Source organism: Desulfomicrobium baculatum DSM 4028, from assembly GCF_000023225.1.
Classification (GTDB): domain Bacteria; phylum Desulfobacterota; class Desulfovibrionia; order Desulfovibrionales; family Desulfomicrobiaceae; genus Desulfomicrobium; species Desulfomicrobium baculatum.
Map to the genome: position 1 here is coordinate 2,718,945 of NC_013173.1, position 227,591 is coordinate 2,946,535.

A 227,591-nucleotide genomic window follows, 5' to 3' on the forward strand; every position below is an offset into this window, starting at 1 on the left:
ATCGAGCGCATGGTCCGCATCGCAGGCGACCTGGCCCGTGAAAACGGCGGAGCGGAACTGGTCGAAGGCATCTTTTCCCAGGTCGGCACGAGTTCCGGCGGGCACCAGGGTTCGGTGCGCGTCTTTCTGACCCCGCCCGAACAACGCACCCTGTCCACCACGGAATTCACCAACCAGTGGCGAGAGCGCGTCGGCGACATCGCCGGAGCCGAGTACCTCAAATTCGAATCGGATCGCGGCGGGCCGGGGTCGGGTGCGGCTCTGACCATCGAACTTTCGCACCGTTCAACACAGGTTCTGGAAAAAGCGGGAGAGGATCTGGCCAAGGAGCTTGGCGCCTATGCCCAGGTTTCGGATATTGACGACGGATTCTCCGCCGGAAAGACCCAGCTCGATTTCCGCATCCGTCCGGAAGGCCGCAGCCTGGGCCTGACATCCCAGGACGTGGCCCGCCAGATCCGCGCAGCCTTCTTCGGAGCGGAAGCCCTGCGCCAGCAGCGCGGCCGCAACGAAATAAAGGTCATGGTCCGCCTGCCCGAGGGCGAACGCATCTCCCTGCAGAATATCGAGGATTTCCTGGTGCGCACTCCGGCCGGAAAAAGCGTGCTGCTGCGGGAGGTGGCGGACGTCAGCAAAGGACATTCCTACACCAGCATCGAGCGGCGCAATGGCCGTCGCATCATCTCCGTGACCGCCGACGTGACGCCTCCGTCCGAAGCCGCCGCGATCATAAATTCCGTCAGGGACGGTTTTCTGCCTCGGCTGCAGGACCGCTATCAGGGCCTGGAGTTCAGCTTCGAAGGCAAACAGGCCGACATAAAAGAGGGGGTCGGGGCACTCTTGCTGGGACTTGGCATGGGCAGCCTGTGCATCTTCGCCCTGCTGGCCATCCCCCTGCGCAGCTACGCGCAGCCACTGATCATCATGACCAGCATCCCGTTCGGCGTGGTCGGCGCTATTTTCGGGCATCTGCTCATGGGCTACAGCCTGAGCCTGGTGTCGCTTTTCGGCATCGTGGCCCTGTCCGGGGTGGTGGTCAACGCCTCACTGGTGCTCATCGACTGTGCCAACGGCAAGCGCCGTCTGGGGCACTCGGCCCTGTCCTCCATCCACCAGGCCAGCCTGCAGCGCTTCCGCCCCATCCTGCTGACCACGGTGACGACCTTTGGCGGACTGGCGCCCATGATCTGGGAAACGTCCCGGCAGGCCCGGTTTCTCATCCCCATGGCGCTGTCGCTGGGGTTCGGCATCGTGTTTTCGACCTTCATCACCTTGGGGATCGTGCCGTCCCTGTACATGATTCTGGAAGACCTGAAGCGCTTCGGGCGCTCCCTGGTCAAATAAGGAGGAGTTGTGGAGCTTGGAGTACTGCTTGTGCTGGCCGCCGCGGCCGGAGCGCTGGGCTGGTTCTGGCTGGACGGGGTGGGCAGCGGCGAACGCCTGATGAAAGGCCGCCCCTGAGGCGTGCCGCACCCTCTTCCGGCGGAAGAGGAAAAAGAGAACGAAGGTCCGGATCCCAGAAAGATCCAGTAACACCTTGCCCTCCGGGCAAAAAAAAACCCTGCCGGGCAGGGTTTTTTTAAGGCTCAGATCGACGCGACTACCATCTGGGCCGGCGTTCACGCTCGGGACGGGGACGGGCTTCGTTGACCTTCAGGGAACGTCCGCCGTAATCGGCGCCGTCCAGGGCGGCGATGGCTTCTTCAGCGCCGCTCTCCATTTCCACAAAACCAAATCCGCGGGCTCTGCCTGTCTCACGGTCGGAAATGAGTTTTACGTTTGCAACCTGGCCGTATGTTGCGAACAGCGTTTCCACGTCCTGCTCGGTGGCACTCCAGGGCAGGTTTCCGACATAAATGTTCTTCGACATGATGCACTTGTCTCCTGTAAAAAAACTGAAAAATCCAGGTTGAGTCTCCCATCGGATCTGTCGCGCCTTTGGGCCAAAACCCTTCCCGTCTCCTCGTACCACGCACCAACCGGAATGGTTGATACATGGCTATGGAAAATACGTATTTTAAAAAAAAGAGGCAAGAGTTTATTTAAATAGTTTCCTTGGAAATGACGTCTTTTTTCGTTCTTTTCAAGCGCGCCCGATTCCGGCATTTCCCCGGGAGCATTCTTCTTTTCCGCATTGAAAAAATTAACGATTTTCATTATCAATTACCAATGCCGACCAACTCTTCCCCTTCCGGCGTCATCTTCGCCATCAAGCGCTACGCCCTGCACGATGGGCCGGACCTGCGCGTGACCGTGTTCCTGAAGGGCTGCCCCCTGTCCTGCCTGTGGTGTCACAACCCCGAAGGCATTGCGGCGCCCCCCGGCATGCTCACCGTGCCGGACAAATGCGTCGGCTGCGGAGAATGCGTGGAAGCCTGCCCCCAAGGGGCTTTGAGCCCCGGCCCGGATGGCATGCTCAGAAACCAGGACGCCTGCACCGCTTGCGGCGTCTGCGCCGAAGTATGCCCGGCCTTGGCGCATGAAGCCGTAGGCAGAAAATGGACCGTACTCGAAGTCATGGCCGAGATCGAAAAAGAAACGCCCTTTTTCGCCGGAAATCAGGGAGGGGTGACGTTTTCCGGCGGAGAACCCCTGGCCCAGCCCGATTTTCTTGAAGCGCTGCTTGTGGCCTGCAAAGACTTGGACCTGCACCGCGCCGTGGACACCAGCGGTTTTGCCAGCGCCGCGACCATCTCGCGCATTGCGCGGCACACGGACCTTTTTCTCTTCGACCTGAAACACATGGACCCCATCGCGCATCGCCGCCTGACCGGGGTGGACAACGCCCTGATCCTGTCCAACCTGCGTCTGCTGGCGCGGTCCGGAGCACAGGTCGCGCTCAGGCTTCCGCTCATTCCGGGCATGAACGACGACGAAGAGAACATCCGCCGCACCGGCCTTTTGGCCTCTTCCCTGCCGGGCATCCGCAGTATCGACGTGCTCCCCTACCATGCCTCGGCCCGTGGGAAATACGCCAAGCTCGGCCAGCCCTATCCCGGAGAATCCATAAAACAGAACGATCCGGGCAACGTGGACCGGGCCGTGGACATTTTGCAGCAATGCGGGCTTGAAGTCCGCATCGGAGGATAGATGAACCAGAGAATTGAGCGCTTGCGTGAAGAAAGTTTCGCCGCTACGCCGTCCATCTCCATCGAGCGCGCCCTGCTCGAAACCGCGTTCTACCGCGAACACTACGGCAAACACTCCCTGCCCGTGCTGCGCGCCCTGGTCTTCAAAGACCTGTGCGAAAAAAAGACCATCTACCTTGGCGACGGCGAACTCATCGTCGGCGAGCGCGGCCCCCGGCCCAAATGCGTGCCGACCTTTCCGGAACTGACCTGTCACTCCGCGGAAGACCTGCGCGTGCTGGCCACCCGCCCCATGACGAGCTACCATGTGTCGGAGAACGATATCGCGACCTACGAACGCGAGGTCATCCCCTACTGGACGGGCCGCTCCATGCGCGAGCGCGTCTTTTCCCGGATTCCGGACGAATGGAGAACCGCCTATGAGGCCGGGCTCTTCACCGAATTCATGGAGCAGCGCGCGCCGGGCCACACCGCCCTCGACGGCACGATCTACGAAATGGGCCTGCTCGATTTCAAGCAGCGCATCGCCGAGCGTCTGACCCGCCTCGATTATTTAAGCGACCCCCTGGCCTCGGACCGGGCCGAACAGCTTCGCGCCATGGATATCGCCTGCGACGCGGCGGTCATCTTCGCCAACCGTCATGCCGACCTGGCCTGGGAACTGGCCAAGACCGAAGCGGATCCGGCACGCAAGGCCGAGCTGACCCGCATCGCCGAAGTCTGTCGGCACGTACCGGCCCATGCACCGCGCGACTTCTGGGAAGCCCTGCAAATGTACTGGTTCGTGCACCTGGGCACCATCACGGAGCTGAACGGCTGGGACGCCATGACTCCCGGGCACCTCGACCAGCACCTTGCCCCGTTCTACGCGCAGGGGCTGGCCGACGGCACCCTGACCCGCGAAGCCGCCAAGGAACTGCTCTGCTGCCTCTGGATCAAGGTCAACAACCATCCCGCCCCGCCCAAGGTCGGGGTCACGGCCAAGGAAAGCGGCACCTACAACGATTTCACCAACATCAATCTCGGGGGCCTCAGGCGCGACGGCTCCGACGGGGTCAGCGAACTGTCCTACCTCATCCTCGAAGTGGTCGATGAACTCAGGCTCCTGCAACCGCAGACCAGCGTGCACATCAGCCAGAAGACCCCGGACCGCTTCCTGAAAGCCGCCGCCCAAGTCATCAGAAACGGCTACGGCTACCCCTCGATCTTCAACACCGACGCCGTTGTCATGGAGCAGATGCGTGTGGGCAAGACCGTGGAGGACGCCCGCGAGGGCGGCTGCTCCGGCTGCATCGAAACCGGGGCCTTCGGCAAGGAAGCCTACATCCTGACCGGCTACCTGAACGTGCCCAAAATTCTGGAACTGGCCTTGAACAACGGCCGCGACCAACTGACCGGCAAACAGGTCGGCCCCCGGACCGGCGAGCCCGAAAGCTTCGCCACCTTCGACGACCTCTATGCCGCCTTCACCCGTCAGCTCGACTGGGTGGTGGACCTCAAGATCCGCGTCAACAACTACATCGAGCGCATGTACGCCGCCCACTCCCCCGCGCCCTTCCTATCCACCGTCATCCATGACTGCATCGAAAAAGGGCTCGACTACTACAACGGCGGACCGCGCTACAACACCAACTACATCCAGTGCTGCGGCATCGGCACGGTCACGGACAGCCTCTCGGCCATCAAGACCCATGTCTTTGACGCCGGCTCCGTGTCCATAGGCCAGCTCGCAAGCGCCCTGCGCGCCAATTTCCACGCCTCCGAAGCCCTGCGTCTGAAGCTCTGGAACAAGACCCCCTTCTTCGGCAACGACGACGACCGCGCCGACGACATCATGCGCCGCGTCTACGACTCGCTCTTCGCCGCCATCGACGGACGTCCCAACACCAAGGGCACAGGCTACCACCTGAATATGCTCTCCACCACCTGCCACGTCTACTTCGGCAAGATGCTCGGCGCCTCGGCCAACGGCCGCCTGGCCCACCTGCCCGAATCCGACGGCACCTCGCCCTCCCACGGCGCGGACAGAAACGGCCCCACCGCCGTGGTCAAGTCCCTGTCCAAAATGGACCAGATCAAGTCCGGCGGCACCCTCCTCAACCAGCGCTTCCTGCCCGGAGTGCTCAAATCCGATCAGGACCTGGACAAACTCGCGCAGCTGGTTCGCACCTATTTCCGCCTCGGCGGCCACCACATCCAGTTCAACGTCGTGGACACCGCCACCCTGCGCGAGGCCCAGGCCAACCCCGCCGAACACCGCAACCTGCTGGTGCGCGTAGCCGGATACAGCGACTACTTCGTCGACCTGGACCTCGACCACCAAGAAGAAATCATCCGCCGCACTGAACAGGAAATGGCGTAAGATGCCTCCGGCGGGCAGGGGACGCGTCCCCTGCACCCCTTACACGTCCATCTTCCCTACCATCCTTCCGCACCACCTCAAGCGTGTCGGCGTGGTTCGGGCGAGGGCTGTCGGCTGTTTGACTGAGCCGGGCATCGTTTGCTTCCCGGCCGTCCCCCGCACGAAGCGCAAAAGATGTTCAAAGCTCAAGGCAGGGAAGCATTACGAGGCCAGCGAAGGAGTTCCGGCAGACCTTGACCGGACCACGCAGGCGCGCGCCCCACGCACATGAAGAGGCAACCACCCCGCCCTTCGGGCACCCCTCCTTGGCAGGAGGGGAGTCGGTGCAACTCTGTCAGATATTGATACTTCTCTACCATCCTTCCGCATCGCCTCAAGCGCGGCGGCGTGGTTCGGGCGAGGGCTGTCGGCTGTCTGACTGAGCCGGGCATCGTTTGTTTCCCGGCCGTTGGCCGTACAAAGCGCAAATGAATGCCCGAGCCTCAAGGCCGGGAAGCATTACGAGGCCAGCGAAGGAGTTCCGGCAGACCTTGCTCGGACCACGCCGACACGCGCGCCCCACGCACATGAAAAGGCAACCACCCCGCCCTTCGGGCACCCCTCCTTGGCAGGAGGGGAGTTGGAGCGGCTATTGGCGGACCTTGATGGGTACGTCTCCAAAAACCGCACACCCACATGCGCCACCACACCCATTCCGCTCAGCGAACCAACCATTCCGATTTCGACAGCCTCCTTGCATTTTCCGGCTTTTTGGCCCATGCCAAGGACGATTTTCCGCCATAGTGGCCAAACCCGTTTTTTCCCATCCATCATCAAGGAGGCTCCATGAAACGCATCCTGCTTTTCGCCGTTTTAGCCCTGGCCCTGTGCGCGACCACCGCTTCAGCCAAAAAGCTGATCGTGGCCACGGACACCAATTTTCCGCCGTTTGAATTCAAGGACCCCGAAAGCGGCAAACACACCGGCTTCGACGTGGAACTCTGGGACGCCATCGCCAAGGAAATCGGCGCGGAATACGACCTGCAGCCCATGGACTTCAACGGCATCATCCCCGGCCTGCAGTCCGGCCAGATTGACGTCGGTATTGCCGGCATCACCATCAAGCCCGAACGCGCCGAAGTGGTCGACTTCTCCGACCCCTACTACAATGCCGGCCTCCTGATCCTGGTCAAGGCCGACAACGCCGAGATCACCGACGTCAAAAGCCTGGCCGGAAAGATCGTGGCCACCAAGCTCGGCACCACCAGCGAAGATTTCGCCAAGAAGGAAGCCGGAGCCAAGGAAGTCAAGCTCTTCCCCAACAATGACGCCATGTTCATGGAACTCATGGCCGGCGGCGCCGATGCGGTCATCTTCGACTCCCCGGTAATATCCGAATTCGTGCGCACCGTCGGCAAGGAACAGACCAAGATCGTCGGCCCCCTGTACATGGGCCAGTCCTACGGCATCGGCTTCCCCAAGGGCAGCGACCTGGTCGCCAAAGTCAACGAAGCCCTCAAGAAGCTTAAAGACAGCGGCGCCTACCGTGAACTGTACATCAAGTGGTTCGGCACCGAGCCCAAGTAATTCCGCTTAAACCATCCCTGGAGGCAGGACATTCCTGCCTCCATTTCGAGACACCCATGGCCTTTCAATTCGAACCAAGCGTCGTTGTCGACACCTTGCCCATGCTCATGCGCGGAGTCTGGTACACGATCTACCTGACCGTCGGCGGCCTTTTTTTCGGCTTTCTGCTCGGCGTGGCCACTGGGCTCATGAAGCTGGCCCGCCCCTTTCTCGTACGCAAACTGGCCGACCTCTACGTGGAGCTCGTTCGCGGCACGCCCATGCTGGTACAGGCCATGTTCCTCTACTACGGCGTGCCCATGGCCGTGGGGCTGCGCATCCCTCCGCTCATCGCCGGAGTCATCGTCATCGCCATCAACTCCGGAGCCTACATCGCCGAGATCGTGCGCGGAGCCATCCAGTCCATCAATGTCGGCCAGACCGAGGCAGGACGCTCCATCGGCCTGACCCGGGCCCAGACCATGCGCTACATCATCTGGCCGCAGGCCTTCAAACGCATGATCCCGCCGCTGGGCAACCAGTTCATCATCAGCCTCAAAGACACCTCATTGCTCATGGTCATCGGCGTGGGCGAACTGCTGCGCACCGGCCAGGAGATCGTGGCCGTCAATTTCCGGGCGTTCGAGGTCTACATGGCCGTGGCCATGGTCTATCTGGTCATGACCATGAGCATCGCCAAGGCTCTGAAAATTCTCGAAACCAGACTGATTAACAAGACCAGCGGAAAAAGCGCATGATTGAAATAAAGAACCTGCACAAGAAGTTCGGGGAGCTGGAAGTTTTGAAGGGGGTCAACCTGACCGTGGCCTCGGGAGAGGTGGTCTGCATCATCGGGCCGTCCGGCTCGGGCAAGTCCACGGTGCTGCGCTGCATCAACCGGCTCGAAACGCCGACCTCCGGCACCGTGATTGTCGACGGACACGACATCATGAACCCGCGCACGGACATCAATTACGTACGCACCGAGGCGGGCATGGTCTTTCAGCAGTTCAATCTTTTTCCGCACATGAGCGTGCTCGACAACGTGATCCTCGGCCCGGTCAAAGTCCGCAAGATGCCCCGCGCCGAAGCCGAGCACCTCGGTTACGACCTGCTGGCCAAAGTCGGCCTTGGTTCCAAGGCCCAGGCTTATCCGGAACAGCTCTCAGGCGGGCAGAAGCAGCGCGTGGCCATTGCCCGCGCCCTGGCTCTGCAACCCAAGGTCATCCTCTTCGACGAGCCAACCTCGGCCCTGGACCCGGAACTGGTCGGAGAAGTGCTTGAAGTCATGAAGAAGCTGGCGGCGGAAGGCATGACCATGATCGTGGTCACGCACGAAATGGGCTTTGCCCGCGAAGTGGCGGACCGGGTCATCTTTATCGATGAGGGGGTGATTCAGGAAGCAAACAGCCCGCAGGAATTTTTCAGCAACCCCAAAAACCCCCGCCTGCGGGACTTTCTGGGCAAGATCGTCGGTACCTGTCAGGAAATGTAAACGGTCGAACCGTTACAGCCTCATTTTCTCTTCCGCGCCTTCCGCCTCCACGCGTCCCACCAACTGCGCGAACACGCTCGGCACCGGAGCGTCAAGCGTCATGCTCCGGCCCGAAAAGGGATGGGCAAAAGTGATGGAACGCGCGTGCAGCGCCAAACGGGAAAAGGTGTCGCCTTTGACCCCGTATTTCTTGTCCCCGGCGATAGGATGCCCCGCATCCGCCATCTGCACGCGAATCTGATGCTTGCGCCCGGTCAGCAGCGTCACATCCAGAAGCGAATATCCTCCCCTCTCCTTGAGCACGGTCCAGGCCGTCCGGGCCAGTTTGCCCAGGGCCGCGTCGCGCGTGGCATAGACCTTGTGCACCCCGCTCTCGACCAGATGGGAGCTCAGCATGCCCGAGGCCTTGCCCATCTGCCCGTGTACCACCGCGGCATATATCTTGGTGGTATCTTCCCACTGGTCCTGCAGGGTGCGCTTGGCAACCTCGGTCTTGGCGAAGAGCACGATCCCGGAAGTTTCGCGGTCCAGACGATGAACAATGAAAATCCTGTACCGGGACTTGGCATTGCCTTTGCGCACGTAGTCGGTCAGGGCGTAATAGGCCGTGCGCGTCTTTTCCGTTTCCGTGGCCATGGTCAGCATCCCGGCGGGCTTGTTTACGACGATAATATCCCGGTCTTCGTAAATGATGACCAGACCGGGCGGCAGGTGACGGGAGCCTGGACGCAGAGAGGCGTGCATGATTTGTCCTTAAAAAAAGTTTGCGGATTTAAAAATTCAAAAAAAGCCCGCGTCATCGAATAGATGACCGAAAATCGTCAACTCTCCCGCACAAACCCCTTTGACTTGAGCTTGTCTGCGTACTGGGAATGCAGGGGACGGATCAGGTTGAGTCTTTTTTCGGCCCGGGAGGCGAAAATATTGTCTCCGGCGGCCAGGACCACTCCGGTCTGGCCGTCCTGGGTCAGGTAGACGTCCGGGTCGGCATCGAGGACCAGGATGCGCAGGGCGTTCTCGAAAGGCAGGACCATGGGCCTGAAGGCGTGCAGGAAAGGACAGATGGGGGTCAGGGCGAAGACGTTGAGTTCCGGATAGATGAGCGGGCCGCCAGCGGAAATGGAATAGCCCGAGGAACCGGTCGGCGTGGCCACGATCATGCCGTCGGCCCGCACCGTGCCCAGGTGGTCGGTGCCGTACCACATGTCGAGCCGGATCATGCGCGCCAGGCTCCCGCAACTGATGACCAGATCATTGATGGCATAGCCCCGGTAATACTCCTGACCGCGCCGGAGCACGTGAAAACTGATGACCAGCCGCCGGGACATGTCGTATTCCCCGCGCAGAATGAGCGTCAGGGTTTCCCGCCAGTCCGTGGGAGAGAGTTCCGTCAGAAATCCCACCTTGCCGAGATTGAGTCCCAGAATGGGAATACCCAGATCCTGCACGGCCCTGGCCACGGCGAGCAGGGTCCCATCGCCTCCCAGGGTCAGGATCATGTCCGCACTCCCCCAGGTCGAGACGCAGTGCACCTTCTCCTTGGAGGACACGACAATCCGTGCCGTGCGGCCCTCACCCACGAGCCAGCGCCGGATTTGCTGGGCCATGTTGGCCGCCAGTTCATTTTCGACGTTATGGACGATGACTATGTTGCTAATGATTTTTCCCATTTGCGAGAGTGTAAGCAAAAGGTGCCGCGTATTCAAGGAGAGGAGCAATGTTCGCTGGAGCCGGGCCATGGGCGTGGGCGGAGTTTTTTCAAAAAAAAATTAAAGTTCGCGTATTACTGGCCGATAGGGTGAAATAAGAGGTATGCCCTGTGACAGTGAATCCCTTTCTCGTCAAAAGCGTGATGCGCACGTACGACCAGCACCAAGAAGCCGGTCGGCGTATCGCCAGGTTCAAAAAATACATGGACCGCGGCGGGCAGCAGGATTCCGTTTCCATTTCCAAGGAAGCCAAAAGGCGCCAGTTGGTTGAAAAAGTCGCAGGCGAGATTGTGGACAACCTCATCGGCTCGGACACCGCAAACCCGGTAGTCCGTGAAATCAAGACGCAGATGGCCAAGGAATTCGGACAGGACGTGCTTTTCAGGTATCCATCCGACGGAAGCGGCCTTCAAATACTGAAAAAAACAGACCAGGGGGTCGCGGAATTGACCAACGGCGAAAAGGATGCTTTCATGCGCCGTTTGTGGGAAGTTGCCTTGACCCGGGTCAACGAAACAATGCTCTAGGCTTTCCCCCGAGGCACATGCCTCCCGGATGACGGAAAAAGCCAGTGCGGCCGGAATAACCGGCAGGAGCGAAAAATGACGATCAACACCATCAAACCATTCAGCGGTTACGAGTCTACGCGACTGGACCATCTGGAGCAGCAGCGCCAGGAACACCAGAAGCCCGTCGCCAATCAGGACAGCGGCACCGACCGTATCTCCATTTCCGATGAAGCGCGGCTCAAGATGAGCATGCTCAAGGCTGCCCAGGAAAACGACGGGGTAAGGGCCGACAAAGTCGCCGACGTAAAGGCCAGGATCGAGGCGGGAGAGTATGAGGCAAGCGGCAAGGACATCGCGGCCAGCCTGCTCAGGCAAGAACTGGATATCTGGGGCTGACCCATTCCCGACCCGGCGGCAGGAAACGCCCGACCGACGCCCAGGCCGGACCCGGATGCCGACAAAGCCAGCTCAAAACCCTCGTCACTTGACGGGGGTTTTGTCATTAAAGCGGCATATTGCGCACAACGGGACTCAAACAACTGAAATACGAATTTGTCTGCATCGAGCGTTTGATTCCTAAAAATCACCTCCGCCGCAACTTTGCCGCGCTCATCGATTCGTGATTCAGCCACGACAAGGATCAAAAGCCGTGTTTCAGCGGCTTTTTTTTGGTCTTGTCCTTGCGCCCCACTTCCCTTAGTTTCCATCAGGATGCGCGAGCATCACATCGTACCTCAACAAACCGGAGCCCCCTTAATGCCCGAATCGCACGTTACCCTCACCCCCCTTGGCGGGCTGGGAGAAATAGGCATGAACTGCATGGCCCTGGAGACCGAGCAGAGCATGATCCTGGTGGACTGCGGGCTCATGTTTCCGGACGTCATCCTTTATGGCGTGGACGTGGTCATCCCCCGCATGGATTTCATCGTCAGCCGCAAGCACAAATTGAAGGGCATCATCCTGACCCACGGCCATGAGGACCATATCGGGGCGTTGGCCTGGCTTGTCCCCTATCTGCAGGAAGTCCCACTTTACGGCTCCGAGTTCACCCTGCGCCTGGCGATGAAACGCCTGCAGGAGCGCAACCTCGACTCCCACGTGAAGCTGCACCCGGTGCGCGCGCGGGAGCGGGTCGAACTGGGCGAATTCGCCGTGACCTTCATGCCCGTCTGCCACAGCATCATCGAGGGCTTCGGGCTCGGTATCGAGACCCCGGCCGGACGCATCGTGCACACGGGCGATTTCAAGATCGACCGCAACCCCCAGGGCGGGCACGCCACCGACCTTGACGCCTTCGCCAAATTTTCAAGCGAGGGCGTGCTGCTCATGCTCTCCGACTCCACCAACGTGGAACGCGAAGGTTTCTCCCTGACGGAACAGGAAATCCAGGACTCTCTGGATGAAGTCTTTGCCGAAGCCAAGGGCCGCATTCTGGTCACCCTTTTCGCCACCCATATCCAGCGCATGCAGGAAATTTTCGACCTTGCGGCCAAGCACGGGCGCAGGGTGGCCTTCACCGGGCGCAGCCTGGTCACCAACATCGACGTTGCCAAGGATCTCGGGCATCTGCGGTTCAACCGCGAAAATTCCTGCGACATGGAGGAGTTGGCCTATCTTGACGACGACAAGATCGTCATTCTGCTGACCGGCTCCCAGGGCGAACCCCTTTCGGCCTTGAGCCGCGTGGCCCGGAGCGAGCACCGGCAGATCAACATCCATAAGGGCGACACGGTGATCATGTCCTCGCGCTTCATCCCGGGCAACACCAGGGCCATCACCCGGGTCATCAACGACCTCTACCGGCACGGGGCTAGCGTACTCTACGAAAAAGTGCAGGCCATCCACGCCTCAGGCCATGCCCACAAGGAAGAGCTGCGGATCATGCTCGACACGGTCCATCCCAAATTTTTCGTGCCGGTGCATGGCGAATACCGCCACCTTTTCAAGCACGCCGAACTGGCCGTTTCGCGGGGCATCGCGCCGGAACGCGCGCTGATCCTGGAGAACGGCCACCCCGTGACCCTGTCCACGTCGGGCATCCGTCTGGAGGAAGCGGTCTTCGCGGAGTCCATCCTGGTCGACGGCAAGGGCGTGGGCGACGTAGGCCAGAGCGTGCTCAAGGAACGCCAGATCCTGGGCGGCGAAGGGCTCGTCATTGTGCTCCTGGTGCAGGACGAATTCGGGACCATCGTCTTCGGCCCCAGCATCCAGTCCAAGGGGTTCATCTTTGAACAGCATTTCTCCCACATCCTTGAAGACGCCAAGTGCATCATATTAGATGTCATGGAAGGCAACCCCGGCTGCGAGGCCTACAAGCTGGAAGAGAAAATCAGGTCCTCCCTGCGCCGCTTTTTCCGCAAGGTCCTGGAACGCGACCCCATCGTCATTCCCCTCATCGCCCGGGTATAATTTTTTCTTGCCAAGGATAAAGCACTCGCGTACCGACTTCAGTTCTCAAACACTCCACACGTCCGCATTTTTGGTTTGGCCCATTCGGGCTCCTGCGGGCGGAGGAATAAAACCAAGGAGATTACCATGGCTTATGTAAGTATGAAACAGATGCTGGAGACCGGAGTCCACTTCGGCCACCAGACCCGCCGCTGGAACCCCAAGATGCGCCCCTTCATTTTCGGCGCGCGCAAGGGCATCCACATCATCGACCTGCAGCAGACCGTGAAGCTGTACCGCAAGGCCCACGATTTCATCGCCGATACCGTGGCCCGCGGCGGAAAGATCATTTTTGTCGGCACCAAGCGCCAGGCGCAGGACGTGATCAAGACCGAAGCCGAGCGCTGCGGCATGTACCACGTCACCAACCGCTGGCTGGGCGGCACGCTGACCAACTACCAGACCATCCGCACCAGCATCACCCGCCTGAAAAAGCTTGAAGGCATGTTCGAAGACGGCTCCGTCAGCCGCTTCCTGAAAAAAGAAGTCGTGCGCATGGAACGTGAAGTCACCAAGCTGAACCTGACCCTCGGCGGCATCAAGGACATGGAAGAGCCGCCTGCGGCCGCCTTCATCATCGATCCGCACCGCGAAGAGATCGCCGTCAAGGAATGCCGCAAGCTGGGCATCCCGATCGTGGCCGTGGTCGACACCAACTGCGACCCCGACCTGATCGACTATATCATCCCGGGCAATGACGACGCCATCCGCGCCATCAAGCTCTTTGCCGGCGCAATGGCCGATGCCTGCATGGAAGGCGCCGCCAGCACCAAGGACGCTCCTGTCGAAGCCAAGGCCAACAAGGTTCCCGAAGTCGAACTCCCTGTCGGTTCCGCAGAGCCGGAATCCGTAGATACAGACGAAGAGGTATAATACGATGAGCATCACTGCAGCGATGGTTAAGGACCTGCGCGAACGCACCGGCGTAGGCATGATGGATTGCAAGAAAGCACTGGCCGAATGCGATGGCGATGAAGAAAAAGCCATTGCCTGGTTGCGCGAAAAAGGGCTGTCCAAGGCTGCCAAGAAAGCCGGCCGGGCCACCTCTGAAGGTCTGGTGACCGTTATCGTCGCAGCCGACGGCAAATCCGCGGCCATGAGCGAACTCAAGTGTGAGACCGATTTCGTGTCCAAGAACGAGGAATTCACCGCCTTGGCCGAAGGCTTGGCCACCCTCGCCCTGGAAAAGAAGACCGACAAGGTGGAAGATCTGCCTGCCGAAGCCTCCGACCTGACCGGCCTCATCGGCAAGATCGGCGAGAACATGCAGGTAGGCCGCCTGGCTTACGTGGCCTTCTCCGGCGAAGGCGCCATCGGTACCTACGTCCATTCCACCAAGAAGCTTGGCGTCCTGGTCGAACTGTCCGGTCAGGTCAGCCCTGAGGTGGCCAAGGATGTGGCCATGCAGATCGCGGCCGCCAATCCCCTGTGCGTCAGCCCGGATCAGATCCCGGCCGAAACCCTGGCCCAGGAAAAGGAAATCTACCTGAACCAGGCCAAGGAAGAGGGCAAGCCGGCCCAGATCGCCGAGAAGATCGTCGAGGGACGCATCCGCAAATTCTACCAGGAAGTCTGTCTGCGCGAGCAGCTCTTCATCAAAGACGACAAAAAGACCATCAAGGATCTTCTTGGAAAAAATGCCGAGATTGTCCGGTTCTTCCGGTTCGCCATCGGCGCATAAGCAAAGGGCCGCAAGGCCCTTTTTTTTGGCCCTCAGATCGTCAAACTTCGCATCTGCCCCGCTTCACGCCTCCTGTTGCAGCGGGTGCGCGAAATGGATATACGATCATCCGAGAAGGAGGCTTGGGGCAGCCCTGCCTCCTTTTCGTTCACCGCTTACCCAAGAGGTACCTATCCATGGAGAAACTCCGATACGGCAGAGTCATGCTCAAGCTGAGCGGAGAGGCCCTGGCCGGAGAGCAGGGCTTCGGCATCGAACCCCAGACCATCCAGTCCATTTGTCGAGAGCTTGCCGAAGCGGCCTCCATGGGCGTGCAGCTCAGCATGGTCATCGGCGGCGGCAACATTTTTCGCGGCATTTCCGTGTCCTCCAAGGGCATGGACCGCGCCTCGGCCGACTACATGGGCATGCTGGCCACGGTCATGAATGCCCTGGCGGTACAGGACGCCCTGGAAAAACTGGGCATCACGACCCGCGTCATGACCGCCATCGACATGAAGGAAGTGGCCGAGCCCTACATCCGGCGCCGCGCCATCCGTCACCTCGAAAAAGGCCGCGTGGTCATCTGCGCTGCCGGAACGGGCATCCCCTATTTCACCACGGACACGGCGGCAGCGCTCAGAGCCATGGAGCTCAAATGCGAGGCCATCCTCAAAGCCACCAGGGTCAACGGCGTCTATGACAAGGATCCCGAAAAGCACTCCGACGCAGTCATGTTCAACAGGCTGACCTATCTGGACGTGCTGCAGCGTCGCCTCAAAGTCATGGATTCCGCAGCGATATCCCTTTGCATGGACAACAAACTCCCCATCGGGGTCTTCAACCTCTTTGTACCCGGCAACATCCAGCGGGTGGTCAGGGGCGAAGAAGTCGGAACAATTGTTCAAGGAGAATGACATGGAAAAGCACACACAGGATTGCACGAACAGGATGCAGAAAAGCATCGACAGTCTGGAAAAGGATTTTTCCAAGCTGCGCACCGGCCGCGCCTCCACGGCACTGGTCGACAGCATCCGGGTTGAATACTACGGCACCCCGACACCGCTTAATCAGGTCGCGTCCGTATCCATCCCGGACAGCCGCACCATTTCCATCTCCCCGTGGGACCGCAATGCCTTCAACAGCATCGAGAAGGCCATCATGAAGTCGGACCTGGGGCTGACCCCCATCAACGATGGCCGGGCCATCCGCATCAACATCCCGGTCCTGACCGAGGAACGCCGCAAGGACCTGGTCAAGATGGCCAAGAAATATACGGAAGAGGCCAAGGTCGCCATCCGCAACGTGCGCCGGGACGTCAACGACGCGTTGAAGAAAATGCACACCGCCAAGGAAATCAGCGAAGACGATCTGCACAAGGCCCAGGATGAGGTCCAGAAGACCACGGACAACTTCGTGAAGAAGGCTGATGCGGTCCTGGCCGAGAAAGAAAAGGAAATCATGGAGATCTAGATCCAGTCCATGCCACCGATCAATCATCTCGCCATCATCATGGACGGCAACGGCCGCTGGGCCCGCGCCAGGGGCCTTGACCGCAGCGACGGCCACAAGGCCGGCACCGAAACCGCCCGCGAAATCGTAAAGGAATGCCGAAAACTCGGCATTCCCTACCTTACGCTCTACACCTTTTCCAAGGAAAACTGGTCGCGGCCCAAGCAGGAGGTCGGTTTCCTTTTTGGCCTGCTCAAAGACTTCCTGACCGAAGAACTGCCCTCCCTGCTGGAACAGTCCATCCGCCTAAACGTGCTCGGGGATCTGGACGAACTGCCCTTGCCCACCCGGCAGGTGCTGCGCCACGTCATGGAGAAGACGGCCGGTTGCTCGGCCATGACGCTGAACCTGGCCCTCAATTACTCGGGACGCCTTGAAATCCTGCGCGCCTGCCAGGCCTTGCTGAAAAAGCAGGTCAAACCTTCGGAGCTGACCGGGGAAATGTTCGCGGATGAGCTCTACACCGCCGGCATGCCCGATCCGGACCTGATCCTGCGCACCAGCGGCGAACTGCGGCTGAGCAATTATCTGCTGTTTCAGAGCGCCTACAGCGAACTCTATTTCACCGACGTGGCCTGGCCGGACTTCCATGCCCCGCAGCTTGAAGCCGCGCTTGCGGAGTACGCGTCCCGTCAGCGCCGCTTCGGAACGACGGGAGAGGAGTCCGCATGATAAGCCCTCATTTCAAGCGCGTTTTGACCTCCCTGTTGCTGCTTCCACTGCTGGGCTGGGCCATCTACAGCGGCGACCCGGTCTTAAGCATCGGCATAACAGCCGTGGCCGGCCTTGGGCTCATGGAATTCTACGCCATGTTCTGGCCAGGCCGGGAGAAGCCCGTCTGGAAGGCCCTGGGCCTGATCTTCACCCTGGGCATGGTCTGGGCCCCTTTGGCATGGAGCGGCGGGGCGCTGGTCTGCGTGGCCATGCTTGGCGTGGCCGTGTCGTTCCTGATCGCCCATGACCGGGGAAAATCTCCCGACGCCTTTCAGGACAGCCAGATTCTGCTTTTCGGACTTCTGTACCTGCCCTTTATCCTGCGTCTGTTCCGGACCATCTCCGCCCCGGAGATCGGGCTCGTGCTGCTGACCACCTTCGCCGCCGACACCGGCGCCTATTACGCGGGCAGCTTGATCGGCGGGCCCAAGATCTGGCCTTCGGTCAGCCCGAAAAAAACCTGGGCCGGCAGCCTGGGCGGCCTGTGCCTGAGCGTCATCGTCTGCGCCGCCATGGGCATTGCTTTCGGAACCGCCTCCTGGACACGCTTCGCCCTGCTCGGTGCCGGCCTGAACATTGCCGCGCAGATCGGCGACTTTTTCGAGTCCGCCCTTAAACGCTGGCGCGGGATCAAAGACTCCGGCAGGATTCTGCCCGGTCACGGCGGCATTCTGGACCGCATCGACAGCCTGCTCTTCACCCTCCCTCTGTACTGCGGACTGGCCGCCCTGTTTTCCTTTTTCGCCTGAGGCAAAACCATGAAGTACATCTCGGGCCTCTCGTCTCCGGTTTTCGACCGCCCCGGCCAGCGCACCCTCGCCATTCTGGGCAGCACCGGCTCCATCGGCACAAGCGCGCTCAAGGTCGTGGCCAAGAACACTGGCGACCTCAAGGTCGTAGCCCTGGCCGGAGCCAGAAACGTGGCACTCCTGGCCAGGCAGGCCGAAACGTTTCGTCCGGCGTATCTGGGCGTCCTGAACGAGGCCAAGGCCGAAGAGCTGCGCGCCCTGCTTCCCGGCGGATACGCCCCGCGCATCCTCGTGGGACAGGAAGGGTACACGGCCATGGCCACCCTGCCCGAGGCCGATCTCATCCTGGCCGCCCAGGTCGGAGCGGCCGGGCTGGTGCCCGCGCTGGCCGCGGCGCGGGCCGGCAAAGTGCTCTGCCTGGCCAACAAGGAGGCCCTCGTTCTGGCCGGAGACCTTTTCCGCCGAACCTGCCGGGTCAGCGGCGCCGTCATTCTTCCCGTGGACTCGGAACACAACGCCCTGTTTCAAGCCTATGCAGGCCATGACGGCCGGCAAGCCTGCCGCCTGATCCTGACCGCATCGGGCGGACCGTTTCGCGCAAAAAGCCTGCAGGAGATCCAGGCCGCGACCCCGGCCCAGGCCCTGAAACACCCCAACTGGTCCATGGGCGCAAAAATTTCCATCGATTCCGCAACCATGATGAACAAGGGACTTGAGATCATCGAGGCCGTGCATCTTTACGGTGCGTCCCTGGACGAGGTGGACGTGGTGGTCCATCCCCAATCCATCGTCCACTCCCTGGTCGAATACGAAGACGGCTCGCAACTGGCCCACCTGGGCATGCCGGACATGGAGATCCCCATCGGCTACTGCCTGGGCTATCCCCACCGCCTCCACATCGGGCTTGAGCGGCTCGATCTGGCCAAGATCGGCACCCTGACTTTCGAGGCCCCCGATCTGTTGCGCTTTCCCTGTCTTGGCCTCGCGCGGGAAGCCCTTGCCGCCGGCCCAAGTCATCCGGTGGTGCTCAATGCCGCCAACGAGATCGCAGTCCAGGCCTTCCTGGACGGTCGCATCTCCTTCCCTGGAATTGCCCGGCTTATCGAACACATGCTGTGCAAACATTCCTTGACCTCCATGCATGATCTGGAGGACATTTTGGACCTCGATGCGCAAACACGAACTCGGTCCGAAGAGGCCATAGGAAAGAGCGAATGGTAACCAGTATACTGGCGGTGGTTGTGGTCCTGGGCGGACTGATCTTCTTTCATGAGCTTGGACACTTCGTGGTCGCGCGCGGCATGGGCATGGGCGTGAGCGTCTTTTCCCTGGGATTCGGGACGCGCCTCTTCGGCTTCACCCGGGGCAAGACCGACTATCGGGTCTGCGCTTTTCCCCTGGGCGGCTACGTGCAGCTCGTCGGCGAATCCGTGGATGCCGAACTTCCCGAAGGCTTTGGCCCGGAGGAGTCGTTTTCACGCCGTCCGCCCTGGCAGCGCATGCTGGTCGTGCTGGCCGGGCCCGTGTTCAACTTTATCCTGGCCTGGTTCATTTTCTGGGGTCTGGCCTACAGTCAGGGCGTGCAGGAGCTCCTTCCCGTCATCGGGCAGGTGACCAACTCGAGCGCGGCCGAAGAAGCCGGCATCGTGCCCGGAGACCACATCATCGAGATCGATGGCGTACAGATCGCAATCTGGGACGATCTGGTCGAGCGCATCGAGGCCAATGAGGGCGGTCCGATGCTCCTGACCGTGCAACGAGACACGGCGCTCTTTTCCGTACAGGTCACTCCGAGGCTGCAAGAAAAACGCAACCTGTTCGGCGAAGTCAAAACCATGCCCATGCTCGGCATCGCGCCCAAGGGCGAACTCCTCAGCCGCGAGCTTGGCATTGTCGACGCCGCGGTTCAGGGCGCGCGCCAGATCTGGGAAGTCAGCGGGCTGATGGTCATGGGTATCGTCAAACTCATCGAGCGGGTCATCCCCGTGTCGGACATGGGCGGGGTCATTCTCATCACCGAGATGATCCACAAGGAAGCGCAAAACGGCATGGTCAACCTGCTGGCCCTGACCGCGCTGATCAGCATCAACCTCGGCATCCTGAACCTGCTGCCCATCCCGGTTCTGGACGGCGGACATATCCTCTTCTTCTTTCTGGAAACCATCACCGGAAAACCCCTGAGCCCACAAGTGCAGCACATTGCCCTGAAGATCGGCATGATGCTGCTCCTCATGCTCATGGTCCTGGCCACATTCAATGATATCCTCCGACACTTCAAGTAGCCGGTATCTCGCGCTGAACTGCGCCGAGGAACGCATTCAGGTTGTCCTTGGCACGGCCCGGGAGGTCATGTTCAGCGAAGAGGTCCACTGCCCCGGGCAGTCCATCCGTCACCTGCCCACGGCCATCGAGCGGGCGCTGCGGGTACAGGCCATACGTGCCGGCGACCTGGCGGGCATCGCCTGCGTGCGAGGCCCGGGTTCATTCACGGGCCTGCGCATCGCCCACGCGGCCATGCACGGACTGTCCCGCCCGCACGCCATCCCCATGGCCGGGCTGCACTATCCAGATATTCTGGCCGCCCAGGCCGGCCCTTTTGCGCAGGGCGGGGAACTCTGGGTTCTGACCTACGCCCGCAAGGGGCAGGTCTACATCCAGGGTTTTGACGCGGGCGCTCCCCTGACCCCTGTCCGTCCGCTGCCCGTAGCCCTGGCGTACGAACAGCTTGAGGCACGCCCGGCAGGCATCTTCCTGCTTGGCAGCGGCCTGCGAAAGAATCCCGAATTTCTTACTCTGCCGGGTACGATAGCCCTGCCGCAGATTCTCGACACGCCCATGCCGGCCGCTCTGCTCGCTGCGGCGTGCGCGGCCGCATACTCAAGCCACCCCCCTCAGCCGTTGTACCTGCGCAAATCCGATGCCGAGGACAATCTGGTCTCCATCGCCGCCTCGCGCGGCATTCCGGCCGCCGAGGCCCGCAAGCACATCCCCGATTTCGAATAATCTCGTCCGACATGCGATGTCGGACAAAATTCTTCTAAAGAAAATCTTCTTCCTGCCGATTCACTCATCAAGACCAAAGAGCAAGGCCCGCAAACTGCTCGATCCAAAGGCAAGGAAGCCGCTAATCTTTCAAGGAGGAATTTTTATGTCACTCGTAATCAACCACAACCTGATGGCCATGAACGCGAACCGCAACCTGGCGAGCGCGTACGGGAACCTGTCAACATCGGTCAGCCGCCTGTCTTCAGGCCTGCGCATCACCACCGCCGCCGACGACGCTGCGGGCCTCGCCATTCGCGAGCTCATGCGTGCGGATATCGCATCCCTGAACCAGGGTGTCAGAAACGCCAACGACGCCATCTCCATGATCCAGACTGCGGACGGCGCGCTCGGCGTCATCGACGAAAAGCTGATCCGCATGAAGGAACTGGCGACCCAGGCGGCCACCGGCACCTACAACTCGGACCAGCGCCTGATCATCGACTCGGAGTACCAGCAGATGGCCTCGGAAATCACCCGAATCGCCAACGCCACGGACTTCAACGGCATTTACCTGCTGAACGGCAATCTCTCAGCTACGTCCACCGGAGTCTCCAGCTGGGCGAGCAGCCACGACGGCAGCGCCTTGGCCTCGACGGGCCCGCTCAAGATCCACTTCGGTACGGGCAACGATTCCGCGGAAGACTACTACTACATCGCCATCGGCAACTCCACCGCCTCCGCTCTCGGCGTGGGTAACGCTTCCGACAGAACCAAGGCGAACGGCACGCACGGCGTAGCCTCCGGCGGCTACAGCATCTCCACCCAGCAGGGTGCGCAGGAAGCTCTGGCGGCTCTCAACGCGGCCATCACCTCCAAGGACAACATCCGCGCCAGCCTCGGTGCCTTGCAGAACCGGCTTGAGAACACCATCACCAACCTGCAGATCCAGGCCGAGAACCTGCAGGCGGCCGAGTCCCGGATCTCCGATGCCGACATCGCAACGGAAATGACCAACTTCGTGCGCAACCAGATCCTGACCCAGTCTGCTGTGGCCATGCTCTCCCAGGCCAACTCCCTGCCGCAGATGGCCTTGCAGCTCATGGGCGCATAATCTCAGTAACCTGAAAAACCTCGCTTGCGGCCGGGTTGCGAAAAGCGGCCCGGCCTTTTTAACTCGATAGTGTTGATTCTGGCACCAGGTTTGCTCGAAGCGTGAGTAGATTCGCCCAATCCAACGCACCAGAGGAACGCCATGGCTGATGACCTGACCACTTCGCTTGCTTCCGGATCCATCCGTTTCACGGGCCTCGGCTCCGGGACGGACTTCGACTCGATGATCACCAAACTCATCGAGATCGAGCAAGTCAGGACCAAACGGCTCGAGAGTTGGCGGTCTGATTGGGAAGCCAAGAGCGACGCCTTTGACTCGCTCTCTTCGAACATGCTCTCCCTCAAGACGTCCCTGGACTCCATGAACACCACGGACGAATTTCTGACCAAGAACGCGGTCTCTTCCAACACCACCGCCCTAACCGCCACGGCAGGCAGCACCGCGGAAGAAAGTACCCACCAAGTGGATGTGCTTTCCCTGGCGACCAACGACATGCACATGGGGTCGGTAATTTTTTCCTCCCCGGACAAAATCATAAGCGACGGCGCAGCGGGCGCTTTTGTCTTCACGGCCGGTTCCCGGCAGGTCACCGTCAACGTCACCAGCACCACGACCCTGACCCAGTTCGCCAGCCTCATCAACTCCGACGCGGACAATCGCAATTATGTACGCGCAAGCGTGGTCAACGACGGCAGCGGATACAGGCTCCAGATCCGTGGCATGAACCTGGGCGCGGGCAATGATTTCATCGTCGACAACAGCGCGACCTCGGCCAATCTGCTGACGAATTTCGCACAAGGTCAATTCATCGAAACCCAGAATGCCGGCAATGCCAGGCTTCGGGTCGATGGCTTCCCTCTTGATCCTCCCACCCCCTCCGAGGATATACTCAAAGCCACCTTCACCGGCAAAACAACCGCGGATACTATCACAACCACCGATGGAACCTTCAAGCTCGCCTATGACGGCACCTTGTATTCCGTTGATGTGACTGCTGCGGACACCTACGCCTCGCTGGCCGGAAAAATCAACACCGCAGTCGGATTCTCCATGGCCACGGCCGCAGACGTATCCGGCAATGTCGAGCTGACCCTGACGGGCGAGGCGGGCTCGGACAAGCAGATTTCCATCATAAGTTCCCCCGGGACCACGGTCGGCGCCCTGCAACCGGGAGCCTTCGCGCAGATCCAGGGTGCCACCGACGGCTACTTCGAACGCAGCACCAATTCCATTTCCGATATCGTCTCCGGCGTGACCATGAACCTGGCCAGCATAGGCAGTTCGACCATCACCACCAGCCTCGACCCGCAGGCGGTCACCGCGAAAGTGCAGACCTTTGTCGATGCGGTGAATTCCGTGCTGCAGGAGATCAAGGACCAGACCCAGGTCACCACCGTTGGCGAAAATGTTTCCGGTTCCCTTTTGACCGGCAACTACGGCATGCAGATGATTCAGCAGAAGCTCAAAAATATCCTGGCGGAAAAGGGCGTGGGATTCGACTATGACATGGACCCACTGGTCTCCCTGGGCAGCGTAGGCATCACCACGGACACCAGCCAGGGCTCCGCGACCTTCGGCCTGCTGGTTTTCGACTCCGGCGCCTTTACCGCGGCCCTCAAAACCGACCCCGACGCCGTGGCCCGCCTCTTCAGCGCCGACAATTATCCTTCGACCAAGGAAATGGTGGACGGCGTTGCGGTGGAATCCTCGAACTTCAACTTCGAGTCCTCCATCAAGGGCATCACGCAAGCCGGGGAATACTCCGTAAGCTATACCGTGGGCGCCGGCGGCGACATAACATCCGCCAGCATCAACGGATTTCCGGCCAGCATCGACGGCACAAAGATCGTGGCCACAGGGGACGGGAACGCGGCGCGAGGCCTTTCCCTTGAAGTCATCAACCTTACGGCGGGCACATATTCCGGTTCGGCCCAGATCAAATCCGGCAAAACCCAGGAACTGATCGACGAACTCAAAAGGTTGACGGACTCAACGACCGGAACCCTCGAAGTCTTGAAAGACAACTATCAGGACATCATGGATTCCATCGACGACAAGATCGCTTATGAAGAACGCCGCCTGGCTCTCCTGGAGAAGAACCTGCGCCTGCGTTTTGCCAATTTGGAAGCCGTTCTCGGCACCTACGACAACATATCCACACAACTCAGCTCGCAAATCAGCAGTTTGTCCAGCAAGTCATAGAAAGGAGTTCGCACAGTGCACAAAGCCGCCAACGCCTACATGCAGACCAAGGTCACCACCACAACCCCCGGCCATCTCGTGGTTCTGCTTTACGACGGAGCCATAACCTTTCTGGAACAGTCCAAGGAAGAAATTCTGGCAAAAAACTACGCCAAAAAGGGTATCCTCATCTCCCAGGCTCTCGATATCATCGCGGAACTCGACGGTTCCCTGAATACGGACAAAGGCGGAGAAATCGCCCAGAACCTGCACAAGCTCTACATGTACTGCAACACCCGCCTGCTGCAGGCCAACCTCAAGATGGATACCGGGATTGTGGACGAGGTGATCGGAATCCTGTCTGCTTTCAGATCAGCCTTTTCGGAAATCTCGAACAACCAGGCTTACCAGGCGCCTCCCAAAGCTGCTTCCTATTACGCCAGATAGGCAGGACCGCCCTGCCCTGGCCGGCATGTAAGGCACGCATTCTGCAGACGATTTCCCAGACCACACCTCAACAGGGAAAACACGCATGTGCGGCATAGCCGGCTTCTTCAACCCCAGCGGAATCTCTTTTCAACGCGACGTTCTTGCGTCCATGGCCCAGGCCCTGGCCCATCGCGGACCGGACCACCAGGGCCTGTTCCAGGACCGTTGCTGCGCCCTGGCCTACAGGCGGCTCTCCGTCATAGATCTGGCAGGGGGCAACCAGCCTGTGATCCACGAACCATCCGGCGCGGTTCTGGTCTTCAACGGCGAAATCTACAACTACCAGCCGCTGCGGGCCGAACTTGCCAGTCTTGGCCATGTTTTCCGCACGCATTCGGACTCGGAAGTCCTGCTCGCGGCCTACCTGCAGTGGGGCGACACATGTCTGCGCCGCCTGGTCGGCATGTTTGCCTTCGCGGTCTGGAACCCACGGGAGCAGACCCTTTTCCTGGCTCGGGACCGCATGGGCAAGAAGCCGCTTTTTTATACGCTCCTGCCCGACGGAACACTGATCTTCGCCTCGGAGATCAAGTCCATCCTGCACTTCCCGGGCGTGCCGCGCCGCATGAATCCCCTGGCCATGGACCGGATGCTGGACTACGGATTCAACCTGGCCCCCGACACATTTCTGCAAGGAATCCATCAGGTTCTGCCCGCCCACACCCTGCTCGCCGGCCGCAACGGGCAGCGAACCGCCCCCTATTGGGACATCCCCATGGAAAGCCCGGTCTCGGCAATCTCCGAAGATGAAGCCGCCGAGGGCCTGCGCCATCATCTGGTCGAAGCCGTGCGCGACCGGCTCGTGGCCGATGTGCCCGTGGCCTGCTACTTAAGCGGCGGCATCGACTCCAGCAGCGTGACCGGCCTTTATGCGAACCTCTCAAACGCCCCTGTCCACACCCTCTCCATCGCCTTCGAGGACGCGGGCTATGACGAACGCCATTTCGCGCGCATGGTTTCAAGCTCGTTCGGCACCAGCCACCACGAATTTTTCTGCGCCATCGCCCAGGAGGAAATCGAGAAACTGGTCTGGCATTTGGAGAGCCCGCTGGTCACCCTTCTGAATCTTCCGTTCTATCTTTTATCCAGGCAAATAAGGGACATGGGATTCAAAGTGGTCCTGTCCGGTGACGGGGCCGACGAAATCCTGGGCGGATATGACTATTTCAAGCTCGTAAAGCTCATGAACTTCATCGGCAGAAACGAAACTGTTGGCCGCGCGAACCTGCTGCGCCGGGTCTTTCCCGGCATTTCCACGCCGCAGCAGGCCTGGATGCAGTACGCGATGCTGAAGGGATATCCCGCCGCGCACCCGGCTCTGCCCTACAGGTTCCAGGCTTTCCAGTTCAAGAACCAGCTCATGAGCGAATCCTTCGTGAACCGCCTTCTGCCCATAATCGGCGAACGGGACGAGGAATTACCCGTGGTTCCGGGATCCCGGTCACTCCTGGACCAGGCCCTGTACCTGGAAACCAAGATGCGCCTGCCAAACCTGACCCTGGCCCTGGCCGACACCATGAGCATGGCCAACTCCGTCGAGCTGCGTTCGCCGTTCATGGATCACCGGCTGGTGGAGTACGTCTTTTCCCTGCCCAGCCACTTCAAGATGCGCGGCCTCAATGAGAAGTACCTGCTTAAAAAAAGCTTTCGAACCTTCCTGCCCCCGGCCATCAGCCAGCGCCGCAAACAGCCGCTGTCCCCTCCGGGCAAATGGTTCATACGCATGTTCCGGGACATGATCGGCGATGTGCTCTCTGCCGCCACCGTCCGCGAAAAAGGGTATTTCAGACCTGAATTCACGGACCACATGCTCGGCGAATTCGATTCCGACAGCCCCATGGATTACAGCGGCGTAATCATTGTCGCCTTCTTCGTGCACCTCTTCGACGATCTCTTTGTATCCGCCAAAACCCCCGGCGGTTGCTAATCGAGACAAGAGCAGGTATCAGCCTTCTCGCAAGAGGAGAACGCATTTACCATGAATATCACCTGTCCAAAGTGCGGATTCGGACGCGCTATCAACGAAGAGAAGCTACCTCCCAAAGCGGTCATGGCGACCTGTCCAAAATGCCAACATCGCTTCAAATTCCGGGAAGTAGCCCCAGTCGAACATATTGAACCAAAAACCGATTCACCACCCGTAGCGCCAGCAATAGAGCCTGAAATTCAGGACACGCCGGAAAAGGCGTCGGGTCCCGTTCAGGCTGAGCAGGAAACCACGCAGCACGTCGACGCGCCCGCGCCGCCGCATGACGAAGACCTGTGGAACGAACTGTCTGCGCTGAAAGAAGATGACGAGGAAGGCGGCTCCTATGCCGAGCATCGGCCGGAGCCGTCCCTGCCGCTGTGGGAACGCGTCGACTCCGGCTATCCACGCGCTTTCGTCCAGACCTTCCTGGAAGTACTCGCCAACCCCAGGATTTTTTTCTCGGCCATGCCCGTGGGATATGGGATCGTCAAACCCCTGCTTTTTTTCCTGATCATCGTCCAGGCCGTGGCCCTGTCCCAATCAATCTGGCAGCTTTTGGGCATCATCCCTCCGAGCGCGTTGACCGAAAATCTGGACAACACGTTGCAGGCGGCTCTTTCCCTTATTCTGTACCCGCTTGAAGTCTGTGTCTTCCTGTTTCTCGACACCGCCATGAACCACTTCTTCCTGCGGCTCTTCAAGGCGGACACCAAGGGCTTTGAGGGCACCTTCCGGGCCGGGACCTACAGCGCGGCGCCCATGCTGCTCATGATCGTCCCGTACATCGGGTTGCCCTTGGCCATGATCGGCGTGGTCGTATACAAATTCCTGGGGCTGCGCCATGTGCACGGCGCCACGAACAAGCAGGTGCTGGCCGTCCTCATACTGCCCATGCTCCTGGCCATCACCGTCGCCATTGTTCTGACGCTGCTGACCGGAGGGATCTGATGCGCAATTTCAAAGCCTGGTGGCGCACGGCCGTGAAAAAGCCCGAAGACCACCTTGAACCCCGCGTCAGCGCGGTCAATCCGGCACCACGGGCCGAGCCCGGCGCCAAGGATTCAAAAGACGGCACGACATCGCTTATGAGCGCCGATCCTCCCACCCACACCCTGCAGTAGGCGTTTTCACCCCTTGACTTGACAATGGCAACCATTAGGACAAGCCTTCGGCTTTCTCGTTTTTCCGGACCCTGCCGCGCCTTCCGGTGCGGCCGGGCTCGCATCACCCCGACGAACCCCAGCGTTCACATGAGGCAACCATGATCGGTATTTCGAAATTATACTGCGGCACGGTGGAACCTTCCGACGCCCTGCGCTACGGACGCAATTCCGCCCAACTCCCATCTCACCTGCTGCAGTTCGCCAAGGACAAAAAGCCCGTTGTGGTCTGGAACATGACCCAGCGCTGCAATCTCAAATGTGTGCATTGCTACGCCCACGCCGTGGAGCCGAGCAATCACAAAGACCCCATTTCCACGGATCAGGCCAAGGCCATGATCGACGACCTGGCCAAATTCGGCGCGCCGGTCATCCTCTTCTCCGGCGGCGAGCCCCTGGTGCGCGAAGATCTGGTGGACCTAGCCAAATACGCCACCTCGACGGGCATGCGCGCGGTCATCTCCACCAACGGGACGCTGATCACCAAGGCCAAGGCCCGGGAACTCAAAGAAGTGGGTCTGTCCTACGTGGGCATCTCCCTGGACGGCGCCGAGGCCGTGCATGACCAGTTCCGCGGCGTGACCGGCTCCTACAAACTGGCTCTTAAAGGTGTGGAAAACTGTCAGGCCGAAGGACTCAAAGTGGGCCTGAGGTTCACCATCAACAAACGCAACGCGGCGGAAATTCCACACCTCTTCGATCTGGTAGAAGCCCTGGAAGTGCCGCGCATCTGTTTTTACCACCTGGTCTATTCCGGCCGCGGCTCCGAACTGATCAAGGAAGACCTGGACCACGCCGAGACCCGCGCCGTGGTCGATCTGATCATGGACCGCACCCGGGCTCTGCACGACAAAGGCAAGCCCAAAGAAGTGCTGACCGTGGACAACCACGCCGACGGCCCCTACGTCTATTTCCGTATGCTGAAAGAAGACCCCAAGCGCGCGGCCGAAGTGATGGAGCTGCTCAAAATGAACGAAGGCAACTCCTCGGGACGCGGCATCGGCTGCATCTCCTGGGACGGCGCCGTGCACGCGGACCAGTTCATGCGCCACCACACCTTCGGCAATATTCTGGAACGCCCCTTCTCCGAGATCTGGGTGGACGAGAAGATCGAGCTCCTGCACAAGCTTAAAGACAAGCGTCCGCATGTAAAGGGCCGCTGCGCCACCTGCCGCTTCCTGAACATCTGCGGCGGAAACTTCCGGGCCAGGGCCGAAGCATTTTATGACGACTTCTGGGCTCATGATCCGGCCTGTTATCTGACCGACGAGGAAATCAGCGGCGAGAAGGTCTAGGAGGACGGCATGAACACCTTTCACCGCGGCCGCAGGCTGCGTTCAAAGAAAGTCCTGCGGGACATGGTGCGGGAGAGCAGGCTGGGCCGCGAGGATCTGATTCAGCCATACTTCGTGGTTGAATCGGATCCGGATTTCAGAAAGCCCATCGCTTCCATGCCCGGCCAGTTTCAGCTGGGACTGAACCAGCTGATGGGCGATGTGGGCACGGCCGTCGATGCGGGCCTGAGCAGCCTCATCCTGTTCGGCATTCCCGTCGAGAAAGATCCTGCAGGCACCCAGGCCTATGCCGAAAACGGCATCGTGCAGCAGGCCATCCGCCGCATCAAGGACCGCTGGCCCGAACTTATCGTGGTCGCGGACACCTGCCTGTGCGAGTACACCTCGCATGGGCACTGCGGACTGGTCTCGCCCGAAGGCGTGGTCCGAAACGACCCGACCCTGGCGCTGCTGGCCCGCACGGCCGTGGCCCAGGCCCAGGCAGGGGCGGACATCATCGCCCCCTCCGACATGATGGACGGCCGTGTGGCGGCCATCCGGGAAGCGCTCGACGAAAAAGGATTCCTGGACACGCCCATCATGTCCTACGCGGTGAAATATTCCTCGGCCTTCTACGGCCCCTTCCGGGACGCGGCCGAAAGCGCGCCCAAGTTCGGGGACCGCAAGACCTATCAGATGGACCCGGCCAACTGGCGCGAAGGCCTGCGCGAAGCGGCCGCCGATGTCGAGGAAGGCGCGGACATCCTCATGGTCAAGCCGGGGCTGCCCTACCTCGACATCATCCGCCTGGTCCGCGACAACTTCGACCTGCCCGTGGCCGCCTACCAGGTCAGCGGGGAATACAGCCAGATCAAGGCCGCAGGCCAAAATGGCTGGATCGACGAAACCGCCGTGGCCCTTGAAAGCCTCATCGCCTTCAAACGCGCGGGCGCGGACCTGATCCTTTCCTACTTCACCCAAGACCTGCTCAAGGCGGGACACATATAAAATGCATAAACATCCCCATAACGCCGCTGGCGGCCCCGGTTTGGACGGGCCTGCGGCCGGACATCCCGGTGGACACCCCGGCGGACATCCGGGCGCAAAGCCCGGCGGGCATCCCGGCGGCATGATCACTACCCTGGCCGACGGCACCCCGGCCTGCAAGCTCATCGCCTGGGAAGTGACCCGCTCCTGCAACCTGGCCTGCAAGCACTGCCGGGCCGAGGCGCACCTGGAACCCTACGAGGGCGAGTTGGACACGGCCGAGGCCAAGGCGCTGATCGACACCTTCCCGCAGGTCGGAAACCCCATCATCATCTTCACCGGCGGCGATCCCATGATGCGCGCTGACGTGTACGAGCTGATCCGTTACGCTACGGACAAGGGCCTGCGCTGCGTCATGTCGCCCAACGGCACCCTCATCACCCCGGACACGGCGCGGCAGATGCGCGAAGCCGGAGTGCAGCGCTGCTCCATCTCCATCGACGGCCCAGACGCCGAAAGCCACGACGAGTTTCGCGGCGTGCAGGGCGCGTTCGACGCCTCCATGCGCGGCATCCAGTATTTGAAGGACGCAGGGATAGAGTTTCAGGTCAACACCACCGTGACCAGAGCCAACCTTGGCAGCTTCAAGAAGATATTCGATCTGTGCGAACGCATCGGCGCCGTGGCCTGGCACATCTTCCTGCTCGTGCCCACGGGCCGGGCCGCCCAGCTCGGGGCCGAGGTCATCACGGGCCAGGAATACGAGGACGTGCTCAACTGGTTCTACGACTTCCGCAAGACCACGAGCATGCACCTTAAAGCCACCTGCGCCCCGCACTACTACCGCATCATGCGCCAGCGGGCCAAGGCCGAGGGCGTGCCGGTCACGCCGGAAAACTTCGGCCTCGACGCCATGACGCGCGGCTGCCTGGGCGGAACGGGCTTCTGCTTCATCTCCCACACCGGACAGGTTCAGCCCTGCGGCTACCTGGAGCTGGACTGCGGCAACATCCGCAGCACCCCGTTCCCGGAAATCTGGCGATCGTCCAAGCAGTTCAAGCAGTTTCGGACCCAGGAAGAATACGAAGGCAAATGCGGCATCTGCGAATACCACAAAGTCTGCGGCGGCTGCCGGGCCAGGGCCCATTCCATGGATCACAACTACATGGGCGAGGAGCCACTGTGCACCTACCAGCCCAAACTCCTGGAACGGATGAAGTAAGAGATGCGGGGCTCCGCCCCGCGCCCCGCCAGGGGATCGCCCCTGGACCCGCACAAGGGATTGGGAAACAGGTGCGACGCCCTGCACCGGAAATGAGGAACGCATGGACGATTTTGACAAGAAGATACTGGACATGATCCAGACCGGCTTTCCGCTCGAAGCCCGGCCTTATGAAGAGATCGGCCGCAAGGTCGGCCTGACCGAGGCCGAGGCCCTGGCCCGCGTGCGCGCGCTGACGGAAAAAGGCGTGATTCGCCGCATCGGGGCCAATTTTCAGTCCAAGAAGCTGGGCTGGCACTCGACCTTATGCTCGGCAGCCGTACCCGAGGACAAGCTGGACGAGTTCATCGCCGAGGTGAACAAGCTCCCCGGCGTGACCCACAACTACCTGCGCGCTCATCGCCAGAACATCTGGTTCACGTTCATCGGGCCATCCTGGGAAGAAGTGCAGGAGACCCTGGCCGGGATCACCCGCAAGACCGGCATCTCCATCCTCAATCTGCCCGCGAGCAAGCTCTACAAGATTCAGGTCGACTTCAAAATGGGCGACCGGGAGGAATGATGCGCGAATTCATTCTCTCTCCGTCCCTTTTGTCCTCGGATTTTGGCAATCTGCGCGCCGAACTGACCGCCCTGGAAGACGCGGGCCTCAAATGGGTGCACTGGGACGTCATGGACGGAGCCTTCGTGCCCAATATCACCTTCGGCCCCCCGATCATCGGCCGGTTGCGCAAGACCTCGAAGCTGTTCTTTGACGTGCATCTGATGATCGAACGGCCCGAACGCTACATCCGCGAATTCGCCGATGCCGGCGCGGACCTCCTGTGCATCCACGCCGAGAGCACGCTCCATCTGGAGCGCACGATCAGCGCCATCCGCGAGGCGGGCATGAAAACCGGCCTTGCCCTCAACCCGGCAACGCCCCTAGCCATCGTCGACTACCTGCTCCCCAGTCTGGACATGGTGCTGATCATGAGCGTCAACCCCGGCTTCGGCGGGCAATCCTTCATCCCCTTTTGCAAGGACAAGATCGCGGCCCTGTCCGGCATGATCCGCGCGCGTGGCCTTGAGACCCTCATCCAGGTCGATGGCGGCGTGACTCTGGACAACGCGAAAGAACTCTTTGACCTCGGAGCCGACGTACTGGTCTCGGGCTCGGCTTTCTTCGGATTTCCCCCGTATGCCGAGCGGCACAAGGCTTTTCAGGATGCCATGCGCGCGAAATAGGCGGCCTGCGTCTTTTCTGGTTTTCCATCGACCCTCGCCCACGGCGGGGGTTTTCTTTTTCGGGTGCGCGCAGCTTGGCCGCTAAACGATCCGGCCCAGACCCGTGCCGAGGTACAGGGCCGCGAAGCCGACCAGATTCTGGCCAGCCAGATTAAGGGCCAGCTTCAGCCACTGCCCGTCGTTCAGGAGGCCGCCGCTTTCAAAGATGAAGGTCGAGAAGGTCGTGAACGCGCCCATGAAACCCGTAAGGATGAGGATCCGCGCCTGCGCCGACAAAAATCCTCGTTCTTCGGCCATAATCCAGACCAGTCCGAACAAAAAACAGCCCGCGATGTTCACCGCCCAGGTGCCCCAGGGGAAATCCCGGCCCATGAGATCGTAGACCAGGCCCGAGAGCCAGTAGCGACACAGGGTTCCGCACGCCCCGGCCAGGGCGATCAAGGCAATTTTCGACATGTGTTTTCCTCGCGGTTGATTCGCCGTCCTGATCGAAATGCCGCCGGCGGCGCGCATCAATGAATACGCCATGCGGCACCGGCCCCCTGCGGAACGTTCCCGGAACGCAACGGTTCCGCATGAAAAAGACTTCGCTTATCAAAGCCATGAATGATTGTGGAGCGCTGTCCCGTAAAGGCAATTATTCCTGCCGCAGAATCGGACGGACAGCAATACAGGAAGTATCTCTTTTCAAAACATAGAGTTACATCTTTGATGCGTTTTGTGGGCGATTCTGATAAAGGCGCAGCAAACATTATGAGAGGCCCCATGACATCCCCTGTCCGCTGCCTGCTGGTCGATGACGAGCTACCCGCCCTGGACGAACTGTCCTATCTGCTGTCCGAGTTTGAGGACGTGCGGATCGTCGGCACGGCCATGTCCGCATCCCAGGCCATGGAAGAAATCGTGCGCTTGCGCCCGGAAGTCGTTTTCCAGGACATCCAGATGCCCGGCGCGACCGGCTTCCATGTTCTGGAGCGGGCCCTCAAATGTCCAGACCCGCCACTCTTCGTCTTTGCCACCGCCTATGACCAGTACGCCATCCGCGCCTTCGAGGAGAATGCGGTGGACTATCTGCTCAAGCCCGTCTCCCGCGAGCGTCTGGCCAAATGTCTGGGGCGCCTGCGCAGCCTGCTGCGTCAGAACGAGGCGGGCCTCGCAGTGCAGCCGAAGCTGGAGGAGCTGCTTAAGGGCATGGGACTCGGTCAGCCGCTGGTGCGCATCTCCGTGGAGCACCGGGGGCGCGTGCTGCTGCTGGGGCACGCCGATGTCGTCCTCATCCGCACGGAGGAACGGCGCATGTTGGTGCACACGCGCGACGCCCAGTACATCCACCACGGTCCCGGCACCCTGGACCGCCTGGAAGAAAAACTTGCCGCCCTGTCCTTCTTTCGCGCCAACCGGGGCGAGCTGGTCAACCTGACCCAGGTCCGGGATTTCGCGCCCTGGTTCAACGGCAAATATCTGCTGACCATGCGCGATCATGCGGCCACTGAAATTACCGTCAGCAAGGCCCGGGTACGCGATTTCCGCGACCAATTGGGTCTTGCGTAGAGGATAACCATGAATTCCGATGCCCTCATCCTGGCCCTGGCCGAACGCCTCGGGCTCATCGTGGCCGGGGCCTTCCTGCTCCTGACCATCACCCCCATCCACAAGATGCGCCTGCGCCAGGGGCCCTCGTGGCGCTCGACGCTGCTGCAGATCCTCTTCTTCGGAGCGGCCGGAATCCTGGGCACCTACGGGGGCAACCTTGTCTCCCAGTCCGTGGCCAACCTGCGGGCCATGGCCGTGATCACCGGCGGCCTCTTCGGCGGTCCCGTGGTCGGCATCGCTTCGGGACTCATCGCCGGAGGCCATCGCATCCTCATCGACATCGGAGGCTTCAGCGCCGTCCCCTGCGGCATGGCGACCATGATCGAAGGCGCGGCCGCCGGGCTGCTGACCCTTTACCTCAAAGAGCGTAGCGTGGACTGGCGCTGGGCCGCCGGGCTGGCCCTGGGCGGCGAGACACTACACATGGGCATGGTTCTGGTTCTGTCCCATTCCTTCACCGAAGCCGTGGAACTGGTGCGCATCATCGCCGCGCCCATGATTCTCTTGAACGCCCTGGGCGCTGCCACCTTCGTGCAGGTCATCAACGTGGTCTTTCGCTACCGGGCCCGGCAGGATTCGGTTCAGGCCCAGGAAATTCTCGACATCGCCAACTCCACGGCCAGCCACCTGCGCTCCGGCCTGACCGCCGAAAGCGCCATGGCCACGGCGCGGATCATCCACAGTCGCGTCGCGGTCGGCGCGGTGGCCATCACGGGCGAAGCCGATGTCCTGGCCCACATCGGCGTCGGCGACGACCATCACCTGCCCGGTCGTCCCATCGTCACCAAGGCCACGCGGACCGTGCTCGAAACAGGACAGCCCATGTTCCTGAGCAACAAGGCCGGCATCGGCTGCGGGCACCGGGACTGCCCCTTCGCCTCGGCCATCATCGTGCCCCTGACCAAGGGCGGAAGCGTGGTCGGAACCCTCAAATTCTACGGCACGGCCAGCAAATCTCTCGATCTGCTGCTCTTCGAACTGGCCAAGGGGCTGGGCAACCTTTTCTCCACCCAGCTTGAGCTGGAAAACATCCAGATCACCGAACGCATGCTCGCCCATGCCGAAATCCGTCGTCTGCAGGCCCAGATCAACCCGCACTTCCTGTTCAATTCATTGAATACCATCATCTCCTTTTGCCGCACCAGCCCGGAAAAAGCCCGTACCCTGCTGCAGGACCTCTCCAGTTATCTGCGCAAGAGTCTGGAAGCCAGCCGGGGCTTTGTGCCCCTGTCCGAAGAGTTGGACCAGATCCGCTGCTATTTGGCCATCGAACAGGCCCGCTTCGGCGAACGCATCCGCATCGACTTCGATGTGCAGGATGGATGCGAATCCTGGCCCATTCCACCGCTCATCATCCAACCGCTGGTCGAAAACAGCGTGCGGCACGGCATCCTGGCCCATGAGAACGGCGGAGAGATCCGCGTACAGGTGCGAAAACAGGACGGACACCTGCATGTGGAAGTCAAGGATGACGGGGTGGGCATGGACCAGAACCAGGTTGACCGCCTCTTCGCCAAGACGCGCCTCGATTCCCGCTCAGGCGGGATCGGGGTCCGCAACTGCTTTCAGCGTCTGGAACAAATCTTCGGTCCGGCCTACCTGCCTTCGGTCGTCAGCGCGCCGGGTCAGGGCACGCGCATCGACTTCATGCTGCCCATGCCGGCCCGGGTCTGAGCCTCACTCACCTTTTCTCAAGCCAAATTCTGATCGCAAACCAGGCGTTTCGCCTCCTTTCGCGTGCACTTCAGGCGCAAAAAAAGACAGTTGAAACGAGCCTTCTTGTCTCCCTCTCCTTCTTTGACCTAAAGCGCGGCGTATCCGCCGAGTTCGACTCGGCAAGCCGTCCCGGTCATGGCAGCATGACCGAAAGTTGATTCGAAGGAACGTTAAGAGCAACCAACTTTTTTCCAAGGAGGGAGACTTGTTTTACTTCTTTTTCGCCGTCGCGGCACTCATCACCGGCTATTTCGTTTACGGCAAGATCGTCGAATCCAGTTTCGGCGTCGACACCTGTCGGGCCACCCCGGCCTGCCGCCTCGCGGACGGGGTCGACTATGTCAAAATGAACCCCAAAACCATCTACATGGTGCAGCTCCTGAACATCGCGGGGCTTGGCCCCATCTTCGGCCCCATCCTCGGCGCCCTCTACGGCCCGGCCGCGCTGGTCTGGATCGTGCTTGGCAGTATCTTCGCCGGAGCGGTGCACGACTATTTCTCCGGCATGATGTCCGTGCGCTATGACGGCAAGTCCATCCCCGACGCCGTGGGCCACAACCTCGGCAAGTTCGCCAAGCAGTTCATGAACGTCTTCTCCGTCATCCTGCTGCTCCTGGTCGGCGTGGTCTTCATCCTCGGACCGGCCAAGCTTCTGGCGGTCAAGATCGGCTTCAACCTGGACAAGAACATGGCCGTGGTGGTCTGGACCGGCATCATCTTCGCCTACTACTTCCTGGCGACCATCCTGCCCGTGGACAAGATCATCGGACGCCTCTATCCGCTCTTCACCGCCTGCCTGCTGATCATGGCCTTCGGCCTCTCGACCATGCTCATCGTGGACGGCTACACCTTCTTCCCCAACGGCGTAGGCCTGGCCAACGTGCATCCCAAAGGCCTGCCCATCTGGCCGCTGATGTTCATCACCATCGCCTGCGGCGCCATCTCCGGCTTCCACGCCACCCAGTCGCCCATGATGGCGCGCTGCATTCCCGATGAAAAATGCGGACGCCCCATCTTCTACGGCGCCATGATCGGCGAGGGCATCATCGCCCTGGTCTGGGCCACCCTGGGCATGACCTTCTACCAGACCCCCGAAGCCCTGCAGGCCACCCTGGCCAGCGGCGGCCCGGCCGCAGTGGTCGATCAGGTCGCCACCACCCTGATGGGCCCCATCGGCGGTTTCCTGGCCATCATCGGCGTCATCATTCTGCCCATCTCCTCCGGCGACACGGCCTTCCGCGCCGCGCGCCTGATCATCGCCGACTTCAGCAAGGTCGAACAGAAGTCCATCGCCAAGCGCCTGCTGATCGCCATCCCCCTGTTCGTCATCGGCTTCATCATCACCAAGACCGACTTCAACATCATCTGGCGTTATTTCGGCTTCGCCAACCAGACCCTGGCCACCATCGTGCTCTGGGCCTCGGCCATGTATCTGGTCCGCCACGGCAAGGCGCACTGGATCGCCAGTGTCCCCGCGACCTTCATGACCGCGGTTTGCGCCACCTACCTCTGCGTGGCCCCGGAATTCCCGCTGCACATGAGCGCGGACTACGGCTACCCCATCGGCATCGCCGTGGCCGCGGCCTGCTTCGTCTGGTTCATGCTTGCGGCCCGCAACACCCCGGTGGAGGTGGACGCCGTCGACTCTCCCGGAGTCATCGGCTGACCTGAACACATGTAAAAAAACAAACCCTCGCCGAATATCACGACGAGGGTTTGTCAATGTTCTGAGCCTGACCGGCGACCCGGTCAGGCTTTTTTCATGAATTGGCCAAACGCCTGTCCTCGTTTCCAAGGTCGCGCAGCAGAACCTGCGACGGAAATCCCAGTTCCACTTGCGGGGACTGCAGCCCCAGTCGTTCCTGAACATTGACGCAGATGGGCCCGGTCAGGTTGAGGGTGCTGCCCTGCGGGTCGCCTTTGGGCACGGTCACGCTGACCAGGATGAACAGGTCATGGATGCTGCGGACCTTCAGAAGCCGCTCTTCGGCCGCGGCCAGCCGAATCTCATAGCTCGGCAAAAAGGAGAAGGGATCGGCAAGCATCATGCCCATGCTCGGCATCTCCATGCTCTGCAGAAAATGAAAGGGGGTTCCGGGCTTGAACTCCACCAGGGCGAACTCTCGCAGGGACTCGAAGCCGATGATGCCACGGGGAAAACGGATGGTCTTGTCCGCGGAAATGACCAGCTGCCCGATACGTGAATTTATTGTTTGTCTTTTTTGGTCCATAATGCTGCCGCCATCATCAGATCGTTGTTATCGAGTTCCAGGGCCGAGGCGTTCTGGGTCTGCACCTTGAGATAGATTTCTTCCCGGTAGACCGGCATGTGTTCCGGCACTTCAAGGCCCAGCTTGATCTGCTGCCCCTTGATGCTTAAAATCGTGATCTTTATGTCATCACCCACATGCACGCTTTCTCCGGGGCGACGAGAGAGTATGAGCATAACCCCTTCCTACAGATAATTGACCAGGCTCATCTTCATGATCATGGACGAGGATTTGAGGACCGCTTCATAAGACAGCTGCTGGTTGGCCAGCTCCGTCAGAAGCGTGGCCAGATCCGCATCCTCCACATTGCTCATGCGCTCGGTTTCGTTGAGTTTGAGGCCGGAAAGAACGGTGTCGGCCACATCGAGCCGGTTTTCCCGCGCGCCCACGGAGGCCAGCTGGGTTGTGAAATACTGATGGCCCGTCTTCAGCCCGTCCAGGGCCTCGGCGCAGCCTTGCTGATCGTTGTTTTCAAGCGCGGCCACCAGCTTGCCCACGGTCACCATGATGTTGTTGCCCACATCGGAATCAGAGAACACCGGCTGCGTTCCGTTTTCATAGTAACCACCGAAAATTTCCGCGCCGACGTTGTTGAGCTGCAGATACTGCCCGGCGGAAATCTCCACGTTGTGCGCCGCCGTCTGAGGATGGATGACGAACTGGGCATTCTTGACAAGCTGGACCACGCCATCCCGGCCCGAAAGCACCAACTTTCCGCCCGGCACCAGCAGGTCGGCAGCGGTGCCGGTGTTGGCGGCCGTATGCCCTGTGGACCAGTTCACGCCGCCGTCGGTACTGTAAGAGTATTCGATGGGTACCCCTGAACCGATATTCACCGGAGCATCGTTATCAATGCGCGCCATGACATCGCTTGAAAAAAGTCCGCGCCCCTCGGCGTTGACCGCAGCGCCCATCTGAATGACCCCGGTGGACCCGGATTTGACCATGAACTCCACGCCCGTGAGATTGCCGCTGCCGGTCACCTGCACCCCGCCATACGGCGTCTGAATGACGGGCGTGGCAATGTTGTCTACCGTGACGGTCGTCCAGGTGGTCCCGTCAACTGAGTACTCGGCCTGAAACGTGCCGCCGCTGCCGGGGGCTCCGACCGCGCCCAAAACCCGGACTTCCACGTCCTTCTCGAAACCTCCCAGAGGCAAGGCGGAGATGGTCGCGCTCCCAGCGGAATACAGGACTGCGGACTGAGATTCGTGATCGCCCTTGTAGACCGCCGTGGGGGCCACGGTCAGCCACGAGCCCTTTGTCATCAGCTTGTTGGACTCGGGCGAAAGCTCCACTTCATAATCAGCCGGAAAAGAAACGCTGACTCCGCCCAGATTCAGCGATCCGTCGGCGTCCCAGGTTCCTGTCTCCCAGGTTGCGCCCCCGTCCTTGCTGAACCGGCAGTCCGTGCCGCTGACTGGAACGGTGGTCCCTTCCGCCCCCAGGAACTGGACGACGAAACTGCGGCTGGCCAGGCCCGTGGCCAGGCCGAGGCTGTTGCCGTCCTGATCGTAGACCATGAGCGCCTCCTCGAAGGCGCTCTCGTCAAATTTCTGGCCTCCGAAAATGGCGTTCCCCTCGAACCGGGAGTTGGCCAGGTTGACCAGTTGGCTGAATATCTGGCGGACCTCGTAGGAGGTCGCCTCGCGGTCGGAGGCGGTCATTGTCCCGGAAGCGCCCTGCTCGGCCAGTCCCTTGAGCTTGGTGAGCAAGGTGCTGACCTGGATCATGGATTCGTCGGCCAGGCCAAGCCAGCCCTTGGCCGTATCGATGTTGCTGCGGTACTGGTCGATGGAGGACAGGGAGGTGCGGTAATTGAGCACGCGGGCCGTACCCACCGGATCGTCTGAGGGTTTGTTGATGCGCTTCTGGCTGGAAGCCTGCATGTTCAGATCCATGAGCCGGGACTGGGTGTCCTGCAGATTGTACAGAAAATTGCTGTACTGATTACGAAGGGATACGCGCATGACCCGCCTCCATTAGTTCTTGAGCCCCAAAAGCACTTCCAGCATGGACTCGGCCGTTGTGATCAGTTTCGCAGCGGCCGTGTAGGCGTGCTGAAACTTGATCAGGTTGGTCATTTCCTCGTCCAGATTCACGCCTGAGACCGATTCCTGCCGCGACTTCAAATCGTTGGCCAGGGCCTCCTGATATTCCGCGTTGAACTTCGCGGACTGCGTGTCCGACCCGGCCTTGGCGACCAGGGTGGAATAGTATTCCCCCAGCGTCTGGCGAGTCGTGCCCTCGGTCACGGTGCGCGTGGCCACGGCCTTGGTCTGCAGGGCCGCAATGGCGGCAGCCATGGTATTGTCGCCCGCATTCATCTCCCCGGCGCCGTTGACGTGGCCGGTGTTGATGCGGGAGGTGTTGCTGCGCACGCTGTTGTTGACCGACAGGGTCCGCGCGTCCGAACCCTCGAAAAACGTGTTGATGCCGAGCGCGGCCAAGAGTCCCGTCGTGTCGGAGCCAAAGGCGAAGTCATGATCGGCGTCGGCGGTTATCTGCAGGTGGTTATCCGGCGCGGAAGCCGTGAGCGCGCCGCCAAAGGTGCTGTTGATCGCATCGACCACGTCCTGCAGACTGTGCGCGGCCGGGTCGAAGTTCTGCACGCCGGCCGTCCCGGAATCGAAATCAAGGCCCTGGAACTGCACCAGCGCTCCGGTGGTCTTGTCATAGACGCCGATCATGAGGTTGCCGCTTTCCAGCTTGTCGCCAAAGATCAACCCGGCGTCGACGCCAAGCTCCGCATCCTTGTCCACCAGCCCGTACGTACCGATGACATCCTCAAAGCGCTCAAGGCCGGTGCCTTGGGAATGAAGACGATTGACCTCCCAGACCAGGCTTTTAGCGAAGGCGTCGAGCTTTTCGAGGTAGCCGCCGACACTTGCGTCCCGAAACTGAAAGTAACCGGCCAGACTGCCGCCGGTCAGACGGCGCTCGTTGTTCTCGCCGTTGCTCAGGATCTGCGGCGTGATATTGACCTTGGAGGCGGACGTTTCATACCAGAAGACGGATTTGTTGGGCAGAATCTGAAAACGGTCCCCGGCAGTGAGCGTATCACCGGCTTCGGGCGAAAAAAGTACGGATCCCTTCCCATCGGGCAGCAGCACGCCCTCATCCGTGACGGTGAAGACACCCACCCCGTTTTCGTCCTTAAGCCAGGTCTTGCCGCCGTCCGCGGAAACCTTGAAGGTCACCCCGCCGCCGGAAACCAGCCCGGGGTTGACGATTTCAATTGTGTATTCGCTGGAACTCTCGCCATTGAACGAAACAGTTCCCGCATACGTCGAGGCGCTATCCAGAGAGGCCGAAAAGGGAGCCGACTCGAAGGCCAGCCTGAAGGCATTGGTGCCATCGACCAGCGTATGCCCGGCCTTGGTGGTGATCGTCACATTACCGAGGCCGTTGTCGATGTAATTGATGTCGATCTTCTCGGCCAGTTCGCGAACCAGGGACGCACGCTGGTCGCGCAGACCGTTGGCGTTGTTCTTGCCCGTCTCCTCGGTCACGGTGATCTGACTGTTCAGCTCGGCGATGCTTTTGAGAAGAGTATTTATTTCTTGTACTTCCGCGGCGATGGTGTCGTCCGTCTGCCCTTGCAGCCGCTGAAGATCCGCCTGCACGACCCCGATGGCCTGCTCCAGGTTGGAGGCGTGCCCGAGCAGGGCCGCGCGCACGCTGGTGTCGCCGGGATTGGTGGCCAGGGTCTGCCAATCCGCCCAGAACGCGGACAGAGCCGAGTTGACCCCTTGCGCGTTGGACTCGTTGAAGATCATCTCAACGTTCTGCAGATTCTCGTAGAGCTTCTGCCAGCGCTGCTGCTCCGAGCTCTTGGTGTTGTACATGACCTCGGTGAATTCGTCGAAATAACGGATGACTTCGGCCGCGTTGACGCCGGTGCCGAGCTGGCCCGGACTGTAGCTGATGTAATAGCCATCCTCGAAGCGTACGGCCTGACGGCTGTAGCCCTCGGTGTTGGCGTTCGAGATATTGTTGCCGACGACCTCGATGGCCGCCTGGTTGGCAAAAAGGGACTGCTTCCCGATGTTGAACAGGGACGCGATGCCGGGCATCAGAGCCTCCCGCGAACCAATGTCGCCGTGGCCGTGCGATCCTGCCACGTTCCCTTGGCCGAGTAGGTGTTGCGTTCTCTGGGCGCGACCTGATTTTGAAAGTGACTGAGCAGCACCCCGCTCTGCTTCCACAGAGCCATGGCCAGATCGGCGTTGATGGATGCGAGCTGTCCGCTGTCCTGCTCATGCGTGATGATTTTGGCCCGCCACGTTTCAAAGATCCGCCTGTCCGCTGCGGGCAGGGTCTCCAGAAAAACCGCCAGGTTGGTCATGCCCGCCGATTGCAGGCGATGGACCAGCGCCTCGCGTTCACGCACGAGCTGCCTGATCAGGTCCTGAATGCACATCTCAAGCCCCGTCACCTTGTCCGGTGCGCCTGCCCGCAGCAGGGAGTACTCCTCGCGCAGGAGCTGGCAGAGAAGCTCTGTGCCTTTGGCCTGACGAATGAGACTGCCAAGAATGATCTGTTGCATATGGTGCTTCCTTTCATGTGAAAAGTCGTGGGACGTACGGCCGAGACAGGAAATCCCTGCTTGGCCTAGCCCTCTTTTCCCTGATCATTGCAAAATCCCGACCAGTGCGCACCTGGCCTTCCAGGTGCTGTGCCGTAGGGCCTTCCCGCCCGGATGCGGTCCCAGGAGAGCCAGCCGCCCGGCAAGAATTTCCCCGTGGTCTTACGCACTATGGTCCGTCCTCGCCGTCCATGCGTACAACGCGCAGGGCGTCCTCCAGATCCGTGGGCATGGCCTGCGCCTTTTCCGCTCCGGACAGATTCGAGCGCTGCTCAATGCGCCGTGCCAGCATCTCGGCCTCATGCTGTGCCGTAATGGCGGCCAGCGTGCGCGGCTGCACGGCCGCAGCCTGATTCCGGGGCTGAGTCGAGCTCGACGCCGAGCGGTCCAGGGGATGCAATGGCGCCGTGGAAGTCGTATCGCGACTGGCGTTGACCAGGCGCTCTGAAAGATTCGCATAGAGCATGTCGGACAAGCCGATACCCCCGCTGCGCGACATCTTGACCGACAGCTCCTGGTCGAACATGGACAGATAGCCCTCTTCTTCCTTGGAATGGAGCATTCCCTCCTTGGGCACGGAAGCACGCATCTGTTTCCAGATCTGGCCGATGAACACGGCCTCGAAGTCCTGGCAGGCTTTCTTGAGCTTGGCCTCGTCCATGCCTTTTTCGGGCTGCACTTGGGAGCGCAGATTCCGGAGCCTGTCCTGCAGGCTTTGCGTCGGATCAGGTTCGGGCAGGCCCGTGGTGATAATCTCGTTCATGCCGCCTCCGCTGGCTAGATGACTTCAAGATCGGCATGCAGAGCGCCCGCCGATTTCATGGTCCGCAGAATGGAAATCAGGTCCCGGGGCGTGGCGCCAATGGCATTCAAACCATCGACCAGCTCCTGGATGGACGCCCCCGCCATGAGAATGAGCCGACGCTGCTCTTCGCGTACGCCGATCTCGGTGGCCGGAGTGATGGCCGTCTGGCCCGGGGAGAACGCTCCGGGCTGGGAAACCTGAGGCTGTTCGGACACAACCACGTTCAGGTTGCCGTGGGACACGGCCACCTTGGCCAGGGTGACGTTGGCGCCCAGAACCACGGTGCCGGTCTTTTCATCGACAACCACCTTGGCCCGACTGTCGGGCTGGACTTCCAGATTTTCCAGGGAGGCCATGAGCGCGACGATATTGCCCTGATACTGGGAAGGAACCCCGAGCCTGATGGAGGAGGCGTCCTGGGCGTGGGCGTACTGACCGCCAATGGCCTTGTTCAGGCTGTCTGCGACCTGCTTGGCCGTGGAAAAATCCTCTACGCTGAGCTGAATGGTGATGTCATTTTGCTCGTTAAAACTGAAAGGCACGCTGCGTTCGACCACCGCGCCGCCAGGGATGCGGCCCACGGTGGTGACGTTCTTGGTCGCCGTGGCCGCGTCTCCGCCGGCTGAAAATCCGCCCACGGCCAGGGCACCCTGGCTCAGGGCGTAAATACTGCCGTCAATGCCCTTGAGCGGGGTCATGAGCAGCACGCCGCCCAGCAGCGAAGACGCATCCCCCACGGAAGAAACTGTCGCGTCAAGCCGGGAACCCGGTCTGGCCGAAGCCGGCATCTTGACCGTGACCATGACCGCGGCGACGTTTTTGGGTTTGAGCGCTGCCCGATCGACCTTGACCCCCATGTTTTCAAGCATGTTGGCCATGGACTGGATCGTAAACTGCGAGCTGCTCTTGTCCCCGGTCCCCGGCAGGCCGACCACCAGTCCGTAGCCGACCAGGTCGTTGGAGCGCACGCCGCCGAAGCTGGCGATATCCTTGAGGCGCACTGCGCCGGCAGGCATGCCGAGGCTCAGGGACAGGCCAAGGACAAGAAGCAGGAAGGCGAAGCGTCTGGTTTTAGAATGGCCACACATTGTCAAGTATCCTCGCAAGCCACCCGGGGCGTTGTTTGTCGGCCAGGACCCCCTCGCCGTAAAGTTCGATGCGCGCTTCGGCCAGGCTGGTGGACATGATGGTGTTGTCGGCGTCGATATCACGATCCCTGGCCACGCCCTGCACCAGCACGATCTGGGTTTCGCCGTTGACCCGCGTTTCGCGGGCTCCGACCACTTCCATGAGCCCGCCGCCCAGAACCCGGGTCACCCTCGCCGCCACGGTGGTGGTAAGGGAACTTTCACGCTTGGTTTCGCCGTCACCCTCAAATCCGCTGGTGGAGCCGGCATTGACCAGAGCATCCGGTCCTACGGTCGCGCCGGGAATCAGCGGCAGCTTGTCCTTGCCCAGATAGGCGCTCACGCCCAGATTCATGGAACTTTCCCTGTCGGCCGTGGTCGAGGCCTTGCTCTTGGACAATGTGGTCTCGACCACCTTGATGAGCACAATATCCCCGACCCGTTTGGCTCTGGCATCGGCAAAGAGCATGGTTGCCCCGTCCGGATCAAAGAGCGAGCCCGGATTCCGGGCCTCGGACACCCGCTCCTGCGGAGGAGGGGTGACCACGGCTGCGGGCATGGGCGGACGGCTCGTGGTCCGACATCCGGACAGGACCAGCACCGCCAGCATCAACATCATACATCTTTTCTGCATATTTCCTCCCGGCCTACGGCACACGCACCGTTTCGGCGTCGACAACCTGCGCGGCAACCACTCTGCGGCTCTGCATGTTCCGGACCCGGATGGTGTTGCCGATGCCGCCGTCCTCAAGACTTTCGACCGGCACGGTCAATTTGAGTGTCTGCCCCGCATAAATCAGGGTCAAAATCTGCCCCTTGGCCACCACGGGGATGAACTCCACCGCGTCGGCGCTGATAACCTGTCCCTCGCCCACCGCCGCAGTCATGCGCAGGGGCAGGTTGCGACCGTCCCATGGCTCCCGCGCCATATAAGCCAGATTCTTGCGCGCAAAACCGACCAACCCAGGCTCCAGCATGTCCCCCCTGTTCAGGACACGAGCGGCGCAGGGCACAGTCTTCCAGACATCGGCGAAGACCGTGCCCGTGAAGCTCTGCAGCGTGCGGCCATCTTCGGTTACAGCCTCCAGCCGCAGACTGATCCGCCCCGGCGCGGGCGTACCCACGGGAACAACGCGAATCTGAACCGGGTCCTTTTCGGAGATGAAGAGATAATCCGCCATGCGATGCTCACGGATTTCCACTTCGCCCTCATGATGGGCCAAGGCGCTCGTCAAAATTTTGTCGATGGCCGGCCGCATGGCCAGAGCGCTGAGCACCTGCCCGCCGCGCTGGACCTGAACCTGATCTGGAACATCCAGAGGAGGCAGGGCCGTCCCGAACCGCTGCGCGATCAGTTCGCGCAACCTGGGGCCGTTCAGATTGACCCGGGCGCCATCGAATTTGGGTGAGGCCAACAGCGGCACCGCACCAATGCCGGCCAGCAGCGTCTTGGCGTCCTCGCCCTCTGCTCGGGCCAGGTCGCTTAACGTGATGGCCGGCCCGTCCACGCACACGGCCCCGGCCAAAATCAGTCGGCCCTGGGCCACGGCCAAGCCGGGACAAAGCAGAAGGATGAGCAGGGGAACCAGAAAACGCATGCGCTACCTCTTCAACTGATTGGCGGTCTGCAGCATCATGTCGGCCGTGGTGATGGACTTGGAGTTGGCCTCGTAGGCCCGCTGGCCAACGATCATGTTGACCATCTCCTCCACGATCTCCACGTTCGACATCTCGAGGAATCCCTGGGCCAGGGTGCCGGCATTGTTCTCCCCGGGCACGCTCTCCACAGCCTCGCCGGAACCGTCGGTCTGCACATAGAGGTTGCGCCCCATGGCCTTGAGACCTGCCGGATTGACAAAGGTGTAGACCGGAATGTCTGTGCCGGCGATCTCCGCTCCGGCCTTGTCCACGCATGTCAGGCGACCGTCCTCGGTCACGACGATGTTCTGGGTCTCGGGCGGAACAATGAACTCCGGCTGCAGGGGGTGCCCGTTGTCGGTCACGATGCGTCCGTCACTGTCGAGCTTGAAGGCCCCGCTTCTGGTGTAGGATTCCTCGCCGCCCCGATCGACACGAAAAAATCCGTCGCCTTCGATAACCAGGTCGAGCTGGTTACCCGTATTCTGGAAATCGCCCTGCGTGAATATCTTGTGCACGGACACGGGCCGAACGCCCATGCCGACCTGCATGCCCACGGGCAGGCGATCGCCTTCCTGGTTGGAGGAGCCTGCGATCTTCATGTTCTGGTACATGAGATCCTCGAACTCGGCCCGGTTCTTCTTGAATCCGGTGGTGTTGACGTTGGCCAGGTTGTTGGCCGTGACGTCGAGATTGAGCTGCTGGGCGATCATGCCCGAGGCGCTGGTCCATAATGCGCGAATCATATTTTCTTCTCCTTGCGGGATCACCCGCTCCCTTCTCGCCGCCCGCGATCACGCCGCGGGCCCGTACTGGAAATTTATCTCGGCGCGCCGACCTCTGCGATAGCCTTCTTGTCCTGTTCGAACGAGCCGCTGATCATCTTCTGGTAGGCTTCGAAAGCGCGCATGGCCTCGATCATGTTGACCATCTCCGAGACCACGTTCACGTTGGCCGCTTCCAAAAAGCCCTGCTCCACGGTGGAATCCTCGGCCGGGATGGCTTGTGCGTCCGCGCCGGGACGGATACGCAAAAGAGAGTTGCCCACCTTCTCCAAGGCGCGCGGGTCCTCGACCCGGACCAGTTCGATGGTGTCGATCAGTTCGCCGTTAACGGAAAACCCTCCGTCCGCATCCACCAGGACGGCCCCGCCCTCCGGCACCTGCAAAGGCCCACCCGCGCCCAGAAGCTGATTACCGTGAGCGTCCACGACAAAGCCTTCGGCCGAAAGATGGTACACGCCCTGGCGGGTCATAAATTCCCCTTCCGGCGTCTGGACCCGGAAAAAACCGTCCCCGGCGATGGCCAGGTCAAGCGGGTTGCCGGTGCTCTTCATGGGGCCCTGGGACATGTCGATGACCGCCTCGGAAATCCTGGGCTGAGCCAGAAGATTGGCCTGCGGCCACGGCACCTTATCGGTTAGCGTGGTGTTGGGATCGACCATGTCGTGGGCGTAACGGCGAAAGGTGTCCCGAAAGGCCAGTTTTTCACTCTTGAAGCCTGTGGTATTCACGTTCGCCAAATTATTGGCGATGCTATCCAGCCGATGCTGCTGGGTAAGAGCCCCGAATACGGCGCTATAACTGCTGTCTTGCATGTGGGGTCCTCCTTGGTAACGCTCATTGAGCAAATACCAGGCCAGTTGAGATGCGTACCGGCAGAGCGCGCAAGGGGCGCACTAAAAAAACACTTGACTGCCATCCCCCCCCTCATGCAAGGGAAACGGTTGCAGAGCGGGTGTAGCTCAATGGCAGAGTACAAGCTTCCCAAGCTTGGAGTCGCGAGTTCGACCCTCGTCACCCGCTCCACTCCTGTATGTGGTCATACTGATATTCGGTAGCTGATGGGGGTGGGCCTTTTCGTGGTCCACCTTTTTTTTTCCGGCAGGCGTAAAATGGACAAAAACGAAATACACGCAAGACTCATGGAAATGGTGACGCCCCTGTGTGAGGCCCGGGATCTCGAGGTCTGGGGCATCGAACTGCTCTTCGCGGCCGGGGGACGGCACAAGATCGTACGTGTTTACCTGGACTCGCAGCAGGGCGTCGGCATCGACGAGTGCTCGGAAGTCAGCAGACATCTGAGCCTGGCCCTGGACGTGGAGGACATCATTCCCGGCGCATTCAACCTGGAAGTGTCCTCACCCGGTCTTGAGCGGCCCTTTTTCTCTACGGAACAGATGCTACCCTATGTCGGGCAGACTGTGCGCATCCGCCTGGATAACCCGCTCGAGGGCAGAAAAAATTTCAAAGGGCGCCTGCTTTCCATAGAATCGCCCATGTTTACGCTATCCGACGACAGCACTACATTTGAATTGAACTGGGATGATGTGGGCAAAGCCAACCTCGTCTACGAGCCCTTCGACCAGGGCAAGAAACGATAAATTTCGGAATACGGCGGGTTGTTTCCGCACGGAGAACGGAGGACGTTCATGAATTTGGAACTCAAAAAAGCCATCGACCAGATCAGCAAGGACAAGGGCATCGACCGCGAGATGCTGATCGACACATTGGAAGAAGCCATTCGGGCCTCCGTGACCAAAAAATACGGCGACAAGATGGATATCGAGGTCACCTTCAACGAGGAGACCGGCGAGATCGAAGTCTACCAGTTTAAGATCGTGGTCGAGGAGATCGAAGATCCCGACACGGAGATTCTCATGGTCGACGCGCTCAAGCACGACCCCAACGTCGAACTGGACGACGCCATCGGATTCCGTCTGCAGGTCGAAGACCTGGGACGCATCGCGGCCCAGAGCGCCAAGCAGGTCATCATCCAGCGCATGCGCGACGCCGAGCAGGAAATCATTTTCGAGGAATACAAAAACCGCAAGGGCGAGATCGTCAGCGGCATCATCCAACGCCGCGACCGTTCCGGCTGGATCATCAACCTCGGACGGACCGAGGCCCTCCTGCCCAAAGACAAGCAGATTCCACGCGAACGCTTCCGCCAGGGCGACCGGGTCGAGGGACTCATCATCGAAGTACGCAAGGAAGGACGCGGGCCGCAGATCATCATCACCCGCTCCGATCCCGAGTACATGACCGCCCTGTTCCGCCGTGAAGTTCCCGAAGTGGCCGACGGCACCGTGAACATCATGGGCGTAGCCCGGGATCCGGGCCTGCGCGCCAAGGTCACGGTCCTGTCCCAGGATTCCAACGTCGATCCGGTCGGAGCCTGTGTCGGCATCCGCGGGTCGCGCATCCACAGCATCGTGCAGGAGCTGCGCGGCGAGCGCATCGACATCGTACTCTGGAGCCCTGACATCGCCACCTACGCGGCCAACGCCCTGTCTCCGGCGCGCATCTCCAAGATCGCCATCGACGACGAGGAAAAATCCCTGGAGGTCGTGGTCCCCGAGGATCAGCTGACCCCGGCCATCGGCAAGAAGGGCCAGAACGTCAAGCTCGCGGCCAAGCTTCTGGGCTGGAAGATCGACATTTTCACCAACACCCGCTTCAACAAGGTGCACAAGGACCGCCACCTGCTGGAACAGCTGGCCAGCGCGGCCCAGGTTTCCATCGCGGACTTCGCCGAGGCCGGCTTCGACTCGTTGGAAGCCATGGCCGCCTGCACCAACGAGCAGCTGCTCGACATCCAGGGCATCAGTGAAGAAAATATCGGCGCCCTGCGCGGAGCGTTGAACCTCCTCATCAGCCAGAACCGGGAAGAAACCCCGGAAGAATCCGAACCATCGGAAGTAAAAGGCCTGGTCGAAGGGGAAGATGCGGATTACGCGGACGGAGACGAAGCATAGATGATTCCAGCGGATGACAAGACTGCCTGCACCCAAGGACCGATACGCATGTGCGTGATCTGCAGGCAGCGTTTTTCCAAAGACGAACTATATAGATTTACCTGCCCTGTTCACGGAGAGCTCACTCTGACCGCTGACAGCACCGGAAAAACACCGGGACGGGGTTTTTATCTTTGCCGCGATGCGGCGTGCCGGAACAAATTCGAGCGATTCAAGGGCTGGCAGAAGAAATGTAAGGGGGTTGGGCATGTCCACTAGATTGCGGGTGAGAGACCTTGCCACGGAGCTTGATATCTCCAGCAAGGATTTAATGACGTTATTGCGGGAACTCAAAATCCCGGCCAAGAGCCATATGAGCAGCCTGACCGACGAAGAAGTCGGACAGGTCCGCAATCACCACCAGAACCGGGCCGCAACGCCCCAGGTCGTGGACACGCGCGCCACCACGGGCGTCATCGTGCGCAAGCGGCACAAGGTCGCGGCCACTGAAACCCCGGCCGAAGAGCCCGCCCCGATCGAGGTGGAAGCGCCCGAAGAGACGGTGGAGAAGCCCAAGACGCGCAAGCCTTCACGTGCGGTCATCGTCACTCCGGCGCGCATCATCGAGGAAGCCCCGAGCAGCGCAGCCGAGGCAGACAAGCCTGCGGTGGAAGAGGCCCCTGCGGCCGAAGCCCCGGTCACCGAAGCACCTGCCGCCATGGAAGAGGCCCCTGAGCAGGCTGTTGCCGCGGAATCGGCCACTGTCGCTCCCGCCGCTGCGGAAGAAAAGGTCACGGCATCCGCCGAGACTCCCGGCGAAACCGCTGCGGAAACCGAAGGCGAATCGGAAGAAGCCGGGCGCGCCCGCAAGAAGGCCAAAAAAGCCAAGCCCGCTCCTCCCTCCGTTCAGGTCAAGATCATCTCCAGACCCACCATCGTCGAATTTCCCGATACCCGTGTCGATGGCCAGCCAGTCCGCCCCATGGGACCGGCAGCGCGCCCCATGGGACCGGCAGGCTATACCCCGCGTCCCTCCGGACCCGGCACGCGCCCCTCCGGCCCAGGCGGTCCTGGTGGCCCCGGTGGCCCGCGTCCGAGCACCCCGCGTCCCTCCGGTCCGCCCAGCCTCGGCGCTCCGCCCCGCCCCGCTCCCGAAAGTGAAGGCGCCAAGGACAGCCGCGGCAAGAAGAAGAAGGGCCGCCGCACGGTGGAGGCTGCCGATCTGTACCGCAAGGAAGAATTCTCCATGGGCAAGGGCAAGAAGGCCCAGCGCGCCGAGGCGCGCAGAGCCGGCGGAGCCCGGGCCCAGGCCCAGAACACGCAGCCGCTCAAGGCATCCAAGCGCAAGATCCGGATCGACGACACCATCCGGTTGACGGACCTGGCCCATCAGATGGGCATCAAGGCCCAGGACCTGATCAAAAAACTCTTTTCCCTGGGCGTGATGGCCACCATCAACCAATCCCTGGATTTTGACACGGCCCTGCTCCTGGCCGCCGAATTCAAGTACGAAGTGGAGAGGGCCGGTTTCTCCGAAGACGATTTCCTGCTGCCCAAGGAAGCGGACAAGGCCGAAGACTTGAAGCCCCGTCCGCCCGTCGTGACCATCATGGGCCACGTCGACCACGGCAAGACCTCGCTCCTTGACGCCATCCGCTCCACCAGCGTCGCCTCCGGCGAAGCCGGCGGCATCACGCAGCATATCGGCGCCTACCATGTGGCCACCTCACGGGGCGAGATTGTCTTCCTGGACACCCCCGGCCATGAGGCGTTCACGACCATGCGCGCCCGTGGCGCCAAGGTCACGGACATTGTCGTCCTGGTCGTAGCGGCCGACGACGGCGTCATGGAACAGACCAAGGAAGCCGTCAGCCACTCCAAGGCGGCGGGCGTTCCCATCGTCGTGGCCGTGAACAAGATGGACAAGGAAGGAGCCGATCCGGACCGCGTCAAACGCGAGCTGTCCGATCTGGGCCTGATGCCCGAGGACTGGGGCGGAGACACCATCTTCGCCCACGTCTCGGCCAAGAAGCGCGAAGGCCTGGACGAACTCCTCGAACTTATCCTGCTGCAGGCCGAAGTGCTCGACCTCAAGGCCAACCCGGACAAACCCGGTCGCGGTCACATCGTCGAGGCCAAGCTGGACAAGGGTCGCGGTCCCGTGGGCACGGTTCTCATCCAGGAAGGCCAGATCACCCAGGGCGACGCCTTTGTCTGCGGCATGATCAGCGGCAAGGTCCGCGCCATGTTCGATGACCAGGGCCGGCAGATCAAGACCGCCGGACCGGCCATCCCGACCGAGATCCAGGGCTTTGAAGGCATCCCCGAGGCAGGCGACGAGTTCGTCATCGTCAAGGACGAGAAGGTTGCCCGCAAGATCGCCGAGGACCGCCGCGTCAAGCATCGCGATAAGGAGCTGGCCAAGGAATCCAAGGTCACGCTGGAAAGCTTCCTGGCCACCAAGGCCGGTGAAGAGGCCCAGAACCTGAACCTGCTCCTTAAAGCCGACGTGCAGGGCTCGCTTGAGGCAATTTCCGAAGCCTTGCGCAAGCTGTCCACGGACGAGATCAAGATCGTCCTCATCCATGGCGGCGCCGGAGCCATCACCGAGTCCGACATTCTGCTGGCATCGGCCTCCAATGCCATCATCATCGGGTTCAACATCCGCCCCACGGCCAAGATCAAGGAAGTGGCGGAGCAGGAAAAGGTCGACATCCGCTTCTACGACATCATCTACAAACTGGTGGATGACATCAAGGCGGCTATGTCCGGCATGCTCTCCCCCGACATCAAGGAAGTGTACCTTGGTCAGGCCGATGTGCAGCAGGTCTTCAGCGTGCCCAAGATCGGCAATATCGCCGGCTGCATGGTCAGCGACGGCAAGCTCAGGCGCAATGCGGGCATCCGCCTGCTGCGCGACGGCGTGGTCATCTACACCGGCAAGCTCAGCTCCCTGAAGCGATTCAAGGACGACGCCAAGGAAGTGACCAAGGGCTACGATTGCGGCGCGGGCCTGGAGAACTTCAATGATATCAAGGTCGGCGATATCATCGAAGCCTTCGAACTGGTCGAGGAAGCCCGGACCATCTAGGCCTGGGCGGCCGTGAAGATCGACAGCGATCTTCACGGCACGAAAACGAAGGCATGGATCCCCGCCAGCGCGGGGATGACGCTCGGAACCGTGCGTCGCATCCGTGTCATTCCCGCGCTGGCGGGAATCCATGCCTTTCATTTTTTCAGCACGTTGGATTCACGAGCGGCACTCAGCCATGATCATCGGCACCCTGCGCCTTGAATTCAGGCTGCATGGCGTTTTTTCCTTGAAGGAAAAACGAAAAAGCGCCAACAGTTTGAAGCAGAAGCTGCGCAACACCTTCAATGTGTCCGTGGCCGAAACCGAAGCCCAGGATTCCCATCAGGTCCTGGTTCTCGGAGTGGTTACGGTTTCCAACGACACGGCACACGTGCACAGCCGTCTGTCCAAAGTCCTGGCCATGGTGGAAGCTTCCACCGCCGACGAGCTTGTTCATGCCGACATGAACGTATTTGGAGCCTGATTTTTTATGCAAAGAAGTAATTCGAGACGCGCCATTCAGATGGGCGATCAGATCATGCAGGTCCTGGCCTCGCTCCTGATTCAGGAAGTCGAGGACCCGACCCTTGCCCTTGTCACTATCACGGGAGTGCGTTTGAACCGGGATTTCAGCATCGCCGAGGTTCTCTATACTCATCTGCGCGGACGCGCGGCGGAGCCGGAGATCACCAAGGCACTCTACCACGCCAAGGGTTTCCTGCGTTCGCGACTGAGCAAGGAGCTCAACCTGCGCGGCATCCCGGACTTGCGCTTCCAGTGGGACACCTTTCTCGAGGACATGGTGTACGATGCCCCTCCTGAAACAGATAGCTGAGCAGATCCGGGACGCGGACAACTTCCTGGTCCTCGCCCATGTTTCCCCGGACGGTGACGCCCTGGGTTCCATGCTGGCCATGGGAGAGCTGCTCGATACCCTGGGCAAGAAGGTCCGTCTGTTCAACGAGTCCGGCATCCCGCGCCGGTTCGAATGGCTTGCGCCCAAACGCGAAATTCTGACCCAGCTGCCCGAAGAAGAACCGGATAACCTCATCGTTCTGGACTGCGGCAGCGCCGAGCGTGCCGGAGACCTCATCGCGCCGTGGCTGAAAACCAAGAAGGTGTTCAACTTCGACCACCACCTGGGAAATCCCATGTTCGGCACCGTGAACTGGGTCGAACAACGCGCCTCATCGGTGGGCGAGATGGTCGGCATGCTGGCCCGAAAGCTCGGCGTTCCGCTGGTGGGCCTCCTGGGCGAGTATGTCTATCTGGCGCTCATCTCCGACACCGGAGACTTCTGTTTCAACAACACTCGTCCTGAAACACTTGAAATGGCTGCCGAAATCCTGCGTCTGGGTCTTTTGCCCGGACCTTTCCACGAGCAGAAACAATCCACCGGAACCCTGAACCAGCTGCAGATGCGCGGCACTGTCCTGCAACGGGCACGCCTGTACGCGGACGGACGGATCTGCCTCATCTCCTTCACGCGCGAATTATTCGAGCAGACGGGGACAGGCCCCGAGGATACCGAGGGGCTGGTCAACACCGTCCTCTATGTAAGCGGGGTGCAGGTGGCCATCAGTTTGCGCGAGGAAGACCAGGGCATCAAATTTTCGTTGCGCTCCAAAGGCAGCACCAACGTGCAGACCGTGGCCTTCCGCTTTGGCGGCGGCGGTCATCGCAACGCTGCCGGCGGGACCCTGCTCCTGGACATGGACCAGGCCAAAACGACCATGATCCAGGCCGTAACCGAGGAGCTGGCCAACTCATGAGCGTCCCGGGCCTGAAACAACTTGACGGGGTGCTGGTTTTGCATAAACCGGGAGGCCCGACCTCTGCGGATTGCCTGAATCAGATCAAGCGCCGCCTGGGGCAAAAAAAAATCGGCCACGCCGGCACCCTCGACCCTATGGCAACGGGCGTGCTGGTGGTCCTGCTCGGACAGGGCACGAAGCTGGCCGGGTATTTGAGCGATGATCGCAAAACCTACCGGGGACGCCTGATCCTGGGGCAGGCCACGGACAGCTACGATGTGCAGGGCAAGGTGCTCTCCGAGGCACCCTGGGAACACCTGGACCCGGAAGCAGTGCGGAGTGAAGTCCTCGGCTGGAAGGGGACCATGAGCCAGGAAGTGCCCCCCGTATCGGCGGCCAAGCACCAGGGCAAGCCCCTGTATGCCTTGCACCGGGCCGGTAAAGAGGTCCCGGTCAAAGTCAAGGATGTGACAATTTTCGACTCGCAGCTTCTATCCATGGAGCTGCCGAGTGTTCATTTTCGAGTCACCTGTTCCGCAGGAACCTACATCCGCTCCCTGGCCCACAGCCTGGGGATGCGACTTGGGTGCGGAGCGGTGCTCAGCGAACTGGAGCGGGAGGCAAGCCACCCGTTCACCCTCGCCCAGGCTCATAGTCTGGAAACGGTGCTGGAAAGCGGGGATCAGCTTCATGAGCTGGTCCTGCCCATGACAAATGCCCTGCCCCACTGGCCCAAGCTCGTGCTCGACCCCGAGCAGACCGCGCTGGTCCAGAACGGGGCATGGCTGCCAACCAGCCTCTTTCCCGATTATCCGGCCCAGGAAGGGGACCGGGCGCTCATGCTCTCTGCCGATCGGGCCCCCCTGGCCCTGATGGAAGCGGGCATGCGCACGGGCGTCCTGTCCTGGGTCATCCTGCGCGGGCTTTGGCAAGCCTGACGGCTCTGGTTCGCAACGTGGATATGGTCAGGTGGAAGAAACATGATAACCGGAGGATATGGCTGTGGTCTTAACCCCTGAACGCAAGGCTGAAGTTGTAAAGGAATATGGCAAAACCGAAACCGATACCGGGTCTCCTGAAGTGCAGGTAGCACTGTTGACCCAGCGGATTACGTACCTGACTGACCATTTCAAGGGTCACAAGAAGGACTTCCATTCCCGCACAGGTCTCTTGAAGCTCGTCGGCAAACGCAGACAGCTTCTGAACTACCTGAAGAAAAAAGACATTCAGCGTTACCGCGATCTGATCGCAAAACTCGGTCTGCGCAAGTAGACATCTAAAAAGGCGGGACCTTGGGGTCCCGCCTGCCCTTTTTTGAACCGCACTCCCGGCAGCACTTCATGCCTGCGGTTTTGTGTTTAGTGCATGGCTCAACCCTCGTTGAACCATACCCTAAACACCAAACCCGCCGCCGCTGCCCTCCCGGAGTGCCCAAACCATCATGAGGCATACTATGGCAGCTTTTCAGACCACCAGACGCACCATCCCCATGGGCGACAGTGAAATCATCATCGAACACGGCAAGCTCGCGCTGCAGGCCAGCGGTGCCGTAACCGTGCAGTGGGGCGACACCGTCGTTCTGGTCACGGCCACCCATCAGGCCCTGGACCGGGTCGTGGATTTTCTTCCCCTGACCTGCAACTATCAGGAAATGCTCTATTCCGCCGGTCGCGTCCCGGGCAACTATTTTCGCCGCGAAGTGGGCCGCCCCAGCGAGCACGAGACCCTGACCTCCCGGCTCATGGACCGCCCCATCCGTCCGCTCTTTCCCAAGGGCTGCACCAATGAGATCCAGGTCATCGCCACGGTCATCTCCTCGGACAAGGAGCGCTCCGCCGACATCCTGGCCATGCTGGGCGCATCCACGGCCCTGCACATCTCCGAGATCCCCTTCGCCGGTCCCATTGCGGCCATCCGCGTGGGCTATCGTGACGGAAAATTTCTCCTCAATCCCACGGCCACGGAGCTTGCCACAAGCCAGCTGAACATGATCCTGGCCGGTTCGCGCGACGCGGTGGTCATGGTCGAAGGCGGAGCCCAGTTCCTGTCCGAGGACATCATGACCGAGGCCGTAGCCTGGGGACACGCCCAGCTCGGGCCCCTGCTCGATGCCCAGGAAGAGCTGCGCAAGGAGCTTGGCAGAGAGAAATTCACGGTCACTCCCCCGACCGAAGACACGGAACTGATTGAAGCCGTGGCCGGACTTGCCACCGCTCCTCTGACCGAAGCCCTGGCAGTGCCCGGCAAGATGGATCGCCGCGATGCCAAGAAAAAGGTCAAGCAGAATCTGATGGAAGCCCTGATGGCGAAATACGCCGAGACTCCCGAACGAATCAGGGGCGTTGGCGAGATCATGGAAAAGCTGGAGAAGAAGATCGTCCGCCAGCGTATCATGACCGACAAGATCCGCATCGACGGCCGCGATCTGACCACGGTCCGTCCCCTGATCATGGAAGTGGGTTTTCTGCCTCGCACCCATGGCTCGGCCATCTTCACGCGCGGCGAGACCAAGGCCCTGTGCACATGCACCCTCGGCAGCACCCGCGACGAGCAGCGCATCGAGACCCTGGCCGGCGATACATCCAGGCGCTTCCTGATGCACTACAACTTCCCGCCGTACAGCGTGGGTGAAGCCCGCATGCTGCGCGCCCCCGGACGCCGCGAAATCGGCCATGGCGCCCTGTCGGAGCGAGCCCTGAATCCTGTTCTGCCCGAGCCGGACGCGTTCCCGTTCACCATCCGTGTCGTCTCCGACATCATGGAATCCAACGGTTCCTCCTCCATGGCCTCCGTCTGCGGCGGCACCCTTGCGCTCATGGACGCGGGCGTGCCCATCAAGACCCCCATCGCGGGCATCGCCATGGGCCTGATCAAGGAAGGCGACGAATACCTCGTCCTGACCGACATCCTCGGTGACGAAGACCACTTGGGCGACATGGACTTCAAGGTCGCGGGCAGCCGCGACGGCGTGACCTCCATCCAGATGGACATCAAGATTGCGGGCATCCCGGCCGAAGTCATGCAGAAAGCCCTGCACCAGGCCAAGGACGCCCGCGTGCACATCCTCGATCAGATGGAGGCGCTTATCGCCGCCCCCAGAGGCGAGCTGTCCAAGTTTGCTCCGCAGATGGACATCGTGCACATTTCGCAGGACAAGATCCGCGAAGTCATCGGACCCGGCGGCAAGAACATCAAAGCCATCTGCGAAGCAACCAAGGCCGACATCGACATCGACGATTCGGGCAAGATCTCCATCTTCGCCCCGGATTCCGTCTCCTTGGCCAAGGCCCGGGAAATGGTGCTCTACTACGACCAGAAGGCCGAACTGAACAAGGACTATGACGGCATCGTCAAAAAGATCATGGACTTCGGCGCGTTCATCGAGATCCTGCCCGGGCTTGAAGGCCTGTGCCACATCTCGCAGCTGGCCCGTGACCGCGTCAACGTGGTGACGGATGTGGTCCAGGAAGGCGACGCCATCCGCGTCCGTGTCATCGACATCGAACCTTCCGGACGCATCAAGCTCAGCCGCAAGGCCATCATCCTCGAAGAACTGGGCGAAGAGCCCGAGCCGGTTCAGCCCCGCTCCGACCGCCCGCGCAGCGACAGACCGCGCGGCGGGGACAGACCGCGCGGCGGCGATCGCGGCGGACCACGCCGCTAAACAACCATCACAAAAAACCCGGGCTAACCCCCCGGGTTTTTCTTTTTGTTTGGAGCCTTGAGATTGGGCGCGTTGAGATTGGGCGCGGGTCGGCGTGGCGGTACGCAAGGGGGGAGTCCCCCTGCCCGCCAAAGGCAAAAAAATCCCGACCGGGCTCAAGGCTGGCTGGCGGCATGGTCTTGAGACTCGTCGGCTGTTTGACCGAGCCAGGCATCGTTGGTTGAATCGTTGCCTGACGCGCTGCCGAAAATTTTCCGCTCGTCACGCAACGATTCAACCCTACGAGGCCGGCGAGGGAGTTCCGGCGGGGCTCAAGGCCATGACGCCAGCCGGCCGCATGTCGTTCGGGAAAATGATTCTTGTCTTAAGTTTTAAGTTTTAGGTTTTAATTTTCTCTTTCCGCTCAACTTACCCAGTAATACACCGCCCCGCAGAAAATGAGGCTGGCCACGCGGAAGCCCTGGCTGCAGATGATGAGTTCCAGGGCCAGCTTCGGCCTGAAGATACCTGCGTAGTAGGGAAACTGATGCCGAAAGGCGCGCATGGGCGAGGACAGGACGTTGCCGACAATAAGGGCCATGACCACATCGCGCACGGACATGGAGCCCGCGTCAAGAAGCGCCCCGGCGGCGGCCATGCCTGCGGAGAACTCGGCGGCCAGCTGAAAGACGATGATACCCACGGCTTTCGGGTGCAGCCAGGACATGGCGCTCATGTGCTCGGCCAGAAAATGCTCAACGGCTGTAAACATCCCGAACTTGTTCATGAAGTGCACGCCGACATAAATGGGGGCGGTGATCATGACGATCTTTCTGATGCGCCGCCGGAAACGCTTCCACGTCTTCTCCAGGACCTGACGCGCCACAAGCTTTTCCTCGGCGGGCAGGTCCATGGCATGGCAGCGGTCGATCCCGGTCAGAAGAATCCGCCCGATGAAGAGGATCAGAACCGTGCGCAGCAGGGCCGCGCCCACGGTGATGCCCAGGTAGACCACGGCCGCAGACTTGAGAATGGGCACGGTGATGAAGATCATGCTCGGCAGATGCAGGAAGTAGGTCGGCAGGCTGTTGAAGAGATTGGTCAAGATGAGTTCGCGGCGGGACAGCTTGCCCTGGTCGTAGGCCTCGGCCAGCATGGTGTTGGCCGTGATGCCGGAAACAAAGGCCATGGAAAAGCTGGCCGCCGAGATTTCGCACATGCGCCCGATGCGGGTCAGCGGGTTGGCCAGACGCGCCATGAAACGGGTCCAGTGCATGGCCTCGACGAGGTTGCCGACAAAAAGGCCCACGGACACAAGGCCGATGAGCTTGCACAGCGGCCAGAGAATCTGCGCCCACAACTCCGCCAGGCTCATGCCGACCTTCCCGCATGTTTAACGCGCAGCAGCGCGACCGCCGCGCCGATTCCAGCCCCGAGTGTGTTGGCCGCCACGTCCCAGAGTTCCATGAATCGCCCCGTGGGCAAAGCGCCCTGGGCAATTTCAAGCAGCAGCCCAAGGCCAGCCGCCAGCCAGAAAGGAGACAGCCGAAAACCTTTCCAGCCCGCAGGCCAGAAAAAAACCATCAGGCCATAGGCCAGAAAGTGAAAAGCCTTGTCGCTCTGGTCCGGGGCCCCGGACATGTCCACCGGAACCAAAGATCCCACGATAAGGCCCAGCACGTAGGCCGCAAAGAGAAGCTTGTGCAGGGAGATGACCGTATTTTCACGCATGGCCTCACCTATGCCAAAGGTCTGGACAGGGCAAGGGTTCGGGCTTCTTGTTATTTTGGCGCCAAAGAATTACTGCCACGCCATGACAAACGCGCCCACCATCTGGATAAACGCAGGCGAAACCTCCGGCGACCTGCATGGCCAGCTTCTGGTCCAGGCCCTGCGAGAGCAGTGTCCCGGAGCCTCGTTCATGGGCATGGCCGGACCGGCCATGCGCGAGGAGGGGGTCAAAGCCCAGCTGCGAACCGAGGATCTGTCGGTCATGGGCTTCACCGAGGTTTTGGCCCAGCTACCCAAAATCATGAATCTTTTACGCGTCCTGAAAGGCCAGCTGGCAACGATTCGTCCAGATGTGGTGGTCGTCATCGACGCCCCTGATTTTCACTTCCGCGTGGCCCGCATTGCGCAGAGCCTGGGCATCCCCGTCGTGTACTACATCAGCCCCAAGCTCTGGGCCTGGCGCGAGGGCCGGGTGGATTTTTTGCGCCGCCACGTGGATCGCCTCGTCTCCATCCTTCCTTTTGAAGTCGACTTCTATGCCCGCCACGGCATGGCCATCGACTATGTCGGCCATCCCCTGCTTGATTCCCTCAGAACACAGAAAATCCTGGCAACGAAGCCGCTCCCAAACCGCATCGGCATCCTGCCCGGCAGCCGCAAGCGCGAGATCACGTCCCTTCTGCCCGTATTCTCCCGCGCCGCCGCCCTGCTGGCCGCCCGCCATCCGGGCCTGGAATTTGTCCTGCCCGTGGCTCCGGGCATGGACCGCGATCTGATCAACAGTTGCTGGACCTCCGAGACCCCCGTCACCCTGGTCGACAGTTCATCCCGCTACGAACTCATGCGCTCCTGCCGGGCCATCATGGCCGCTTCGGGCACGGCTACGCTAGAGACGGCCCTGCTCGAAGTGCCCACGGCCGTGGCCTACAAATTTTCGCCGCTGACGTATCTGTTGGGGCGGATGCTGGTGAAGGTGCCCTTCATCTCCCTGCCCAACCTGATCCTGGGCGAATCCGTGTTTCCTGAATTCTTGCAGCGCGATGCCAACCCCTCGGCCCTGGCGGCAACCATGTCGCAATGGATAAAGGACACTCCCGCGCGCGCCCACGTTTTGGAACAGCTGGGCACACTGCCCGGCCTGCTCGGCAATGGCGGAGCCACGGCCCGGGCGGCGAAAATCGTGCTGGAGACCATGCGAAAACCAAGCTACCCTGCCTGATCCGAGGCTTGGAGCCAAAGATCATGCTTGACAATCGATTCTCCATTGTTCATCACCTTCATGAGAAAAACACCATGAAAAACATCATCGCCCCCATTTCCATTATTATCATTTCCGTGATTGAAAAATCACGGCCGGGGGAGTGAGGCGTCCGCGCAAGCGGTCATCCACGTAAGCAATAAGCCCCCGGCCGCAAGGTTCGGGGGCTTTTTCATTACAAAACACGCCAGGCCCGCCGGGCATGGAACCATGAACGGCGCACACCGCCAGGAGCACAATGAACACCATCCAGATCTACGACACCACCCTGCGCGACGGCACCCAATCCGAAGAGCTGAACCTGTCCACCGAAGACAAACTGCGCATCGCCACCAGACTCGATCAGCTTGGCGTGGCCTATATCGAAGGCGGATGGCCCGGCTCCAACCCCAAGGACAAGCGCTTTTTCGCGGAGATGAAGCAGTACCAGCTGAGCACCGCCAAACTGGCCGCCTTCGGCTCCACCCACGCCGCCAAGGGCACGGCTGAGAGCGACGCCAACCTGCTGGCCCTCATCGAGTCCGAAGCGCCGGTGCTGACCATTTTCGGCAAGACCTGGGACATACACGTCACCGACGCGCTCAAGATCACGCTGGAGCGCAACCTCGAACTCATCCGCGACTCCCTGGCCTTTTTGCGCCCCCATGCCGATGAGCTTTTCTACGATGCTGAACATTTCTTCGACGGCTACAAGAAGAACGCCGACTACGCCATTTCCTGCCTGCAGATGGCCATGGACGCCGGGGCGGACCTGCTGGTGCTCTGCGACACCAACGGCGGCAGCCTGCCGGAGGAAATCGCCGCCATCATGGACACCGTGCGCGAGCGTCTGCCCAAGGCGCGCCTTGGCATCCACGTGCACAACGACTGCGAGCTGGCCGTGGCCAATTCCCTGGCCGCCGTGCGCCATGGGGCGGTCCAGGTGCAGGGCACCATCAACGGCTACGGCGAGCGCTGCGGCAACGCCAACCTCTGCTCCATCATCGGAAATCTGGAACTCAAGATGGGCTATTCCTGCCTACCCCAGGGGCATCTGGAGCGCCTGACCGACACCTCGGCCTTTGTGGCCGAAGTGGCCAACCTGCGCTGTTTCAAGCGCCAGCCCTACACGGGGCAATCCGCCTTCACGCACAAGGGCGGGGTGCACGTCGCGGCCGTGCGCCGCAACCCGCGCACCTACGAGCACATCGAACCCGAGCTGGTCGGTAACAAGCAGCGCATCATCCTTTCGGACCTGGCCGGGCAGTCGAACATTCTTTTCAAGGCCAAGCAGTACGGGTTCGAGCTGGACAAGGGCGATCCCTTTGTTCTTGAACTCCTGACGGAGCTCAAGAACCGCGAGGACCAGGGCTACGAATACTCCGCCGCCGAAGCGTCCTACGAACTGCTGGTCAACAGGGTGTTGGGCCGGGCGCGCAACTACTTTAGACTGATGAGCTTCCGCATCCTGGACTCGGTCTTCACCGAGGGCGTCGAACCCTTCACCGAGGCCACGGTCATGCTGCGCGTGGGCGGGATGGTCGAGCACACGGCGGCCACGGGCAAGGGACCGGTCAACGCCATGGACTGCGCCCTGCGCAAGGGGCTGGAACGGTTCTACCCGAACCTGAACGAAATGCGTCTGATGGACTTCAAGGTGCGGGTCCTGGCCGTGGCGAACAAGGAAGAGGGCCACAGCGGAACGGCCTCGGTGGTGCGGGTGCTGATCGAATCCGGGGATCAGAAGAGCCGCTGGACCACGGTGGGCGTGTCCTACAACATCATCGAGGCCAGCCGCCAGGCGCTGGAGGACTCCATCAACTACAAGCTCTTCAAGGACGACCAGAAAAAGCTGACCCAGGCCATCCGCGAAATTTAAAACAGTCTCTGAATTTTCGGGACCCCATACTGCTGAAAAGCGTCACCTCAAAACCCTCGTCACATGACGGGGGTTTTGTCGTTCAAGCGCCATGTCACAACTCATTCTGTGCGCGGACGGCAAACCTGAGGGAGAGCCTCTACCCGGAGCATGGTTCCATGGATGGCCTGATCGCAGATACCTAAAAACAAACCCTAGCCGAAAATTTCGGCGAGGGTTTGTCAGTAGTCTGAGACCCGGCGCGACCACCGGGAGCTTTTGGAAATCAGCGCCCAGCAGTGGCCAAGGTATCAGGTCATAATCAGGCGCACCGCTAAGAGTGAATGATATTCAGTTGGCCTATATCCGCATCAACGTATAAGTTATAGCTTTCATTGACGTAATGATGATACGCTTGGCCATTCATGGTTACGTCCACGCTTGCTGTCCAGCCGGTATCAGTCGTGGTCACCCTGTCGCCGGCGTCTCCGTCTATGTACAGCGAGTTGCCGCCGGAGGTGGCGAAGACGTCGCTGGCTTTGAGCGTCAGGATATTGTTGTCGTCATCGCCGCCGGTGATGTCGATGCGCTCAATGCCGGTGATCTTCGCTGCTGTGACAAGGGCGGAGAGGTCGAGCGTCACACCGCTGCCGTCGTGACCGTCCAGAACCAGAGTGTCTGTTCCGGCTCCGCCATCGAGCATACCGATGTGCGTCGGCAGGATGGTTCCGCTGCCGTCGAGCAGGCCGGTTGTGGCCGGGTTCAGGTGCAGGATGTCATTCCCGGCATCGCCAAACAGGGAATCAATTCCACCGCCGCCATAAAGCACGTCGTTGCCCGCGCCACCGTCCAGGGTGTCGTTGCCCGCGCCTCCGTCCAGGGTGTCGTTCCAGGATTCATTGCCGCCGTACAGGAAGTCGTTGCCAGCGCCGCCCAGCAGGGAGTCGCGGCCATAGCCGCCATCCAGGGTGTCGTCGCCGTCGCCGCCGTCCAGGGTGTCGGAAAAGTTCCTTTCGCCGCCATACAGGGAGTCGTTGCCGTCACCGCCCAGCAGGAAGTCGTAGCCAGCGCCGCCGTCCAGGGTGTCAGCGCCGCTGCCGCCGTACAGGTGGTCGCTATAGGCTTCGAAGCCGCCATACAGGGAATCGTTGCCAGCGCCGCCCAGCAGGGAGTCGCGGCCTTCGCCGCCATCCAGGGTGTCGTCGCCGTCGCCGCCGTCCAGGGTGTCGACAAAGTTCCAGTCGCCGCCATACAGGGAGTCGTTGCCAGCGCCGCCCAGCAGGAAGTCGTTGCCAGCGCCGCCATCCAGGGTGTCGTTGCCGCTGCCGCCGTCCAGGTGGTCGTATTGGGCTTCGACGCCGCCGTACAGGGAGTCGTTGCCCGCGCCACCGTTCAGGGTATCGTGCCCACCGCCGCCGTACAGGGTGTCAGCGCCGTCGCCTCCATCCAGAACATTGTTCCATCCGTTGCCCGTGATGCTATCGTCATACTGCGAACCAGTGACGTTCTCGATGCTCACCAGGGTGTCACCCAGGGCGTGGTTGCCGTCGCCGCCGCCGGTCTGCGCCGTGGCGAGATTCATGTCTATATTCACCCAGGTGCTGCTGGCGCTGTAGTCCGCCGTGTCGGTCTCCGTTCCGCCGTCCAGCAGGTCCGCCCCGGCACCGCCGACCAGGGTGTCGTTGTTGCCCTGGCCGTAGAGCTTGTCGTCGCCGTCGCCGCCAAGCAGAAGGTTTACGTCCTTAGCACCCCACAGGGAGTCATTGCCCGCGCCGCCATCCAGAGTGTCGTCGCCATAGGCGGCCCGGACATCGTCATTGCCGTCCATGCCGTACAGGTAGTCCGTTCCGTTGCTGCCGATGATGGTATCGTTGTGGTTCGAGCCGATGACGCGCTCGATGCCGACCAGGGTGTCGCCCTGGGCGTCACCACCGGACTGGGCGCCGGTGCGCCGCAGGTCGATGTTTACAGCCGCGCTGCTGGTGCTGTAGTCAGCCGTGTCGTTGCCCGCGCCGCCGTTCAGCAGGTCCGCCCCGGCACCGCCGATGAGCTGGTCGTTGCCGTCGCCGCCGTACAGGACGTTGGCCCGACCGTCGCCGGTGAGCACGTCGTTGTGGTTTGAACCTGTGAGGTTCTCGATGCCGGTGAGCACATCTCCCTTGGCATGACCGCCGGTCTGGGCCGTGGTAAGGTTCAGGTTCACCTGAACAGCCGCATCGCTCGCGCTGTAGTCCGCCGTGTCGGTCTCCGTTCCACCGTCCAGGACGTCAGCACCGGCACCGCCGACCAGGATGTCGTTGCCAGCGCCACCGTCCAGGGTGTCGTTCCAGGATTCATTGCCGCCGTACAGGAAGTCGTTGCCAGCGCCGCCCAGCAGGGAGTCGTAAGCTTCGCCGCCATTCAGGGTGTCGTCGCCGTCGCCGCCGTCCAGGGTGTCGGCAAAGTTCCAGTCGCCGCCATACAGGGAGTCGTTGCCAGCGCCGCCCAGCAGGGAGTCGTCGCCTGTGCCACCGTCCAGGGTGTCGTAGCCGTCGCCGCCGTCCAGGGTGTCGGAAAAGTTCCTTTCGCCGCCATACAGGGAGTCGTTGCCCGCGCCGCCCAGCAGGAAGTCGTCGCCTGCGCCGCCGTCCAGGGAGTCGTTGCCCGCGCCACCGTTCAGGTTATCGCGCCCAGCGCCACCGTCCAGGATGTCAGCGCCGTCGCCTCCATCCAGAACATTGTTCCATCCGTTGCCCGTGATGCTATCGTCATACTGCGAACCAGTGACGTTCTCGATGCTCACCAGGGTGTCGCCCAGGGCGTGGTTGCCGTCGCCGCCGCCGGTCTGCTCCGTGGCGAGATTCATGTCAATATTCACCCAGGTGCTGCTGGCGCTGTAGTCCGCCGTGTCGGTCTCCGTTCCACCGTCCAGGAGGTCAGACCCGGCACCGCCGACCAGGGTGTCGTTGCCCGCGCCACCGTCCAGCGTGTCGTTCCAGGATTCATTGCCGCCGTACAGGGAATCGTTGCCAGCGCCGCCCAGCAGGGAGTCGTAAGCTTCGCCGCCATTCAGGGTGTCGTCGCCGTCGCCGCCGTCCAGGGTGTCGAAAAAGTCCTCGTCACCGCCATACAGGGAATCGTCGCCAGCGCCGCCCAGCAGGGAGTCGCGGCCGGCGCCGCCATCCAGGGTGTCGTCGCCGTCGCCGCCGTCCAGGGTGTCGGAAAAGTTCCAGTCGCCGCCATACAGGGAGTCGTTGTCAGCGCCGCCCAGCAGGAAGTCGTTGCCAGCGCCGCCGTCCAGGGTATCGCGCCCACCGCCGCCGTCCAGGTTGTCAGCGCCGTCGCCGCCGTCCAGAACATTGTTCCATCCGTTGCCCGTGATGCTATCGTCATACTGCGAACCAGTGACGTTCTCGATGCTCACCAGGGTGTCACCCAGGGCGTGGTTGCCGTCGCCGCCGCCGGTCTGCGCCGTGCTCAGGCTCAGATTCACATTCACCCATGTAGAGCTGGCGCTGTAGTCCGCCGTGTCGGTCTCCGTTCCACCGTCCAGGAGGTCAGCACCGGCACCGCCGACCAGGGTGTCGTTGTTTGAGGCTCCATAGAGACTGTCGTCGCCGTCGCCGCCAAGCAGGAGGTTCTTGTCTCTGCCGCCGTAGAGGGTGTCGGTGCCCGCGCCGCCATCCAGAGTGTCGTCGCCATAGGCGGCCCTGACATCGTCATTGCCGTCCATGCCGTACAGGTAGTCCGTTCCGTTGCTGCCGATAATGGTATCGTTGTGGTTCGAGCCGATGACGCGCTCGATGCTAACCAGAGTGTCGCCCTGGGCGTCGCCACCGGACTGGGTGCCAGCGCGCCGCAGGTCGATGTTCACTGCCGCACTGCTCGCGCTGTAGTCCGCCGTGTCGGTCTCCGTCCCGCCGTCCAGCAGGTCCGCCCCGGCTCCACCGGCCAGGGTGTCGTTGTTGCCCTGACCGTAGAGCTTGTCGTCGCCATCGCCGCCAAGCAGGAGGTTTGTGCCCGTAGCGCCCCACAGGGTGTCGGCGCCAGCTCCGCCATCCAGAGTGTCATTGCCATAGGCGGCCCTGACATCGTCATTGCCGTCCATGCCGTACAGGTAGTCCGTTCCGTTGCTGCCGATAATGGTATCGTTGTGGTTCGAGCCGATGACGCGCTCGATGCCGACCAGAGTGTCGCCCTGGGCGTCGCCGCCGGACTGGGCGCCAGCGCGCCGCAGGTCGATGTTCACAGCCGCGTCGCTGGCGCTGTAGCTGGCCGTGTCAGTGTATGTTCCGCCGTCCAGGAGGTCCGCCCCGGCACCGCCCATTAGGAAGTCGAAGCCGGCACCGCCATACAGGGAGTCGTCGCCGCCGCCACCGTACAAGGTGTCGGCAGCGTTCAGACCGGAAAGCACATTGTCATTGCCATCGCCGGTGAGCTTGTCACCATAATTCGATCCGGTGAGGTTTTCTATTCCCGTAAGCACATCGTCTTTAGCATCATTCAATAAGCCTGGTCCGCCGACACCCGGCTGGGTCTGGCCGCCGCCCTGGCGGTTCAGGTCCACGTCGACCCCCAAGCCGCTGCTTTCATAGCTGACCGTGTCTACGCCCGCGCCGCCGTCCAGGGTGTCGCCATGGACACCACCCCGCAGGATGTCATCACCGTCGCCGCCGGACAGACTGTTGTTGCCGCTTCCGCCGACCAGGGAGTCGTTGCCGCTCAGGCCGGAGAGCACGTTGTTCTGACCGTTGCCAATGAGCGTATCGTTGAAGTCCGAGCCCGTGAGATTCTCAATGCCCGTCAGTAAGTCGCCCTCGGCATCGCCACCGCTCTGGGCCGTGGTCAAATTCAGGTCCACCCGTACCGCCGCATCGCTGCAGAAGTAGTCGGCCGTGTCTATGCCTGCGCCGCCGTCCAAGGTGTCAACGCCGACCCAGCCATACAGGAGGTCGTTGCCGTCGCCGCCAAGCAGGAGGATCTTGCCGACCCCTCCGCTCATGGTGTCGTTGCCATCGCCGCCGTCAAGGGTGCAATCCCCACTCGCCGTGCTACCTCCCAAGATGTCATTGCCTGCGCCCCCGGAGAGAGAATCATTGCCGCCGCCGCTCAACAAGAAGTCATTGCCAGCCCCTCCGTACAGGGTGTCATTGCCCGCGTAGCCGGACATGAGGTCGTCGCCGTCGCCGCCGTACAGGATGTCGTTGCCATAGCCACCGTCCATGTAGTCGCCGCCGTCGCCGCCCTCCAAGGTGTCGTCGCCGTCGCCGCCCTCCATGTAGTCGGAGAAAGCGCCATCGCCACCGTACAGGGAATCATTACCACCGGCCCCGCCATGCATGGTGTCTTCGCCGTCACCGCCATCCAGGGAATCATCGCCGTCGCCGCCATCCAAGGAGTCGTCGTCGCTGCCGCCATGCAGAGTGTCGTCGCCGCCAAGGCCACGCAGGGTGTCGTGACCGCCACCCCCGTCCAGCATGTTCGCCACGTCAGCACCGGTAAGACTGTCGTGGAAGATTGAGCCGACGACATTTTCTATGCCGATGAGCACATCGTCCCCGATGCCGTAGTTGATCTTGGCCGTGCCCAGGCCCAGGTCTACCGTGACCCCCCAGAAGCCCCTGGTACTGTAGTCGACCATGTCGATCCCGTCGCCGCCGTCCAGGGTGTCGCCGCCCGCCCAGCTGACCAGAGTGTCGTCGCCATCGCCGCCATGCAAAGCGTCCCTATCATAATAGAAGCCGATGCCGCCGTTCAGCAGGTCGTTGCCTGCTCCGCCGTACAACGTGTCGTGGCCGCTGCCTCCATACAGGGTGTCGGCGCCCATGCCGCCGAACAGAGTATCCGATTGGTAGGTGCCATGAAAAATGTACCCGACGTTGTTGGCCTCATCGGTTGGGAGATTACTGTCGCCAACGCCCAAGGCACTCTGACCGGGAGTGGCGTACTCGTTCAACGGCTGCAACTGCGCCTCGGTTTTGAGATTGTTGTCCGATTCGTTGTAACTCATGATCACTCCCGTGATTTTGAATGTGTCGCTTTCCGTGACTGCCCCGCAAAAAAACATAAAATACGCGGCATAACAAACAGAATACTTTTTTATAACCATTAGAGTTCAAATAAAAAGCAATCAATACAATTTGGTAACTACATTATCACTTCAAATTATCCGAATTTATATATTCAATAGATGAAACAAAATACTCTTCATGAATGAGTATAGAACAATTTTATACGTACTCATTTGAAGAATGTCATCGCGTCGCAGGCAGGGTTATGCGAAGAGAACTGAAGACCGGGGGCTCGAAGTGGCTATCTTCGATTTTGGAAGAGCGCGGGACGATTCCGCAAAAAAAAACGCAAGGGCAAAACAAAACCCTCGCCGAAAATTACGGCGAGGGTTTGTCAGAAGTCTGAGCCTCCCCCGAATTATCGGGGTCTGGCAGCACGTTATGGATAGCCGGGTCTTAAATCCCCAGACTTTCCTTCATATACTGGAAGTCGATGATGGAGCTGACCAGCTGGGAGCCGTGCTGGATCTTGATCACGTCGCGCAGCTTGTGCCGGGACAGGATGGCTTCCATCTTCTTGGCCACGGTGAAGGTGTCGTCGCGGACTACCACGATGGGCACTTCCAGCACCTCGGCCCGGGTCATGATGATGTCGTTGGGGTAGAGGTTGCCGGTCAGGACCAGGCACTGGCACTGTCCTTCCAGGGCCACCAGCTGCACGTCGGAGCGGTCGCCGCCGACGATGATCGCGGACTTCTTGCTCTTGCGGAAATGGGTCATGAAGTTCTCGACCTGCATGGTGCCGATCAGAAAATTTTCCACCACCCGCTCGGACTTGTCCTGCGCGGTGATGATCTTGCCGCCCAGACGGTCGGCCAGGTCCGCGACCTTGATGGCGCCCATGAGCGGGTCGGACGGGATCTTGCCCAGAACCTTGATGCCCTTGCTCTCCATGAATGGGTGCAGAAGGGAATCAAGCTCTTCCTTGAAAGCCGGGGGAATGTCGTTCAGGAGCACGCCAAGGAGCTGTTCCCCGAGCAGTTCCTTCATGGCGATGAGATAGTCGTAATTCAGCTCTTTAACGTAGCGATCAATGATGATGGACTTGATGCCCAAAGATTTGACGACGCTGATCCCGTCCACGCCGCAATACTTGCCGGAGTACATGCTGCCCGATCCGGCCACGATCATGACGTCCTTGTTCTTGCCGAGCGTTTCGTATGCGTCCTTGATCCGTGGCATCAGGTCTTCACATTTTCCCGTGAAGGCCTTCATCTTGAAATCCTGATCCACGACCACCGGAGTGACCAGGGCGGGGTTTTCGCTCAGCCCCAGAATATCCTGTACGAAGAACGCGTCGGCATCGCCCAGCACGCCGTTCTTTTCCTGCGGCAAGGCTCCTACCGGCTTCATGTATCCGACCCGGTAGCCCTCTTTTTGCAGCTTGAGCCCGATCCCCATGGCAATCATGTTTTTCCCGGAATAGCCGGATGTCGCCCCTACATAAATTCCTACCATATTCCCTCCCGATCAGGACTGCGAAATTATTTTCCGATCAACGGCCCGACTATTCAGACTGAGGCAAAAGAGACATTCGCGCCCCGGCCACCCAGGCCCCCCTTGACGTGACCAGAACAGGATCGAATTCCAGGGTGTAGATTTCAGGAAAATCCAGCGTCATCTGCGACACGGTCAACAATACATCCTCAAGAGCCCTCAAGTCCAGCGCGTCGCGCCCGCGCTCCCGCTTGAGCAGAGAAAAAACCTTGAGCTCCCGCATCATCCCTGCTGCGTCCTCCAGCGACAAGGGCGCAAGACGCATCGAGTACTCCTGGAAAATATCCGCCTGGCTGCCCGACAGCCCGAAGCGGATCAGCGGGCCGAATTTCGGATCGCGCTGAACCCGGATGCAAACTTCCGCCGGTTTTCCGAGAATCATTTCCTGAACCAGACAACCCGAGATAAAGGCTTCGCTGCGCTGGCACTGCACGCGCGAGGTCAACTGCGCAAAGCCCTGACGCACCGCTTCGGAAGTCTGCAGATTGACCTCCACGCCGCCCACATCGCTTTTGTATTCGATATGCGGAGACGCGATCTTCAGCGCCACGGAGCAGGCCAGCCGCTTGGCAATCTTGACCGCGCTTTTGCTGGTCCGGGCCAGCTCCGTGCGGGGAAAGCCCAATTCATAGGCCATGAGCAGGGGTTGCACCTCGAAGCCGAACAACTCCGTTTTGCGGGCATCCAGGCAATCCTGCAAGAAACGCTCGGCCTTGGCCTTGTCTCGGCGGTAACAGACCTCGACCGGGTAGGACTTGGTCTTCCACCCGGCATAGCGCAACATGGCCTCAAAGCTGGCCAGCGCTGCCTTGGGGTTCGAATAGCACGGCAAGCCATGACGCTGCAGAAAACGTTTCTCCTCCATCACCCCTTCCTGACCGATCAGGCAGACCGCCACGGCCTTGCCTACCGCTCTGGGCAAGGCGACCAGTTCGCGCACTATGGCCGGCAGGTCCACGCCAAGTCCCGGCGCTATGACCAGCAGGGCCATCTGAATCTGCCGATCCTTGAGTACCGTGTCCAAAGCCTGGGCGTACTGCACAGGCGTGGCGTCCATGCCGATATCCACAAGATTGGATGTCTGCGCATGGCGGGGAAGAATATCGACCAGGCGGGCGGCCGTATCACGGCCAAGGCGCGGAAGGATGAGGCTGGTTCCGGCCATGCCGTCGGCGGCCAGGATCCCGGCCCCACCGGAATTGGTGACAATGGCCAGATTCGGCCCCTTGGGCAGCGGCTGGGTGCCGAACATGCGTGCCAAATCAAACAGCGAGGAGAGATTGTCCACCTGGATGATGCCCGCCTGCTTGAGCGCCGTCTGGTAGGCCCGTTCCGACCCGGTCAGGGCCCCTACATGGGAAGAAATTGCCTTCTGACCGTGTTCGGTCATGCCGGCCTGCAGCATGATGACCGGCTTCTCGTGGGTGATGGTCTGGCTGATGCGCGCGAAACGACGGCCGTTGTTCATGCCTTCAAGATATCCGATGATGACGCTGGTCTGCGGGTCTTCGGCCAGAAATTGCAGCATGGACGCTTCATCAATGACAGCGCGGTTGCCGAGGCTTGCGAACTTGGAGAATCCGATTTCCTCGCTTGCGGCCCAATCCAGGATGGCGTTGCACATGGACCCGGACGGCGAGAAAAAGGCGATATTGCCTTGGCTGGGCAGACGGGCGATGAGCGATGCGTTCAAGTGATCGGCCCAGGAGGCCACGCCCAGGCAGTTGGGACCAAGCAGGGTCAGATTCCGGCGTTCAGCCAGCTGGATGATGGATTCTTCAAGGTAGTAGCCCTGCCCCCCGATCTCCCGGAATCCGGCGGAGGTGATGATGACCGCCTTGACGCCCATATCCGCGACCTGCTCCAGGGCTTCAAGCACGAACTCCGGAGCAAGGCAGACCACGGCAAGATCGACCCCTTTCAAATCGTCAAGGGCGCGCGGGTCTTTCTGGGAGGTCCAATTGACGGAAACAATCCTCCCCTGATACCCCCAGCCTTCAAGATTTGAAAGCACTACACGGGCCAAGGCTCCTGCGCTGTCGAAAGATCCGACAACGGCGATGGCTTGGGGAGAAAAAAGGGCGTGAAGATAATCGTCTCTCATGGAGAACCTTAATGTCACTGGAAGTTCCAACGGATGCACTGCAGGCGCTGCAGAATGAAATCCATTATGAATTCAAGCAAGTCAAGCTTTTAATCCAAGCCCTCACCCACAGTTCTCACGCCAATGAACATGGCTGTCCGCATAACGAAAGGCTCGAATTTCTTGGCGATGCGGTTCTGGAACTGGCCGTATCCCAGGAATTATTTCGTAAATTTCCGGAAGTACAGGAAGGCCACCTGACCAAAATGCGCTCGGCGCTGGTCAGCGAGGGCGCGCTCGCGCAGGCGGCCCGAAGGATTCACCTTGGCGCGTGCCTGCTTCTGGGCCGTGGGGAAGATGTGCAGGGCGGTAGAGAAAAAAATTCCGTGCTGAGCGATGCGCTTGAAGCGGTACTGGGCGCTGTCTACCTTGACGGAGGACTGGAGCGCGCGATCACATGCGTCAATTTTTTGTATGCGGGGCAGTGGCCAACGCCGCCGGAGACATTTCGCCCTCGGGATTTCAAGAGCCTGCTGCAGGAAGCCACCCAGCGCATCTGGAAAGCCAGGCCTTCATATGCATTGCGCGAGAGCCATGGCCCGGAACACGCCAAACAGTACACCGTTGTCGTCACCATGCCGGACAAGACCGAGGTGGAATGTGAGGAGCGCAGCATGCGCAAGGCAGAGCAGGGCGCGGCAGAACAGGCACTCGTGCAGTTGCGCAAACGCTTTCCGGATCTTTTCGAACAGGATGTGTAAGGCCGGATGCATCGGCGCGAGGCATCGCAAAGAAACAAGCCGGGGCCAAACGCCCCGGCTTTGTCTTTGATCATTGCCTTTGCCGATAAATCCCCGATTAACCCTGCATGAGCTGCATGGCCATCTGCGGCAGCTGGTTGGCCTGAGCGAGCATGGCCACCGCAGACTGGGTCAGGATCTGATTGCGCACGAATTCCGTCATTTCCTGGGCCACATCCACGTCGGAGATGCGGGATTCCGCAGCCTGCAGATTCTCGGCCTGGATCGTCAGGTTGGTGATGGTGTTCTCCAGACGGTTCTGCAGAGAACCCAGACTGGCCCGAATTTTATCCTTGGATATGATGGCGTTGTTGATGGCGTCGAGCGCCTGCTGCGCACCCTGCTGGGTGGAGATGCTGAAGCCGGCACTGGAAATACTGCGGTCGGACTGATTGCCGACGCCAAGCGCCGAGGCCGTGGAGTTGCCGATGGCGATGTAATAGTAATCCTCGCTGCTGTCATTGCCGGTGCCAAAATGGATCTTCAGGGCTCCGCGGGCCTGCAAGCCGGCTCCGCTATGATCGAGCCTCCATTCCGCAGCATTCTGGTTCGAGGAAGAAAGATTTCCGTTGAGCAGGTAGATTCCGTTGAAATCCGTGGCATTGGCGATTCGGGTGATTTCCGAAGCCATGGCCTGATACTCCGAATCGATGATCAGACGCTGATCCGAACCGTAGGTGCCGGTGGCTGCCTGGGTGGCCAGTTCCTTCATGCGGATCAACTTTTCATCGATGACCTGCAGAGCGCCGTCGGCAGTCTGAATCATGGAGATGGCGTCATTGGCGTTGCGGACACCCTGGTTGAGGGATGCGATATCGGCGCGCATCAACTCGCGGATGGCCAGGCCTGCCGCGTCATCGGCGGCGGTGCCCACGCGCAATCCGGAGGAAAGACGCCGGGTCGAGGTTGCCAAGTTACTATACGAAGTGGACAGGTTCCTGGCGGAGTTCATCGCCATCAAGTTGTGATTTATGACCAAAGACATATAAGATCCTCCTTACGCTGGTATGCTCGCGACATTGCACACAGAATGCCATTTATAATTTATTCTTTATTTTCAAAGTGTTAATTTTAAAAACTACACAGCGTCCGCCCAAAGAGGTCAAAATTGCCTCTCGCGCCTAAAGTTTTCTCCCCTCTGGACGATTAGTATGATGTACTCATCCATCAAGAGGAGGCCCCGCCATGAAAATAACCTCTCTCGCCTACGAGCCCCAGGACCTGCTGGCGCCCGTTGAGCACACGACTCAACTCAAATCCGATCTCGAATACGCGGACCGTGCCGAATCGGGCGGGCTTCAGGACCGGCAGCAAGGCATGGAGTCTGACCAGTCGGAAGAAATTTCCTTGCAGAAATTGCAGAACCTGACCGATGCGGTAGATTCCTACATGTCTTCCTTGGGCGTGAACCTGAAATTTCACATCGACGAGCGTACCGACACGGTCCAGGTCGAGGTGCGTGACCCGGATACCCATAAACTGATCCGCAAGATCCCCGCCGACGAAATGCTTGATCTGGCCGACTCCATAGAAAAAATGGTGGGGCTGTTTCTGGACAGAGCCCTGTAGCCGGATTCCTTGCTGAAAAATAAAACCCGCGCCGGGATTACCAGCGCGGGTTTTTTGTCGTTGTCGCTTGAAACAGCCTAACGCTTGAGCTGGATCAGTACGGTCAGCATCTGGTCGACGGTGGTGATGGTCTTGGAGTTGGCCTGGAAGCCTTTTTCCGTGGTGATCATCTTTACGAACTCCGTAGCCAGGTCCACGTTGGACTGCTCCAGGGAGTTGGATGCGATGCTGCCCTTGCCGCCGGTGTTGGCCAGACCGGTGATGGGCGGCCCGGAGGAACGGGTCTCGGAGAAGAGGTTCCCGCCCTCGCGGTACAAGGCGTAGTTGTTGTTGAACGTGGCCAGGGTCACGGCGAAGAGTTGCAGGACCTGACCGTTGGAATAGCGGCCGGTGATGACGCCGTCGCGGTCCACGGAGATGTTCTGCAGGAACCCGGCGGTATATCCATCCTGGGCCTGGAAGATGGTCGTCGAGCCGGTGCTGTAGTTGGTGGATGACAGGGCGCTGATTTCCGTCGAGGCGAAACCGTTTATCGCGCCGAGGCTACCAACCAGCACAGGCGTGGCGCCTGACGTATCGATTGTCGGGTAATCCCCCAGGTTATCCTGACCGGTTGCCGCGGCAGGGGGAATTGCAGGTCCCGGTTCCCATGAGGATGTCTTGTTTCGCACGCCGAAATTAATCTCTATGTTCTTTGTGTTTTCACTCTCGGCAAGAATACCCGAACCTGTGGTGCTGCCATTCGCGGCCCCCAGAAAGTTGGCGGTGCAAATGGGATAACCGTTCTGCGAGAAGTTGGCCGGGACCCAGGATGCCGGAAGTTCAGGATCGGCTGTAAGATCGTTCACCGTAAACGCGGACATGTTCTCAAGTTCGCCGGCCGCGTTGAAGGTCAAGGTGCCGCTCATGAGTATTCCGCGCTTCTCGTCTCCAGCGCCCCAGAAATCCCGATTGTCTTCTCCGGGCGGCACCGCGATGATGTATTCCCAATACCGCTTGCCTGCGGCGGCACCGGTCACTTCGACATTGGCGACCGGGTCCATGTAGACCGTCATATTGTGCGAAGAACCGTTTTCATCGTACACTTTGATGGTCGTCTGATAGGCGTAGCTCGCCTCTCCGATCGGCTCTGCGGCGGTGGCGTCATACGTGTCGAAAAGCGCGGTGAACGGGTCCGTAGGGCTGACCGACTTGTCCTCAGAACTGGAATCCACGTTCAGGATCAGGTCGACCCGGCTTGTGGCCTGCGGCGGCGACTGAAAATTCTCCAGCTTCACATCCTGGGGAACGCCCAGAATCTGCACGCCGGTGGTGGCCTGCGCCGTCGTATCGCCGCTGGCGGCCGCGCTGGTGTTCGCCTGCTGCACTTCCCACCCCTGCAGGCGGTAGCCTCGCGGATCGACCAGGTAGCCTTCCTCGTCGAAGCGGAAGTTTCCGGCGCGGGTATAGTAGTTGACCTCCTGCCCGGCGGGCGAGACCATGAAGAAGCCGTTGCCGCCAATAGCCAAGTCCGTGGCTTCCGTGGTGCTTTCCAGGGATCCCTGGGAAAAATCACCCATGACCGTTCCCACGGAAACACCACGCCCCACCTGTCCGCTGCCGGACGCGGTGGTGATCTGCTGACTCAGCGCATCCTCGAAATACATGCGCGAGCCCTTGAATCCGATGGTCGAGACGTTGGATATGTTGTTGCCGATGACGGTCATATCCTCGCCATGAGCCTTGAGACCGCTGGTCCCGGAGTACAGTGATGCTGACAAACCCATAACTACCCCCTTCTTGAATCACCGCAGTGATCTGTGAAATACTACTCTTCCGCCACAACCGGCTGGATGACCTTCTTGATGTCGCTGAAACTGATCTTGCGTCCGTCGCTCAGCCGGAAGAACGTCTCCCCGTCGCCCTGTTCAAGGGCGGTCACGGTGCCGGAGACTTCCGTGTCGACAAAAACCGTTGCCCCGGTTGGGCTTTCCGCTGAAAAATATACATTGTACTGGCCGCTGTTGGCCGAATTCCCGTTGTAGTCGAGGCCGTCCCAAGTGAACGCGAACTCTCCGGCCTGCATGGAGGTGAACTTCTCGGTGCGCACGATATTGTTGTTTTCATCGTACACGTTGGCGTAAACCTGCGCAGCGGCGCCCCCCAGGGTGAAGTAGACCGGGGTCACGTAATTTCCGCTCTTGGTGATCCCGTCTCCGGAAGCCGTGACTTCCTTGCCGATGTAGTTGACGGCGCTGAGCATATCCTGCTGGGCAGTCTTGTCACTCAGACCCTTGATGCCCTCGGAAATGTTGGTCATCTGCTCCAGGCTCGAAAACTGCGCCAGCTGGGCAATGAATTCCTTGTCGTCGAGAGGATTCAGGGGATCCTGATTCTGCAACTGGGTCACCAGAAGCTTCAAGAAGGCGTCTTTACCCAGAACGTCGTTCTTCGCTGCCGTGTCCGCGCCGTAAAAACCACCCTGCTGCTGCAAAATCTGATCGATCATGACCGTCTCCTCTCAGGCAAAAATATCCAGGCCGCTTTGGGAAACTTTTTCCCTGTGCCCGCTATTGTGCACATCCCGGACCAGATCGGGGCCGCCCCGCTCCAGAGTGCGCCAACGCTTGGCCGACATGGCCAATTCCTGGTTCTCCTGATAGCGGTTGTGATTTTCTGCGCCCTGCCACTGCGACTGGCTCTGGGAGTCGGCCAATTGCGTCTGCACTTCGAGTTTCCCCACCTTGAGCCCCTGGGCTTCAAGCTGTGTTCGCAGCTGCCCCAACTGCTCATTCAAGGCCAAGGATGTCTCCTGATTGCTGGACCTGAGCACAGCCTGCACTTCCTTGCCCCGCATCTGCAGGATGACGCTGACCTGTCCCAGATCGGCCGGGTCGAGACGAATGACCAGCTGCTTCACGCCCTGGCCCAGATTCCTAAAGGCCCCGGTCTCGACCTGCTGATAGACTTGGGCGCTACGTGCGCTGACAGGAGACTCCAGCCGTTGCTGAAACTGGCTCTGGGAATTCTGGGCAGCGGTCTGGGTCAGGGTCTGGGATTCCGGAGCATTCTTCACGTTCCCGGCGGTCTGAGCTGCGCGGGATGTGGACGAGGAAGACTTTTCCCTATCCGGGGTCCCGAAGAACCCCTGGCGGGCATCAGGCTGTTTTTTCCCACTCTTGGAATCAACGGCCGCCGCGCTTGCGGTGGAAACCGCCTCGCCCTCCTGTAACGTTGAGCCCGCGTCCAGCGGTACCGACTGACCGGAGCCGTCCTTTGCCGTGGCAGTCCTGGTTCCGGCCGCAGCCAGGCCGCTGCGGGTCATTTCGTTCTCGTTGCGACCGGCGCTGCCTGGATCCTTTACGGCGGCATGTTTCCGATCCGCGCCGGTGGCGACGGATTCCCCGTGCTGCTGTTCAGACGCAAGAGATTCTTCGGCGGTTTCAAGCGTCGAGGCGCTTTTCCCGTCGGGAACCTCAAGAGCTGCGCTGCGGGCCCCGGATTGGCCTTGCGCCGCATCCGAAGTCTGGCTTACGCGCGCAGCCGACCGAAAAGTGATTTCCGAGCCCTTGCCGCTTTTGTGCGCAGCATGGTTTTCGGACTCAACGCCGGCACCGTGCTTGCGGGTCAGGGGTTCGCTGTCCGTCCCCAGCGTCTCGGCCGCCTCTGCAAGCAGAGCCCTGCCGGAACGGGCTCGGCCGCCCTCTTCTCCCGCCATGACGCCCGCTTTCGCGGCAACGGATGCAGCGACCATGGTCCGCTCCTGGCCGATATTCACGGCCTCGCGGCCCGCCGTCTGGAATGTTTCCAGCCTGGACAAGAGGGCTTCGATCTTCTGCATCACGCGAGAAGAGGCCTTCTCGGCGCGCCCGTTTTTTTGCCCCTGCTCCCCGGCGCCATCAGCCCGTTTCAAAGCCTCGGCGGCAAATTCCGCCTTCAGGCTCTTGACCTGTTCGCCCAGAGCCACGGCCAGACCGCTGCGGGTCGCGGGGTCGCTCTTCCGGAACTGACGGAGAAGTTCATGCAGGGCCTCGATTTTGTCGGAAACCCCTGGCTTATCACGATCTGCGCCCTGCGCCGAGGCTTCGGCGGCCAGGCTGTCGAGCAGCTCCTGCGCCGCGACTGCGACGGAATCACCCGTACTATCCGCGTCCTGTTCTCCGGCCTGCGTATGCAAAACAGCAGGATCATCTTCGGCTGGGCCGCCGGTTGAAGAAATTGCCTGTTCAGTGCTTGAAGCTTCGGGCTGCCGCACGGCAGCTTTTGCCGTTTCACGTCCCCTCTCTTCCGCACGGTCTTCCTCGTGCCCGGCAGCGTCCGAACCCTCGGAAACATTCTGATCCGCAAACGAGGCAGATCCGCCAAACCCGCCGCCCGAACTGTCGCCGGCCGGGCCATGATCATCCGCGTAAACCTGTTCGTTATTGGAAGCCGGCTGGGGCTGGTCGGTTTGAGGGGATGCGGAGGTCACATCCGGCTGCTCCAGATGCGCCGAAAACAGGCCGTGAAAATCCTGGCCGGGCCGTGAATCGGGCATTTCAAACGCGCTGTTTGCGCGAAAGGACTGCGCCCCGTGGGACATCGATGCGGGAAAAAACTGCATTCTACACCTCCTGCTGGAGGCAATAGATCAAAAGGCGGGCCAAACCCGAAATTGCGGAAAATCAAACTTGAAATGCATGCCTGTCTGGCGAAGGAGATCGTAGGGCAACTACAGTCTTGAATCTCCCCCTGCCAAGGGGGAGTACCCGAAGGGGGAGGGGGTATCCCCCCTTGACGGCACACAACTAAATCTGCGCTCCGGCGATACGTGTCCACAAAACGGACCACGCCGGTCCGCGTCCTACAAAACCCGCTTTTTCTGTCTTACGCAGTCTTTTCAATTTACTTCATTCTTCAGCGCATGCTACGCAGGTAATGACTATCGCGTCATCGTTTGCACGGGATTTTCGGAGCTGGCTTCTCCGAAAATCCTTCGCTTCCCAAAAAACGGGAAGCAAACGACAAACGCCCAGCGGCTTCCCGCTGGGCGTTCTTTTTTGTTCCAAAGCAGGCAGACCTGCAAACCTGCATTACCAGAAAATCTGATACCGCTCCGTTTCATGCCCGCGTGAAATCCTTCGCGCGACAAGAAGCAAAAACGGCAAGGCCAGACCCCAACCGAACCCGATTTGGAGCAGGGCCCGCGTGGAGTCCGTCCCGAATCCGGCCGCTCCAAGGCGAACCCCCGCCGCATAGGCCAGAACCCCGCAACAGGCCCCCAGAAAGCATCCAAACACATAGCGCCCCTCGAGCCAACTCAAGGAAAAACGCAATGTGGAGGCGATCTGCATCCACAAGACAAGAATCCAGGGTGGAGCCAGGCCAGGAAAAACATTCCCCTCGAAAAAAACGAGCGCCCCGGTGCGCATGTGCACAGAATCGACAACAAGGCCAACACAAAGAGCAAAGATTAAAAGCCGCATCTCCCCCGCGCGATTCGGCACCAGGGCCAGATGGGTCATCACAAAAACCACCCCGAGGCCGGTGCCGAGCCAAACCTGGCCGAAAGCGGCGCCCAGCACACAGGCAAACCAGCCAGCCTGAAACAGCCCGAAATTGATCAGTTTTGTCCACATCGGCCCCAGCATCATGCGCGGCAAGCCCCGCTCGATTCACCCATGCGGGAAAGCAGAAGCTGATAGTTGCGCACTGTGCGGCTACGAAAACCGGCTTCGCAATAACTGAAATAATACTCCCACTTGCGCAAAAAATTCTGATCAAAACCCAGCCTCGTGACCTCGTCGCCGCGGGCCATGAGCGCCAACCGCCACAACTCCAGGGTTCGGGCGTAATGCAGTCCTATATCCTCCATGCGCGTGATACCCAGCCGGCTCCGTGCGCCCATGGCCTGGGCCATGGCCCCGATGGACGGCAAATGGCCACCGGGAAAAATGTGCTTACGTATCCAGTCCGATCCCAAGCGGTAAGCCCGGTATTTCTGGTCGGGCATAGTGATGACCTGCAGTACGGCTCGCCCGTCCGTAGCGAGCAGGCGCTCAAGCGTCTGAAAATACAAGGGCAGATTTCGATGTCCCACGGCCTCAAGCATCTCGATGGAAACAATGGCGCTAAAACTGCCCTGCACATGACGATAGTCGGTCAAGAGAATGCTGATCCTGTCTTCCATGCCCTCTTCCAGAACCCTGCGCGTGGCCCACTCGAACTGCTTTTTCGAAATGGTGATACCCGTCACCCGGCAACCTGTGCGCCGCACCGCTTCCAGTGCAAAGCCGCCCCAGCCGCAACCGATCTCCAGCACATGGTCGTCCGCACCGATGCCGGCCATGTCGATGATGGCCTGCATCTTGGCGAACTGGGAATCTTCAAGAGAATCCTGTTCGTTTTGAAAAATTCCTCCGGAATAGGACATGGTCGAATCCAGAAAGAGCCTGTAAAAGTCGTTTCCCAAATCATAATGTTCGCCAATGTTGCGCCGACTCCCGGCGACAGTGTTGGGGCGGCGCAGATGCGACATGAAATTAAGCGCTCTCCCGGCCAGGGCAGGCCAGAAACGCCGATCATTCAAGACATCTTCCCGCTGCGCCAACAGGCAGAGCAGTCGGACCAGTTCCGGGCTGCTCCAGTCACCGTCGACATAGGCCTCCCCAAAACCGATATCCCCGGACAGCATGACGCGGCTGAAAAAACGCGATCTGTGCACCAACAGACAAGCCCGAGGTTTGCTTCCGGGCGGACCAAAATTTTCTTCACCTCCGTCCGGCAGAGCCAGGATCAGCTGTCCATGATCCAGCTTCCGAAAAAAACGTTTCAAAGCCCATTTGCCAAAGGCCTCAAGCACCGTTGGCGGAGCCTGCCTGATCGTCATGGACGAAAGCGGCTCGGGTTTTGGATGAACCGCAAGTTTCTTGCGGAAATAAAGCCGCGCCGCCTGAACGACGATACGCGGGAAGGTCAGGGCGGCCCGCAGGGGGTGCCCCAGGACCATCAGCGCCAGATTGCGGCTGATCATTGGCCGGGCCGTGCCGATGAACGAGGCTTTGAGAGCCTGCTGGTCGTCAAGAAAATACGTGATGGAGATGGCAAGCTCTTCCCCGGGTTCGGAGAACAGAAACTCGTAACGCCCACGGCGCGGAAAAAAAGGGGAGACGTGAAAAGCCTTTTGCGCTGCAAAGCGTCCGTGCTCGTCCTCTGGCGCGAGCACGTAGAGGTGGGTCTCGCCAAAAGTATTGTTGACCTGCACCAGGACGCAGGCGAGGCGGCCGGAGGAGTCATAACAGTAAAAGAAGCTGGCCGGGTTGAATATGTAATGAAACTGGCGCAGGGCCGTGATCAGCACGATACGCGAGGGTGCAAGATCCACCCCGTTTTCGTGCAGGGCACGCAGCACCTTTTCCCGCAGCCCCGCGCGTCCACGATAGAGATAGTCACGATCGTGCAGGGCCAGGGGCCGCAATCGGTTGTGCCCGAACCAGCGCGTGGCGGCATCCAATCGGTCCAGTTCGTCAACATCCAGGGCATACAGATGCAGGTCGTAATCAAAGCCATGCTCAGCCTCATGGGTGCGCGCATGACTCAGGGTTCCGACATAAATCCGCGAATTCATCCATTCCTCCTGAATTGTTCCACGGCATTGTGACTGGAGCGGACCGCGTCCTCGTGGAATCCGAAACCGAAATAGCTGCCGCAAAAATAGGTGTTCCGGCGTCCGTTCAGGGACGAAAGCAAGCTCTGGGTAGCCATGGATTCCCTGGTGTAGACCGGATGATGATAGACCAGGCTGGCCAGAACCTGGGACTCATCATGAGGGCTCGGCCGGTTGAGGGTCACCATATACTGTTTCCGTGCGGCCAGACCCTGAAGAAGGTTCATGGCGTAGGTGACAAAAACCCGCGACTCCTCCTCGGCCTCCCGGCGAAAATTCCAGCAGGCCCAGGCCCTGGGCGATGGAGGCAAAACCGAGACGTCCGTGTGCAGGACCGTCGTATTCTCCTCGTAACGCCACGCCCCGAGATGCCGCGACTCCTCGGGTGAAGGATCGCCCAAAAGGCGCAGAGCCTGATCGGCATGGGCCGCGATGAAGACGTCATCAAAAATACGGGGCTCCTCGCCCACGACCTCAACGCTCACCCCCGCAGCCGTGCGCAGGACCCTGGCAATGGGCGCATCAAGTCTCACCGTTCCGCAAAAACGGCGCAAAAATGCCCGGACATAGCTGGAGCTTCCGCCGGAAACCGTTCTCCAGCGCGGACGATCAAGTAGGGAGAGGAGGCCGTGATTATGGAAGAAACGCAGGAAGGAAAGAGCCGGAAACTGCCCCACCCGGCCGGCCGGAGTCGACCAGATGGCTGCGGCCATGGGCAAAAGGTAGTTCTCGACCATAAAGGGCGAAAAGCGATGGCGGAGCAGGTATTCGTCCAGAGTGCCAAGCTCCTGTCCGCCCTTGAGATCCGCCTTGCCCTGACGGCAAAAACGGGCAATCTCGACCAGAAAACGGTAATAGCGCGCCGAAAACAAATTGGATCGCTGGGCGAAAATCCCGGCCAGGTCCGTACCGGCATAGGTCAGCCCTGTGCACTCGCAATGGAATCCGAACGACATCTGTGTTTCCCGGGACGGGACTTCGAGCTCTTGCAAGAAATTGATGAAAAGCGGGTACGTGGCTTCATTGAAGACGATAAAGCCCGTGTCCACAGGCGTCCCCTCGTCCGGACCGTCCGGTACGGAGACGGAATGGGTGTGACCACCCAGATAATTCTCCTTCTCGAAGATGGTCACCTCGCGGGTGTCTTGCAGGAGATGCGCTGCCACAATCCCGGCCACGCCCCCGCCAATGACGGCCACTGTCTTTTTGGCGTCAGTCCTGTTTTCTTTCATGCAAGATCCGTATCGTCGCCGCCTGCGGGGCGGGCTTCTGGAGTACGTGGGGGCCAGGGAAAAAAGGCGCTGGTGACATTTTTATAGGCTTCGAACTCGGGCTGCCCCCTGTACTTCTCTTCAAGCATGGGGATGCCAGAGACTTTTAAAAGCAAAAATCCGATGAGCACGGGGCTTACAAGGCCATACCAGCCATGCTCGGAGCCAAGACCAAGAAAGAAAAAACCCCACCACAGCAACGCTTCTCCAAAATAGTTGGGATGCCGGGTATAACGCCAAAGCCCGGTGGTCATGATGCGTCCCTTGCTGTCCGGACCCTGCTTGAAACGGACGAGTTGCCAGTCACCTACGGCCTCGAACAGAAAACCGACTGCAAAGAGTGCCGTGCCCAGAATATCGGTCCAGACCAATCCGGGCCCGGGCCAGGCAATGGCCAGCAGAACAGGCATGGCGACCAGAAACACGACCAGTCCCTGCAGCATGTAAATTTGCAGGAAACTACGCCAGACAAAGGTCTCTCCCCACTCCTGTCGGAAATTCCGGTAGCGAAAGTCCTCGCCGCGCCCCCGGTGTCGCAGGCCGATATGCAGCCCCAACCGCACGGCCCAGACACACAGCAGACAGAGCATCAGCAGCGGCCTGAAATGCATCTCTGCTCCACCCGCAAGCCAGGCTCCGAGGCAGGCCAGCACAAAGGCCGGGCCATAGGCAATGTCGATGAGGCTGTTGTCGCCGGCGCGCGTCCCGATGACGAACATGGCGTTCATGGTCAAAAGCAATGCCACGGCCGCACCAAGCATCACGACGGTCATGGGCCTGGACCTCCTTGAAGTTTCAGTTCAGCCGCGCGCCTATGAGGTAGCTGCCTGCAGCGACCAGGGTGCACAGGACCGTGCCCCACGCGATATCGACGACAACGACCGCCACCGGCCAATCCCGCAAGGTTGCAAGGTTGGTCAGGTCATAGGTCGCGTATGTGAAAAATCCGAAAAGAGCACCAAACAGGCAGGCCCGGACCAGAGACTGCGCTTCCAGACCTGGGCGGACTGCAAAAATAAGGATCCCAGCGATATAGATGAAATAGAAGGCGAACGCCGCAGGCCAGTTGACCTCTGGGCTCAAGAGATGATGCAGGTTGGTTTTGTAGAAATTTCTGGCCACAAACCCGAGCCAGACCATGTCAATGGCAAAGAAGACAGGGATGGTGAACAGATAGAGCTTGATCCAAAAAAAAAGACTCATGACCATACCTCCCTCATGATTGCACGCGGAGCCTTCCCTTGCCCTGCCGAAACGCCCGTTTGCTGACGGACTGCGGGAACAAAAACGCCCGGTGACAACCACCGGGCGCAATCATTTTATTATTAAGGAGCAGTTTTTTTCTTCAGCCTCCGAAAGAACCGGCGCCGATCACTTCCATGGCCTTGGTGTAGTGCACTCTGAGCTTGCCCATCTTGTCACCGAGATCTTTCTCGACGGGCCCCATCTCCAGCGGGCACTCCGCTTCAAGCTGGGCTGTTTTTGTTTCAATCTCGCGTACCAGAGCCTTTATTTCGGCGACAGCATCAACCAACGCACCCCTATCCTTGTCTCCGAGGTCCAGGAAACCGACCATTACGTCGTAAAGAGTCGCTTTCCACGCATTAAGTTCACGCTCAACGCCCTTGCAATAGCCTTTCACGGCTAATTTTTTCGCTTCTTCAGTCGCACAATTCTCAATAGCAGAACACGAAAAACAAGGTCCTGGGTAATCCATGTTTACCATAGCTTCCTCCCATAAAGAGATTGATGTTTAAATTAGCAAATACGCTTAAATCAATTATAGTCAATGGAAACTATTATTGATCTTTTAATGTCACGCGATATTCTGACAAGAGGCACGTATTCATTTTTTCGGTCCAGACGATCAGACTGGGAGACGTCAACACGGGCCTGCGCATCCGCCACAGGATCAGCCCGGAAGGCAAGCCTTGCCATGACAACCACAATCCGCGATGACCATGGCGCACGCGGAGGAAACAACATGCGATCCTGGCTCCACATAATCAGCCGACTGCGGCCCGCCACCATCCAGGGCCACCTGATCCACATGGTGCTGGCCCTGGTCGTCATCCAGATTGCCGTCAGCTGGCATGTCATCTCCGGACTGACTGAAGAAATGCTGCACGAGCAGATCGGCCAGACCGCCCTGCAGACAGCCAGAACCATCGCCCAGATCCCGCGCATCAGGCAGGCGCTGATCGAGGGCGATCCACACGGAGAAATCCAGAACCTGGCCGAAAACATCCGCGCCCAGACCGGCGCGTCGTTTGTGGTTATCGGCGACAGCGCCCAAAAGCGTTATTCGCACCCGGTGCCCGAACGCATAGGCCAAACCTTTGTCGGCGGAGACACGGGACCGGCCTTGATAGAAGGAAAATCATACGTTTCCGAGGCCGTCGGCACCCTAGGCAAATCCCTGCGCGGGATGACCCCGATCTTTGGCGAAGACCACGACATCATCGGCTTTGTATCTGTCGGCTATCTCTCCGAAAGTATTCATCAATCCATTTCAGCTCACTTGGACAAGCCGCTCATGTATATCATCGGCATGAGCGTGGTCGGAATTTTAAGCGCCGTGGTCATCGCCGGGCGGCTGAGGAAACTGACTCTGGGCCTTGAGCCTTCCGAAATCACCAATCTGTATCTGGAGCGCGTCGCCGTGCTGCAGACAATCCGCGAAGGAGTCCTGGCCATTGACCATCATGGCAACATCCGCGTCGCCAACCAGGCCGCCAGGCGTTATGCGGGACTAAGCTTTGAGGAACATTTCGCAGGCAGGCCCGTCTCCACTATCATCCCGGAGGCAAGACTCGAACAGGCTCTGCACACGGGACTGTCCGAATTTGACCAGGAGCGGACGGTCAATGGCCAGGAGCTCATCTTCAATATCGTGCCCGTCTTCCAGAACCAGAAAATTCAGGGCGTCGTCGCCAGCTTCAGGCGCAAGGACGAGCTTGACCTCCTGGCCGCGGAGCTTTCACGAGTGCAGGAATACTCGGAACTCCTGCGCGTGCAGACCCACGAATACTCGAACAAGCTGCACACCATCGCTGGCCTCATTCAAATCGAAGCCTACCGCGAGGCCCTTGACCTGGTGGTCACCGAGTCCTCGGGCTACGAGGAATTCATCCGCTTCCTCGGTGAATCCGTGCCCCATCCCGTCATTGCCGCCATCATCCTCGGCAAGTACAATCGCGCCAAGGAGCTGCGGATCAATTTCGCCATCGACCGGGACAGCACCATGGCCGATGTGCCCAAATGGATTCACCAGGAAAAAATCGTGACCGTCCTTGGCAACCTCCTGGACAACGCCTTTGACGCGGTCCTGGAGCAGCCGCAGCAATTGCGCATGGTCGAAATGTCCTTCACGGATCTTGGCAAGGACATCGTCTTCGAGATCGAGGACGCCGGAGCGGGCGTTGCCGTAGACCAGCTCGAGCGGATTTTTGAAAAAGGGGTTTCGTCCAAGGGCCGCGGACGGCGGGGAGTCGGATTGTATCTGGTCCGCCAGCGCCTGGGCGAACTGGCCGGACAGATCATGGTCAGTCGCGGCAGTCTGGGTGGCGCGCTGTTCACCGTGGTCATCCCCAAGGAGCAGACATGATTACCAGAGTACTTATTGTCGAGGACGACGTGCGCATCGCGGATCTGCATCGCCGCTTCACCGAACGGGTTCAGGGCTGCGAAGTTGTCGGCATCGCCCATCGCCTGGACGACGCCCGGGACATGGCCGAAGCCCTGGAACCGCACCTCATTCTTCTTGATCTCTATTTTCCCGAAGGCCCCGGCACGGAGCTGCTGCGTGAAATCCGAACCCGGAACCTGGAGATCGACGTCCTCCTGATCACTGCCGCGCGCGAGGTCGGCACCTTGAAAGAGGCCCTGCGCGGCGGAGTTTTCGACTACCTGATCAAGCCGGTCACCGCCGAACGCTTCCATGAATGCCTGATGAAATTCTGTGCCTACCGCGCACGGCTGGGACTTGGAAACGCCATTGAGCAACGGGACGTGGACACACTGCTCCATCCCGCAAGCCCCTGCGCGCCCATGGACAGCAATTGCCTGCCCAAAGGCATCGACGGCCTGACCTTGACCAAGGTTCGCGGGGTGTTCGAGCAACCCGAGCCCGCCGGGCGCGGCGCGGAGGATGTGGCCGAACTGATCGGCGTCAGCCGGTCCACCGCGCGCAGATATCTTGAGTACCTCATCTCCGAAGGCACGCTGTACGCCGATGTGGTTTACGGCAGCGTGGGCAGGCCGGAGCGCCGCTATTTCAGCCGCTGAGCAGTCTTTCGGGTACCGGCGCGGCCTCGATGCCGTGAACAGTATGCGCTTAATTCACAAAATGCCGCTTTTTCTCTTTACGTTCCAAACAATATTTTTTCCTCTCCCCGTCATATCCTCCGTCCATAAAACTTGAGGTCCCGTCCCCGCGCGTCCGCGCCCATAACGTTTTTTGTTGACGGAGGAGTCATGAAACGTTTCTTCATGTGTGCAGTCATTGTGATCGCCGTAGCCCTGACCATCCCGGCCTTTGCCAAAACAGTGCTCAAGCTCGGCCATATCGCCGAAGTCAGCCACCCCTACGCCAAGGGCGCCGACCATTTCGCCAAGCTGGTCGCTGAAAAATCCGGTGGCGAAATGGAAGTCCAGGTCTTCCCGTCCTCCCAGCTCGGCAGCCAGAAGGACATGACCGAAGGCCTCATCTACGGCACCATCGACATGGTCCTGACCGGCACCGCGGATCTGGGACAGTTCCAGCCCAAAATGTCTCTTTTCGACCTGCCCTTTCTGTTCAAAGACCGCGCACATGCCTACAAGGCGCTGGACACCGTGGGCATGGAACTGGGCAAGGAACTTGAACCCCGCGGCCTGAAGCTCTTGGGCTACATGGAAAACGGCATCCGCCACCTGACCAACAACGTCCGCCCCGTCAAAGCCCCGGCCGACATGGCGGGCCTCAAGATCCGCGTCATGTCCAACAAGATCTACATCGAGACCATCAAGTCGCTGGGCGGCTCCCCCACGCCCATGGCCTTCGGCGAACTCTACTCCGCCATGCAGCAGGGCACTGTCGATGGGCAGGAAAACCCCAGCGCCCACATCTACACCAAGCGCTTCTTCGAGGTGCAGAAGTACGCATCCATGACCGCCCATGCCTATGCTCCGGAACCGGTGCTCATCTCCATGATCACCTGGAGCAAGCTTTCCGACGCCCAGAAGACCATCATCCAGGAAGCCGCCACCGAAGCCGTGGCCTGGCAGCGTGAACTGTCCACCAACGAAGACAACGCTTACTGGGACAAGATCAAGGCCACAGGCAAGATCGAAGTCATCGAAGTCGACCGCGCCCCGTTCATGGAAGCGACCCAGCCGGTGTGGAAGGAATTCGCCCCCACTGTCGGACAGGACAACATCGACAAGGTGCTGGCCCTCGGCAACTAACTCATTCGTGCAAACCCGCCCCGATTGACCCGGGGCGGGTTTTTTTCATCATCACATTCCAGGAGGATTCCATGGACAAGCTCCTCAAGGGCGTGCGCTCGGTACTGTACGGGTTTTCCGTCGTCGCCATGTCGATCATGCTCCTGATCATCTTTGCCCAGGTCGTGACCCGCTACATGTTCGGATATACCCCTGAATGGTCCGAGGAGCTGGCCCGTTTCCTCTTTGTCTGGGTCGTTTTCCTGGGCTCGGCGCTGATCATGGGCGAAAGCGGGCATCTGGCCGTGCAGTTTCTGCCCAATAAATTCAAGGGCACGACTTTCGGCAGGATTCTGGACGTCGTCATCAACCTTTGCGGATATGTATTCATCATCCTGCTCTTGACCCAGGGCTGGAAAATGACCTCCATCATGACCTTTCAACGCGCCCCGGGTCTCGATATCCCCATGAGCTGGGTCTATGTCATCATCCCCGTCAGCTGCGTGCTCATGCTCCTGTACCTGCTCAGGGAGACCCTGCGCATCGTCAAAGACATTTCCGACTCTCGCGCCAGGCAGGAGGGTTAGCCATGGAATACGTTCTTCTCTTTGTCTTTCTGGGCCTGACCGCCCTTGGCGTACCCGTGGCCTTTGCACTGTGTCTGGCAGCGGCCACCGTCCTGCACTTTTTCATGAACATGCCGCTCGTCATGGTTTCCCAGATGATGTACTCCGGCATCGACTCATTCTCCTTCATGGCCGTGCCCTTCTTCATGCTCGCCGGATCGTTCATGTCCGCAGGCGGAGTGACCGGCAGGCTGGTCAATTTTTCCCAGGCCCTGGTCGGCTCCTTCACCGGCGGACTGGCCCAGGCCGTAGCCGTGTCGGGCATGTTCTTCGCCGCCATCTCCGGCTCATCCGCAGCCACCACGGCGGCCCTGGGTTCGACCATGGTCAACGAGATGGAGAAAAAGGGCTACACCCGTGAATGGGCCACCGGCATCGTGGCCGCAGGCGGCACCGTGGGCATCGTCATCCCGCCGTCCATCACCCTGGTCGTGTACGGCGTCATCGCCGACACCTCCATCGGCGACCTGTTCGTAGGCGGATTCTTGCCGGGCATCCTCATGGGGCTGTCCATGATGCTGGTCAGTTGGTGGCTGGCCAAAAGGCGTGGGCTCAAGCCCGAGGGCACATTTTCCACCTCGGCGCTGTGGACATCCTTCAAGGACTCCTTTTTCGCCCTCATGACCCCAGTCATCATCATCGGCGGCATCTACGGCGGCATCTTCACCCCGACCGAAGCCGCAGCCGTGGCCGCCGTATACGGAATTCTCGTCGGCCTCTTCATCTACAAGGAACTCAAGTTCAAGGACTTCCCCAAGATCATCTTCCAGGCCGTCATCGGCACGACCATCATCATGTTCCTGGTCGGCGCGGCCAACGTCTTCGGCTGGCTCTTGACCAACCTGCAGATTCCCCACCACGTCGGAGCCTTCGTAGCCAGCCTGACCTCATCGCCGGTCCTCTTCCTGCTGGCCATGAACGTGCTGCTGCTGTTCATCGGAACCATGGTCAACGCCTCGGCCGCCGTGGTCATCCTGACCCCCATCTTCCTGCCGGTGGCCAAGAGCCTGGGCATCGATCCGCTCTTCTTCGGCGTGCTCATGGTCTGCAACCTGGCCATCGGCTGCATCACCCCGCCGGTGGGCCTCGACCTTTTCGTGGCCAGCGCCATCACCAAGGTCCCGCTGGAAAAGGTCATGAAGGCCTCGCTGCCATACCTCTACGCTTTGTTGGCAAGTCTGATCATCCTGACCCTGTTTCCGATCATCATCACCATCCTGCCCAGCCTGCTACGCTAGGAAAAACGAGACACAAAAAAAACAAGGGGCGATCCATACCGGACCGCCCCTTGTTTTTTTAGCGTTCAGCGCAGGATCACTGCATGACTTCAGCCTTTTCAATGATGACAGACTCGACCGGGACATCCCCGTGCATGCCTTTGGAGCCCGTGTTCACGGCCTCGATCAGGTCCACCACCCGCTTGCCCGCGACGACCCTGCCGAAGACCGCGTACCCGAAATCACGGGTGCCGTGATTCAGGAAGGCGTTGTCCGCCGTGTTGATGAAAAACTGGGACGTGGCGGAATCAACCTCGCCCGTGCGGGCCATGGCGACAGTGTACTTGTCGTTTTTGAGCCCGTTGTCGGCCTCGTTCTTGATGGGCGCGTGGCCGCGTTTCTGGTGCATGGATGTATCCATGCCGCCGCCCTGAATCATGAAGCCCTTGATGACGCGGTGAAAAACCGTCCCGTCATAAAAGCCCTCGTTCACATAAGTCAGAAAATTCTGCGCCGAGACAGGAGCCTTGGCCTCATCGAGTTCGATGACGATGATGCCCTTGCTGGTGGTCAGGGAGACTTTGGTCCCTTCCGCAAAGGCCGGGGACGAAAACAGACAAACCAGAATCAAAGCGAAAATAAACGTACGCATACTGTACCTTCCTTTAAAAAATGACGGCTTCAAACCACCAAATCTCCGTCTTGGATTTGCGCCAGGTGCCTTTGGGCAGTCCCGCCTTGACGCAGGTCTGATCCAGAAACGTTTCGCGGTCCCAGCCCCACTCCGTGGCCACCTGCGGCAGCAGCAGACCGGAATGCATGGATTTGCGGATATAAAGCCCGTGGCGGCCGACCTCGATCAACTCCGGGTCAGGGCAGGGGGTCAGCGGCCCCATGACCGAGACTTCGATCTCAAGGTCGTCAAGCTCCCCGGCCGTGAGCGGAGGGAAGCGCGGGTCTTCGAAAGCCGCCGCTCCGGCCATGCGCTCGATGGTATCGGCCAGCGGGCCGCTGCCGACGATATTGCCGATGCAGCCGCGCAGACGCCCGCCCCGCTTCAAGGTCACGAACGCGCCCAGTTCTGCGCTCAAGGTCGTGGACTTGAGAACGGGTCTGGCCTCAGAAGTCTGACCGAGATGCTGCCGGATGACCCAGATCACGAGGTCCTTGCAGAAACGCTTTTCCTCGTCTGTCAAAACCAGCTCGAATGTGTTCATACGTTGCCTCCCTCAAGAATCAAAAGGCCTTTCCAAAGGCGGATTGGCCCACAGCGTGCCCATGGTTCTGGACGCGCCGCGGACCACGACCTGCCGTCCGACGACCTGCACCCGGTCCTGTGCGATCCATTGCAGGGCCTGGGGATAGATGCGGTGCTCCATCTCAAGGATACGCGCGCCGAGCGTGGCCTCATCGTCGTCCGCATAGGCGGGCACGGCGGCCTGGATGATGATCGGGCCGTGGTCCATCTCTTCATCCACGAAATGCACGGTGCACCCGGCCAGCCGCACCCCGTGCCCGGCCTGCTGCTCCTGGGCGCGCAGACCCGGACAGGCCGGGAGCAAGGCCGGATGGATATTGATCACGCGCCCGGCAAAGGGCGTCAAAAACACAGGCGTCAGGATGCGCATGAACCCGGCCAGGGCCACGAACCGGGCCTCAGCCTCCCGCAGCAGCCGGACCAGTTCGCGGTCGAAACTCTCCCGCTCGGGAAACTCGTCATGACGCACGCAGGCTGTGGCGATGCCCGCCTTCCGCGCGCGCTCAAGTCCCTGCGCGTCGGGTTTGTTGGCGATGACGATGCGGATGTCCGCGTCGAGGCTGCCGTCGCCCACCCTGTCGATGATGGCCTGCAGGTTGGACCCGGAACCGGAAACGAGAACGCCAAGCGCGATGGTCATAACCTTATCCTTTCACCAAGGCTTCGACCAGGGCCGGGATGGTATAGTCCTCGGGCATGATGTCCGGGGTGAAGCCGTAGTCGCTCAAGGTCCTGGCGGTCACGGGGCCGATGCAGCAGATCTTGAGCCCGTTGCCGACAAAGGGGCGCAGGCTGTCCGCCGGGACCAGTGCAAAGAAGTTCTCCACCGTGGAGGAACTGGAGAAGGTCAGGTAATGGAGCCTGCCCTTTTCGAGAAGTTCGATGATCTCGGCTCCGTCCTCCTGGGTCAGCACGGTTTCATAGACCGGCAATACGTCCACCTGCGCCGCGACCTTGGCCAGCTCTTCGGGCAGCACCTCGCGGGCGACCTTGGCACGGGGGATGAGGACCTTCTTGCCGGCCACGCCGCGCTCAAGGAGACCTTCCACCACGGACTCGGCCACGTATTTGGGCGGGATGAAATCGGGGCGGATGCCGCGCTCAAGCAGCGCCTCGGCCGTGGCCGGTCCGATGGCCGCGATCTGCATGCCGCCAAAAGCCCGGGCGTCCTTGCCCACAAGTTCGAGCTGGTTCCAGAAATGCCGCACGCCGTTGACGGAGGTGAAAATAGCCCAGTCGTAGCCTGCGAGCCTGTCGATGGCCTCGCGAACCGGCGCGTAGTCTTCCAGGGGCACGATGGTGATGGTCGGGAATTCATAGCAGGCCGCGCCGAGGCCCTCCAGGGTCTCTTTCAAACCGCTGGCCTGCTCGCGGGCGCGGGTCACGACCACGCCCTTGCCGTGCAGGGGCAGCTTCTCGAACCAGTTCAGGGTGTCGCGCAACTGCACCACTTCGCCCACGACCAGCATGGATGGCGATTTCACGCCTTCACGCTCGGCCATGGCCGCGATCTCGCCGACCGTCGACACCCAGGACTGATGCTTGGCCGTCGTGCCCCAGCGCACCAGGGCGGCGGGCATGTCCGCACGCATCCCGTTCTCGATCAATTTGGCCGAGATGTAGGGCAGGTTTTTCACGCCCATGTAAAAGCACAGGGTGCTGGCCGCGTTGGCCAGGGCCGCCCAGTTGTGGGCGGAATCGGGCTTGGTCGGATCCTCGTGGCCGGTGATGAGCGACACGGAAGAGGCGTACTTGCGATGGGTCAGCGGAATGCCTGCATACGCCGCGCCCGCCACGGCCGAGGTCACGCCGGGCACGACCTCGAAATCAAGGCCGGCTTCCAGGAGTTCTTCGGCCTCTTCAGCGCCGCGCCCGAAGATGTACGGGTCTCCGCCCTTCAGGCGAGCCACGTTCTTGCCGGACTTCACCTTGGCCACGATCAGGTCGTTGATCTGATCCTGAGGCAGGGTATGGTCCCCGCCCTTCTTGCCCACATAGATGATCTCCGCATCCGGACGGCACAGGGACAGAAAGCTCTTGTTCGCCAGATAATCATAAATGATCACCTCGCACTCCTGCAGCAGGCGCTGGCCCTTGACCGTGATGAGACCCGGGTCGCCGGGACCCGCGCCGATGAGATATGCTTTGGCCATGATTTTTCCTTTCGTTAAATACCGCAAACAGCGATTATGCTACTTGATGAAATCCTGCACCTTGGCCCGCAGCTGCTCCAAGGTGGCCTTTTTCTCTGCGAAATCCGCCGCCTTGGCCTTTTCCTTGGCCACCACGTCCTCGGGGGCTTTGCTTACAAAACTCTCGTTGCCGAGTTTCTTGGTCACGAAGTCGAGTTCTTTCGAGATCTTGCCCAGTTCCTTGTCGAGGCGGGCCAATTCGGCCACAAAATCCACCACCCCTTCGAGCGGCACGTAGAGCTCGCAGCCACGGACCACCGCCGAGGCGCATCCCTTGGGCGCTTCGATGTCGGCGCCCACGGTCAGCGTCCCGACCCGGGCCAGCGCCGCTATTTCCGTTTCATGGGCCATCAGGAAGGCCTGATCGTCACTCCCGGCCCGCATCAGCACCGCAAGCGGGACACCCGGAGCCACGCCCAGTTCGGAGCGGATGTTGCGCACGGCCACGATGACGCCCTGCAGAAACTCCATGTCCCTGACGGCACCCTCGTTCTCGCATTCGGGGCGGACCTTGGGGAAAGGCCGCAGGGCCAGGCTCTCGACGTCGAGGGTCGGGATGCAGGACCAGATCTCCTGCGTCACGAAGGGAATGACCGGATGGGCGATGATCATGATCTCGGACAGCACGTGCTTGAGGCAGGATCGTGCCGCCGCCTTGGCCGCCTCGTCCTCGCCGTAGAGCTCGGGCTTGATCAGTTCGAGGTACCAGTCACAGAACTCGCGCCAGACGAATCCGTACAGGCCTTGGGCGGCCTCGTTGAAGCGGTAGCCCTCGATCTGGGCGGAGTGCTCTTTCTTGAGCGTCTCCAGACGGTGCAGGATCCAGGTGTGGTGCAGTCCGGACAGCGCCTTGGGATCGAATTCCGGCTCCGTCCCATCGACATGCATGAGGGCGAAGCGAGCCGCGTTCCAGATCTTGTTGATGAAATGGCGATAGCCCTCGATGCGCGCCTCGGAGAGCTTGATGTCCCGGCCCATGGCCGCGAACGAGGTCAGGGTGAAGCGCAGGGAGTCGCAGCCGTACTTGTCGATCATGGCCAGGGGGTCGATGACGTTGCCCGTGGACTTGGACATCTTCTTGCCGTGCTCGTCACGGACCAGGGCGTGGATATAGACGTCCTTGAAGGGCACGTTGTCCATGAACTGCAGGCCCATCATCATCATGCGGGCCACCCAGAAGAAGAGGATGTCAAAACCCGTGACCAGAAGGGAAGTCGGGTAGAAAGCCTTGAGCTCATTGGTCTGCTCCGGCCAGCCCATGGTCGAGAACGGCCACAGGGCGGAGGAGAACCAGGTGTCGAGCACGTCCTCGTCCTGCAGGAGGCGGGTGCTGCCGCAGGCGCAGGCGGTCGGGTCCTCACGGGCCACGATCAGCTCGCCACAGTCCTGGCAGGTCCAGACCGGAATGCGGTGCCCCCACCACAGCTGGCGCGAGATGCACCAGTCGCGGATGTTGTCGAGCCAGTTGAAATAGGTCTTGTTCCACTGCGCAGGCCAGATGGTCGTGCGGCCGTCCTCCACCGCCGCCCTGGCCTTTTCGGCCAGCGGCTTGACGGACACGAACCACTGCTCGGACACGAAGGGCTCGATATTGGTCTTGCAGCGGTAGCACTGGTTGACCTTGTTCTCGTAAGGTTCCTCGGCCGTGAGAGACCCGCAGGCACGCAGGTCCAGGGCGATGAGCGCGCGGCAGTCGGCGGCGCTCATGCCGCGATACGCCTCAGGCGCATTGTCGTTCATGCAGCCCTTGTCGTCGATGACGCTGATGGCTTCGAGCCCGTATTTGCGGCCCATCTCCCAGTCGTTCATGTCGTGGGCCGGGGTGATCTTGAGGCAGCCGGTGCCGAACTCGCGGTCCACATAGGCGTCGGCGATGATCGGGATGCGGCGACCCACCAGCGGCAGGATGACGTGCTTGCCGATCATGGACTGGTAGCGCTCGTCCTCGGGATGCACGGCCACGGCCGTGTCGCCGAGCATGGTCTCGGGCCGCACCGTGGCCACGGTCACGGAGCCGGAGCCGTCTTCGAGAGGATAGCTCAGATGATAAAGGGTGGACTTGGCCGGGGCGTATTCGACCTCGTCATCGGCCAGGGCCGTATGGCAGCGGGTGCACCAGTTGATGATGTACTTGCCGCGGTAGACAAGGCCCTGCTCGTAGAGAGAGACGAAAACCTCGCGCACGGCTTTGGACAAGCCCTCATCCATGGTGAAGCGCTCCCGGCTCCAGTCCACGCTCGCGCCCATGCGACGGATCTGGTTCAGGATGCGTCCGCCGTAGTCTTCCTTCCATTCCCAGACGCGGCTTATGAATTCCTCGCGGCCCAGGTCCTCGCGCTTCGTGCCTTCGGCCAGGAGCTTCCTTTCCACCACGTTCTGGGTGGCGATGCCCGCATGGTCCGTGCCCGGCACCCAGAGCACGGTCTTGCCCCGCTGGCGCATGTACCGGCACATGATGTCCTGCAGAGTGAGGTTCAAGGCATGCCCCATGTGCAGAGCCCCCGTGACGTTGGGCGGCGGGATGACGATGGAGTAGTTGTCCGTGGGCGTCGACGCGGCCTTGAACGCGTCGGGGGTGAAGCTCTGGTGCGTCTTCCAGTACTCAAGCCACCGTTCTTCCACGTCGGCTGGTTCGTATCCCTTGGAAAGCGTCTCGTTGGCCATATGATGAACTCCGGATAATGAGCTGGTTGCGGCAAAAAAGCGCCGGAATGCCCGGCGCTGCAGAAACAAAAATGAGTACTGGGGCAGACCCCAAAAATCAAGCCCGACTTGCCCGCCACCGAGCTTCCTGCTAGGCCGACGAACATGCATCGACACCACCCGCCTCTGGTCCTGCTGTGGGACGAATCGCACCTGTGGGGCCTGCTCCTCCACCGCGCGCTGCATGCCCTGCACGCCCCCGTGACCCTGCTCAAAGCCGAACAGGTCCGCGCCGGGGCCTTGCGCGGCCTTGGACCTTCGACGCTGCTCGTTCCGGGAGGCTGGGCCAAGCTCAAGTCCCTGGCCCTGGGCGAAGACGGCCGCGAGGCCATCCGCGAGCATGTGCGCGGCGGCGGCACCTACCTCGGTTTTTGCGGAGGCGCTGGTCTGGCGCTTGGCTCGGAACGCGGCGCGCCGTTTCTGGATCTGTGCTCCTGGTCGCGCAAGGCGGCAAAGAAACGCCTCCCCAATTTCAGCGGGCATCTGCGGTGCACCCTGAGCGAGGGCGGCGCAGAGTACGAGGCGGCCCTGCCGGTCTGGTGGCCCTCGCAGTTCGAACCCGGTGACGACAATCTCGAAGTGCTGGCCCGCTACGAGACCCCGGGGCCTGATTTCTGGTCCGCCGATTTGGATTGGTCCGGCATCGCGGCCTCGGAAGTCGGGCAGTGGGAAGAACTGTACGGCATCAACCTTAATCCGGAACGGCTGCGCCACGAACCCTGCATCGTCAGGGGCGGATATGGCAGGGGTTCCTTCGTGCTCAGCTACGCCCATCTGGAAACACCGGCCTCGCCCCAGGCCAACGCCCTGCTCTGGCGCCTGCTCGGCATCGAACCGCAGGCCGCGGTGCAGGCCTGGGACCTGTGCAAGGAAGAGCCGCTGTGGGATGATGAAGCGCTGCGCGGCATGCACGCTGGCCTGGCCGATCTTGTGGCGTTCGGGCAGAGCCATTTCCTGCTCTGCTGGCGCACGCCCTGGCTTCTGGGCTGGCGGCGCGGAGTGCCCGGCTCGCCCCTCAACTTCCTCCTGGCCATGGCCTGGCAGGCCAGACATAATCCGGCGACGGCCCCGGCCAAAGAATACTGGGCCGCTCACAGCGCACAATGCGGGGAATTGTGCCGGGATTTTTGCGCGCAGACCCGCAGCTACCTGTTGCAGGAGCGCCGCATCCTGGCCACCTCGCCGTCTTCGCCGGAAGCCAGCGCCTCGCCCGGACTGCAGCGCCGCAAGCAGGAGCTTTTCGGAAAATTTCCCGGATACGGGGGGCTGTACGGAGAGATCCTGCGCACCCTGGACGAACTTTTATGGCTGCAGTTCAGCGCTCAAGGCCAATGGCCAGGCGGACTTTAAGTTCTGCGAAACGATCGGTTTGCGGAAGCAGGGCGAAGAGGCGGTCCAGATAGCCGCGCCCGGCAAAAATGCGCCGGCTTGCGCCATGCACCAGCTTCGGGCCCCATGAGGCGAGCAGCAACTTGAAATCATTTATATAGCGAAGATCGCCATACGCCGGGCTCTCGCCGCCGGCCACGACGTCGGCAATGTCCTCGGTCCACGCCTGCGGCTCGTCCATGAGCCCCAGGGTGACCACGGAGTCGCGCGGTCCTGGCGCACTGAGCTTGGACAGGACCACGGGCACGATATCGAGCTTGTCCGCATCGCGCACGACGATGCACAGCGATCTGCTCAGCGGCTCAAGGTCAGCGGGAATTTCACGTTTGTTGTGCAAGCGCACCGCCATGATGATACACTCGCGCACCTGCGGCTCGAAGGCCGCCAGGAAATCCCCGCCGCGCAGAAAATCCGCCCCTTCCTCACCGTGATCGACGGACTCGTCGTCGCGGTAGGTGCCGAACCTCTCAAACTGCGAAAACCTGCCGATATCATGCACAAGCGCCGCAGCCAGATACGGCGCGGCCGGGGCAATGCTTTCCCTGGCCACGATCTTCGCGGCCAGGGCATGCACGCGCAGGGAATGGTCGCGCTTGAGGACGATATGCTCCCGCCGGTCCCCCAGACGCTGGGCATACTCGCCGGCCATCTCGACAAAACGGGCGCGCATCCCCCGCAACACGGGCTGATCCATTAAAGTCCCTGATAAAACTTGTACAGATCTTCATCGATAAGCAGTCTGAAGCCTTTCTCCGTCTCTTCGAAACGGATCACCTTGGCCGGATCCAGGGCCACATCAAGCGCGTATTCCGCCAGACGGTTCGCCTCTTTCTGCGCTACGTCATCAAGCTCGGCAAATTTTCCCATCTCTATCCATTCGGTCATGATTTTCTCCTAAGGCTTTCTATTTTCGCCAGAATTCAGGCACGAACAACACCAAAACCGTATAAATCTCAAGGCGTCCAAGCAGCATGCAAAAACTCAGCACCCATTTGCCCAAGGTCGGGATCGCCGCATAATTGTCCACCGGTCCGACCTCGCCAAGTCCGGGACCGATATTGCCGATGCAGGCCACCACCGCCGCGAACGCCGTCAGCACATCCACTCCCATGGCCGTCAGCGCCAGCCCAGAGAGAACAAAAAGAACGATGAAGAGAATAAAAAAGCCCCAGATGCTTGTCAGCACCTCTTCCTTGACCAGCTTGGGACCGAATTTGAGCGGCAGCACGGCGCGCGGGTGCACAAGCCGGAACAATTCGCGGTAGGCGTGCTTGAAAAGCAGCATGATCCGCATGCACTTGATTCCGCCGGCCGTGGACCCGGCGCAGCCGCCGATGAACATGCACAGCAGCAACACCCCCTGCGGCAGGGGCAGCCAGAGCTCATAGTCCGCGGTGGCGTAGCCCGTGGTGGTGAGGATGGAGGCCACCTGAAACGATCCGAAGCGCAGGGCGTCGGGCCAGGAGGAATAGCTTGAACTCTGGATGGAAAAAGTCACGACGGCGGTCAGCAGGAGGGTCAGAATCGCAAAAAAACGGAATTCCGGATCTCGCCAGACGGCCAGGGGCCTGCCGCGAAAAAGCTGGAAATGCAGGGCGAAGTTGACTCCGGCCACCAGCATGAAAAACGTGATAACGCCGTCGATATATGCGGAATCGTAGGCCGCGATGGAGGCGTTGCGCGTCGAGAAACCGCCCGTGGCCATGGTCCCGAAGGCATGGCAGATGCTCTCGAAGAGGTCCATGCCGCCAAACATGAGCAGCAGCACCTGGGCCACCGTGAAAAGCACGTAAACCTTCCACAGGCTCATGGCCGTGTCCTTGATGCGGGGCTGCAGCTTGTCGGCCACCGGGCCAGGCACCTCGGCCTTGTAGAGCTGCATGCCGCCCACGCCCAGAAAGGGCAGGATGGCGATGGTCAGGACGATGATGCCCATGCCGCCCAGCCAGTGCGTCAGGCTGCGCCAGAAGAGGAGCCCCTTGGGCAGGGCCTCGATATTGGTCAGGATGGACGCGCCCGTGGTGGTGAATCCGGACACGGACTCGAAAAATGCGTCCGTAAAGGTGGGAAATCCGCCCAGGGCAAAAGGCAGGGCTCCAAAAAAAGCGCACGCGGCCCATCCCAGGGAGACGATGACCATTCCCTCCCGGTGGTTGATGACCATCGGTTTGGGGCGCTGAAAGGAAAACATGAGAAACACGCCGGCCAGCACCGTCACGCACAGGGACAAAAAAAGCGGCGCGACAGACGTGTCGCCATAGTACCAGCCGCAGACCAGGGGCAAAAACATGCACAAGCCCACGCACAGCAGAATGAGGCCGGTCACGTGCAAGGCTATGGTCCAGCGCATCAGCCCTGCTCCTGTCCCTGGGACAGCATCCGCTCCACTCCGGGAATGGACTCGGTCAGGCTGAGGATGAAGAGCCGGTCGCCTCGCTGGATCACGTCAAGACCCGTGGGGATGAGCACCGTGTCGGCGCGCATGATGCACAGGACAAGCACGCCCTTGGGAAAAGCGAGGTCTTTCAAGGCCTTGCCCACAAGATTGGACTCGGGACCGACCAGCGCCTCCAGGGCCTCGGCCCCGTCCTTGATGGCCACGGCCGAGAGCACACCGCCCCTTCGCACATGCTTGAATATGCTGTTCACCGCCGAAAGCCGGGGGCTGACAATGTGTTCAAGACCGATGGCCCGCACCAGCGGCATATACTCGATTTTGTTCAGGCGGGTGATGGCCATGGGCGTGCCCAGCTTCTTGGCGAGCAGGGAGGCGAGAATATTGCTCTCCTCGTTGCCTGTCATGGTCACAACCACATCCATGGCGCCAATATTCTCTTCGAGCAGCGCCTCCTGATCCGTACCGTCCCCGACCAGAACCACGGTCCGGTCCAACTCTCCGGCCAGCACCGCGCAACGCTCGGGGTCCTTGTCCATGAGCTTGACGTGAACGGGCTTTTTTTCCAGGGCGCGGGCCAGACGCAGACCGATATTGCCGCCTCCGATGATCAGCACGCTGCTTTTCTTGCCGGACCGGTTGCCCAGAAAGGAAAACACCGACTGCAGCTGCCTGTCCTCACAGACAAAATAGACCAGATCCCCGTCCAGGATCACGTCGGAACCCGTGGGCACGATGACATTGTCGTCGCGAACGATGGCCGCGACGATCAGATCCATGTCTCCGGCCTTGCGTCGCAAATCCATGAGGCTTGTCCCGGCCATCGGATTTCCCGGAGTAATCCAGGTCCCGACTATCTTGATCCGGCCGTCCGCAAGATCGCAGATGTCAACGGCCCCGGGGGCGCGCAGCATATGCTCGATGGTCCGCACCACCTCGACCTCCGGATTGATGATAATCCCGATGCCGATGCCTTTGGCCAGTTGCTGACCATAGGCCGTGTACTCGTCGTTGCGGATTCGGGCCAGTTTGGTCAGCCCCGGCGCAAGCATGTTGGCGAAAGTACAGGCCATGAGATTGATCTCGTCGCTGTCGGTCACGGCCAGCAGCATGTCGGCCTTGGTGATGCCCGCCTCGCCCAGCACCTTCGGGCTGCAGCCCGAGCCTTCCAGCACCTGCACGTCCATGTGTTCGAGAATGCGTTGCAGCACCGCGGGATTGCGGTCGATGACCACGACATCCTTGTTTTCGGATGCCAATCGCTTGGCGATATGAAATCCGACCTCTCCCGCTCCGACAATAATGGCTTTCAAGCAAATCGCTCCGGTTTTAGTGAGCTAGCGGCCCGTTTCCGCAGGCCATGGGGAACACTCCCGCGCCGGTGCATAACCGGCCGCGAAGGCTTCCTGCAAGGAAGAAAAATTTACCCGGTTGGCGGCACCGACCTTGCGCCCCTGCACGCAGGACAAGGTGTGGAAACGTTTGGTGCTTTTGGTGCCCATATACCCCGTCTTCGCCCCGCGAGAGCGCAGCAGGGCCGGCCAAAAACCCTGTCCCTGGTCCATGGCCGTGGTCTGGGCCGCACGCAATCGACGCGTCAAGTCCCTGTCCTTGTCGGACGCGTGAGGATAAACGAAAGCCGCCCCTCCTTCAATCATCAGCAGGTTGACCATTCGTCCGTCCGCGAGCCGCGCGACTCCGACCAACCGTCCGTAGCGGTCCGTGCCGAGTTCCTCTGTGTCGAGCACGAGAATCCGGCCAGAAACCAGGGCGGAAAGCCTGCTTCGGGACTCCCCGCTGTAATACTGCCCGGATTTGTCCCGGCGCGAAACCTCGGGTGCGTCGATACCGCGCAGCCGCAGACGCTGCCCACCGTCAAGAATCAGGGTATCGCCGTCCAGAACTTTCCCGACCCCGACGCGCCACGTCTCGGCCAGGGCTCCCTGCGCAAAAGCAAGCAGCAGCACGGCGCCAAGAATTACCCGAACCGGCACCCCAAAAAAGAAGGCAACCCCGGGGGTTGCCTTAGGATTTGCAGTCTTGCCCGGCCTAGGACTCATAGTAGGAACGCAGCTGCTGACTGCGCACGGGGTGGCGCAGCTTGCGCAGGGCCTTGGCCTCGATCTGGCGGATACGCTCGCGGGTGACGTTGAAGAGCTTGCCCACTTCCTCAAGGGTGTGGTCGCTCTTCTCGCCGATGCCGAAGCGCTTGCGCAGGACTTGTTCCTCGCGCGGGGTGAGGTCGGAGAGCACCTGGGCGATCTGCTCGGCCAACTTGGTGTTGACCACTTCGTCGGCAGGAGCCACGGCCTTCTTGTCCTCGATGAAATCGCCCAGGCTCGAATCTTCTTCGTCACCGATGGGGGTTTCCAGGGAAATGGGCTCCTTGGCGATCTTGAGCACCTTTTTGACCTTCTCCAGCGGATAGTCCATGCGCTCGGCGATCTCCTCCGGGGAGGGGTCGCGGCCCAGCTCCTGGACCAGGTAGCGGGAGGTGCGCACCAGCTTGTTGATGGTCTCGATCATGTGCACCGGAATACGGATGGTGCGGGCCTGATCGGCGATGGCGCGGGTGATGGCCTGACGGATCCACCATGTGGCGTAGGTCGAGAACTTGTAGCCGCGCTGATATTCGAATTTGTCCACAGCCTTCATGAGGCCGATGTTGCCTTCCTGGATGAGGTCCAGGAACTGCAGGCCGCGGTTGGTGTATTTCTTGGCGATGGACACGACCAGGCGCAGATTGGCGCGAATGAGTTCCTGCTTGGCGTCAAGGGCGTCGGTGTTGCCCTTGCGGATGCGCCACAGGATCTCTTCGAGCTGATCCACGTCATGCATGGCGTTTTCCTGCAGCTTGCCGAGGATCTCGATCTTGCCGTTGACCATTTCCTTGAAGGAAAAAAGCTCTTCCATGGTCATGCCGAGCTGATCGGCGGCGGCCACGGGATTGATGGTGCGCTCTTCGAGCTGCTTGAAAATGCCGAAGATCTCATCCTGGGATTTGCCCAGAGACAGGATATAGGCCGAAAGGTCGCGGCGGCAATTGTGCATCTGGCGCACGTAATCGCCGACGGTCTCGATGATGCGGTCGATGAGCGTCTTTTCAAGCTTGATGTCGCGCAGGCACTGCACAACGCCTTCCTTGTAGTCCATGATCTTCTTCTGCACGCCGAAAACGCGCTTATCGAGAGTCGCGCACTCGTCGAGACGGGTGTAGAGGGGCTTCTTCTTGCGGTAGATGTTCTTCACATCCTCCAGCAGCTTGATGACCCGCTCGCGCTGGTTCATCTCCTCTTCGGACGGATCGTCCTCCTCGATGGTCTTGACCACGTCTTTGAGCTTCATGCGGCCCTTTTTGAGGTCCTCGCCGACACGCACAAGTTCCTCGACGGCCACGGGCACTTCGACCAGGGCGTACATGACCTCAAGCTCGCCGGCTTCGATCTTCTTGGCGATGTAGACTTCGCCGTCGCGGTCCAAAAGGCCCACGGCGCCCATCTCACGCAGATACATGCGCACGGGGTCGTTGCTGCGCGAGGAATAATCCGCGCCGTCCTCGTCTTCGGCCAGTTCGAGCTTTTCCTCTTCCTTGGGCTCCTCGCCATCGTCCTCGGCGATCTCGATCCCGCGAGAGAGCTTCTCGTCGACGATATCAATGTCCAGCTGATCGAAAATGACAATGATTTCTTCTATCTGTTCCGGAGTGTTTACTTCGGAAGGCAGGGCCTTGTTGAGTTCATCGAAGGTCAGAAAACCCTTTTTCTTCCCTTCGGCAATCAGCGCCTGAATTTGCTGAACATCCTTGATATTGCTCATCCGTTCCCCCCAAAGTTGATAAAAACTTTTCGTCCGCCGACGTGAAAATCCGCTTTCAGCACTGCGTCTTGGCCTGGATCAAGGCCAAAAGACGAAGCTCTTCCTGGAAATCCCCGCTCTGCCGGGCCTTGCGCAAACCTGAGTTGAGACTCTCAAGATCGCGGCGCTGGCCGGTCTGACGCAAAAAATCCTGAACCTCGTCCCATTCGCTCCGGCCATCATCAACCGTGACGTCGGTGCGCATCTGGCACTGAACATAAAACTGCTTCTCGCCCTGATCCATGCGGCTCAGGACTTCATGCGGGCTGACCCCGAAAATCTTGCTCCAAAAAATTCTGCCCCGTTCCGTGGCCAGAGCCTCGCCAAGCCCGAGCTCATGCAGCTGCCCGTGGTATTCGGGGAAGCGCACGGCAAAGGCCAACAGGTTCTTGTCGAGCTGGGAAGGCTTGCACTGCTCCAGACGCGCCGGAGCAGACGCGGTCGCGTCAGCACCTTTCTCACCCAGCGTTCGACGCAATTCGGTTTCCGAAAGTCCGAGTCCTGCGGCCAATTTGGGCAGGTAATAGGACTTCCAGTCCAGCTTCTTAAGCCGCGACATGAAACCCGTGGCCCAGTTCAGCACGTCCTTGGGGGACTGATTGGCGGACAGCTGCCGCAGACAGTAATCAAGTCCGTCCACGGCCTGAGCGGAAAGCTCAAGCAGGCTCTCCCGGCCGTTCTTCTGCAGCACGGAGTCCACGTCTTCGCCCTCGGGCATAAGCAGCACCCTGCATTTGAGGCCCTGGGTCAAAATCATCTCGGCGCTGCGCAGGGCTGCCTTGCGCCCCGCATTGTCCCCGTCGAAAACCAGATCAACCTGCCCGACCAGTCCCGAGAGGCGGTGCACCTGCTCGGGAGTGAGCGCGGTGCCCAGCACCCCGCAGCTGTTCTCGAAGCCGAACTGGTGCAGGCTTAAGACGTCCACGTAGCCTTCGGTCAGGAGCACGCTCTTGGAGTGGGACATGGCCCGCCGGGCCTGGTACAGGCCGTAGAGATGCTCGCCCTTGGTGTAGATGGGCGTCTCGCTCGAATTCAGGTACTTCGGGCCGTCCCCGTCCACCAGGCTGCGGCCGCCAAAGGCCACGGTCTGGGCCGACAGGTTCATGATCGGAAAAATGAGCCGCTCACGAAAGCGGTCGTAATAGCTGCCCTTGGCCGACTTGCTGACCAGCCCGGCCTTTTCGGCGACGGCCTCGGGAAACCCGCGCCCCCGCAAATGATCGCGCAGCTCGTTCCAGCCCGCCGGGGCCCAGCCCAGGCAGAAGCGCTCCACGATCTCGGAGGCCAATCCACGCCGCGCGATGTAATCCCGCGCAGCCTGACCAGGGGCGCGGCCAAGCACCTCCCGGTAAAAAACAGCAGCCAGGGCATGCATGTCCAGGCACTGGGAGCGGGAAATCTCGCCCGGCGCCATATACTCGGGCCGCCGGCGGACCTCCAGGCCCGCCTCCCGCGCCAGCGCTTCCACGGCCTCGACGAATTCCAGGCCATTGATGGCGCGGTAGAATTCGATGATGTCGCCTGAAGCCTGACATCCGAAACAATAATAAAAGCCCCCTTCCGGATTGACCGAAAAGGACGGCTTGGTTTCCTGGTGGAACGGACACGGAGCGACCAGTCTGTTGCCGGCCGGCCTGAGCTCGACATGTCTTCCGATCACGTCCTCAATGCGCAGGCGGGCCTTGATCTGGGCGATCAGTCCTTGATCGAACGTGCTCATCCGGCTCCGATGAAAAAAATTAATCCGCCAGGGCCACCTTGGTCACGCCGTCACCGCCTTCATCCGCATTTCCCAAACGAAAATCGCCCACGGCCCTGGATCTTTTCAAGTGCTCATGCACCATCCGGCGCATGGCTCCCGTGCCCATCCCATGTATGATCTCGACCTCGGTCCGTCCGGCGAGCAGCGCCTTGTCCAGAAAACGGGACAGCTCCGACTCGGCCTCATCGGCCCTCATACCCCGCAGATCAAGACGCAGGGGAGTCACCGGAGCAGGGGCGCTCTTGAGCACAACCTTGCCTCCATCATGTCTTTCCTTTGCGCTGGCCTGCACGTCAGAGAGCCCTACCCAGAGCGAAACCCCGCCCATGTCGAGGCGCACGCGCTCTTTCTTGCCGTCGATTTCCTGCACCAGACCTGTTTTGTTCCAGGGCAGATAAAGCAGGACCTGCCCTTGGGCAATGGCCTGGATGGAAAGTTTCTCGATCGTCTCGTCCGTTTCGGGCGATGGAGCCACGCTGTCGCGCAACTGGGCGATCTCTTTCAAGGCTTCCTTGCGTCCGCGCCGCCCTTCGCGCCACTGACGCATGATCTCCTGAGAGGCCTCGCGCAGTTCCTTTTGCATGCGGCTTCTCTCTTGATCGAGCTTTTCGAGCTTGCGGGAAAACTTGAGTTCAAGGTCGCGGGTGCGGGCACGGACCTTGTCCAATTCCTCTTCCTTGGCCGCCGCCAGACGATTGAGGCGCTCGAAAATCTCCTCGGCATCGCCCGCATCAAGGTACAGGTAATCCTGGGCCCGAGCCAAAATGGACTCCGGGAGTCCCTGCTCCCGGGCCACATCAAGGGCCCGGCTGGCGCCAACCTGATCGTAGCCGAGCTTGAAGAGCGGCTTTCTGGTGTCCGGGGAAAAAATGACCGATGCGGCGCGAACCCCGTCTTTCGAGAGTCCATACGCCTTGAGCGCCGGAAAATGCGTCGCCGCGCCGACCCAGGCCTGGCGCTCAAGCAGGCCGTCGACCACGGCCTGGGCCAGGGCCGCGCCCTGACTGGGATCGGTGCCCACGCCGAATTCATCGAGGATGACCAGGGTGTGCGTGTCGATCCTGGGCCAAACCTCGCTGAAATGCCGGATCTGGGCCGTGAACGTGGACAGGCTCTGCTCGATGGACTGCTCATCGCCCATGGAGACGACAAAATTATTCCAGAACGGCAACGTGCTGCCTTCGGCCGCGGTGACGGGCAGCCCCGCGTGAGCCATGAGGCCAAGCAGCCCCAGGGTCTTCAGGCACACTGTCTTGCCGCCCGCGTTGCCGCCGGTGATGATCAGCGCACGCTGCCCCTGCTTGAGCTCAAGATCAACGGGCACGACATGGTCCTGCCCGAAGACCAGCAGCGGATGCCGCGCCTGGGTCAGAGAGAGCGGCCCATCCGGCGCGATATCGACGACATGGGCATCGCTATGGCGGGCAAAATGGCAAATGGCCAAAAGCCCGTCGAAGCGCACCAGCTCATCGAAGGTGAGTTCGATGGCGCGCTGTTCAGTGCGGACCAGTTCGCTCAGAAAACGCAGGACCTTCTGCTCTTCGGCGCGCTCCTCCTGCTTGTATTCCTGCAGGTCGTTGTTGAGCTCGACCAGAAAAAGAGGCTCGAAATAACAGGTCTCCCCGGTCTGGGAATAGTCGTGCACTATGCCTTTGAGGCGTCCCTTGAAATTGTTCTTGAGAGCCAGGACGTAGCGATCGGAGGAGATGGTCAGAAATTCATCCTGCAGAATGAACTGCAGATCCTTGTTCTGAAAGAAATCCTGAACCTTGCGGGTGCACATCTGATGCACGCGGCGGATCTCCTGACGCACGGAATAGAGTTCGGGCGAGGCTTCGTCCCGAATCGTTCCGTCAGGGGCAAGGCAACGTGACAGGCCGGACCAGGTTTTGGGCGGAAGCGTCAGCCCCGCCACCAACGCGGCCAGGCCGGGATAGCGCTCCGCGTCGGCAGGTCCGAGACGCTCCAGAAGAGCCGCAGCCACTTTGAGCATCTCAAAGAGCCCGATGAGCCCATCCACGTCAAGAAAGGCCAGGGGACTCTGCAGATAGGCAAACACCCCGGCCACATCGGGAAAGGCCGCCAGTCGCACATCCTTGAAGGCGCAAAAATGGATGGCCTCCCGGACCAGGGCCGAGCGCTCGGCGATGCGTACGGGATCGGTTTCAGGCAAAAGCGAAAGGCAGGCATCCCTGCCCGCCTCACTGACCGCGAAGTGCGAAAGATGCTGCAGGACCTTTGGATATTCCAGCAGCTGCAATGTTCTTGAATCCATAGGATTACGACGAAAGCTTGGCGCGCACCAGCGCGCTGAGTTCCTTTCCGTCAACACGGCCGGCATGTTCGCCAAGAATGGCGTTCATAACCTTGCCCATGTCTTTCATGCCGGAAGCTGCGAGGGTTTGGATGGTCGCGACCACAGCCTCTTCCAATTCGTGCGGGGAAAGGGCCGTGGGGAGGTAGGCGCGCAGGATGAGGTGCTCGCGCTCCTCGATTTCAGCAAGATCGATCCGGCCCGCGGCCCGGAACTGATCAATGGATTCCTGGCGCTGTTTGACCTGTTTGGCCACAACGTCCAGGATTTCGCTGTCGGTCAGCTCGCGACGGAGATCGACCTGCTTGTTTTTGACGGCTGCCTTGAGCATTCTCAAGACAGCCACCTCGTCAGTCTTTTTGGCCTTGAAAGCGGTCAAATAGTCCTTTTCAATGCGCGCATAAAGACTCATTACATTACCTGCATTTTACGGATCTTCTTCAGCAGTCTTTTCTTGGCCGCAGCTTCCTTCTTCTTCTGGATGCTGGGTTTTTCGAAATGCTGACGCTTTTTCAACTCGGAAAGGATACCTGCCTTCTCTACCTGCTTCTTGAACTTACGCAGGGAGTAGTCAAACGTATCGCTGTCACCCATGTATACACCTGGCAAACGGATCACCTCCCGTTCTCGATCTGGCCCTGCCGGCTTGGTGGCGAGCAGGAAATTTTGTCTATTATGCAAACCTGGGGCGCATGGCAAGAAAAATAAGGGACAAAAAAAAGGGGCGCTCATGCAACCCCTTATCAAAGCATCATGAAAATCAGGCTAGGAAATCTTTTCCTTAACGGTCTCGGCCAGAGACTTCAGAATAACCACGCCGACTCCGCTGCCTATGATGAAAAGCACAGCATAGAGTACTCCGAAAAAAATGGCATGATCAGGCTGCCACCAAGGCAAATCCTGAGGCAGTGGGCTCTGAACAGTTTCCCCGTGCAGCATAGGTCCCCCTCGCGGTAATTACTTGATTGCGTCTTTGAGTTCCTTGCCGGGCCGGAACTTGACAACCTTGCAAGCGGGAATCTTCAGTTCTTCGCCGGTGCGGGGGTTACGTCCGGTGCGAGCCTGACGCTCTTCAACCACGAACGTTCCAAATCCGGTGAGGGTCATCTTCTTTTCAGTCACCAGAGTTTCCTGGACGGCCTTCAGAAATTCAGTCAGCGCGCGCTCGGCATTCGCCTTGGTCAATCCAGCCTTTTCCGCCATCTTTGCAACCAATTCAGCTTTCGTCATCAGTCTTCCTCCTTTGCAGTAAATTACCAACGGGTGCGTGAAACTCTCCAGAAGTCTCATGGGCTCACAACCGTCAACACTTGGCACATTCAGCCTGATCTTGAAATTTCCCGGACAACGGCTGCGACACTTCCTACTGGAAGGAAAGAAACATGTCCATAGGGCTTCAGCACTTAGCCCACCGCCCTTTCCGGCGCAAACGCTCAGTGGGCAGGCAAACAGAATTTCACCTGCAAAGTCAAGCTTATTTTCAAAAATACTCCGGTAAACCCTGCCCTGACGGGCATTTCGCGCTTTTTGCCGCCTCATTTTTCGGATCGAGAACCCGAGCCAGGGATCGCAACGCATCCGGACTCAATTCTTCGGGCCGGACCCGCCTGTCCACTCCCAGTTCCCCGCACCACGTCTCCACCGCTTCAGACCAGTGGGCCTTGAGGATCGTACCCAGCTGTTTGCGGCGCTGCTGAAAAAGGATCTTCACCGTCCAGGACAGGGCCGCGGCATCCTCCCAGGCCGGATCGGGCCGGGGCAAAAAGCGCACAATGGCCGAGTCGACCTTGGGTTGCGGACGAAAGACATGCGGCGGAACCGTGAACACGTATTCGCCACGCACAAAGTTCCCGACCCAGGCCGAGAGCGCGCCATAGGTTCTGCTCCCTTCCTTGGCCGTCAGGCGCAGGGCCACCTCTTTCTGGACCATGAAGAGCATGCTCCTAAAAGAGCGGCAGCGGCTGACCATCTCCCAGATCATGGGCGAGGCCACGTTGTAGGGCAGGTTTCCGATCAGGGACAGGCCGGGCAGACGCCGCGTTCCCTCCCAGCAAAAATCCAGCCCGTCGGCGTGGACCACGCCAACCGCAGGAAACTCCGCCTTGATCCAGCTCACCAATTCGGAATCCTTTTCAAGCGCCATGACCGGGCCGTCGTGCCCGGCCAGAATACGGGTCAATGCGCCTCTCCCCGGGCCGATCTCAAGCACCGGGTCTCCCGGCGCAAGCTCAAGGCTGGCGACGATACGCCTGCAGATATTGGGATCAGACAGAAAATTCTGCCCCAGAGAGCGCTTGGGAGCGAAAAAAGAGGCTCTATCCACGGCGGGGCATCCGGCGTTGCCGTTCGAGCCTGCGCTTGGCACGACGGTCATGATAGATGAGCACGGCGCGCAGGGTGACGAAATAGGTGATCATGGCCAACGGAATACCGGCGATGAACCCGCCCAGGGTGGTGATAAGCAGCCACTTCCAGCTGCGCTGCAAAAGTTCCAGAAGCGGCAGGTTCAAGAATTCGTGAATGCTCAGGTGTGCAACGTCCACCGGCACAAAAACCTTGCCCAGCATGTACAGCAAGGGGAAAATCAGGGCCCAGTTGAAGGGGTTGCTCCACCAGGTCCCGAGGGCGGCAGCGATGATATTGCCGCGCATGACAAAGGCAAGAGCCACTGCGATGGCCATCTGCAGGGACAAAAAGGGCAAAGCGCCGGCAAACACGCCCAAGGCCAACCCTAGAGCGATGGACTCGGCCGGGGCCTTGATGCGCACGACACGCAGATAGGAATAGCGGCTCAAACGAGCGATTTTAACCCAGATTCTTTCCATGAATTCACATAAAAAAAGGCAGCTGGAGTTTCCAGCATGCCTTGGTTTCCGGCGTAAGCAAATTACCTTTGCCGTCGATGTATTGCCCTGCCGTGCGGATTGTCAATTCATTTCAATCCGCGCCGCGCCCGGCTCCGGCACAGGGAGATAATGGGCAGGACCAGCCTGCCCCGATCCTCAAGCCACCGGGGGCGTGAACACTCTCGTGGCCATATCCCGGTCCATCATGAAGAGGCCTCCGCCATCGGAGCCCAGGAGGCGCAGCTTCTGCACGACCTCGTTCACGCTGTCCTCTTCCTCCACCTGCTCATCCACAAACCAGCCAAGGAAACTCGCCGTGGCGTGATCCTTTTCCTTGATGGCCAGATCAACGAGGCTGTTGATCCTGCTCGTGATGTAGGCCTCATGTTTCTGCGCGGCTTCCATGGCCGCCAGGGGGCTTTCCCATTCAAACTGCGGCTTCTCGATCGCATCCAGAGTCACGCGCCCGCCGCGTTCACTCACGTAGCGGAAAAACTTCATCGCGTGAAAGGTTTCCTCCTGGTTCTGGACCGTCATCCAGTTGGCGAACCCGCCCAGATTCTTGTCCTGGAAATAGGCCACCATGGCCAAATACAGGTATGCGGAAAACATCTCCGCGTTGATCTGTTCGTTGAGCGCTTTTTCTATCTTGGGACTTATCATCGGTCACCTTCCTTCAAAAAATATTTGTAATTAAAGTAGCTTTTTAACAGCGCCAAGCACCGCGGCATAGTCGGGTTCGTGGGTCAGTTCGGGCACGACCTGCACGTAGGCCACCTTGCCGCCGGCGTCTATGACGAAGATCGCCCGGGCCAGCAGGCGCAGGCCGTCGATGAGCACGCCGTATGCCTGCCCGAAGGAGGCAGTCTGATAATCGGAAACGGTCTGCACGTTCTCAACGCCTGCGTTGCCGCACCAGCGTTTCTGGGCAAAGGGCAGGTCCATGCTCACGGTCAGGACCTTGACCTTGTCGCCCAGGTTCTGGGCTTCCTGATTGAAACGCCGCGTCTCCATGTCGCAGACAGGAGTATCCAGGGACGGCACGGCGGAGATGATCACGACCTTGCCCTTGAGACTCGAAAGGGACACGGGACCAAGATCATTGTCGACCACTGAAAAATCAGGAGCAGCCATGCCAGGAGTGATCTCCGGGCCGAGCAGGGTCAGAGGATTTCCCTTCATCGTCACTACGTTATCTCTTTTATTCATAGCAGTCTCCGTTGTTTGAGGTCGGGGCGCCGTGACTCACCACAAAGACGCCGATCCGACCGGTTTATCGGTAGCAGTTTGCATTCTAAGGCTTTCAGCCGTCCGCGCAAGGGGAAAGATGCATTTTCAGCTCTTGCGTACACGCAACCGCTCCCAAAGCACAGACGTTTTGGCCGCTGGTCAACCGCCCCGCCCCCTGCTACACCGCCCCCATGCACGCTTCCCGACTGGTTTTCCTGGGCCTGGACGGCCTGCCCTGGTCCCTGGCCCAAAACCTCTGTGCCCAGGGTCTGCTCCCGAACCTCGCCACCATCGCAGGCACCCCCGGCTGCCGGGCCATTTCGGCCGAACTGCCCGAACTCTCGCCCGTGAACTGGACCAGCCTCTTCACCGCGTCCGCGCCAGGCGAGCACGGGGTGTACGGCTTCACCCGCCTCGACCCGCAAAGCTATGAGCTGCAATTCACGGACTTCACCCATGTGCACGGGGCGACCATTTTCGAACGTCTGGCGGACAAGGGCCTGTTCAGCAAGGTCGTGAACATGCCCAACCTTGCCCCGGTGCGGCCCATGCGGTCCATGCTCGTGGCCGGATTTCCGGCCCAGGAGCTGCAGGGTTCCGTGCACCCTCCTGCCCTGGAAGGCATCCTGGCCGACCACGGCTACACCATTGAGGCCGACACCGTGCGCGGGGCCACGGACCCGGCCTTTCTGCTGGACGACCTGCATCGCTCCCTGGCGTGCCGGCAAAAGGCCCTTGACCTTTTGTGGCCGGACCTGGCCTGGGACCTGTTCTTCTTCGTGCTGACGGAGACGGACCGACTCGGCCATTTCCTCTTTCCCGCCCTGGTGGAGCCCTACCATCCCTGGCGCTCCGAAGCCCTGCGCTTCATGGCCGCCTGGGACCGCCTCATCGGAAAATTCTTCGCCCGCTATCAGGCCCTCCCGGAACCAAAGCGCCTGCTGATCATGGCCGACCACGGCTTCACGACCCTCACGCAGGAGGTCGACCTGAACGCATGGCTTCGCGACCAGGGCCTGCTGCACCTCTCCCGCCAGCCTGCCGGCGAATGGGACGCGCAGGCCATAAGTCCGGCAACAAAGGCTTTTGCCCTTGACCCGGGGCGCATCTACCTGCACGCAAGACAGCGTTTCGCGCGCGGCGGGCTGTCCGTTCCCGAGGCCGACCGGCTGGGTGCGGAACTGGCCGACGCCCTGTCCCGTCTGACCTGGCGGGGGCGAACGGTCATCCGTCACGTATTCCAAGGCCGAAGCCTGTATCACGGCGCCCAGGCCCACCTGGCTCCAGACCTGGTGCTGGTCCCGCAGTCCGGATTCGACCTGAAGGGCAAATTTGGCCGCACGGACATGTTCGGCCATTTCGGCCGCCAAGGCATGCACACAGCCGACGACGTGTTTTTTTACGATTCCATGGGCGCATCCGCCCGTACACCGACAGAGGTCGGCCAGGCAATTCTGGACCACTTCGACATTCCCGCCGCCACCTTTGAGGTCTGAAGAATCATGCGCATCGACTATCAGAACGACTTGAATCCCGCCCAGTACGAGGCCGCAACCACCCTTGAAGGACCCGTGCTGGTCATCGCCGGAGCCGGCTCGGGCAAGACCCGCACCGTGGTCTACCGCCTGGCCAGGCTAGTTGAATCCGGCGTATCCCCGGCCGAGATCCTGCTTTTGACCTTCACCCGCAAGGCCTCCTCGGAGATGCTGCACCGCGCGGGAGGCCTGCTGGGGCATCAGGGTCTGGGACACGTGCGCGGCGGCACCTTCCACGGCTTCGCCTATTCCCTGCTCAAGCAGCATGCGGGCCTGCTGGGCTTCGAGCGCGGGGCCACGGTTATGGACCGCTCCGATGCGGAAGAGATACTCAGTCAGGCCAAGGATCGCCTGAAGATCGGCAAGGGCGACCGCAAATTTCCCAAAAGGGCCACGATCATCGGGCTCTACAGCAAAAGCCGCAACAAGGAGCTCTCCCTGGAGCAGGTGCTGCGCCAGGAAGCCTATCACCTGGGCTCCTACGAGGACGACCTGCGCCGACTGCTCGAAGAATACGAGCGCATCAAGCAGGAGTGCGGACTCCTCGATTACGACGACCTGCTTTTTCTGCTGGAACGCCTGCTGACCGAGCATCCGCAGGTCCGCGAAGCCGTGACCTCGTCCATCTCCCACATCATGGTCGACGAGTACCAGGACACCAACCTCGTGCAGGCGCGGCTGGTCGGCCTTCTGACCAAGCCCGGCGACACGAGCCCCAATGTCATGGCCGTGGGCGACGACGCCCAGTCGATCTACGCCTTTCGCGGCGCCAACGTGAAAAACATCCTTGATTTTCCCAAGACCTTTCCCGGCACAAAGCTCATCAAGCTTGAACAGAACTACCGCTCAACCCAGCCAATCCTGGAATTGACCAACGCCATTCTGGACGGTTTCCGCGAGAAGTTCGCCAAACGCCTCTTTTCCGAGCGCACGGACTCGCGTCTGCCGGAGCATGTGCTGCCCTTCTCGGACCGCAGCCAGGCCCGCCTGGTCGCGGCCAAGGTGGTGGAACTGTCCCGCACCTATGCCCTGGACCAGATCGCGGTCCTGTTCCGGGCCGGATATCAATCCTACCATGTGGAAGTGGAGCTGAACAAGATCGGGCTTGGCTTTCGCAAATACGGCGGGATCAAATTCTCCGAAGCCGCGCACATAAAAGATGTCCTGGCCTGCCTGCGCCTTGCCCAGAACACGTCGGACATCCCGGCCTGGCAGCGCATCCTCGGCAATGTGCCTGGCATCGGCCCCAAGAGCGCACAAAAAATCCATCACGCGGCCATGATCAACGATCAAGCCTTCATCAAGGCCCAGCGCGCCAAGCGGCCGGCTCTCGACGACCTCTTGCGCGTGCTCGATACCCTGCGCACCCAGGTCATGCGGCCGTCCACGGCCATCACCTTCGTGCTCGAATACTACCTGCCCGTGCTGCGCGAAAAATTCCCCGACGACTACCCGCGCCGCGAAGCGGGCCTCGAAGAGCTGGTCCAGATCTCCCTCAGCTATGACGATACCGCCTCCTTTCTGGGCGACCTGAGCCTGGACAGCCCCGATGCCGAGGAGGAGCGCGGCCAGGCCGTGACCCTGTCCACGGTGCATTCGGCCAAAGGTTTGGAGTGGGACGCGGTGCTGGTCATCGATCTGGTGGAGGACCGCTTCCCGTCCCGCCACGCCATGAACGACAGCGACGACTTCGAGGAAGAGCGCCGCCTCATGTACGTGGCCTGCACCCGCGCCCGCGACAGCCTGATCCTTTTCTCCCCCGAGGCCCTCTACAGCCGCGAACTCTCCGCCACCACCCCGGCCCGAGTCAGCCCTTTCCTGCAGGACATCCCCGCCCATCTGCTGAGCCGCTACCGCGAGCAGTTCACGGGCGGCGTGGGCCTGCAAACCCTGCCCACGCCCCGACGCACGTCGGAGAGCACGTCGGCCCATATCTCCCGCCCGGGACCGGGCGAAGATTTCGAGGCCCCGGCGCCAAGGCCCGCATCCAGCACCCAGACCCCGGTGCAGGGCACCTACTGCCGGCACAAGATCTTCGGCCGCGGCAAGGTGGTCCAGCGCGTGGAACCGAACAAGTACAAGATCAACTTCCCCGGATTCGGGCTGAAGCTCATCATCGAGGATTTCGTGGAACTGGAATAGAAAACGGGACGCGCTTTTGGACGCATCCCGTTTCTAAACCGACTCGCCTCATATCCCCGAAGGGACGGACCCTAGCAGACCATGACCTTGACGTAGGCGAAAAGCGCGTCGTCTTCCACGTCCTGACCCAGGCGGTCGAAAATGTCCTTTAAGGCCTGGCACTCCGTGGCGAAGATGTTCTCTTCCCCGATGCGATCAAAAAGCCCGGTGGCGCGCATCACGTCGAGCACCTGTTTCTTGAGCCCCGAAAAGACGATCTGCACTCCGGTCTCGCGCAGCTGGCCCACCAGATTCTGCAGCATCTCCTCTCCCGATGAATCCATGGAATTGATGGCGTCCCCGACCACGAGCAGGAACTTCGCGTCCTTGTGATCGGCCACGGCTTTGAGCACCATGTCCTCGAAATACGTCACATTGGCGAAATACAGCGAGCCGTCAAAGCGCATGACCGTGACCAGGGTCGAGGTGGCCAGGGTCTGGTGCACGCTGACATCCCGCAGGGTCCCGTCAGTATAGCGGCCGAGCACCGCCACGCGCGGAGCCATGGAACGATAGAGGTAGAGGCCGATGGACAGGGCCGCGCCGGTCAGGATGCCCTTGTCCAGGTGCGGCGCTGCGAGCAGCGTCACGGCAAAGGTCACCAGCGCGACAACGCCGTCTCCCCGGTTGGCCTTCCAGGTGTGCACGAAGGCATGGGGCGTGATCAGGCTGATTACCGCCATGACGATGATCACGGCCAACACGGCTTTGGGCAGATGATAGAGCAGGGGCGTGAAGAACACGAGGGTTACGGCCACGAAGACGCCATTGAAGACCATGGCCAGCCCTGTCTTTGCCCCGGCCTGCATGTTGATGGCCGAACCCGTGAAGGAGCCGCAGGCCGGATAGGCCTGAAAAAAGGACCCGCCAATGTTGGCCAGACCCTGGCCAATGAGCTCCTGATTGGGATCGACATGCTGCCGGGCCTTGCTGGCCATGGCCTTGGCCATGGAGATGGACTCCATGAAGGCGACCAGGGCGATGATCAGGGCCGAAGGCAGTAATTGCCGCACCGCATCGAAACTGAGCGTCGGAAAAGTCAGGGCCGGCAGCCCCGCCGGGACCGAGCCGACAACATCCCCGCCGCCGACCAGCTTCATGACGCCGCCATCGACGCTTTTGATATGCCAGGCGCGGTCATCGGTCCTCATGCCCTCCGGAGAAGAGCCCCACTGGTAAAGAAGGCCTGTCTCCTCGCCCTCGGGACGCACGAAACGCAGCTGCCGCAAGCCGCGGAGGAGCTCGTTGTGCCGCCTTTCCATGGAGCGCATGTCCAGTTGCGCAAGCTCGGTCTGATGACGCAGCCCGGCGGCCATCCAGACGGAGTCATGCTTTTCCGCCTGCCGCTGCCGCGCGGAAAGCACGGCCACCTCGGCGCCCAGCTGTTCCATCCGCCGCAGATTCTCTTCATACTGCACCACCAGCTCCCGGGCCTGGGGGGTTGCGATGTCTTCCAGCACGGCGGTCCCGCGCTGATCGTAACCGATGGCGGCGCTGACCATGATGGTGATGACCACCGCAACAAGAACGCTGGCTTTGGCCAAGGCCGGAACCCTCTTGATCGCGAGGATGAGGGCCAGCCCGAAGACGGTCATCCCCAGGGTCGGCAAATGGGTCTGCGGAAGGAGGCGCAGCATCTCCCAGACATCCCCCAGAAAAAAGTCACTGCGGCCTTTGGGAATACCCAGCAACAGGTCCAGCTGTGACAACCCGATGATGATCGCGGCCGCATTCATGAACCCGAGAATGACCGGATGGGACACGAAATTGACGATGGTTCCAAGCTTGACCACCCCCAAAAGGAGCTGCACGAGACCAACCAGACAGGTCAAAAGGAGTGCGAAGCCGATGTATTCAGGCGTGTTCGAGACCGCCAGCGGAGTCACGGCGGCGGCGGTCATGAGCGAGACGATGGCGACCGGCCCCGTGGCCAATTGCCGGGAAGATCCCCACAAGGCCCCGACAATGGCCGGCACGAAGGCCGTGTACAGGCCGAAATAGAGGGGCAGACCGGACAACTGGGCATAGGCCATGGCCTTGGGCACGAGCACCAGGGCTCCGGTTATGCCTGCCATGAGATCGGCCCGCACGGTCAGCGCGCTGAGCGGAAACCAGGCGAGAAAGGGAAAGAATCGCAAAAGCCTGACCGACATGAGACCGTTCCTTGTCAAATGATTCGAAGAAGAAGCCAAAACCCACGGCACGCACCCGGCGACTGTTGAATTCCGCGGAAGCCTTTCAAAAAGCGTTCTGGCAAGGCGCGAGCCGATTCCGGAGGGTGAAGTATAGCTTACCTACATGAGCCCTCCGGAATCGGGGAGCAACGCAGTCCAGAACGTTTTTTGGAAGGCTTCCTAGGCGGTGACTACCAGTACCGCGCAATGCGCCCAACCGCAGACCTCCTTGGTGACCCGGCCGCTGAACATCCTCGGCAGAGGTCCCGAGACCATGCCGCCGATCATGATCATGTCCACCGCGCGCTCTTCGGCGGCCCGCACGATGATGTTCGAGGGATGCCCGACCCCGGCCACGGCCTCGAAGTGAAGGTGCGGCCATCTCTCCAGGCCGCGGGCACAGATGTCCTCGACCATTTTCCTGGCCTCGGGCAGACCGCTCTCTCGCCGCGCGACGGCCACAAAGGTCAGCCGCTCCAGGGTCACGCAGCACATCCCGAGGCTTAGGGCCTCATCGACGGCCAGGCGGCTGTTCGGAGAATCGTCCACGGCCACCAGCACATGGGTTCCGGTCATCGTGAAATCCTTGGGGAGCATGAGCACCATGGGAAACCCGAGCCCGATGACCTTCGCGGTCATGCTGCCCACCAAGAGATACAACCGCCCGGCCCGGCCATGACGGCCCATGATGATGACATCGGCCTCGCGCATTCTGGCCTGCTCGACGATGGCGTGCTCAGGCACCGAGGACCCGACCACCACTGTTTCGCACTCCACCCCGCTGTCCCTGGCCATCTTGCGAACGTCTTCCAGATACGGAGCGATCTCCTGCTGTTTGCGCGTGACCTTGGCGTTGGCGGATTTGAGGGATTCGACATCGACTTTGACCACATGCAGGACTATCAAACGGGCGGCGCAGGCCTGGCCGAAAAAGATAGCCTCCTGCAGCGCCCCGTCACTGAAATGGGAACCGTCCGTGGCCAGAAGCAGAGTCTTGGCTTCACCCAGGAGGCTGGTGGAGAAGCGGTTCATGCGCGCTCCGAGGTTATGGTTGAAAACGTCATCATTGCTACCCTTTTCGCAATTTCAAGACAAGCATCGTACCAAAATTCACCAGGCAACAGTCCCGGGATTTGCGGCCAGGAGGGCGAGGGACGCATCTGGAGTGATTTAAGATCGCCTGATGTTTGACGGACAAAATGACGGGCAGTAAAGATACGTCCGCACCCCTGCCCCAGAACCCGCAGCAAGGATATTTTCATGAACCCTCGCGTCATCGGCACCGTTCGCTCCCATCTCGTAAGCCGCGAGCAGTGCCCCAAATACGGCGATGCCTCGATGCCTCCGGTCTGGATTGAACTGGCTCCGGATTTTGAACCCGCAGCCACGGACCTGCAGGTCGGAGACTCCATTCTGGTCCTGACCTGGATGCACCAGGGCGACCAGAGCGTGCTGCGCTGCCACCCTCAGGGAAACCGCGAACTGCCCATGCGCGGCATCTTCTCGACCCGCTCCCCGGACCGCCCCACGCCCATAGGCCTGCATGCGGTGCGCATCCTCGGCCGCGAGGGACTGCGCCTCAAAGTGCATCCCCTGGAGGTCATCGACGGTACCCCCGTCATCGACATCAAGCCCGACAACACCCCCTGCCCGGCCCAAACCGAATTCTCATCCCTGGTAAATCCCGACACGGGCCAGGCCATCCTAACGGCCGGCCGCGACGGCTGGCAGCGCGGCCTCTTCGCCGGATTCAACGGCAACGTGAGCATACGCCAGGGAGAACGCGTCGTGATCACGGCGACAGGCAGTGCCAAAGGGCATCTCTCCCCTAAGGACCTGGCCGTGGTCGACCTGTCCACGGGAACACCCGTGTCATCGGTGCGGGCCTCATCGGAAATTGCCGTGCATCTTGAGGTCTATCGTAATCAGCCCCGGGCAAAGGCCATCGTGCACACCCACCCGCCAAAGCTTCTGGCTCTGTCCCTGCGCGGCGAGGGTCCTCTGCTTGACCTCCCGCTCTTTGAAGGCCGGGTCTTCGCCGACAAGCTGACCCGCGTGCCCGCCCACCGGCCCGGCACTGTGGAACTGGCCCAGGCCGTGGGCCAGGCCAGCCGGGACTTCGAAGCCGTGTTCATGGACAACCACGGACTGGTCTGTTGGGGGGACTCCATGATCCAGGCGCTGGGACTCTCCGAAGAACTGGAGAGCCTGGCCGGGATCGCGATGACGCGCTAAGCTCAAAGCCCACGCCGAGGGGCGAACCTGGATTCGCCCCTTTTTTGTGCGCATTTTTCAAAATTAATCCTTGCCAAACCCAAAACACACATATATATACCCCGAGCATTTCTTGAGGGAATTCTCCCTTTTCCGCACGGCCCTTCTTGAGCATGTTCGCTCTTCGATTTGGTTCCACACGTTTTCGAAATGCTTGTTTTCCCGCCTTGGACAGTCGGCCTCACGGTAAAGGCCCGGTTCCAGAGCCGGGTTTTCTTTTGACCGCGAGGCCCATGCCCGCAAGGTATTATCATGACTACATTTTCTGAATTAGGCTTATCCGAACTGAGTATCCAGGCCCTGTCCCGCAAGGGTTTTGAAGAACCGACTCCCATCCAGATCAAGACCATCCCGGCCGTACTGACGGGCGACAGCGACATCGTGGCCCAGGCCCAGACCGGCACGGGCAAGACCGCGGCCTTTGGCCTGCCGCTGCTCGAAATGCTGGATCCGGACGTCCGGACGGTGCAGGCGCTGGTCCTCGCCCCCACCCGCGAACTGGCCATCCAGGTCGCGGAGGAAGTCAACTCCCTGCGTGGCGGCAGGACCATCAACGTCGCTCCCATCTACGGCGGCCAGTCCATGGAGATTCAGCTCCGGAGCCTCAAGAAAGGCGTGTCGGTGGTTGTCGGGACGCCGGGCCGGGTGCTCGACCATCTGCGCCGGGGCAGCCTGAACCTCTCCGGCATCCGCTTTCTCATTCTCGACGAGGCGGACGAGATGCTGAACATGGGCTTTCTGGACGACGTGCTGGAGATCATGGAGCAGACGGCCACCGAAAAGCGCACCATGCTTTTCTCCGCGACCATGCCGCCTGAAATCCTGCGCATCGCCAAAAAATACATGGGCGACTATCAGATCATCAAGGCTGTCTCCGAGCAGCTCACGGCCACCCAGACCGACCAGATCTACTTCGAGGTCGCCATGAGCGACAAATTCGAGGCCCTGTGCCGAATCATCGACATGGAGCCGGACTTCTACGGGCTTGTCTTCACCCGCACCAAGATCGACGCCGACGCCGTGTCCCAGCGTCTGATGGAACGCGGCTACGAGGCCGACACCCTGCACGGCGACATGTCCCAGAGCCTGCGCGAAAAGATGCTGATCAAATTCAAAAAGAAGCTGGTCACGATCCTGGTCGCCACCGACGTGGCCGCGCGCGGCATCGACGTGCACGACCTGACCCACGTCATCAATTTCGATCTGCCCCACGATCCGGAAGCCTATGTCCACCGCATTGGACGCACCGGCCGAGCAGGCAAGCAGGGCATCGCCATCACCTTCATCACGCCCTCGGAGTACCGCCGCCTGCAGTTCATCAGCAAGCACGCCCGCACGGACATCCGCAAGGCGCGGCTGCCCAAGGTCGCCGATGTCATCGACATGAAAAAAGGACGCATCCGGGCGGAGCTGCAGGAGATCATGACCACGGAACCGGAGCTTGAGTTCATGGGCATGGCCCAGGAGCTCCTCGACCAGAGCAAGCCCCGCGAAACCCTGGCCGCCCTCTTGCAGTACATGTTCCAGGAAGAGCTGGACGCCTCCAACTACAAGGAGATCGGCGACGCCTTTGTGGTGGACAAGACGGGCAAATCCCGCCTGTTCGTGACCCAGGGCCGCAAGGATGGACTGACGCCCAAGCGGCTGCTGACCTTCCTGGGCGACAAGTGCAACATCCCGCCCAAGAAAATCTGGGACATCCAGATCATGGAAACCTTCGCCTTTGTTTCATTGCCCTTCCAGGATGCCGAGAGGGTCCTGGCGATGTTCAACAAGGGCAAAGGCACCGAGCTTGCCTTCACCAAGGCCAAAGCCCGGCCCAGCGCCCCGGCCCCCAGAAGATAGCGCCGGAAAAATTACGAAAAAAAAGGCCGTGCAGCGATGCATGGCCTTTTTCATTTGAAAAGCCGCGCTCCCAGGCAGGGAACGCGGCTTTTTTAGTCCGGACCGACAGGAAGACCCTTAGGCTACGACGCCATATGCCTTGGGCGGCGCGCCGCAGATCGGGCATTTATCGGTGGGCTCGCCTTCGTGGATGTGCCCGCAGATGCTGCAGACGTAGTAGTCCACGGCCGCCAGTTCGCTCATCTGCTCCGCCGCCTTGGAGTAGAGGTTTGCGTGGCATTCCTCGGCCTGGTTGGCGAACACGAAATATTTTTCGGCGGCCTTTTCGCCTTCGGCCTTGGCGTCGGCGATCATGGCCGGATACATGGACTTGAACTCATGGGTTTCACCTGCCACGGCCTCTTTGAGGTTCTCGGCCGTGGAGCCGATGCCCTTCATGAGGCGCAAATGCGCATGGGCGTGGATGGTCTCGGCGTGAGCCGCGGCCCGAAACAATTTGGCGACCTGCGGGAGCCCCTCTTCTTCAGCCTTTTTGGCGAAAGCCAGATATTTGCGGTTAGCCTGGGATTCTCCGGCAAAGGCTTCTTTCAAATTATCGGTCGTCTTGCTCATCGGTATTCTCCTTTGATGTTTTGGTTATCAGGAATAATTCTCATCTTGCTAATGAAACCTTCTCCAAGTTGCAAGTACTTTTTTTTACAGCACAAGCATCCCACTCACCGTCAGGATTCCTCCTGCACCAAACAGCCGACACGCACAGCCGCTGGTTGGATGCTCACAAAAACATCCGAAGGTCTGACACAATGAGAAGCCACTCCCATATCACGTATCGATTCCGCTTGAAACTTCTCAATAGCGCCAGTTCCCACAAAAAAGCCCTCCCGCAACGCCACAAGGTCATGCCGACATGAGCAGCTTGTCGTGACGCACAACCATCTTCCTGCTGCCAGCCGCAACAAAAACACGGCCCACCAGCGCCTCAAGGCTCGCTGACGGCATGGTCTTGAGGCCTGCCGGCTGTCTGACTGCGCCAGGCATCGTTTGTTGAAGCGTTGCCGCGCGCACTGCCTGAATTTTCCGCACTGACGCGCAACGGTTCAACTCTACGAGGCCGGCAAAGGAGTTCCGGCGGGTCTCAAGGCCATGCCGACAGCGGGCCGCTTTTCGTTTAAGAAAAAACGGTCCGAAACAGCACGTGCGCAAAGCTGCGGCCCATTTTTCGGAATTCAAACAAAATAGGCCCCCGCACCGTGAAGTGCGGGGGCCTATTTTGGCAAAAAGAGGAAGTTATTTTCTAATTAGCAAAGGGCGGGCCAAAACAAATCAGACTTGAATTTTCTCAGAAAAAAGTCATAACTTTCTAAAATAATTAGCCTTTATTTTTCAACCGCCAAGACCTGAATCCGCCCGTAAAATTCAAATTTTTAAACCCCATTTTCATAAGGCCCCGGAACAACACGACCGGCGAAAAAAAATTTGTACTAGGAGACCACCTCGAACCCTGCGGCGGATATCTCTTCCATAGGTATCGCCCCCGCCCGCAGGATTCGCACGGAGTTCGCCCCCACGATTTCCACCAGGGTGGACGGCAGTCCTCCGCCGGGCCATGGAGAATCCGTAATGACCAACGCCTCCGACAGCCGCACGAGCTCGGGGTCGAGTTCTTCGAGCCTGCACGCGGGCGGCCGCCCGCTGCGGTTGGCGCTGGAAGACACCAGCGGCGCGCCGGCTTCCCGGCAGAGCCGCGCGGCAATGGGGTGCGGCGACATGCGCACGGCCGAACGGCCGCCACGGTCCTGCGCAAGAGGGCTCACGCGCTGATCGACTTCGACCACGATGGAGAGCGGCCCCGGCCAAAATTTCCGGGCCAGCTTCTCCTGGGCGCTCGTGAGCCGCAAAAAGCGCTCCGCCATCTGCCAATCGGAGATAATAAGCGGCAGAGGCTTGCCCTCTGGCCGCCCCTTGACCGAAAAAATTCTCTCCACGGCAGAGTGCATGGTGGCCAGACAGCCCAGGGCGTAAAACGTCTCCGTCGGGTAGATGACCAGCCTTCCCCTTGCAAATTCAAGCACTTCGGCTTCACGCACCGCACTCATGCGTCCGGCCCTCCACTGCGCATTGACCGGGGTCCGGGGAGGCTGGTACATGCCAAACATGAGCGCACACGGCGGGGCCCGGCAAACCTTTCCGCCCTATCTAAATAAATTTCAAGCATTTTCATATCTTACAATCAAAGCTCGTCTTGGCAGGGACTTTGCTTGATCTGGTAAAAAAGGAAGGAGATGGCCATGAAAATCACCCCGGATCAATTGGCTGCCCTGCAGCTCCAGCAAAAAAACACGGCCCGGAACACTCCAGGCGAAGGATTCGCAAAGGCTCTGGCCCAGGAGCTGGGATCGGAATCCACAGCCGAGACCAGCAACACCGCGCCTGCGACCGGTCCCATGGTTCGACTTGATCAGGCCTTGCAGGCCGCCATGCTGCAAAAACCAACAGAGCAGACGGTCATGGACAAGATGAATGCATTGCTTTCCAAGTGGGAAGATTATTCCCAAATAATCGGCTCGGAAGACGGCAACCTGCGAGAAGGCTACAGTCTGCTCGCGGACATTCGCCAAAACATCCAGGAGGTCAAGGGCGACCTGACCCAAACCTCTGGTCAGGGGCTCGCGACCATGGTCGAAGAGCTGGATATCCTGACCACCACGGAAGAGTTCAAGTTCAACCGCGGCGACTATCTGAACTGACGCCCGGTTCCGGTGCCATTTCTCCCGTTTTTTTCGGCGCTTCACCTGAAGCGCCGTTTTTTATGATCAGAGCAGTCCTAAAAGGGCCTCACGCACGCTTGATCTTTTGATCTCCAGGCGCGAACCTTGAAAACGAAATTCCCGGCTCCAGACCCTGCGGTTAATCCGCCACGCCATCCAGACCAACCCCACAGGTTTTTCCGGAGTGCCCCCGTCCGGCCCCGCGATGCCGGAAATGGCCAGGGCAACGGGGACCTTCATCAGCTCGCACACTCCATGGACCATGCTCTCCACGCAGGCCTGACTGACCGCGCCATGACGGATCAATATCTCTTCCGGCACGCCAAGCAGACGCATCTTGACGCGGTTGTCATAGGCCACCACGCCGCCCTCGAACCAGCGCGAACTTCCCGCCACATCCGTCAGCGTGCTCGCCACTAGCCCGCCGGTGCAGGATTCGGCCGTGGCCATGCGGGCTCCCTGAAGAAGCAGGGATTCTCCCAGCCGAGCGACCATGGTTTCCACATCCAGTTCCATCAGCCCTCCAGAACAGATAGGGAATGATTTTTCCATCCCCGCAAACGTGAAAGTACGATTTTCAATTCCGCGAGACGGCGGCGCAGGGTCGCCAAGCATCCTCTTGAAATTCAAGGCATCTTCTATCCGGCAGTCAAACCCGAGGCAAGCCTTGAATTCGGCGGTCCGTGATGACAAAGAGGAGATTCGAGGGACGCCTGCACAAACTTTTCAACCCCGGCACAAGAGAAAAAACGATGTCCATTTTAAGCGACACAAATGAAACGCTGCTGCCGCCCGGTCGATACCGGCATTTCAAAGGCGGAGAATACGAGGTTCTGGGCGTAGCCAGGCACAGCGAAGGTCTGGAGGATATGGTGGTGTACCGCCCGCTTTACAACGACACAGGCCTGTGGGTCCGCCCGTTGTCCATGTTCACGGAGACCGTCGAGCGGGACGGGAAAACACAACCACGCTTCACCCTCCTGAAAGAAAGCTGACGTTTCCCAACGGCGAAGCTCCCTTCTGAAAGAAACATCCGTCACGGATGCGAAAATCGCGTGTCGGCGCGGCTCAGGGATGGCCTGCCGAGTATATGGATTTCATACCATATGCGAAAGGCGCGTATCGGCGCGGCACAGGGATGGCCTGCCGGAACTCCTTCGCGGGCCGCGTAATGCTTCCCGGCCTTGAGATCTCGTCTTTCTTTCTCGCCCTGTGCGTGAGGCGGCCGGGAAGCAAACGATTCCTGGCTCAGTCAGACAGCCGACAGGCCATCCCTGTGCCGCGCCGACACGCTTGAGCCGAGGAAGAGTACCGCTGAAAATCCGGCTATCTTCAATCGAAATTGGTTCGTTAAGGATGACGCTTCCTCCCCCCCTGAAAGGGGTGCAGGGGACGCGTCCCCTGCCCGCCGGAGGCATCTTCCCCTCTCCCCTAATCCTTCTTACCGCGCACCAGTCGGGGCTTGCTGCCGTCCTGGGGTCCGATGACGCCGTCCATTTCCATTTGTTCGATAAAGCGGGCGGCGCGGTTGAAGCCGATGCGCAGGCGGCGCTGGATCATGGAGATGGAGGCTCGGCCCTGGTCCGTGACAAAATCGATGGCCTCGCTGTATTTGGGATCGTCGAGGACGTCGCTTGAACCGCCGTTGCCTTCGCCTCCGCTCTCACCGGCGGTGTTCCACTCGGCGAAATCCAGTTCGAAACGCTGGGGCCGCTGTTTCTCCCAATATTTGACCACGCGTGCGATCTCGTCGTCGCCCACGAAGGCGCCATGCACGCGCTGTATGTTGCCGCCGCTGAGTTTGAAGAGCATGTCGCCGTGGCCGAGGAGGTATTCCGCGCCGATGCCGTCGAGGATGGTCCGCGAATCATGCTTGGAACTGACCTGGAAGGCGATGCGCGAGGGGAAGTTGGCCTTGATGATGCCTGTGACCACGTCCACGGAAGGGCGCTGGGTGGCCAGGATGAGGTGAATGCCCGAGGCCCGCGCCAACTGGGCCAGGCGGACGATGCTGCCTTCCACTTCCTTGGCCGCCGTCATCATCATGTCGGCCAGTTCGTCGACCACGATGATGAGATAGGGAAAGGGTTTCAGGTCGCGCATGTCCTCGGGACGGTCGTCACCCATCTCGGCCAGTTTCTGATTGTAGGTGGTGATGTGGCGCACGCCTGTTCTGGCCATGGCCTCGTAGCGCTGCTCCATTTCGTAGACCGCCCATTCCAGGGCATTTTTGGCCAGATGCATGTCCGTGACCACGGGATGAACCAGGTGCGGAAGCGTTCCGTAGACGGCCAGCTCGATGCGTTTGGGGTCGACCAGCAGCAGCTTCACATGCTCGGGATCGTGCTTGTAGACGATGCTCAGGAGCAGGCAGTTGAGGCACACGGACTTGCCCGCGCCGGTTGCGCCGGCCACGAGCATGTGCGGCATTTTGGCCAGATCGGCGATCTTGGGGTTGCCTTGGATGTCCATGCCCAAAGCCAGGGGCAGCTGGGCCTTGGTGTCGGCAAAGGCCGGATCATCGATGATTTCGCGCAGGTAGACGGTCTGGCGTTGTTCGTTGGGAATTTCAATGCCCACGGTGTCGCGCCCGGGGAGCGGGGCCACGATACGCACGGCCCGGGCTTTCAGGGCCAAGGCCAGGTCATCGCTCATATTGGCGATGCGGCTGACCTTGACGCCCGGCGCGGGTTTGAACTCGAACATGGTGATGACCGGTCCGGGCTGCACTCCCTGCACCTCGCCCTGAATACCGAAATCGGCGAAACAGGAGGTCAGGGCCTGGGACTGCCTGTCCAGAACCGCCTTCGGGATCGCAATGCGCGAGGCCGGCACCTGGGCCAAAAGATCAAGGGGCGGCAGGCTGCTGCCGGAAGTTGCCGGTCTGGCAGGAGCGGCAGGCTTTACTGGTTTGGGCTGGGGCTTGGGTATGATCCGGGGTTCTGCCGCACGCGCGTCCTCAGCGGGCTTGCGCGGTTTGGCAGGCGGCCGCTGTGCCTGAGGAGATGGAAGATCGACCGCAATGGAGCGTTCTGACCGCCAGTCCCGGAATCTTTGAAAAAAGCCCCGCACCACCGACAACCAGCCCGCGCATTTTTCCACCAACGCGCGGTATGACATGCCAAAAAGCAGTCGGCCTGCGATAAGGGTCAGGCAGACGGCAACAAGCACAAAGCCGTAGTTGCCGAAGACGCGCTGCAGCAGCGCATACAGGGTCCGTCCGACAAATCCGCCGCTGACCATGCCTGATTCGGACAGATCCAGACTCAGGACCGCAAAATGCAGCCAGAGCGGAACCAGGATCGCCAGCATGATGCCGCCGATCCAGCGCAGCCAATGTGGCCGAAAGCTCGGAAAAAAGAGCATCGCCGCGGCCAGGGCGAAGAAAACAGGCCACAGCCATGCCGCCGCGCCACACAGATCGACCAGTCCTCCGGCCACATATGCGCCCAGGGTGCCGACCAGATTCTGCGTCTTGTGGCCGGCCACGGACTGATGGTTGAATCCGGGGTCGGCGGGAGAATAGGAATACAGGGCCAAGGTCACAAGTGCCAGGGAACAGGCAAAGACCAGCGCACAAATTTCCCGTACGAGCTTGTTGCCGTCTTTAGTCATGCGTTTTTTTCCATGCTGGGACAGTTGCAAAAACAAAAGGCCACAGAGCGCTCTCCATGGCCTTTTGGATGCTGTCGATCAACCAAACTATTCGCGGCCGAGATATTCGCCCGTTTCCGTATTGACCTTGATCTTGGTTCCAATCTCGACGAAAAGCGGGACGTTGACCACAATCCCCGTCTCCAGGGTCGCGGGTTTGGAGGCTCCGGTAACGGTGTCGCCCTTCATGCCGGGATCGGTCATGGTCACTTCCAGGACCACGGAGCCGGACATTTCCAGATCCAGAGGACGCCCTTGATACAGCATGACCTTATAGGCCTGGGCCTCCTTCAGGTAGCCTCCCTTTTCGCCGATGAGATCGTGCGGGACGGAAATCTGTTCAAAGGTTGTCATATCCATAAAGGCATAGCTTTCGCCTTCATTGTACAGGTACTGCATTTCCCGGACTTCCAGGTCCGGCTTGGGGAATTTGATCCCGGAACGAAAATTCTGCTCGACCACTGATCCGGTGAGCAGGTTGCGGTACTTGGTGCGCATGAACGCACCGCCCTTGCCCGGCTTGTAATGACTGCACTCCAGAATCTCGCACGGAGCGCCGTCAATCTCTATCTTCTTACCTTTCTTGAAATCACTCGTAGCTAACATGCTTGCCTTGCTTCCTCCATAGATTTGTCCCTGTCGACGCCTTGGCAGAGCCTCAGGGCTGGGTCAGACGCTGCCAAAGCGCCTGGACTGCGAGCGCATAGCTCATAATGCCGAAACCGGCAATAGCCCCGATGCAGTGCCGCGCGATAAGACTTTTGTGCCGTATGGTGGACTGGCGGGCATGCACGTTGCTCAAATGGACCTCGACACAGGGAATCCTGATCCAGGCCAGACAATCGGCCAAGGCAAGACTGGTGTGGGTGTAGGCCCCGGCATTAAGGACAACCCCGTCGCTCTTGACCTTCCACGCCTCTTCGAGGCGGTCAATGAGAGCGCCTTCGGAATTGGACTGAAACTGCGTCAAACGAATGCGTGCGGCGTCGTCCCCGAGCAGTCTTTCAACCATCCCGGGGAGCGCGTCCATACCTGTTGCTCCGTATATTTCCGGCTGACGCTGTCCCAGAAAGCCCAGATTGGGGCCATTTATAACCACAAATTCCATGTGCTATTTCTGCTCCGAGGGCTCACCCACGGTATCGGAATGCGGCGGCAGAACCACCACCGTGTCGGGCTCGTCCTGGGCGATGACGGCATCCGGATCCAGGGCTGCCACATCGACGTTCATGAGAAAAATGCGATCTCCGGCCTCGACCTCACGGTCGCTGACCACGATCTCAAGATTGCACAATACTCCTGTCGCTCCGCCCTGCTCTTTGGGCAGCGCGACAGTATTATCCTGCATGAGCTGCTTGATTTCGGCCATACCGATAACGCGATAAAAGCTGCTGCCAAGTTCGCCGACAGGTTCAGCGATGGCGACGTAGGACGGCAAGGTTTCGGGCACCGTCTGATAGAGCATGGCGTAGAGCACATCATGCATGCCGGCGATATAGCGGTCCTCTTCCAGAGAGATGATCTGTCCCCCAAGGGCCAGGTCGCCGACAAAACTGGTCGAGACCAGAAAGTTCTGGACCAGATCGCCGGTCTCCGGGTCTCCTTGGGTATTGAGCAGCCCGCTCTGGGTATACGCCCCGTCCATTTGCCCCAGCGGAGTCATTCCGGCCACGGGGACGATGACGATATCTTTGTTCAAAATCTTGTTGAAGACCTTGATGAGCCCTGCATTCCTGGCCTCGGTCCAGATCCCGGTGTCGGCATCCACGTATTTGGTCAGTTCCATTTCACTCAGACGCAATTCGACAGTGGCCTCTTCTTCCACCCGGAGGGGCTCCTGGGCAGCGCTGGCCGAAACCAACTTCACTTCCTTGGTACACCCGCTCAACATGAAAACGGCGCTCAAGAGCACGAGCAACGCACGCATAGTATGCCTCCAATTAATTATTGATAACCAAGACAATTCTTTCTATCACTGCCTGATCAAAACGCATTTCGTCAAGAACCCTAGCCCCGGGAAATGGTAGTTTCATGCCCAGCACCGTAATTTTAGAAAAGACAATCTACACCATCGATCAACTGGAAGAAATGCCGCTTCCCCAACTCGCTCTCGCCGGACGCTCCAATGTCGGAAAATCGTCCCTGCTGAACAAACTCACCGGCAGAAAAAACCTTGCGAAAATCAGTTCGACTCCCGGCAAGACCCGCAGCCTGAACTTTTACAGGGTCAGCCCGGAAGAATTCTATCTCGTGGACCTTCCGGGATACGGATATGCCCGTTGCTCCAAAACGGAACGCGAAAAATGGGCCACGCTCATAAACAGATACTTGAAAAACAACCCCCGCCTCTTTGGAGTGGTCGCCTTGCTTGACTCACGGCTCCCGCCCCAGGCCCTCGACATAGAACTGATCACATACATCAGGGCTCAAGGAATGGATGTATTCCCCGTGATGACCAAGGCCGATAAATGCAAACAACCTGTCCGAAGCGCAAATCAGGTCGCATGGCAACGACTTCTGGGTACGGAAAAACCACCTTTGCTCATCTCCAGCCACTCCGGCATGAATATCGACAAACTTTGGCAATTCTTCCTTGATAAATTTTCCGCAGTGCAGCCACACGAATAAGAATTTGTGCATAGGTGAATACGAAATTATTTCAGGATTGAACAGTTTTTTATCCCGTCCGGCATCAAAAAAACATCTCAGAGAGTCCTGCGCGCTTTTCGCCAAAAAAAATGACGCAGACGGACATGTTTTATTTTGCCCAACCCGGTTGACGCAATCCATTTTGAACATCTAAGCTAAGATCTGGTTCAATTTCGCGACCCGCGTCCACGGGGTTGATCGTTGCCAACCGGCAATCCTGCCGGAGCAACACGATAATTCCCGCGGAGTGATGCGACGTCGACAGAGTTCTTGATCACCAAAGCAGATGAACGCTCACAACGTCGTGGGCCGAAGCATTCCAAGCAAGCCACTGCGAGCATGGTATGAACGTACTCATTCTCATCCTGCTCCCACTCCTGGGAGCCGCGCTCCCGCCCCTGACCATACGCTTCGGACGCAACGTCTGCACCTGGTCGGCCATGGCCGTGACCGCATGCACCCTTGTGCTGACCATGACGCCCCTCATGCAGGCATTTCAAGGCAATCCCGCATCCATGCACCGATCATGGGTGGACGACGCCGGTCTTGCCCTGACCCTGCGCATGGACGGCCTGGCCGCCTTGTTCGCGCTTCTGGTGCTGGGCATCGGGCTTCTGGTGATCATCTATGCCCGCTACTACCTCTCGGAAAAAGACCCCATGGGCCGCCTCCACGGTCTGCTGCTTGTGTTCATGAGCTCCATGCTGGGCGTGGTACTGTCCGACAACCTGATTCTGATGCTCATCTTCTGGGAGATGACCTCGCTGTCCTCCTTTCTGCTCATCGGCTACTGGCAGCATCGCGCGGATGCCAGGCAGGGGGCGCGCATGGCCCTTATCGTCACCGGCAGCGGCGGCCTGGCCCTGCTGGCCGGATTCCTGCTGCTGGGACAGATGGCCGGGACATACCAGATCTCCCACATTCTGCCCCAGGGCGACCTGATCCGCGCCCATCCGCTCTATGTTCCGGCGCTTGTGCTCATTCTGATCGGCGCGTTCACCAAATCGGCGCAATTTCCCTTCCATTTCTGGCTACCGAGGGCCATGGCCGCGCCCACGCCCATCAGCGCCTACCTGCACTCGGCCACCATGGTCAAAGCGGGCGTGTTTCTGCTGGCCAGATTCTACCCGGTCCTGGCCGGCACGGACCTCTGGTTTTTCACCGTGGGCGGCGTCGGGCTGACCACCTTGCTCATGGGCGCCTACATCGCCATCTTCCAGCATGACTTGAAAGGGCTCCTGGCCTACTCGACCATCAGCCACCTCGGCCTCATCGTGCTCCTCTTCGGGCTGGACACGCCCCTGGCGGCCGTGGCCGCAGTATTTCACATCATCAATCACGCCACCTTCAAGGCCTCGCTGTTCATGGCCGCAGGCATCATCGACCACGAAACCGGAACCCGGGACATGCGTAGCCTGAATGGCCTGTGGAAATACATGCCCCACACCGCGGCCCTGGCCATGATCGCCTCGGCGGCCATGGCCGGAGTGCCGCTTTTGAACGGCTTTCTGTCGAAAGAGATGTTTTTCGCCGAAACCCTGCACGTAGGCCTGCTCGGCTCGGCGTGGCGGATTCTCCCGGCGGCCGCGACCCTGGCCGGAGTTTTTGCCGTGGCCTATTCGGCCCGGTTCATCCACGATGTTTTCTTCAACGGCGAGCCGCAGGGCCTGCCCAAATACCCACCCCACGAACCCCCGCGCTTCATGAAAGTGCCGGTGGAGATCCTGGCCGGGCTGTGCCTGCTGGTGGGCATCCTGCCGGGCCTGACCGTGGGGCCGCTGCTGCGCCTGGCCGCCACCAGCGTGACTGGCGAAACGTTGCCGCACTACAGTCTGGCCGTCTGGCATGGATTCAACACGCCGCTCTTCATGAGCCTTGTTGCCCTTGGCGGCGGATTTGCACTCTACGCGGCGCGGCGCAGGCTCTTTGCCCTGCACGAACGCCTGCCCTTTTCCCCCGATGCGGCCGCCCTCTTCCATGCTGCGGAAGACGCCCTGATCCGCACCGCGCGCGCCTTCCTGCGCGGCATGGACAACGGGTCCCTGCAGCGTTCGGCGGCCCTGCTCCTGGGCATGGCGAGCCTGGCCATGATTCTGCCGCTGCCGGGCGCGGCCATCACCGGACCGCTCCCCGTCACCCCCATCGACGGCCCGTCCCTCATGGGCGCGCTGCTGCTCATGGCCGCCGGGCTCTTGACCGTGCGCTGGCACGCCCAGCGCCTGTCCGCGATCATTGCCCTGAGCGTGGTCGGCCTGCTCGTGGCCCTGGTCTTCGTGCGTTTTTCCGCCCCGGACCTGGCCCTGACGCAGCTCAGCGTCGAGGTGGTGACGATCATGCTTTTGCTGCTGGCCCTTTTTTTCATCCCTCGGCGTCATCAGCCGCAGTCCCGGCCATCCGCACGGTTCCGGAATCTTCTCCTTTCCGTCGGCGCAGGAGGCGGATGTGGTCTGTTGGCCTGGGGCATGCTGACCCGTCCTCTTGACTCCATCTCCTCCTTTTTCATGGAGCAAAGCCTGCCCGGCGGAGGCGGGGCCAACGTGGTCAACGTCATTCTGGTCGATTTCCGCGGATTCGACACCCTCGGCGAGGTCACTGTCCTGGCCGTGGCCGCCATCGGCATCTTCGCCCTGCTCGACAACCTGCGCCTGCCGATTCCTTTGCTCGACCAGGACGGACGGCCCTGGGCCGCCGAACCCCATCCACTGATCCTGTCACAGATGACCCGCTTCCTGCTGCCCCTGGCCCTGCTGGTCTCGGCCTTCCTCTTCCTGCGCGGACACAATGCGCCCGGGGGAGGATTCATTGCGGGGCTGGTCACGGCCGTGGCCCTCATTCTGCAGTACATGGCCAACGGCACCGCCTGGACCCAGCGACAGTGGCGCCTGCCCTTCCATCCGCTCATCGCCGCCGGGGTGCTCATCGCCGCCGCGACCGGGGCTGCCAGTCTGCTGCTGAACCATCCCTTCCTGACATCCACATTCGGACACGTCAGCCTGCCGGTGATCGGCGAATTCGAACTGGCCAGCGCCATGGTTTTTGACCTGGGCGTTTTCCTGACCGTCGTCGGGGTGATCATGCTCATCCTGGCCAACCTGGGCAAACTGACCCGGCGTGGGACGCATCCCGGGAAGAATCGCTGATGGAAGCGCTCGCCGCCCTGGTCATCGCCGTGCTCGTCGGCTGCGGGACATATCTGGTGCTGCGCGCCCGGACCTTCTCCGTGGTCCTTGGACTCTCGCTCCTGTCCTATGCGGTCAACCTCTTTCTCTTCTTCAGCGGCCGCCTGATGACCGGCGCTCCGCCCCTGGCCACAAGCTCCGGGGTTACGGCCGACCCCCTGCCGCAGGCGCTGGTCCTGACCGCCATCGTCATCGGTTTCGGCATGACCGCCTTCGTGGTCATCCTGGCCTTGCGCGCCATTGGGGAACTGGGCAACGACCATGTCGACGGAAAGGACGACAACTCATGAGCCACTGGATTCTGATCCCCCTGCTCCTGCCGCTGAGCGCAGGCATGATAAATCTTCTGCTGGTCCGCAAAGGCGTCTTTGCGCAACGCCTCGTCTCCATCGTGACGGCATGCGCGCTGCTCGCCGCGACCCTCTTTCTGCTATCCGGCGCCCAAGACGGCCACATCGAAATCTACGAGCTCGGCAACTGGCCCGCGCCGTTCGGCATAGTTCTGGTGCTCGACAGGCTCAGCGCCCTCATGCTCGCGCTGACCGCGCTCCTGGCTCTGCCTGTCCTGCTCCACGCCTGCTGTGGCGACGACCTGCGAGGACGCGATTTTCACGTCCTCTTCCCCTTGCAAATTCTGGGTATAAACGGCGCATTCCTGACCGGCGACCTCTTCAATCTTTTCGTTTTCTTTGAAATCCTGCTCATCGCTTCCTATTGCCTGGCCATGCACGGGCAAGGCCCCGAACGCACGCGAAACGCCCTGCGCTACGTGGTCCTGAACCTTATTGGCTCAAGCCTTTTCCTCATCGCCCTTGGCACCCTGTACGGAGTCTGCGGAACCCTGAACATGGCCGATCTGGCCCTCAAGGTAGCGGGCAGCACCCCGGGTCAGGCGCCTCTGCTGCGCGCAAGCGCCCTGCTGCTCCTCTGCGTGTTCGGGCTGAAAGCCGCCATCCTGCCCCTCTTCCTGTGGTTGCCCGGCCTCTACGCCTCCGTGCTCCCCGCCGTGGCCGCCCTTTTCGCCATCATGACAAAGGTTGGCGTCTATGCCATTCTGCGCACGCAATCGCTCATCTTCTCAAGCCAAGGCCCCGTTCCGGACGCGGCCGAGCTGCTCTTTCCCCTGGCTCTTGCGACCCTGGCCGCAGGGTCGATGTGCGTCCTCGGCAGCAGGAGCCTGAGGATGCTCCTGGCCTGGCTGGTCATTGTCTCCGTCGGCTCGCTGCTGGCAGGCATTGGGCTTTGGAACGAGGCCGGGATAAGCGCGAGCCTCTACTACCTACCGCACTCAACCCTGGTCATGGCCGGACTCTTTCTGCTGGCCGACCAGGCCGCCCGGCAACGCGGCCTGACGGGCGGCCTGGCGGGGGACATGCTTGAGCCAGGCCCGCCCATGTCGCAGCCAAACCTGCTCGGAGCCCTTTTTCTCCTTGGCGCCATGGGCGCCGCAGGCCTGCCCCCGCTGTCCGGATTTGTCGGCAAGGTGCTGCTGTTGCAGGCCGCCTCAGCGCCCAAGGCTGTCTGGCTCTGGCCCGTTGCCCTTGGCGGCAGCCTTGTCGCCCTTGTCGCTCTTGGCCGCTGCGGGAGCATGCTCTTCTGGAAAACCGAGGGCATCCCTCTTTCCGGAACCGCTGTGTCATGGCCACGGCTCGCGCCCGCTGCCGCGCTGATTCTGGCGGGAGTGGCTCTGGCAATCATGGCCGGTCCCGTAACCGCCTACACCGAGGCCACGGCCAGACAACTCCTTGCGCCCGAAAACTACATCCGCGCCGTTCTCGGCGGAGCGACCCCATGAAACGTTTGCTGCCGCAACCCATGTTCAGCCTGTTCTTGTGGCTGATCTGGCTTCTGCTCGTTAATACGGTGGCCCCCGGGCAGATGGTCCTCGGAGCGCTGCTCGCCATGGCCATCCCGCTCTTCACGATCAGATTCTGGCCCGATCAGCCGTGCATGCGCAGCCCGCTTACCCTGGTCGCCTACCTGGCCGTCTTCTTCTTTGACATCGTCATCGCCAACCTGACCGTGGCCCGCCTCATACTCGGCCCGGTCCGGCGGCTGCGCCCGGCCTTCATCACCCTCCCCCTGGATCTGAAGAACGATTTCGCCATCACCCTCTTGGCCCACACCATCTCCCTCACTCCCGGGACAGTGTCGTCGCAGGTGGCGGAAGATCGACGCAGCCTGCTCATTCACGTCCTGGACCTGGATGACGAAGCCCGGCTCATACAACGCATCAAACAGCGCTACGAAGCGCCCTTAAAGGAGATATTCCCATGCTGAGCACAGCCATCTCCATCGCTTTTTTCTGTATCGCCGTTGCCCTGGCGCTCAATTTCTGGCGGCTTTTCGCCGGACCGACCCTCCCCGACCGCATCCTGGCCCTGGACACCATGGCCATCAACACCATCGCCCTCTTGGTGCTGCTGGGCATTCATCAGAATCTGACCGAATTCTTCGAGGCGGCCCTGCTCATCGCCATGATGGGCTTCATCGGAACCGTGGCCCTGTGCAAGTACCTGCTGCGCGGCGACATCATCGAATAGGAGCGCACCATGCCGGCCATATTCATTGAAACGCTCATCTCCTTTTTTCTGCTGATCGGCGGCGCGTTCGCGCTCATCGGTTCCATCGGGCTGGCCCGTCTGCCCGACATCTTCACCCGCCTGCACGGACCGACCAAGGCCACCACGCTGGGCGTTGGCGGCATCCTGGTCGCGTCGGTTCTGCATTTCAGCGGCCAGGAGCATACCTTGAGCCTGCACGAACTGCTCATCACCCTCTTTCTTTTCGCCACCGCCCCGGTCAGCGCCTATCTCATTGCCAGCGCCGCGCTGCACCTGCGCGCGCCTGCTCCCGCAGGCAAAGGCCGTCTTGACCGGACGAGAGGGGAAGAATAGGAAGGGGCACACAATTCAGGCTTCCAAAGGCAGCAATCCCATCGACCATGGCAAGGAGAGACTCACATGGCAGTATTCGTGGCGGACCATCCACTCATCAAGCACAAGCTCGGACTCATGCGCAAGCATGACATCAGCACCAAGAATTTTCGGGAACTCGCGTCCGAAGTCGCCAGACTGCTGACCTACGAGGCCACCAAAGACCTGGAGACCGAAAAGAAGACCGTGCAAGGGTGGGCCGGCCCCGTCATGGTGGACGTCATCAAGGGCAAGAAGATAACTGTCGTGCCGATCCTGCGCGCGGGCCTGGGTATGCAGGACGGCGTGCTCGATCTGATCCCCGGCGCCAAGGTCAGCGTTGTCGGTTTCTACCGCAATGAAGAGACCCTGCAGCCCGTGGAATACTATGTGAAGCTGGCCAAAAACATCAACAAGCGCATGGCCCTCATTCTCGACCCCATGCTGGCCACGGGCGGAACCCTGGACGCGACCATCCGCTGCCTGAAGAACGCCGGCTGCACCAGCATCCGCGGCCTCTTTCTGGTCGCCGCGCCCGAGGGCCTTAAACGCATCACTGAAGCGCACCCCGACGTGGACATCTACGTCGCGGCCGTGGACGAGCGCCTGAACGAAAACGGCTATATCCTGCCTGGCCTTGGCGATGCCGGGGACAAGATCTTCGGCACCAAATAGTCCGCTTTTCACTGCGCCAAAAAAGAACGCCCGATCTTAATGACCGGGCGTTCTTTTTTTGGAGATAACGAAAAAAACTAGTTCTGCGCCGCCAGCCAGTCCAGGGCGGCCTTGAGATCCAGGCTTCCGGCGTAGATGGCCTTGCCAGTTATCACTCCGGCCAGGCCCCGCTCGCGCAGAGGGTGCACGGCCTGAACGTCCTCCAGGGTGGAGATGCCGCCGGCGATGAGCACGGGCCGGTCCGTCATGCCCAGCAGAGATTCGAGAGCCGGAATGTTGACCCCCGACTGCATCCCGTCGCGGCTGATGTCGGTGTAGATGAAAAACGCCGCCCCGGCGGCTTCGAGCTCCGGCACCACGTCGGCCACGGTCTTGCCCGCGTCCTCGACCCAGCCCTTGGTCTTCAGATGGCCGTCGCGGGCATCCAGGGACACGCCGATACGGCCCGGATAGGCCTGGCAGAGTTCACGGAACAGGTCCGGATCTTCGAGAGCCACGGTGCCGATGATAAGACGCGTGACCCCGGCTTCCAGATACTTACCGGCGACATCGAGGCTCCTGATTCCGCCGCCGAGCTGCACGGGGATGGACACGGCGGAGCACAGCTCGCGAATGAGTTCCATGTTGCGCGGCGTGCCGCTGAAAGCCCCGTCAAGATCGATGACGTGCAGCCATCTGGTCCCGGCCTCTACCCACTGCCGGGCCATGGCCACCGGATCGTCGGAAAAAACTGTGACCTGATCCTCAACCCCCTGACGCAAGCGCACGCACTTGCCGTCCTTTATGTCCACCGCCGGAAATATGTTCATAAACCCAGAACCCTTGTCCCTTCTTCCAGTGCTTCGGCCGCGATCTCAAGCGGAGTGATCCAGCGGCCCTTGCGTTTAAAGAAACGGCCGCCCTTGAGCAGGTTTTCGGCCAGCCCCTGCTGTTCTTCCTCAAAATGATAGCGGCGGACTTCTCCGGTGGCCGTCTTGATCAGATACAGGTCCAGGGTCACCCCGGCCGGACGGGTCACGCCCCATTCGCCGCCCTCGCGCTCCTGCCACTGGGACACATAGGGCACGAGCAGGTAGTCGGCCTTGATGCACGTGCCCACGCTCTTCCAGTACTCAAGGGTCTCGAAGCGCGGACGCTCCTTTTCGGCCTGCACGATTTCCTCGCAGCCCTGCACCGAGGCGGCATGCAGGACCGTACGGAGATCGCTTTTCTCCAGCAGGGCGGCCAATTGCCCATCCAGTGCGTCCAAAGATTCCTGGGTGACCACCGAAGCTTCCTCGGGCAGCACGCCGGCCATGAGTTCCCAATCATGCTGCGGATGGACAAAATGCGCCACCGCCAGCGTGACCTGGGACTCAACCGCCGGCCAGCGCGTGGGACCAGCGCAGGCTGTACAGGTAAGAAGCAAAGCCAGAATGATGTATCTCATGAGTCAAGACCTCCCTTGGTGCTGAGCACGTCTTCGCGTTCCACGCACACGGCCTGACGCAAGGCCAGGCCGAGTCCCTTGAATACCGATTCCAGCAGATGATGACCGTTTTGTCCGTAAAGCATGCGCACATGCAGGTTCATGCCCGCCTTTGACGCCAGCGATTTCAGAAATTCACGCCACAGATCCTTCTCCTGCCCGGCGATGACGGCCGGCAAGACGTTTTCTTCATATACCAGATAGGACCTTCCTGAAAGATCTAAACAGACCTCGGTCAGGGCCTCGTCCATAGGCACCTTTGCGCAACCGACCCGTGCGATGCCGCGACGCTCGCCGAGGGCCATGTTCAAGGCGTTGCCCAGACACAATCCGATGTCCTCCAGAGAATGATGCGCATCGATATGCAGGTCTCCCGTGCAGGAAATCTCCAGATCAAAACCGGCCCAATGCCCCAGCAGGTCAAGCATGTGATCGGCGAATCCGAAGCCTGTTCGCACGGAACAGACGCCCTTCCCGTCGAGATTGACGACCACGGAAATCTGAGTTTCCCGGGTCTGGCGATCGATACGGCCTGTACGAGGATGCATAGCGTCTCCTGCAATGAAAAGGCCAGGCTCATGAACCCGGCCCTTTGGTTATCCCTTGGCTTCCGCTGCCTCGTCCTCTTCCGCCGGGGACTCTTTGGGCTTCTTCTTCTTTTCGACCAGATAGGCCACCCAAATGCCCACTTCATACAGCAGACACAGCGGTCCGGCCATGAGGCACTGCGAGACAACGTCCGGCGGGGTGAGCACCGCTGCGACAACAAAACTTCCCAAGATGGCGAATTTGCGGAATTTGCGCAATGTCGCGTGCTTCACAAGCCCCAAGGCCGAAAGGAAAAACATGAACAGCGGCAACTCAAAAATAAATCCGAACGCAAAAAGCATGCTGGTCGAAAAACTGAAGTACTCCTTGACCGAGGGCATGGGTTTAATGACATCGGAAGCATAACCCAGAAAAAACTGAAAACCAAACGGGAAAACCACATAATACCCAAAAAGTGCCCCGCTCACAAAACAAATGGCCGAGAACAACGCGATGGGGATCATGTATTTTCGCTCACCTTCGTAGAGACCGGGAGCGATGAACATCCAGAGCTGATAGAAAATGTAGGGGCTGGCCACAAAAAGGCCGGCGATGGCCGCGACTTTCAGGTGGGTAAAAAAGGCTTCAGGCAAGCCTGTGTAGATGAGCGAGCCGCCGGAAGGTTCGAGCAATGTAATGAGCGGCTGCATGAGCAGCATGAAAAGCTGCTCGGCAAACGCGTAACAGGCCAAAAGGCCCACGAATGCCGCGATGATGCAGCGCATCAGACGCACCCGCAGCTCATTCAGGTGCTCTGTGAACGTCATCTCATGCACGGGCTCCTGCTCTTCGGGCTCGTCTGCGGCTGCTGCAACGCCGGCCTCTCCCTTGGCCGCTATGGCGGAAGCGCTTTCGGCCGCATCCTCCGCGCCCGGGGCCTCGGTCGAACCGGTCTCGGAATCGTGCGCGGGCGAATTTTCAAGCGGCTCGAATTCGCCATTCCCCGCATCAGGCCCTACATCTGGCCCCGCATCGAATGCAGAAGCGTCCCCCTGGCCCTCGCCGGAGAGATCTTCCGTCTCGGGAGAGTCAAAAAGAGCGGAGACTTCGGAATCAGCTTCCGCCTGACTCGCGGAAGATATTTCTTCCGCTTCAGCTCCCGCTTCGTCCTGCGTCCTGTCCCGATCGGCGCGCTCTTCGCTCATGCCTTGTCCTTTTCGCCCTGGGTGGGCTGCGCGGCGGGTTCCTCGGCGGACTGCCCGGCAGGTTGATCGGGAGCTTGAGCCGCTGCAGCCTCGGGCTCGGCAGGGGCTTTGGCGACGGTTTCAGGAAAGAGTTCTTTCTTGGCCTGCGCCGTCTTTTCCTTCTGCTCGGACTGCTCGGCTTCCATCTCGATGGTCCGCTTCACATCGGTGCTGACCCGGCGGAATTCGCCCAGGGCCTTTCCAAGCGACTTGGCCATTTCCGGCAGCTTGGCCGGCCCGATGACGATCAGTGCGACAATCAGAATAACTATAAGTTCCGTGGACCCAATTCCAAACATAGGTTCATCTCCGTAAGAGGTGTGTTTTGGACGGCTATTCCCACTCGATCGTGCTCGGCGGCTTGGACGAAATGTCGTACACCACGCGATTCACCCCTTTGACTTCATTGATGATCCTGCTCGACATCCGTCCGAGGATCTCTGTCGGAATCCTGCTCCAGTCCGCGGTCATGGCGTCTATGGAGTCGACAATGCGCAGGGCGATGACGTGTTCGTAAGTTCGTTCGTCGCCCATGACGCCCACCGTCTTCAGCGGCAACAGCACGGCAAATCCCTGCCAGACCTTGTAGTACCAGTTCGAGGCCATCAGTTCGTGCTGCACGATCTTGTCGGCCTGACGCAAAATCTCAAGACGCTCGTCGGTGATCTCGCCGATGACCCGAATGGCAAGACCCGGACCCGGGAACGGGTGGCGCCAGACGATAAAATCGGGCAGGCCAAGTTCCTGGGCGACTTTACGCACCTCGTCCTTGAACAATTCGCGCAGCGGCTCGACCAGGGCGAGGTCCATCTTTTCAGGCAGACCGCCGACGTTGTGATGGCTCTTGATCACCGCGGAGGGACCCTTGAAGCTGATGGATTCGATGACATCGGGATAGAGCGTGCCCTGGGCCAGATACTTGACCCCCGGGATCTTCTTGGCCTCTTCCTCGAAAACCTCGATGAAGGTGTAGCCGATGATCTTGCGCTTCTGCTCCGGATCTTCAAGGCCCTCAAGACGGGACAGGAATTTGTCCTGCGCCTTGATGTAATGCAGGTTCAGGTCGAAATGCTGGCGCAGATAGCCGATGACCTCGTCGCCTTCACCCGCCCGCAGGAGCCCGTTGTCGACGAAAATGCAATGCAGGTTCTTGCCGATGGCCTTGTTCAAAAGCACGGCCACGACAGTGGAATCGATGCCGCCGGACAGGCCGCACACCACCTTGTCGTCACCGATCTGCTCCGGCAGCGCCTGCAGCATGGAATCCACAAAAGAGGACATGGTCCACACGGATTTGAGCCCGACCACATGAAAAAGGAAGTTTCTGAGTATCTCATCGCCCTGCTCGGTGTGCGCCACCTCGGGGTGGAACTGCAGCGCATACATCTTGCGGCCGACATCGGCCATGGCGGCGATCTCGATGTTCTGGGTCTTGGCCATGACCGAAAACCCCGGAGGAACCGCCAGGACATGGTCGCCGTGGGACATCCATACCGTCAGCTTGCCGGCATCGGAAAGCGTCTCCCACAAGGGGCAATGCCCTTCGAAATGCAAGTCGCTGCGTCCATACTCGCGGTCCAGAGAAGGCGCGACCTTTCCGCCAAGCACATGAGCCATGAGCTGCATGCCGTAGCAAATGCCGAGGATCGGAAGCCCCCACTCGAAGATGGAGGGATCGATGCCGGGCGAGTCGGGGCTGGACACGGAAGCCGGGCCGCCGGAAAGGATGATGGCGCTGGGCTGCAGGGCCTTGAGCTCTTCGGGTGTAATGGTGCACGGATGAATCTCGGAATAGACTCCGGATTCACGGGTGCGCCGGGCAATGAGCTGGGTGTATTGGGATCCGAAATCCAGAATGATGACTTTTTCTTGTATATCCATTTTTTCCTCCATCCGTTGTCACGGATGGTTATAATCTCGAAAGTTTCAGTACGCGTCCACCCTGTAATTGGGCGCTTCCTTGGTGATGATCACGTCGTGGACGTGACTTTCGCGCAGGCCTGCGGCGGAAATCTCCACGAACTGGGCTTTTTCCTGCATGGCCTCGATGTCTTTGGCGCCCAGATAGCCCATCCCGGAGCGAACCCCGCCGACAAGCTGATCAATGGTCTCAAGCACGGACCCTTTGTAGGGAACGCGACCGACAATGCCCTCGGGCACGAGCTTCTGCGATCCTTCCTGGAAGTAGCGGTCGCTGCTGCCGTCCTTCATGGCATCGATGGAACCCATGCCGCGGTAGATTTTGTAGGTCCGACCCTGATACAGAATTTTTTCTCCGGGGCTTTCCTCGGTGCCGGCAAACATGGAGCCCATCATGACCGTATCCGCCCCGGCGACCAGGGCTTTGACCACATCCCCGGAGAATTTGACCCCGCCATCGGCGATGCAGCAACGCCCCGCTTCGCGGCAAGCCCGCACGCATTCCATGATGGCCGTGATCTGCGGCACGCCGACACCGGCCACGATGCGCGTGGTGCAGATGGAGCCGGGACCGATGCCGACCTTCACCGCGTCGACTCCGGCGGCGATAAGGGCCTTGGCACCCTCGTAGGTGGCCACGTTACCTGCGATGAGCTGCACATCCGGCCACTCTGCCTTGGTGGCGCGGACCGCGTCCAGGATATTTCTGGAATGGCCGTGGGCCGAATCCAGAACAAGGACATCCGCGCCGGCCTTGACCAGCGCCTCGACGCGCTCGGCGCGCCCGGCGCCCACGCCCACGGCGGCACCGACACGCAGGCGGCCCATCTCGTCCTTGCAGGCATTGGGGTACTTGCGCACCTTGTCGATGTCCTTGATGGTCAGCAGTCCTTTTAATTTATTGCTGTCGTCGACGACCAGAAGCTTCTCGATACGGTTGTCGTGCAGATGACGCTTGGCATCTTCCAGGGAAATGCCGACCGGCACGGTGATGAGTTTCTTGCTGGTCATGACTTCGCTGACCTTGGCGGCCATATCGGTCACGAACCGCACGTCACGGTTGGTGACGATACCCACCAGATGGTCGCCGAGGACCACCGGCAGTCCGGAGATCCGGTAGTCGCGCATGAGCTCCAGGGCATGACCGACTGTATCGTCGGGGGCCACGGTGATCGGGTCGACGATCATGCCCGACTCCGATTTCTTGACCTTGACGACCTCAAGGGCCTGCTGCTCGACAGTCATGTTCTTGTGCACGATGCCGATGCCCCCGGCCCGGGCCAGGGAAATGGCCATGCGCGACTCCGTGACCGTATCCATGGCCGCGCTCAAAAAGGGAATATTGAGCTCGATGGCCGGAGTCAGCCGTGTATTCAAAACGACCTGGTCCGGGGTCACCTCAGAGTACGCCGGAACAAGCAGGACATCGTCAAAGGTCAACGCCTTGGCTAGAAATTTATCCATATTTCATCTCTCCCGATGCTGGGGATTGGGTTGTAATTCACATTTCGGGGTCAAATCCCCAGATAAGCCTTTTTGACATCTTCGTTGGACAGCAGGGCCGCACCCGTGTCTTCAAGCGTTATGCGGCCGTTTTCCATGACATAGGCCCGGTGGGCGATCTTGAGTGCCTGGTTGGCGTTCTGCTCGACCAGAAAGACCGTGGTCCCCGATTCGTTGACCTTGCGGATGATGTCGAAAATTTGAGCGATGATGATCGGCGCGAGGCCAAGAGAGGGCTCGTCCAGAAGCAGAAGCCGGGGCCGGGCCATCAGCGCCCGGGAGATGGCCAGCATCTGCTGCTCGCCGCCGGACAGGGTCCCGCCCAATTGCTTGCGGCGTTCGGCCAGAATGGGGAAGAGCGTGAACACATACTCCAGATCCTGGGCGATGCCGTCCTTGTCGTTGCGCAGAAACGCACCCAAATCCAGATTTTCCATGACCGTCATTTCCGGAAAAATGAGTCGTCCTTCGGGCACCTGCGAAATGCCCATGCGCACGATCTTGTCCGCCTTGACCTCATGAATGGGCTGCCCTTCGAACAGGATCTCGCCGCTTCTGGGGGGAACTCCGCCGCAGATGGACATGAGCGTGGTGCTCTTCCCCGCGCCGTTGGCGCCGATGAGGGACACGATCTCGCCCTTGTCGATGCGCAGGGAAATCCCGTGCAGGGCCTGGATGTTGCCGTAAAATGTGCAGACGTTCCTAAGCTCAAGCATGCGCTTCCTCCCCGAGGTAGGCTTTAATGACCCGAGGATCGCTGCTGATCTCGGACGGGGTGCCGCTTGCAATGAGGCAACCGTATTCCATGACGTAAATCCGCTCCGAAAGACTCATGACCATGCTCATATCGTGCTCGATGAGCAGGATCGCCATGTCCATTTCATCTCGAATCTTGAAAACCAGGTGCTTGAGCGTCTCGGTTTCCTGCGGATTCATGCCCGCGGCGGGTTCATCGAGCAGAAGAAGCGTCGGATCGGTGGCCAGGGCGCGGGCGATTTCAAGACGGCGCTGGGCGCCATAAGGCAGGTTGCAGGCCAGCTCTTTGTAGAATTTATGCAATCCCATGTATTTGAGCAGTTCGTAGCTGCGGTCCACGATCTCCTTCTCTTCGCGCAGCACTCCGGGAGAACGCAGAAGCGCGCCCCATATGCCGGTCTTGGTCCGGCAATGACGGGCGATCATGACGTTTTCGAGCACGCTCATGTTCTTGAAAAGACGGATATTCTGAAAAGTCCGGGCCATGCCGAGCTCGGTGACCAGGTTGGGTTTGAGGCCGTTGACCTTGGTCCGCGCGCCATCCCGGGGCGTAAACCAGACCTCGCCCTCGGTCGGTTCGTAGATGCTGGTGATGCAGTTGAAGAACGTGGTCTTACCCGCCCCGTTGGGGCCGATAAGCGCTACGATCTCACCCGATTGGACCTCCAGCTGCACTTCGTTCAAAGCGCGCAGGCCTCCAAAATTCATGGACACAGCCGTGACGTCGAGTACCGGTTTCATCTAGATACGTCCTCCATCGGCCGCGTTCAGTTCAGGATCGTCCACGGTGTAGGACCGCCCCTTGGCCGGAATGAGCCCCTGGGGCCTAAAGACCATCATCAGCACCATGGCCGTGGCGAAAAGGATCATGCGGTACTCGGAGAAGGCGCGCAGATATTCGGGCAAAAGCACCAGAAAGGCGGAGCCGAGAATGACCCCGAGATTTGATCCCATCCCGCCCAGAACGACAATGGACAAAATGATGGCCGATTCGAAAAAGGTGAAGCTGGCCGGGTTGATGAAGGTGGTCTTGGCAGCGAAAATGACTCCGGCGAACCCGGCCCAGGCCGTGCCCAGTCCAAAAGCCATGACCTTCACGCCGACGCGGTCGATGCCCATCGCCTCGCACGCGATCTCGTCTTCACGCAGGGCCTGCAGGGCGCGGCCGATGCGCGAATCCTTGAGGCGGGTCACGGCGATGATGGTGATGATGGCCAGCGCCAGCACAATGTAATAGATGTAGATATTCGCATCCGCAACGGAGAGCGTGGCATCGAAAAGGCCCGGACGCGGGATATTCGAGATGCCCGACGGGCCACCCGTCAGATCGCTCCAGTTTTCCAGCACCAGTCGCACGATCTCGCCAAACCCGAGGGTGACGATGGCCAGATAGTCCCCGCGCAGCCGGAGCACGGGAAAGGCCAGGGCGATGCCGGCCAGGGCCGCGATCACGCCGCCGAGCGGCAGCGCGACCCAGAAACCAAGACCGAAATACTGGTTCAGGAGCGCGTAGGAATACGCACCGATGGCGTAAAAGGCGGCATGCCCGAGAAAAAGAAGTCCGGCCACGCCGACAATGATGTTCAGCCCAAGCCCGAGCACCACGTAAAGCAGAAAAGAGATGAGAATGTTGGTCTGATAGGTGGTCACCAGCCAGGGCGTAACCAAAAAAATGACCAGAAACAGCGCCCGGAACGTATTGGTCAGGGCGGGGTTATTGGCCATCTCCGCCAGTTTCCCGGTCTTCTTTTCTCCGGAAGCCGCCACCGCGTCTCCCGCTTCCTTGCGCCGTATGGCCCAGCGCCACACAAAGGACAGCACAAAACTGCCGATCCCGATCCAGGCCATGTTCTCCCAGCGCCACAGCACCGTCTTTTCGATGGTGTTGACGCGAATGACCATGATGGGAAAGGTCAGAAACATGAACCACAGGCTGACCAGGATGGATTTTTTCAACTCGTTCATTATCGTGTCCGCCCTTCGATACGTTTGCATCCTCTGATCATACTTTCTCTACCTTGGCCTTGCCCATGATTCCCGAAGGCCGGAAGATCAGAAAGACCACCAGCAGGGTGAAGGCGAAGACGTCTTCATAGTCGCTTGAAATGTAGCCGGTGGCGAAACTTTCGGACAAACCCAGAAAGAGTCCGCCGAGCATGGCTCCGGGGATGGACCCGATGCCGCCCAGAACGGCGGCCGTGAAGGCCTTGATGCCAGCCAGAAAGCCGATGGCGAAATTGACCATGCCGACATGCGAGGCGATAAGCACGCCGCCGAGCGCCGCCAGGGACGAACCGAGGATAAAGGTGATGGAGATGACCTTGTCCGCATCGACTCCGAGCAGCATGGCCATCTTGCGGTTCTGAGCCGTGGCGCGCATGGCCTTGCCCATCTTGGTGTACTTGATGAACGCCGTCAGCCCCGCCATGGAGAATGCGCTGGTGACGACGATGACGAAGTCCGAGGACCCGAAAACGTGGGCGATGGGCTCGATGAAATCAAAATCCGGGATCAGGCGCGGAAAGGGCAGAAAGTCGGAAGTCTGAGCCAGGATGATGTAGTTCTGCAGAAACAGGGACATGCCGATGGCGGAAATGAGCGGAGAAAGACGGCCTGCCCCGCGCAGGGGCTTGTAGGCGATCTTCTCCATGCTGTACCCGTATCCCGCGCAGTAGATGATCGCCACCACAGCGGCGATGACCAGGATGGCAGGTGCGGGAAAACCCATGATCCCGAGCACGCTGGCGATGATCAGGCCAACGAAGGCACCGAGCATGTAAACCTCGCCGTGGGCAAAGTTGATGAGCTCGATGATGCCGTAAACCATGGTGTAGCCGATGGCGATGAGAGCGTAGATGCTCCCTCGGGTCAAGCCGCCCAGAAAAAGTTCCAAGAAATATTGCCAGTCCATAATTCCCCGTCTGCTCCGGCTCCGGACCAATGCCTGCCGGTCTGTTGAAAGAACCGAGGGACAGGCTATGCCCGTCCCTCGGTTAAAGCTGCATAGGAAGAGGGATCCTACTTCAGTTCCACGTAAGCGCCGCCCTGCACCTGGTACATGGAGAAACCTACGCCTTCGGCATCGCCACGGGCGTCAAACTTGATCGTGCCGACGGTGGTGTCCACGTTTTCGCTGCGAAGCACGGCCATGATCTTGTCGGAGTCGGTGGAATCGGCCTTGTCGATGGCGTTGACCAGGGCCTGCATGGCTGCATAGGCGGCGTCGAAGAATGCGCCGGGCTCAGTGCCGAATTCGGCCATGTGAGCGGCCTTGGCGGCCTTGTTCATTTCCAGAGCGCTGACGTCCTGGGGACCGGAAGCGTAAACGCCTTCGGCATCGGCGCCTGCGACCTTGATGAAGGTGTCGTCCTTCACGCCGTCGTCGGAGATGAACTTCACGTCGACGCGCTTCTTCTTCAGCTGGGAAACGATTTTGGAAGCTTCAGGATGGTAGCCGCCGAACATGACGGTGTCCGCGCCGGCCTGACGAACTTTCTGGACCACGGCGGAGTAATCCACGGCGCCGGGGGTCACGCCCTCAAAGAGGACAACTTCAGCCTTGCCGCCTTCCTTGATGAACTTCTGTGCGTACTCGGCGTAACCCTTGCCGTAGTCGCCCTTGTCGTGCAGCACCGCGATCTTCTTGGCGCCCAGCTTGTCGATGGCGAAGTCGACGCCAAGCAGAGCCTGGGCGTCATCGGAAGCGATGGTGCGGAAGAACGTGGGGTACTGGCCGCTCTGGGTCAGCTCGGGGTTGGTGGCCGAAGGAGACATGGTCACGATCTTGGCTTCGGTATAAATGGGCAGGGCAGCCTTGGTGGCGCCGGAACAGATGTGCCCGACAACCACGACCGCGCCGTCGGAAACGAGCTTGGTCGCTGCGTTGGTCGCCTTTTCAGGCTTGCACTCTTCGTCCTGGATCAAAAGCTCGATCTGCTTGCCGTCGATACCGCCCTTGGCGTTGATGTCCTTCGCCACGAGCTTGGCGGCATTGACCGTCGGCAGGCCGTAAGAGGCCAGATCACCTGTGTGCGCTCCCGCCACGCCGATCTTGACGGTGTCGGCACCAAATGCCGTACTGGTCAGCAAAGTCAGGCACGCAGCGATCACGAGACCAGAAAAACGTTTCATCAGTTCCTCCACAATGTTCAAGTTTAGGATATGATTCATGGCCCGCCTGGGCAGGCCACTAAAGCTTGCGGAATCGAGGGCTATTACCATTAGCCCCTTGGAGGTGTCAAACAGCAGTCGGACGATTACTTACTGTCCAGTTCCCGCTGTGCGTTGCTGACGAGTCCGGGATCATCCGGCGCGGCGTCGATCACGGCCTGAAAATGGGCCACGGCTTTCTCCGGCTGCGTCAAATAATACTTGTAGATGACGCCCAGATTGTAGTGGGCATGAAAATTCTGCTGCTCAATGGCCAGCATGCGCTCGAAAAACTCTGCGGCCTCGGCGTATTTCTCAAGCTCGAAAAGGCAAAAGCCCTTTTGATTGAGAGCCATCACATCGTTCTGGTTACGCTCGAGAATCATGTCCCAGAACGACATGGCCTTATCCCAGGCCTGCATGTCCATGAACGACATGCCAAGGGAGCGCATGGCCTCGATATCTTCCGGGTTATCCTGCAGTTTCTTCATCATGGCGGACACGGCGGCCATGTCTCCGCCCATCTGCTCCATGCCTCCGCCGCCGGGCATCTCCCGGCGCTCCTCGTGCTGCACGATGGATGGATTCTCCACCCGAAAGCTCACCGCCGCGAAAAGCATGAGGCCAAGACAGGCCAGCAGGAAATACAACGCCCGACGACGGGCGGCCTGGGGAAAAGCGTTATTCGTCTCCATCAATGATCTCCAGTTGCCGTACGCGGCGTTCCAAAACACTGTGCTGCCGGGCCAGGAACAGGACGTATCCGCCCACGCCCAGCCAGATGCACGCATTGGCGATAAAAAGGTAATTCATGCCTATCCCCTTATTGCAAGGTCTTTTCCTGGATCCTGATCAGAGCCGCCTCGACGCGCCGCTTCAGACCAGCGCCGTGGTAACGCGCCAGGACCAGAGTCCCGAACAGCGCCCCCCAGGCCAGGACATTGATCCACACCGCCGTCCACATCTCCGGCTCAAGCCCCCCACCCTTGGACGCGAGCACGGCCGGATGGATGGACCGCCAAAGCCTGGCCGACAAAAAAACCAGCGGCACATCCAAAAAGGCCACGATCCCGAGCACGGCCCGCACCTTCGCCCCCTTGGTCCCGCCCACGTCGGCGGAACGCAGGACCAGATAACCGGCGTACACGAACCACATCACGAGCGTGGTGGACAGACGCGGGTCCCACGTCCACCATGTATTCCAGGCCGCCCGCCCCCAGATGGATCCGGTGACGAGGGCCAGGCCGCTGAAAAGAACCCCGATCTCGGCCAGCACCCCGGCCAGAACGTCCCAGCACTCCCGGCCGGTCCAGAGCACCATCACGCTTGCGGCGCAGACCCCGAAAAAAGCGACAAAGGACCACCACGCGAGCGGCAGATGGAAATAGAAGACCTTCTGCACCAGCCCCATGGTCATTTCCTCGGGGGCGTAAAACCAGATGGCGTATTGTCCCACCGCCATCAGCGCCATGCTCGCGCAGGCAAGAACCATGAGTACTTTTGGATAGATGCGAAACATGCTCATCCTTTTATTCCCCTCTGAAGACATGAGGGAACAGAAAAAGTGCCGCGCCCGCAAAAACTGCGTCAAACGCCATGACAAGTCCGAACCAATCCGCGACCCCGGCCAGGGCAGTGCCCTGCATCAGCCCGACCCCGATACGAATTCCGCCGAGAAGCAGCGGTATCTGCAACGGAAAAACAATGATGGTCAAGAGCGCGTCCTTGGCCCCCTGCCCCTGGCCCATGGCCCCGATGAGCCCGCCCAGCACGCACAGGCCGACGTCCACGCCCAGCACCATGAGCACGAGCCCGACCAGGTTGTTTCCAGGGTCAAGACCAAGAAAGACAAGGGCCGCCGGAAAAAAGAAAACCTGGCACAGCAGAAGAAGCAGAAGCCCTGCCAACGTCTTGCCCAGCCACAATCCCTGTACCGGCAGAGGGGACAGCAGCAGGGCCGTGGCCGTGTCGTTCTCCTCTTCGAAACGAAAAAGCAGGGAAAAAATAAGGACCACCCCGAAGGAGCTGCACAGCCAGAAGATGGCCATGGCCTGCTGGGCGGAAAAACGTTCGCCCGGAGCCGCGGAAAGGCTGAAGATGAAAACCAGCAAGAGCCCGAGCAGAACCGCCTGGACCGGCCCCTGCCCTCCGGCGAAGGCCAGACGCAGGTCTTTGCGGGCGATGGCCAGTGAAGACGAGATCATGGTCCCTCCGGAGAAAATCCCTGCGCCGGGCCAAAGTAGCTCATGCCCCGTCCGCCAAGACCCAGAACCATGTCGGCCCTTTTCAGGTCCCGATCCAGGTCGTGGGATATCCAGACAATACCCGCGCCCCGGGCCCGGGCGGCCTCCAGCTCGCCATGCAGCAACGCCTGGGAAGCAGTGTCGAGACCCGTGGACGGCTCATCCAGGAACACAAGCGCCGGTTCGACCAGGAGAACCCGCGCCAGGGACAGGCGCTGGGCCATGCCCCTGGAAAACGTGCCCGCCGCCTCCAGGGCGAAGCCCTTGAGGCCGACCCGGTCTAGAAGGCCGAGCAGAGCAGCGTCGTCCAGGCCGCGCCCGTAGACGCTGTTCCAGAATTCGAGATTGCCCAGGGCCGTGAGCGCCGGATAGACAAAGGTCTGGTGTCCCATGAAGGCCATGGCCCGATCCGGGACCGTGCGTTCCACCGTGCCCGCCCGGGGCGGGGTCAACCCGGCCATGATCTTCAAAAGCGTGGTCTTGCCCGCGCCGTTGGGACCGGCCACGAGCATGATGCTGCCCGGAGCCAGGTCGCAGGACACTCCCTTGAAGATCAGCCTGGAGCCGAAAAAATGGCTGACCCCGCGCAGGGTCAGCAGGGAACCTCGGCTCATCATCGGCGCTCGATCTTTCTCCAGCACAGGAACGCGATCAGACAGGACAGGGTGCCCCCGATCCAGATCCAGTTGACCAGCGGGTTGACGCTGACCTTCAGGCTGACCGCGCCCTCTTCGTTGAAGCCGAGCAGCGTGGCGTATATTTCCTCGCCCAGGGATGGGATGACCGAGACCTCGGCAAAGGTCGACTGCTCGAAGTTGCGGTACAACCGCTTCTCAGGCGCAAGGCTGCCCACGGGCTTGCCGCCCTGGGTCACGCTCAGCAGGGCTGCGTGGGTGTCCATGGCCGGATTGTCGTGATCATGGGTCAGCTCGTTGAACACGATCTCATACGAGCCGACGGTCATGGACTGTCCCTTGGTCAGCACAGCCTCCGTCTCCACTTTGTAGGGCCCGGAAAAGGCCACGCCGACGACCATCAGCGCCACGCCCAGATGCACGCCGTAAGCGCCCCAGGACGGCAGGAAGGCCCGGGCGCCCTTGTTGCGGACAAAGTACAGGGCGATGGAGACGATCATCATGAAGCCCGAGGCCGCGGAAAAAAGGGCCAGCGGCTGCGAGTAGCCCAGGGCGAACATGACCACCGCCGCACCCGCTCCCGCGCCGAGCACGAGGCTAAGCGCCGTCTTGTCGCTGATTCCGCTTTTCTGCGAAAACCAGGGGCAGACGGACATGATAAAGGCCAGCACGGCAAAAAGGGGCAGGCAGACCCTGTTGTAGAAGCCGGCGTCAAGGCCCACGGGATTGGCGCTCCACATGCTGCTGAGGACAGGCCAGAGCACGCCCAGAAAGACAATGCCGCCCAGACACAAAAAGAGCCAGGAAGCCAGAAAGAGCATGCCCGGACGACTGGCGAAATCATCGATGTGCACGGAGTCGTCCTTGCGCGCTATCAGGCAGACATAGAGGGTCAGCAGCATCGTCAGGACCATGAAGACCAGGAGCGGGATGCCCATGCGGCTGCCCCCGAAGGCGTGCAGGGAGTCGATCATGCCGCTGCGGACCACGAAGGTGGCGAAAAAGCAGAGCAGAAAGGTCAGGGCGACCATGAACACGTTGGTGCGCAGCAGCGACTTGCGCGTGCGGCCGACAATGGCGGTATGGATGAAGGCGGTGCCGGCCAGCCAGGGGATGAGCGATGCGTTTTCAACCGGATCCCAGGCCCAGTAGCCGCCCCAGCCAAGTTCCATGTAGGACCACCAGGCCCCGAGGATGATGCCCGAGGTCAAAAAGATCCAGGCCACGATGTTCCAGTTCCGGCACAGCTCCAGCCACTCGCGGCTGTTGCCCGACAGGCGCGAAGCCAGGGCCAGGCAAAAGGGAATGGTATAGCCGGCGTAGCCCAGGAAAAGCAGAGGAGGATGGAATATCATGCCCGGATTCTGCAGCAGGGGATTGAGTCCCCGTCCTTCCGCCGGGACAGGGTCGAGCTTCATGAACGGGTTGCTCGGACCGGTCAGGGCGTACAGGAAAAAAATCTCGATCAGGAAAAGGAGCAGCCAGAAAAACACCTTTGTCCTGTTGTCCAGCCGGGAGTACCCGGGGGTGTAGATCATGCACCAGCCCATCAGGGCCACGCACAGATACCAGAACAGAAAAGATCCGTTCTGCCCGGCCCAGAATGCCGTGACGGCATAGAACAGCGGCAGAAAGGTGTCGGTGTAATCCCGTACATAGACGTAGGAGAAATCTCGGACCACCAAGGCCTGCACCAGGACGGCAGAGACCGCCAGGACCACCACGGTCAGCAGGATCTGTCCCTTTTCAAGCAGGGCGACGGTGTCGAAATCATCTTTGAGGGCCTTCATCCCGGCCGTCGCGGTCAAGCCCACGGCGGCCAGCATGCTCAGGAGCAGAGCGGTGAAACTGATGGCGTGCATGAAGCGGGGTATCCTCGTGGAGGTTCGGGTTGTAAAAAAAGGTAAATGAACCGGGACTAACCTGCGGACCCGGGAGGACGCATCTGGCCCTTTTCATTTTTTTCGTATTTGGACGGACATTTGGTCAACAGCGTGGTGGCTTCGAAGACCCGGGTATCGGCCGTGAACGAGCCCTCAAGGATGACTTCGACCCCGGCCTTGAACGTATCGGGCACCGCCCCGCGATAGTGAACGCGGATGGCCTTGCCCGGGTCGTCCTTGTCCAGGGCGTAAAAGGACACGCCCATGGCCGAAGGGTCATGCTCTATGTCCTTCTCCGCGACCATGCCAAAAAGCCTCGCCTGGGACAGTTTTTCGGCAGGCATGGCCAGCGCTTCGGAAACATTCAGAAAATACACGGAATTCTGGGACAGCCCACTGAAGAGAAGATAGCCCACTCCGGCCCCCACAAGCAGGACGGCAACGAGGTAGACCCATTTCTGATTTTTTGCTGTGCTCATTAAAATCTCCGGTTTCATTGTGGCCCGGCTCCTAGCACGAACCGACGCCACCTGTCACGACGCCTTGCGTGCTGGTACGAACGCGCATATCCACAACCAGACCAGTTTCGTCAACATTTTCGTATGACAAATTTCAGTCGCCCCCCTGCGCAGGCGGAGCGACCGGGCCGGTCCATTTCCTTTCTTGACCTTGCTGCGCTTACCGATCAAAAAAGCCCATCTTCGGCAAGGACAAATATGACCACCATAGACACCATTCTGCTCGACCGCGACGGGACCCTGATTGAAGAGCGCCACTACTTGAGCGACCCCGCGCAGGTCGCGCTCATCCCGGGCGTGGCCGCCCCCATGCGCAGGCTGGCGGCGCTTGGCTGCAGCTTCTACCTGGCCAGCAACCAGAGCGGCATCGGGCGCGGCTTCTTTACTGCCGAAGACTACCACAGGGTGCACGCGCGGCTTGTGGAACTGCTGCTGGCCGAAGGCATCGCCCTTGGCGGCGCCGCCCATTGTCCCCACTCGCCGCAGGATGAATGCGAATGCCGCAAACCCCGCACCGGGCTTTGGCGGCAGCTGGCGACGAATTTCAGCCTGTCTCCCGAAAAAACGGTCATGATCGGAGACAAGATCGCCGATATCCGCTTCGGCCAGGCCATCGGTTGCGCCGAAACAGTGCTGGTCCTGACCGGCCACGGCCCTGAAGCCGCCGGAAAACTTGGCCTGGGCCTACCCGAAAGACCGCTGCTGCTGTGCGCTCCCGGCCCGGACCGGCCGACCTGGCTGGCGCGGGACCTTGGCTGCTATCTGGAGCATCTTGTGCAAAAAAAGGAACATGTGCATGCACATCGGATTTGACGCCAAACGCTTCTTCCACAACCCCACGGGGCTGGGCAACTACTCGCGCAGCACCATCTTCGGGCTGGCGGAGCATTTTCCGCAGCACAGCTATACATTATATACGCCGCGCCTGTCCGGTCCATTTTGCACATTGCCCGCCTGCCATGGCCTGCATGTGCAGGAAGCATGCCCGCTTGGCCGCGCGTTTCCGGCCTTGTGGCGCAGCCTGGGCATCCCCCGCGCGGCACGCGGTCATGGTCTGGACATCTACCACGGCCTGTCCCACGAGCTCCCGCTGACCTCGTTCGGATCGCGCACGCGCACCGTGGTCAGCATGCACGACCTGCTCTTTCTGACCCATCCCCACCTCTATCCATGGGTCGACCGCCAGCTCTATGCGTTCAAATACAGGCAGAGCTGCCTGCGCGCGGACATTGTCGTGGCCATCAGCCAAAAGACCGCCGACGACGTGCACGAACTTTTCGCCGTCCCCCGGGAGCGCATCCGGGTGGCCTATCAAAGCTGCTCCCCGGCCTTCGGCGTCACCAGAGACCAGAACGAAGCGCACAGGCTGCGCACGATTCACGGCCTGCCGGAGCGGTATGTGCTGTTTGTCGGCTCCCTCATCCCCCGCAAGGGCGCCCAGACGCTCATCTCCGCGCTGGCGCAAGTGCCCGGAGCCGACCGGCCGGACCTGGTCATCGTCGGCAAGGGCCCCCTGGAGCCGGCCCTGCGCGAGCAGGCCCGGGACTGCGGCCTTGCAGGGCGGGTCCACTTTCTGGGACAGGTCGCGGACGCGGATCTGCCGGGCCTGTATCAACAGGCAGCCCTGTTTGCCTATCCTTCGGTCGGCGAAGGTTTCGGCATCCCCATCCTGGAGGCCTTGAGCAGCCGGGTTCCGGTCATCACCTCCACCGGCTCATGCTTTGCCGAACCCGGTGGCGACGCCGCCCTGTACACCACGCCGGGCGACGCGTCCGCATTGGCCGAGGCCCTGGCCCGGGTCCTTCGCGACAGCGACCTGCGCCACGACATGATTGCCAAAGGCGTGCGCCACGCCCAGAATTTTCACATCTCGCGCACTTCGGCCGCCCTCATGCAGGTCTACGCCGACCTCTGCACAAAACGATAGGAGCCAATCCCCATGCCCCTGCCCTTCAGCAATCAGGAATGCCTGACCGTGCGACTGAGCGCCCTGGGCGACGCCATCCTGACCACGGGAGTGCTCGCATACTGGCATGCACAGGCCGGGCTGACATTTCAGGTGCTGACCAAACCGGCCCTGGCCCCCGTCTTCGCCGGCCACCCGGCCGTGACCGGGATCACGGCCGTCGGGGAGGATGACCTGCACGGCGCGCGCTGGATCGCATTCTGCCGCAAGCTGGCCCGGGAATTCGGCCACCTGCCGCTCATCGACCTGCACGTCAACCTGCGCACCCTGCTGCTGCGCTCCCTCTGGCCCGGCCCTACCCGGACCTACCGCAAATTCTCGATGACCAGGCGGCTGTTTCTGGCCACCCGGCACCCGGCGTTCGCCGCCAGACTGCGGCGCCTCAATGTCCCCCAGCGCTACTGCTTGGCTCTTGAGCCAGCGGCCGTGGATGCGCAGGCCCTGCGACCCCGCATCTTTCTCGACGAGAAAGAAAAAGCAGCGGCCGGTGAAACGCTTTCACGCCTGGGTTTCACGCGCCCCGTCGCCATCCACCCTTACGCCACCCACCCGGCCAAGACTCCGCGCCCTGAAGTCTGGCGAAAACTGATCCGAAAACTGGAAGCAACGGGCGAGCAGGTGCTCATTCTCGGCCGCCATGACCAGCCGCTCTGCCCGCAGACCCCGCATGACCTGACCAACGCCACCGACCTGCGCGCAACCGCGGCCCTGTTGTCCCTGTGCCGGGTCCTGCTCACCGGAGACTCCGGCCCCATGCACCTGGCCACGGGGGTCGACACGCCGGTCATCGCCCTGTTCGGGCCGACGACAAAGGAATGGGGCTTTTACCCATCGGGACCGCATGACCGTGTCCATCAGAGTCTCTGCCCGCACGCGCCCTGCTCCCTGCACGGCCAGGACGCATGCGGGCTCGGCAACGCCTGCATGAAGGACATTTCCGAAGAAGTGCTGCTGGATCTGCTTTCTTCTTTCCCGAGCTGAACTAACCCCGTCTTTTTGTTGACGGCACGCCATATTTTTAATAGGAACAATTATCAAAATTTGACAGAGGTACCGACATGAAAGAACTCTTGGGCAAAGACATGCGTCTGACAAACCAACGCAGGATCATCCTGGAAGAACTCAAGGCAGTGACCACCCATCCCACTGCCGATGAGATCTACGGCATGGTGCGTCAAAAGATGCCGCGCATCAGTCTGGGCACCGTGTATCGCAACCTTGAGGTTCTCAGCTCGCTCGGCCTGGTGCGCAAACTGGAAAACGCGGCCGGACAGAAACGTTTCGACGGCGACGTCTCGCCCCATCACCACATCCGTTGCGACGTCTGCGGCAAAGTGGGGGACATCTTCGACGCCCCGGACATCGCGGGCATCGAGCACGGGCTTGACACGGATTTCCAGATCACCGGCGTCAGCCTGGAATTCTCGGGCATCTGCCCGCGCTGCCAGTCTGAAAAAAAGCTGGCCCAATAGTCTCTTAGCGACGAACATGTCGTAATCGCCAAAATCACTGGAACAGCGATTCGTTCCATGGTATGTGACCGGATAAATTCATACCAGAACATGGAGGAAGAAATGGCGCAAAGACTTGAAGTGTACAAATGTGACCTGTGTGGCAATATCATTGAAGTGATGCATGGCGGCGACGGAACCCTGGTCTGCTGCGGAGAGGACATGAAGCTGCAGGTGGAAGGGACCGTGGACGCGGCCCGGGAAAAACATGTACCCGTCATCCACAAAACCGCCTCGGGCTACAAGGTCGTGGTCGGCGAAGTCGCCCACCCCATGCTTGACGCCCATTACATCGAATGGATCGAACTTGTCGCCGACGGCAAGGTCTATCGTCAGTATTTAAACCCCGGCCAGGCCCCTGAAGCCGAATTCTGCATCGAGGCCAAGAACGTCACGGCCCGGGAATATTGCAACCTTCACGGACAGTGGAAAATCGAAAACTAAAGGAGATACTCAGCATGGATAAGTATGTTTGCACCCTCTGCGGCTACGTTTACGACCCTGCCAGCGGCGATCCGGACAACGGCGTCGCCCCTGGAACCAAGTTCGAAGACATCCCCGACGACTGGACATGTCCTGTCTGCGGGGCCGGAAAGGAAGATTTCACCAAGGAAGATTGATTCTCCGAGGCCAGCCCGCACAATCCGGGCTGGCTTTTTTTTATACGCTCAAGCTCCCCGCCTCGGGCGGGGTCATCACGTTGTAAGGACAATCCCCCATGCCTGTTACTGAAATAAAAAAAGACATCTACTGGGTTGGCGTCGTGGACTGGAATATCCACGATTTCCACGGATACTCCAAAGCTCCCCAGGGAACGACATATAACGCGTATCTGGTCATCGACGACAAAGTCACCCTTTTCGACTCCGTTCCAGCCAAATTCCAGATGGACCTGTATCACCAGATCCGGTCCATCATCGAACTGGAAAAAATCGACTACATCGTCTGCAACCACATCGAACCCGACCACTCCGGGGCCATGCCTTTCCTGATGGAAAAAATTCAGCCCGAAAAAGTCTTCTGCTCCAAGATGGGGCATCGCATGCTCCTCGACCATTTCCATCAGCCCGACTGGCCGTACCATCCGGTTCAGACCGGCGACTCCATCAGCCTCGGCAAGCGCACGGTGCAGTTCATGGAGACACGCATGCTGCACTGGCCGGACTCCATGTTCTCCTACATCCCCGAAGACAAGCTGCTCATCTCCAATGACGCTTTCGGGCAGAACATCGCCTCCAGCGAGCGTTTCGACGACGAGATCGATCTGGCCATGCTCATGGCGGAGGCTTCCCACTACTATTACAACATCGTCCTGCCTTTTTCCCCGCGGGTCATCGCCGTGCTCGACGAAGTGGCCAAGCTGGGCCTTGAGATCGACATGATCGCCCCGGACCACGGCATCATCTGGCGCTCCAACGTGCCGCTGATCCTAGAGGCGTACCGCGACTACGCCGAGCAGAAGCCGAACAAGAAGGCGGTCATCGTCTATGACACCATGTGGCACTCCACGGAAAAGATGGCCAAGGCCATTGCCGAGGGGCTCATGGAAGAGGGGGTCGCGGTCAGGATCATGCACCTCAAGCAGTACCACCATTCCGACGTCATGGGCGCGCTGGCCGATGCCACCGGTATCATCTGCGGCTCCCCGACCCACAACAACGGCATCATGCCGCTAATGGCGGACTTTCTGACCTACATGAAGGGCCTCAAACCCCTGGGTCGCGTCGGCGCGGCCTTTGCCTCCTTCGGCTGGAGCGGCGAATCCCTGAGTGTCGTGACCGAATGGCTCAAATCGGCCAAGATCGAGGTCGTCGAACCCGGCGTGAAGTGCAAGAACGTGCCCGATCACGCCAAGCTGGCCGAATGCAAGGAACTGGGACGACAGGTCGGCAAAGCCATCGTGGCCAAAGTGGACGCCGAGGCCGCAGCGGAATAGGCGTGGCGCGCAGCAGGGAAATCAAACGCCGGGTCCTGGACCTCCTGGCCAGCGACGGCTGGGAGGCGGGGCTCGGCGATCTTGCGGACCTCGGGCAACAGGCCGTGGCGCCGCTCTTTTCGGCGCTGTGCAACCCTGCGCCGCTGGTCCGCTGGCATGCGGTCACGGGGTTTGGGGTCGTTGTCGCGGCCTTGGCGGGCACGGCTCCGGAAAAGGCGCGCGTGGTCATGCGCCGCTTCATCTGGAGCCTCAATGACGAATCCGGGGGCATCGGCTGGGGCGCGCCCGAGGCCATGGCCGAGATCATGACCGCAAGTCCCCTCATCGCAGCCGAATATCACAACCACCTCCTGGCCTACATCCACGAGGATCACTGCCGCCCCGACTGCTATCTGGAACACGCGCCCTTGCGCCGTGGGGCCGTATGGGGCGTGGGCCGGCTGGCGCAGGTCCGTCCGGATCTGGCGTCTAGGGCCGAACCCGATCTGCTCTGCGCCCTGGAAGACTGCGATACGGTTATCCGGGGCCTTTCGGCCTGGGCCTGCGGATTGCTCGGGCTGGCTTCCGCGCTGCCGAAACTCGGCGCCATGAGCCAGGACCAATCCGTCCTGGAACTGTACCGCGACCGCGAACTTCAGGAAACGACTCTGGCCATCCTGGCCGCGGAGGCCGTCTGCCGGATCACGGGCCACGCACCCGCACAAAACTAAAGGAGACTCACTATGGATGTGCTCATGTTATCCAGGCTTCAATTCGCCATGGCTACCATGTTTCATTTCATCTTCGTCCCGCTGACCCTTGGTCTGTCCATCCTGGTGGCCATCATGGAAACCAAGTATGTGCGCACGGGCGACGAGACATACAAGCGGATGACCAAATTCTGGGGCAAGCTCTTTGTCATCAACTTCGTGCTCGGCGTGGTCACGGGCATCACGCTTGAATTTCAGTTCGGCACCAACTGGTCCCGCTATTCCGAATACGTCGGCGACATCTTCGGGTCTCTCCTGGCCATCGAGGCCACCACGTCCTTTTTCCTGGAATCAACCTTTCTCGGCGCATGGATTTTCGGCTGGAACATCCTGTCCCCCAAAATGCACGCGGCCTGTATCTGGCTGGTGGCCATCGCCTCCAACCTCTCCGCCGCATGGATCCTGCTGGCCAACGCCTTCATGCAGAACCCGGTGGGCTATGTGCTCAGAAACGGCCGCGCCGAACTGGACAACTTCTTCCAGGTGCTCCTGAACCCCTTTGGCTGGCAGCAGTACGTGCACACCTTGAGCGGTGCGTTCACCCTGGCCGGGTTCTTCCTCATGGGCGTCTCCGCCTACCATCTGCTCAAAAAGCAGAACATCGACTTCTTCACCCGCTCCTTCAAGATGGGCATGGTCTTCGCCCTGGTCTTTTCGGCGTTGGTCGCGCTCCAGGGCCATCATCACGCCCAGGAAGTGGGCCGCATCCAGCCCGCCAAGCTGGCGGCCATGGAGTCCCTGTGGGAAACCCAGGAAAGCGCGCCCATGTATCTCTTGGTCGTGCCGGACGAAAAGAACGAAAAGAACGCCATCGAGCTTTTCGGCATTCCCGGCGGCCTTTCCTTTCTGGCCCACGGATCCTTCACGACGCCTGTGCAGGGCCTCAAGGATTGGCCGGCGGATGAGCGCCCGCCCGTCATGCTGACCTTCCTCTCCTTCCGGGCCATGGTCGGCATCGGCACGCTGCTGCCCATCCTCTGCATCTGGGCCTTTTTGCGCCGCAACAAGCTGACCGAAACGCCGCGCCTGCTTAAAGCCATGCTCTTCGCCATCCCCTTGCCCTATCTCGCCATCGAGGCGGGCTGGGTCGTGGCGGAAGTCGGGCGCCAACCCTGGATCGTCTACGGGCTCATGAAAACCGCCGACGCGGTCTCGCCCATCGTCACCTCCCAGGTTGCCTTCTCCCTGGTGGCCCTGACCCTGCTCTACGCGCTGCTTGGAGCCGTGGACATCTACCTGCTCTTCAAATTCGCCAAGAAAGGCCCGGCCGAGGCGTAAACCCGTTCGGATCACAAGGAGGATCGATTCATGCTTGAAACCATATGGTTCCTACTCTGGGGTGTGCTCTGGGCCGTTTATTTCGTGCTCGACGGATATGATCTGGGCATCGGAACCCTGGTCCCGTTCCTCGGCAAATCCGACACGGACCGCAGGGTCATGTTCAACGCCATGGGCCCCTTCTGGGACGGCAACGAAGTCTGGCTGATCACCGCCGGCGGCGTGACCTTCGCGGCATTTCCCAAAGCCTACGCGGTCATGTTCAGCGGCCTGTACACACCGCTCATGCTGCTGCTCTTTGCGCTCATCGTGCGCGGCGTGTCCCTGGAATTCAGGCATCAGGTCGACAGCCCGGCCTGGCGCAGGGTCTGGGACTGGGGCGCGACCATCGGCAGTTTCCTGCCTGCGCTGCTCCTGGGCGTGGCCTTTGCCAACATATTCATGGGCCTGCCCCTGGATGAGAACGGCGTCTTCCAGGGCAACCTGCTGACCCTCCTCAATCCGTACGGCCTGGCCGGAGGAGTGCTCTTCGTGCTGCTCTTCGTCATGCACGGCGCCCTGTGGCTGACGATCAAAAGCGAAGGCGACCTGCAGCAGCGCGCCGCCGGATTGGCCCGCAAGCTCTGGCCCGTGCTGGTGGCGCTCATCGGCGTCTTCGTGGTCCTGACGGTCATCTATACCAACCTGCTGGCCAACTACCTGCTCAATCCGCTGATGCTCGTCCTGCTGGCGATTCCGGTCCTGGCGCTCGTGCTCATGCGCCAGCAGATCGGCAAGCAGCACTGGTGGACCGCCTGGGGGCTGTCCGCGGCCCTCATCGCAGGCCTGACGCTCTTCGGCGTGGTCGGCCTGTACCCGGCGCTGCTGCCTTCGAGCATCTCCCCGGATTATTCCATCACCATCGCCAACGCAGCCTCCAGCACCCTGACCCTGTCCATCATGCTGGGCGTGACCCTGGTCTTCATCCCCATCGTAGCGGCCTACCAGTTCTGGCTCTACCGCACCTTCTCCCACAAGGTCACGGAAAAGGAACTGGCCCAGGATGGCGCGTACTAGCATCCGGCGCGGCTTAGAAAGACAATAAAAAAGGGGTGGCCGTTATGGTCACCCCTTTTTTTTGTGTCGCTACGACAGGTTGTTGCGATGGAAAATCCCCTGGCCTGCGCGGTAGTCCCGCCAAGGCCCGGCCGCCTAGAACACCCGGCTCGCGATCCAGCTTCCGGAGACAAAGACGCCGATGGTCGCGCCCAGGTTGGCGAAGATGACCACCAGCAGGATGCGGCTGACCGGATTGATCCAGAACCCCTTGACCGTCATGACGCTCATGGGCAGCTCTTCCAGGTCCGAGACCGTGGGCTTCTTGACCCAGGCCTGGACAAGCCCGGCCACCCAGCCTGCGGCGATAAGCGGATGCAGCGTGGTGATGGGCGCGGCCAGAAAGCTTGAGAGCACGGTCAGCGGATGTCCGAAGGCGGCCAGTGAGCCCAGGGCGGCTCCGATGCCGGTCACCAGCACCCAGATGGAGAGGGCGTCCATGGAGGCGTCAGCGCCGCCGCGGAAAAAACCGATGACCAGCAATGCGACGAAAAAACCGGGCAATCCCCACTTCCAGAAGGCACCCCATCTGGAGGGCGGAGGAAGCTCTTCCAGCGGGGCCAGATCGATCTCCTGTCCGAAGTATTTCTGCATGCCCGGCACGTGCCCGGCCCCGACCACGGCCACGATGTTCGTGCCCGGAGCCTTGCGGATCTTCTGCGCCAGGTAGATGTCGCGCTCGTCGATAAGGCGCTCTTTTATCTGGGGGAAGTTTTCCGCAAAAGAACCCATGATGGCGGCCAGCTGGTCTTTTTTCTTCAGGTCCTCGATGAGCGCCTTGTCCACGTCATCGTCGACAAAGATGCTTGTCAGAAGCTGGCTCATGAGCTGCAACTTCTTCCAGAAGCCAAGGTAGCCCCAGACGCGCTTCAAGGTCACCTGCACATCGCGATCGGCCAGGACCAGGGTGGCGCCGGTCTCGCCGGCCAGCCGCACGCCTTCCATCATCTCGGCGCCGGGTTGCACGCCCAGCTTGTCGCCGATCTTGCGGTAAAAGGCTTGCAACACGAGTTGCACCATGAGAAAGACCGCCTTGCCTTCTTTTATGACCTTGTAGATGTCCATCCGCTTCCAGTCGTCACGGCGGGTCATGGCCTGATGGCGGGCAGGGCAAAGCTCGACGCAGATGGAATCGGGACGCACGATTTCCACGGTCCGGCGCACATCCTCGACACTTTCCAGAGAAACGTGGGCGGTTCCGACGAGAAAAAACCTTTTCTCGCCCTCTTCGACCACGGTCACGCTTTCAGGCAAATTTTCAAAATCCACGCTATACCTCACGGGCCGGGCCCTGTTTATTGTCAAGATCCGCTTCGTTATCCGCAGCCTCACGGGAAAGCAAGCCCAGGCGGCCCCAAGCGTCCGGCGGACACATTTGTGCTTGTCAAATCAAAGCCCCTGAAGCATTCCGACCCTGACACCCCATCCGGAGCAGACATGTCCCACAGCAATTTCGACCAGCGCATGCGCAGCGCTCCCTACGCGACCATCTGGAACCTGGCCTGGCCGCAGATAGTGATGATGTTCTTTCACTTCCTGATCGGCTTTGTGGACGTATGGGTGGCAGGGCGCATCGGGCGGGAGACCCAGGCCCTCATGGGCGTCATGAGCCAGGCCATGTTCTTTTTCATGGTCGTGGCCATAGCCCTGGCCAACGGCAGCGTGGCCGCCATCAGCCAGAGTTCCGGGGCGGGACTGCCACGGCGCGTCAAGCGCTTCGTGGGACTGAGCATCGGCCTCGGCACGCTGACCGGAATCTTGATTCTCATCTTCGGGTTGTGGTTTGACGATCATTTCCTGAGCCTCTTGCAGATTCCTGCAGAGCTCATGCCCATCGCCGAATACCTGCTGCAGGTCAGCCTGTACATCATGCCCGCCTATTACCTGTTCACCATCAGCAACGCATTTTTCCGGGCCCAGAAAATCGTGACCCTGCCCCTGTATTCCATGATCCTGGTCACGGGCGTGAACACCCTGCTCGACCTCGGTCTGGGTCTTGGGCTGTGGGGACTACCCAACCTCGGTTACAAGGGCATTGCCTGGGCCACCTTCGTCTCCATCCTGTGCGGGACCGTTTATAATTTCGTGATGATGTTTCGCTGCGGCCTGCTCTCCCGCCAGAGCCTGGCCCCGTGGCGCTGGGTGCGGCTTGCCCTGCCCTACCTGATCAAGGTGGCCGCGCCGGCCGGACTCATGCAGCTGGTCTGGCACTCGGCCTACATGGTGCTCTACGCCATCACGGCCAGCCTCCCCTTCGATAATGTCGTCGCCATGGCGGGCATGAGCGCCGGCATCCGCATCGAAGCCCTGCTCTTTCTGCCCGGCATCGCCTTCAACTTCACCGCCTCCATTCTGGTCGGCCACTACCTCGGCCAGGGCCAAAAAGAGGAGGCCAAGCGTATCGGCTACAAGATCATGCTCGTGGGCGTAATCACCATGAGCGTCATCACCGGCCTGCTATGGCTGGTCATCGAACCGGTCATCGCCTTTGTCGCTCCGGACCTGCAGGTGCAGGAGGAAGCCATACGCTACCTGGCCTGGAACATGGCCGCCACGCCGCCGCTCTTGGCCGCCATGATCCTGGGCGGGGCCTTCACCGGCGCAGGCGCGACCATATACCAGGCCGTCATCTTCGGTACCGCGGCATGGCTGGTGCGCCTGCCGCTGGCCTACCTGCTGGGACACGTGGTATTCCAGTCCGCAAACGGGGTCTGGATGGCCATGTTCGCCTCCGTCCTGGTCCAGTGCGCCACGGCCCTGTATTTCTATCAGTACAAGGATTGGTACAAATTCACCCTGCGCAAAGACAGGAGAACAGCTTGAAATCCCTGCCCGGCCACTATCTCGGATCCGTCGTCAACTATGCGGCGGACACTCCCTGGGACCTGGAATACTCCCTGGTGCTCGACGCCCTGGGCCACTACCAGTTCTTTTCACGCAACGGCGAAGGACTGATCCGCCAGCGCAACGCCGGCACCTCCGGCCGGGCCTTCGCCCAGTTCGCGGTGCAGAACGGCTTTGATGCCGAGGAATTGCTGCGCGACCTGAGCTACATCGACAGCGGATTCGCCGACGACTTCGAAAACTTCCTCCAAAGCCGCAACAAAACAAGCTGACGCCATGCCCGAAGAAATAACCGCAATCGAACCGGCCAAGCCCTTGGCCCGGCAGGAAAGAAAGGACTCACCGTCCAGACCCCTCGCTTCCACCGGCACCGCACCTTCCCCGGACCCGCCCACCACACATCCGCACAAGGGCAGGCTCCTCGACGTCATCGCCTGAAGCCCGGCAACCCAAGAAAGAATTGACGCTCATCCTCACGCTGTATATTTGAAAAACCTCCCTGCCCGGGTGGTGGAAGTGGTAGACGCCAGGGATTTAAAATCCCTTGACCTTTAAGGTCGTGCCGGTTCAAGTCCGGCCCTGGGCACCATAAAATCAAGGACTTGTCGTAAAAAATGACAAGTCCTTTTTCTTTTCCATCAAGCAACTACCCGTTTAGTACAAAAATTAGGCAAGACAGGAGGTGCACCCTCCTAGCCCAACAAAATGACGTGTACGGATCTGCCGAGTCCAATTGCCACCAATGACAGCGATCGGTCACGAAGATGGTAAGGTCTTTACTATGGGGCCGACATCCCCTTGCCATGTGAGTAAAAAAGGAATATTTTATACTCATGAGCGCTTTCGAATACGATGAGGCCAAGAGCCAGGCCAATCTGGAAAAGCATGGAATCAGCTTTTCGGATGCCCAGGCTATATGGGCCGACCCTGACGCACTGGAGGTCCAGGCAAGGTCGGAGGATGAACCCAGATTTCTGGTCATCGGCATGATTGGCCAAAAGCATTGGTCTGCCGTCGTCACCTATCGAGGCACAATCACCCGTCTCATCTCAGTCAGGCGCTCCCGAAAAAGCGAGGTATATCTGTATGAAAGCTAAAGATTTCGACAAGAAGTTTGACCAGGGCACTGAGGACATCATGAGCAGCCTTGATCTGTCCACAGCACGTCGCGTCAACCAGGAGCAGCGGCGGATCAACGTCGACTTTCCCGTTTGGGTAGTGGACTCTCTGGACCGTGAGGCGGCCAGGATTGGCGTCACACGGCAGTCAATTATCAAGGTCTGGCTGGTTGAACGCCTAAAAGCGGAAGCCGCCAATAAGTGCCACGCCTGCGCAGCCGAAAAATAGAACCTGCGACACTTCTGTGCAAATCCACGGCAACTGTATGGGCTTTTTGAAACCAAATGCCAGGGAGACGCGAACTATGTCGGCTTTGCATTCGTTGAGATGGACTGCGGCGGTGTTGATCGGCGCCATTTGCTTCCTGGGGTGGCCATTGCCGGACCCGGCCCGATGCGCGACGGGTTCCGCCGGGCAGGATATGCGCGAATTGGAACAGGATGGTAAGCTCACCGTCCGGGCCCTGCGTGGCTGGAACATGCTGCCTGAGCCGTTCATGCAGCTTGCGCTGTCGCTCCATCAAAGCGGGATCGACATCCTCGGGGCCGACCTGCAGGCAATTCAGGCCCTGGCGCAAAAGGCCAAAAGCGCAAGCGCCGGCGATCTGGCCGGGCATGCCGATACCCTCGAAAAACTGGCCAGATATATGGAGGAATTCGCGGCCCGGCAGGCAAGCGACCACGCCGCGACGCTCTCAAGTGGATCGGCCCACGAAGACGGCAAGCCGCAGGCTGTGGAGGTGGTCTCAGTCCCGGTTGCATTGCCTGTGCAGGACTCTGATTTGCTCGGCACGGACGATTACGACTGGCAGAAAGCTTCGGATCTGCCGGCTGAAAAAAAGGCCATCGAGCAGCGCATGACGGGGTTCCAAGAAGCCATGGATCGCAAGGACATACCGGCGGCGACAGCCCTCATCGCCGCAGACCGGCGCGACGTGTATTCGGCCCTGTTCGCCGCGAAGCCCGATGCCATGCCGTCATTTGGCGCCCTGTTCGAATCTGCGAAAATCACGTTTCTCAGTCCTCCCCCCGAGCCGCAGAAGAATATCACGCTCAGGACTGCGGAGTATGCGCTGGAACTGGACGGGTTCACCTTTTATGTACGGTGGATTAAAAATGACGACACCTGGTTTCTGGCCGACTTCTAAAGAGGCTTTGGCTATGCGGATGAAACTCTTTTCCTGCGTGCTTTTTCTTCTTCTTGTAGCGCCCATTTCTCACGAAGCTTCCGCGTGGGATCAGGGAACGCATCGGCAGATCAACTACGAAGCGGTCAACGTTTTTTATCGGCAGATGGAAGGAAAGAAGAAATATCTTCTCGGACCATTGCCGGATGAATTGCGCAAAGAGCCATATCGCGGGATTGCCGTGACCAGTTCCGGCCTGGATGTCGGGCATTACAGGATCGTCGCAGGATCCTTCACCATGCCGCAATGGATAGTTGTGGGCGGCGACTGGGCCGACGAACCGCATCTGTATGCGTCCGTGCGGCATTTCTACGACCCGCTTGGCCTCGTGAAACCGTATCTGACGGACCAGTTCTGGGCCCACGGCGTCCTGTACGAAGCTCCCGGGATCGACGCAAAGACCTGGGGCCTGGAGCACCCCGACAACCCGTTCAGCTTCCGGCAGGGGCTCACCTATTACAAGCTCGCCATGGAGGTTGCCGAAAACGTTCCCCTGCCGCGCATGCTCGCCCCTACTCATTTCAAGCTCAATCTGGACCTCGCCCCGACCAATCATGCCGAGCAGCGCCGCATCTATCTCGCCCTGGCGTATCGGTCCCTGGGGGAGGCCATGCACATGATGGGCGACATGACGCAGCCCGCGCACGTCCGCAATGACTCCCACCCGCTTGACGAACCCATCGAAACGCGGACCTTCAGCGAGCATGTCCGCGCTGCCGCCGCGGACCCCTTCCTGGACCCGCGACTGACTCCCTTTCTGGCCAGCGCCGGCGGAACGCTCCAGGAACCGGAGCGTCTGTTCCGCGAAGTGGCGGGCTTCACCAACAAGCATTTTTATTCCGAGGACACGATCCACGACAAGGCGTCCGGCATCATTCCGAACAATTACGACCCGCTTTTGGCGCACGCCTACCCGGCCCCGCAGTTTTCCGATTTGCGGGAAAGCGCGACCTCGGTCCAGGGCTATCTGATCAAGCGAAGGGTGAAGCGTTACGAGGGGCAAGGGGGAGCCTTCGACTGGACGACCGTGCCCATGGCGCAGGAGCGGCTCAGTTTTCACTGGTTCGATCCGGACCAATCCATCTGGATCGACCCGCTGGAGTCCGCCGCCGCCTACTCAGGTGCCACGGGACGCTATCACATCCCAAACGCCTACGCGCCGAAACAGGCCAAGGTACTGCTGCCCATCGCGATCCATGCCAATGCGGATCTGATGGACATGTTTTTTCCGACCATGGAGCTTGTCTGCGCCTTTGCCGAGAAAGGCGTTCAGAAAGGCGACGCGCCCGGCGGTGAGGAATATTCCAGACATGTCATCCAGGTCGACACAGCCATGACGCATCACCAGGAGCAGGACGTGGCCTGGAAAGCATATGCTCTGAAGATCGAATACACGGGGCCGGCAACTCTGGTCATCAGCCGGGACGCAAAGCCGGTCACGAAACGCGCGCTGCATTTTCGCAAGGGAAAGCTCGAAGCGATCGAAAAGGCGGACGGCACGCTGGAGAAGAAGGAATTGCGGCTTTACGCCCCACTAGGTGAGCACGCCCTGATCGAGGAAGAGGAGTTTTATCACATTGAGGACGGCCAGACTGTCCATGTGGAGATCGAGGCGGGAACGAGGCGCTTCAAGAGCGAACCCTGGACCTACAAGGAAGAGGAAAAGACGGTCACCATCCTGCCGCCGCGAATCGTGACATACGAAATGGCCGAGGGCGCCAGCGAGGTCACGCACGAGTTCGAAGCGGCCGCCCGTCCCGATGACGCCTATCGCTACGTGTGGGATTTCGGCGACGGGACGACCTTCTCCGAGGCCGTGCAGCCGGGAGGTACGTCTAAGACGAGCCACACCTATGCAAATCTGAAGGCCGGTACCCGCTTCCATCCCCAAGTAAAACTGGAAAGCGCGAGCGGTGCACCCTTGGCCAAGGACTCCATATCCATCGACATTACGGAAAAAGAAGACGCCGCTCCAACTCCCGCGGCAGACAAGGGCGAGGGTCGCTGGATGCTGACCAGAACCTGGCAGGACATCCTTGAGGAGACGCGTTTCAATACCGTCAAGGTTCAAGGCGGGGAAACATCCGCCACGATCAATATCGTCGTGTCGGATAAGAGCGCGACCTGGACATTCGACTACGCAGCCAGCTGGTCGCCGTTGCCGGTCTCTGCTGCGCCAAGAGAAGAGGTGGACATACGGTTGAGCATCGACAAGGCGCAGGGGCCATCTCCGTGGCCTGTCTGGTCATGCGGCCTTGAGATTAACGATGGGCGCTACAAAGGGAACAACTATCCGCCCCTCAAGGCAGCCTTTCTCGCTAACATGCACAAATGGCATTCCATCTGGATCGGCCATCAAGACAAGGCAACAAAGGCGTCAGAAACGACCTATACCATCTCGTTTGGAAACGATCCCAAGAAGGGAGAAAAACAGGTGGTGACCATTCGCTTCGTAGGTCATGGCTGCGGAGCGGGCATCGCCCACGGTGCGATTCACCAGTTTTACGAGTACACCTATCAGCCCTGAGCGCCGGGTTTAACATGGGACGTGCCTGATCTGCGATAGAAGCAGGTGTCTTTTTGCGCGGCTTGGGCTTGGGGAGGCTTATTCCCGTACTACTTTCAAACCCAGCACATGTTCCATCGGATCAAAATCCCTGTCGTTGTGGATAAGGTCAAAGCCATTCTCAATGCAAAATGTCGCGATAAGAACATCGATGGTCTTGCGTACCGTGATGCCTTTCCTGCGTAAGATGCGATAGTTCTGTGCCGCTGCGATTGCCACGTCTCTACCGACAAGATCCCTGTATTCCAGGCTCTCCATGAGTTGCCTGGCCATCTGAAAATCTTTTTCCCCACTGAATCCTTGAAGAAGTTCGGTCATGATCAGGTCACCGATAATGATGCGCGATCTGGAAAGCTCACGATCCAGCACCTCCGTGTGCGGAGCGATGACCCCACGGAAGTAATCGATCCAGGCAGAGGTATCCGCGACAATCATGAATCTTTTCTCATGGCGTCAAGATCCCCCACCCACGTCAGCTTGCCCCGAAACTGCCGGATGGACTCCTGCTTCTTCATGGCAATCAGCAGGCGCAGGCCTGCCTCTACCGCCTCCTTCTTGGTGTTGAGTCCAGAGAGTTCCAAGGCCTGACCCATCAACTGGTCATCAATGACAATATTGGTACGCATGACGCCTCCTATGTGTATGCTTGTACATTATTATACACACGGAACACTTCCGTCTACCTGAATTCATGGGTGGGAAGATCGCTGCTTTATCCCTGCCTCCATCCCTGCCACCGTCCCTGCCTTTACGCTGCCTTTATCGCTGCCTTTATCGCTGCCTTTACGCTGCCTTTATCGCTGCCTTTATCGCTGCCTTTCCCGCTGCCTCTGTCGCTGCCTTTATCGCTGCCTTTACGCTGCCTTTATCGCTGCCTTTATCGCTGCCTTTCCCGCTGCCTCTGTCGCTGCCTTTATCGTTGCCTTTGTCGCTGCCTCTGTCGCTGCCTTTATCGTTGCCTTTGTCACTGCCTCTGTCGCTGCCTTTAACCCTGCCTTCCCTCACGCCATCTTCGGCACAAACAACACCGGACCGGGGTAGTCGCGCATGATGCTGTCCGATGTCAGCAGGGATATTCCCTCGCTTTTGGCCTGGGCCAGCAGCATCCTGTCGAAGGGGTCCTTGTGAAGCATCGGCAGATCATTGACCGCAAGGGCGTGCAGGCTTGTGATGCACAGCTCATTGTACTGGTTGTCCAGCAGGCCGCGCCGCAACACTTCCGGGTCGACCCGAAAATCGCTCCTGCCAAGGCTTTTCTTGATCCCGATCTCCCAGATGCTGACAGAGCTGAAATACAGCGTGTTGCTTACGTCGCCGACCAGACTTTCGGCTTTGCCGGGCAATGTGCCTGCCGCCGCCCACAGCAGCATGTGCGTGTCGAGGAGCAGCTTCACCTGGCACCTTCAAACAGGCTCTGGATCTCTTCCTTGCCCATGGAATCAAAATCGTCAGGGACTTCAATCATGCCCTGCAAAAACCCGATCCGTTTTGCCGGATCAGGCGGCGGAGAAAATGCCGTCACGGTGACCATGGGCTTGCCGGACTTGGCGATGATAAAAGGCTCACCGTTCACAGCCTGCTCGATCAGGCGGGACAGATTCGTCTTGGCATCATGAATGTTCACCTGGTGCATAGGGCCTCCAAAAGTTAGCTAAGTTCATGACTAAGTCTACTAGCTCTGAAGCCAAAGTCAACACTTTGCGGACTGATAACGCTAGGTCGTTGACAGACCATTGACACGCAATGCAACCATCTGTACATATTTTCTGTACAACTCCACCGGAGGTTACCATGCTGCAAACTACATACACTGATGCCCGCGCCAATTTCGCCAGCTTGTGCGATGAAGTGACTGAAAACCAGGAAATAGTCATCATCCGCCGTCGCAAAGGCCAAAGCGTGGCCATGATCGACGCGGCCGAGTTGCAAAGTTTGGTCGAAAGTGCGCATCTCATGCGCTCGCCGAAAAACGCCGAGCGACTGCTGGCGGCCCTGGACAGGGCGCTCAAGGGCCAGGGCACGGCCTCGGACATTGACCGGTTGAAGACTGAGGTTGGCCTTGCGGAATAAGGACCGGATAGCGGTCTTCCAGCCCGAATTTCGCGAGGACCTGCGACACTGGGTCCAGACCGACCGCCGCGTCGGCCTGCGCGTCCTGGAACTGGTCGAGGCCGTCATGCGCGAGCCCTTCCAAGGCATCGGCAAACCCGAACCCCTCAAATACCTCGCCCCCGGCATCTGGTCGCGACGCATCACCCAGGAACACCGATTGGTGTACGTGGTGCGGGATGATCGGGTGGATTTTTTGCAGGCGCGGTATCATTATTGAGGTTTTTTTGTCCGCATCCTTCCGTCGCTGTCTCCGTCGCTGTCTCCGTCGCTGTCTCCGTCGCTGTCTCCGTCGCTGTCTCCGTCGCTGTCTCCGTCGCTGTCTCCGTCGCTGTCTCCGTCGCTGTCTCCGTCGCTGTCTCCGTCGCTGTCTCCGTCGCTGTCTCCGTCGCTGTCTCCGTCGCTGTCTCCGTCGCTGCCTCTGTCGCTGCCTTTATCGTTGCCTTTGTCGCTGCCTTTGTCGCTGCCTCTATCGCTGCCTCTATCGCTGCCTCTGTCGCTGCCTCTACCGCTGCCTCTACCGCTGCCTCTACCGCTGCCTTCCCCACCCCCACAAGCCGCAACGCGAGTTTTTATCAATAATTTTTGAGTATTAGATATAAAAAATGGCTGATTTCTGGCTGACGACCTCATTCTAAGGTCGAAAAAAGGCCTTTTTTTGAAGATAAAAGCCAATATTTCAGTATGTTTTTGGTCTCTGTTTTTGGTCTCAGAGACCCAGCTCCGGAAAGCCAAACTGCGTTCACAATCGCAAAAAAAGGGGCCTATGGGGCAAGCCGCTAACCTTCGTGTTGATAGTTAGCGTTAAAAAAAGATATAATTATTCACTGATTGCTGTTGGTGAATCGAGAACACTCCATCCTTCGCAAACCGAATATTTTTGGACACTTACGAGCTTTCCTTAGCGACCCTTGGGGGCGGGGCGGCAAACCCAAGCTCCGGCCATCCCTAAAGCGGCAAAAAAAACGGCAATCATTTTAGTCTTGATGTTAACAACCTATTGATATAAAGATAATATAACTAAAAAACAATCCGGCATTTTTTAGGTTTAAAAATGATTAAAACAGAAAGTGTTGACTCTATGGAACCGATGCTTCCGCCAGACGGAAGCCGCAAGCTGGAAAACCTTGCCTTTGATCTTGCAACCAAGGCTTCCGGCTTGGCAAGCCAGGTGCAGCCAACAGTCCGCGAGAGCGTCGGAAACCTCGTACGCTCAATGAACTGCTACTATTCCAATCTCATCGAGGGTCACGACACACATCCGCGTGACATCGACCGCGCTCTTGCTCATGCTGACTATTCAAGCGACCCGCGAAGGCGAAGTCTACAAAAAGAAGCAGTCGCCCATATTGAGGTCCAACAAATGATCGACAGCGGCGAGGATTTGCGCATTGAACCGACAAGTGCTGAATATATCGCATGGCTGCACAATGAGTTTTGCAAACGACTGCCGGAAGAAATGCTCTGGATCGAGAATCCAGACACAAGAGAGTCTATTCAGATTAAAGGGGGAATCTTGCGGGACGGATGGGTTCAGGTTGGAAAGCATATTCCGCCTAACGCTGAGGATTTGCCGCGCTTTCTCAACCGCTTTGCCGAGGCTTACAACAGCAATAAACTTTCTCGCCAAAGTCAGATTATTGCTGTTGGTGCTGCTCATCATCGTTTGCTGTGGATTCATCCTTTCTTTGATGGAAACGGGCGCGTGACGCGTCTCATGTCTCATGCTTCGCTTCAACGGTGCGGGGTTGGAAGCAGTCTTTGGTCTGTGGCGCGAGGGCTTGCCCGCAACGTGCATGACTACAAAGCTTTGCTCATGTCTGCCGATAGCCAGCGTCGAAGCGACTTTGACGGGAGAGGAACATTATCCACCAAAACTCTAACCGAGTTTTGCGAATTTTTTTTGTCGATCTGCATAGACCAAGTAGATTACATGGCCTCGCTCTTGGAACCAAACGATTTCCTTCGCAGAATGCGCTTGCATATCGAAGATGAAATAGCTGTCGGATCTTTGCCCAAGGGTTCTTTTCATCTGCTGCGCGAGGCGTGGCTTACAGGAGAGGTGCAGAGAGGGCGCGCCCCTGAGATCACGAGCTATGGGGAGCGCATGGCCCGCAGTGTCGTCTCATCCCTCATCAAGAAGGGTTATCTTAAATCGCAGACTCCCCGATCTCCCCTATTCCTCGCATTTCCTCTGGATGCCGTTGAAAGGTGGTTCCCAAGATTGTATCCGCAAAACAAGGTTTGAAGCCGAAACCATATGAACGTCCAAGTCATTGAAAATTATTCCGGAAACCCCGCCTATGCGGAGGTCCCGTGGGATGAGTACAGATCAATGGTAGAACGTCTTGAAGAGCTTCAGCACATCGTGGACGCTGGCGACTGCTGAACGGGGAGAATCCGCTTCGCGTCTGGCGTGAGTATCGCTGCATGACAACGGCAACCCTGGCCGCCACCGTCGGGGTCACACCTTCGGCCATTTCCCAAGTTGAAACTGGCAAGCGGGGCCTATCAGTGGACTTGCTCAAGAAACTTTCCCAAACGTTTCAGGTGGATATGGATGATCTTGTAGACTGATGTGGTGAGTGGTGAACAGTGAATGGATGGGAGGGCCTTTATCGCTGCCTTTCCCCGCTGCCTTCCCTCACGCCGTCTTCGGCACAAACAACACCGGACCGGAACTGGTCGAGGCCGTCATGCGCGAGCCCTTCCAAGGCATCGGCAAACCCGAACCCCTCAAATACCTCGCCCCCGGCGTCTGGTCGCGACGCGTCACCCAGGAACACCGATTGGTGTACGTGGTGCGGGATGATCGGGTGGATTTTTTGCAGGCGCGGTATCATTATTGAGGTTTTTTTTGTCCCCATCCTTCCGTCGCTGCCTCCCCCTGACCCTATCCCTGCTCAGGCCATTTTTGACGTGTATGCAGGAGCCTTAAAATGTGAATCGCCAGGCCTTGCTCACGATAGACGAGGCCATAGGGCAGGCCAGGCACTACAAGTTCCCGAGTGTCCACTGCGGCCCCACTGCGACCCATCTGGGGGAACTGGTCCAAACGTTCGCTGGCTGTCCGGATCGCCTGGGCAACTCGGTGCGCGGCCTTTGCATCATCAGCGGCGATGTATTCAAGCACGATGCCCAGATCTTTTGCGGCGGGTATCGTCCATCTGGGCATCTTACGCCCCGTATTTATTGAAGATTGCCGTCACTTCCTCCGGGGAAGCGAACTCGCCTTTATCGGCGGCCGCAATGCCTTTTTGGACCTCCACCTCAAACCAGGCCTGATGCTCCAGGATGTCGTCCAGAGCTTTGTTCAGCAGCCAGTTACGGCTTCTGCCCATGGACGTGGCGATAGCGTCGATACGCTCAATTTTGTCTTTTGATGCACGAAAACTGGTGGATACGGTTTCTGCGGTGCTCATGATGATTCCTCCGTGTAGTCATGATAACTACAAGTGACTGCACTGACAAGCAGGCCACCGCTCCGCCCACTGAGGTGAATAGTGATTGGCAAGGCACGCTGCCTCTGTCGCTACCTCCGTCGCTGCCTTTCCCGCTATTCCCCCCTCAGCAACGCCTCAAACTTGGCGACAACCTCTTCGAGCACAGACTCGTCCACCGAGGCTACGAACTTGACCCCCCGCACCCGCCAATCCAGATTCGTGATCTGATCCGCCAGCGCAACACCCGAGATCAATGGGTTGCCTTCAATCCGGACCTCGAAAGGGTAGCCCTTGATCTGGCTCGTGATTGGGCAGCACAGCAACAGCCCTGTCCGCCCGTTATACGAAGCGGGCGAGATCACCAGCGCCGGGCGATGGCCCGCCTGTTCATGTCCGGCCTGGGGGGTGAAATTCATCCATACGGCATGGCCGCGATCGGGGACGTACATTACAGCAGCTCCTGGCCCACGGGCTCGTCCATGAAGGCCTCGCCATGGACATTCTCCGGGGTTATCCCGGCCAGCAACTCGCTGAGCGCGTACCTCCCGCGCATGGGTTTGATAACGATCTCGCCCTTTCTAAATGAGATATCGACGAGCGAATTCTCGGAAAGACCACAATCCTTGACGATGGAGTTTGGTATTCTGAGGGCCAGACTGTTGCCCCATTTGACGGTTTTGGCTTCCATACATACCTCCGAGTTAATGTATCTACATAGTAGACACATCAAACATCTTTGGCAAGCAGGTTCAGAGAAAAGGAAGTGGTGGCCGTGCGGCATAAAGCGAAAAATCAAGGCACCTGCCTGACCACAGGACCCGAAAAGGATGCGGGATGGTGAATGGTGAATAGTGAATGGATGGGAGGGGGATAACGGCGAGGATGGGTGGTGGACGGAGGCAGTGAGCTATCTTGAGCATTATCGCTGCCTCTATCGCTGCCTCTGTCGCTGCCTTTGTCGCTGCCTTTGTCGCTGCCTTTGTCGCTGCCTCTATCGCTGCCTCTGTCGCTGCCTCTGTCGCTGCCTCTGTCGTTGCCACCGTCGTTGCCTCCGCCCCTGCCTTTATCCCTGCCTCCCCATGGAATAAAAAAAGGCGGGATAAACCCGCCTGAAGCTTTGAAACCAGTCCTGTCCGATCAGACTATCCGCCGCCTGCGTAATCCGACCAGTCCAATCAGACCGGAGCCAAGGAGGAGTGCCGCGCCGGGGATTGGAACGGCCCGGGCAGCGAAGACGAGATCATCGAAATCACCGTCCAGCCCATTGAACTCATCATCGAATCCAAAAAGGTACGTACCCGCTATGATTTTAACAGTATTAATGCTAACATCTTGATTCAAGAGATAGATTTTAACCTGATTAGACCACTTATCGATAGACACACTCTCATTATTCGAAACTTGAGGAGTAGTAATTCCTAGCGCAGAAACATCAAGCGAATATTCTATTTCACCAGGTTTACTACTTCTGCTGTGAAAAATTACTCCAGCAGAAGCAGAAATAAGCTCTAGTTTATCAGTAGCGTACGTATCTGATCCAATATATTGAAAATTAAATATCCCATCTAATTTCTCATATATAGGCATAGATTCTACATTTATAAAAAAATCAGAACCATTTTCTAATAGCCTTGTGACTGAATCGTAAGAAACTGCATGCGCTTGACCAGCAAAAAAAAGTATCACAATCCAAAACACACAAATTTTCTGCCCGATTTTCATTCCCATCTCCTTTGACAAGCGGCATTTGACGCACGCCCACACTGGGACTCGCGACACTCATTTCCATGAGCAATAACCATTCCGCAACACCGCCGTGCCGAACAATAGCTATGCTCTGGACTTGAGAGACCCATCCAAAAAAAAATGAGACCAGCTGTACCTAGCCGGAAAAACACCGTTTAACAGAGTTCCATGTCAAACAGTAGCGAACAGACGCTGGCCGAAAACTGCATTGCTCCAACAGATTCTTGAGACTTGAGATACCCGTAATTCTAGGTCCAATCCGGCAAGACAAAAGGGGTGCATGGTAACTGGCCAGAACAAATGTAATTCATTCTCCAAAAATTCAACTGGACAAACTCACAGTCCAACACGGTCAGACTAGAAGCCCATCGAAGCCCCTTACCATCCCCTTCTGAAACCACGCATCTGGATGTGAGCAAAACAGTCCAACAAGAAAAATGTTAAGAATCAGAAGGATGGAATTTCCGACTCCTCCTGCGAATGAATGCGAATATCGGCATGCTCTATGCTTTCCTCCATTGTTCACAACTTTCAGCGGGAAACGTACAATCATTAGGCTGCGCCATGTGCTTGCGGCGATTCAATCAATTCTAAAGGGGGGATTTTTTATGTACCGTAAAATGAATATCCTTTTTATTGGAGTTGCGCTGCTCTTGTTTACAGCAAGCGCGCAAGCATCGCTCAATTTCAGCTACAACCTTGACCATGGAACTGCCGCCAATGGCGGAGGCGACTGGTGGCCTTATGCAGAGTTCAACATAAATTTTAGTGATACTTTTCAAGGTGTCACGGAAACTTTTGGATATTGCGCAGAATTTGAAAACACAATATATTATGAGTCTTATGAATTTGAAGACAGGGAAATTTCAGGAATTGGAGAATACAGAGCTGCTTGGCTTATGGATAAATATGCATTTCGAGATAGCCACTACGAAGGCTTAAGTAGTTCTGACGGCAACAAAATCACGGCATTACAGGCTTCAGTATGGAGCTTACTAGGAACAACCAATGAGTGGGCTCCAATTAACGCCCCTCAAGACATTCTAGATCTTTACACTGTGATGATGGCAGAAGCTACTGATATGGATATGGAACAACTCGAAAGCCTTGGCCTTGACCTAAAATACCAAATCCTCATGCCAAACATTCAGTTGCCCGAGAGGACTGAGGGCAATTTCCAAGACCTGATCGTCCGCACCAATGCAGTACCACTCCCCGGCGCGGCCATGCTGCTCGCCCCGGTACTCCTCGGCCTGGTCGGCATCCGCAGAAAACTCGCCGCATAAGCGACACCACAGCACAAAAGGCGGAGCCACCCTCCGCCTTTTCACTACCCCGTCGCCAGCTATTTGAATTACAACGCCAATCCCAAATTTCGCTGCCTCTGTCGTTGCCTCCGTCGCTGCCTTTGTCGTTGCCTCTATCGTTGCCCCCTCCCCCTACCAGCACCACTGTTTCTCACAAGGAATACCGTCATTGTCACCGTCCATGGCTGTGCCCGGGCAATTGTCGAGGAAGAATTGCGCTTCCTCACACGATGTCATCTGTGAGCAGTGGGTTCTGCCGTCGCATTGGAATTTCTGCGGTGCGGCGGGTGCAGCGGCGGACATTGCGGGCGATGGCTCAGGTGGAAACTCACGGTCTTTTAAAAAAAAATGGTATCCGAATATGGCCGTGCAAATGATGAGAAGAATCACGTTTTTCATAATATGCTTTCGATAACATCAGTATGCTTCATGCATCAAAGCCACACCGTAAAAAATCACCTCGCCTCACCTCTATCGCAGCCTCCACCCTTGTCGTTATCACTGCCTCTCCCGGTGCCTCCGTCGCTGCTTCCGTCACTGCCTTTGTCGTTGCCTTTCACAGACTCTCCCGCTGCCAATCCAATCTTGCAGGACAAAACGAATAAAAAAAGGGCAGAGAATGTCCCTGCCCTGATTGTGTCTTTCAAGTGTCCGATTGAATCAGACCAATTGCCTACGCCGTATGCCGACCAGTCCCAGAATGGCGGAGCCAAGGAGCAGGGCTGCACCTGGAATTGGGACGGGCGCGGTAGTGAATGTTGCTCTGACGGTCATGCTGGCCGGGCTTGATGCTGAAAGGGGAACGTCCCCAATCCACTCGGCAGCCTGATTGAAGGAATCTTTTAAAGAATTGTATCCGCTAGCCCAGGTACCAGTGCTACTAAGTACTCCATAGGAAATGGGGGCAGCGCCATTAACCGACCAGATGGCCGAGTTACTACTCAGATACTCGCCCACACCGGTCACGGAAAACTGGCCGAGGAATGCCATTGGGCCAGCACCCTGTGCTTCTGTTTTCGGATCATCAATATTATAACCGTTAACAACTTCCCACTGCAGGATGTATGTTGTCCCGGCCAAAAGCCCGCTGTAGGTATCACTCAATGGCACCCACCAGTTGGTTTCTTTAGACCCAAAGTTCTGAACGAAACCATTCGGACCAATCAATGAAAAGTTGGTAACAAAATTGTCCGATGTAAACGCATAGTTGAGGTCGATAGAAGCCAAAGCCCCAGAGGACCAGCAAACAAGGACCAGGCTGCAAAGAATCGCGGAAAGATGCTTCTTCATGGTGTGCTCCAGAATTCCGATATTGTGAGACCCACCCGTCAAAGCAAAAGGCATTCCAAAAAAACGTCCAACCACACAAGACTCGGACCGACCAAAGCGAGGCATTAAACCGCCCCCCATACGTCTAGCGAGCAAACTAACATAAAATTCCATCAACCCGATCAAGTCAAAAAAATTGCCCAACCTTCCGCAGCGGTTTAGCTATGATCGTCCACGGATAAGGCTTAAGGCCGTTAACGGACCAGGCCTTGCGATCCATGGCGTTGGCTTTGAGGCGGTTTTTAAGGCTCGCGTTGCTGGCCCCTCCTGTTCGCATTTTGACCAAGACGTGCGGAATATAGGAGGTGGTTATCCTGTTTTTGACCAGAAAGCGCAGCATTAGTTCATAGTCCGCTGCCGAACCGAGGTTCAGGTTGAAGAGGCCGAATCGTTCGTACACGCTTCGGCGAACAAAGAAAGTTGGGTGCGGTGGCATCCAACCCCAGTAGAAGCTGCGTTCATGCATCTGCCCTGCCCTCCAGTGCCGCACCACCTTGGTGGCATCAGGAGTCACGTACTGCAAATCCCCATAGCATGAATCCACGGATGGGTCGGTAAAGACATCGGACACGCGCTCAAGGACCTGGTTGTCAGCGTAAAAATCGTCGGAATTGAGGATGCCGATAACGTCACCCGTGGCCAGGGCGATACCCTTGTTCATGGCGTCGTAGATGCCGTGGTCGGTTTCGGAGACCACTTTGGCAACGTGAGGGAAAGAGCGGACTGTTTCCAGGGTGGCATCCTTGGAGCCGCCGTCGATGATGATGTGCTGGGCGGAGGTGGTTTGGGATTGCACGCTGGTTAGACAGGAGGAGACGAGGGTGGCGCTGTTGTAGGTAGCGGTGATGATGGAAATGTCAGGCACGGAGCATCTCGGCTTTGAGTTCTTTGAATCTTTTGGCGATCTCTCTTTCATACCGGGTCATGAACAGGCACATGTCCAGCCCTGCCCTGCCGTCCAGAAAACCGCGCTTGAAAACGTACATATAGAGAAAGCGCAGCAACCAGCGGCACGGCAGATAAGGCCAGATCCGCTCCTTGATAGCCCGGCGGCGCTCCAGCGCATTGCCAAAAAAAGAAGGCTTCAAGCCCGCAGTAGAACTCTGCAAAACCGTCTTGACCATTTCACGAGCTTCAAGGTCCGCATAGCGCAAATGCTTTTGCCACAAAAAATCCCTGCCCCGCCTGTCTTCATGATGCATTTCACCGCGAAGATAGCCAACCGGACCGTCAACGATCATGTGTTCATGAACGTCCCGCTCTTCGTAACGCGCCATGCCTCGACGAAAAAAACGCAGATTCCAGGATGGGTAATAGCCGCAATGCCTGATCTCTTGCCCTACCCAAACAAAGTATCGGTTCACATAGTAACCTGCCGTTGTATTGTCGGGGTCGGATGCGATGCGGATCAACTCTTCACGGAGCTCGTCAGTGATGGATTCATCGGCATCGAGAATAAAAACCCAGTCGGAAGTAAATGGCAAATTATCCAAGCCCCAATTTTTTTGGCGGGCATACCCTTCCCATGAATGGAAAACGAATGTTGTCCCGGCTTCCTCGGCGATACGCTGAGTCGAGTCTGTGGAGCCAGAGTCGAGCACGAACACTTGATCGGCAAAAGTGCAGCTGGTGAGGGCATTGGAAAGATTCTTTTCTTCGTTTTGTGTAAGGATTAAAAAAGAAATATTGGATGCCACAGTCAATCCTTGAAGACACGATTTTTGATAAACTTTGCCGGATTGCCAGCAACGACAGTCCAAGGGGCAACATCCTTTGTGACAACGGCACGAGCGCCAACAATTGAACCTTGACCAATAGTTATTCCTGGAGAGATAAAAGCATCTGCAGCAACCCAACACCAATCATGAATTGTAATAGTCTTAGTGACAAGAGGATATTTACGAGATGTGTAATCATGAGTTGCAGTACATAAAAAAGTATATTGGGAAATAGCCACTTTATTACCAATAATTATTTTTCCTGGATTGTAGCAATTTACACCGGAAGCAATAGCTGTACGATGTCCAACTTCAAAATTCCATGGAGCCCAGAATTTTGCTGAAGCATGAATTTTACATCCCGAACCAATTTTAGCGCCAAATAATCGCAAAAGAAATATTCTCCAACCATTAAAAAGAGGAAAAGAAAATGGTCTAAAAAAAAATATGTAAACAAAATTCCAAATAAGACGTGAAAATTTATTTGGAAAATTTAATTTATTTTCATATTTAGGATATAAATATTTATGACTCGTCATTATTTTATAATACTCTTTGCCTTTCTTAATTTAGAAATAATTATCGACCCAAAATTATCTTTAATAAATTGGGTCAGTCGCCGTTTCAAAGGTGGGTTCAAATATTTAGAAGCTACCTCATCATAATTTTTGAATTTTAATTCTTCAAAAAAATTACCCCTAGTTTCTGGAAGAAATGCAGGAGTAAAAACAGGACTATTTCCTGCAGATGCATCCTTAAAATCTTTTTCGAAAGAAACAAGATCTTCAAGAGGAAATCTAATCTTACCGTAAACGCTCTCATTATTTAAGAGCAAGAGAGATATACCCTTATCAATTTCATTTTGAGAGATTGTCTTATCTCGTTGTATACCCCAAAAATCACCTAAAGTGATATCTCCATAACGAGGCATTCCAATAAATGGACATTGATAACACGAATCTCTTAAAAAAGTATTTGAAATAAATCCATTAAAATATGAATTTGCACTACCTTTTAAATGATATTCTTTTTTGTATTCATTAGTAGCAATGACTGCGTTATTTTCCCAACCATTTCTCTTGTCACGAAAGTTTAAATCAATAAAAATTGTTTTATATTTATTTGATATAAATTTTATGTATGAACTTAACACCAAAGGTGACGGAACACCATGACATACGAAGTCAATAGTTAAAAGATTATCATATTTTTTTCCCAAAAAAGAAATTAACCCCGCAATTTGACATGGAGCGCCAACAAATAAAACAAAACGTTTAGATTTTAAATAGTCTTTGACTTGCCGAAACGAACTTCCTATCTCACTTTGAACATATTTAGATCGACGCAACAAATCTAAATCATTGATTTTTTCAATACAAATATGACGAACATATAAATTTTCGTCATATGCAGCGCCAAAAACAAAACCATCTTCATTTAGCACATATTTAGCTAGTGCAGAAAAGGCACCTCCAGAAGAACTTCTGGCTCGGACTTCATCATTTTTGTGCCAACAGGCAAAAGTGTGCGGATCGCTTAAATTATCCAATTTGGGTTTAAGTAAAACAGGGCAACTTTTTTCACAAAGCAAACAACCAACACATCTATCCGCATCAATGACAGGCCTTAAAAACCCTGCGTAATCAGCAACCATAGTTATACATTGTTCCGGACAAATATTTCTGCAAGCCTCGCATCCAGTACAATAGTCTGATGGGCAAAGAATTGGAGTGCTCATTCTGGGCTTCCCAATACGTGAAAAAGATATTCTTCAGAAATGACTCTTAATTCCTGGAGACGTACAGACGGTTCAGTGAAATCTAACGCATAACACTCCGGATGGGGGAAAGATGAACCTTCCTCGATTAAACGATCCTCAAGACCTATTGAAAAAAGGAAGCCTTGTTGTCGGCTATTATTCGGTTTATTTTTTGGAAGAATTGTAAAAAAAGGCTTTTCAAAAAGTGTAGAGAACGTTGTTCCATGAAAAGAGTTCGTGAGAACAAAAGATGCCTTCATGAAATATCCGACAAACTCACTAGGACCGGCATCTATTATATTAACAATGGAACTGTCAGTATCTTCACTTGATGCATTTTTACAAATTCGAATTATAGAAAAATTTAAATTTTTAGCAATCAACTTTGCAAGCTTTGTTATATATGACGACTCTGTCAAGACGTAGAGCAAGAGATAAGGATGTTCATAACTAGGCAATTCCGCAACAGTCCTCCAATCCTCTACTCCAAGCAAAAGTGTAGGATCAACAACGTGAACAGAATTTCTCCCTGACATTTCTTTGATTAATTCGACGCCACGTGCCTCACGGACAGAAATTGCGTCTAACACGTTTAATAATTTTCGATATTCAGAGTGGTAGTTTGTAGGAATAGATGACACACCAAAACTAGAAGCATATGAAATTTTTGGTTTATCTAAGGGAGCAAAAGTTAAAAAATATGGTTCTATTGAAACATAGTTATACGGGTTCCAGACTTGATCACTACCTACGACAAAACAATCATAGTCAAAATTCTCTGAATATAAATCATCATAACTAAAGTATGTTAAAGAAGAAAATTTTGAAAATTTTATATGAAATTTATCAAATTTCTGTTCACGTATTTTTTTGTTTTTTCTATATTTATATGATCGAACTATTTCGAGCAATGGAAGTAATTTTTCCTTTAATTTATTTTTTAAACTAATTTTAAAAATAGGTAAGGATTTATTTGAAAATTTATAATATTTATTTTTGTAAAATAAATAATCAATCAATTCTGCATTATATCCTAAATTATTAAGCTTATACTGCAATGCAAAAGCTTGGAGCTCAGCACCGTAATTATTTACTTTTACAATTGTTAATATGCCAATTTTTATCACAACATAATCCGCCAGGCTATGTTAATAAGATATAAGAAAATATCAAAAATACTTCTATTGAAAAGAGTTCATCTGTCGTAAATTGCGGCATTGCACGCCTTAATTTCTTATCACGAAAATAATTTCAGATTATCTGAAAATAAATTCTAACGTCATGTTGTTCAGGATTTAATAGAAGCAAAAATAATTATACGTTTGTCTTCTTTAAACTATCACAAACCAAACTTCGGTCCACAGTGGAATCAATCCGTCATCACACAAGAGGGTGGGGAACCTCCACCCAAAACCCACTCATAAACTGATATCATGTTCTCACTAATCATAGGCCAAGAGTATTTATTTTCAACCAATTGTCTACCTATTGATCCCATCGACTGGCGTTTTGTGTCTGAAATAGAAATTGCTTCGAGTAAAGACTCAACCAATGGGTCAACACCAACACCAATCCACCATCCACAATTATAAGTTTCTAACTCTTTCCATGGCGTAGCTGTTGTAGTAATAACAGGAAGTCCACAAGCTAACGCTTCAGCAATCACTATTCCAAAATTTTCAGAATAAGATGGCAAAACAAATAAATCTGAATCAAAATATAACTTCCATTTTTCAAAATCATCTACTGGACCAATAAAATCAAAACTTTCGTCTAAATTAGCTAAATTTATAGCTTTTAAGACATCTTGAAGATGATTTGCTTCATCAGGACCAGCGACAACAATTTTCCAATCAGGATTACGTATTTTGCTCCATGCACTAACAAGATTCAGCAACCCCTTTACAGGATAAATTCGGGATAAAAAAAGGATACTTTTTTTCGATTTTTTATTAAAAATTTTTTTCCCCATCGCTGGAATTTCAACACCATTTGGAATTACAGCTACAGGTTTCCGAAAACCACATTCAAAAATGTTTTTAGCTTCTTGATATGAAGTAGCGTGGAATAAATTTACAGATTTTAGATCATTACTTTGATATAGTAACCAAGCTATTTTTTTTTTCAATGCTTTGTGTCGAAGAGCCCAAGGAGATAGCATCCCATGAGGACTAACAACTAGAGGTATATTCATTTTCTTTGAAATGCCGACAACAGAATGATTCGTAGGCAACCAAATACCTTGATCATGTATTATAGATCTATCATGATTAGCATTAACAAGAGTCAGTATGTATTTACGCATTCGTAAAATTGCTTTAAATTTACTAATTACTGAGCTATCATGCCGATACATTTTAATATTAAAATCTTCTTCAACATTCGATAACATATTTCCTAATGTCACCAAACTAACATTGCAACCTAACTTTGCGATTTCCTGAACAAGACTTGTAACAACGCGAGACGGTCCTCCAGATGCAAAATCTATACTACCTATAGTATATATAATGTTCATACTCATATATTACTTTATAATAAAATATTAAATAAAATTACATACAAAACGATTATAAAAAAACTTTAGTTCATCAGTGACTAGATATACGTCGTAATTCTTCCAAACTTAACATATCGATTGAAACACCATTTACCTTATGTTTAAACACACGATTGAGAACGATTGTTGAGTATTGACAATAAAGAGTCCAAAATTTTAAAATCCCTGCAATAAATTTACGACTATAGATCAGAATCTTCACCTCAGTAAGACCACGAGAAACAGCTTCTTCATCTTTTAGAGCAGAAATATCAATTCGCTTAATTAGTACAGAGATAATTTGATCCCGACAAATATTCCACAAAGTTTCTTCACCTGCATCTATCAATATTTTTTTATGCAATGATAGTAATTTCATCAAACATCCAATCATCCTAAAATCATCAACACTTCTACTAATAGCCATCGCAGTATCCGAACTAGGCTGAAATCTATATTTCAAAAGTCGTTGAGGCGAATTGCCAAAACGACTATTTGCAGCCATTCTTATCCATAAATCATTATCTTGACCAATTTTAAAATAGGAATCATATCCACCACAAGACAAAACTGAAGACTTACGTAATAAAACTGTAGGATGCATTATAGCCATTTGTCCTTTATAACTACACAACGCAGTCCGAATTGTTGCATCATCAAGTGGCATATTTACACTCCATAACTTTTTACCATTTTCGTTTATGTAGTCAACTCCGCTACCGAATACATCTGGCTGACCAGCAATTTCCCAGTCTTCAAGCAAAGCAGCGAAACGATGCGGATAAGAAATATCGTCGGCGTCCATCCTCATAACTAACTCTGTAGAACAATATTCCAAGCCATAATTTAGCGCTGCAGATAATCCTCGATTTTTTATAGAAAAAATCTTCAAACGAAAATCTTTGTAAGATGCAAGTATTTCACCTGTGAGATCATTCGAACCATCATTGACAATAATAAATTCAAAATCAGAGAATGTTTGAGTCAAAATACTATCAATAGATTCTTTCAGAAAGTTTTCACCATTATAGACACTCATCAAAACCGAAATTTTGGGCTTCATATGTTCTCACCACTCATCATCACAGCGAGGTGCGATTACTTTTTGCATCCTTAATCAGCGAATAGAAGAAACCTGCTCCCATCGCTCTGGAATCAATCCCGTAAAACACCATGAAGTTACGCCACCATCAGGTGAAAATCGTGGCACCAAAACTACAGAATCTCGGGACTCACCAAGCCAAGCCCCCCACCAACTGAACGTGCTGTTAGCGGTGATAAAGTGTTTACATTGGCTCATCAACCACAGATCGGCGTAAGCATTATCGTCGCCATCATTATTAGAAACAAAAGTAACCCGGCCCTCCGGTAAATCAAGTTTTGAATGAACCGCCTCAAGATTATCGGAAAAGAGAAAATAGTGAGGTGCATTTATTCTTTGCTCCATCATAGCAATAGCTCTATGGTAATAATACGTTGAAACATTATTGCCTAAATTTATTCCAGGCAAATCGAACCATCGAACGTGCATCGCAATGGTGTTTTGTATATTTTTTATTTTTTTTGCGATATTAATGTTTTCTAAATCTGTTGGAGGAATAATTTTTAGATCATCACGAATAATATCTTCAACATCTTTAAAGTAATTTTCACTCTGCCAAAGCCCGTCAATATATATATTATTATAAGTTCGATACTCTAAAAATCGCGGATCAAATTCGATTCTTTCCTGTTCAATATATTCACGTTCAAAAAAAGGTAGTTTCTTTGAAATATACTTCGCTAATCCCCGCCGATAACGTTCAAATGGCTCCATTCGTTCATAATTCGTTGCTTTACGAGCAGATATATTAAAATGATCTAACATATACCTTCTACGATATACTCGATCACGCGAAAACCCGGTTACGTCATCAATTACAAGTTCCGCGTGATTTACAAGCGCCAAACGACGAGCTGCTGCATAGCAAAAAAGCTGGTTCCCTATGCCACCCATTATCCTAGTTACTATTTTTGCCATTTTACTACTACATCCAGCATTTAATTTAATAACCAGTTATACCCATAACTGAACCACTTCCTGCAAATCCAAAAAAAATCCATAACAAATTAGCTATTAAAAAACATATAAAAGATACAATAATGTATATAAATATATTTTTTTGAACACTAATAACAAATGGAGTAATAAATGGAAAAGCAACAGCTAAATAATCTGTATGCACACCTCCAGCCATAAAACCAACACACCAGTACAACGTTGATGCAATAATTAATAAATCTATTTCTTTAAAAAAACTTTTAAAATTAAAAACAACAATCATAAAAAATGAAAATTGAACAACATGATACATATAGTTAAAAAGATGAAAATACGTAAAAAAATTTCCATATCCAACAAACCAAGGGAATGGACCAGACAATGCGCGCAATAATAGTAAAGGCAAAGTCGTCATTCTGTGAATTAAATTATTAGATGTTGCAATATTTTCATGCCGAAAATCGATTGTCATACTAGAAATATACTCATAAAAAAAATAAATGAATGGAACTAATAGAAATATCAAATAAAAAAAATGAATAAATTTATGATTAAATGATTTTTTAGAATTTTTGATATCAATAATATATGAATATAATGATACAACATACGTTATTCCAAAATATATAGCTCGATCTGACCAAGCGATTAAAGCAGCTACTGGAGTCAAAAATATATATCCTATCAAACCCAAAGACCTAGAAAGGGCCAAAATAACCATCGACAAAACAACAGCGGCAAAACCAACGCTATCTCTCACCATCACACTTGCTGGAAACAACCACGGAAGCCAAGCCATCATCACGCCAGAGTATACGGAATGCTTTACCTGATAACCACACGACAACGCCAAACAAACAACTAAGATTGCAGCGATTAAATGATGAAAAGCATTAAAAGGAGCTAAATCCATTGCGTTATCGCTTCCACTCAACGCATAAAATATACCCATATACGTATGAATATAAGCATTTTTATTATCAATTCCTTTGTTTAAATATATATCGTTTGGATTAATCCATGGATCATTCAACAAACTCTTAGCAGCTATCGCTGCATTTTCGTATGTTAATAAATACTCATTTCCTTTTAATCCATTATTAATATAATAACCTTCGTTATAAAAATAATTATAATCAAAAGTGTTAATATATAAACCAACACCAATAAAAACTCTTAATATATAAGAAATGAAAATTGACAATATAAAAATTTTAAATCCATCAATATTACGCAAACATAACGCTGATAATAAAAGTCCAAGCCCACCTGAAATGAAAGAACTAAACAAAGTTGCAAACGGAGATAAGCTTACAACAAGCAGGCTGTTTAACAAGAAGTACACTAGCAAACCGAATAATACACAAGCAATACATTTTAATAAGAAATTATATTTAGAAAAAAAACAAATATTAATTTGCTTTACATCACGAACTAGTTCATTTTGATTAATTATCATAGTTTATAAATACCAAGTAAAACTATAAATTATCTACCTTTACAAAAATTTTTATCATTATATTGCGACACAAAACTTCTCACTGCCTCTAACCATCCTCTGTCATGGACCAAATCAGGTTCAAGATAGTTTCCTTCAGCCCACTCATTCCACGATTTAATAAAAAGAATTCTATCCTTGCCATCATTAGCAGCCGTAAAACCTGACACACTACGTCGTAGATGATCTGCAAATCGGGCCGGGGAACTATTAGCAAACACCAAGCCACGTCGACCGATGCGAGGCGTATTATCCCAATTAGGAATGGCGGTCGGCAGCGTTGTAATACCATCGCAAAGATGATTTTTGAAATATCTGTCGAGAGAAGAATAATCGATGACCCAACGCGGAAACCGTCCGAGGCGTTGCCGCACTAAATGATAGGCTCGCCTATGCCCTTTGAGGTAGGCGGCCAAGGCTATATTCAGACTATGCGGTGCCACCGCGTCAAAACCTGCGTCTAACAGACCCAAGTCATGATCTAATCCAATAAAAAATAGATCCCCAAAACCATCTGCGCGTGCCCACTGCTGAAATAAGTCCACAAAACGAGCCACTTTAGGGATATCATTGGGCCTGAAAATCACCATAGCCGGCTTGCCGTTCACCTTGAAATATCGCGAATCAGATAGGAAATTCCGCCAATAGAGATAGTGGTCACGATGATCCCCTAAGCCCGGATAGGTTTGTTCCACGAGGATATCATTTGAAATTCCCGCCCAGTGGTTGGTCCAGTGATGATTGGCCCAACACAGACAGTACGGAAGGCTTGGCGATGTCATGGAACGCAAACGCTCAATTGGACGTTCAAGCAGGCGACGTCCAGCAAACCAATAGTGATAGAAGCAGAATGCACTTACACCACTCCATGCAGCCAGTTCACCCTGGCGCTCAAGAGTATCATCCAGACGCATATCGTAAAAACCGAGCTCTCCAGGCAAGTTTGGTTGCCTATGTCCGGGGAAAAGTGGCCGCGCCTTGGCCACGTTGCGCCATTCTGTGAACCCAGCACCCCACCACTCATCATTCTCTGGGATTGGATGATACTGAGGCAGATTAAAAGCGATGATTTTTATCGAAGACATATAAAGTTGATGTCCTTATTTTACATTAAAAATCGAAAAAAACTCAATCAAATATATTTATTTGTAATCATTTATAATATTGACAAAAATTTATTTTATTAAATACTCTTCGCACAACATCTTGTTCATAATTAAGTAAACAAAATAAATATGTCACTCCACCGCACACCGTGACCATAGTCGTTCCTTGGGCAATGAACGTAAACCACCCCTCGCTAGGAAGTAGTATTCCTACCATATAGGCTAACAGATAACCTACTGTCGCAGGAACAATTGAGCGGAAAACACAAAGACGGAGGTATTCTAGAACGCCAATTCCTAGTCTTCGCATGGAAATATAGAGAACCAACGCGGTTGCTGGAATGTTGGCAATCACGCTCGCCAGCATGACTCCTTCTAGGCCGATAATTTTACCAAGCCAGATAGAAAGCCCGAGATTAGTCAAACCTTCCAAAACCCCTATAATTCCGAATAGTAAAATCCTGCCTGATGATATAAAGAAAATAAAGCTGAGATGATTAATGGTTGTTAATAGCACAAACGCAGCCAAAGCTGTGGTCATTGTGTCACCCGCATACTGTCCTGAACCAACCCACAACGTTACAAATTTTTGGTTGAGTAAATATATTCCTCCAGCCAAAGGAAGCGCAAATAACAGGCTATATCGATGTAACTTCAAGAATGAATCACGTAACTTTCTGGCTTCACCACGCGCAGAAATCTCATTCAATGCAGGAGAGGCATTATCGTGTATACGATTCACAATGTTGAAAGCAATAGTAGTCGGCATTTGCGTTGAATAGTACACACTAACTGCCGCTGCTCCAAAAAGGTAGCCTACTACTATATTATCGGTAAGATAAACCAAGCGCCAAGCGATATTGATGAGCATTGACTGAAGGCCAAATGATAGCATTTCCTTCAATAGAACCCGATCTGAAATCCCCCACCTAGGTTTGAGCGAAGGATATGTTTTACGGAACTGCCAAGACGAAAGTGTAAAATTTAACGCTTCCGCAAGAACATGCCCAAGTATCAACCCCGCCAAGCCCATTCCAAGAAAAAGGAACCCCAATGAGAAAATAAGCCGTCCTGCATTGCCAATAATCCCAATAACACCGGAGGTTGCTAAATTTTGTGTCGCGCTCAGGCCGATTCCAAATACACTCCATGGAGATTTGAGCGCCTGCCATGTCGCAAGTATTAACATACCGTACTGAATAGATTCAACAGTTTGTTGTGTAGATGAAAAAAATATTCCTAATCGAGTACTAAACAGAAAAATGATACTTGCTATGAGTGCATTACTAATACACAAAAACGTCCTTGCAGTAGACAATACAGCTACCAGACGTTTTCCAGAATCGTCGCATCCAGTCGCTCTCGCCATGAAGACGTTGAGAGAAACAGAAATACCCAAGTCTAACATAGCAAGATAGCCGAGTACCTGCATCAGCAGAGCATACGCGCCCAACGTCTCCTGACCGGCAATACGAAGAACCAAGGGGGCCAGAAAAAGTTGCAAGACCATCTGCGTCCCGTATTGCAAAAAACTAACAAGGGCACCTTTAACAGCCCGCTCTGTTCGGTTCTTAATCTGTGCTGGCATACCTAATCAGCCTGCGAAAGTTCTTTCTGACCAAACGAACTAACGTTAAATTTTACCTGAGACTTCTTACCAGAGAAAAGATCGGTAAATTCGATGCTGTAATTCCCAACAGGATCATTGTACGCTATCGGCAATTCTACAGTGACAGGCTCTGCGCCCACCAGTACGACCTTATCAAACCAGTCAACATGATTGCCATCGACCTTAACACCCATCTTGAGTGCGTGCTTGCCCTCCGCGTCTGGCACTTCTACTACCATTTGTGCCATCATACCTTGGCGCGCCTCTGAAAGATGGAGGCTTACTACAGGCTGCGCTATGTGCCTGTCTGTCAGAGCAAAAAACGAAGCTCGATTGGGAATAATATTCGTGTCGAAATGGTCGGTCAGGCCATAGGAGCGAAAGGCTCGCAGATCGTAAATGTATTTCGACTTTGGCAAGGAAACCGTTACTCCTTCCACTTCGACTCCCTCGCGAAGCAAGGATAAAATCTCAATCCCCTGATTGCGCCACCGCGTAACCTCCAAGCCGTTCATTTTTCCATGAATTTTAATCGCAGGGGCGCCCCCCCAAAAATCTCTGATGAGAGTCTCTCCGGCCATTAACGCGGGCAAGCTGCTCATTTTGTTATTGAGAAGAATGGCACGCCCCTTACCCACGCTACGAACTATCACCTGTCCTAACGTAAAAATTTTGTTTTTTTCGGCCTGTTTGATTCCAAACATGTCATCAAGAATCCCCTTTTCACGCCTTTTACAATGATCATCATAAAGCCCAGGTCTCAAATCCGCGACCACTGTTCCGCCACCGGCAACATATTGTCGGATTAGTTCCGCCTCCTTGTCACTTATAGCCTCAGCGCGTGGGAGAAAGAGCATTCTAAACTTAGACAGATCCGTCTCGCTTTGGCGCAGCATCCGATCAGTTATATAGCGAAACTGGTACCCCGAATTTCGTATAAATTTTATGAGTGAAGAATGAGCTTCCTCATATGAACCAAAGGAAGCTCCCTCATCCAACTTATGAGCAAAGACTGAAGGATAAGAATAGAGTATTGCAATATCGTCATCCAGCATTACAGATTGGAGCAGCAAGTCCCCCAAACCATCCCTGACCATACGTGTATCTTCGACAACCTCCTCGATTTCAGGAAATGGCCTGAGATCGGGAGCGAGAAAACCGCGCAGGTCTCCAATACAACTCCACATCCACCACCAGATCGAGTCCGCGCCCAAATTTACAAGCCGCCAATACTTATACAACAGGGGCCCGGATGTTTTGTCACGCCCACCAATCCAGTTAGATCGGATGAATTCTCTTGGTGCAATTGAGCGTATGACCTCGTCTGCAATACTTTGATAGGGGACCCAGGAATCAAGGCTACGTATGATCAAATCTATATCATCCCCAGTCGCAAATCCAGCAGCACCATCAAAACCGGTCTTAGCTTGCGGATCAATACCTTTGTATGCTTTGGAGTATTTCAGACAGTACTGAACGTAATTCCAAGACTTATAGGCCTGGCGGTCAAACCAGCGAGGGTAATTTTTTAAAGCTAACGATGCCAATTCATCATCATCGGTGGAATTTAATAGACCTACATCTTTCCACCGTTCAAAATCAGTACCCCAAGAGCGATTGAGAGCATCCAAAGTACTATATGACTCTTGAAGAAAAACTTGGTATGTATTAGTGCAAAATTTAGATATACAAGATCCTTTTGTCTTGTTCTCATCTCCTATAGAATACACAAAGACGCCATGTTCTCGTGATCTTCTGTGTATAGAAGCGAGCATTGCGGTTTGTTTCCAGACCGCCAAGCCATCATTCCAGCAGAATGGTTTCATGACGCCATTCGATTTTTTCTCTGCCGGAATATGAGTGGTGAAGGGGATCCAAGAAATGTCATTGGCCGCAACGTGGAGTGGTGGGTTCTCCCAGTCAAGTTGAAGTGTAACCCCCTGCCGTGCGAGACTCTCTTCTGCATAGGGAGCCAGAGTGCCTTTTGGTACTCCCCATATGAGAAAATTAAAGCGGTCCCGCTGACGCTTGGCAACTCGAACATACCTGTGTGTTCGAGAAATCTCCACATTATTGGATAGCAGACGTGCCTCAACGGTAACGAGCATAGGCATCCACTTTGCTATATCAAATACAAATTCTACTTCATTACCATTTGCAGGAATGTCTTGGCGAACCAGTTCACGCCGACGACTGTCTAGAAGTTGTATCCGAACAATTTCATTTATTAACGGGACTCCGGAAACGAAAACTTTCCCAGAAATTGATTCTCCTGGCTCAGCCCAATATTTACTTACACTCAAGCCTGTAACGGTTCTTTCAGACGATACTACGAACGGTTGACTGGCCCAAGTTTCAACACCTAAGCTTCCCACCACAACCGCATCTGCACGCCAAATGCCTTCAGGAAGACTTGGTAATTTAAATACGGCGGTCGCTCCAAATGTGATGCTTTGTTCCGGCAAAACACGAGCAGCATGACCCGGTTTCCGCACTGAAATCCGTATACGATGATCAGTCCCAAATGGTTTTCCAGAAAAATCAGCATTCAAAGTGGCAGGCCTTCCAACCTGTATCTCCCGGCTTTGACCTGAATAGGCTTCACCCGCAGTGACATCCAGCCTGAGACGAGTCATAGGCTCTTGTTGGGCTGCCCACAGAACTGCTCGACCAAGACTTTCCTGCCAGTAGTCGTAGGTAATCTCCCACCCCTCAGTAAAATTAAGTTGAGGGCATGCAGAGACAACTATTTCTCTACCTTTACCCAACAAAGTAGCTTTTCTTGTATTTTCATCAACTATAAAATCAGATATCGGCAATTCACCGTTTTTTTTGAGACGCAATTTCTGGTTATCAGCTTCAACAGACACCAATCCAGCACCGCGAGTAACAGCATTCATGACCATTTCTTTTTGTATCGCCGGAAGATCACTTACACTAACCCCGAAAAAAACGAAACAATCCCATTTATTTTTCAGCAAATTAGTCATTCTCTGTCTACCTAGATTACCTCCATGCCAATTAATTTCTCTTTTCTTATCACCACTTATTTTTGTCCAAAAAATTGCCTTACATTCGATATCAAAACGTTGAATAAGCTCAACACATTCACGAACAGTATTATTTTCAGTACTTGAAAAAAATAGAACTTTAATTCTTCCACCAGCATAAGGCTTTGCCCATTTAGTATGAGGTGTTTCAAAAGATAATGTTAAATCATGATCAATCTCAAGGTCTTTTAAATTTTGACCTGAAGCACTAGCATGCGATGAATAAAAAGAAACAATGATTGACACCAATAAAAGCATCAGTGATTCTTTTGTGAATTTCATTTTATATTTTTTGCTTTCGTTCAAAATTAATATCTCAATATATTTTACACAAATAGCCTGCATGAGCGATTTTAAACTTCACTTTCACCCGCATTCTACATGAGTGCCTAAGCCAAAAATATCAACTAAAATTCACTTTCAAAGCCTTCAGCTAAAACAAGCGACGTTCCAAGCTTGTCTTTCTTTGAAAGGAAGGGTGCTTCCGAATATGGCCAATCAATGCCAATATCCAAATCGTTCCATCTAATGCAACGTTCCGCTACAGGTGCATAGTAGGCTGTTGTTTTGTAAAGAAACTCAGCGCGATCACTCAACGTGATGAATCCGTGGGCGAATCCTGGCGGGATCCATAATTGACGCTTGTTCTCAGCCGACAGCAACGTCCCTACCCACTTCCCGAAAGTCGATGAATATCTCCTGATGTCTACGGCAACATCAAAGACCTCACCATGCACGACACGGACGAGTTTGCCCTGCGCATACGGAGGAAGTTGGTAATGAAGGCCCCTCAACACACCCCGCTGAGAACACGAATGATTGTCCTGCACAAAAACTGTGGCAACGCCAGTTGCCTTTGTGAAAGCTTGAGCATTGAAGCTTTCGTAAAAAAAGCCCCGGTCATCACCGAAGACACGGGGGGTCAACAAGATGACCTCAGGGATCGAAAGCGGCTTGGCGTTCATTTGCACCCCTGACTCTTCACGAGGTTCATCAGATAGCGGCCGTACCCGTTTTTGAGCAGGGGTTCGGCCAAACGCATAACTTGAGCCTCATCAATCCAGCCCTGACGGAAACAGACCTCCTCTGGACAGGCAACCTTGAGCCCTTGCCGTTTCTCCAAGGTAGCGATGTACATACTTGCTTCGAGCAGACTATCGTGAGTGCCCGTATCCAGCCAAGCGTATCCGCGTCCCATCATCTCTACACGGAGACGGCCTTGCTCCAAATAAAGACGGTTCAAGTCCGTAATCTCTAATTCGCCACGCACTGAGGGCTTGAGTGATCGTGCGTACTCGGTCACATTGCCGTCATAGAAATACAAACCCGTAACGGCATAGTTGGATTTGGGGCAGGAGGGCTTCTCCTCAAGAGAGAGGACCCTTCCCGAATTGTCGAATTCCGCCACTCCGTAGCGTTCTGGGTCCTGAACATGGTAGGCGAACACTGTGGCTTGGTCAGTCCTGGCTACGGCGCTGGCCAGCAATTTATGAAGATCATGCCCATAGAAGATGTTGTCGCCCAGTACTAGTGCGCACGGACTTCCATCAATGAACTCCTCGCCAATCAAAAAGGCCTGTGCCAATCCGTCCGGATGAGGTTGCACCGAATAGCTCAAATGGATGCCCCACTGACTGCCATCCCCAAGCAGGCTTTCGAACCGTGGCGTATCTTGGGGTGTGGAGATAACCAAAATGTCCCTGATTCCCGCCAAGAGCAGCGTGCTCAGGGGGTAATAAATCATGGGTTTGTCGTAGACAGGAATTAGCTGCTTGGAGATAGAGAGTGTTGCAGGATGCAGGCGGGTCCCTGTACCACCAGCGAGGATTATGCCTTTGCGTGTCGTCATGAAAGTGATCTTTTAATCGCCTTGGTCAGCTTCGGCCATGATGCCATTAACTGCCTAATCTTGATATTTTTCTCTCAATAAATGGCCTCTTTTGGGCCTCAGGTTTGCATTTGCCACGGAAATTTAGCTTTTTAATTCAATAGACCACTATCATTGATAAAAATTTGAGATACAGAAGGCAAATTTCATCCCAACGTGAAAACTCCAATCAATTCCCCCGCCCATAAACATCCTCAACTCTAACAATATCATCCTCCCCCAAATAACTCCCCGTCTGCACCTCAACCAACTCCAGATCAATCTTTCCCGGATTTTCCAATCGATGCATAAAACCAAGCGGTATATAAGTGGACTCATCTTCTTTTAGTAGTAAACTTTCTTCTCCCCGCGTCACCAACGCGGTTCCCCTCACAACAACCCAATGTTCCGCCCGGTGGTGATGTTTCTGCAATGACAGTACAGCACCCGGTTTGACCGTGATTCTCTTCACCTGAAAGCGATCTTCAAGATTGATGGTTTCATAAGTGCCCCAAGGCCTGTAAACCTTCTTGTGCAGCGAGACCTCCGGACGCTTTTTTGATTTCAGCTTGTCCACGAGTTTCTTTACATCCTGCACTCGATCCTTTGGCGAAACCATCACGGCATCAGCCGTTTCCACAATGACATGGTCCCTGACCCCGACAACCGCCAACAGCCTTCCAGTCGAATGCATGTATGATCCATGCGAGTCCTCGGAAACCACATCTCCGATGGCTACGTTTTGATTCTCGTCCTTGTCCTTGACGTCCCAAAGGGCGCTCCAAGACCCGATATCGTTCCACCCGGCATAAAGCGGTATCACCGCGCCGTGGGCAGTATGCTCCATAACTGCGTAATCTATCGAATCACTCGGACACGATTCAAAATTTGCGGCATCCAGGCGGAAAAAATCCAGATCGCTTTTCCCTTCGGCAATGGCTTTTTGGCAGGCATCCGCCATTTCTGGACGGAATCGCTCAAGCTCCTGCATGAACTGCTTTGCTGAAAACATGAACATACCGCTGTTCCAATAGAATTTGCCTGAATCAAGATACGACTGTGCGGTCTGGGTATCCGGCTTTTCGACAAAGCGTTTGATGTGAAAGGCATCGCTATCGACACCAAGCTGTTCACCACGCTCGATGTATCCGTATCCGGTTTCGGCATACTGGGGCACGATTCCGAACGTGACGAGGGAGCCGGCGCTGGCTACGCTCGCGCCGATCTCGATGGTTGAAAGCAGCATGGACAGATCACGGATATGGTGATCCGCCGGCAAGACCAGAAGGATCGGATCGTCGTGCAATTCACTGGCAAGCCGGGCGGCGACGTATGCTGCGGGAGCGGTGTTTTTCCCTGCGGGCTCAAGGACAATCTTCGAAAGCTGCACATCCTGTTGCCGGGCCTGCTCCGCGACCATGAAGCGATGCTCTTCGTTGCACACGACGATGGGAGGCGCGATTTCCGGGTTCTGTCCAAGCCTGAGCGCTGTCTCCTGGAAAAGAGTCTTGCCATTGACCAGAGGAAGAAACTGCTTCGGATACAATTGTCTGGATAAAGGCCACAACCGTGTTCCGGAACCACCGGCCAGAATGACAGGAATGATCATCACTTCTCCCGTTGCATGATGTCTGAAATAATTGGACGCTACTGCCGCGTCCCCTCATTCTCCAAAAACCACCGATAAGCGCCCCCCACTCCCTCTTCCAACCCAATCTCAGCCTTCCAGCCAAGTCCGGTCAGCCTTGAAGCATCAAGAAGTTTCTTTGGCGTCCCTTCGGGCTTCTCGGCATCAAAAAACAGCTTTCCGTCATAGCCCACAATCCGGGCCACGGTCTCGGCCAACTCCAGAATACTCACATCTACCCCACACCCCACATTCACAAAACAAGGATTAGGGTAGCTCAAAAGCTCCCGTTCAAATACCGCGTCTTCTAGATTCAAGACAAAAAGGCATGCCTGCGCCATGTCATCCACATGCAAAAACTCCCGCCTGGCATTCCCCGTCCCCCACACAACCACCTCTTCAACCCCGCTCTCCTTGGCCTCATGAAACCGCCGTATAAGCGCAGGCAACACATGGGAATTCACCGGATGAAAATTGTCCCCCGGCCCATAGAGATTGGTCGGCATCACGGCCACGAACTTGGTGCCATACTGCCGATTGTAGGACTCGCACATCTTGATCCCGGCGATCTTGGCCAGGGCATACGGCTCGTTGGTCGGCTCCAGCGGTCCGGTCAGCAGATGCTCTTCGCGCATGGGCTGCGGGGCAAGCTTGGGATAGATGCAGGACGATCCCAGAAAAAGCAGACGATCAACGCCTGACTCATAGGCCGAATGGATGACATTGGACTGGATGACCAGATTGTCGTGGATGAAGGATGCCGGATAGGTATTGTTGGCATGTATCCCGCCGACTTTTGCAGCTGCAAGAAAGACATGATCCGGACGCTCCACTTTAAAAAAATCACGGACTGCAGCCTGATCCAGTAAATCAAGCATTTCCAGCCTTACTCGCCCCCCAAAATCCGGAGCAGCATTATGAATGGTCCCGACGATATTCTGAAAGCCTTGCGCCAAAAGAGCGCGAATGATCGCACTACCGACCATCCCGGCGGCACCGGCTATTAGAATCTTGTCTGTTATTTTCATTCTTTTTGCTTTCCTGGAAATCCAACCTGAAGGCTGTTCAAAAAGGTTCGAGTGCAAGGCGCAAGGTGAAAAGGGAAGCCGATGTGTGGCCGTCTACATGAGGCTTCCATTTTCACCGCAGCAACGCAGCAATCGGGCCTTTTTCAACAGCCGCTACTCGCACGGAGAGCTAACAGTAAAACCAGCACGCACACACAACTCTTCCTTTTTCGCGTCTTCCAGATCAAACCGCACCATCTCGGCTACCAGTTCCTCAAAGCGGACCTTGGGGGTCCAGCCGAGTTGCTTTTTACCTTTGGCCGGATCGCCCAGCAGCGTCTCCACTTCCGTAGGCCTAAAATAGCGAGGGTCCACGGCCACGACCGTTTTGCCATTGGCCGGATTGACGCCTTTCTCGTCCAGGCCTTCGCCTGAGAATTGAATGGTCATGCCCAGCTCCTTGGCAGCAGCCTGCACGAAATCCCGCACGGAATGCTGTTCACCAGTGGCGATGACATAGTCGTCCGGCGAATCCTGCTGTAGCATGAGCCACTGCATCTCCACGTAATCCTTGGCGTGCCCCCAGTCGCGCAAGGCGTTCAGGTTGCCTAGGTGCAGGCAGTCCTGAAGGCCAAGATGGATACGGGCCAAGGCGCGGGTGATCTTGCGGGTAACGAAGGTCTCACCGCGAAGGGGTGATTCATGGTTGAAGAGGATGCCGTTGCACGCATACATGCCGTATGCCTCGCGATAATTGACCGCGATCCAGTAGGCGAAAAGCTTGGCGCAGGCATAGGGAGAGCGCGGATAAAAGGGCGTCTTCTCAGTCTGGGGGACTTCCTGCACCAGGCCAAACAGCTCGGAGGTGGAAGCCTGATAAAAACGCGTCTTCTTCTCCAGGCCCAGGATGCGGATAGCTTCAAGAATACGCAGCGTACCCAGACCATCCACGTTGGCCGTGTATTCTGGCGTATCAAAAGACACCTGCACGTGAGACTGTGCAGCGAGGTTGTAAATCTCGTCAGGCTGGACCTGCTGGATGATGCGGATCAGGTTGGTGGCATCGGACAGATCGCCGTAATGCAGAACAAAACGCCGTCCGGTCTCATGCGGATCCTGATAGAGATGATCGATGCGATCAGTGTTGAACAGCGATGCGCGGCGCTTGATGCCATGCACCTCATAGCCTTTCTCAAGAAGAAATTCCGCCAGATATGCGCCATCCTGACCTGTGATGCCTGTGATGAGAGCTACTTTATTCAATGGATAATCCTTGCGAACAGTGAATGGAGAGCGGCGACCGGAAATAAACAACGGGATCAGGAGCCGACCCTTGTCAGCTGCCTGCCCTGAAGTCAGACACGTATCTTTCCGGATTTTCACCTAAAAACCGAAAAGAGTTTACAAGTCCCGTGCCATGAAGCCTTTTTACTCCACACGCCGAAAAGCGCCGCCAGCCGTAGCTTTTCTTGTTTTACGCAGTAGCGATGACGAGGACGAGGTGTCTGATTTAGCTGGACTGGATTGGGGGAGGCAGCGGCAAAGGTAGCGATGGAAGATTCAGAGATCTTGAGAACAAAAAATCCCGGCATGAAAGAGAGGCAATCTCTCCCTCATGCCGGGATAAAGTCAGATAGAATGCAGCCTAGACGATCTGACGGCGACGCAGGCCGACAAGACCAAGCAGGCCCGAGCCGAGAAGGATTGCGGCACCGGGAACTGGGACGGAACTCGTGGCGGAAACAAAGCCAGTATACGCTCCTCCTGCGAAGGGAGCTTGACCGGACCCAAAACCAGTCAAAGCTAGAAAATAGTCACCTGCAAGCAAATTAAACTGAGTTTTAATCAATGCGTCACCTGCAACCTCAAATATTTGAGTAAAACTATTTGATCCATTATCTTTAAATAAGTATCCTTCAAAATTATCTATGTCAGTATAAGGAGCAAAATTAAATGAAACAATTGCTGCTGCAAAATCTGATGCTGGCAAAGTCATTGTATATTTATGATAAAATTCACCAATGATACCAGTCTGATAAATAGGGATTTCTGTTCCAAGTGTAATCGGGTTTAAATCAATAGGAGCTATTGTTGGCGCAGATGATGGATCAAAAGAAGCAAACGCACTTGAATAAGCCAAAATCAAACTCAACGTCAGAAACAAAATCTTTTTCATTCTCAACCTCGTACTATTAAGGGTTGCAATTTTATTGTTCAGCGCTTCAGTCACTGCCCATATGAAAATACCGTGCCAAAAATGAAAAATGTTTTATTTCGGATAGATACTAAAATTCGGTCCACCCTGACCAACTCCTAGCCTGGCCCAGTCCGATTCCCTCAGATACGCCTTGCCTGCCATGGCCGTGTAACCCCAAGCAATATAAAGAGACCTGCACTTAGCTGTTGCAAAATCCAATGTCTGATTCTTTCGGATGGAAATTTTGCATTTCGGACCGTTCCATTTTCACAGATCGCGCCGACCTGGGTCTCTGAGACCAAGAAGTGCCTTATTTTCTTATCTTTTTCTTCAAAAAAGGCCCTTTTTTCGACCTTAGAATGAGGTCATCAACTCAAAATCAGCCTATTTTTATAGCTAACACACAAATATCATTAATAAAAACTCGCGTTGCGGACTTTCAAAATCCCCACTCCAGCATGTTTCCGCAATCCTGTTTTATCGCCTGGGTCTCTATCGCCTGGGTCTCTGAGACCAAGAAACCACCAATTTCATTCACTTTTTTCTCGAAAAAGGCCCTTTTTTCGACCTTAGAATGAGGTCATCAACTCAAAATCAGCCTATTTTTATAGCTAACACACAAATATCATTAATAAAAACTCGCGTTGCGGACTTTCAAAATCCCCACTCCAGCATGTTTCCGCAATCCTGCGCTCCGTACGGGGCCGGTTGTTCGCCGAGCATGTTGCTTTCGTCCTTCAGAATGGGCGCATATCCGCTCTGCCTGCGCACATGATCAACAAACTTCACGCTCCCCACGGCCAGCTCCGCCGTCCACACATCGTCTCGGCACAGATGCCCGCGCTTGACCACGTTATCCACCCAGCCCGCATAATGCTCTGGAAATGTCGGATCATCCGGCAAGCCTGCCAGCCTGGACAGCTCGGACAGGTTCACTGTCTTGTAACGCTGCTTGGGCTTCACGATCTCGTGGTAGCCGCCGTGCTTCCACTCCGAAGGATGCCTGACCACTCCGGCCCGAACCATGTTTGTGTCGATGTACAGCGAGCACCGAACCAGATGCTCTCCGCTCTCCACCGCCGTGGCATGGTAGCGCCGCTCCCAGAAGCTTCCCTTGCGGTCGCTCTTCTTGTTGTACGTTGCGGCCACCTTGGAACCCAGATCGCGCATCATCTCCGGTATCGCTTCCCTGTCTGTCGGGCTGACCACGAGCAGATGAACGTGGTTGGAAGTCACCGTGAAGTTCAGCACCGGCACCCGGTAACGGCCCTGATTTTCAAAGAGCGTGTCTGTCAGCAGCTTGCGGTACAATACCTGATTCAAGAGAAAGTCCCGATTGTGACAACGGGCAGTCAGATGCCAGACATAACCAGGCTCGAAAAATCGTTGCGGGTAACCCATAAAGACCAGACCTGCGTTGATAGGCACTCCCATCGGCCCAACCGATAACCCATCGATCTAAGCCGCGCCTCGTCCAAGGCTTGCACGCTCATACTCCCCGTCATCGCTTGTGGAGAAACAAACTCTATGTGCACCGCCTGGATGAACTGCTACCAGCGCAAAAATCTTATTCCAATTGGACCTGCTACCCATTCTGTCTGAAAATCGCTGGCCTTCAAAAAAAAGTTAGGCCCCGCCCGGGTCTCTGAGACCTAGAACAATCCTTGCGAACAGTGAGCGGTGATCGGAAAAAGGCAACGGGATCAGGAGCTGGCCCCTGCCAGCACCCTGCCCTGAAGTCGGACACGTATCTTTCCGGATTTTCACCTAAAAACGCAAAAGAGTTTACAAGACCCGTGCCATGAAGCCTTTTTACTCCATACGCCGAAAAGCCCCGCCAGACGTGGCTTTTCTTGTTTTACCCGGTAGCGATGACGAGAATGGGATGTCTGATTTTGCTGGACAGTCTTGGTTGGTGAATGGTGATTGGTGCCTATGCCTGGGTCTCTGAGACCAAGAACTTACCAATTTCATTCACTTTTTTCTCTAAAAAGGCCCTTTTTTCGACCTTAGAATGAGGTCATCAACCCAAAACCAGCCTATTTTTATAGCTAACACACAAATATCATTAATAAAAACTCGCGTTGCGGACTTTCAAAATCCCCACTCCAGCATGTTTCCGCAATCCTGGCCTGGGTCGCCTGGGTCTCTGAGACCAAGAAACCACTAATTTCATTCACTTTTTTTTCAAAAAAGGCCTTTTTTTCGACCTTAGAATGAGGTCATCAACCCAAAACCAGCCTATTTTTATAGCTAACACACAAATATCATTAATAAAAACTCGCGTTGCGGACTTTCAAAATCCCCACTCCAGCATGTTTCCGCAATCCTGCGCTCCGTATCAAGTCTGGGTCTCTGAGACCAAGAACTTACCAATTTCATTCACTTTTTTCTCTAAAAAGGCCCTTTTTTCGACCTTAGAATGAGGTCATCAACCCAAAACCAGCCTATTTTTATAGCTAACACACAAATATCATTAATAAAAACTCGCGTTGCGGACTTTCAAAATCCCCACTCCAGCATGTTTCCGCAATCCTGCGCTCCGTACGGGGCCGGTTGTTCGCCGAGCATGTTGCTTTCGTCCTTCAGAATGGGCGCATATCCGCTCTGCCTGCGCACATGATCAACAAACTTCACGCTCCCCACGGCCAGCTCCGCCGTCCACACATCGTCTCGGCACAGATGCCCGCGCTTGACCACGTTATCCACCCAGCCCGCATAATGCTCTGGAAATGTCGGATCATCCGGCAAGCCTGCCAGCCTGGACAACTCGGACAGGTTCACTGTCTTGTAACGCTGCTTGGGCTTCACGATCTCGTGATAGCCGCCGTGCTTCCACTCCGAAGGATGCCTGACCACTCCGGCCCGCAGCATGTTGGTGTCGATGTACAGCGAGCAGCGCACCAAGTGCTCTCCGCTCTCCACCGCCGTCGCATGATAGCGCCGCTCCCAGACTTGCCTGGGTCTCTGAGACCAAGAACAGCCTGGTCGGCATCCGAAGAAAACTCGCCGCATAAGCAATACCAGAACGCAAAGGCGGAGCCACCCTCCGCCTTTTTACTGCCCCGTCGCCATCAATCCAAATTAAGTTTTGCTGCCTGTAGCTCAGCCTTCTCAGCCACCATCCCCGCCGCGCCCGCTGTCTCCGTTCCTGCTTCCGTCGCTGGTTCTGTCGCTGCCTCCATCGCTGCCTCCATCGCTGCCTCCATCGCTGCCTCCATCGCTGCCTCCGTCGCTGCCTCCGTCGCTGCCTCCGTCGCTGCCTCCGTCGTTGCCTCCATCGCTGCCTCCGTCGTTGCCTCCGTCGTTGCCTCCGTCGTTGCCTCCGTCGCTGCCTCCGTCGCTGCCTCCGTCGCTGCCTCCATCGCTGCCTCCGTCGCTGCCTCCGTCGTTGCCTCCATCGCTGCCTCCGTCGTTGCCTCCGTCGCTGCCTCCGTCGCTGCCTCTCCCGCTGCCATCATTAATGGTGCAATCTTTGCTTTATGGCATCGTCCGTCCCGTATCCGATCCGATCAGACTCAGCGAGGAACAGGTTGTAAATGATCGATCCCATGCAGAGCATAACCGGCCAACCGGACATGCATCCTGGGCGCAGACACTTCCCTCGCCGCATGCGGAGGGAAACGGCGAGAGGAAATTCCTGTTGCTGACTTCAAACCTGACAACGAAGCAGAGAGGCTTCACCATGAAATCAAAAATGCGTTGTATGTTTGCATTTGCTTTTGTATTTTTTCTGATTTCATGCCCCACATGGGCAGCAGATAGTTCCACATCATGGATCGGCACTGGGGACACATCCTGGAGCAATTCAATGAATTGGGACAATGGCGTGCCCGTAACCGGCTCCAGGGTCGTACTATCTCTGCCGGATGCCAATAACGGCGATTATACAGTCGTCTATGACGTTCTCGGTGATGACTTTCCAAAACTCACAGATATCATCATAAATGGATCCACCGACTTTCAGCCGATACTCCAACTCCAAAAAGGTACTGATTCTTCCCCGCTCTATTTCGAAAGCGCATCCATGCTCGTCGGCGATACCGGAAAAGGGAGCTTGGTTCATGAATACGGGACGGTCGAAACGCAAAGCCTAATCTTGGGCGACGATACCGATAGCGTCGGCCGATACGCCATTTCGGGTGAATTCAAGCTTCCTGATGAAATCGAAGCTCCCGCAGAGTGGGGGCCTGACCAGACAGACTCATTTCTCGGAGTACTCGGCAATCTCCTGGTCGGTAATGCCGGGGATGGGGCATTCTCGCAACAAGGCGGAATAGTTATCGTTAAAGACGACCTGATCCTTGGATCAACTTTCACCGGCGAGGGCTCATACACCCTTGCCAACGGCGTGCTGTGGACGGGCAACACCGTTGTGGGCGGCGACGGAACCGGACTTTTCACACAATCTGGCGGACTCCACCTCATCGGTTTCGACCCGTTCAACTTAACGCCCATCGAGAGCGAAGAGCACACCCTTGTCGTCAACGCAGGAAGTTACGACATGAGCGACGGCAGACTCCTTGTCTCGTCCGAGATCATCGGGAACGGAGGTCAGTTCCTTCAAAGCGACGGTGAGCATCACGTCTACAAGAATATGGTGGTCGGGAGTGCTTCCGCAGGTAGCATCACCCTGAGTGACCAGGCGAAACTCGTTGTTGAGTCTGACATCCTCCTGGGTCTCAACGGAGGAGAAGGATCCGTGAGCTTGGACAACACGGCCTCACTCAGGGTCAACGGAAACATGCTCCTAGGAATGCGCGAACCTGGAGGGTCCGAGTCAGGCAATGGCATAGTGATTCAAGGCAGTGAACAAACATCGGCGGAAGGCGGCCCTTCAGTTTCCGCAGGCAGTGTGATCCTTGGCAACGACGCGACAACCACCGGCGCGTACACCCTGCATAGCGGTACCTTCACTGCCGGTGGCGTGGTTGTCGGCCAGGGCGGGTCAGGCACTTTCAGGCAGACAGGCGGTGTCGCCGCCATCCGCGGCAACCTGGAACTTGGGGCGGTGTTCGACAGCATCGGGACCTATGAACTCTCCAGCGGATCGCTCGACGTCTCGGGTCTTGAACACATCGGCGGCAAAGGTACCGCGACATTCACCCAGACCGGCGGGTCCAACACTGCGGGCAGCATGACAGTAGGGACAGGCAGCAACTACTCTTTCCAAGGCGGGTCACTGACAGTCACAGATACCATCAACAACTACGGCCTGTTCCAGGGTGCTGGCGAAATCAATGTCGAGACATTCAACAACGATGGCACGCTGGCACCAGGGAATTCGCCTGGAACGCTTTCCATTACAGGCGATTTCAATCAGGGCAGCGAAGGTATCCTAGCCATCGAACTCGGCGGCACGCAACCAAGCCTGTTCGACACTCTGAACATCATGGGGGAAGCAAATCTTGCCGGAACCCTGCTCATCGAATCATGGGACAACTTCATGCCAAAAGCCGGCGACTCGTTCACCATCCTCACAGCGCAAAACCTCTCGGGCCAGTTCCTTATCGACAGTAAAATCACCGGCATCAACTGGATCGCCAGCTACCGCGACAACAAGGTCAGCCTGACCGCCAGTTCCGTCCCTCTCCCCGGCGCAGCGCTACTTCTCGCCCCGGTCCTCCTCGGCCTGGTAGGCTTCCGAAGAAAACTCGCCGCATAAGCAATACCAGAACGCAAAGGCGGAGCCACCCTCCGCCTTTTTACTGCCCCGTCGCCATCAATCCAAATTAAGTTTTGCTGCCTGTAGCTCAGCCTTCTCAGCCACCATCCCCGCCGCGCCCGCTGTCTCCGTTCCTGTTTCGTGCATGGATCTCTGTCGTGCATGGGTCTCTGAGACAAATAACACCTCAACTTCATTCATTTTTTTCTCTAAAAAGGCCCTTTTCTCGACCTCAAAATGGTGATTGGTGAGTAGTGACTGGGGTAAGCCGGGCCTTGGAGACCCAATGTCGTATACGTACTTGACCGAATTTCCACACAAAGCGGAAGCTGGTAACTCCGAATGCCTGGGTCTCTGAGACCAATAACACACTGGACTCATCCCCGACTCCAACTTATAAATAAAGGGTATGAAAAATGCCGACCATTAGCATGTTTTACGGAATCCTCGTAATGATCATGTACGAAGACTATGGGCGACATAACCTCCCGCATATCCACGTACGCTATGCGGGACACAAGGCATCGATATGCATTGACGATGGCGTCCTCCTCGCAGGGGACTTCCCCGCCAAGCAACTGAAACTTGTGCAGGCATGGATCGAAATTCACAAAGACGAACTGCTGGCAAACTGGGAACTGGCCGTAGCCGGAGAAGAACTTTTCAACATAGCCCCGCTTCGCTGACAATTGGATGGTAACTATGGAAAAACAGCTGCTGGATGTAGTCGCCGTCGAGCCCCGGCCCGACCATAGCCTCTATCTCACTTTCGAGAACGGTGAAAAACGCATTTTCGATATGCGGCATCTTCTGACAAAACCTCCTTTTCACCGCCTCAAGGAATCGCCGTTCTTCATGCTTGCTAAAGTAGGCTACGGAACAGTGATCTGGCCCGGCAACATCGATATCGCGCCGGAAACCCTCTATGATCAATCACGACCTGCAGGCAGCGGTATCTGAATAGTGAATGGTGATTGGGAAGAAATATTATTAGTGATCGGTGAACAGTGAATGGTGATTGGGAAGAGATATTATTAGTGATCGGTGAACAGTGAATGGTGATTGGAAAGAGTTTTTGTATTTTTTAAATTATCAAACGATAATTTAATTTTCTTACCCATTCACTATTCACTATTCACCATTCACCACTCACTACTCACAATTCACTATTCGCTTAGCATAATTCAATACTCATTTCTTCGCATTGTTTCTCATACGTTCGTATGAGATGGTGAATGGTGAACAGTGAATGGTGATTGGAAATAGTTTTTGTATTTTTTAAATTATCAAACGATAATTTAATTTTCTTACCCATTCACTATTCACAATTCACTATTCACCAACCACTATTCACCAATCACTATTCACCAATAAAAAACATGGACCACAAACAACTAGACGCTTGGAAATTGAGCATCGATTTGACCATTGACATTTACAACATATCCAAGAACTTCCCACGAGAAGAAGTTTACGCGTTGACTCAGCAAATACGAAGGGCCGCTACGAGCATTCCAAGCAATATTGCAGAAGGAGCAGCTCGAAAATCCAACAAGGAATTTTCGCAATTTCTACACATCGCCCTTGGGTCTCTTGCTGAAGTAGAGACACAGCTTTTTATCGCTCAAAGACTCAACTATACTGATCAGTACTCGAAATTTTCCTCTCAAATCACTTCAATAAGGAAGCTGATTCTTGGATTGATACGGTATCTTAGTGGTGAATAGTGATTGGTGAATGGTGAATGGAAAAGGCAGCGACCGGAGAACGACGGAGGCAGCGACAATGACAACGACAAAGGGAAAGGCAATCCAAATGGGGGTGTCTGTCGATGCCCCCATCGATGGTTCCGTCGCTGGTTCTATCGATGCCTCCGTCGCTGATTCTATCGCTGGTTCTATCGATGCCTCCATCTCTGCTGTGCCGGCCGAGGACGTATTCCACGACTCTACACCGGGCAAGGTCCTGTCCGGCGCACGGGGTCTGCGCGGGTTGACCCAGGCTGCCCTGGCCGCCGCCATCGGCGTCCACAAATCACATATCTCCGGCATGGAGAGAGACGTCCGCCCCATCGGCAAAGCAATGGCGAAAAAGCTTGGCCACGCGCTGGAAATGAATTGGCGGATTTTTTTATAGTGAATGGTGAATGATGATTGGTGAATGGAAAAGGCAACGACCGGAGAACGACGGAAGCAGCGGGAAAGACAATCAAGAAGGTGGTGTCTGTCGATGATTCCTTCGCTGATTATATCGCTGCCGCCGTCACCGGTTCTGTCGATGGTCTTGGCTCCTGGGCCTCTGAGACCAAAAACACCTGCCTTTGCCCTGTCTTTGCCCTGCCTTTGCCCTATCCATTCACGATTCACTAATCACCATTCACAACAAACTGCATGGATCTCTCAGACCAAGAACTCACGTTATCAACTATCTCGACTATCACTAGGAGGCCATATGCAGAACAGAACCCGCAAGCCAAGCCATCCCGGAGGCATTTTGCTCCGGATGTACCTGGAACCGTTGAAGCTGACCGTCACGGCAGTAGCTGGACACTTGGGCGTTTCTCGCAAGCATCTTTCCAACCTGGTCAACGAAAAGGTCGGCATCACCCCGGACATGGCCATGAGGCTTTCCCGTGCCTTCGCCACTTCGCCGGATCTGTGGATGAACATGCAGAAGACGCGGGATCTATGGGAAGCGGAACACGAGCGCACCGGCTGGGAAGCGGTGACACCTTTGCCCGGCGTGCAAGATGTTAGCGGCGTTGATGCGGCAGCTGATTAGTGATTGGTGAATGGTGAATAGTGAATGGTGATTAGAAATGGCAACGACTGAGGCAACGGGGAAAGACATCCAGAAGGTGGTGTCTGTCAATGGCTCCGTCGCTGATTCTATCGCTGCCCTGTCGCTGATTCTTTCGCTGCCCTGTCGTTGGCTCTGTCGTTACCTCCGAGTGACGTTCCGATTCGAATATCTTGCAACCCTGGGGGTCAAACCATGAACGCCATGAAATATAAAGGGTACACCGCCCGCATGGACTTTGACGCGGAAGACAACATTCTTGTGGGCAAGATTTTAGACATCGAAGACGTCATCGTCTTCCATGCCGAGTCCGTCCACGAGTTCCAGACTGCATTCCACACCGCCATCGATGACTATATAGCGGCCTGCGAAAAACTGAATCAGAAACCCGAAAAACCGGCCAGCGGCCGCCTGATGCTGCGCATCAATCCCCAGGTTCACGCGGCGGCATTCCGCAAGGCAGCCCATGAAAGCCAAAGCCTGAACAAGTGGGCGGAAAAGGTCATTGAGCAAGCGACCCGGATCTGATGTGTGGAGGATGTACACCAAGTCTAGCACATGGCTAACTCCAGGGCGACAGGATTTGAATCCGATCGCATTGGAGTTTTATTAGGATCGCAATACTATTTTTGCTGAATGGATGGCCGTGGAATGGAGGTCAGATAAGCCCAGCTAAAGCAAGCGCCCGTTCCGTGCCTTTGGACTCAGGCACATATTCAGACATTGCCTGAAACGAATGAATCATTTTTTTACACCACGTCTTATGAATACTGCTTGCGATCTCGGTCAATTCAGTAATATCTTTCGGATTCCAAATTATCGTTTTACACACAGCCTCTACCTGCTTATAATCTTTTATTTTTTTTGCAGCATCCTTCCGACAATCCGCTACGATAAGCTTGTGAACGACAAATGCCGGCATTGAGGGGACACACACCCGCCCCAGATCTCTAGCGGTGAGAATAGTCGGATTGCTCAACAAGATGTTCAAATAAGGCAGTGCTTGCGTTGTTATGCCCAGATCCTGCGTATCATTACCTGATTTTCTTTTAGTTCCATCACCTTGTTGATACTGAAGAAATTCAACAACAAAATCATTACAACGGTAGCGAACACTGTTAGACTGATAATCAAACTGTTCGTCAAAACCCATACTTTTTAATATCTTTGAAAGGTCAACAGGCTTTCCTTTATACGGAACATTGACAGCCATATCTATATCTAAAGTTCGCTCTGGATAGAATTCAACTCCAAAATTATTTTGATAAATTATAAAACACCAAGAACCTATGATTTGAAGGCCTTCATCCCAAAGGCCTTCTTGTTCAAATCGTTCAAACAACGTGCGCAAAGAGGGCACATAGTTTTCATTAGCAATTTCTGACGGATCGATGCGAAGCTCTTTCATGGCAGACTTTGACTTTCTTAGTTGTTCAATATTTCTCTTGCGACTCTTTAATTTCTCTGAAATATTCAATAATATATCTTCATTTTTTGGACCAATGTACAAATCTGTACGTTTTTTTTGTATATTTTTACGAATGTATAAATACTCACTTCCCCGAATATACTTTATTACCAAAGAACCACCAGCGTTTAAAAGCAACTTGCCGACTAACTCTTGCTTTAATGTCCGGTAATAATCTCGGCTTTCTTTGAGAATTTCTGTGATTACTGCTGCCATAATTACGCCTCGTGAAAACCTTGATTACCCACTTTAATTGAAAAAATCAATCTTTGGTGGGTAACTAACCTTTAATGACGTGTTGATCTTCTTGTTCGAGGAGAGGCTATTCTTGGCTGCAGCATGCAGAACCTTTTCCTCGATGTCCATGGTCTGAACCTTATCGCGGAAGATCATCTCGACCCAGCACAGGGAGAACTCGTGGAGACGAGCATTGGTGAATGGTGAAGTGAAGATAGCTCAGTCGCGTCCCCATCGCTGCCCCGTCTCTGGTTCTATCGCTGTCCCGTCGCTGCTTTGGTTCTATCGCTGCCCCGTCGCTGGTTTTGTCGCTGATTCTATCGTTGCATCTGTCGTTGCCCCGTCGCTGGCTCTGTCGCTGCCCCGTCACTGGTTCTATCGTTGTTGTTGACAACTCTCCCGACCTTGAACGATACAAGATACTACTTACGACTACCAAGGAGGTTGTCATGCCCTCGCAAGGACCGATCAAGCCCACGAGCATCAAGCTTCCCCTGGAATTGCACGCACGCGTGCAGCACATTGCCATGGTCCGCAAGCGTTCGGTTCATGAAGTCATGATCAGGGCGATGGAGACCTATGTGGACAGGGAGGAGAAGCGGGAGGCCATCCGTCAGGAGTGTATCAAGGCCCACGACGAGTATATGCTGACCGGACTGCATGTCACAGGCGAAGAGGTAGACGCATGGATTGATCAACTCGTTGATGGCAACGAGACGGAAATGCCCGCATGCCACGTCTGATCTGGACCGCGGGGGCCGTTGACGGACTCGGTAAAATCCACCGCTTTCTTGCCGAAAAGGATGCGCAGGCCGCTGCGAAAGCCCTGGACGCCATCCGCAAGGGAGCAAACATCCTGCGATACTTTCCCCAGGCCGGACGCCCGACGGAGGACCTGGAACCGGAACATCGCGAATTGCTCATCCCGTTCGGGGCTTCAGGCTACGCCGTTTTCTACGAAACCATCGACGACTGCGTATGCATCCTCACCGTCAAACATCAGAAAGAAGCGGGATACTGATTAGTAATAGAGGCAGCGACAAAGGCAGCGGGAAAGGCGGCGACGGGAGAACGACGGGGGCAACTTCGGAGATGGCGATGGAGCCTGCGTCGAATTCGTAGACGGGCCTGCCAACAGGGTGGACAAAACAAAAAAGCCCACTCCCGAAAGAACAGGCTCAACCAAAAACAAGAAACCAAAAACTAATAAACATACCGCCGGGGAGTCTGCCTGGCCAGTTCCACGCCTACTCCGTAAAACCCGCCGCAGCTTCCGTCCTGGGCCTTGCACCAGCGCACCATGCCGAGGCAACAGCAGGCGCCGTAAAGCCCGGTCTCCTCGGCGTCGGAAGCGAACTGGATCTTGATGGCGTCACCGGGGCTCAGGGGATAATCCAGTTCGAGCATGAAGCCCGTGGCGCTGAAATTGACCGTGCGGGACGAAATCTGGCCGTCCTTCGAAAAGCATTTCTCCACCGTACACCGCGTCAGCGAGGCCCTGCGAGGCGATTTTCTTGAGTCCAGCACTGGTTGGCTCCTTATCCCTTCCTCAAATAACACACTCCGCCGCTGTAAAGCATGAGCACTCCGCCAAGGGCCAGACTGGCCGAACTGCCGGCCAGGCACCCGGCCAGACCCACTGTGCCGACAAAAAGAGGGAAGGTCTTGTAGATGCAGTGAGGAAGCCAGACTCGCATGCTGTACCTCGTGTTTGTTGAGCGGCACGCGCCTGCTCATATCAAAAAAATCCACGAATATGAGAACAAACCATAAAAACACATCTATATCGCAACATGTAACACAAGTGTTTACTTTATGCAACACAAATTGCAATTTGTGAACAAAAAAAAATATTACTCAGCTAAAATCATGATATAAATACAGAGAAGATCCTGGCATGAAAGAGCGCACAGACACTTTTCAAGCCAGGATATGGTTATGATGCGTGCAACCTAAATGATCTCGCAGCAGCACTGCAGAGGTGGTCGGATTCAGTCCGAACCTGCCGGGCCCTACCCTGTCCGACTCGGCAAGACCGCACTCGGACGCATCCTGTCCGACCAAATCAGATGCTCGCCAACAGCTCACGGGCACGGGTCAGTTCCGGAAAATCCTGAGTGCGGGCCAGCAGGGCCGTGAGCAGCTCGCGCGCTTCCCCGGTCTGCCCAAGATCGGCCAGGACCCGGGCCAGGTGGTAGGTCACGGCCGGGTCCTCGGGCAGGGATTCGTGGGCCTTGCGCAGGAACTGCAGGGCCGCGTCCTTGTCGCCCAGGCGGTAATGCACCCAGCCCACCGTATCCAGCGCCGACGGGTCGCCGCCCGCGCTGGCACGCGTGGCCAATGCCAACGCTTCGCTCAGCTGCTCCGTTGTGGGCGCGTCATGAGAAACCAGCAGGTAGGCCAGGTTGTTGGCTGCGGGCAGCAGGTCCGGATGGCGGGCCAGGAGCTTGCGAAAGATGGCCTCGGCCTCGGCCGTTTCCCCGCCCAGCTGCAGTAACTGACCCAGCAGCAGGCCCTCCGGCACGGAGTCCGGGTTCTTGGCCAGGGCCGCGCGGCATTCCGCCACAGCCGTATCCTTGCGGCCCGTGGACGCGTACAGCCCGGCCAGCCTGGCCGAGGGCACGGACCATTCCGGGGCGCGCCGCTGGGCTTCGCGAAAGGCTTTTTCCGCCTCGTCCACATTGCCTAGGCGCAGGGCCGTGCGCCCCTGCAGATCCGCGGCCAGCGGGTCCGAAGGCCGGGACGCGGACCGCTCCGCCGCCCAGGCCAGAGCCGCCTCGCCCCGCCCCGCAGCCAGTTCCACCGCCACCACGCCTTCGGCGCCGCCGTGGGCATCGGGACTGGCCAGGAGCAGCTCGTCGAAGGTCCGCCGCGCCGCATCCCAGTCCTTGCGGCCGCCGTGCATGCTGCCCAGCCGCAACAAGGCCGGAGCGTGCGCCTCGTTCTCCTGAGCGGCCTGCCGGTAGTAGATCTCGGCCGCGTCGAAATGTTCGCGCCGCGCCTCGATATCGCCCATGGCCAGCATCAACTGGGCGGGCATCCTGCCGCCATTCTCACCGCCCTGCAACACGGCCAGGGCCGCGTCGGGCTCACCTGCCCGCTGATGATGCGCGGCCAGTTCCAGGCGCACGGGCACGGCGTCCGGCTTCTTCAGAAGAAAATTGCGCAGCGCCTCCACCCCGGACAGGGTGTTGCCCAGCGCGAACTGGGCGCGGGCCATGAGCACGGCCACGGCCATGTCGTCGGGGGCGTCGTGCAGGGCGATGCGCAGCTCGGCCAACGCTTCTTCGAAGCGGTCCTGCAGCATGAAGATGCGTCCGCGCGCGGCATGGGCGCGGGCGTCGGCGGGGTTGAGGCGCAGCACCTCGTCCACCTCGGCCAGGGCCCCGTCGCGGTCGCCCCGGCGCAGCTTGATCTCGGACATGCGCAGCCGTGCCTCGATGCCCGCCGGGCCCGCCTCTTTATCCCCAGCCAGGGCGACCAGAGCCGCTTCACCCTCATCGGCCCGCCCCACGGTCAAAAGCACCGCGGCGGAAGCCAGCCGCAGCTTGGGCGACGGCTCTCCTTCTTGCGCCACTGCAAGCGCGTCCTCAGCCTTTCCGGTGCGCATCAGGTAGTCCATCAAGCGCAGCCGCCCCTCTTCCGAGCCGGGTTCGGCCGCGAGAAGCTCCCGCAGGATACCCTCCACGCGCCCATTCTGCCCCATGCGCTCATAAAGCGCCGCCAGCAGGATCTGCACGCCCCTGTTGGCGGGGTCGAGCTCTTTGAGCTTCAAAAGATGCTGCTCGGCCGCGGCGTAATCTTCCATGTCCGCAGCCAGGCTTGCCGCGCGGAAATGCAGCGGCCTGCTGTCCGGCTTCTTACCAATTCCCTTGCCAATCACGGCCAGCGCATCTGAGTTTCTTCCTTGTTCAGAATGGATGACCGAAAGCGCCAGCAGCGCATCCTCGTTTGCCGGGTCTTTGGCAAAGACCAGATCCAACTGCCGGCCGGCTTCTTCAAAACGCTTGGCGCGCAGCATGGCTCCGGCCCGCAGCAACAATCCATCCACGGACTGTGGGTCCAATGCCAGCACCTGACCCGCATGCGCTTCAGCCTGGTTCGTATCGCCGGATAGCAGGTACAGGCGCCCCACTCCGAGCAGGGCCTCCGTATTGGCGGGCTCAAGCTCCACGGCCCGCTGAAAATTCCCGAAGGCTTCACGCCAATTCTGCTCCTTCAACGCGCAACGGGCGAGCAGCAGGTGCGCGCCGACATGATTGGGGTCGAGCTTGATGACATTCCTTCCCTCAACCCTGGCCTCGGAAAAGCGACCCGCCTCCTCGAACTTGAGGCCGTTGGCATAAAACCCATCCCTGCGGTTCTCCTTGGATCCACAAGCACCGAGCATCATGACCAGAAGCAAAAAACATAAAACCCGCTGCATTCAGATCTCCTTATAAGTAGCCGCCCGGACACGACACGTGCCGCTCTTCCCCGCAAAGTCCCCCAGCCCTGACCGCGCCCATCCTGTCCGACCCCATCGGACACGCCACGACCACGCCGCACGGGTCCACAAGGCTGCACAACCGTCCGATCGCCCCTGCACCGGACTCATGACAAAATATAACGAACTTAAATAACAAGAAAAAAACACACAAACAGTTCTTCCGCGGCACGAATGCGCGGTGACCGGACACGAGCCGACTCTTCGCTGTACGCCGGACAATCCGCCTGAATTTGCAATATCAAAGCCAACGACCGAAGATGCCAAGAGTCGCGGATGCACCCCACATCCCGGTCCGCAACGCGCCATTCAGGAAAACACCCCCGTGAATACGGCCAGCATCAGCGTCTCCAGACAGAGCAGGGACAACAGGAAAAGCACGTAGTCCCTGTTTCTGCTGATGCGCGAATAGATCAGGTTCAGGCCCAACCCGAGCAGCACGGCCTTCATGGCGATCTGCCTCAATTCAAAAAGTTCGGCATGGGTTTCGGTCATGAGCGCAAGGGAGCTGATGAAAGCGATAAGAATATAGTCCAGCGCATTGAGCGGCACTTTTTCCGGGGTCAGGATGATGCAGGCGAAGTACAGTGCGCTCAAGACGTAGAAAATGCCCGTGACCCCGTCTGGGCCCATGATCAGAAAGACGCTGTCCGTCTTCATGACCTCCCCGAATACGACCACGTACAAAATAACTGCCAGCATCATGTAGTACATGACAGGGACAAGCCGCGCGCTATGTCTTCTGTATAGAAAAGCGAGAATGCAAATCACGGCCATAGACGCAATCATCATAGGTAATGGAGAATGGCGTATGAAGTATACATTGATGAAAAAGAAGAATGTAAAGAGCAGAAAAAAGCTTTTCCAACACAGCCATGAGATACAGTGCCGCACATTGATGCTTCTCGTATTCCAGACAAAAATCGCTTGGGCCACTCTCTTCACCGCTGAATACATGTTTTGAGCGCTTACGTCCTTGCCCTGCACCGCATGGCGGAATGCGAACACGGCACCAAGTATGAGAATATAGAGGAGAAGGCCAAGATAGTCGGCCACGAAACGCAGGGCGAAGCCGGTCACGATGAGCGCGAAATGCAGGAAATAGATACTGACCACGGCCTGTTCCTGGGTCAGGCCCGCGCGCAGCAGCTTGTGGTGCAGGTGGTTCTTGTCCGGCTTGAACGGACTCTGCCCGCTCTGGATGCGCTCGTACATGACCATGGCCGTATCGAGGATCGGCGTGCCTAAGAGAAACAAGGGCAGGACCGGGGTATAGATGGAGTGGTTCTGGGTCAGCATGATCAGGCACGCGCCGATGGTGTAGCCCAGAAACTGGCTGCCTGTGTCGCCCATGAACACTTCCGCCGGGTGCACGTTGTAGCGCATGAACCCGACCAGTCCACCCGAAACGGCCAGGGCGATGGCGATGGGCAGCATCGCTTCCTGAATGTAGCCCAGAAAGGCGCAGGCCAAGAGGATGAGCAGGGACAACCCGCCCGCCAGGCCGTCCAGGCCGTCACTCAGATTGATGATGTTGATGACCGCCAGCATGAAGATGATGGTCAAAGCGATGGACGCGGGCCCCAGATTCACGACCAGGCCGGGCATAAGTTCCCCCAGGCAGGAAACCTGGATGCCGGAGACCAGGGTGAAGGTCAGGATGGCCGCGATCTGCCCAATAAACTTGATGCGGTAGCCAAGCTCGCGCATGTCGTCCCACATGCCGAAGAAAAGGATGATCAGCCCGCCGCCCAGATACCCGCCCAGCTCCCTGGACATGGTCAGGGGCACGAGCAGGGAGGCCACCGTGGCCACTGCGATGGCCATGCCGCCCGTGCGAGGAATCAACCCGGTGTGGACCTTGCGCGGGTCAGGCTTGTCCACGATGCCCCAGCGCCGCCCCAGGCGGATGCCTACGGGCACCAGCAGCGTGGAGAGCAGAAAGGCGATATAGAAGCTGATCAGAAAATTCATGAGGCCTTTCCGCCCGGCAACACGGGCTCGATGTTCTCGCCCGGCAAGATCCCTTCCAAAGGCGGCAGGGCCTGGGCCAGGAAGTCAAGGAGCCGTTGCTCGGCGTCCACCTCTGCTTCTCCCGGATACAAGGGAGTGATAAGCCGGACCAGGGCCCCGTCCGTACGCCGCAGGGTCAGGGAATCCCACATGGTGTAGAGCTTGAGCTCCACCCCGTTGGTCAGATAGCGCCCCCGGGCCGGAAACCAGAAGTAGGAGAGCATGCGCTGGCCGTTCTGCTCCAGCATCGTGCGGTTGACGCGCATCGTCTTGTAGCCCGGCACGTCCACCTCCACCGCCCCGTTGCGCTCGAAGCGCCACCCGCCGCCGCGCAGGCAGGTCTCGGGGGAATGAATGGACTCGCCCTTGCTCTGCCGTTCGTACCAGGCCACGTAGAAATCAACGACCCGTTGGCGGCCGTCGCGAAAGTCGATCTGCACGTAGTCCGTGAAATCGAGTTCTTCGATGAACTCGCGCTCCATGGGCACCGACCGCCCCTCCCACTCGCCCAGGCGCAAAGGAAACGCCGACAGGTTGCGGGCCCGGGGCAGCACGTCGGGGGTCATGGCCCGGTACTGCAGATAGCCCGCGGCCACCGCCAGCAGCACCAGACCGGCCAGGAGCGGCGCGGTCGCAACCCTGGTCTGGACAATATCGCCGGCAGCATGGGGAAAGGTTACCAGCATGGGTTTTCCCCTGGCGGTCAAAAGCTTCATGCCGCCGGTCAGAATCGCCGCCGACAGGAGGAACATGACCCATCCCATGGCGTCATGAGCCGCGCCCTCCACGATCGCGGGCCCGTAGCTGCGCGCCAGCACGCCGCTGATGCCGATGCGCAGTCCGTTCATGGCGATGGCGAGCGGCAGGGTGAAAAGCATGAGCAGGGTCCGCTTCCACCATTTTTCCCGGAAGTAATAGGTCAGGAGCATGCCGACGATGACCAGGGGAATGAGAAACCGAAGCCCCGAACAGGCGGCCACGACCTCAAGCTGGGTGAAGCCCATGTCGATGACGTTGCCCTCGCGATAGGCGGGGATGCCAAGTATGTGCAAAAATTCGACGCCCAGCCGCGTTGACAGCAGCTGCATGCCCAGGGTCAGGCGGCTGTAGAGATAGTTCGGTGGCGGAAAGGCCATCGCAAACAGGAAGAGGGGAAAGAGCACGACCTTGAGCTTGCGCCAGCCCAGCAGGGTCCAGCTCACGCCGAGGATTGCGAACCACAGCGAGAGGTACAGGGACAGAAACTCCCCCCCCAGTTCTCCCAGCAGCAAAAAACACACGGCAGCCCCAAAGGCCCACAGCCCGGCCCAGGAGGCCTTGGAGGGGATGCTCGCAAGCTCCCCGCGCCGCTCCCAGATGAGATAGGCCATGACAAAGGGGATCAGGTAGCAGTAGTCGAAATCCGCCCTGCCCCACTCGTTGCCTACCAGTCGGATGATGACCGCGTGATAGACAATCGCGACGAGGGCCGCTCCGGCTCCCCATCCCAGCCAATTGATACGAGGCATGCGCGCTCCAGACTTTGTATTGAATAGTGCGAATTCACCGGAAAGATTCAAAAGCCCCTGGACCCAAACACAAAATCTTCAGGCCGGATGCCAATAAAATCCCACCTTTTTTACAAGTCCCGTGCCAAGCACAAACCCTGGCCAGGAAACGCCAAAGCGTTGCCAGACGTGCGTTTTGAGACTTTCAAACCCAAGAGGATGGTCCGGGCAAGTCCGACAATACTGGACTGCGTGCGCAGAAGCGGCCCGACGTGGCCGCCCTTCTTCTGCCCGACGTGGGTGTATGGCGGTACACCGAAACGGGGCGGACACAAAAACGGGCAGACACAAAGACAGGGCGGACACAAAGACAGGGCAGACACATAGGTCTGCCCCTACGCGACGTGTCGTCGTGGTCATGATCGGGCGGGAAATTTTCGTGGTGGCGTAGGGGCGAAAAATTTTTCGCCCCTACAGGTATCGCACCGGAATCACATCATCGCATCAACGGCACAACGTAGGGGCGGCCCTGCGTGGCCGCCCTTCTTCTACCCTGCGTGGCCACCCTTCTTCTGCCCTGCGTGGCCGCCCTTCTTCTGCCCGACGTGGCCGCCCTTCTTCTGCCCGACGTGGGTGTATGGCGGTATACCGAAACAGGGCAGGCACAAAAATTGGACGGACAGAAAAACAGGGCAGACACATAGGTCTGCCCCTACGCGACGTATCGTCGTGGTCATGATCAGGCGGGAAATTTTCGTGGGGGCGTGGGGGCGAAAAATTTTCGCCCCTACAGGTATCGCGCCGGAATCGCATCTGTTGTTATCGCGGCCTCTATCGTTGCTCCGTCGCTGCCTTTCGCGCTGCCTTCACCCCCACAGCCATTTCAAAAAACCACCGGACTTTTGCGGTTTCTTTTCCGCAGGGGCGCGCTGCTCTTCGGCAGGCATTTCAATGGGGATGCTGACCACGCCTTGCGCGGGGGCGGCTTTGGTGTCCGTTAGAGGCGCGGCCTGCGCGGCATTGACCCGCTCCTTCAGCGCCCCAAGCTCCAGGGTCAGCAGCTGCACATCCGTGCCCCAGGCCGCAAAGCGCTCTTCCATGACCGTGAGGCGGCGTTCCAGGGCGGACAGGCGTTCCTCCAGATCCGGCGTGACCTCCATTCCGGCCGAGGGCTCGGTGTCCGCCGTGGTCTGGATGCCGTTCGAATGCAGCATGGGCGCCATTTGCCGGGCCACGTCCTGCACCACCTCGGGGCCGATGACGGGCAACTCGTCGGCGAAGCCGTGCACCAGGGCCGCGTCGCAGAGAATGTTGATCAGGCGCGGCACCCCGGCCGAGAGCGCGTGGATGGCTTCCATGGCCTCGGGCGTGAACAGGAGCGGATTGCCCCCGGCATGGGCCAGGCGGAAGCAGATGTAGGCTTTGGCCTCGTCGAGTTCCAGAGAGGGCAGGTGAAAGGTCGAGGTGATGCGCTGGGCCAGCTGGGTCAGGGTCGGGTCGGCCAGCTTGCGGCGCAGCTCCGGCTGCCCGACCAGGACCACCTGCAAGAGCGGCCGGCTGTTGCCCTGCAGGTTGGAGAGCAGGCGCACCTCCTCCAGGGCGTCGCGGGACAGGTTCTGGGCCTCGTCCACGATGACGATGGCGTGCCGCCCCTGGCTGAAGCGGTCAATGAGATACTCGTTGAGCATGGCCAGGTTCGCGGCCTTGTCGCCGCCCGGCTCCCCGGCCTCGAACTCACGGATGATGAGCCGCAGCAGTTCCTCGCCCGTGACATTGGTATTGAAGACCAGAGCCACGTCCACGGCCTTCTCGATGCGGCCCAACAAATAGCGGATGAGCGTGGTCTTGCCCGTGCCGATGCCACCGGTGAGGACCACGAACCCGGTCCCCTCCCCCAGGCCGTACTTGAGGTGCGCGAAAGCCAGCTTGTGCTTCTCGCTCATGTACAGGTAGCCCGGATTGGGCACGATGGTGAAGGGCCGCTCGCGTAGGCCGTAGAAATTTTCGTACATAGTTTTTTTGCTCTATCCCCGCCTTTTTCCTTCTCTTGTCCTCGCCTTCACCCAACCTTATTCAACACCACTCCAAGCAAATTCCGCCCTTCCAGCATGCCGAGCGCTGTTTTCAAATCGTTTTGCGCGGTGTGGCCTTCGCCCGCCACCAGGACGATGCCGTCCACGTATTCGGCAAAGACCAGGGCGTCGGGGATGCCCAAGAGGTGCGGGCAGTCGAAGATGACGTAGCGGTCCGGATAGCGGCTCTTCAGTTCCCCAACAAGGTTCTGCATGCCGGGCGAGCTGATGATGTCCACCGAATCTTCCTGCGACGCGCCCGCAGGCAGGACCACGAGCTTGTCGATGCCCGGGTTCACGAACAGGCTCTCCACGGGCAAACCGCGCAAGAAATGGTCCGACAGCCCGGGCCGCAAGTCCATGCCCAGACCGCAGGAGATGCCGGGCCAGCGCAGGTTGGCGTCCACCAGCAGGGCGGTCTGGCTGGCGTCGCGGGCAATGGTGATGGCCAGATTGGTGGCCACCGTGGTCTTGCCCTCGCCCCGGCCAGGGCTGGTGACCATGATCGTGTTCAACCCCTTGGAGCGGGTCTGCTGCAGGATCTGCGTGCGCACCACGTTGAAGGCGTCGCGCAATTCGCGCGGAGCGCCCTCGCCCAGGAGCCTGCGCTCCTCCATCTTGTGAAAGCAGGCCTGCTCGATCTTGGTCTGTTCATAACGCACCTCAACACTGTCCCGCCGCTCCGCACCCCCGGCCTGCGACTTCGCCTTATACACAGGCGCGACAGGTGCGGCCGGTGCGACAGGTTCGACCTGCGCCACGTGCATGGCAGGCCGCGCTGGTGCCGAGTCCGGCACAATGATCCCGCCCGGAGTCCCCGCCGCCAGCCTCTCCGCTTCCTCGGCCTTTTCAAGGGCCTTGATTATTTTACTCATGTTGCTCTCTTATTGGTGAATGGTGATCGGGAGGAAAGGGGCAAAGGCATGGCTCAAACGGACGCATGATGACCTGTCTCCGCCCTGCCTAAGCCCGCCTTAACCCATTCACAATTCACAATTCACAATTCACAATTCACAATTCACAATTTCCTAAAACCGATCCAGAATCTGATAAAAAATAATATCCAAGGGCCGCACATACACGTGGATGAGCAGTACCAGCACGGCAAGCGCCCCCGCCATTCCCGTCACGGCCATGGTGATCTTGCGTTTGCGCCGGGCCACTTCAGCGCCCGTGGCGACGTAGGGGATGGACCCCAGGAGCGGAACCTTGGTCAGGGCGTGCAGGCTGCGCAGCCCGCGCACCGAGCCGTCCATGGCCTCGGCCAGGGCGCCGCAGCCGGCCCCGAAGCCCAGCGACATGACGAAACCGACCAGCATGAGCAGCATGCGCTTGGGCTTGGAAGGCACTTCCGGGAGCATGGGCGGTTCGATCAGGGTCAGCTTCTCGCCCGCCCGCTCCTCTTCCAGTTCCTTGGAATCCCGCGCGGCCATGAGCTTCTGCGAGGTCTCCTGGAATTTGAGCTGGGCGTTCTGATGATCGCGCTCCAGCTTGCGGTATTCCTGCTCGACCCTTGGCGTGTTCTCCAGGCGGCGGGTCAGCTCGTCCTGGCGAAGGCGCAGGTCCGCGAGCATGACCTGCTGGCTGCGCAGATCCATGTCCGTGGCCTGCAGCTGGCTTTTGAGGGCCATCCAGGCCGGGTTGTCCGCGCTGTCGGCCACGGAACTGGCCACCATGCGACTGCGTCCCGCGCCGCTCTTCTCCAGGGCCGCCACGCGGCGCTCGGCCGCCTGCACGTCCGGGTGTTTCAGGCCATACTTGGCATTCAGGTCCGCCAAGTTGGCGCGTGCGGCCGCCAGCTCCTCGGCCAGGTCCACGCTTACGCCGCTGCCCTCCAGGGCCGCGATCTGCTCGCGCAGCTTGATGACCTCCGGGTGCTTGTCCGAATGCGTGGCCGTGAGCGACACGTACCTGGTCTTGAGCGCCCGCAGCTCCTCGGCCGGGGGCAGCACGCGCCCGCCTTCGGCCGTGACCAGGGTGCGCTGCGGCGTGACCGTGGCCAACTGCCCTTCCAGAAAGGCCCGACGCTCCAGGATACCGCGAATATTCTCCTGCACGGCCTGCGCATCGCGCTCGATGCGCTCCAGCGTCTGCAGGTTGAGCTGGGTCAGCTCCGGCAGGGAGCCCAGATGCTCCTCCTTGAAGCGGGCGATGAGCTCCTCGGACTGGGCCACTTCGTCACGCAAGGCCACGAGCTGCTTTTCGAGAAAAGAGTAGGCCGTGGACGCCTTTTCCTCGCGATTCTTGAGATTCTCCTCCAGAAAAAGCGAGACCAGCGTGTTGGTGGTCTGCAGCACCTTGGCGGGCTCGGTGCCCTCGAAGGCCACGGAAAAGGCGATGGTCGCCGTGGCGGGGCGGCCCGTGTTGCTCATGACTTCGGCCTGGATGGGCTCCATGGTTATGTCTTTACGCATCATCTCGACCAGGGCCTCGGAGGTCATGCTCTTGCGCTGATCCTGGTACAGGCCGACGCGGTCGATGATGCTCATCAGATTGGCGCGGTTCAGCACCACCTGCGTGATGGTCTGCAGCCGCTCTTCCACGAACCCGGTCACGGTGGAACGCACCAGCTCCTGCGGCACCTCCTGGCCCTCGATCAAAATCGTGGCCGAGGACTCATATTTGGCCGGCAACAAAGCCACCACCACCGCAACCACGACAAACACGGCAACGGCCGGCAAAACCATCTGCCAGATACGACGCCGGATGACGCCAAACAGATATCCGAGTTCGGTCTCTTCACTGAAACTGGTCATTGAAACTCCTTGGAAAGGCAAGGCAGGGCAAAACCAAGGCAGAACCATGGAAACCCGCAAGCGCTCATACTGATTCGCAAATCACTAAAATATATTTGAAAAAATCTTATCCGCAGGGGCGAAAAATTTTTCGCCCCTACCGCGTCATTCCCGCTGCCTTTATCGTTGCCTCTGTCGCTGCCTTTCTCGCTGCCTTCATCCCCTCACCAAACCCCCGGCCATGCCGCCGTCACGCCCAGGTACACGCGGTTGCGATCCGTTACCTCGCTTGCTTCGATGTCGTCTTCGTGGGTGTACTGGTAGCCGCCGTCGAGGGTGATGTCCTCGGTCAGGCGGTAGCGCAGGGTCGGGCCGATGCTGTAGGTCTGCGTGTTCTCGTCCTGCACCAGGCCTGCGGTCTTGGACATGTACCAGGCCAGCTGCAACCCGAGATAAA

The 227,591-nt window shown here is 58.0% G+C and carries 220 protein-coding genes, 2 tRNA genes and 1 pseudogene (2 of these 223 cut by a window edge); 101 read left to right on the forward strand and 122 right to left on the reverse strand.

Annotated elements, in window-relative coordinates:
• A protein-coding gene (locus DBAC_RS11830) for an efflux RND transporter permease subunit (protein WP_015774531.1) crosses the window boundary here: on the forward strand, window positions 1-1,344 show its 3' portion. It extends 1,755 nt beyond the left edge of the window; the window shows 1,344 of its 3,099 coding nt (coding positions 1,756-3,099); its start codon lies beyond the left edge, outside the window; it ends in the stop codon at window positions 1,342-1,344.
• 256 nt (window positions 1,345-1,600) lie between these two features.
• On the opposite strand, the gene rbp is transcribed toward DBAC_RS11830, so the two are convergent.
• The gene (gene rbp / locus DBAC_RS11835; RefSeq protein ID WP_015774533.1) at window positions 1,601-1,870 is read right to left on the reverse strand and encodes an RNA-binding regulator; all 270 of its coding nucleotides are present in this window, start codon (window positions 1,868-1,870) and stop codon (window positions 1,601-1,603) included.
• A 299-nt stretch (window positions 1,871-2,169) separates the two neighbouring features.
• On the opposite strand from rbp, the gene DBAC_RS11840 reads away from it, so the two are divergent.
• The 5 genes from DBAC_RS11840 to DBAC_RS11870 all read left to right on the forward strand — a co-directional run bounded on the left by DBAC_RS11840 (window position 2,170) and on the right by DBAC_RS11870 (window position 8,491).
• Window positions 2,170-3,090, forward strand: a complete 921-nt coding sequence (locus tag DBAC_RS11840; RefSeq protein ID WP_015774534.1) for a glycyl-radical enzyme activating protein — start codon at window positions 2,170-2,172, stop codon at window positions 3,088-3,090.
• Window positions 3,091-5,451: a trans-4-hydroxy-L-proline dehydratase gene (gene hypD / locus DBAC_RS11845; RefSeq protein WP_015774535.1), complete on the forward strand. Its 2,361-nt coding sequence runs from the start codon at window positions 3,091-3,093 to the stop codon at window positions 5,449-5,451.
• A gap of 825 nt (window positions 5,452-6,276) precedes the next feature.
• On the forward strand, window positions 6,277-7,017 hold the full coding sequence (glnH, locus tag DBAC_RS11860; protein WP_015774536.1) for a glutamine ABC transporter substrate-binding protein GlnH: 741 nt from the start codon (window positions 6,277-6,279) through the stop codon (window positions 7,015-7,017).
• 56 nt (window positions 7,018-7,073) lie between these two features.
• Complete coding sequence (locus tag DBAC_RS11865; protein ID WP_015774537.1) at window positions 7,074-7,754, forward strand: amino acid ABC transporter permease; 681 nt, start codon at window positions 7,074-7,076, stop codon at window positions 7,752-7,754.
• The gene (locus DBAC_RS11870; protein ID WP_015774538.1) at window positions 7,751-8,491 is read left to right on the forward strand and encodes an amino acid ABC transporter ATP-binding protein; all 741 of its coding nucleotides are present in this window, start codon (window positions 7,751-7,753) and stop codon (window positions 8,489-8,491) included. The genes DBAC_RS11865 and DBAC_RS11870 overlap by 4 nt, the downstream gene beginning before the upstream one ends.
• 12 nt (window positions 8,492-8,503) lie before the next feature.
• Here the strand turns inward: DBAC_RS11870 and DBAC_RS11875 are convergent, their stop codons facing one another.
• A complete protein-coding gene (locus tag DBAC_RS11875) occupies window positions 8,504-9,235 on the reverse strand; it encodes an RluA family pseudouridine synthase (RefSeq protein ID WP_015774539.1) in 732 nt (243 codons plus the stop codon).
• A gap of 149 nt (window positions 9,236-9,384) precedes the next feature.
• A pseudogene (locus DBAC_RS11880) lies at window positions 9,385-10,230 on the reverse strand (NAD(+)/NADH kinase); the annotation flags it as partial.
• A gap of 80 nt (window positions 10,231-10,310) precedes the next feature.
• Between DBAC_RS11880 and DBAC_RS11885 the strand changes: the two are divergent.
• The 23 genes from DBAC_RS11885 to rpe all read left to right on the forward strand — a co-directional run bounded on the left by DBAC_RS11885 (window position 10,311) and on the right by rpe (window position 32,397).
• Window positions 10,311-10,727 carry a DVU0524 family FlgM-associated protein gene (locus tag DBAC_RS11885; protein WP_015774541.1) on the forward strand — a complete coding sequence of 139 codons (417 nt, stop codon included), beginning with the start codon at window positions 10,311-10,313 and terminating at the stop codon, window positions 10,725-10,727.
• A gap of 75 nt (window positions 10,728-10,802) precedes the next feature.
• On the forward strand, window positions 10,803-11,105 hold the full coding sequence (gene flgM / locus DBAC_RS17985) for a flagellar biosynthesis anti-sigma factor FlgM (RefSeq protein ID WP_015774542.1): 303 nt from the start codon (window positions 10,803-10,805) through the stop codon (window positions 11,103-11,105).
• A gap of 360 nt (window positions 11,106-11,465) precedes the next feature.
• Window positions 11,466-13,118: a ribonuclease J gene (locus DBAC_RS11895; protein WP_015774543.1), complete on the forward strand. Its 1,653-nt coding sequence runs from the start codon at window positions 11,466-11,468 to the stop codon at window positions 13,116-13,118.
• A 126-nt stretch (window positions 13,119-13,244) separates the two neighbouring features.
• Window positions 13,245-14,030, forward strand: coding sequence for a 30S ribosomal protein S2 (rpsB, locus tag DBAC_RS11900; RefSeq protein WP_015774544.1), 786 nt, complete (start codon window positions 13,245-13,247; stop codon window positions 14,028-14,030).
• 4 nt (window positions 14,031-14,034) lie between these two features.
• Window positions 14,035-14,838: a translation elongation factor Ts gene (tsf, locus tag DBAC_RS11905; protein WP_015774545.1), complete on the forward strand. Its 804-nt coding sequence runs from the start codon at window positions 14,035-14,037 to the stop codon at window positions 14,836-14,838.
• Between the two features lie 176 nt (window positions 14,839-15,014).
• Window positions 15,015-15,734 (forward strand): UMP kinase, encoded by a 720-nt coding sequence (pyrH, locus tag DBAC_RS11910; protein ID WP_015774546.1) that lies wholly within the window; start codon window positions 15,015-15,017, stop codon window positions 15,732-15,734.
• 1 nt (window position 15,735) lies between these two features.
• Complete coding sequence (gene frr / locus DBAC_RS11915; RefSeq protein ID WP_015774547.1) at window positions 15,736-16,290, forward strand: ribosome recycling factor; 555 nt, start codon at window positions 15,736-15,738, stop codon at window positions 16,288-16,290.
• Window positions 16,291-16,299: 9 nt separating this feature from the next.
• The gene (gene uppS / locus DBAC_RS11920) at window positions 16,300-17,001 is read left to right on the forward strand and encodes a polyprenyl diphosphate synthase (RefSeq protein ID WP_015774548.1); all 702 of its coding nucleotides are present in this window, start codon (window positions 16,300-16,302) and stop codon (window positions 16,999-17,001) included.
• Complete coding sequence (locus DBAC_RS11925) at window positions 16,998-17,792, forward strand: phosphatidate cytidylyltransferase (protein WP_015774549.1); 795 nt, start codon at window positions 16,998-17,000, stop codon at window positions 17,790-17,792. The genes uppS and DBAC_RS11925 overlap by 4 nt, the downstream gene beginning before the upstream one ends.
• Before the next feature lie 9 nt (window positions 17,793-17,801).
• Window positions 17,802-19,013 carry a 1-deoxy-D-xylulose-5-phosphate reductoisomerase gene (dxr, locus tag DBAC_RS11930; RefSeq protein ID WP_015774550.1) on the forward strand — a complete coding sequence of 404 codons (1,212 nt, stop codon included), beginning with the start codon at window positions 17,802-17,804 and terminating at the stop codon, window positions 19,011-19,013.
• Window positions 19,007-20,074, forward strand: a complete 1,068-nt coding sequence (gene rseP, locus DBAC_RS11935; protein WP_015774551.1) for an RIP metalloprotease RseP — start codon at window positions 19,007-19,009, stop codon at window positions 20,072-20,074. The genes dxr and rseP overlap by 7 nt, the downstream gene beginning before the upstream one ends.
• Window positions 20,049-20,795, forward strand: a complete 747-nt coding sequence (tsaB, locus tag DBAC_RS11940; RefSeq protein ID WP_015774552.1) for a tRNA (adenosine(37)-N6)-threonylcarbamoyltransferase complex dimerization subunit type 1 TsaB — start codon at window positions 20,049-20,051, stop codon at window positions 20,793-20,795. The genes rseP and tsaB overlap by 26 nt, the downstream gene beginning before the upstream one ends.
• A 145-nt stretch (window positions 20,796-20,940) precedes the next feature.
• Window positions 20,941-21,888: a flagellin N-terminal helical domain-containing protein gene (locus DBAC_RS11945; protein ID WP_015774553.1), complete on the forward strand. Its 948-nt coding sequence runs from the start codon at window positions 20,941-20,943 to the stop codon at window positions 21,886-21,888.
• A gap of 141 nt (window positions 21,889-22,029) precedes the next feature.
• Window positions 22,030-24,090, forward strand: coding sequence for a flagellar filament capping protein FliD (gene fliD / locus DBAC_RS17990; protein ID WP_015774554.1), 2,061 nt, complete (start codon window positions 22,030-22,032; stop codon window positions 24,088-24,090).
• A gap of 15 nt (window positions 24,091-24,105) precedes the next feature.
• On the forward strand, window positions 24,106-24,516 hold the full coding sequence (fliS, locus tag DBAC_RS11960; protein WP_015774555.1) for a flagellar export chaperone FliS: 411 nt from the start codon (window positions 24,106-24,108) through the stop codon (window positions 24,514-24,516).
• 85 nt (window positions 24,517-24,601) lie between these two features.
• Complete coding sequence (gene asnB, locus DBAC_RS11965; protein WP_015774556.1) at window positions 24,602-26,485, forward strand: asparagine synthase (glutamine-hydrolyzing); 1,884 nt, start codon at window positions 24,602-24,604, stop codon at window positions 26,483-26,485.
• 51 nt (window positions 26,486-26,536) lie between these two features.
• Window positions 26,537-27,475, forward strand: coding sequence for a zinc-ribbon domain-containing protein (locus DBAC_RS11970; protein WP_015774557.1), 939 nt, complete (start codon window positions 26,537-26,539; stop codon window positions 27,473-27,475).
• The gene (locus tag DBAC_RS19240) at window positions 27,475-27,648 is read left to right on the forward strand and encodes a hypothetical protein (protein ID WP_015774558.1); all 174 of its coding nucleotides are present in this window, start codon (window positions 27,475-27,477) and stop codon (window positions 27,646-27,648) included. The genes DBAC_RS11970 and DBAC_RS19240 overlap by 1 nt, the downstream gene beginning before the upstream one ends.
• Window positions 27,649-27,788: 140 nt before the next feature.
• Window positions 27,789-28,982 (forward strand): 12,18-didecarboxysiroheme deacetylase, encoded by a 1,194-nt coding sequence (ahbC, locus tag DBAC_RS11975; RefSeq protein ID WP_015774559.1) that lies wholly within the window; start codon window positions 27,789-27,791, stop codon window positions 28,980-28,982.
• A gap of 9 nt (window positions 28,983-28,991) precedes the next feature.
• On the forward strand, window positions 28,992-29,969 hold the full coding sequence (gene hemB / locus DBAC_RS11980; protein ID WP_015774560.1) for a porphobilinogen synthase: 978 nt from the start codon (window positions 28,992-28,994) through the stop codon (window positions 29,967-29,969).
• A 1-nt stretch (window position 29,970) separates the two neighbouring features.
• Window positions 29,971-31,170 (forward strand): heme b synthase, encoded by a 1,200-nt coding sequence (gene ahbD / locus DBAC_RS11985; RefSeq protein ID WP_015774561.1) that lies wholly within the window; start codon window positions 29,971-29,973, stop codon window positions 31,168-31,170.
• 103 nt (window positions 31,171-31,273) lie between these two features.
• Window positions 31,274-31,732, forward strand: coding sequence for a siroheme decarboxylase subunit alpha (ahbA, locus tag DBAC_RS11990; protein WP_015774562.1), 459 nt, complete (start codon window positions 31,274-31,276; stop codon window positions 31,730-31,732).
• Window positions 31,732-32,397 (forward strand): ribulose-phosphate 3-epimerase, encoded by a 666-nt coding sequence (gene rpe / locus DBAC_RS11995; protein WP_015774563.1) that lies wholly within the window; start codon window positions 31,732-31,734, stop codon window positions 32,395-32,397. Before ahbA ends, rpe begins: the two co-directional genes overlap by 1 nt.
• An 81-nt stretch (window positions 32,398-32,478) precedes the next feature.
• Here the strand turns inward: rpe and crcB are convergent, their stop codons facing one another.
• Entirely contained in the window at window positions 32,479-32,853 is a 375-nt protein-coding gene (gene crcB, locus DBAC_RS12000; protein WP_015774564.1) for a fluoride efflux transporter CrcB, read from the reverse strand.
• Window positions 32,854-33,162: 309 nt separating this feature from the next.
• Here crcB and DBAC_RS12005 point away from each other — a divergent pair, with 309 nt between their 5' ends.
• From DBAC_RS12005 to DBAC_RS12015, 3 genes are all read left to right on the forward strand, one after another.
• Window positions 33,163-33,948 carry a LytR/AlgR family response regulator transcription factor gene (locus tag DBAC_RS12005; RefSeq protein WP_015774565.1) on the forward strand — a complete coding sequence of 262 codons (786 nt, stop codon included), beginning with the start codon at window positions 33,163-33,165 and terminating at the stop codon, window positions 33,946-33,948.
• A gap of 9 nt (window positions 33,949-33,957) precedes the next feature.
• On the forward strand, window positions 33,958-35,664 hold the full coding sequence (locus tag DBAC_RS12010; protein WP_015774566.1) for a LytS/YhcK type 5TM receptor domain-containing protein: 1,707 nt from the start codon (window positions 33,958-33,960) through the stop codon (window positions 35,662-35,664).
• Between the two features lie 247 nt (window positions 35,665-35,911).
• The gene (locus DBAC_RS12015; protein WP_015774567.1) at window positions 35,912-37,372 is read left to right on the forward strand and encodes a carbon starvation CstA family protein; all 1,461 of its coding nucleotides are present in this window, start codon (window positions 35,912-35,914) and stop codon (window positions 37,370-37,372) included.
• A 94-nt stretch (window positions 37,373-37,466) separates the two neighbouring features.
• On the opposite strand, the gene fliW is transcribed toward DBAC_RS12015, so the two are convergent.
• The 11 genes from fliW to flgF form a co-directional block, all read right to left on the reverse strand.
• The gene (fliW, locus tag DBAC_RS12020; RefSeq protein ID WP_015774568.1) at window positions 37,467-37,937 is read right to left on the reverse strand and encodes a flagellar assembly protein FliW; all 471 of its coding nucleotides are present in this window, start codon (window positions 37,935-37,937) and stop codon (window positions 37,467-37,469) included.
• Complete coding sequence (gene csrA / locus DBAC_RS12025) at window positions 37,913-38,152, reverse strand: carbon storage regulator CsrA (protein ID WP_015774569.1); 240 nt, start codon at window positions 38,150-38,152, stop codon at window positions 37,913-37,915. Before csrA ends, fliW begins: the two co-directional genes overlap by 25 nt.
• 9 nt (window positions 38,153-38,161) lie before the next feature.
• A complete protein-coding gene (gene flgL, locus DBAC_RS17995; protein WP_015774570.1) occupies window positions 38,162-39,946 on the reverse strand; it encodes a flagellar hook-associated protein FlgL in 1,785 nt (594 codons plus the stop codon).
• A gap of 12 nt (window positions 39,947-39,958) precedes the next feature.
• Window positions 39,959-42,052: a flagellar hook-associated protein FlgK gene (gene flgK / locus DBAC_RS12040; RefSeq protein ID WP_015774571.1), complete on the reverse strand. Its 2,094-nt coding sequence runs from the start codon at window positions 42,050-42,052 to the stop codon at window positions 39,959-39,961.
• Entirely contained in the window at window positions 42,052-42,525 is a 474-nt protein-coding gene (flgN, locus tag DBAC_RS12045) for a flagellar export chaperone FlgN (RefSeq protein WP_015774572.1), read from the reverse strand. The genes flgK and flgN overlap by 1 nt, the downstream gene beginning before the upstream one ends.
• A gap of 208 nt (window positions 42,526-42,733) precedes the next feature.
• Complete coding sequence (locus DBAC_RS18000) at window positions 42,734-43,327, reverse strand: rod-binding protein (RefSeq protein ID WP_015774573.1); 594 nt, start codon at window positions 43,325-43,327, stop codon at window positions 42,734-42,736.
• 14 nt (window positions 43,328-43,341) lie between these two features.
• A complete protein-coding gene (locus DBAC_RS12055) occupies window positions 43,342-44,457 on the reverse strand; it encodes a flagellar basal body P-ring protein FlgI (protein WP_015774574.1) in 1,116 nt (371 codons plus the stop codon).
• Window positions 44,441-45,130 (reverse strand): flagellar basal body L-ring protein FlgH, encoded by a 690-nt coding sequence (locus DBAC_RS12060; RefSeq protein WP_015774575.1) that lies wholly within the window; start codon window positions 45,128-45,130, stop codon window positions 44,441-44,443. The genes DBAC_RS12055 and DBAC_RS12060 overlap by 17 nt, the downstream gene beginning before the upstream one ends.
• 13 nt (window positions 45,131-45,143) lie before the next feature.
• Window positions 45,144-46,094 carry a flagellar basal body P-ring formation chaperone FlgA gene (gene flgA, locus DBAC_RS12065; RefSeq protein ID WP_015774576.1) on the reverse strand — a complete coding sequence of 317 codons (951 nt, stop codon included), beginning with the start codon at window positions 46,092-46,094 and terminating at the stop codon, window positions 45,144-45,146.
• Between the two features lie 3 nt (window positions 46,095-46,097).
• Entirely contained in the window at window positions 46,098-46,880 is a 783-nt protein-coding gene (gene flgG, locus DBAC_RS12070; protein ID WP_015774577.1) for a flagellar basal-body rod protein FlgG, read from the reverse strand.
• A 74-nt stretch (window positions 46,881-46,954) separates the two neighbouring features.
• A complete protein-coding gene (gene flgF / locus DBAC_RS12075; protein ID WP_015774578.1) occupies window positions 46,955-47,731 on the reverse strand; it encodes a flagellar basal-body rod protein FlgF in 777 nt (258 codons plus the stop codon).
• A gap of 136 nt (window positions 47,732-47,867) precedes the next feature.
• On the opposite strand from flgF, the gene DBAC_RS12080 reads away from it, so the two are divergent.
• The 11 genes from DBAC_RS12080 to pnp all read left to right on the forward strand — a co-directional run bounded on the left by DBAC_RS12080 (window position 47,868) and on the right by pnp (window position 58,361).
• Window positions 47,868-47,942 (forward strand) — tRNA-Gly (locus DBAC_RS12080).
• 86 nt (window positions 47,943-48,028) lie between these two features.
• A complete protein-coding gene (gene rimP / locus DBAC_RS12085; protein ID WP_015774579.1) occupies window positions 48,029-48,517 on the forward strand; it encodes a ribosome maturation factor RimP in 489 nt (162 codons plus the stop codon).
• Between the two features lie 48 nt (window positions 48,518-48,565).
• Window positions 48,566-49,891, forward strand: coding sequence for a transcription termination factor NusA (gene nusA / locus DBAC_RS12090; RefSeq protein WP_015774580.1), 1,326 nt, complete (start codon window positions 48,566-48,568; stop codon window positions 49,889-49,891).
• Between the two features lie 48 nt (window positions 49,892-49,939).
• Window positions 49,940-50,149, forward strand: a complete 210-nt coding sequence (locus DBAC_RS18430) for a YlxR family protein (protein ID WP_015774581.1) — start codon at window positions 49,940-49,942, stop codon at window positions 50,147-50,149.
• Complete coding sequence (infB, locus tag DBAC_RS12095) at window positions 50,139-52,961, forward strand: translation initiation factor IF-2 (RefSeq protein ID WP_015774582.1); 2,823 nt, start codon at window positions 50,139-50,141, stop codon at window positions 52,959-52,961. Before DBAC_RS18430 ends, infB begins: the two co-directional genes overlap by 11 nt.
• Before the next feature lie 178 nt (window positions 52,962-53,139).
• Window positions 53,140-53,427: a DUF503 domain-containing protein gene (locus DBAC_RS12100; RefSeq protein ID WP_015774583.1), complete on the forward strand. Its 288-nt coding sequence runs from the start codon at window positions 53,140-53,142 to the stop codon at window positions 53,425-53,427.
• Between the two features lie 6 nt (window positions 53,428-53,433).
• The gene (gene rbfA / locus DBAC_RS12105; protein WP_015774584.1) at window positions 53,434-53,778 is read left to right on the forward strand and encodes a 30S ribosome-binding factor RbfA; all 345 of its coding nucleotides are present in this window, start codon (window positions 53,434-53,436) and stop codon (window positions 53,776-53,778) included.
• A complete protein-coding gene (locus tag DBAC_RS12110) occupies window positions 53,753-54,715 on the forward strand; it encodes a DHH family phosphoesterase (protein ID WP_015774585.1) in 963 nt (320 codons plus the stop codon). Before rbfA ends, DBAC_RS12110 begins: the two co-directional genes overlap by 26 nt.
• Window positions 54,712-55,635 carry a tRNA pseudouridine(55) synthase TruB gene (gene truB, locus DBAC_RS12115; protein ID WP_015774586.1) on the forward strand — a complete coding sequence of 308 codons (924 nt, stop codon included), beginning with the start codon at window positions 54,712-54,714 and terminating at the stop codon, window positions 55,633-55,635. Before DBAC_RS12110 ends, truB begins: the two co-directional genes overlap by 4 nt.
• Window positions 55,636-55,699: 64 nt before the next feature.
• Window positions 55,700-55,969: a 30S ribosomal protein S15 gene (gene rpsO / locus DBAC_RS12120; RefSeq protein ID WP_015774587.1), complete on the forward strand. Its 270-nt coding sequence runs from the start codon at window positions 55,700-55,702 to the stop codon at window positions 55,967-55,969.
• Window positions 55,970-56,150: 181 nt separating this feature from the next.
• The gene (pnp, locus tag DBAC_RS12125; protein ID WP_015774588.1) at window positions 56,151-58,361 is read left to right on the forward strand and encodes a polyribonucleotide nucleotidyltransferase; all 2,211 of its coding nucleotides are present in this window, start codon (window positions 56,151-56,153) and stop codon (window positions 58,359-58,361) included.
• 403 nt (window positions 58,362-58,764) lie between these two features.
• Here pnp and DBAC_RS12130 read toward each other — a convergent pair whose 3' ends face one another.
• Together DBAC_RS12130 and DBAC_RS18005 are read right to left on the reverse strand one after the other, a co-directional pair.
• The gene (locus DBAC_RS12130; RefSeq protein ID WP_015774589.1) at window positions 58,765-59,715 is read right to left on the reverse strand and encodes a membrane protein; all 951 of its coding nucleotides are present in this window, start codon (window positions 59,713-59,715) and stop codon (window positions 58,765-58,767) included.
• Complete coding sequence (locus DBAC_RS18005; RefSeq protein WP_015774590.1) at window positions 59,712-60,071, reverse strand: VanZ family protein; 360 nt, start codon at window positions 60,069-60,071, stop codon at window positions 59,712-59,714. The genes DBAC_RS12130 and DBAC_RS18005 overlap by 4 nt, the downstream gene beginning before the upstream one ends.
• An 82-nt stretch (window positions 60,072-60,153) precedes the next feature.
• Here DBAC_RS18005 and lpxB point away from each other — a divergent pair, with 82 nt between their 5' ends.
• Both lpxB and cimA read left to right on the forward strand, forming a co-directional pair.
• A complete protein-coding gene (lpxB, locus tag DBAC_RS12140; protein ID WP_015774591.1) occupies window positions 60,154-61,290 on the forward strand; it encodes a lipid-A-disaccharide synthase in 1,137 nt (378 codons plus the stop codon).
• A gap of 277 nt (window positions 61,291-61,567) precedes the next feature.
• Window positions 61,568-63,187, forward strand: a complete 1,620-nt coding sequence (gene cimA, locus DBAC_RS12145) for a citramalate synthase (RefSeq protein WP_015774593.1) — start codon at window positions 61,568-61,570, stop codon at window positions 63,185-63,187.
• A gap of 313 nt (window positions 63,188-63,500) precedes the next feature.
• Here the strand turns inward: cimA and DBAC_RS19875 are convergent, their stop codons facing one another.
• From DBAC_RS19875 to DBAC_RS12160, 3 genes are all read right to left on the reverse strand, one after another.
• Complete coding sequence (locus DBAC_RS19875) at window positions 63,501-69,155, reverse strand: calcium-binding protein (RefSeq protein ID WP_015774594.1); 5,655 nt, start codon at window positions 69,153-69,155, stop codon at window positions 63,501-63,503.
• A 457-nt stretch (window positions 69,156-69,612) separates the two neighbouring features.
• Entirely contained in the window at window positions 69,613-70,674 is a 1,062-nt protein-coding gene (locus DBAC_RS12155) for a phosphotransacetylase family protein (RefSeq protein WP_015774595.1), read from the reverse strand.
• Window positions 70,675-70,723: 49 nt separating this feature from the next.
• On the reverse strand, window positions 70,724-72,817 hold the full coding sequence (locus DBAC_RS12160) for an acetate--CoA ligase family protein (RefSeq protein ID WP_015774596.1): 2,094 nt from the start codon (window positions 72,815-72,817) through the stop codon (window positions 70,724-70,726).
• A gap of 11 nt (window positions 72,818-72,828) precedes the next feature.
• Between DBAC_RS12160 and rnc the strand changes: the two genes are divergently transcribed.
• Window positions 72,829-73,557, forward strand: coding sequence for a ribonuclease III (rnc, locus tag DBAC_RS12165; RefSeq protein ID WP_015774597.1), 729 nt, complete (start codon window positions 72,829-72,831; stop codon window positions 73,555-73,557).
• A gap of 97 nt (window positions 73,558-73,654) precedes the next feature.
• On the opposite strand, the gene DBAC_RS12170 is transcribed toward rnc, so the two are convergent.
• The gene (locus DBAC_RS12170) at window positions 73,655-74,581 is read right to left on the reverse strand and encodes a flagellin N-terminal helical domain-containing protein (RefSeq protein WP_015774598.1); all 927 of its coding nucleotides are present in this window, start codon (window positions 74,579-74,581) and stop codon (window positions 73,655-73,657) included.
• A gap of 200 nt (window positions 74,582-74,781) precedes the next feature.
• Here DBAC_RS12170 and DBAC_RS18010 point away from each other — a divergent pair, with 200 nt between their 5' ends.
• Window positions 74,782-75,165, forward strand: coding sequence for a flagellar protein FlaG (locus DBAC_RS18010; protein ID WP_015774599.1), 384 nt, complete (start codon window positions 74,782-74,784; stop codon window positions 75,163-75,165).
• A gap of 77 nt (window positions 75,166-75,242) precedes the next feature.
• Here the strand turns inward: DBAC_RS18010 and DBAC_RS12180 are convergent, their stop codons facing one another.
• The 9 genes from DBAC_RS12180 to DBAC_RS12220 form a co-directional block, all read right to left on the reverse strand.
• Window positions 75,243-76,931: a flagellar hook protein FlgE gene (locus tag DBAC_RS12180; protein WP_015774600.1), complete on the reverse strand. Its 1,689-nt coding sequence runs from the start codon at window positions 76,929-76,931 to the stop codon at window positions 75,243-75,245.
• Window positions 76,932-76,972: 41 nt separating this feature from the next.
• Window positions 76,973-77,653, reverse strand: coding sequence for a flagellar hook assembly protein FlgD (locus DBAC_RS12185; RefSeq protein WP_015774601.1), 681 nt, complete (start codon window positions 77,651-77,653; stop codon window positions 76,973-76,975).
• Between the two features lie 12 nt (window positions 77,654-77,665).
• Complete coding sequence (locus tag DBAC_RS18015) at window positions 77,666-79,747, reverse strand: flagellar hook-length control protein FliK (protein ID WP_015774602.1); 2,082 nt, start codon at window positions 79,745-79,747, stop codon at window positions 77,666-77,668.
• A 469-nt stretch (window positions 79,748-80,216) separates the two neighbouring features.
• Window positions 80,217-80,762: a DUF2878 domain-containing protein gene (locus tag DBAC_RS12195; protein WP_167320939.1), complete on the reverse strand. Its 546-nt coding sequence runs from the start codon at window positions 80,760-80,762 to the stop codon at window positions 80,217-80,219.
• An 11-nt stretch (window positions 80,763-80,773) separates the two neighbouring features.
• On the reverse strand, window positions 80,774-82,750 hold the full coding sequence (locus tag DBAC_RS12200; RefSeq protein ID WP_015774604.1) for a DUF1365 family protein: 1,977 nt from the start codon (window positions 82,748-82,750) through the stop codon (window positions 80,774-80,776).
• The gene (locus tag DBAC_RS12205; protein ID WP_015774605.1) at window positions 82,747-84,021 is read right to left on the reverse strand and encodes an NAD(P)/FAD-dependent oxidoreductase; all 1,275 of its coding nucleotides are present in this window, start codon (window positions 84,019-84,021) and stop codon (window positions 82,747-82,749) included. The genes DBAC_RS12200 and DBAC_RS12205 overlap by 4 nt, the downstream gene beginning before the upstream one ends.
• Window positions 84,018-84,833: a DUF1295 domain-containing protein gene (locus tag DBAC_RS12210; protein ID WP_015774606.1), complete on the reverse strand. Its 816-nt coding sequence runs from the start codon at window positions 84,831-84,833 to the stop codon at window positions 84,018-84,020. The genes DBAC_RS12205 and DBAC_RS12210 overlap by 4 nt, the downstream gene beginning before the upstream one ends.
• Before the next feature lie 22 nt (window positions 84,834-84,855).
• On the reverse strand, window positions 84,856-85,263 hold the full coding sequence (locus DBAC_RS12215; protein ID WP_015774607.1) for a DUF2177 family protein: 408 nt from the start codon (window positions 85,261-85,263) through the stop codon (window positions 84,856-84,858).
• Between the two features lie 142 nt (window positions 85,264-85,405).
• Window positions 85,406-85,786, reverse strand: a complete 381-nt coding sequence (locus tag DBAC_RS12220; protein WP_015774608.1) for a hypothetical protein — start codon at window positions 85,784-85,786, stop codon at window positions 85,406-85,408.
• A 258-nt stretch (window positions 85,787-86,044) separates the two neighbouring features.
• Here DBAC_RS12220 and DBAC_RS12225 point away from each other — a divergent pair, with 258 nt between their 5' ends.
• The 5 genes from DBAC_RS12225 (at window position 86,045) to DBAC_RS12245 (ending at window position 91,351) form a co-directional block, all read left to right on the forward strand.
• Window positions 86,045-87,667 carry an ATP-binding protein gene (locus DBAC_RS12225; protein WP_015774609.1) on the forward strand — a complete coding sequence of 541 codons (1,623 nt, stop codon included), beginning with the start codon at window positions 86,045-86,047 and terminating at the stop codon, window positions 87,665-87,667.
• The gene (locus DBAC_RS12230; RefSeq protein WP_015774610.1) at window positions 87,664-88,347 is read left to right on the forward strand and encodes a response regulator; all 684 of its coding nucleotides are present in this window, start codon (window positions 87,664-87,666) and stop codon (window positions 88,345-88,347) included. The genes DBAC_RS12225 and DBAC_RS12230 overlap by 4 nt, the downstream gene beginning before the upstream one ends.
• A gap of 189 nt (window positions 88,348-88,536) precedes the next feature.
• Window positions 88,537-89,508, forward strand: a complete 972-nt coding sequence (locus tag DBAC_RS12235; RefSeq protein ID WP_015774611.1) for a TRAP transporter substrate-binding protein — start codon at window positions 88,537-88,539, stop codon at window positions 89,506-89,508.
• 71 nt (window positions 89,509-89,579) lie between these two features.
• Window positions 89,580-90,074 (forward strand): TRAP transporter small permease, encoded by a 495-nt coding sequence (locus DBAC_RS12240; RefSeq protein ID WP_015774612.1) that lies wholly within the window; start codon window positions 89,580-89,582, stop codon window positions 90,072-90,074.
• Window positions 90,075-90,076: 2 nt separating this feature from the next.
• Window positions 90,077-91,351: a TRAP transporter large permease gene (locus tag DBAC_RS12245; protein WP_015774613.1), complete on the forward strand. Its 1,275-nt coding sequence runs from the start codon at window positions 90,077-90,079 to the stop codon at window positions 91,349-91,351.
• 76 nt (window positions 91,352-91,427) lie between these two features.
• On the opposite strand, the gene DBAC_RS12250 is transcribed toward DBAC_RS12245, so the two are convergent.
• Genes DBAC_RS12250 through DBAC_RS12270 form a run of 5 tightly spaced genes read right to left on the reverse strand, consistent with a single transcriptional unit; the run spans window position 91,428 to window position 97,444 of the window.
• Window positions 91,428-91,982, reverse strand: a complete 555-nt coding sequence (locus DBAC_RS12250) for a peptidylprolyl isomerase A (RefSeq protein WP_015774614.1) — start codon at window positions 91,980-91,982, stop codon at window positions 91,428-91,430.
• Window positions 91,983-91,995: 13 nt separating this feature from the next.
• On the reverse strand, window positions 91,996-92,547 hold the full coding sequence (amrA, locus tag DBAC_RS12255; RefSeq protein WP_015774615.1) for an AmmeMemoRadiSam system protein A: 552 nt from the start codon (window positions 92,545-92,547) through the stop codon (window positions 91,996-91,998).
• Between the two features lie 12 nt (window positions 92,548-92,559).
• On the reverse strand, window positions 92,560-93,228 hold the full coding sequence (gene purN / locus DBAC_RS12260) for a phosphoribosylglycinamide formyltransferase (RefSeq protein ID WP_015774616.1): 669 nt from the start codon (window positions 93,226-93,228) through the stop codon (window positions 92,560-92,562).
• A 4-nt stretch (window positions 93,229-93,232) separates the two neighbouring features.
• Window positions 93,233-94,741: a uroporphyrinogen-III C-methyltransferase gene (cobA, locus tag DBAC_RS12265; protein ID WP_015774617.1), complete on the reverse strand. Its 1,509-nt coding sequence runs from the start codon at window positions 94,739-94,741 to the stop codon at window positions 93,233-93,235.
• Window positions 94,742-94,780: 39 nt separating this feature from the next.
• A complete protein-coding gene (locus tag DBAC_RS12270) occupies window positions 94,781-97,444 on the reverse strand; it encodes a valine--tRNA ligase (protein ID WP_015774618.1) in 2,664 nt (887 codons plus the stop codon).
• A gap of 144 nt (window positions 97,445-97,588) precedes the next feature.
• On the opposite strand from DBAC_RS12270, the gene DBAC_RS12275 reads away from it, so the two are divergent.
• Window positions 97,589-98,833, forward strand: a complete 1,245-nt coding sequence (locus tag DBAC_RS12275) for a hypothetical protein (RefSeq protein WP_015774619.1) — start codon at window positions 97,589-97,591, stop codon at window positions 98,831-98,833.
• On the opposite strand, the gene DBAC_RS12280 is transcribed toward DBAC_RS12275, so the two are convergent.
• The 15 genes from DBAC_RS12280 to tpx form a co-directional block, all read right to left on the reverse strand.
• Entirely contained in the window at window positions 98,799-99,566 is a 768-nt protein-coding gene (locus tag DBAC_RS12280; RefSeq protein ID WP_015774620.1) for an HD domain-containing protein, read from the reverse strand. The two genes, DBAC_RS12275 and DBAC_RS12280, sit on opposite strands and share 35 nt — an antisense overlap.
• Window positions 99,566-99,757 carry a hypothetical protein gene (locus tag DBAC_RS12285; RefSeq protein ID WP_015774621.1) on the reverse strand — a complete coding sequence of 64 codons (192 nt, stop codon included), beginning with the start codon at window positions 99,755-99,757 and terminating at the stop codon, window positions 99,566-99,568. Before DBAC_RS12285 ends, DBAC_RS12280 begins: the two co-directional genes overlap by 1 nt.
• Before the next feature lie 19 nt (window positions 99,758-99,776).
• A complete protein-coding gene (locus DBAC_RS12290; protein WP_015774622.1) occupies window positions 99,777-101,222 on the reverse strand; it encodes a TrkH family potassium uptake protein in 1,446 nt (481 codons plus the stop codon).
• Window positions 101,222-102,580 (reverse strand): Trk system potassium transporter TrkA, encoded by a 1,359-nt coding sequence (gene trkA, locus DBAC_RS12295; RefSeq protein WP_015774623.1) that lies wholly within the window; start codon window positions 102,578-102,580, stop codon window positions 101,222-101,224. Before trkA ends, DBAC_RS12290 begins: the two co-directional genes overlap by 1 nt.
• A gap of 24 nt (window positions 102,581-102,604) precedes the next feature.
• Window positions 102,605-103,261, reverse strand: coding sequence for a thermonuclease family protein (locus tag DBAC_RS12300; protein WP_050762092.1), 657 nt, complete (start codon window positions 103,259-103,261; stop codon window positions 102,605-102,607).
• A 55-nt stretch (window positions 103,262-103,316) separates the two neighbouring features.
• Complete coding sequence (gene rpoD, locus DBAC_RS12305) at window positions 103,317-105,083, reverse strand: RNA polymerase sigma factor RpoD (RefSeq protein WP_015774625.1); 1,767 nt, start codon at window positions 105,081-105,083, stop codon at window positions 103,317-103,319.
• Window positions 105,084-105,138: 55 nt separating this feature from the next.
• Window positions 105,139-106,842: a DNA primase gene (gene dnaG / locus DBAC_RS12310; protein WP_015774626.1), complete on the reverse strand. Its 1,704-nt coding sequence runs from the start codon at window positions 106,840-106,842 to the stop codon at window positions 105,139-105,141.
• A 19-nt stretch (window positions 106,843-106,861) separates the two neighbouring features.
• Window positions 106,862-109,159: an endonuclease MutS2 gene (locus DBAC_RS12315; RefSeq protein WP_015774627.1), complete on the reverse strand. Its 2,298-nt coding sequence runs from the start codon at window positions 109,157-109,159 to the stop codon at window positions 106,862-106,864.
• A 4-nt stretch (window positions 109,160-109,163) separates the two neighbouring features.
• Entirely contained in the window at window positions 109,164-109,610 is a 447-nt protein-coding gene (locus DBAC_RS12320; protein ID WP_015774628.1) for a GatB/YqeY domain-containing protein, read from the reverse strand.
• Window positions 109,610-109,807, reverse strand: coding sequence for a 30S ribosomal protein S21 (rpsU, locus tag DBAC_RS12325; protein ID WP_043810920.1), 198 nt, complete (start codon window positions 109,805-109,807; stop codon window positions 109,610-109,612). Before rpsU ends, DBAC_RS12320 begins: the two co-directional genes overlap by 1 nt.
• Before the next feature lie 348 nt (window positions 109,808-110,155).
• Window positions 110,156-110,428 carry an HU family DNA-binding protein gene (locus DBAC_RS12330; RefSeq protein WP_015774631.1) on the reverse strand — a complete coding sequence of 91 codons (273 nt, stop codon included), beginning with the start codon at window positions 110,426-110,428 and terminating at the stop codon, window positions 110,156-110,158.
• Window positions 110,429-110,678: 250 nt separating this feature from the next.
• Entirely contained in the window at window positions 110,679-111,521 is an 843-nt protein-coding gene (gene rsmA / locus DBAC_RS12335) for a 16S rRNA (adenine(1518)-N(6)/adenine(1519)-N(6))-dimethyltransferase RsmA (RefSeq protein WP_015774632.1), read from the reverse strand.
• Entirely contained in the window at window positions 111,514-112,023 is a 510-nt protein-coding gene (locus DBAC_RS12340) for a DUF2062 domain-containing protein (protein ID WP_015774633.1), read from the reverse strand. Before DBAC_RS12340 ends, rsmA begins: the two co-directional genes overlap by 8 nt.
• 177 nt (window positions 112,024-112,200) lie before the next feature.
• Window positions 112,201-112,707 carry a ferritin gene (locus DBAC_RS12345; RefSeq protein WP_015774634.1) on the reverse strand — a complete coding sequence of 169 codons (507 nt, stop codon included), beginning with the start codon at window positions 112,705-112,707 and terminating at the stop codon, window positions 112,201-112,203.
• Window positions 112,708-112,737: 30 nt separating this feature from the next.
• Window positions 112,738-113,253: a thiol peroxidase gene (gene tpx / locus DBAC_RS12350; RefSeq protein ID WP_015774635.1), complete on the reverse strand. Its 516-nt coding sequence runs from the start codon at window positions 113,251-113,253 to the stop codon at window positions 112,738-112,740.
• 212 nt (window positions 113,254-113,465) lie between these two features.
• On the opposite strand from tpx, the gene DBAC_RS12355 reads away from it, so the two are divergent.
• Window positions 113,466-114,770 carry an alkaline phosphatase family protein gene (locus tag DBAC_RS12355; protein ID WP_015774636.1) on the forward strand — a complete coding sequence of 435 codons (1,305 nt, stop codon included), beginning with the start codon at window positions 113,466-113,468 and terminating at the stop codon, window positions 114,768-114,770.
• A 6-nt stretch (window positions 114,771-114,776) separates the two neighbouring features.
• Window positions 114,777-116,951 (forward strand): ATP-dependent helicase, encoded by a 2,175-nt coding sequence (locus DBAC_RS12360; protein ID WP_015774637.1) that lies wholly within the window; start codon window positions 114,777-114,779, stop codon window positions 116,949-116,951.
• Between the two features lie 71 nt (window positions 116,952-117,022).
• On the opposite strand, the gene DBAC_RS12365 is transcribed toward DBAC_RS12360, so the two are convergent.
• From DBAC_RS12365 to DBAC_RS19100, 3 genes are all read right to left on the reverse strand, one after another.
• On the reverse strand, window positions 117,023-119,143 hold the full coding sequence (locus DBAC_RS12365) for a SulP family inorganic anion transporter (RefSeq protein WP_015774638.1): 2,121 nt from the start codon (window positions 119,141-119,143) through the stop codon (window positions 117,023-117,025).
• 201 nt (window positions 119,144-119,344) lie between these two features.
• Entirely contained in the window at window positions 119,345-120,196 is an 852-nt protein-coding gene (locus DBAC_RS12370) for a universal stress protein (protein WP_015774639.1), read from the reverse strand.
• The gene (locus tag DBAC_RS19100; RefSeq protein WP_143890927.1) at window positions 120,193-120,426 is read right to left on the reverse strand and encodes a hypothetical protein; all 234 of its coding nucleotides are present in this window, start codon (window positions 120,424-120,426) and stop codon (window positions 120,193-120,195) included. Before DBAC_RS19100 ends, DBAC_RS12370 begins: the two co-directional genes overlap by 4 nt.
• Between DBAC_RS19100 and DBAC_RS19105 the strand changes: the two genes are divergently transcribed.
• Together DBAC_RS19105 and DBAC_RS12380 are read left to right on the forward strand one after the other, a co-directional pair.
• Window positions 120,425-121,399, forward strand: coding sequence for a TrmO family methyltransferase domain-containing protein (locus DBAC_RS19105; RefSeq protein WP_015774640.1), 975 nt, complete (start codon window positions 120,425-120,427; stop codon window positions 121,397-121,399). The two genes, DBAC_RS19100 and DBAC_RS19105, sit on opposite strands and share 2 nt — an antisense overlap.
• 291 nt (window positions 121,400-121,690) lie before the next feature.
• Window positions 121,691-123,283 carry a DEAD/DEAH box helicase gene (locus DBAC_RS12380; RefSeq protein ID WP_015774641.1) on the forward strand — a complete coding sequence of 531 codons (1,593 nt, stop codon included), beginning with the start codon at window positions 121,691-121,693 and terminating at the stop codon, window positions 123,281-123,283.
• A gap of 117 nt (window positions 123,284-123,400) precedes the next feature.
• On the opposite strand, the gene DBAC_RS12385 is transcribed toward DBAC_RS12380, so the two are convergent.
• Together DBAC_RS12385 and DBAC_RS12390 are read right to left on the reverse strand one after the other, a co-directional pair.
• Window positions 123,401-123,895 carry a rubrerythrin family protein gene (locus DBAC_RS12385; RefSeq protein ID WP_015774642.1) on the reverse strand — a complete coding sequence of 165 codons (495 nt, stop codon included), beginning with the start codon at window positions 123,893-123,895 and terminating at the stop codon, window positions 123,401-123,403.
• A gap of 869 nt (window positions 123,896-124,764) precedes the next feature.
• Window positions 124,765-125,379, reverse strand: a complete 615-nt coding sequence (locus DBAC_RS12390) for an L-threonylcarbamoyladenylate synthase (RefSeq protein ID WP_015774643.1) — start codon at window positions 125,377-125,379, stop codon at window positions 124,765-124,767.
• Between the two features lie 192 nt (window positions 125,380-125,571).
• Here DBAC_RS12390 and DBAC_RS18020 point away from each other — a divergent pair, with 192 nt between their 5' ends.
• Window positions 125,572-126,030 carry a hypothetical protein gene (locus DBAC_RS18020; protein ID WP_015774644.1) on the forward strand — a complete coding sequence of 153 codons (459 nt, stop codon included), beginning with the start codon at window positions 125,572-125,574 and terminating at the stop codon, window positions 126,028-126,030.
• A gap of 66 nt (window positions 126,031-126,096) precedes the next feature.
• On the opposite strand, the gene DBAC_RS12400 is transcribed toward DBAC_RS18020, so the two are convergent.
• Window positions 126,097-126,567 (reverse strand): CinA family protein, encoded by a 471-nt coding sequence (locus tag DBAC_RS12400; protein WP_015774645.1) that lies wholly within the window; start codon window positions 126,565-126,567, stop codon window positions 126,097-126,099.
• A gap of 236 nt (window positions 126,568-126,803) precedes the next feature.
• Here DBAC_RS12400 and DBAC_RS12405 point away from each other — a divergent pair, with 236 nt between their 5' ends.
• Window positions 126,804-127,046 carry a DUF1653 domain-containing protein gene (locus DBAC_RS12405; RefSeq protein WP_015774646.1) on the forward strand — a complete coding sequence of 81 codons (243 nt, stop codon included), beginning with the start codon at window positions 126,804-126,806 and terminating at the stop codon, window positions 127,044-127,046.
• 436 nt (window positions 127,047-127,482) lie between these two features.
• Here DBAC_RS12405 and DBAC_RS12410 read toward each other — a convergent pair whose 3' ends face one another.
• From DBAC_RS12410 to DBAC_RS12425, 4 genes are all read right to left on the reverse strand, one after another.
• Complete coding sequence (locus DBAC_RS12410; RefSeq protein ID WP_015774647.1) at window positions 127,483-129,666, reverse strand: DNA translocase FtsK; 2,184 nt, start codon at window positions 129,664-129,666, stop codon at window positions 127,483-127,485.
• A gap of 87 nt (window positions 129,667-129,753) precedes the next feature.
• On the reverse strand, window positions 129,754-130,311 hold the full coding sequence (efp, locus tag DBAC_RS12415; RefSeq protein WP_015774648.1) for an elongation factor P: 558 nt from the start codon (window positions 130,309-130,311) through the stop codon (window positions 129,754-129,756).
• 52 nt (window positions 130,312-130,363) lie between these two features.
• Complete coding sequence (locus DBAC_RS12420) at window positions 130,364-130,813, reverse strand: type II 3-dehydroquinate dehydratase (protein ID WP_015774649.1); 450 nt, start codon at window positions 130,811-130,813, stop codon at window positions 130,364-130,366.
• A gap of 3 nt (window positions 130,814-130,816) precedes the next feature.
• Window positions 130,817-131,632 (reverse strand): hypothetical protein, encoded by an 816-nt coding sequence (locus DBAC_RS12425; protein ID WP_015774650.1) that lies wholly within the window; start codon window positions 131,630-131,632, stop codon window positions 130,817-130,819.
• A 104-nt stretch (window positions 131,633-131,736) separates the two neighbouring features.
• Between DBAC_RS12425 and yihA the strand changes: the two genes are divergently transcribed.
• The 8 genes from yihA to upp all read left to right on the forward strand — a co-directional run bounded on the left by yihA (window position 131,737) and on the right by upp (window position 139,123).
• On the forward strand, window positions 131,737-132,333 hold the full coding sequence (yihA, locus tag DBAC_RS12430; protein ID WP_015774651.1) for a ribosome biogenesis GTP-binding protein YihA/YsxC: 597 nt from the start codon (window positions 131,737-131,739) through the stop codon (window positions 132,331-132,333).
• Window positions 132,334-132,698: 365 nt separating this feature from the next.
• Window positions 132,699-135,494 carry a monovalent cation/H+ antiporter subunit A gene (locus tag DBAC_RS12435; protein WP_015774652.1) on the forward strand — a complete coding sequence of 932 codons (2,796 nt, stop codon included), beginning with the start codon at window positions 132,699-132,701 and terminating at the stop codon, window positions 135,492-135,494.
• On the forward strand, window positions 135,494-135,823 hold the full coding sequence (locus tag DBAC_RS12440; RefSeq protein ID WP_015774653.1) for a Na+/H+ antiporter subunit C: 330 nt from the start codon (window positions 135,494-135,496) through the stop codon (window positions 135,821-135,823). Before DBAC_RS12435 ends, DBAC_RS12440 begins: the two co-directional genes overlap by 1 nt.
• Window positions 135,820-137,328 (forward strand): monovalent cation/H+ antiporter subunit D, encoded by a 1,509-nt coding sequence (locus DBAC_RS12445; RefSeq protein ID WP_015774654.1) that lies wholly within the window; start codon window positions 135,820-135,822, stop codon window positions 137,326-137,328. Before DBAC_RS12440 ends, DBAC_RS12445 begins: the two co-directional genes overlap by 4 nt.
• Window positions 137,325-137,813, forward strand: coding sequence for a Na+/H+ antiporter subunit E (locus tag DBAC_RS12450; RefSeq protein ID WP_015774655.1), 489 nt, complete (start codon window positions 137,325-137,327; stop codon window positions 137,811-137,813). Before DBAC_RS12445 ends, DBAC_RS12450 begins: the two co-directional genes overlap by 4 nt.
• A complete protein-coding gene (locus DBAC_RS12455) occupies window positions 137,807-138,076 on the forward strand; it encodes a K+/H+ antiporter subunit F (protein WP_015774656.1) in 270 nt (89 codons plus the stop codon). Before DBAC_RS12450 ends, DBAC_RS12455 begins: the two co-directional genes overlap by 7 nt.
• A 9-nt stretch (window positions 138,077-138,085) precedes the next feature.
• Window positions 138,086-138,430 carry a Na+/H+ antiporter subunit G gene (locus DBAC_RS12460; protein WP_015774657.1) on the forward strand — a complete coding sequence of 115 codons (345 nt, stop codon included), beginning with the start codon at window positions 138,086-138,088 and terminating at the stop codon, window positions 138,428-138,430.
• Between the two features lie 66 nt (window positions 138,431-138,496).
• Window positions 138,497-139,123 (forward strand): uracil phosphoribosyltransferase, encoded by a 627-nt coding sequence (gene upp / locus DBAC_RS12465; RefSeq protein ID WP_015774658.1) that lies wholly within the window; start codon window positions 138,497-138,499, stop codon window positions 139,121-139,123.
• A gap of 77 nt (window positions 139,124-139,200) precedes the next feature.
• Here upp and hisA read toward each other — a convergent pair whose 3' ends face one another.
• The 19 genes from hisA to DBAC_RS12555 all read right to left on the reverse strand — a co-directional run bounded on the left by hisA (window position 139,201) and on the right by DBAC_RS12555 (window position 155,931).
• Window positions 139,201-139,932, reverse strand: a complete 732-nt coding sequence (gene hisA, locus DBAC_RS12470) for a 1-(5-phosphoribosyl)-5-[(5-phosphoribosylamino)methylideneamino]imidazole-4-carboxamide isomerase (RefSeq protein WP_015774659.1) — start codon at window positions 139,930-139,932, stop codon at window positions 139,201-139,203.
• Window positions 139,929-140,552, reverse strand: coding sequence for a hypothetical protein (locus DBAC_RS12475; protein ID WP_015774660.1), 624 nt, complete (start codon window positions 140,550-140,552; stop codon window positions 139,929-139,931). The genes hisA and DBAC_RS12475 overlap by 4 nt, the downstream gene beginning before the upstream one ends.
• The gene (hisB, locus tag DBAC_RS12480; RefSeq protein ID WP_015774661.1) at window positions 140,549-141,139 is read right to left on the reverse strand and encodes an imidazoleglycerol-phosphate dehydratase HisB; all 591 of its coding nucleotides are present in this window, start codon (window positions 141,137-141,139) and stop codon (window positions 140,549-140,551) included. Before hisB ends, DBAC_RS12475 begins: the two co-directional genes overlap by 4 nt.
• 48 nt (window positions 141,140-141,187) lie before the next feature.
• Complete coding sequence (gene tatC / locus DBAC_RS12485) at window positions 141,188-141,946, reverse strand: twin-arginine translocase subunit TatC (protein ID WP_015774662.1); 759 nt, start codon at window positions 141,944-141,946, stop codon at window positions 141,188-141,190.
• 374 nt (window positions 141,947-142,320) lie between these two features.
• A complete protein-coding gene (gene tatB / locus DBAC_RS12490; protein ID WP_015774663.1) occupies window positions 142,321-142,662 on the reverse strand; it encodes a Sec-independent protein translocase protein TatB in 342 nt (113 codons plus the stop codon).
• Between the two features lie 34 nt (window positions 142,663-142,696).
• A complete protein-coding gene (guaA, locus tag DBAC_RS12495) occupies window positions 142,697-144,244 on the reverse strand; it encodes a glutamine-hydrolyzing GMP synthase (protein ID WP_015774664.1) in 1,548 nt (515 codons plus the stop codon).
• Window positions 144,245-144,289: 45 nt separating this feature from the next.
• Window positions 144,290-145,747, reverse strand: a complete 1,458-nt coding sequence (guaB, locus tag DBAC_RS12500; RefSeq protein ID WP_015774665.1) for an IMP dehydrogenase — start codon at window positions 145,745-145,747, stop codon at window positions 144,290-144,292.
• Window positions 145,748-145,797: 50 nt separating this feature from the next.
• Window positions 145,798-146,502, reverse strand: a complete 705-nt coding sequence (locus tag DBAC_RS12505; RefSeq protein WP_015774666.1) for an ABC transporter ATP-binding protein — start codon at window positions 146,500-146,502, stop codon at window positions 145,798-145,800.
• Window positions 146,495-147,283: an ABC transporter ATP-binding protein gene (locus DBAC_RS12510; RefSeq protein ID WP_015774667.1), complete on the reverse strand. Its 789-nt coding sequence runs from the start codon at window positions 147,281-147,283 to the stop codon at window positions 146,495-146,497. Before DBAC_RS12510 ends, DBAC_RS12505 begins: the two co-directional genes overlap by 8 nt.
• Window positions 147,284-148,507, reverse strand: coding sequence for an ABC transporter permease subunit (locus tag DBAC_RS12515; RefSeq protein ID WP_015774668.1), 1,224 nt, complete (start codon window positions 148,505-148,507; stop codon window positions 147,284-147,286).
• A 37-nt stretch (window positions 148,508-148,544) separates the two neighbouring features.
• Window positions 148,545-149,453: a branched-chain amino acid ABC transporter permease gene (locus tag DBAC_RS12520; protein WP_015774669.1), complete on the reverse strand. Its 909-nt coding sequence runs from the start codon at window positions 149,451-149,453 to the stop codon at window positions 148,545-148,547.
• Window positions 149,454-149,560: 107 nt separating this feature from the next.
• Window positions 149,561-150,673: a branched-chain amino acid ABC transporter substrate-binding protein gene (locus tag DBAC_RS12525; RefSeq protein ID WP_043810933.1), complete on the reverse strand. Its 1,113-nt coding sequence runs from the start codon at window positions 150,671-150,673 to the stop codon at window positions 149,561-149,563.
• 125 nt (window positions 150,674-150,798) lie between these two features.
• On the reverse strand, window positions 150,799-151,386 hold the full coding sequence (locus tag DBAC_RS19380) for a tetratricopeptide repeat protein (protein ID WP_015774671.1): 588 nt from the start codon (window positions 151,384-151,386) through the stop codon (window positions 150,799-150,801).
• Window positions 151,373-151,504 carry a CcmD family protein gene (locus tag DBAC_RS18470; RefSeq protein WP_015774672.1) on the reverse strand — a complete coding sequence of 44 codons (132 nt, stop codon included), beginning with the start codon at window positions 151,502-151,504 and terminating at the stop codon, window positions 151,373-151,375. The genes DBAC_RS19380 and DBAC_RS18470 overlap by 14 nt, the downstream gene beginning before the upstream one ends.
• A 10-nt stretch (window positions 151,505-151,514) precedes the next feature.
• Window positions 151,515-152,210, reverse strand: a complete 696-nt coding sequence (gene ccsA, locus DBAC_RS12535; protein ID WP_015774673.1) for a cytochrome c biogenesis protein CcsA — start codon at window positions 152,208-152,210, stop codon at window positions 151,515-151,517.
• A gap of 10 nt (window positions 152,211-152,220) precedes the next feature.
• Window positions 152,221-152,895 (reverse strand): heme exporter protein CcmB, encoded by a 675-nt coding sequence (locus DBAC_RS12540; protein ID WP_015774674.1) that lies wholly within the window; start codon window positions 152,893-152,895, stop codon window positions 152,221-152,223.
• Window positions 152,892-153,551, reverse strand: coding sequence for a heme ABC exporter ATP-binding protein CcmA (gene ccmA, locus DBAC_RS12545; RefSeq protein WP_015774675.1), 660 nt, complete (start codon window positions 153,549-153,551; stop codon window positions 152,892-152,894). Before ccmA ends, DBAC_RS12540 begins: the two co-directional genes overlap by 4 nt.
• Window positions 153,548-155,431 (reverse strand): heme lyase CcmF/NrfE family subunit, encoded by a 1,884-nt coding sequence (locus DBAC_RS12550; RefSeq protein ID WP_015774676.1) that lies wholly within the window; start codon window positions 155,429-155,431, stop codon window positions 153,548-153,550. Before DBAC_RS12550 ends, ccmA begins: the two co-directional genes overlap by 4 nt.
• A gap of 56 nt (window positions 155,432-155,487) precedes the next feature.
• On the reverse strand, window positions 155,488-155,931 hold the full coding sequence (locus tag DBAC_RS12555; RefSeq protein ID WP_043810938.1) for a cytochrome c maturation protein CcmE: 444 nt from the start codon (window positions 155,929-155,931) through the stop codon (window positions 155,488-155,490).
• 237 nt (window positions 155,932-156,168) lie between these two features.
• Here DBAC_RS12555 and DBAC_RS12560 point away from each other — a divergent pair, with 237 nt between their 5' ends.
• The 10 genes from DBAC_RS12560 to cydB all read left to right on the forward strand — a co-directional run bounded on the left by DBAC_RS12560 (window position 156,169) and on the right by cydB (window position 164,466).
• Window positions 156,169-156,783: a D-glycero-alpha-D-manno-heptose-1,7-bisphosphate 7-phosphatase gene (locus tag DBAC_RS12560; RefSeq protein ID WP_015774678.1), complete on the forward strand. Its 615-nt coding sequence runs from the start codon at window positions 156,169-156,171 to the stop codon at window positions 156,781-156,783.
• Window positions 156,767-157,897 (forward strand): glycosyltransferase family 4 protein, encoded by a 1,131-nt coding sequence (locus DBAC_RS12565; RefSeq protein WP_015774679.1) that lies wholly within the window; start codon window positions 156,767-156,769, stop codon window positions 157,895-157,897. The genes DBAC_RS12560 and DBAC_RS12565 overlap by 17 nt, the downstream gene beginning before the upstream one ends.
• 12 nt (window positions 157,898-157,909) lie before the next feature.
• A complete protein-coding gene (locus DBAC_RS12570) occupies window positions 157,910-158,917 on the forward strand; it encodes a glycosyltransferase family 9 protein (protein ID WP_015774680.1) in 1,008 nt (335 codons plus the stop codon).
• Window positions 158,918-158,994: 77 nt separating this feature from the next.
• Window positions 158,995-159,408 (forward strand): Fur family transcriptional regulator, encoded by a 414-nt coding sequence (locus DBAC_RS12575; protein ID WP_015774681.1) that lies wholly within the window; start codon window positions 158,995-158,997, stop codon window positions 159,406-159,408.
• Window positions 159,409-159,510: 102 nt separating this feature from the next.
• Window positions 159,511-159,891: a desulfoferrodoxin gene (locus tag DBAC_RS12580; RefSeq protein ID WP_015774682.1), complete on the forward strand. Its 381-nt coding sequence runs from the start codon at window positions 159,511-159,513 to the stop codon at window positions 159,889-159,891.
• Window positions 159,892-159,905: 14 nt separating this feature from the next.
• Window positions 159,906-160,067, forward strand: a complete 162-nt coding sequence (rd, locus tag DBAC_RS12585) for a rubredoxin (RefSeq protein ID WP_015774683.1) — start codon at window positions 159,906-159,908, stop codon at window positions 160,065-160,067.
• 98 nt (window positions 160,068-160,165) lie between these two features.
• Entirely contained in the window at window positions 160,166-161,383 is a 1,218-nt protein-coding gene (locus tag DBAC_RS12590) for an FprA family A-type flavoprotein (RefSeq protein ID WP_015774684.1), read from the forward strand.
• Between the two features lie 2 nt (window positions 161,384-161,385).
• Window positions 161,386-162,093 (forward strand): DVU0298 family protein, encoded by a 708-nt coding sequence (locus tag DBAC_RS12595; RefSeq protein ID WP_015774685.1) that lies wholly within the window; start codon window positions 161,386-161,388, stop codon window positions 162,091-162,093.
• A 12-nt stretch (window positions 162,094-162,105) separates the two neighbouring features.
• Window positions 162,106-163,410 carry a cytochrome ubiquinol oxidase subunit I gene (locus tag DBAC_RS12600; RefSeq protein ID WP_015774686.1) on the forward strand — a complete coding sequence of 435 codons (1,305 nt, stop codon included), beginning with the start codon at window positions 162,106-162,108 and terminating at the stop codon, window positions 163,408-163,410.
• Between the two features lie 30 nt (window positions 163,411-163,440).
• Window positions 163,441-164,466 (forward strand): cytochrome d ubiquinol oxidase subunit II, encoded by a 1,026-nt coding sequence (gene cydB / locus DBAC_RS12605; protein ID WP_015774687.1) that lies wholly within the window; start codon window positions 163,441-163,443, stop codon window positions 164,464-164,466.
• A gap of 135 nt (window positions 164,467-164,601) precedes the next feature.
• Here cydB and DBAC_RS12610 read toward each other — a convergent pair whose 3' ends face one another.
• Window positions 164,602-165,774 carry a TraB/GumN family protein gene (locus DBAC_RS12610; RefSeq protein WP_015774688.1) on the reverse strand — a complete coding sequence of 391 codons (1,173 nt, stop codon included), beginning with the start codon at window positions 165,772-165,774 and terminating at the stop codon, window positions 164,602-164,604.
• A 168-nt stretch (window positions 165,775-165,942) separates the two neighbouring features.
• Between DBAC_RS12610 and DBAC_RS12615 the strand changes: the two genes are divergently transcribed.
• The 8 genes from DBAC_RS12615 (at window position 165,943) to DBAC_RS12645 (ending at window position 172,181) form a co-directional block, all read left to right on the forward strand.
• Entirely contained in the window at window positions 165,943-167,328 is a 1,386-nt protein-coding gene (locus tag DBAC_RS12615; protein ID WP_015774689.1) for an MATE family efflux transporter, read from the forward strand.
• On the forward strand, window positions 167,325-167,621 hold the full coding sequence (locus tag DBAC_RS12620) for a hypothetical protein (protein WP_015774690.1): 297 nt from the start codon (window positions 167,325-167,327) through the stop codon (window positions 167,619-167,621). Before DBAC_RS12615 ends, DBAC_RS12620 begins: the two co-directional genes overlap by 4 nt.
• Window positions 167,622-167,625: 4 nt before the next feature.
• Complete coding sequence (locus DBAC_RS19245) at window positions 167,626-167,787, forward strand: hypothetical protein (protein ID WP_153304565.1); 162 nt, start codon at window positions 167,626-167,628, stop codon at window positions 167,785-167,787.
• 63 nt (window positions 167,788-167,850) lie between these two features.
• Window positions 167,851-167,938 (forward strand) — tRNA-Leu (locus tag DBAC_RS12625).
• A gap of 244 nt (window positions 167,939-168,182) precedes the next feature.
• Entirely contained in the window at window positions 168,183-168,446 is a 264-nt protein-coding gene (locus DBAC_RS12630; RefSeq protein WP_015774691.1) for a BrnT family toxin, read from the forward strand.
• On the forward strand, window positions 168,436-168,696 hold the full coding sequence (gene brnA / locus DBAC_RS12635; protein WP_015774692.1) for a type II toxin-antitoxin system BrnA family antitoxin: 261 nt from the start codon (window positions 168,436-168,438) through the stop codon (window positions 168,694-168,696). The genes DBAC_RS12630 and brnA overlap by 11 nt, the downstream gene beginning before the upstream one ends.
• 193 nt (window positions 168,697-168,889) lie before the next feature.
• The gene (locus DBAC_RS12640) at window positions 168,890-169,615 is read left to right on the forward strand and encodes a hypothetical protein (RefSeq protein ID WP_143890929.1); all 726 of its coding nucleotides are present in this window, start codon (window positions 168,890-168,892) and stop codon (window positions 169,613-169,615) included.
• A 19-nt stretch (window positions 169,616-169,634) separates the two neighbouring features.
• On the forward strand, window positions 169,635-172,181 hold the full coding sequence (locus DBAC_RS12645; RefSeq protein WP_167320940.1) for a hypothetical protein: 2,547 nt from the start codon (window positions 169,635-169,637) through the stop codon (window positions 172,179-172,181).
• Between the two features lie 78 nt (window positions 172,182-172,259).
• Here the strand turns inward: DBAC_RS12645 and vapC are convergent, their stop codons facing one another.
• From vapC to DBAC_RS12670, 4 genes are all read right to left on the reverse strand, one after another.
• Window positions 172,260-172,655, reverse strand: a complete 396-nt coding sequence (gene vapC, locus DBAC_RS12650) for a type II toxin-antitoxin system VapC family toxin (protein ID WP_015774695.1) — start codon at window positions 172,653-172,655, stop codon at window positions 172,260-172,262.
• Window positions 172,652-172,846 carry a type II toxin-antitoxin system VapB family antitoxin gene (locus DBAC_RS12655; protein ID WP_015774696.1) on the reverse strand — a complete coding sequence of 65 codons (195 nt, stop codon included), beginning with the start codon at window positions 172,844-172,846 and terminating at the stop codon, window positions 172,652-172,654. Before DBAC_RS12655 ends, vapC begins: the two co-directional genes overlap by 4 nt.
• 375 nt (window positions 172,847-173,221) lie before the next feature.
• Window positions 173,222-173,614: a type II toxin-antitoxin system VapC family toxin gene (locus DBAC_RS12665; protein WP_015774697.1), complete on the reverse strand. Its 393-nt coding sequence runs from the start codon at window positions 173,612-173,614 to the stop codon at window positions 173,222-173,224.
• A complete protein-coding gene (locus DBAC_RS12670; protein ID WP_015774698.1) occupies window positions 173,611-173,853 on the reverse strand; it encodes a type II toxin-antitoxin system Phd/YefM family antitoxin in 243 nt (80 codons plus the stop codon). Before DBAC_RS12670 ends, DBAC_RS12665 begins: the two co-directional genes overlap by 4 nt.
• Before the next feature lie 158 nt (window positions 173,854-174,011).
• On the opposite strand from DBAC_RS12670, the gene DBAC_RS12675 reads away from it, so the two are divergent.
• The 5 genes from DBAC_RS12675 (at window position 174,012) to DBAC_RS12700 (ending at window position 177,178) form a co-directional block, all read left to right on the forward strand.
• A complete protein-coding gene (locus DBAC_RS12675) occupies window positions 174,012-174,290 on the forward strand; it encodes a type II toxin-antitoxin system Phd/YefM family antitoxin (RefSeq protein ID WP_015774699.1) in 279 nt (92 codons plus the stop codon).
• Window positions 174,280-174,549: a Txe/YoeB family addiction module toxin gene (locus DBAC_RS12680; RefSeq protein ID WP_015774700.1), complete on the forward strand. Its 270-nt coding sequence runs from the start codon at window positions 174,280-174,282 to the stop codon at window positions 174,547-174,549. Before DBAC_RS12675 ends, DBAC_RS12680 begins: the two co-directional genes overlap by 11 nt.
• A gap of 834 nt (window positions 174,550-175,383) precedes the next feature.
• Window positions 175,384-176,577 (forward strand): Fic family protein, encoded by a 1,194-nt coding sequence (locus DBAC_RS12690; RefSeq protein ID WP_015774702.1) that lies wholly within the window; start codon window positions 175,384-175,386, stop codon window positions 176,575-176,577.
• 137 nt (window positions 176,578-176,714) lie between these two features.
• Entirely contained in the window at window positions 176,715-176,906 is a 192-nt protein-coding gene (locus DBAC_RS20050) for a helix-turn-helix transcriptional regulator (RefSeq protein WP_435050782.1), read from the forward strand.
• Between the two features lie 11 nt (window positions 176,907-176,917).
• The gene (locus DBAC_RS12700) at window positions 176,918-177,178 is read left to right on the forward strand and encodes a Txe/YoeB family addiction module toxin (RefSeq protein WP_043810964.1); all 261 of its coding nucleotides are present in this window, start codon (window positions 176,918-176,920) and stop codon (window positions 177,176-177,178) included.
• A 44-nt stretch (window positions 177,179-177,222) separates the two neighbouring features.
• Here the strand turns inward: DBAC_RS12700 and DBAC_RS20055 are convergent, their stop codons facing one another.
• The 5 genes from DBAC_RS20055 to DBAC_RS19455 form a co-directional block, all read right to left on the reverse strand.
• Window positions 177,223-177,504 (reverse strand): type II toxin-antitoxin system RelE/ParE family toxin, encoded by a 282-nt coding sequence (locus DBAC_RS20055; protein WP_043810969.1) that lies wholly within the window; start codon window positions 177,502-177,504, stop codon window positions 177,223-177,225.
• 1 nt (window position 177,505) lies between these two features.
• Window positions 177,506-177,751 carry a CopG family ribbon-helix-helix protein gene (locus DBAC_RS12710; RefSeq protein WP_015774705.1) on the reverse strand — a complete coding sequence of 82 codons (246 nt, stop codon included), beginning with the start codon at window positions 177,749-177,751 and terminating at the stop codon, window positions 177,506-177,508.
• Between the two features lie 134 nt (window positions 177,752-177,885).
• On the reverse strand, window positions 177,886-178,221 hold the full coding sequence (mazF, locus tag DBAC_RS12715; RefSeq protein WP_015774706.1) for an endoribonuclease MazF: 336 nt from the start codon (window positions 178,219-178,221) through the stop codon (window positions 177,886-177,888).
• A complete protein-coding gene (locus DBAC_RS12720) occupies window positions 178,221-178,460 on the reverse strand; it encodes an AbrB/MazE/SpoVT family DNA-binding domain-containing protein (protein ID WP_015774707.1) in 240 nt (79 codons plus the stop codon). Before DBAC_RS12720 ends, mazF begins: the two co-directional genes overlap by 1 nt.
• A 449-nt stretch (window positions 178,461-178,909) precedes the next feature.
• On the reverse strand, window positions 178,910-179,494 hold the full coding sequence (locus DBAC_RS19455; protein WP_015774708.1) for a hypothetical protein: 585 nt from the start codon (window positions 179,492-179,494) through the stop codon (window positions 178,910-178,912).
• A gap of 632 nt (window positions 179,495-180,126) precedes the next feature.
• Here DBAC_RS19455 and DBAC_RS12730 point away from each other — a divergent pair.
• Window positions 180,127-180,804 carry a hypothetical protein gene (locus DBAC_RS12730; RefSeq protein WP_015774709.1) on the forward strand — a complete coding sequence of 226 codons (678 nt, stop codon included), beginning with the start codon at window positions 180,127-180,129 and terminating at the stop codon, window positions 180,802-180,804.
• A gap of 153 nt (window positions 180,805-180,957) precedes the next feature.
• Here DBAC_RS12730 and DBAC_RS19970 read toward each other — a convergent pair whose 3' ends face one another.
• The 23 genes from DBAC_RS19970 to DBAC_RS12825 all read right to left on the reverse strand — a co-directional run bounded on the left by DBAC_RS19970 (window position 180,958) and on the right by DBAC_RS12825 (window position 207,573).
• Window positions 180,958-181,224: an excalibur calcium-binding domain-containing protein gene (locus DBAC_RS19970; RefSeq protein ID WP_081434438.1), complete on the reverse strand. Its 267-nt coding sequence runs from the start codon at window positions 181,222-181,224 to the stop codon at window positions 180,958-180,960.
• 261 nt (window positions 181,225-181,485) lie between these two features.
• Window positions 181,486-182,115, reverse strand: a complete 630-nt coding sequence (locus DBAC_RS12735) for a VPLPA-CTERM sorting domain-containing protein (protein ID WP_043810983.1) — start codon at window positions 182,113-182,115, stop codon at window positions 181,486-181,488.
• 166 nt (window positions 182,116-182,281) lie between these two features.
• Window positions 182,282-183,019: a glycosyltransferase family 2 protein gene (locus DBAC_RS12740; RefSeq protein ID WP_015774711.1), complete on the reverse strand. Its 738-nt coding sequence runs from the start codon at window positions 183,017-183,019 to the stop codon at window positions 182,282-182,284.
• A complete protein-coding gene (locus DBAC_RS12745; RefSeq protein WP_015774712.1) occupies window positions 183,012-183,851 on the reverse strand; it encodes a glycosyltransferase family 2 protein in 840 nt (279 codons plus the stop codon). Before DBAC_RS12745 ends, DBAC_RS12740 begins: the two co-directional genes overlap by 8 nt.
• 2 nt (window positions 183,852-183,853) lie before the next feature.
• Window positions 183,854-184,411 carry an LbetaH domain-containing protein gene (locus DBAC_RS18025; protein ID WP_015774713.1) on the reverse strand — a complete coding sequence of 186 codons (558 nt, stop codon included), beginning with the start codon at window positions 184,409-184,411 and terminating at the stop codon, window positions 183,854-183,856.
• On the reverse strand, window positions 184,411-185,610 hold the full coding sequence (locus DBAC_RS18500) for a Coenzyme F420 hydrogenase/dehydrogenase, beta subunit C-terminal domain (protein ID WP_015774714.1): 1,200 nt from the start codon (window positions 185,608-185,610) through the stop codon (window positions 184,411-184,413). The genes DBAC_RS18025 and DBAC_RS18500 overlap by 1 nt, the downstream gene beginning before the upstream one ends.
• Complete coding sequence (locus DBAC_RS18030; RefSeq protein ID WP_015774715.1) at window positions 185,607-186,758, reverse strand: polysaccharide pyruvyl transferase family protein; 1,152 nt, start codon at window positions 186,756-186,758, stop codon at window positions 185,607-185,609. The genes DBAC_RS18500 and DBAC_RS18030 overlap by 4 nt, the downstream gene beginning before the upstream one ends.
• Before the next feature lie 242 nt (window positions 186,759-187,000).
• Window positions 187,001-188,155 (reverse strand): glycosyltransferase, encoded by a 1,155-nt coding sequence (locus DBAC_RS18505; protein WP_015774716.1) that lies wholly within the window; start codon window positions 188,153-188,155, stop codon window positions 187,001-187,003.
• 67 nt (window positions 188,156-188,222) lie between these two features.
• Complete coding sequence (locus DBAC_RS18510; protein ID WP_015774717.1) at window positions 188,223-189,233, reverse strand: glycosyltransferase; 1,011 nt, start codon at window positions 189,231-189,233, stop codon at window positions 188,223-188,225.
• 54 nt (window positions 189,234-189,287) lie between these two features.
• Window positions 189,288-190,190, reverse strand: a complete 903-nt coding sequence (locus DBAC_RS18035; RefSeq protein ID WP_015774718.1) for an alpha-1,2-fucosyltransferase — start codon at window positions 190,188-190,190, stop codon at window positions 189,288-189,290.
• A gap of 25 nt (window positions 190,191-190,215) precedes the next feature.
• Window positions 190,216-191,670, reverse strand: coding sequence for a hypothetical protein (locus DBAC_RS19120; RefSeq protein ID WP_015774719.1), 1,455 nt, complete (start codon window positions 191,668-191,670; stop codon window positions 190,216-190,218).
• Between the two features lie 29 nt (window positions 191,671-191,699).
• Window positions 191,700-192,794 (reverse strand): glycosyltransferase WbsX family protein, encoded by a 1,095-nt coding sequence (locus DBAC_RS18515; protein ID WP_015774720.1) that lies wholly within the window; start codon window positions 192,792-192,794, stop codon window positions 191,700-191,702.
• A 67-nt stretch (window positions 192,795-192,861) separates the two neighbouring features.
• Window positions 192,862-194,403: a lipopolysaccharide biosynthesis protein gene (locus DBAC_RS12775; protein ID WP_015774721.1), complete on the reverse strand. Its 1,542-nt coding sequence runs from the start codon at window positions 194,401-194,403 to the stop codon at window positions 192,862-192,864.
• Window positions 194,404-194,405: 2 nt separating this feature from the next.
• Entirely contained in the window at window positions 194,406-197,780 is a 3,375-nt protein-coding gene (locus DBAC_RS19125; RefSeq protein WP_167320941.1) for a beta-galactosidase, read from the reverse strand.
• A gap of 101 nt (window positions 197,781-197,881) precedes the next feature.
• Entirely contained in the window at window positions 197,882-198,439 is a 558-nt protein-coding gene (gene rfbC, locus DBAC_RS12790; protein WP_015774723.1) for a dTDP-4-dehydrorhamnose 3,5-epimerase, read from the reverse strand.
• A complete protein-coding gene (gene rfbA / locus DBAC_RS12795; RefSeq protein ID WP_015774724.1) occupies window positions 198,436-199,323 on the reverse strand; it encodes a glucose-1-phosphate thymidylyltransferase RfbA in 888 nt (295 codons plus the stop codon). The genes rfbC and rfbA overlap by 4 nt, the downstream gene beginning before the upstream one ends.
• A 208-nt stretch (window positions 199,324-199,531) precedes the next feature.
• Window positions 199,532-200,950: a mannose-1-phosphate guanylyltransferase/mannose-6-phosphate isomerase gene (locus tag DBAC_RS12800; protein WP_015774725.1), complete on the reverse strand. Its 1,419-nt coding sequence runs from the start codon at window positions 200,948-200,950 to the stop codon at window positions 199,532-199,534.
• A gap of 38 nt (window positions 200,951-200,988) precedes the next feature.
• On the reverse strand, window positions 200,989-201,996 hold the full coding sequence (locus DBAC_RS12805) for a GDP-L-fucose synthase family protein (RefSeq protein WP_015774726.1): 1,008 nt from the start codon (window positions 201,994-201,996) through the stop codon (window positions 200,989-200,991).
• A gap of 153 nt (window positions 201,997-202,149) precedes the next feature.
• Entirely contained in the window at window positions 202,150-203,238 is a 1,089-nt protein-coding gene (gene gmd / locus DBAC_RS12810; RefSeq protein WP_015774727.1) for a GDP-mannose 4,6-dehydratase, read from the reverse strand.
• Window positions 203,239-203,620: 382 nt separating this feature from the next.
• Entirely contained in the window at window positions 203,621-204,151 is a 531-nt protein-coding gene (locus tag DBAC_RS19130) for a PEP-CTERM sorting domain-containing protein (protein WP_015774728.1), read from the reverse strand.
• Between the two features lie 675 nt (window positions 204,152-204,826).
• Entirely contained in the window at window positions 204,827-205,606 is a 780-nt protein-coding gene (locus DBAC_RS12815) for a transposase (protein ID WP_081434440.1), read from the reverse strand.
• A gap of 1,068 nt (window positions 205,607-206,674) precedes the next feature.
• Window positions 206,675-207,079: a hypothetical protein gene (locus DBAC_RS12820; RefSeq protein WP_050762096.1), complete on the reverse strand. Its 405-nt coding sequence runs from the start codon at window positions 207,077-207,079 to the stop codon at window positions 206,675-206,677.
• 167 nt (window positions 207,080-207,246) lie between these two features.
• The gene (locus tag DBAC_RS12825; protein WP_153304566.1) at window positions 207,247-207,573 is read right to left on the reverse strand and encodes a hypothetical protein; all 327 of its coding nucleotides are present in this window, start codon (window positions 207,571-207,573) and stop codon (window positions 207,247-207,249) included.
• Window positions 207,574-207,857: 284 nt separating this feature from the next.
• Between DBAC_RS12825 and DBAC_RS12830 the strand changes: the two genes are divergently transcribed.
• From DBAC_RS12830 to DBAC_RS12865, 7 genes are all read left to right on the forward strand, one after another.
• Complete coding sequence (locus tag DBAC_RS12830; protein ID WP_143890935.1) at window positions 207,858-209,837, forward strand: autotransporter outer membrane beta-barrel domain-containing protein; 1,980 nt, start codon at window positions 207,858-207,860, stop codon at window positions 209,835-209,837.
• Window positions 209,838-210,289: 452 nt separating this feature from the next.
• Complete coding sequence (locus DBAC_RS12835) at window positions 210,290-210,523, forward strand: DUF4160 domain-containing protein (protein WP_218915576.1); 234 nt, start codon at window positions 210,290-210,292, stop codon at window positions 210,521-210,523.
• A gap of 16 nt (window positions 210,524-210,539) precedes the next feature.
• A complete protein-coding gene (locus tag DBAC_RS12840; RefSeq protein ID WP_015774734.1) occupies window positions 210,540-210,797 on the forward strand; it encodes a DUF2442 domain-containing protein in 258 nt (85 codons plus the stop codon).
• A 419-nt stretch (window positions 210,798-211,216) separates the two neighbouring features.
• Complete coding sequence (locus DBAC_RS12845; protein WP_015774735.1) at window positions 211,217-211,564, forward strand: four helix bundle protein; 348 nt, start codon at window positions 211,217-211,219, stop codon at window positions 211,562-211,564.
• Between the two features lie 58 nt (window positions 211,565-211,622).
• The gene (locus tag DBAC_RS12850; protein WP_015774736.1) at window positions 211,623-211,973 is read left to right on the forward strand and encodes a helix-turn-helix domain-containing protein; all 351 of its coding nucleotides are present in this window, start codon (window positions 211,623-211,625) and stop codon (window positions 211,971-211,973) included.
• Window positions 211,974-212,288: 315 nt separating this feature from the next.
• Entirely contained in the window at window positions 212,289-212,618 is a 330-nt protein-coding gene (locus DBAC_RS12860; RefSeq protein WP_015774737.1) for a HigA family addiction module antitoxin, read from the forward strand.
• 213 nt (window positions 212,619-212,831) lie between these two features.
• The gene (locus tag DBAC_RS12865; RefSeq protein WP_015774738.1) at window positions 212,832-213,164 is read left to right on the forward strand and encodes a type II toxin-antitoxin system HicB family antitoxin; all 333 of its coding nucleotides are present in this window, start codon (window positions 212,832-212,834) and stop codon (window positions 213,162-213,164) included.
• 130 nt (window positions 213,165-213,294) lie between these two features.
• On the opposite strand, the gene DBAC_RS12870 is transcribed toward DBAC_RS12865, so the two are convergent.
• Complete coding sequence (locus DBAC_RS12870; RefSeq protein WP_015774739.1) at window positions 213,295-214,320, reverse strand: nucleotidyltransferase family protein; 1,026 nt, start codon at window positions 214,318-214,320, stop codon at window positions 213,295-213,297.
• A 470-nt stretch (window positions 214,321-214,790) separates the two neighbouring features.
• On the opposite strand from DBAC_RS12870, the gene DBAC_RS12875 reads away from it, so the two are divergent.
• Window positions 214,791-215,084, forward strand: a complete 294-nt coding sequence (locus DBAC_RS12875) for a CopG family ribbon-helix-helix protein (protein WP_015774741.1) — start codon at window positions 214,791-214,793, stop codon at window positions 215,082-215,084.
• The gene (locus tag DBAC_RS12880; RefSeq protein WP_015774742.1) at window positions 215,072-215,362 is read left to right on the forward strand and encodes a type II toxin-antitoxin system RelE/ParE family toxin; all 291 of its coding nucleotides are present in this window, start codon (window positions 215,072-215,074) and stop codon (window positions 215,360-215,362) included. Before DBAC_RS12875 ends, DBAC_RS12880 begins: the two co-directional genes overlap by 13 nt.
• Window positions 215,363-215,544: 182 nt before the next feature.
• Here DBAC_RS12880 and DBAC_RS12885 read toward each other — a convergent pair whose 3' ends face one another.
• The 5 genes from DBAC_RS12885 to xrtD form a co-directional block, all read right to left on the reverse strand.
• The gene (locus DBAC_RS12885) at window positions 215,545-215,868 is read right to left on the reverse strand and encodes a PilZ domain-containing protein (RefSeq protein WP_015774743.1); all 324 of its coding nucleotides are present in this window, start codon (window positions 215,866-215,868) and stop codon (window positions 215,545-215,547) included.
• Between the two features lie 11 nt (window positions 215,869-215,879).
• The gene (locus tag DBAC_RS19385) at window positions 215,880-216,038 is read right to left on the reverse strand and encodes a hypothetical protein (RefSeq protein WP_015774744.1); all 159 of its coding nucleotides are present in this window, start codon (window positions 216,036-216,038) and stop codon (window positions 215,880-215,882) included.
• 368 nt (window positions 216,039-216,406) lie between these two features.
• Window positions 216,407-218,767 (reverse strand): tetratricopeptide repeat protein, encoded by a 2,361-nt coding sequence (locus tag DBAC_RS12890; RefSeq protein WP_015774745.1) that lies wholly within the window; start codon window positions 218,765-218,767, stop codon window positions 216,407-216,409.
• Window positions 218,768-219,136: 369 nt separating this feature from the next.
• Window positions 219,137-220,801, reverse strand: a complete 1,665-nt coding sequence (locus DBAC_RS18040) for a glycosyltransferase family 4 protein (RefSeq protein ID WP_015774746.1) — start codon at window positions 220,799-220,801, stop codon at window positions 219,137-219,139.
• Window positions 220,798-222,348 (reverse strand): VPLPA-CTERM-specific exosortase XrtD, encoded by a 1,551-nt coding sequence (gene xrtD / locus DBAC_RS12900; protein WP_015774747.1) that lies wholly within the window; start codon window positions 222,346-222,348, stop codon window positions 220,798-220,800. The genes DBAC_RS18040 and xrtD overlap by 4 nt, the downstream gene beginning before the upstream one ends.
• A 512-nt stretch (window positions 222,349-222,860) precedes the next feature.
• Here xrtD and DBAC_RS19250 point away from each other — a divergent pair.
• The gene (locus DBAC_RS19250) at window positions 222,861-223,031 is read left to right on the forward strand and encodes a hypothetical protein (RefSeq protein ID WP_153304567.1); all 171 of its coding nucleotides are present in this window, start codon (window positions 222,861-222,863) and stop codon (window positions 223,029-223,031) included.
• 162 nt (window positions 223,032-223,193) lie between these two features.
• On the opposite strand, the gene DBAC_RS12905 is transcribed toward DBAC_RS19250, so the two are convergent.
• The 4 genes from DBAC_RS12905 to DBAC_RS12920 all read right to left on the reverse strand — a co-directional run.
• Entirely contained in the window at window positions 223,194-224,339 is a 1,146-nt protein-coding gene (locus tag DBAC_RS12905; protein ID WP_015774748.1) for an ExeA family protein, read from the reverse strand.
• Between the two features lie 47 nt (window positions 224,340-224,386).
• Complete coding sequence (locus DBAC_RS12910) at window positions 224,387-225,274, reverse strand: P-loop NTPase family protein (protein WP_015774749.1); 888 nt, start codon at window positions 225,272-225,274, stop codon at window positions 224,387-224,389.
• A 153-nt stretch (window positions 225,275-225,427) separates the two neighbouring features.
• The gene (locus tag DBAC_RS12915; protein WP_015774750.1) at window positions 225,428-227,155 is read right to left on the reverse strand and encodes a Wzz/FepE/Etk N-terminal domain-containing protein; all 1,728 of its coding nucleotides are present in this window, start codon (window positions 227,153-227,155) and stop codon (window positions 225,428-225,430) included.
• 203 nt (window positions 227,156-227,358) lie between these two features.
• Window positions 227,359-227,591, reverse strand: the 3' end of a protein-coding gene (locus DBAC_RS12920; protein WP_015774751.1) for an outer membrane beta-barrel protein. The gene runs 937 nt beyond the window's last position; the window shows 233 of its 1,170 coding nt (coding positions 938-1,170); its start codon lies beyond the right edge, outside the window; the stop codon is at window positions 227,359-227,361.

Excerpts from the sequence above, each read along its gene's own strand:
- DBAC_RS12525 (WP_043810933.1), bottom strand. The coding sequence starts at position 150,673 with ATGAAACGTTTTTCTGGTCTCGTGATCGCTGCGTGCCTGACTTTGCTG.
- DBAC_RS11925 (WP_015774549.1), top strand. The coding sequence starts at position 16,998 with ATGATAAGCCCTCATTTCAAGCGCGTTTTGACCTCCCTGTTGCTGCTT.
- DBAC_RS12875 (WP_015774741.1), top strand. The coding sequence starts at position 214,791 with ATGCCCTCGCAAGGACCGATCAAGCCCACGAGCATCAAGCTTCCCCTG.
- DBAC_RS12860 (WP_015774737.1), top strand. The coding sequence starts at position 212,289 with ATGCAGAACAGAACCCGCAAGCCAAGCCATCCCGGAGGCATTTTGCTC.
- DBAC_RS12865 (WP_015774738.1), top strand. The coding sequence starts at position 212,832 with ATGAACGCCATGAAATATAAAGGGTACACCGCCCGCATGGACTTTGAC.
- pnp (WP_015774588.1), top strand. The coding sequence starts at position 56,151 with ATGGCAGCTTTTCAGACCACCAGACGCACCATCCCCATGGGCGACAGT.
- DBAC_RS18510 (WP_015774717.1), bottom strand. The coding sequence starts at position 189,233 with ATGAAGCCCAAAATTTCGGTTTTGATGAGTGTCTATAATGGTGAAAAC.
- tatB (WP_015774663.1), bottom strand. The coding sequence starts at position 142,662 with ATGTTTGGAATTGGGTCCACGGAACTTATAGTTATTCTGATTGTCGCA.
- DBAC_RS12555 (WP_043810938.1), bottom strand. The coding sequence starts at position 155,931 with ATGAGCACAGCAAAAAATCAGAAATGGGTCTACCTCGTTGCCGTCCTG.
- tsf (WP_015774545.1), top strand. The coding sequence starts at position 14,035 with ATGAGCATCACTGCAGCGATGGTTAAGGACCTGCGCGAACGCACCGGC.
- DBAC_RS12840 (WP_015774734.1), top strand. The coding sequence starts at position 210,540 with ATGGAAAAACAGCTGCTGGATGTAGTCGCCGTCGAGCCCCGGCCCGAC.
- DBAC_RS12330 (WP_015774631.1), bottom strand. The coding sequence starts at position 110,428 with ATGACGAAAGCTGAATTGGTTGCAAAGATGGCGGAAAAGGCTGGATTG.
- DBAC_RS12400 (WP_015774645.1), bottom strand. The coding sequence starts at position 126,567 with ATGGAACTGGATGTGGAAACCATGGTCGCTCGGCTGGGAGAATCCCTG.
- DBAC_RS19385 (WP_015774744.1), bottom strand. The coding sequence starts at position 216,038 with ATGCGAGTCTGGCTTCCTCACTGCATCTACAAGACCTTCCCTCTTTTT.
- guaA (WP_015774664.1), bottom strand. The coding sequence starts at position 144,244 with ATGGATATACAAGAAAAAGTCATCATTCTGGATTTCGGATCCCAATAC.
- rbfA (WP_015774584.1), top strand. The coding sequence starts at position 53,434 with ATGCAAAGAAGTAATTCGAGACGCGCCATTCAGATGGGCGATCAGATC.
- DBAC_RS12010 (WP_015774566.1), top strand. The coding sequence starts at position 33,958 with ATGAATTCCGATGCCCTCATCCTGGCCCTGGCCGAACGCCTCGGGCTC.
- DBAC_RS12410 (WP_015774647.1), bottom strand. The coding sequence starts at position 129,666 with ATGACTAAAGACGGCAACAAGCTCGTACGGGAAATTTGTGCGCTGGTC.
- dnaG (WP_015774626.1), bottom strand. The coding sequence starts at position 106,842 with ATGAGCACGTTCGATCAAGGACTGATCGCCCAGATCAAGGCCCGCCTG.
- tatC (WP_015774662.1), bottom strand. The coding sequence starts at position 141,946 with ATGACGTTCACAGAGCACCTGAATGAGCTGCGGGTGCGTCTGATGCGC.
- DBAC_RS12200 (WP_015774604.1), bottom strand. The coding sequence starts at position 82,750 with ATGAATTCGCGGATTTATGTCGGAACCCTGAGTCATGCGCGCACCCAT.
- DBAC_RS12170 (WP_015774598.1), bottom strand. The coding sequence starts at position 74,581 with ATGTCTTTGGTCATAAATCACAACTTGATGGCGATGAACTCCGCCAGG.
- DBAC_RS12640 (WP_143890929.1), top strand. The coding sequence starts at position 168,890 with ATGCGCGAATTGGAACAGGATGGTAAGCTCACCGTCCGGGCCCTGCGT.
- DBAC_RS12320 (WP_015774628.1), bottom strand. The coding sequence starts at position 109,610 with ATGAGTCTTTATGCGCGCATTGAAAAGGACTATTTGACCGCTTTCAAG.
- flgN (WP_015774572.1), bottom strand. The coding sequence starts at position 42,525 with ATGCAACAGATCATTCTTGGCAGTCTCATTCGTCAGGCCAAAGGCACA.
- DBAC_RS12580 (WP_015774682.1), top strand. The coding sequence starts at position 159,511 with ATGGCGCAAAGACTTGAAGTGTACAAATGTGACCTGTGTGGCAATATC.
- DBAC_RS20055 (WP_043810969.1), bottom strand. The coding sequence starts at position 177,504 with ATGCCCAGATGGACGATACCCGCCGCAAAAGATCTGGGCATCGTGCTT.
- DBAC_RS12220 (WP_015774608.1), bottom strand. The coding sequence starts at position 85,786 with ATGGTAAACATGGATTACCCAGGACCTTGTTTTTCGTGTTCTGCTATT.
- DBAC_RS12600 (WP_015774686.1), top strand. The coding sequence starts at position 162,106 with ATGGATGTGCTCATGTTATCCAGGCTTCAATTCGCCATGGCTACCATG.
- pyrH (WP_015774546.1), top strand. The coding sequence starts at position 15,015 with ATGGAGAAACTCCGATACGGCAGAGTCATGCTCAAGCTGAGCGGAGAG.
- rd (WP_015774683.1), top strand. The coding sequence starts at position 159,906 with ATGGATAAGTATGTTTGCACCCTCTGCGGCTACGTTTACGACCCTGCC.
- DBAC_RS12370 (WP_015774639.1), bottom strand. The coding sequence starts at position 120,196 with ATGAACCGCTTCTCCACCAGCCTCCTGGGTGAAGCCAAGACTCTGCTT.
- DBAC_RS12160 (WP_015774596.1), bottom strand. The coding sequence starts at position 72,817 with ATGAGAGACGATTATCTTCACGCCCTTTTTTCTCCCCAAGCCATCGCC.
- DBAC_RS12290 (WP_015774622.1), bottom strand. The coding sequence starts at position 101,222 with ATGCGCTGGACCATAGCCTTGCACGTGACCGGCCTCATTCTGCTGTGC.
- DBAC_RS11895 (WP_015774543.1), top strand. The coding sequence starts at position 11,466 with ATGCCCGAATCGCACGTTACCCTCACCCCCCTTGGCGGGCTGGGAGAA.
- dxr (WP_015774550.1), top strand. The coding sequence starts at position 17,802 with ATGAAGTACATCTCGGGCCTCTCGTCTCCGGTTTTCGACCGCCCCGGC.
- tpx (WP_015774635.1), bottom strand. The coding sequence starts at position 113,253 with ATGAATAAAAGAGATAACGTAGTGACGATGAAGGGAAATCCTCTGACC.
- DBAC_RS11870 (WP_015774538.1), top strand. The coding sequence starts at position 7,751 with ATGATTGAAATAAAGAACCTGCACAAGAAGTTCGGGGAGCTGGAAGTT.
- rimP (WP_015774579.1), top strand. The coding sequence starts at position 48,029 with ATGGACAAAAACGAAATACACGCAAGACTCATGGAAATGGTGACGCCC.
- rfbA (WP_015774724.1), bottom strand. The coding sequence starts at position 199,323 with ATGACGACACGCAAAGGCATAATCCTCGCTGGTGGTACAGGGACCCGC.
- DBAC_RS19455 (WP_015774708.1), bottom strand. The coding sequence starts at position 179,494 with ATGAAAATCGGGCAGAAAATTTGTGTGTTTTGGATTGTGATACTTTTT.
- DBAC_RS18010 (WP_015774599.1), top strand. The coding sequence starts at position 74,782 with ATGAAAATAACCTCTCTCGCCTACGAGCCCCAGGACCTGCTGGCGCCC.
- DBAC_RS18470 (WP_015774672.1), bottom strand. The coding sequence starts at position 151,504 with ATGAATTACCTTTTTATCGCCAATGCGTGCATCTGGCTGGGCGTGGGC.
- DBAC_RS12630 (WP_015774691.1), top strand. The coding sequence starts at position 168,183 with ATGAGCGCTTTCGAATACGATGAGGCCAAGAGCCAGGCCAATCTGGAA.
- DBAC_RS12675 (WP_015774699.1), top strand. The coding sequence starts at position 174,012 with ATGCTGCAAACTACATACACTGATGCCCGCGCCAATTTCGCCAGCTTG.
- DBAC_RS12245 (WP_015774613.1), top strand. The coding sequence starts at position 90,077 with ATGGAATACGTTCTTCTCTTTGTCTTTCTGGGCCTGACCGCCCTTGGC.
- DBAC_RS12670 (WP_015774698.1), bottom strand. The coding sequence starts at position 173,853 with ATGCACCAGGTGAACATTCATGATGCCAAGACGAATCTGTCCCGCCTG.
- xrtD (WP_015774747.1), bottom strand. The coding sequence starts at position 222,348 with ATGCCTCGTATCAATTGGCTGGGATGGGGAGCCGGAGCGGCCCTCGTC.
- DBAC_RS12560 (WP_015774678.1), top strand. The coding sequence starts at position 156,169 with ATGACCACCATAGACACCATTCTGCTCGACCGCGACGGGACCCTGATT.
- DBAC_RS12275 (WP_015774619.1), top strand. The coding sequence starts at position 97,589 with ATGCATCGACACCACCCGCCTCTGGTCCTGCTGTGGGACGAATCGCAC.
- DBAC_RS11875 (WP_015774539.1), bottom strand. The coding sequence starts at position 9,235 with ATGCACGCCTCTCTGCGTCCAGGCTCCCGTCACCTGCCGCCCGGTCTG.
- DBAC_RS12800 (WP_015774725.1), bottom strand. The coding sequence starts at position 200,950 with ATGATCATTCCTGTCATTCTGGCCGGTGGTTCCGGAACACGGTTGTGG.
- flgL (WP_015774570.1), bottom strand. The coding sequence starts at position 39,946 with ATGCGCGTATCCCTTCGTAATCAGTACAGCAATTTTCTGTACAATCTG.
- DBAC_RS18515 (WP_015774720.1), bottom strand. The coding sequence starts at position 192,794 with ATGTCTTCGATAAAAATCATCGCTTTTAATCTGCCTCAGTATCATCCA.
- DBAC_RS11970 (WP_015774557.1), top strand. The coding sequence starts at position 26,537 with ATGAATATCACCTGTCCAAAGTGCGGATTCGGACGCGCTATCAACGAA.
- asnB (WP_015774556.1), top strand. The coding sequence starts at position 24,602 with ATGTGCGGCATAGCCGGCTTCTTCAACCCCAGCGGAATCTCTTTTCAA.
- DBAC_RS18025 (WP_015774713.1), bottom strand. The coding sequence starts at position 184,411 with ATGACGAGTCATAAATATTTATATCCTAAATATGAAAATAAATTAAAT.
- ahbD (WP_015774561.1), top strand. The coding sequence starts at position 29,971 with ATGCATAAACATCCCCATAACGCCGCTGGCGGCCCCGGTTTGGACGGG.
- DBAC_RS12180 (WP_015774600.1), bottom strand. The coding sequence starts at position 76,931 with ATGGGTTTGTCAGCATCACTGTACTCCGGGACCAGCGGTCTCAAGGCT.
- frr (WP_015774547.1), top strand. The coding sequence starts at position 15,736 with ATGGAAAAGCACACACAGGATTGCACGAACAGGATGCAGAAAAGCATC.
- DBAC_RS12730 (WP_015774709.1), top strand. The coding sequence starts at position 180,127 with ATGTACCGTAAAATGAATATCCTTTTTATTGGAGTTGCGCTGCTCTTG.
- DBAC_RS18015 (WP_015774602.1), bottom strand. The coding sequence starts at position 79,747 with ATGCAGTTTTTTCCCGCATCGATGTCCCACGGGGCGCAGTCCTTTCGC.
- DBAC_RS12345 (WP_015774634.1), bottom strand. The coding sequence starts at position 112,707 with ATGATAAGTCCCAAGATAGAAAAAGCGCTCAACGAACAGATCAACGCG.
- DBAC_RS12520 (WP_015774669.1), bottom strand. The coding sequence starts at position 149,453 with ATGGACTGGCAATATTTCTTGGAACTTTTTCTGGGCGGCTTGACCCGA.
- csrA (WP_015774569.1), bottom strand. The coding sequence starts at position 38,152 with ATGCTCATACTCTCTCGTCGCCCCGGAGAAAGCGTGCATGTGGGTGAT.
- DBAC_RS12655 (WP_015774696.1), bottom strand. The coding sequence starts at position 172,846 with ATGCGTACCAATATTGTCATTGATGACCAGTTGATGGGTCAGGCCTTG.
- DBAC_RS12735 (WP_043810983.1), bottom strand. The coding sequence starts at position 182,115 with ATGAAGAAGCATCTTTCCGCGATTCTTTGCAGCCTGGTCCTTGTTTGC.
- DBAC_RS12055 (WP_015774574.1), bottom strand. The coding sequence starts at position 44,457 with ATGTGTGGCCATTCTAAAACCAGACGCTTCGCCTTCCTGCTTCTTGTC.
- DBAC_RS12455 (WP_015774656.1), top strand. The coding sequence starts at position 137,807 with ATGCTGAGCACAGCCATCTCCATCGCTTTTTTCTGTATCGCCGTTGCC.
- hisA (WP_015774659.1), bottom strand. The coding sequence starts at position 139,932 with ATGAACATATTTCCGGCGGTGGACATAAAGGACGGCAAGTGCGTGCGC.
- DBAC_RS12405 (WP_015774646.1), top strand. The coding sequence starts at position 126,804 with ATGTCCATTTTAAGCGACACAAATGAAACGCTGCTGCCGCCCGGTCGA.
- infB (WP_015774582.1), top strand. The coding sequence starts at position 50,139 with ATGTCCACTAGATTGCGGGTGAGAGACCTTGCCACGGAGCTTGATATC.
- DBAC_RS12130 (WP_015774589.1), bottom strand. The coding sequence starts at position 59,715 with ATGAGCCTGGCGGAGTTGTGGGCGCAGATTCTCTGGCCGCTGTGCAAG.
- DBAC_RS12910 (WP_015774749.1), bottom strand. The coding sequence starts at position 225,274 with ATGAGTAAAATAATCAAGGCCCTTGAAAAGGCCGAGGAAGCGGAGAGG.
- DBAC_RS12250 (WP_015774614.1), bottom strand. The coding sequence starts at position 91,982 with ATGCGTACGTTTATTTTCGCTTTGATTCTGGTTTGTCTGTTTTCGTCC.
- nusA (WP_015774580.1), top strand. The coding sequence starts at position 48,566 with ATGAATTTGGAACTCAAAAAAGCCATCGACCAGATCAGCAAGGACAAG.
- DBAC_RS12830 (WP_143890935.1), top strand. The coding sequence starts at position 207,858 with ATGAAATCAAAAATGCGTTGTATGTTTGCATTTGCTTTTGTATTTTTT.
- DBAC_RS19105 (WP_015774640.1), top strand. The coding sequence starts at position 120,425 with ATGAACCCTCGCGTCATCGGCACCGTTCGCTCCCATCTCGTAAGCCGC.
- DBAC_RS12225 (WP_015774609.1), top strand. The coding sequence starts at position 86,045 with ATGCGATCCTGGCTCCACATAATCAGCCGACTGCGGCCCGCCACCATC.
- DBAC_RS12850 (WP_015774736.1), top strand. The coding sequence starts at position 211,623 with ATGACAACGACAAAGGGAAAGGCAATCCAAATGGGGGTGTCTGTCGAT.
- DBAC_RS18035 (WP_015774718.1), bottom strand. The coding sequence starts at position 190,190 with ATGGCAAAAATAGTAACTAGGATAATGGGTGGCATAGGGAACCAGCTT.
- DBAC_RS12880 (WP_015774742.1), top strand. The coding sequence starts at position 215,072 with ATGCCACGTCTGATCTGGACCGCGGGGGCCGTTGACGGACTCGGTAAA.
- crcB (WP_015774564.1), bottom strand. The coding sequence starts at position 32,853 with ATGTCGAAAATTGCCTTGATCGCCCTGGCCGGGGCGTGCGGAACCCTG.
- DBAC_RS12775 (WP_015774721.1), bottom strand. The coding sequence starts at position 194,403 with ATGCCAGCACAGATTAAGAACCGAACAGAGCGGGCTGTTAAAGGTGCC.
- flgA (WP_015774576.1), bottom strand. The coding sequence starts at position 46,094 with ATGCGTTTTCTGGTTCCCCTGCTCATCCTTCTGCTTTGTCCCGGCTTG.
- DBAC_RS12710 (WP_015774705.1), bottom strand. The coding sequence starts at position 177,751 with ATGAGCACCGCAGAAACCGTATCCACCAGTTTTCGTGCATCAAAAGAC.
- DBAC_RS12845 (WP_015774735.1), top strand. The coding sequence starts at position 211,217 with ATGGACCACAAACAACTAGACGCTTGGAAATTGAGCATCGATTTGACC.
- fliW (WP_015774568.1), bottom strand. The coding sequence starts at position 37,937 with ATGGACCAAAAAAGACAAACAATAAATTCACGTATCGGGCAGCTGGTC.
- DBAC_RS18040 (WP_015774746.1), bottom strand. The coding sequence starts at position 220,801 with ATGAATTTTCTGATCAGCTTCTATATCGCCTTTCTGCTCTCCACGCTG.
- truB (WP_015774586.1), top strand. The coding sequence starts at position 54,712 with ATGAGCGTCCCGGGCCTGAAACAACTTGACGGGGTGCTGGTTTTGCAT.
- DBAC_RS12450 (WP_015774655.1), top strand. The coding sequence starts at position 137,325 with ATGAAACGTTTGCTGCCGCAACCCATGTTCAGCCTGTTCTTGTGGCTG.
- rpoD (WP_015774625.1), bottom strand. The coding sequence starts at position 105,083 with ATGAGCAATATCAAGGATGTTCAGCAAATTCAGGCGCTGATTGCCGAA.
- DBAC_RS12285 (WP_015774621.1), bottom strand. The coding sequence starts at position 99,757 with ATGACCGAATGGATAGAGATGGGAAAATTTGCCGAGCTTGATGACGTA.
- DBAC_RS12240 (WP_015774612.1), top strand. The coding sequence starts at position 89,580 with ATGGACAAGCTCCTCAAGGGCGTGCGCTCGGTACTGTACGGGTTTTCC.
- ccmA (WP_015774675.1), bottom strand. The coding sequence starts at position 153,551 with ATGATGAGCCGAGGTTCCCTGCTGACCCTGCGCGGGGTCAGCCATTTT.
- DBAC_RS11945 (WP_015774553.1), top strand. The coding sequence starts at position 20,941 with ATGTCACTCGTAATCAACCACAACCTGATGGCCATGAACGCGAACCGC.
- purN (WP_015774616.1), bottom strand. The coding sequence starts at position 93,228 with ATGACCATCGCGCTTGGCGTTCTCGTTTCCGGTTCCGGGTCCAACCTG.
- DBAC_RS12835 (WP_218915576.1), top strand. The coding sequence starts at position 210,290 with ATGATCATGTACGAAGACTATGGGCGACATAACCTCCCGCATATCCAC.
- flgK (WP_015774571.1), bottom strand. The coding sequence starts at position 42,052 with ATGCCCGGCATCGCGTCCCTGTTCAACATCGGGAAGCAGTCCCTTTTT.
- vapC (WP_015774695.1), bottom strand. The coding sequence starts at position 172,655 with ATGATTGTCGCGGATACCTCTGCCTGGATCGATTACTTCCGTGGGGTC.
- DBAC_RS12615 (WP_015774689.1), top strand. The coding sequence starts at position 165,943 with ATGTCCCACAGCAATTTCGACCAGCGCATGCGCAGCGCTCCCTACGCG.
- efp (WP_015774648.1), bottom strand. The coding sequence starts at position 130,311 with ATGTTAGCTACGAGTGATTTCAAGAAAGGTAAGAAGATAGAGATTGAC.
- DBAC_RS19100 (WP_143890927.1), bottom strand. The coding sequence starts at position 120,426 with ATGAAAATATCCTTGCTGCGGGTTCTGGGGCAGGGGTGCGGACGTATC.
- cobA (WP_015774617.1), bottom strand. The coding sequence starts at position 94,741 with ATGGCCAAAGCATATCTCATCGGCGCGGGTCCCGGCGACCCGGGTCTC.
- DBAC_RS12890 (WP_015774745.1), bottom strand. The coding sequence starts at position 218,767 with ATGCAGCGGGTTTTATGTTTTTTGCTTCTGGTCATGATGCTCGGTGCT.
- DBAC_RS12235 (WP_015774611.1), top strand. The coding sequence starts at position 88,537 with ATGAAACGTTTCTTCATGTGTGCAGTCATTGTGATCGCCGTAGCCCTG.
- DBAC_RS12690 (WP_015774702.1), top strand. The coding sequence starts at position 175,384 with ATGATTAAAACAGAAAGTGTTGACTCTATGGAACCGATGCTTCCGCCA.
- DBAC_RS19875 (WP_015774594.1), bottom strand. The coding sequence starts at position 69,155 with ATGAGTTACAACGAATCGGACAACAATCTCAAAACCGAGGCGCAGTTG.
- DBAC_RS12185 (WP_015774601.1), bottom strand. The coding sequence starts at position 77,653 with ATGATCGATCAGATTTTGCAGCAGCAGGGTGGTTTTTACGGCGCGGAC.
- DBAC_RS18500 (WP_015774714.1), bottom strand. The coding sequence starts at position 185,610 with ATGAGCACTCCAATTCTTTGCCCATCAGACTATTGTACTGGATGCGAG.
- yihA (WP_015774651.1), top strand. The coding sequence starts at position 131,737 with ATGCCCAGCACCGTAATTTTAGAAAAGACAATCTACACCATCGATCAA.
- DBAC_RS12380 (WP_015774641.1), top strand. The coding sequence starts at position 121,691 with ATGACTACATTTTCTGAATTAGGCTTATCCGAACTGAGTATCCAGGCC.
- DBAC_RS12315 (WP_015774627.1), bottom strand. The coding sequence starts at position 109,159 with ATGGATTCAAGAACATTGCAGCTGCTGGAATATCCAAAGGTCCTGCAG.
- rpsB (WP_015774544.1), top strand. The coding sequence starts at position 13,245 with ATGGCTTATGTAAGTATGAAACAGATGCTGGAGACCGGAGTCCACTTC.
- lpxB (WP_015774591.1), top strand. The coding sequence starts at position 60,154 with ATGACAAACGCGCCCACCATCTGGATAAACGCAGGCGAAACCTCCGGC.
- ahbC (WP_015774559.1), top strand. The coding sequence starts at position 27,789 with ATGATCGGTATTTCGAAATTATACTGCGGCACGGTGGAACCTTCCGAC.
- flgG (WP_015774577.1), bottom strand. The coding sequence starts at position 46,880 with ATGATTCGCGCATTATGGACCAGCGCCTCGGGCATGATCGCCCAGCAG.
- DBAC_RS12210 (WP_015774606.1), bottom strand. The coding sequence starts at position 84,833 with ATGACCGTCGTGATGCTTGGTGCGGCCGTGGCATTGCTTTTGACCATG.
- rseP (WP_015774551.1), top strand. The coding sequence starts at position 19,007 with ATGGTAACCAGTATACTGGCGGTGGTTGTGGTCCTGGGCGGACTGATC.
- DBAC_RS11865 (WP_015774537.1), top strand. The coding sequence starts at position 7,074 with ATGGCCTTTCAATTCGAACCAAGCGTCGTTGTCGACACCTTGCCCATG.
- DBAC_RS11840 (WP_015774534.1), top strand. The coding sequence starts at position 2,170 with ATGCCGACCAACTCTTCCCCTTCCGGCGTCATCTTCGCCATCAAGCGC.
- DBAC_RS12270 (WP_015774618.1), bottom strand. The coding sequence starts at position 97,444 with ATGGCCAACGAGACGCTTTCCAAGGGATACGAACCAGCCGACGTGGAA.
- tsaB (WP_015774552.1), top strand. The coding sequence starts at position 20,049 with ATGATATCCTCCGACACTTCAAGTAGCCGGTATCTCGCGCTGAACTGC.
- DBAC_RS12195 (WP_167320939.1), bottom strand. The coding sequence starts at position 80,762 with ATGTGGACAAAACTGATCAATTTCGGGCTGTTTCAGGCTGGCTGGTTT.
- cimA (WP_015774593.1), top strand. The coding sequence starts at position 61,568 with ATGAACACCATCCAGATCTACGACACCACCCTGCGCGACGGCACCCAA.
- DBAC_RS12460 (WP_015774657.1), top strand. The coding sequence starts at position 138,086 with ATGCCGGCCATATTCATTGAAACGCTCATCTCCTTTTTTCTGCTGATC.
- DBAC_RS12435 (WP_015774652.1), top strand. The coding sequence starts at position 132,699 with ATGAACGTACTCATTCTCATCCTGCTCCCACTCCTGGGAGCCGCGCTC.
- mazF (WP_015774706.1), bottom strand. The coding sequence starts at position 178,221 with ATGTACGTCCCCGATCGCGGCCATGCCGTATGGATGAATTTCACCCCC.
- DBAC_RS12915 (WP_015774750.1), bottom strand. The coding sequence starts at position 227,155 with ATGACCAGTTTCAGTGAAGAGACCGAACTCGGATATCTGTTTGGCGTC.
- amrA (WP_015774615.1), bottom strand. The coding sequence starts at position 92,547 with ATGAACACATTCGAGCTGGTTTTGACAGACGAGGAAAAGCGTTTCTGC.
- DBAC_RS12420 (WP_015774649.1), bottom strand. The coding sequence starts at position 130,813 with ATGGAATTTGTGGTTATAAATGGCCCCAATCTGGGCTTTCTGGGACAG.
- DBAC_RS12825 (WP_153304566.1), bottom strand. The coding sequence starts at position 207,573 with ATGGAGGCAACGACGGAGGCAGCGACGGAGGCAGCGATGGAGGCAGCG.
- guaB (WP_015774665.1), bottom strand. The coding sequence starts at position 145,747 with ATGGATAAATTTCTAGCCAAGGCGTTGACCTTTGACGATGTCCTGCTT.
- DBAC_RS12720 (WP_015774707.1), bottom strand. The coding sequence starts at position 178,460 with ATGGAAGCCAAAACCGTCAAATGGGGCAACAGTCTGGCCCTCAGAATA.
- DBAC_RS12355 (WP_015774636.1), top strand. The coding sequence starts at position 113,466 with ATGCACGCTTCCCGACTGGTTTTCCTGGGCCTGGACGGCCTGCCCTGG.
- rbp (WP_015774533.1), bottom strand. The coding sequence starts at position 1,870 with ATGTCGAAGAACATTTATGTCGGAAACCTGCCCTGGAGTGCCACCGAG.
- ccsA (WP_015774673.1), bottom strand. The coding sequence starts at position 152,210 with ATGTTTCGCATCTATCCAAAAGTACTCATGGTTCTTGCCTGCGCGAGC.
- DBAC_RS19240 (WP_015774558.1), top strand. The coding sequence starts at position 27,475 with ATGCGCAATTTCAAAGCCTGGTGGCGCACGGCCGTGAAAAAGCCCGAA.
- DBAC_RS12475 (WP_015774660.1), bottom strand. The coding sequence starts at position 140,552 with ATGAGATACATCATTCTGGCTTTGCTTCTTACCTGTACAGCCTGCGCT.
- hypD (WP_015774535.1), top strand. The coding sequence starts at position 3,091 with ATGAACCAGAGAATTGAGCGCTTGCGTGAAGAAAGTTTCGCCGCTACG.
- DBAC_RS12815 (WP_081434440.1), bottom strand. The coding sequence starts at position 205,606 with ATGGGAGTGCCTATCAACGCAGGTCTGGTCTTTATGGGTTACCCGCAA.
- DBAC_RS12870 (WP_015774739.1), bottom strand. The coding sequence starts at position 214,320 with ATGGCAGCAGTAATCACAGAAATTCTCAAAGAAAGCCGAGATTATTAC.
- hemB (WP_015774560.1), top strand. The coding sequence starts at position 28,992 with ATGAACACCTTTCACCGCGGCCGCAGGCTGCGTTCAAAGAAAGTCCTG.
- DBAC_RS12505 (WP_015774666.1), bottom strand. The coding sequence starts at position 146,502 with ATGCTTGAGCTTAGGAACGTCTGCACATTTTACGGCAACATCCAGGCC.
- flgM (WP_015774542.1), top strand. The coding sequence starts at position 10,803 with ATGACGATCAACACCATCAAACCATTCAGCGGTTACGAGTCTACGCGA.
- DBAC_RS12540 (WP_015774674.1), bottom strand. The coding sequence starts at position 152,895 with ATGATCTCGTCTTCACTGGCCATCGCCCGCAAAGACCTGCGTCTGGCC.
- uppS (WP_015774548.1), top strand. The coding sequence starts at position 16,300 with ATGCCACCGATCAATCATCTCGCCATCATCATGGACGGCAACGGCCGC.
- DBAC_RS12445 (WP_015774654.1), top strand. The coding sequence starts at position 135,820 with ATGAGCCACTGGATTCTGATCCCCCTGCTCCTGCCGCTGAGCGCAGGC.
- cydB (WP_015774687.1), top strand. The coding sequence starts at position 163,441 with ATGCTTGAAACCATATGGTTCCTACTCTGGGGTGTGCTCTGGGCCGTT.
- DBAC_RS19120 (WP_015774719.1), bottom strand. The coding sequence starts at position 191,670 with ATGATAATTAATCAAAATGAACTAGTTCGTGATGTAAAGCAAATTAAT.
- DBAC_RS12155 (WP_015774595.1), bottom strand. The coding sequence starts at position 70,674 with ATGGTAGGAATTTATGTAGGGGCGACATCCGGCTATTCCGGGAAAAAC.
- DBAC_RS12575 (WP_015774681.1), top strand. The coding sequence starts at position 158,995 with ATGAAAGAACTCTTGGGCAAAGACATGCGTCTGACAAACCAACGCAGG.
- DBAC_RS18005 (WP_015774590.1), bottom strand. The coding sequence starts at position 60,071 with ATGCGTGAAAATACGGTCATCTCCCTGCACAAGCTTCTCTTTGCGGCC.
- flgF (WP_015774578.1), bottom strand. The coding sequence starts at position 47,731 with ATGCAAGACAGCAGTTATAGCGCCGTATTCGGGGCTCTTACCCAGCAG.
- DBAC_RS12360 (WP_015774637.1), top strand. The coding sequence starts at position 114,777 with ATGCGCATCGACTATCAGAACGACTTGAATCCCGCCCAGTACGAGGCC.
- DBAC_RS12565 (WP_015774679.1), top strand. The coding sequence starts at position 156,767 with ATGCACATCGGATTTGACGCCAAACGCTTCTTCCACAACCCCACGGGG.
- DBAC_RS12005 (WP_015774565.1), top strand. The coding sequence starts at position 33,163 with ATGACATCCCCTGTCCGCTGCCTGCTGGTCGATGACGAGCTACCCGCC.
- DBAC_RS12905 (WP_015774748.1), bottom strand. The coding sequence starts at position 224,339 with ATGTACGAAAATTTCTACGGCCTACGCGAGCGGCCCTTCACCATCGTG.
- DBAC_RS12515 (WP_015774668.1), bottom strand. The coding sequence starts at position 148,507 with ATGAACGAGTTGAAAAAATCCATCCTGGTCAGCCTGTGGTTCATGTTT.
- DBAC_RS19380 (WP_015774671.1), bottom strand. The coding sequence starts at position 151,386 with ATGGAGACGAATAACGCTTTTCCCCAGGCCGCCCGTCGTCGGGCGTTG.
- DBAC_RS12645 (WP_167320940.1), top strand. The coding sequence starts at position 169,635 with ATGAAACTCTTTTCCTGCGTGCTTTTTCTTCTTCTTGTAGCGCCCATT.
- DBAC_RS12205 (WP_015774605.1), bottom strand. The coding sequence starts at position 84,021 with ATGAAAGAAAACAGGACTGACGCCAAAAAGACAGTGGCCGTCATTGGC.
- DBAC_RS19245 (WP_153304565.1), top strand. The coding sequence starts at position 167,626 with ATGCCCGAAGAAATAACCGCAATCGAACCGGCCAAGCCCTTGGCCCGG.
- DBAC_RS18020 (WP_015774644.1), top strand. The coding sequence starts at position 125,572 with ATGAAAATCACCCCGGATCAATTGGCTGCCCTGCAGCTCCAGCAAAAA.
- DBAC_RS12390 (WP_015774643.1), bottom strand. The coding sequence starts at position 125,379 with ATGAGTGCGGTGCGTGAAGCCGAAGTGCTTGAATTTGCAAGGGGAAGG.
- DBAC_RS12365 (WP_015774638.1), bottom strand. The coding sequence starts at position 119,143 with ATGTCGGTCAGGCTTTTGCGATTCTTTCCCTTTCTCGCCTGGTTTCCG.
- DBAC_RS12110 (WP_015774585.1), top strand. The coding sequence starts at position 53,753 with ATGCCCCTCCTGAAACAGATAGCTGAGCAGATCCGGGACGCGGACAAC.
- DBAC_RS12440 (WP_015774653.1), top strand. The coding sequence starts at position 135,494 with ATGGAAGCGCTCGCCGCCCTGGTCATCGCCGTGCTCGTCGGCTGCGGG.
- DBAC_RS12060 (WP_015774575.1), bottom strand. The coding sequence starts at position 45,130 with ATGCAGAAAAGATGTATGATGTTGATGCTGGCGGTGCTGGTCCTGTCC.
- fliD (WP_015774554.1), top strand. The coding sequence starts at position 22,030 with ATGGCTGATGACCTGACCACTTCGCTTGCTTCCGGATCCATCCGTTTC.
- brnA (WP_015774692.1), top strand. The coding sequence starts at position 168,436 with ATGAAAGCTAAAGATTTCGACAAGAAGTTTGACCAGGGCACTGAGGAC.
- DBAC_RS12280 (WP_015774620.1), bottom strand. The coding sequence starts at position 99,566 with ATGGATCAGCCCGTGTTGCGGGGGATGCGCGCCCGTTTTGTCGAGATG.
- DBAC_RS12385 (WP_015774642.1), bottom strand. The coding sequence starts at position 123,895 with ATGAGCAAGACGACCGATAATTTGAAAGAAGCCTTTGCCGGAGAATCC.
- rpe (WP_015774563.1), top strand. The coding sequence starts at position 31,732 with ATGCGCGAATTCATTCTCTCTCCGTCCCTTTTGTCCTCGGATTTTGGC.
- rnc (WP_015774597.1), top strand. The coding sequence starts at position 72,829 with ATGTCACTGGAAGTTCCAACGGATGCACTGCAGGCGCTGCAGAATGAA.
- DBAC_RS12215 (WP_015774607.1), bottom strand. The coding sequence starts at position 85,263 with ATGAGTCTTTTTTTTTGGATCAAGCTCTATCTGTTCACCATCCCTGTC.
- DBAC_RS18505 (WP_015774716.1), bottom strand. The coding sequence starts at position 188,155 with ATGAGTATGAACATTATATATACTATAGGTAGTATAGATTTTGCATCT.
- glnH (WP_015774536.1), top strand. The coding sequence starts at position 6,277 with ATGAAACGCATCCTGCTTTTCGCCGTTTTAGCCCTGGCCCTGTGCGCG.
- DBAC_RS12510 (WP_015774667.1), bottom strand. The coding sequence starts at position 147,283 with ATGAAACCGGTACTCGACGTCACGGCTGTGTCCATGAATTTTGGAGGC.
- DBAC_RS12805 (WP_015774726.1), bottom strand. The coding sequence starts at position 201,996 with ATGAAAATAACAGACAAGATTCTAATAGCCGGTGCCGCCGGGATGGTC.
- DBAC_RS12425 (WP_015774650.1), bottom strand. The coding sequence starts at position 131,632 with ATGCGTGCGTTGCTCGTGCTCTTGAGCGCCGTTTTCATGTTGAGCGGG.
- hisB (WP_015774661.1), bottom strand. The coding sequence starts at position 141,139 with ATGCATCCTCGTACAGGCCGTATCGATCGCCAGACCCGGGAAACTCAG.
- DBAC_RS12230 (WP_015774610.1), top strand. The coding sequence starts at position 87,664 with ATGATTACCAGAGTACTTATTGTCGAGGACGACGTGCGCATCGCGGAT.
- DBAC_RS12340 (WP_015774633.1), bottom strand. The coding sequence starts at position 112,023 with ATGGAAAGAATCTGGGTTAAAATCGCTCGTTTGAGCCGCTATTCCTAT.
- upp (WP_015774658.1), top strand. The coding sequence starts at position 138,497 with ATGGCAGTATTCGTGGCGGACCATCCACTCATCAAGCACAAGCTCGGA.
- ahbA (WP_015774562.1), top strand. The coding sequence starts at position 31,274 with ATGGACGATTTTGACAAGAAGATACTGGACATGATCCAGACCGGCTTT.
- rfbC (WP_015774723.1), bottom strand. The coding sequence starts at position 198,439 with ATGAACGCCAAGCCGCTTTCGATCCCTGAGGTCATCTTGTTGACCCCC.
- DBAC_RS12590 (WP_015774684.1), top strand. The coding sequence starts at position 160,166 with ATGCCTGTTACTGAAATAAAAAAAGACATCTACTGGGTTGGCGTCGTG.
- DBAC_RS12100 (WP_015774583.1), top strand. The coding sequence starts at position 53,140 with ATGATCATCGGCACCCTGCGCCTTGAATTCAGGCTGCATGGCGTTTTT.
- DBAC_RS12570 (WP_015774680.1), top strand. The coding sequence starts at position 157,910 with ATGCCCCTGCCCTTCAGCAATCAGGAATGCCTGACCGTGCGACTGAGC.
- DBAC_RS18000 (WP_015774573.1), bottom strand. The coding sequence starts at position 43,327 with ATGAACGAGATTATCACCACGGGCCTGCCCGAACCTGATCCGACGCAA.
- DBAC_RS18430 (WP_015774581.1), top strand. The coding sequence starts at position 49,940 with ATGTGCGTGATCTGCAGGCAGCGTTTTTCCAAAGACGAACTATATAGA.
- DBAC_RS19130 (WP_015774728.1), bottom strand. The coding sequence starts at position 204,151 with ATGAAAAAGATTTTGTTTCTGACGTTGAGTTTGATTTTGGCTTATTCA.
- DBAC_RS19970 (WP_081434438.1), bottom strand. The coding sequence starts at position 181,224 with ATGAAAAACGTGATTCTTCTCATCATTTGCACGGCCATATTCGGATAC.
- DBAC_RS12550 (WP_015774676.1), bottom strand. The coding sequence starts at position 155,431 with ATGCACGCCATCAGTTTCACCGCTCTGCTCCTGAGCATGCTGGCCGCC.